The sequence below is a fragment of the Campylobacter concisus genome, assembly GCF_002913945.1.
GTDB classification, from domain to species: Bacteria; Campylobacterota; Campylobacteria; order Campylobacterales; family Campylobacteraceae; genus Campylobacter_A; species Campylobacter_A concisus_P.
The window spans coordinates 1-181,608 of sequence record NZ_POZK01000017.1; the positions used below are offsets into that span (position 1 = coordinate 1).

189 protein-coding genes, 1 tRNA gene and 2 pseudogenes are annotated in these 181,608 nt (G+C 37.8%); 102 read left to right on the top strand and 90 right to left on the bottom strand.

The genetic code is table 11. The features are described from left to right. Positions 1-82: 82 nt before the first annotated feature. Positions 83-340 carry a SemiSWEET family transporter gene (locus CYP64_RS03180; RefSeq protein ID WP_021091682.1) on the bottom strand — a complete coding sequence of 86 codons (258 nt, stop codon included), beginning with the start codon at positions 338-340 and terminating at the stop codon, positions 83-85. Between the two features lie 128 nt (positions 341-468). Here CYP64_RS03180 and CYP64_RS03185 point away from each other — a divergent pair, with 128 nt between their 5' ends. From CYP64_RS03185 to CYP64_RS03205, 5 genes are all read left to right on the top strand, one after another. After that, positions 469-864, top strand: coding sequence for a DUF7832 domain-containing protein (locus CYP64_RS03185; protein WP_258032922.1), 396 nt, complete (start codon positions 469-471; stop codon positions 862-864). A gap of 198 nt (positions 865-1,062) precedes the next feature. Beyond that, entirely contained in the window at positions 1,063-1,638 is a 576-nt protein-coding gene (locus CYP64_RS03190) for a molybdenum cofactor guanylyltransferase (protein WP_103648652.1), read from the top strand. Further along, on the top strand, positions 1,628-2,596 hold the full coding sequence (locus CYP64_RS03195; protein WP_258032923.1) for a phospholipase A: 969 nt from the start codon (positions 1,628-1,630) through the stop codon (positions 2,594-2,596). Before CYP64_RS03190 ends, CYP64_RS03195 begins: the two co-directional genes overlap by 11 nt. A 166-nt stretch (positions 2,597-2,762) precedes the next feature. Next, positions 2,763-4,157 carry a GntP family permease gene (locus CYP64_RS03200; RefSeq protein WP_103648653.1) on the top strand — a complete coding sequence of 465 codons (1,395 nt, stop codon included), beginning with the start codon at positions 2,763-2,765 and terminating at the stop codon, positions 4,155-4,157. Next, a complete protein-coding gene (locus tag CYP64_RS03205) occupies positions 4,154-5,287 on the top strand; it encodes a glycerate kinase family protein (protein WP_103648654.1) in 1,134 nt (377 codons plus the stop codon). Before CYP64_RS03200 ends, CYP64_RS03205 begins: the two co-directional genes overlap by 4 nt. A gap of 316 nt (positions 5,288-5,603) precedes the next feature. Here the strand turns inward: CYP64_RS03205 and CYP64_RS03210 are convergent, their stop codons facing one another. From CYP64_RS03210 to CYP64_RS03260, 11 genes are all read right to left on the bottom strand, one after another. Further along, complete coding sequence (locus CYP64_RS03210) at positions 5,604-6,668, bottom strand: tyrosine-type recombinase/integrase (protein WP_103648655.1); 1,065 nt, start codon at positions 6,666-6,668, stop codon at positions 5,604-5,606. Positions 6,669-6,748: 80 nt separating this feature from the next. Beyond that, positions 6,749-7,609 (bottom strand): AMIN domain-containing protein, encoded by an 861-nt coding sequence (locus CYP64_RS03215; RefSeq protein ID WP_103648656.1) that lies wholly within the window; start codon positions 7,607-7,609, stop codon positions 6,749-6,751. A 5-nt stretch (positions 7,610-7,614) separates the two neighbouring features. Next, positions 7,615-7,797: a hypothetical protein gene (locus CYP64_RS10420; RefSeq protein WP_180378667.1), complete on the bottom strand. Its 183-nt coding sequence runs from the start codon at positions 7,795-7,797 to the stop codon at positions 7,615-7,617. Between the two features lie 104 nt (positions 7,798-7,901). Further along, positions 7,902-9,152, bottom strand: a complete 1,251-nt coding sequence (gene eno / locus CYP64_RS03225) for a phosphopyruvate hydratase (RefSeq protein WP_103648657.1) — start codon at positions 9,150-9,152, stop codon at positions 7,902-7,904. Continuing rightward, positions 9,152-10,249, bottom strand: coding sequence for a recombinase RecA (gene recA / locus CYP64_RS03230; RefSeq protein ID WP_021085361.1), 1,098 nt, complete (start codon positions 10,247-10,249; stop codon positions 9,152-9,154). Before recA ends, eno begins: the two co-directional genes overlap by 1 nt. A 62-nt stretch (positions 10,250-10,311) precedes the next feature. Further along, positions 10,312-10,800: an addiction module antitoxin gene (locus CYP64_RS03235; protein WP_103648658.1), complete on the bottom strand. Its 489-nt coding sequence runs from the start codon at positions 10,798-10,800 to the stop codon at positions 10,312-10,314. 8 nt (positions 10,801-10,808) lie between these two features. Beyond that, a complete protein-coding gene (locus CYP64_RS03240) occupies positions 10,809-11,606 on the bottom strand; it encodes a UDP-N-acetylmuramate dehydrogenase (protein WP_103648659.1) in 798 nt (265 codons plus the stop codon). Beyond that, entirely contained in the window at positions 11,603-11,872 is a 270-nt protein-coding gene (gene fliQ, locus CYP64_RS03245; protein WP_223155459.1) for a flagellar biosynthesis protein FliQ, read from the bottom strand. Before fliQ ends, CYP64_RS03240 begins: the two co-directional genes overlap by 4 nt. Next, positions 11,869-12,684: a menaquinone biosynthesis family protein gene (locus tag CYP64_RS03250; protein WP_440130148.1), complete on the bottom strand. Its 816-nt coding sequence runs from the start codon at positions 12,682-12,684 to the stop codon at positions 11,869-11,871. Before CYP64_RS03250 ends, fliQ begins: the two co-directional genes overlap by 4 nt. Positions 12,685-12,796: 112 nt before the next feature. After that, entirely contained in the window at positions 12,797-13,294 is a 498-nt protein-coding gene (locus CYP64_RS03255; protein WP_103648661.1) for a chemotaxis protein, read from the bottom strand. An 8-nt stretch (positions 13,295-13,302) separates the two neighbouring features. Beyond that, positions 13,303-14,391: a nicotinate phosphoribosyltransferase gene (locus CYP64_RS03260; RefSeq protein ID WP_103648662.1), complete on the bottom strand. Its 1,089-nt coding sequence runs from the start codon at positions 14,389-14,391 to the stop codon at positions 13,303-13,305. A 125-nt stretch (positions 14,392-14,516) separates the two neighbouring features. Between CYP64_RS03260 and modA (CYP64_RS03265) the strand changes: the two genes are divergently transcribed. Next, on the top strand, positions 14,517-15,215 hold the full coding sequence (gene modA / locus CYP64_RS03265) for a molybdate ABC transporter substrate-binding protein (RefSeq protein WP_103648663.1): 699 nt from the start codon (positions 14,517-14,519) through the stop codon (positions 15,213-15,215). Positions 15,216-15,223: 8 nt separating this feature from the next. Beyond that, the gene (locus CYP64_RS03270) at positions 15,224-15,883 is read left to right on the top strand and encodes a molybdate ABC transporter permease subunit (RefSeq protein WP_103648664.1); all 660 of its coding nucleotides are present in this window, start codon (positions 15,224-15,226) and stop codon (positions 15,881-15,883) included. Positions 15,884-15,891: 8 nt separating this feature from the next. Here CYP64_RS03270 and CYP64_RS09960 read toward each other — a convergent pair. After that, a tRNA-Sec gene (locus CYP64_RS09960) sits at positions 15,892-15,989 on the bottom strand. Positions 15,990-16,065: 76 nt separating this feature from the next. Here CYP64_RS09960 and CYP64_RS03275 point away from each other — a divergent pair. After that, the gene (locus CYP64_RS03275; protein WP_103641225.1) at positions 16,066-16,641 is read left to right on the top strand and encodes a BON domain-containing protein; all 576 of its coding nucleotides are present in this window, start codon (positions 16,066-16,068) and stop codon (positions 16,639-16,641) included. Positions 16,642-16,648: 7 nt separating this feature from the next. Here CYP64_RS03275 and CYP64_RS03280 read toward each other — a convergent pair whose 3' ends face one another. Genes CYP64_RS03280 through CYP64_RS03290 form a run of 3 tightly spaced genes read right to left on the bottom strand, consistent with a single transcriptional unit; the run spans position 16,649 to position 20,408 of the window. Beyond that, entirely contained in the window at positions 16,649-19,093 is a 2,445-nt protein-coding gene (locus CYP64_RS03280; RefSeq protein WP_103648665.1) for an efflux RND transporter permease subunit, read from the bottom strand. Continuing rightward, positions 19,093-19,695 (bottom strand): Tgt2/MlaC family protein, encoded by a 603-nt coding sequence (locus CYP64_RS03285; protein ID WP_103559843.1) that lies wholly within the window; start codon positions 19,693-19,695, stop codon positions 19,093-19,095. Before CYP64_RS03285 ends, CYP64_RS03280 begins: the two co-directional genes overlap by 1 nt. Positions 19,696-19,697: 2 nt before the next feature. Then, positions 19,698-20,408 carry an MlaA family lipoprotein gene (locus tag CYP64_RS03290; protein WP_103648666.1) on the bottom strand — a complete coding sequence of 237 codons (711 nt, stop codon included), beginning with the start codon at positions 20,406-20,408 and terminating at the stop codon, positions 19,698-19,700. Between the two features lie 165 nt (positions 20,409-20,573). Here CYP64_RS03290 and CYP64_RS03295 point away from each other — a divergent pair, with 165 nt between their 5' ends. From CYP64_RS03295 to CYP64_RS03325, 7 genes are read left to right on the top strand one after another with little or no spacing between them, the layout of a single operon-like run. Further along, positions 20,574-21,356, top strand: a complete 783-nt coding sequence (locus CYP64_RS03295; protein WP_103648667.1) for a TOBE domain-containing protein — start codon at positions 20,574-20,576, stop codon at positions 21,354-21,356. Further along, entirely contained in the window at positions 21,357-22,112 is a 756-nt protein-coding gene (gene modA / locus CYP64_RS03300; protein ID WP_103648668.1) for a molybdate ABC transporter substrate-binding protein, read from the top strand. It abuts the gene before it with no gap. Then, positions 22,109-22,504 carry a TOBE domain-containing protein gene (locus tag CYP64_RS03305; RefSeq protein ID WP_103648669.1) on the top strand — a complete coding sequence of 132 codons (396 nt, stop codon included), beginning with the start codon at positions 22,109-22,111 and terminating at the stop codon, positions 22,502-22,504. The genes modA (CYP64_RS03300) and CYP64_RS03305 overlap by 4 nt, the downstream gene beginning before the upstream one ends. Further along, positions 22,501-23,358 carry a sulfate/molybdate ABC transporter ATP-binding protein gene (locus CYP64_RS03310; RefSeq protein WP_103648670.1) on the top strand — a complete coding sequence of 286 codons (858 nt, stop codon included), beginning with the start codon at positions 22,501-22,503 and terminating at the stop codon, positions 23,356-23,358. Before CYP64_RS03305 ends, CYP64_RS03310 begins: the two co-directional genes overlap by 4 nt. After that, positions 23,355-24,032 (top strand): molybdate ABC transporter permease subunit, encoded by a 678-nt coding sequence (gene modB / locus CYP64_RS03315; RefSeq protein WP_103648671.1) that lies wholly within the window; start codon positions 23,355-23,357, stop codon positions 24,030-24,032. Before CYP64_RS03310 ends, modB begins: the two co-directional genes overlap by 4 nt. Before the next feature lie 48 nt (positions 24,033-24,080). Further along, positions 24,081-24,578, top strand: a complete 498-nt coding sequence (locus CYP64_RS03320; protein ID WP_103648672.1) for a redoxin family protein — start codon at positions 24,081-24,083, stop codon at positions 24,576-24,578. A gap of 8 nt (positions 24,579-24,586) precedes the next feature. Continuing rightward, positions 24,587-26,143, top strand: a complete 1,557-nt coding sequence (locus tag CYP64_RS03325) for a class I SAM-dependent methyltransferase (RefSeq protein ID WP_103648673.1) — start codon at positions 24,587-24,589, stop codon at positions 26,141-26,143. A gap of 9 nt (positions 26,144-26,152) precedes the next feature. Here CYP64_RS03325 and CYP64_RS03330 read toward each other — a convergent pair whose 3' ends face one another. Genes CYP64_RS03330 through CYP64_RS03340 form a run of 3 tightly spaced genes read right to left on the bottom strand, consistent with a single transcriptional unit; the run spans position 26,153 to position 29,399 of the window. Then, on the bottom strand, positions 26,153-26,959 hold the full coding sequence (locus CYP64_RS03330; protein WP_103648674.1) for a 3'(2'),5'-bisphosphate nucleotidase CysQ family protein: 807 nt from the start codon (positions 26,957-26,959) through the stop codon (positions 26,153-26,155). Then, a complete protein-coding gene (locus CYP64_RS03335) occupies positions 26,956-28,233 on the bottom strand; it encodes a citrate synthase (protein ID WP_084109619.1) in 1,278 nt (425 codons plus the stop codon). Before CYP64_RS03335 ends, CYP64_RS03330 begins: the two co-directional genes overlap by 4 nt. A gap of 2 nt (positions 28,234-28,235) precedes the next feature. Then, the gene (locus CYP64_RS03340; protein WP_103588295.1) at positions 28,236-29,399 is read right to left on the bottom strand and encodes a cation:proton antiporter; all 1,164 of its coding nucleotides are present in this window, start codon (positions 29,397-29,399) and stop codon (positions 28,236-28,238) included. 117 nt (positions 29,400-29,516) lie between these two features. On the opposite strand from CYP64_RS03340, the gene CYP64_RS03345 reads away from it, so the two are divergent. Next, entirely contained in the window at positions 29,517-29,999 is a 483-nt protein-coding gene (locus tag CYP64_RS03345) for a hypothetical protein (protein WP_103648781.1), read from the top strand. A 406-nt stretch (positions 30,000-30,405) separates the two neighbouring features. Here CYP64_RS03345 and CYP64_RS03350 read toward each other — a convergent pair whose 3' ends face one another. The 4 genes from CYP64_RS03350 to topA form a co-directional block, all read right to left on the bottom strand. Beyond that, on the bottom strand, positions 30,406-30,792 hold the full coding sequence (locus tag CYP64_RS03350) for a fluoride efflux transporter FluC (RefSeq protein WP_258032924.1): 387 nt from the start codon (positions 30,790-30,792) through the stop codon (positions 30,406-30,408). Continuing rightward, complete coding sequence (locus tag CYP64_RS03355) at positions 30,767-31,606, bottom strand: biotin synthase (protein WP_103648675.1); 840 nt, start codon at positions 31,604-31,606, stop codon at positions 30,767-30,769. The genes CYP64_RS03350 and CYP64_RS03355 overlap by 26 nt, the downstream gene beginning before the upstream one ends. Positions 31,607-32,039: 433 nt before the next feature. Continuing rightward, the gene (locus CYP64_RS10250; RefSeq protein WP_258032925.1) at positions 32,040-32,216 is read right to left on the bottom strand and encodes a hypothetical protein; all 177 of its coding nucleotides are present in this window, start codon (positions 32,214-32,216) and stop codon (positions 32,040-32,042) included. Between the two features lie 62 nt (positions 32,217-32,278). Beyond that, entirely contained in the window at positions 32,279-34,396 is a 2,118-nt protein-coding gene (gene topA / locus CYP64_RS03360; RefSeq protein WP_181001681.1) for a type I DNA topoisomerase, read from the bottom strand. A gap of 189 nt (positions 34,397-34,585) precedes the next feature. Between topA and CYP64_RS03365 the strand changes: the two genes are divergently transcribed. Then, positions 34,586-36,079: a flagellin B gene (locus CYP64_RS03365; RefSeq protein WP_103648677.1), complete on the top strand. Its 1,494-nt coding sequence runs from the start codon at positions 34,586-34,588 to the stop codon at positions 36,077-36,079. A gap of 279 nt (positions 36,080-36,358) precedes the next feature. Here CYP64_RS03365 and CYP64_RS03370 read toward each other — a convergent pair whose 3' ends face one another. From CYP64_RS03370 to dcd, 9 genes are all read right to left on the bottom strand, one after another. Beyond that, positions 36,359-38,380 carry a motility associated factor glycosyltransferase family protein gene (locus CYP64_RS03370; RefSeq protein ID WP_103648678.1) on the bottom strand — a complete coding sequence of 674 codons (2,022 nt, stop codon included), beginning with the start codon at positions 38,378-38,380 and terminating at the stop codon, positions 36,359-36,361. After that, entirely contained in the window at positions 38,377-39,408 is a 1,032-nt protein-coding gene (gene pseI / locus CYP64_RS03375; RefSeq protein WP_103648679.1) for a pseudaminic acid synthase, read from the bottom strand. The genes CYP64_RS03370 and pseI overlap by 4 nt, the downstream gene beginning before the upstream one ends. A 3-nt stretch (positions 39,409-39,411) precedes the next feature. Next, a complete protein-coding gene (gene pseH / locus CYP64_RS03380) occupies positions 39,412-39,870 on the bottom strand; it encodes a UDP-4-amino-4,6-dideoxy-N-acetyl-beta-L-altrosamine N-acetyltransferase (RefSeq protein ID WP_103648680.1) in 459 nt (152 codons plus the stop codon). Continuing rightward, on the bottom strand, positions 39,855-40,727 hold the full coding sequence (pseG, locus tag CYP64_RS03385; protein ID WP_103648681.1) for a UDP-2,4-diacetamido-2,4,6-trideoxy-beta-L-altropyranose hydrolase: 873 nt from the start codon (positions 40,725-40,727) through the stop codon (positions 39,855-39,857). Before pseG ends, pseH begins: the two co-directional genes overlap by 16 nt. Next, a complete protein-coding gene (gene pseF / locus CYP64_RS03390; protein ID WP_103648682.1) occupies positions 40,728-41,408 on the bottom strand; it encodes a pseudaminic acid cytidylyltransferase in 681 nt (226 codons plus the stop codon). It lies immediately after the preceding gene. Positions 41,409-41,411: 3 nt separating this feature from the next. After that, positions 41,412-42,524 carry a UDP-4-amino-4,6-dideoxy-N-acetyl-beta-L-altrosamine transaminase gene (gene pseC / locus CYP64_RS03395; RefSeq protein ID WP_103648683.1) on the bottom strand — a complete coding sequence of 371 codons (1,113 nt, stop codon included), beginning with the start codon at positions 42,522-42,524 and terminating at the stop codon, positions 41,412-41,414. Further along, entirely contained in the window at positions 42,521-43,516 is a 996-nt protein-coding gene (pseB, locus tag CYP64_RS03400) for a UDP-N-acetylglucosamine 4,6-dehydratase (inverting) (protein ID WP_103648684.1), read from the bottom strand. Before pseB ends, pseC begins: the two co-directional genes overlap by 4 nt. A 181-nt stretch (positions 43,517-43,697) precedes the next feature. Then, complete coding sequence (locus CYP64_RS03405) at positions 43,698-44,285, bottom strand: formyltransferase family protein (RefSeq protein ID WP_103648685.1); 588 nt, start codon at positions 44,283-44,285, stop codon at positions 43,698-43,700. A 4-nt stretch (positions 44,286-44,289) separates the two neighbouring features. Next, entirely contained in the window at positions 44,290-44,850 is a 561-nt protein-coding gene (gene dcd, locus CYP64_RS03410; RefSeq protein ID WP_021091674.1) for a dCTP deaminase, read from the bottom strand. Positions 44,851-44,968: 118 nt separating this feature from the next. On the opposite strand from dcd, the gene CYP64_RS03415 reads away from it, so the two are divergent. The 9 genes from CYP64_RS03415 to CYP64_RS03455 all read left to right on the top strand — a co-directional run bounded on the left by CYP64_RS03415 (position 44,969) and on the right by CYP64_RS03455 (position 52,218). Next, a complete protein-coding gene (locus tag CYP64_RS03415) occupies positions 44,969-45,811 on the top strand; it encodes a DUF3737 family protein (RefSeq protein WP_103648686.1) in 843 nt (280 codons plus the stop codon). Positions 45,812-45,920: 109 nt separating this feature from the next. Then, the gene (gene accB / locus CYP64_RS03420) at positions 45,921-46,367 is read left to right on the top strand and encodes an acetyl-CoA carboxylase biotin carboxyl carrier protein (RefSeq protein ID WP_084041901.1); all 447 of its coding nucleotides are present in this window, start codon (positions 45,921-45,923) and stop codon (positions 46,365-46,367) included. Further along, a complete protein-coding gene (locus CYP64_RS03425) occupies positions 46,367-47,698 on the top strand; it encodes an acetyl-CoA carboxylase biotin carboxylase subunit (protein WP_072595397.1) in 1,332 nt (443 codons plus the stop codon). The genes accB and CYP64_RS03425 overlap by 1 nt, the downstream gene beginning before the upstream one ends. Positions 47,699-47,775: 77 nt before the next feature. Next, positions 47,776-49,134: an MATE family efflux transporter gene (locus CYP64_RS03430; protein WP_103648687.1), complete on the top strand. Its 1,359-nt coding sequence runs from the start codon at positions 47,776-47,778 to the stop codon at positions 49,132-49,134. A gap of 47 nt (positions 49,135-49,181) precedes the next feature. Then, positions 49,182-49,850 carry a CsgG/HfaB family protein gene (locus CYP64_RS03435; RefSeq protein WP_103648688.1) on the top strand — a complete coding sequence of 223 codons (669 nt, stop codon included), beginning with the start codon at positions 49,182-49,184 and terminating at the stop codon, positions 49,848-49,850. Then, positions 49,835-50,239, top strand: a complete 405-nt coding sequence (locus tag CYP64_RS03440; RefSeq protein ID WP_103648689.1) for a DUF4810 domain-containing protein — start codon at positions 49,835-49,837, stop codon at positions 50,237-50,239. The genes CYP64_RS03435 and CYP64_RS03440 overlap by 16 nt, the downstream gene beginning before the upstream one ends. Then, positions 50,229-50,906, top strand: coding sequence for a DUF799 domain-containing protein (locus CYP64_RS03445; protein ID WP_103648690.1), 678 nt, complete (start codon positions 50,229-50,231; stop codon positions 50,904-50,906). Before CYP64_RS03440 ends, CYP64_RS03445 begins: the two co-directional genes overlap by 11 nt. Before the next feature lie 5 nt (positions 50,907-50,911). Next, the gene (locus CYP64_RS03450) at positions 50,912-51,799 is read left to right on the top strand and encodes a DMT family transporter (RefSeq protein WP_103648691.1); all 888 of its coding nucleotides are present in this window, start codon (positions 50,912-50,914) and stop codon (positions 51,797-51,799) included. Continuing rightward, positions 51,796-52,218: a Sua5 YciO YrdC YwlC family protein gene (locus CYP64_RS03455; protein WP_085658693.1), complete on the top strand. Its 423-nt coding sequence runs from the start codon at positions 51,796-51,798 to the stop codon at positions 52,216-52,218. The genes CYP64_RS03450 and CYP64_RS03455 overlap by 4 nt, the downstream gene beginning before the upstream one ends. A gap of 9 nt (positions 52,219-52,227) precedes the next feature. Here the strand turns inward: CYP64_RS03455 and CYP64_RS03460 are convergent, their stop codons facing one another. The 5 genes from CYP64_RS03460 to nifJ all read right to left on the bottom strand — a co-directional run bounded on the left by CYP64_RS03460 (position 52,228) and on the right by nifJ (position 59,359). Beyond that, positions 52,228-52,995, bottom strand: coding sequence for a M3 family metallopeptidase (locus CYP64_RS03460; RefSeq protein ID WP_103648783.1), 768 nt, complete (start codon positions 52,993-52,995; stop codon positions 52,228-52,230). A gap of 232 nt (positions 52,996-53,227) precedes the next feature. Then, positions 53,228-54,373: a toxin-antitoxin system YwqK family antitoxin gene (locus CYP64_RS03465; RefSeq protein WP_103648692.1), complete on the bottom strand. Its 1,146-nt coding sequence runs from the start codon at positions 54,371-54,373 to the stop codon at positions 53,228-53,230. Between the two features lie 107 nt (positions 54,374-54,480). Next, positions 54,481-54,987, bottom strand: a complete 507-nt coding sequence (locus tag CYP64_RS03470) for a DNA-deoxyinosine glycosylase (RefSeq protein ID WP_103648693.1) — start codon at positions 54,985-54,987, stop codon at positions 54,481-54,483. A 52-nt stretch (positions 54,988-55,039) separates the two neighbouring features. After that, on the bottom strand, positions 55,040-55,645 hold the full coding sequence (locus CYP64_RS03475; RefSeq protein WP_103648694.1) for a LemA family protein: 606 nt from the start codon (positions 55,643-55,645) through the stop codon (positions 55,040-55,042). A 111-nt stretch (positions 55,646-55,756) separates the two neighbouring features. Then, entirely contained in the window at positions 55,757-59,359 is a 3,603-nt protein-coding gene (nifJ, locus tag CYP64_RS03480) for a pyruvate:ferredoxin (flavodoxin) oxidoreductase (protein WP_103648695.1), read from the bottom strand. A 168-nt stretch (positions 59,360-59,527) separates the two neighbouring features. On the opposite strand from nifJ, the gene CYP64_RS03485 reads away from it, so the two are divergent. The 4 genes from CYP64_RS03485 (at position 59,528) to fldA (ending at position 62,355) form a co-directional block, all read left to right on the top strand. Then, positions 59,528-60,691: a sugar transporter gene (locus tag CYP64_RS03485; protein ID WP_103648696.1), complete on the top strand. Its 1,164-nt coding sequence runs from the start codon at positions 59,528-59,530 to the stop codon at positions 60,689-60,691. Positions 60,692-60,823: 132 nt separating this feature from the next. Next, complete coding sequence (locus tag CYP64_RS03490; protein WP_002939277.1) at positions 60,824-61,135, top strand: DUF2325 domain-containing protein; 312 nt, start codon at positions 60,824-60,826, stop codon at positions 61,133-61,135. 3 nt (positions 61,136-61,138) lie between these two features. Continuing rightward, positions 61,139-61,852, top strand: a complete 714-nt coding sequence (locus tag CYP64_RS03495) for a UDP-N-acetylmuramate--alanine ligase (RefSeq protein ID WP_103648697.1) — start codon at positions 61,139-61,141, stop codon at positions 61,850-61,852. An 11-nt stretch (positions 61,853-61,863) separates the two neighbouring features. Further along, positions 61,864-62,355, top strand: coding sequence for a flavodoxin FldA (gene fldA, locus CYP64_RS03500; protein ID WP_103648698.1), 492 nt, complete (start codon positions 61,864-61,866; stop codon positions 62,353-62,355). A 33-nt stretch (positions 62,356-62,388) separates the two neighbouring features. Here the strand turns inward: fldA and CYP64_RS03505 are convergent, their stop codons facing one another. From CYP64_RS03505 to CYP64_RS03525, 5 genes are all read right to left on the bottom strand, one after another. After that, entirely contained in the window at positions 62,389-63,126 is a 738-nt protein-coding gene (locus CYP64_RS03505; RefSeq protein ID WP_021089416.1) for an amino acid ABC transporter ATP-binding protein, read from the bottom strand. Then, a complete protein-coding gene (locus CYP64_RS03510; protein ID WP_021089366.1) occupies positions 63,126-63,794 on the bottom strand; it encodes an amino acid ABC transporter permease in 669 nt (222 codons plus the stop codon). The genes CYP64_RS03505 and CYP64_RS03510 overlap by 1 nt, the downstream gene beginning before the upstream one ends. Before the next feature lie 23 nt (positions 63,795-63,817). Continuing rightward, a complete protein-coding gene (locus CYP64_RS03515) occupies positions 63,818-64,570 on the bottom strand; it encodes an amino acid ABC transporter substrate-binding protein (RefSeq protein WP_103579481.1) in 753 nt (250 codons plus the stop codon). A 9-nt stretch (positions 64,571-64,579) separates the two neighbouring features. After that, a complete protein-coding gene (locus CYP64_RS03520) occupies positions 64,580-65,332 on the bottom strand; it encodes an amino acid ABC transporter substrate-binding protein (RefSeq protein ID WP_084041921.1) in 753 nt (250 codons plus the stop codon). 365 nt (positions 65,333-65,697) lie between these two features. Next, the gene (locus CYP64_RS03525) at positions 65,698-69,150 is read right to left on the bottom strand and encodes an acyl-[ACP]--phospholipid O-acyltransferase (protein ID WP_103648699.1); all 3,453 of its coding nucleotides are present in this window, start codon (positions 69,148-69,150) and stop codon (positions 65,698-65,700) included. Positions 69,151-69,318: 168 nt separating this feature from the next. On the opposite strand from CYP64_RS03525, the gene mnmG reads away from it, so the two are divergent. From mnmG to CYP64_RS03545, 4 genes are all read left to right on the top strand, one after another. Then, positions 69,319-71,181, top strand: a complete 1,863-nt coding sequence (gene mnmG / locus CYP64_RS03530; RefSeq protein ID WP_103648700.1) for a tRNA uridine-5-carboxymethylaminomethyl(34) synthesis enzyme MnmG — start codon at positions 69,319-69,321, stop codon at positions 71,179-71,181. Between the two features lie 343 nt (positions 71,182-71,524). Further along, entirely contained in the window at positions 71,525-72,028 is a 504-nt protein-coding gene (petA, locus tag CYP64_RS03535; RefSeq protein ID WP_103648701.1) for a ubiquinol-cytochrome c reductase iron-sulfur subunit, read from the top strand. 10 nt (positions 72,029-72,038) lie between these two features. Continuing rightward, complete coding sequence (locus tag CYP64_RS03540; protein ID WP_103648702.1) at positions 72,039-73,283, top strand: cytochrome b; 1,245 nt, start codon at positions 72,039-72,041, stop codon at positions 73,281-73,283. Positions 73,284-73,285: 2 nt separating this feature from the next. Further along, the gene (locus CYP64_RS03545; protein WP_103648703.1) at positions 73,286-74,329 is read left to right on the top strand and encodes a c-type cytochrome; all 1,044 of its coding nucleotides are present in this window, start codon (positions 73,286-73,288) and stop codon (positions 74,327-74,329) included. 693 nt (positions 74,330-75,022) lie between these two features. Here the strand turns inward: CYP64_RS03545 and CYP64_RS03550 are convergent. Beyond that, positions 75,023-75,310: a hypothetical protein gene (locus tag CYP64_RS03550; RefSeq protein ID WP_103648704.1), complete on the bottom strand. Its 288-nt coding sequence runs from the start codon at positions 75,308-75,310 to the stop codon at positions 75,023-75,025. Positions 75,311-75,354: 44 nt separating this feature from the next. Continuing rightward, positions 75,355-76,440, bottom strand: a complete 1,086-nt coding sequence (locus CYP64_RS03555; protein WP_103648705.1) for an MBL fold metallo-hydrolase — start codon at positions 76,438-76,440, stop codon at positions 75,355-75,357. Between the two features lie 414 nt (positions 76,441-76,854). On the opposite strand from CYP64_RS03555, the gene CYP64_RS03560 reads away from it, so the two are divergent. From CYP64_RS03560 to CYP64_RS03610, 11 genes are all read left to right on the top strand, one after another. Next, positions 76,855-77,424 carry a 4Fe-4S dicluster domain-containing protein gene (locus tag CYP64_RS03560; RefSeq protein WP_021091760.1) on the top strand — a complete coding sequence of 190 codons (570 nt, stop codon included), beginning with the start codon at positions 76,855-76,857 and terminating at the stop codon, positions 77,422-77,424. Position 77,425: 1 nt separating this feature from the next. Beyond that, the gene (locus CYP64_RS03565) at positions 77,426-79,393 is read left to right on the top strand and encodes a proton-conducting transporter transmembrane domain-containing protein (protein WP_103648706.1); all 1,968 of its coding nucleotides are present in this window, start codon (positions 77,426-77,428) and stop codon (positions 79,391-79,393) included. 9 nt (positions 79,394-79,402) lie between these two features. Then, the gene (locus tag CYP64_RS03570) at positions 79,403-80,323 is read left to right on the top strand and encodes a respiratory chain complex I subunit 1 family protein (RefSeq protein ID WP_084041928.1); all 921 of its coding nucleotides are present in this window, start codon (positions 79,403-79,405) and stop codon (positions 80,321-80,323) included. A gap of 1 nt (position 80,324) precedes the next feature. Next, on the top strand, positions 80,325-80,969 hold the full coding sequence (gene hyfE, locus CYP64_RS03575; RefSeq protein WP_103648707.1) for a hydrogenase 4 membrane subunit: 645 nt from the start codon (positions 80,325-80,327) through the stop codon (positions 80,967-80,969). Between the two features lie 2 nt (positions 80,970-80,971). After that, positions 80,972-82,453: a hydrogenase 4 subunit F gene (locus CYP64_RS03580; protein WP_021091695.1), complete on the top strand. Its 1,482-nt coding sequence runs from the start codon at positions 80,972-80,974 to the stop codon at positions 82,451-82,453. After that, positions 82,450-84,186: a hydrogenase large subunit gene (locus tag CYP64_RS03585; protein ID WP_103648708.1), complete on the top strand. Its 1,737-nt coding sequence runs from the start codon at positions 82,450-82,452 to the stop codon at positions 84,184-84,186. Before CYP64_RS03580 ends, CYP64_RS03585 begins: the two co-directional genes overlap by 4 nt. Further along, positions 84,183-84,722: a formate hydrogenlyase complex iron-sulfur subunit gene (locus tag CYP64_RS03590; protein WP_054197155.1), complete on the top strand. Its 540-nt coding sequence runs from the start codon at positions 84,183-84,185 to the stop codon at positions 84,720-84,722. Before CYP64_RS03585 ends, CYP64_RS03590 begins: the two co-directional genes overlap by 4 nt. Further along, positions 84,719-85,543 carry an NADH-quinone oxidoreductase subunit B family protein gene (locus CYP64_RS03595; protein WP_021091627.1) on the top strand — a complete coding sequence of 275 codons (825 nt, stop codon included), beginning with the start codon at positions 84,719-84,721 and terminating at the stop codon, positions 85,541-85,543. Before CYP64_RS03590 ends, CYP64_RS03595 begins: the two co-directional genes overlap by 4 nt. Beyond that, positions 85,540-85,884: a formate hydrogenlyase maturation HycH family protein gene (locus CYP64_RS03600; protein ID WP_021091884.1), complete on the top strand. Its 345-nt coding sequence runs from the start codon at positions 85,540-85,542 to the stop codon at positions 85,882-85,884. The genes CYP64_RS03595 and CYP64_RS03600 overlap by 4 nt, the downstream gene beginning before the upstream one ends. Continuing rightward, positions 85,884-86,330 (top strand): hydrogenase 3 maturation endopeptidase HyCI, encoded by a 447-nt coding sequence (locus CYP64_RS03605; protein ID WP_021091859.1) that lies wholly within the window; start codon positions 85,884-85,886, stop codon positions 86,328-86,330. Before CYP64_RS03600 ends, CYP64_RS03605 begins: the two co-directional genes overlap by 1 nt. Before the next feature lie 162 nt (positions 86,331-86,492). After that, complete coding sequence (locus CYP64_RS03610; protein WP_072594540.1) at positions 86,493-87,359, top strand: formate/nitrite transporter family protein; 867 nt, start codon at positions 86,493-86,495, stop codon at positions 87,357-87,359. A 79-nt stretch (positions 87,360-87,438) separates the two neighbouring features. On the opposite strand, the gene CYP64_RS03615 is transcribed toward CYP64_RS03610, so the two are convergent. After that, entirely contained in the window at positions 87,439-88,077 is a 639-nt protein-coding gene (locus CYP64_RS03615; RefSeq protein ID WP_103648709.1) for a Crp/Fnr family transcriptional regulator, read from the bottom strand. A 148-nt stretch (positions 88,078-88,225) separates the two neighbouring features. Further along, entirely contained in the window at positions 88,226-88,639 is a 414-nt protein-coding gene (locus tag CYP64_RS03620) for an acyl-CoA thioesterase (protein WP_021091795.1), read from the bottom strand. 90 nt (positions 88,640-88,729) lie between these two features. Here CYP64_RS03620 and ciaB point away from each other — a divergent pair, with 90 nt between their 5' ends. Continuing rightward, positions 88,730-90,571, top strand: coding sequence for an invasion protein CiaB (gene ciaB, locus CYP64_RS03625; RefSeq protein WP_103648710.1), 1,842 nt, complete (start codon positions 88,730-88,732; stop codon positions 90,569-90,571). Between the two features lie 9 nt (positions 90,572-90,580). Then, positions 90,581-92,908, top strand: a complete 2,328-nt coding sequence (locus tag CYP64_RS03630) for an EAL domain-containing protein (RefSeq protein WP_103648711.1) — start codon at positions 90,581-90,583, stop codon at positions 92,906-92,908. On the opposite strand, the gene CYP64_RS03635 is transcribed toward CYP64_RS03630, so the two are convergent. Next, positions 92,901-93,440, bottom strand: a complete 540-nt coding sequence (locus CYP64_RS03635; protein WP_103648712.1) for a hypothetical protein — start codon at positions 93,438-93,440, stop codon at positions 92,901-92,903. The two genes, CYP64_RS03630 and CYP64_RS03635, sit on opposite strands and share 8 nt — an antisense overlap. A gap of 269 nt (positions 93,441-93,709) precedes the next feature. Between CYP64_RS03635 and CYP64_RS03640 the strand changes: the two genes are divergently transcribed. Next, positions 93,710-95,887 (top strand): bifunctional diguanylate cyclase/phosphodiesterase, encoded by a 2,178-nt coding sequence (locus CYP64_RS03640; RefSeq protein ID WP_103648713.1) that lies wholly within the window; start codon positions 93,710-93,712, stop codon positions 95,885-95,887. Here CYP64_RS03640 and CYP64_RS03645 read toward each other — a convergent pair. Further along, positions 95,884-96,072 (bottom strand): hypothetical protein, encoded by a 189-nt coding sequence (locus CYP64_RS03645; RefSeq protein ID WP_021091806.1) that lies wholly within the window; start codon positions 96,070-96,072, stop codon positions 95,884-95,886. The two genes, CYP64_RS03640 and CYP64_RS03645, sit on opposite strands and share 4 nt — an antisense overlap. A 129-nt stretch (positions 96,073-96,201) precedes the next feature. On the opposite strand from CYP64_RS03645, the gene dut reads away from it, so the two are divergent. Together dut and CYP64_RS03655 are read left to right on the top strand one after the other, a co-directional pair. Next, positions 96,202-96,897, top strand: coding sequence for a dUTPase (dut, locus tag CYP64_RS03650; protein WP_103648714.1), 696 nt, complete (start codon positions 96,202-96,204; stop codon positions 96,895-96,897). Next, a complete protein-coding gene (locus CYP64_RS03655; RefSeq protein WP_103648715.1) occupies positions 96,894-97,634 on the top strand; it encodes an EI24 domain-containing protein in 741 nt (246 codons plus the stop codon). The genes dut and CYP64_RS03655 overlap by 4 nt, the downstream gene beginning before the upstream one ends. Before the next feature lie 18 nt (positions 97,635-97,652). Here the strand turns inward: CYP64_RS03655 and CYP64_RS03660 are convergent, their stop codons facing one another. Further along, a complete protein-coding gene (locus CYP64_RS03660; protein ID WP_103648716.1) occupies positions 97,653-98,174 on the bottom strand; it encodes an ATP/GTP-binding protein in 522 nt (173 codons plus the stop codon). An 84-nt stretch (positions 98,175-98,258) separates the two neighbouring features. On the opposite strand from CYP64_RS03660, the gene CYP64_RS03665 reads away from it, so the two are divergent. The 15 genes from CYP64_RS03665 (at position 98,259) to CYP64_RS03735 (ending at position 109,706) form a co-directional block, all read left to right on the top strand. Beyond that, positions 98,259-98,627, top strand: a complete 369-nt coding sequence (locus CYP64_RS03665) for an L-arabinose ABC transporter (protein ID WP_258032927.1) — start codon at positions 98,259-98,261, stop codon at positions 98,625-98,627. Further along, positions 98,628-99,047 carry a pyridoxamine 5'-phosphate oxidase family protein gene (locus CYP64_RS03670; RefSeq protein WP_103648717.1) on the top strand — a complete coding sequence of 140 codons (420 nt, stop codon included), beginning with the start codon at positions 98,628-98,630 and terminating at the stop codon, positions 99,045-99,047. It abuts the gene before it with no gap. A gap of 57 nt (positions 99,048-99,104) precedes the next feature. Beyond that, on the top strand, positions 99,105-99,848 hold the full coding sequence (gene fabG, locus CYP64_RS03675) for a 3-oxoacyl-ACP reductase FabG (protein WP_021083753.1): 744 nt from the start codon (positions 99,105-99,107) through the stop codon (positions 99,846-99,848). 87 nt (positions 99,849-99,935) lie between these two features. Then, positions 99,936-100,169 (top strand): acyl carrier protein, encoded by a 234-nt coding sequence (gene acpP, locus CYP64_RS03680; protein ID WP_054197141.1) that lies wholly within the window; start codon positions 99,936-99,938, stop codon positions 100,167-100,169. 36 nt (positions 100,170-100,205) lie between these two features. Then, entirely contained in the window at positions 100,206-101,417 is a 1,212-nt protein-coding gene (locus CYP64_RS03685) for a beta-ketoacyl-ACP synthase II (RefSeq protein WP_103648718.1), read from the top strand. A 1-nt stretch (position 101,418) separates the two neighbouring features. Beyond that, complete coding sequence (gene accA, locus CYP64_RS03690) at positions 101,419-102,354, top strand: acetyl-CoA carboxylase carboxyl transferase subunit alpha (protein WP_054197139.1); 936 nt, start codon at positions 101,419-101,421, stop codon at positions 102,352-102,354. A gap of 192 nt (positions 102,355-102,546) precedes the next feature. Then, complete coding sequence (locus CYP64_RS03695; RefSeq protein WP_021091813.1) at positions 102,547-103,401, top strand: CbrC family protein; 855 nt, start codon at positions 102,547-102,549, stop codon at positions 103,399-103,401. Between the two features lie 10 nt (positions 103,402-103,411). Next, positions 103,412-104,263: a YwqG family protein gene (locus CYP64_RS03700; protein ID WP_103648719.1), complete on the top strand. Its 852-nt coding sequence runs from the start codon at positions 103,412-103,414 to the stop codon at positions 104,261-104,263. A gap of 217 nt (positions 104,264-104,480) precedes the next feature. After that, positions 104,481-105,095 carry a riboflavin synthase gene (locus CYP64_RS03705; RefSeq protein WP_103648720.1) on the top strand — a complete coding sequence of 205 codons (615 nt, stop codon included), beginning with the start codon at positions 104,481-104,483 and terminating at the stop codon, positions 105,093-105,095. Between the two features lie 9 nt (positions 105,096-105,104). After that, positions 105,105-105,836, top strand: a complete 732-nt coding sequence (pgeF, locus tag CYP64_RS03710) for a peptidoglycan editing factor PgeF (RefSeq protein ID WP_103648721.1) — start codon at positions 105,105-105,107, stop codon at positions 105,834-105,836. Between the two features lie 155 nt (positions 105,837-105,991). Then, positions 105,992-106,771, top strand: coding sequence for a DUF4198 domain-containing protein (locus tag CYP64_RS03715; protein WP_103648722.1), 780 nt, complete (start codon positions 105,992-105,994; stop codon positions 106,769-106,771). Positions 106,772-106,848: 77 nt separating this feature from the next. After that, complete coding sequence (locus CYP64_RS03720; protein WP_103648723.1) at positions 106,849-107,064, top strand: acetyltransferase; 216 nt, start codon at positions 106,849-106,851, stop codon at positions 107,062-107,064. A 145-nt stretch (positions 107,065-107,209) separates the two neighbouring features. After that, complete coding sequence (rpsB, locus tag CYP64_RS03725) at positions 107,210-107,998, top strand: 30S ribosomal protein S2 (protein ID WP_103613593.1); 789 nt, start codon at positions 107,210-107,212, stop codon at positions 107,996-107,998. Continuing rightward, on the top strand, positions 107,998-109,062 hold the full coding sequence (tsf, locus tag CYP64_RS03730; protein WP_103648724.1) for a translation elongation factor Ts: 1,065 nt from the start codon (positions 107,998-108,000) through the stop codon (positions 109,060-109,062). Before rpsB ends, tsf begins: the two co-directional genes overlap by 1 nt. Continuing rightward, entirely contained in the window at positions 109,062-109,706 is a 645-nt protein-coding gene (locus CYP64_RS03735) for an ABC transporter ATP-binding protein (protein WP_103648725.1), read from the top strand. Before tsf ends, CYP64_RS03735 begins: the two co-directional genes overlap by 1 nt. A 164-nt stretch (positions 109,707-109,870) precedes the next feature. Here CYP64_RS03735 and CYP64_RS10255 read toward each other — a convergent pair whose 3' ends face one another. The 7 genes from CYP64_RS10255 to CYP64_RS03765 all read right to left on the bottom strand — a co-directional run bounded on the left by CYP64_RS10255 (position 109,871) and on the right by CYP64_RS03765 (position 113,631). Further along, a complete protein-coding gene (locus CYP64_RS10255) occupies positions 109,871-110,005 on the bottom strand; it encodes a hypothetical protein (protein WP_258032928.1) in 135 nt (44 codons plus the stop codon). A 95-nt stretch (positions 110,006-110,100) separates the two neighbouring features. Next, positions 110,101-110,277 (bottom strand): hypothetical protein, encoded by a 177-nt coding sequence (locus CYP64_RS10260; RefSeq protein ID WP_258032929.1) that lies wholly within the window; start codon positions 110,275-110,277, stop codon positions 110,101-110,103. Positions 110,278-110,510: 233 nt separating this feature from the next. Next, positions 110,511-111,119 carry an ATP phosphoribosyltransferase gene (hisG, locus tag CYP64_RS03745; protein ID WP_103648726.1) on the bottom strand — a complete coding sequence of 203 codons (609 nt, stop codon included), beginning with the start codon at positions 111,117-111,119 and terminating at the stop codon, positions 110,511-110,513. Then, positions 111,116-111,745: a type III pantothenate kinase gene (locus CYP64_RS03750; RefSeq protein WP_084041953.1), complete on the bottom strand. Its 630-nt coding sequence runs from the start codon at positions 111,743-111,745 to the stop codon at positions 111,116-111,118. The genes hisG and CYP64_RS03750 overlap by 4 nt, the downstream gene beginning before the upstream one ends. Then, positions 111,732-112,064: a hypothetical protein gene (locus CYP64_RS03755; protein WP_103648727.1), complete on the bottom strand. Its 333-nt coding sequence runs from the start codon at positions 112,062-112,064 to the stop codon at positions 111,732-111,734. The genes CYP64_RS03750 and CYP64_RS03755 overlap by 14 nt, the downstream gene beginning before the upstream one ends. Then, positions 112,061-113,068 carry an L-seryl-tRNA selenium transferase gene (locus tag CYP64_RS03760; protein WP_103648728.1) on the bottom strand — a complete coding sequence of 336 codons (1,008 nt, stop codon included), beginning with the start codon at positions 113,066-113,068 and terminating at the stop codon, positions 112,061-112,063. The genes CYP64_RS03755 and CYP64_RS03760 overlap by 4 nt, the downstream gene beginning before the upstream one ends. Beyond that, positions 113,068-113,631, bottom strand: a complete 564-nt coding sequence (locus CYP64_RS03765) for a hypothetical protein (RefSeq protein WP_103648729.1) — start codon at positions 113,629-113,631, stop codon at positions 113,068-113,070. Before CYP64_RS03765 ends, CYP64_RS03760 begins: the two co-directional genes overlap by 1 nt. 127 nt (positions 113,632-113,758) lie before the next feature. Here CYP64_RS03765 and gatC point away from each other — a divergent pair, with 127 nt between their 5' ends. The 9 genes from gatC to CYP64_RS03810 are packed head-to-tail and all read left to right on the top strand — an operon-like array spanning position 113,759 to position 121,219. Beyond that, complete coding sequence (gene gatC, locus CYP64_RS03770; RefSeq protein ID WP_103648730.1) at positions 113,759-114,046, top strand: Asp-tRNA(Asn)/Glu-tRNA(Gln) amidotransferase subunit GatC; 288 nt, start codon at positions 113,759-113,761, stop codon at positions 114,044-114,046. A 10-nt stretch (positions 114,047-114,056) separates the two neighbouring features. Then, a complete protein-coding gene (locus CYP64_RS03775; RefSeq protein ID WP_103648731.1) occupies positions 114,057-115,196 on the top strand; it encodes a type IV pilus twitching motility protein PilT in 1,140 nt (379 codons plus the stop codon). Beyond that, complete coding sequence (locus tag CYP64_RS03780; RefSeq protein ID WP_103648732.1) at positions 115,196-115,807, top strand: CvpA family protein; 612 nt, start codon at positions 115,196-115,198, stop codon at positions 115,805-115,807. Before CYP64_RS03775 ends, CYP64_RS03780 begins: the two co-directional genes overlap by 1 nt. A gap of 1 nt (position 115,808) precedes the next feature. Beyond that, a complete protein-coding gene (locus CYP64_RS03785; protein WP_021091630.1) occupies positions 115,809-116,276 on the top strand; it encodes a Fur family transcriptional regulator in 468 nt (155 codons plus the stop codon). Positions 116,277-116,280: 4 nt separating this feature from the next. Continuing rightward, positions 116,281-117,789, top strand: coding sequence for a lysine--tRNA ligase (gene lysS, locus CYP64_RS03790; protein WP_223154388.1), 1,509 nt, complete (start codon positions 116,281-116,283; stop codon positions 117,787-117,789). After that, positions 117,786-119,030, top strand: coding sequence for a serine hydroxymethyltransferase (locus tag CYP64_RS03795; protein ID WP_084041231.1), 1,245 nt, complete (start codon positions 117,786-117,788; stop codon positions 119,028-119,030). The genes lysS and CYP64_RS03795 overlap by 4 nt, the downstream gene beginning before the upstream one ends. Then, positions 119,030-119,572: a DUF1882 domain-containing protein gene (locus tag CYP64_RS03800; RefSeq protein WP_087584142.1), complete on the top strand. Its 543-nt coding sequence runs from the start codon at positions 119,030-119,032 to the stop codon at positions 119,570-119,572. The genes CYP64_RS03795 and CYP64_RS03800 overlap by 1 nt, the downstream gene beginning before the upstream one ends. 13 nt (positions 119,573-119,585) lie before the next feature. Further along, the gene (locus CYP64_RS03805) at positions 119,586-120,431 is read left to right on the top strand and encodes an SPOR domain-containing protein (RefSeq protein ID WP_103648734.1); all 846 of its coding nucleotides are present in this window, start codon (positions 119,586-119,588) and stop codon (positions 120,429-120,431) included. After that, positions 120,428-121,219, top strand: a complete 792-nt coding sequence (locus tag CYP64_RS03810) for a shikimate dehydrogenase (protein WP_103648735.1) — start codon at positions 120,428-120,430, stop codon at positions 121,217-121,219. Before CYP64_RS03805 ends, CYP64_RS03810 begins: the two co-directional genes overlap by 4 nt. Before the next feature lie 117 nt (positions 121,220-121,336). Here the strand turns inward: CYP64_RS03810 and CYP64_RS03815 are convergent, their stop codons facing one another. Continuing rightward, complete coding sequence (locus tag CYP64_RS03815) at positions 121,337-122,392, bottom strand: TRAP transporter substrate-binding protein (protein ID WP_021091622.1); 1,056 nt, start codon at positions 122,390-122,392, stop codon at positions 121,337-121,339. A 90-nt stretch (positions 122,393-122,482) separates the two neighbouring features. On the opposite strand from CYP64_RS03815, the gene pyk reads away from it, so the two are divergent. Further along, on the top strand, positions 122,483-123,934 hold the full coding sequence (gene pyk, locus CYP64_RS03820) for a pyruvate kinase (protein WP_103648736.1): 1,452 nt from the start codon (positions 122,483-122,485) through the stop codon (positions 123,932-123,934). 517 nt (positions 123,935-124,451) lie between these two features. On the opposite strand, the gene dnaJ is transcribed toward pyk, so the two are convergent. Then, positions 124,452-125,594 carry a molecular chaperone DnaJ gene (dnaJ, locus tag CYP64_RS03825; RefSeq protein WP_103648737.1) on the bottom strand — a complete coding sequence of 381 codons (1,143 nt, stop codon included), beginning with the start codon at positions 125,592-125,594 and terminating at the stop codon, positions 124,452-124,454. Positions 125,595-125,716: 122 nt separating this feature from the next. Here dnaJ and CYP64_RS03830 point away from each other — a divergent pair, with 122 nt between their 5' ends. The 10 genes from CYP64_RS03830 (at position 125,717) to CYP64_RS03875 (ending at position 134,114) form a co-directional block, all read left to right on the top strand. Next, positions 125,717-126,388, top strand: coding sequence for a response regulator transcription factor (locus CYP64_RS03830; protein WP_021091583.1), 672 nt, complete (start codon positions 125,717-125,719; stop codon positions 126,386-126,388). Next, complete coding sequence (locus CYP64_RS03835) at positions 126,385-127,641, top strand: ArsS family sensor histidine kinase (protein WP_103648738.1); 1,257 nt, start codon at positions 126,385-126,387, stop codon at positions 127,639-127,641. Before CYP64_RS03830 ends, CYP64_RS03835 begins: the two co-directional genes overlap by 4 nt. Beyond that, on the top strand, positions 127,638-128,210 hold the full coding sequence (gene recR, locus CYP64_RS03840; protein WP_103628964.1) for a recombination mediator RecR: 573 nt from the start codon (positions 127,638-127,640) through the stop codon (positions 128,208-128,210). Before CYP64_RS03835 ends, recR begins: the two co-directional genes overlap by 4 nt. An 85-nt stretch (positions 128,211-128,295) precedes the next feature. Next, on the top strand, positions 128,296-129,900 hold the full coding sequence (trpD, locus tag CYP64_RS03845) for an anthranilate phosphoribosyltransferase (protein ID WP_103648739.1): 1,605 nt from the start codon (positions 128,296-128,298) through the stop codon (positions 129,898-129,900). Further along, positions 129,900-130,511 carry a phosphoribosylanthranilate isomerase gene (locus CYP64_RS03850; RefSeq protein WP_103648740.1) on the top strand — a complete coding sequence of 204 codons (612 nt, stop codon included), beginning with the start codon at positions 129,900-129,902 and terminating at the stop codon, positions 130,509-130,511. The genes trpD and CYP64_RS03850 overlap by 1 nt, the downstream gene beginning before the upstream one ends. Next, positions 130,504-131,685: a tryptophan synthase subunit beta gene (gene trpB, locus CYP64_RS03855; RefSeq protein ID WP_103648741.1), complete on the top strand. Its 1,182-nt coding sequence runs from the start codon at positions 130,504-130,506 to the stop codon at positions 131,683-131,685. Before CYP64_RS03850 ends, trpB begins: the two co-directional genes overlap by 8 nt. Continuing rightward, positions 131,678-132,427: a tryptophan synthase subunit alpha gene (trpA, locus tag CYP64_RS03860; protein ID WP_103648742.1), complete on the top strand. Its 750-nt coding sequence runs from the start codon at positions 131,678-131,680 to the stop codon at positions 132,425-132,427. The genes trpB and trpA overlap by 8 nt, the downstream gene beginning before the upstream one ends. A 78-nt stretch (positions 132,428-132,505) precedes the next feature. Continuing rightward, positions 132,506-132,925 carry a chemotaxis protein CheX gene (locus tag CYP64_RS03865; protein WP_054197109.1) on the top strand — a complete coding sequence of 140 codons (420 nt, stop codon included), beginning with the start codon at positions 132,506-132,508 and terminating at the stop codon, positions 132,923-132,925. After that, entirely contained in the window at positions 132,922-133,239 is a 318-nt protein-coding gene (gene fliN / locus CYP64_RS03870; protein WP_087586144.1) for a flagellar motor switch protein FliN, read from the top strand. The genes CYP64_RS03865 and fliN overlap by 4 nt, the downstream gene beginning before the upstream one ends. After that, positions 133,236-134,114, top strand: a complete 879-nt coding sequence (locus CYP64_RS03875) for an excinuclease ABC subunit A (RefSeq protein ID WP_103648743.1) — start codon at positions 133,236-133,238, stop codon at positions 134,112-134,114. The genes fliN and CYP64_RS03875 overlap by 4 nt, the downstream gene beginning before the upstream one ends. Before the next feature lie 143 nt (positions 134,115-134,257). Here the strand turns inward: CYP64_RS03875 and CYP64_RS03880 are convergent, their stop codons facing one another. From CYP64_RS03880 to CYP64_RS03945, 14 genes are all read right to left on the bottom strand, one after another. Beyond that, positions 134,258-135,706, bottom strand: a complete 1,449-nt coding sequence (locus CYP64_RS03880; protein WP_103648744.1) for a Ppx/GppA phosphatase family protein — start codon at positions 135,704-135,706, stop codon at positions 134,258-134,260. Positions 135,707-135,708: 2 nt separating this feature from the next. Next, entirely contained in the window at positions 135,709-136,926 is a 1,218-nt protein-coding gene (locus tag CYP64_RS03885) for a sensor histidine kinase (protein ID WP_181001680.1), read from the bottom strand. Between the two features lie 38 nt (positions 136,927-136,964). Beyond that, on the bottom strand, positions 136,965-137,636 hold the full coding sequence (gene hsrA, locus CYP64_RS03890) for a homeostatic response regulator transcription factor HsrA (protein ID WP_021091657.1): 672 nt from the start codon (positions 137,634-137,636) through the stop codon (positions 136,965-136,967). Positions 137,637-137,712: 76 nt separating this feature from the next. Continuing rightward, entirely contained in the window at positions 137,713-138,039 is a 327-nt protein-coding gene (locus tag CYP64_RS03895; protein WP_084109539.1) for a dihydroneopterin aldolase, read from the bottom strand. Continuing rightward, positions 138,036-138,647: a glycerol-3-phosphate 1-O-acyltransferase PlsY gene (plsY, locus tag CYP64_RS03900; protein WP_103648745.1), complete on the bottom strand. Its 612-nt coding sequence runs from the start codon at positions 138,645-138,647 to the stop codon at positions 138,036-138,038. The genes CYP64_RS03895 and plsY overlap by 4 nt, the downstream gene beginning before the upstream one ends. A gap of 58 nt (positions 138,648-138,705) precedes the next feature. Then, complete coding sequence (locus CYP64_RS03905; protein WP_103648746.1) at positions 138,706-140,994, bottom strand: helicase HerA domain-containing protein; 2,289 nt, start codon at positions 140,992-140,994, stop codon at positions 138,706-138,708. A gap of 8 nt (positions 140,995-141,002) precedes the next feature. After that, positions 141,003-142,085 carry a PilZ domain-containing protein gene (locus tag CYP64_RS03910; protein WP_103648747.1) on the bottom strand — a complete coding sequence of 361 codons (1,083 nt, stop codon included), beginning with the start codon at positions 142,083-142,085 and terminating at the stop codon, positions 141,003-141,005. 130 nt (positions 142,086-142,215) lie between these two features. Further along, the gene (locus tag CYP64_RS03915; RefSeq protein WP_021091673.1) at positions 142,216-142,815 is read right to left on the bottom strand and encodes a peroxiredoxin; all 600 of its coding nucleotides are present in this window, start codon (positions 142,813-142,815) and stop codon (positions 142,216-142,218) included. 236 nt (positions 142,816-143,051) lie between these two features. Next, complete coding sequence (locus CYP64_RS03920; RefSeq protein ID WP_103648748.1) at positions 143,052-144,059, bottom strand: beta-ketoacyl-ACP synthase III; 1,008 nt, start codon at positions 144,057-144,059, stop codon at positions 143,052-143,054. A gap of 3 nt (positions 144,060-144,062) precedes the next feature. Then, positions 144,063-145,052, bottom strand: coding sequence for a phosphate acyltransferase PlsX (plsX, locus tag CYP64_RS03925; RefSeq protein WP_103648749.1), 990 nt, complete (start codon positions 145,050-145,052; stop codon positions 144,063-144,065). A gap of 3 nt (positions 145,053-145,055) precedes the next feature. Beyond that, entirely contained in the window at positions 145,056-145,202 is a 147-nt protein-coding gene (gene rpmF, locus CYP64_RS03930) for a 50S ribosomal protein L32 (protein ID WP_002942540.1), read from the bottom strand. Between the two features lie 11 nt (positions 145,203-145,213). Beyond that, on the bottom strand, positions 145,214-145,573 hold the full coding sequence (locus CYP64_RS03935; protein ID WP_103648750.1) for a hypothetical protein: 360 nt from the start codon (positions 145,571-145,573) through the stop codon (positions 145,214-145,216). Positions 145,574-145,587: 14 nt separating this feature from the next. Then, entirely contained in the window at positions 145,588-146,001 is a 414-nt protein-coding gene (gene ndk / locus CYP64_RS03940) for a nucleoside-diphosphate kinase (protein WP_103648751.1), read from the bottom strand. Positions 146,002-146,104: 103 nt separating this feature from the next. Beyond that, entirely contained in the window at positions 146,105-146,389 is a 285-nt protein-coding gene (locus tag CYP64_RS03945) for a 4Fe-4S dicluster domain-containing protein (protein WP_103579661.1), read from the bottom strand. 172 nt (positions 146,390-146,561) lie between these two features. Between CYP64_RS03945 and uvrA the strand changes: the two genes are divergently transcribed. Genes uvrA through CYP64_RS03960 form a run of 3 tightly spaced genes read left to right on the top strand, consistent with a single transcriptional unit; the run spans position 146,562 to position 151,225 of the window. Further along, positions 146,562-149,405, top strand: coding sequence for an excinuclease ABC subunit UvrA (gene uvrA / locus CYP64_RS03950; RefSeq protein ID WP_103648752.1), 2,844 nt, complete (start codon positions 146,562-146,564; stop codon positions 149,403-149,405). A gap of 3 nt (positions 149,406-149,408) precedes the next feature. Continuing rightward, positions 149,409-150,458, top strand: a complete 1,050-nt coding sequence (locus CYP64_RS03955; protein ID WP_103648753.1) for a glycosyltransferase family 4 protein — start codon at positions 149,409-149,411, stop codon at positions 150,456-150,458. After that, a complete protein-coding gene (locus CYP64_RS03960) occupies positions 150,455-151,225 on the top strand; it encodes a polysaccharide deacetylase family protein (RefSeq protein WP_103648754.1) in 771 nt (256 codons plus the stop codon). Before CYP64_RS03955 ends, CYP64_RS03960 begins: the two co-directional genes overlap by 4 nt. Positions 151,226-151,333: 108 nt before the next feature. Here CYP64_RS03960 and CYP64_RS03965 read toward each other — a convergent pair whose 3' ends face one another. The 7 genes from CYP64_RS03965 to waaC are packed head-to-tail and all read right to left on the bottom strand — an operon-like array spanning position 151,334 to position 157,262. Beyond that, entirely contained in the window at positions 151,334-151,774 is a 441-nt protein-coding gene (locus CYP64_RS03965; protein ID WP_103648755.1) for a hypothetical protein, read from the bottom strand. Further along, complete coding sequence (locus CYP64_RS03970) at positions 151,774-152,571, bottom strand: polysaccharide deacetylase family protein (protein WP_103648756.1); 798 nt, start codon at positions 152,569-152,571, stop codon at positions 151,774-151,776. The genes CYP64_RS03965 and CYP64_RS03970 overlap by 1 nt, the downstream gene beginning before the upstream one ends. Further along, a complete protein-coding gene (locus tag CYP64_RS03975; RefSeq protein WP_103648757.1) occupies positions 152,568-153,641 on the bottom strand; it encodes a glycosyltransferase family 4 protein in 1,074 nt (357 codons plus the stop codon). The genes CYP64_RS03970 and CYP64_RS03975 overlap by 4 nt, the downstream gene beginning before the upstream one ends. Before the next feature lie 4 nt (positions 153,642-153,645). Then, on the bottom strand, positions 153,646-154,707 hold the full coding sequence (gene rfaQ, locus CYP64_RS03980; RefSeq protein ID WP_103648758.1) for a putative lipopolysaccharide heptosyltransferase III: 1,062 nt from the start codon (positions 154,705-154,707) through the stop codon (positions 153,646-153,648). Next, positions 154,704-155,408, bottom strand: a complete 705-nt coding sequence (locus tag CYP64_RS03985) for a glycosyltransferase family 2 protein (RefSeq protein WP_103648759.1) — start codon at positions 155,406-155,408, stop codon at positions 154,704-154,706. The genes rfaQ and CYP64_RS03985 overlap by 4 nt, the downstream gene beginning before the upstream one ends. Then, on the bottom strand, positions 155,402-156,295 hold the full coding sequence (locus CYP64_RS03990; RefSeq protein ID WP_103648760.1) for a lipid A biosynthesis lauroyl acyltransferase: 894 nt from the start codon (positions 156,293-156,295) through the stop codon (positions 155,402-155,404). The genes CYP64_RS03985 and CYP64_RS03990 overlap by 7 nt, the downstream gene beginning before the upstream one ends. Continuing rightward, on the bottom strand, positions 156,288-157,262 hold the full coding sequence (gene waaC / locus CYP64_RS03995; RefSeq protein ID WP_103648761.1) for a lipopolysaccharide heptosyltransferase I: 975 nt from the start codon (positions 157,260-157,262) through the stop codon (positions 156,288-156,290). Before waaC ends, CYP64_RS03990 begins: the two co-directional genes overlap by 8 nt. A gap of 63 nt (positions 157,263-157,325) precedes the next feature. Between waaC and CYP64_RS04000 the strand changes: the two genes are divergently transcribed. Further along, positions 157,326-158,357, top strand: a complete 1,032-nt coding sequence (locus CYP64_RS04000) for a 3'-5' exonuclease (RefSeq protein ID WP_103648762.1) — start codon at positions 157,326-157,328, stop codon at positions 158,355-158,357. A 71-nt stretch (positions 158,358-158,428) separates the two neighbouring features. On the opposite strand, the gene CYP64_RS10115 is transcribed toward CYP64_RS04000, so the two are convergent. The 9 genes from CYP64_RS10115 to mraY form a co-directional block, all read right to left on the bottom strand. Then, positions 158,429-158,983 (bottom strand): hypothetical protein, encoded by a 555-nt coding sequence (locus CYP64_RS10115; protein ID WP_219809693.1) that lies wholly within the window; start codon positions 158,981-158,983, stop codon positions 158,429-158,431. Continuing rightward, a complete protein-coding gene (locus CYP64_RS04010; protein WP_103648763.1) occupies positions 158,976-159,686 on the bottom strand; it encodes a hypothetical protein in 711 nt (236 codons plus the stop codon). Before CYP64_RS04010 ends, CYP64_RS10115 begins: the two co-directional genes overlap by 8 nt. Beyond that, positions 159,670-160,287 carry a DUF5675 family protein gene (locus tag CYP64_RS04015; protein ID WP_103648764.1) on the bottom strand — a complete coding sequence of 206 codons (618 nt, stop codon included), beginning with the start codon at positions 160,285-160,287 and terminating at the stop codon, positions 159,670-159,672. Before CYP64_RS04015 ends, CYP64_RS04010 begins: the two co-directional genes overlap by 17 nt. A gap of 242 nt (positions 160,288-160,529) precedes the next feature. Beyond that, positions 160,530-160,751: a hypothetical protein gene (locus CYP64_RS04020; protein ID WP_103648765.1), complete on the bottom strand. Its 222-nt coding sequence runs from the start codon at positions 160,749-160,751 to the stop codon at positions 160,530-160,532. An 89-nt stretch (positions 160,752-160,840) separates the two neighbouring features. Continuing rightward, positions 160,841-161,254, bottom strand: coding sequence for a hypothetical protein (locus CYP64_RS04025; protein WP_103648766.1), 414 nt, complete (start codon positions 161,252-161,254; stop codon positions 160,841-160,843). A gap of 2 nt (positions 161,255-161,256) precedes the next feature. Beyond that, positions 161,257-161,727 (bottom strand): hypothetical protein, encoded by a 471-nt coding sequence (locus tag CYP64_RS04030; RefSeq protein ID WP_103648767.1) that lies wholly within the window; start codon positions 161,725-161,727, stop codon positions 161,257-161,259. 4 nt (positions 161,728-161,731) lie between these two features. Next, complete coding sequence (locus tag CYP64_RS10120; protein WP_219809694.1) at positions 161,732-165,004, bottom strand: hypothetical protein; 3,273 nt, start codon at positions 165,002-165,004, stop codon at positions 161,732-161,734. A gap of 144 nt (positions 165,005-165,148) precedes the next feature. Beyond that, the gene (gene murD, locus CYP64_RS04040) at positions 165,149-166,366 is read right to left on the bottom strand and encodes a UDP-N-acetylmuramoyl-L-alanine--D-glutamate ligase (RefSeq protein WP_103648768.1); all 1,218 of its coding nucleotides are present in this window, start codon (positions 166,364-166,366) and stop codon (positions 165,149-165,151) included. 8 nt (positions 166,367-166,374) lie between these two features. Further along, positions 166,375-167,439: a phospho-N-acetylmuramoyl-pentapeptide-transferase gene (gene mraY / locus CYP64_RS04045; RefSeq protein ID WP_103648769.1), complete on the bottom strand. Its 1,065-nt coding sequence runs from the start codon at positions 167,437-167,439 to the stop codon at positions 166,375-166,377. Positions 167,440-167,518: 79 nt separating this feature from the next. On the opposite strand from mraY, the gene gpmI reads away from it, so the two are divergent. Genes gpmI through argS form a run of 6 tightly spaced genes read left to right on the top strand, consistent with a single transcriptional unit; the run spans position 167,519 to position 173,725 of the window. Next, positions 167,519-168,982, top strand: coding sequence for a 2,3-bisphosphoglycerate-independent phosphoglycerate mutase (gene gpmI, locus CYP64_RS04050; RefSeq protein ID WP_103648770.1), 1,464 nt, complete (start codon positions 167,519-167,521; stop codon positions 168,980-168,982). Between the two features lie 4 nt (positions 168,983-168,986). Further along, complete coding sequence (gene fliR / locus CYP64_RS04055) at positions 168,987-169,748, top strand: flagellar biosynthetic protein FliR (RefSeq protein WP_103648771.1); 762 nt, start codon at positions 168,987-168,989, stop codon at positions 169,746-169,748. Between the two features lie 57 nt (positions 169,749-169,805). Next, positions 169,806-171,248 (top strand): Highly acidic protein, encoded by a 1,443-nt coding sequence (locus CYP64_RS04060; RefSeq protein WP_103648772.1) that lies wholly within the window; start codon positions 169,806-169,808, stop codon positions 171,246-171,248. Further along, positions 171,249-171,860: a guanylate kinase gene (gmk, locus tag CYP64_RS04065; protein WP_087584055.1), complete on the top strand. Its 612-nt coding sequence runs from the start codon at positions 171,249-171,251 to the stop codon at positions 171,858-171,860. Between the two features lie 50 nt (positions 171,861-171,910). Further along, positions 171,911-172,132: a twin-arginine translocase TatA/TatE family subunit gene (gene tatA / locus CYP64_RS04070; RefSeq protein WP_103648773.1), complete on the top strand. Its 222-nt coding sequence runs from the start codon at positions 171,911-171,913 to the stop codon at positions 172,130-172,132. Positions 172,133-172,141: 9 nt separating this feature from the next. Further along, positions 172,142-173,725 (top strand): arginine--tRNA ligase, encoded by a 1,584-nt coding sequence (gene argS / locus CYP64_RS04075; protein WP_103648774.1) that lies wholly within the window; start codon positions 172,142-172,144, stop codon positions 173,723-173,725. 91 nt (positions 173,726-173,816) lie between these two features. Here argS and CYP64_RS10425 read toward each other — a convergent pair. Next, positions 173,817-174,752 (bottom strand): annotated as a pseudogene (locus tag CYP64_RS10425) (sugar transferase). Positions 174,753-174,857: 105 nt separating this feature from the next. On the opposite strand from CYP64_RS10425, the gene CYP64_RS04085 reads away from it, so the two are divergent. Then, a complete protein-coding gene (locus CYP64_RS04085; protein WP_103648775.1) occupies positions 174,858-175,841 on the top strand; it encodes a YeiH family protein in 984 nt (327 codons plus the stop codon). Here CYP64_RS04085 and nadD read toward each other — a convergent pair. Next, complete coding sequence (gene nadD / locus CYP64_RS04090; RefSeq protein WP_103648776.1) at positions 175,825-176,706, bottom strand: nicotinate (nicotinamide) nucleotide adenylyltransferase; 882 nt, start codon at positions 176,704-176,706, stop codon at positions 175,825-175,827. The genes CYP64_RS04085 and nadD overlap by 17 nt on opposite strands. Before the next feature lie 79 nt (positions 176,707-176,785). Between nadD and gap the strand changes: the two genes are divergently transcribed. The 6 genes and pseudogenes from gap (at position 176,786) to CYP64_RS10275 (ending at position 181,304) form a co-directional block, all read left to right on the top strand. Next, a complete protein-coding gene (gap, locus tag CYP64_RS04095; RefSeq protein WP_103648777.1) occupies positions 176,786-177,784 on the top strand; it encodes a type I glyceraldehyde-3-phosphate dehydrogenase in 999 nt (332 codons plus the stop codon). Positions 177,785-177,800: 16 nt separating this feature from the next. Further along, the gene (locus CYP64_RS04100) at positions 177,801-179,003 is read left to right on the top strand and encodes a phosphoglycerate kinase (protein ID WP_103648778.1); all 1,203 of its coding nucleotides are present in this window, start codon (positions 177,801-177,803) and stop codon (positions 179,001-179,003) included. Then, complete coding sequence (locus tag CYP64_RS04105) at positions 179,000-179,677, top strand: triose-phosphate isomerase (RefSeq protein WP_103648779.1); 678 nt, start codon at positions 179,000-179,002, stop codon at positions 179,675-179,677. The genes CYP64_RS04100 and CYP64_RS04105 overlap by 4 nt, the downstream gene beginning before the upstream one ends. A gap of 167 nt (positions 179,678-179,844) precedes the next feature. Then, positions 179,845-180,663: an enoyl-ACP reductase FabI gene (gene fabI, locus CYP64_RS04110; protein WP_103566686.1), complete on the top strand. Its 819-nt coding sequence runs from the start codon at positions 179,845-179,847 to the stop codon at positions 180,661-180,663. A 160-nt stretch (positions 180,664-180,823) separates the two neighbouring features. Then, a pseudogene (locus CYP64_RS10270) lies at positions 180,824-181,081 on the top strand (DUF2625 family protein); the annotation flags it as partial. A gap of 16 nt (positions 181,082-181,097) precedes the next feature. Next, positions 181,098-181,304, top strand: coding sequence for a DUF2625 family protein (locus tag CYP64_RS10275; RefSeq protein WP_258032932.1), 207 nt, complete (start codon positions 181,098-181,100; stop codon positions 181,302-181,304). Positions 181,305-181,608 lie beyond the last annotated feature (304 nt).

Consider the following 181,608-nt stretch of genomic DNA (forward strand, 5'->3'; position numbering starts at 1 on the left):
ATATATTTGTGTAATATCAAAGAAATTTGAAAGTATTTGTATGGATTAATTTAGCCGGTAAATTTACCGGCTTTTTAGCACATTAAAACGCTGTTATAGTTGCTAAAAGACCAAAGATTATGCCTGGAAAGTTTGCAGCAGAAAGTGGATAGTCTTTTTTAGCTTTTAATAGACCGTAACTTGTCCAGATTGTGCAGTTTAGTGCAGCCGCTAGTGGCTGTATAAAAGGCGTTTTGTTACCGTCAAGATTGCCCATTATCTGTGGGATGTATGAAAAGTACATAACAACTGATAGGCATGTGCCAATCCAGCCTAAAATTTGTAGATTTTTTTCGCTCATTGCTTCTCCTTAAATAAAAGCGCCATTATATCTTTTTTTAATCATAGCAAGCAAATGGATAAAATGGCCATGATTTTTACTGCGATTAAGATGGTTTTAGTAAAATTGAGCATTTTAAAAGGATAAAAATGCCAGATATAGTATATGACAAAGCAAAATGGCACTGGGGTGCGAAAGATGCGCCGACTGATATACCGCATGAAAATGGTGCGACACACATTGCATTTTTCTTTCGCTGGTGCATGGAACACAAATTTTATTCAAAGGAATTTGCGGCAGATTTCGCGGACGATATAGCACAGATGGATGAAAATTTTAACTATCGTCAGTATCTTTTTGACGCTATGGACGGCGTACTTGGAAGTGCGGAGCTAAATACTGCTGGTAAGCCTTTGCAAAAGCTTACTATACGACCGATCGGACAAAATTTGCCAAAATGTATGGTTGGTATTTGCAGGATTATACGGATTTTGTTTCGCAAAAATTTGGTGAAAAATACTTTGATAACGCCTATTTTTATATAGAAAACTCACAAGAAAACTATGCCTTGATCAAAGCTATCATTGATCGTCGCTACGAGGAATTTTTAACAATGAAAAGGGCAAGGCAGGCTTAAAATTTTACAAGTAGCATAAACAAAAATAAGTTTTTATCACATATTTTTGGTATATCAAAGCCGCTTTTAGCTAAATTTAGCCTCATAACTTTCTTAAGGGAAAAAGATGCAAACTTGCGTGATTTTAGCAGGTGGCAAAAGCTCGCGTATGGGGCAAGATAAGACACTTTTGCCATTTGGTGGTTTTAAGACGCTTACTCATTATGAGGTTGCGAAATTTAGCAAAGTTTTTGGCGAAGTTTATGTAAGCTCAAAATTTGAGAAATTTAGCCCGCCACTAAAGCTTATAAAAGATGAAAATAGCAATAACTATTCGCCAATGCTCGCACTTTACTCCATTCTTAAAAATTTTGATCATAGCATTTTTGTGATACCAGCTGATATGCCATTTTTTGATCTTAAAAGCTTAGAGGAGCTTGTTAAATTTAAAGATGAATTTGACATGGTCGTGGCTAGTGATAATGAGCACATTCATTCGCTTTGTGGTTTTTTTAGTCCAAGGCTTGTCACTTTGGCTCATGAGTTTTATTTAAAAAATGAGCATAAAATCGGACTTTTGAGAAAAAGCTGTAAATGCAAAGTAGTAAATTTTAAAGATAGTGAGCAGTTTTTTAACATAAATTTCCCTGACGAATACGAAATGGCAAAGAAAATCCAAGAAAAGAAGATAGATGATGAGTAAAATTTTATTATTTTTAAGTTTTAGTCTTAGTTTTTTGATAGCAAGTGGGTTAGATGATTTTAAAAGGGCGCAAGAGCTGGAGCAAATCGGCGATATAAAGGCTGCGATGCAAATTTATAAAGAGCTAGCCAAAAGCTCTTTAAACGAGCAAAACGTGATGCAAAATGTGCAAGCAAGCGAGTCAGCGCCAAGAGAGGCGAAGCTAAAGCAAGCTGATCTTTTAAGAGAAGATAAAAGTGATAAAAATTTACAAAATGCACTTGGTATCGAGCTTTATAAATTTAACTACCTTTTGCCAGTAACTTATGCCAAAAATGTGCCAAACGATGAGCGAAAGAGCGTTGAAACTAAGTTTCAAATAAGCCTTGCAAAGCCGTTGTTTTATGACCTGTTTGGGCTTAGAGAGAGCCTTGTAGCAGCCTACACGCAGACATCTTGGTGGCAGATAACAAGGACATCTGCGCCATTTCGTGAGACGAACTATCAGCCAGAAATTTTTCTAAATTTTGCTTCTCCAAAATATTTAGAGCAAATAGGCGTAAAAAACCTAAAATTTGGACTTTTGCATGAGTCAAATGGACGAGATGGTAGCAATTCAAGAAGCTGGAATAGAGCTTATGTGCAAAGTGATTTTGTTTTTGGTAAGCTTAGCATTTCACCAAGAGCTTGGATGGTAGTGGGCAATAAGGGCGATAATAAAGATATATTAAAATATATCGGGCATGGCGATGTAAGGCTTAGCTACAATCTTAATGATCACATTTTTAGTCTAATGCTAAGAAATAACTTACATTTTGATAAAACAAATAAAGGTGCTGCTGAAATTTCATATATGTTTCCTATCTTCTCAACAGGAGTTTATGGCTATCTGCAGTATTTTACTGGATATGGCGAGAGTTTGATTGATTATAATAGGCATACTGATAAATTTGGTCTTGGTTTTGTTATTTTAAAATAAGATAAAAATTTTGAACTTATAAAATGGCTAAATTTAGGCAAATAGTCATAAATTTACTCAAATATGTCAAAAAAATTTAATTAATCAAAAAACTTAAAAATATTAGAAAAAATACAAGCAAATTTTGCTAAAATCTTAAGCAAAATCTCAGAGCAAAGGAGTTTTTATGAGCGGAATCTCACTAATTGTCTGTTTTGTTGTAGCCATCATACTTATGATCGTTATGATCTCTAAGCTAAAAGTGCATCCATTTTTGGCACTTATGAGCATATCTTTAGTTCTTGCGATCGTCGCAGGCATTGATCTGTCCAAGATCCCAGCGATGATAGGTGTCGGCTTTAGTGGCACATTTAAGAGTATCGGTATCGTTATTATCTTTGGAACGATCATTGGCACCGTGCTTGAAAAAACGGGAGCTGCTTTAAAGCTAGCTGATATGGTCGTAAAGTTAGTCGGACAAAAGCGTCCAGAGCTTGCTATGCTCATCATGGGCTGGGTTGTCGGCATTCCGGTATTTTGCGATAGCGGTTTTGTCGTCTTAAACTCTATCCGCGAAGCACTTTATAAGAAAATTTCAGCAAGTCCTGTTGCGATGTCAGTCGCACTTAGTGGTGGTCTGTACGCATCTCACGTCTTCATCCCACCAACACCGGGCCCAATAGCAGCAGCTGGCACACTTGGTCTTGGCGGGAATTTACTCCTTGTCATCATCATGGGAACAGTCGTTTCTATCCCAGTTTTACTAGCTGTCTATTTCTTTTCAAAAAGTATTGGCAAAAGTGTAACAATAAGCGACAAAGATGCTGACGCTACTATCACAGCTACCTACGAAGAGCTTTTAAAGAAATTTGGTACGCTACCTAGCGGATTTTTGAGCCTTGCTCCTATTATTATGCCTATTATTTTTATGGCAATCGGCTCGATCGTTGATGTGCTAGCAAAACAAGGTATGCTTGATAAGGCTTCTTTTTTACCAAAGATACTTTTATTTTTAGGAAACCCTATTATCGCTCTTGCTATTGGTGTGATCTTTTGCGCATTTTTACTGGCCGAGTCTAAAAAGATAAAAGAATTTGACCATATCACGAATGAATCTTTAAAGATCGCTGGTCCTATACTTTTCATCACAGCAGCTGGCGGTGTTTTGGGCAACGTCATCACTGAGGCTGGCTTTGTAAATTTCATAAAAGAAAATGCCTCTACTATAAAAGCGATAGGAATTTTCTTCCCATTCATCATCTCGGCCGTGCTAAAAACCGCTCAAGGAAGCTCAACTGTGGCTATCATCACAACAGCATCTATCATGGGTGCATTTAGTGCCGACAACTCGCTCATGCAAACACTTGGCTTTACGAGTGAAATTTCAGCTGCACTTTGCGTCATGGCGATAGCATCAGGTGCTATGTGTGTATCTCATGCAAATGACAGCTACTTCTGGGTTGTGACAAATTTTAGCAAGATGAGCGCAGAACAAGGATATCGCACACAAACAGCTATGACGTTTATAATGGGCATCGTTGGTATAATTAGCGTTTATATATTATCTTTGGTGCTTTTATGAGAATTTTAGTTGCGATTGATTCATTAAAAGGCTCGCTTAACTCGCTTGAAGCGGGCCTTGCTGTAAAAGAAGGACTAGAAGAGATTGGCTGTGAGGTCGTTGTCAAGCCTATCGCAGATGGTGGCGAGGGTAGTGTAGAGGCGATGGCTGATGCACTTGGTGCGAAATTTATAGATACGATAGTTAAAAATCCACTTGGAATTGAAATTTTAGCTAGATATGCACTAAAAGATGACCTTGCTATACTTGAAATGTCAAGTGCTTCTGGCCTTACACTCATAAATCCGGACGAGAGAAATCCACTAAAAACTAGCACATTTGGCTTTGGCCAGATGATAAAAGATGCCATTGCTAAAGGCGCTAGAAAATTTATCATTGGCATCGGCGGAAGTGCGACAAATGACGCTGGTACAGGCATGCTTAGCGCACTTGGCTTTAAATTTTATGATAAAAATGGTGCTTTGCTTGAAGGAAAAGGTGAGAATTTAGCCAAAATTTATGAGTTTACAGATGAAGATGCTTTAAAAGAGCTAAAGGAGTGTGAATTTTTAATCGCCTGCGATGTAGATAATCCGCTTTATGGCATGAATGGAGCTGCTCACGTTTATGCTCCTCAAAAGGGTGCAAATGGCCGTATGGTAAAAGAGCTTGATGATGGGCTAAAACACTTTGCAACTCTTGTAAAGGAAAAGACCAATAGTAAATTTCACACACAAAAAGGTGCTGGTGCTGCTGGCGGACTTGGCTTTGCATTCGTGGCATTTTTGGGAGCGAAACTTCGCCCAGGTATTGAGATCATTACGCAGACCATCGCACTTGAGGATGAGATCAAAAAGGCTGATCTAGTCATCACTGGCGAAGGCCGCATGGACTTTCAAAGCTCAATGGGCAAGACACCAACTGGGGTTGCAAAACTAGCCAAAAAGTACCATAAGCCAGTGATCGCATTTGCTGGAAGCGTACAAAAATGTGCCAAAGATTGCCACAAAAATGGGATTGATGCCTATTTTTGTATATTAAATGAGCCAGTGAGTCTTGAAGAAGCGATGAGAAAAGATGTCGCAATTAGAAATTTAAAGATGACAGCGGAGCAAGCCGTAAGACTCTTTAAAATAGCAAATAAACTTTGATGTTAGTTGGCTGGTAAAAATTTTACTAGCCCTTAAATCTGATGATCGATTTATAAAAATGGCTATTGTTGGTTTGGGATATAAATTTAAAGGGTTTTATTAATCTTAAACATCAACTAGAGCTTTAAAATTTTATTCCTCAGTCCATATTTATTCTTAAAATTTGCCATTATTTTTTTATTGTCTTTGCATAAAAGATGTTTTTAAATCCCAATAAATCTCACTACTAGGTGGACTTATCTAAATTTATAAATCACGTATAAGTTTTCTCATAAAGCTTTTTGTTTATTGTAGCTTTTTACACAAGAAGCAAAATCTACTCTCCTGCTAGATCCTCAGCCACTTTTGCAGCCAGCTTTAGTTTGTCACTATCAAAGTGGGTGTAAATTCTTGAGGTATTTAAGCTTGCATGCCCTAGAGCTTCTTGCACAAGCACGAGATCCTTTTGCTTTTTGTAAAGCATCGTTGCAAAGGTGTGACGCAGCATGTGAGCGCCATTTTTCTCTTTTCTGATACCAGCCTTAAAAAGGATTTGCTCCACGATACGGCTAACATAAGCCTGTGTGAGCCTGGTGCCTTTTTTATTGATGAAAAGATAGCCTTCTTTATTGATGTAGTTTATTGCGATAGCGTTTAGATGAGCTTCTATTAGGTGACGTTTTATCATAACGATGCGGTATTTGTTGCCTTTGCCTCGTATCCTAACAATAAAAAGATCGCCATCTTCAGTGATGTCTTTTCGTTTTAAGTTTAAGGCCTCGCTTACGCGAATGCCAGTAAAAATTATCGTTTTTATTATGAGCTTATTGCGATTTGAGTTTTGCTTAAAGTCGCTTTGCTCTATAGCATCTAGAAATTTCTTGACCTCATCTTCACCCATAAACTCAGGTAACTTTTGCCCTTTATTACCGCTTACGCCACCCCAGTTTTTTAAATTTATATCAAAAACATGGGCCTTGTCATCCTCTTCGTTTTGTTTGTCTAAAAACGCAAAGAAATTTATCACTGAGATGCGGTAATTTTTCTTACTAGCATCGCTTAGTCCGCCAGTCGTGCTAGCTAGTATTTCGCTTAGTAGCTCTTCATCGATCTGCTTTAGGCTGCTAAGCTCGTAAAATTTCATCGTTTCATATATTTTTTTAAGTGGATTAAAGTAGGTATTTATGCCGGTAAGCCCTGCGTTTCTTGCGCTTTTTACCAAGCCATCAAGCTGATCAATGTTCTTTACCTCGCGGCTTAGAGCGTAATTCACACTTGCAAGCGCCTTTGGATCTCGCAGCTCTTTATTTGAAAGTGAGCTAAGTTTAAATTTGACGTAGCGAGTGAGCCAAAATATAAATGAGTTTTCAAAATTATCTTTACAATCAAGTGGATATTTCAAAACAATAACCTTAAATTTTTTATTTTGAAAAGTATTATATTTGAAATTTTATGAAATCTACTTTTTTTGAAATTCAAAAACTATAAAAGCTTAAGCAAATACCCATTTTCCGTGACTTCAAGCTTATATTTACGCATTTTATCAAGCTCCAAAACCACTCTAAAATATCTATCATGCCAACCGATTATGACATTTTTAAATATCTCGCTTTCAAGTTTTAAATTTTTGGTCTTGAAGCTTCTTGGTGGCCTTGCAAAGTCAAGAACGATCTTATTTTTCTCATAAGAAAAATACTTTAAATTTTTAGCTTTTGTAGCGATTTTTAGCTCTTTGTCGTTGGCTAGAAAGCTTATAAAACCTAGAAATTTAACATCTTTTCCATTTTTGACACTATCAACTGGTTTTGTACTAGGCTCAATCTTTATTTCAACTACCTTTTGTTCAGGTTTCATGTTAGTTTCTTTTGCTTTATCTGTGCTAAGATCGATCACTACAACATTTGGAGTTGGCATATCTGAAGTTTTATTTCTATCTTTATTTGAAATTTTAGTTTCATTTTTTTCTATTATCACAGGAGTGCTTACTTTTTGGCTAGGCATATTTGCCATTGTGACTGAAACATCTAGCTTTTTTGTCACGACTGGTTCTGGATTTTTTACCTTATTTAAAGCAAATTCATCGCTGTAATCGATAGTTTTATTTATATCAGCTAGTCTTTTTTCCTTTATGGTACCGTCATTTGCTCTATATCTTATGGTGACATCTAGTAAAAGTGCCGCATCGCTTGGAAATTTAAACGAAAGAGAATCAAATCTATCAAATTTTTCTATGATATTTGTTGTCATAACGCTTGTATTTAGCTCGCTAATAGGCATAAATGGGTTCTCTCTAGCAAACACACTTGCTGCAAATATAGATAAAACTAACCAAAATTTTTTCATCATTCCTACTTTTTATTAAAGTCTGGCTCAAGGCCTTGTAATTCAAAATAATCTTTTTGCAGACGCGCGTTCATTTTTTTTAAAATTTCCACGTCTTCGCTAAGCCTCTCTTTTTTGCTCTGAAGGCTTAGCATAACATCAAGTGAGCGTTTGCCAAACATCATATTGCCTACATAAAAAGCAAACATAGCCACACAAATGGTGGCTATTACATAGCGTAATGTTGGTCTAATGTATTTTAAAATTTTATGAAATATGCCATCAGTATTGCCATATTCGTCTAAAATTTCGCTCAAATATTATCCCCCAAAAACTCTCCAGCCTCAAGTTCGATCTCAAGCAAGCGGTTGTATTTTGCGTTACGCTCGCTTCTTGAAGTAGCACCTGTCTTTATCTCGCCAGTGTTTAGTGCGACTGCAAAGTCAGCGATGAACGCATCTTCGCTCTCGCCGCTTCTATGGCTCATTATGCAGCGATATCCGTTTCTTTGAGCAAGGCGGACAGTTTGCATAGTTTGTGTGACTGAGCCTATTTGATTTGGCTTGATTAAGATCGCATTTGCGATCTTTTTCTCGATGCCTTCGCGTAAAATTTTCTCATTTGTGACAAAAAGATCGTCGCCAACTAGCTGAACTTTGCTGCCAAGCCTTTTTGTAAGCTCAGCCCAGCCGCTCCAGTCGTCCTCGCTAAGGCCATCTTCGATAGAAAATATCGGATATTTTTCGCAAAGTTTTTCATAGTAGCTAATAAGCTCATCGCTGCTAAATTTCTTGCCCTCAAGCTCGTATTTGCCGTCTTTGTAAAGCTCGCTTGAAGCAACGTCAAGGGCTAGTTTGATCTGGCTGCCTAGCTCATATCCAGCCTCTTTTACAGCTAAGCAGATGAGCTTTAGTGGCTCTTCGTTGTCTTTTAAATTTGGAGCAAAACCGCCCTCGTCACCGACAGCTGTGCTGTGTCCAGCTGCGTTTAGGATAGATTTTAGCTTATGATAAATTTCAGTTGCAGCCCTTAGCGCGTCGCTAAATGTGCTAAAGCCAAATGGCATGATCATAAATTCTTGAAAATCAACGCTGTTGTTTGCGTGCGCACCGCCGTTTATGATGTTAAACATCGGCACTGGCAGTATGCTAGCGTTTGCACCGCCAAGGTAGCGGTAGAGTGGGATATTTAGGCTCTTTGCAGCTGCGCGAGCCACTGCCATAGATACGCCAAGAACTGCGTTTGCACCTAAATTTGAATAGTTGTGCGTACCGTCAAGTTCAAGCATCTCTTCATCGACTGCTTTTTGATTGTAAGCATCAAGGCCGATGATCGCCTCTGCGATCTTTTCATTTACATTTGAAACGGCTTTTAGTACGCCTTTGCCAGCGTATCTCTCGTCTTTATCACGAAGTTCGAGTGCCTCACGCTTGCCGGTGCTTGCGCCACTTGGCACGATCGCACTTGCCTCGATTCCGTCGCTTAGCCTAACTGTCGCGCGGACTGTTGGGTTGCCCCTACTATCTAAAACCTCGTGAGCTTCTACATCTTCAATAAATACCATTATTCATCTCCTGCTTCGTTTGTGTCGTCGTCTTCGTCTTTTGCACCACTGCTTATTAGGTGATCAATCCCCATTGAGCCTTTTATAGCTGCTACTATCTCATCAGAAATTTCTGGGTGCTCTTTTAGGTAGGCTTTGGCGTTTTCTCTGCCTTGGCCTAGTTTTTCGGCCTTGTAGCTAAACCACGCGCCTGATTTGTCGATGATGTCGAGCTTTACGCCATAGTCGATGATCTCGCCCTCTTTACTCACACCCTCGCCAAACATGATGTCAAATTCAGCCACTTTAAACGGAGGCGCGACCTTGTTTTTAACAACTTTTGCTTTCGTGCGGTTGCCGATAGGCTCGTCGTTTTGTTTAAGTGTGGCTATCTTTCTTACGTCTATTCTTACTGATGAGTAAAATTTAAGTGCATTGCCGCCAGTTGTAGTCTCAGGCGTGCCATATCCCATCATACCGATCTTCATACGAATTTGGTTGATAAAGATAACAGTTGTCTTCATCTTACTTAAAATTCCAGTTAGTTTTCTAAGTGCCTGGCTCATAAGTCTTGCCTGAAGGCCCACGTGCTGATCGCCCATGTCGCCATCTATCTCGCTCTTTGGAGTAAGCGCAGCGACGCTATCAACTACGATAAGATCGACCGCGCCACTTCTAGCTAGCGTTTCAACGATCTCAAGTGCTTGCTCGCCAAAGTCTGGTTGAGAAACGTAAAGATTGTCAGTATTTACGCCTAAATTTGAAGCGTATTTTACGTCTAGGGCGTGCTCTGCATCGACAAACGCACAAATTCCGCCAGCTTTTTGCGCTTCAGCGATGATGTGAAGCGTGAGCGTGGTCTTACCAGAGCTTTCTGGTCCATAGATCTCGATGATCCTACCTTTTGGAACGCCGCCTATGCCAAGAGCTAGGTCAAGTCCTAGCGAGCCAGTCGGTATCGACTCGATCGCCTCAACCTCTTTATCGCCAAGTCTTAAAAGCGTGCCTTTACCAAAAGCTTTATCGATCTGCTTTAGCGCAAGCTCGAGCGCCTTTTTCTTATCCGCTTCGCTCTCTGGGATAGCTATCTTTTTGTCACTATCTTTTTCTTTTGCCATTTTTTACCTTATAGTTGAAATTTGGCTTGATTTTATCTAAAAAGAGATGAATTTTACTTGATTTACTCGCAAATTATAATATTTTCGCCAAGCAGCGCAGCGCTATCAATAAGAGCAAAAAGCTGCTCTTTATCAAACAAAAATCCATAAATTTGATCTTCATTTTTTAGTATCGCTAGCTTTAGCGGCTCTACAAGCGAGCTAGCACAAAGTGTAAGAAAGGCTTCATCGATATTATTTTGTGAAATTTGGGGTTTGTTTTTGAAATTCTCGTCTTTTATAAAAGAGATAAATTCCTCTTGCGAGGTAGATTTATTAAATTTAAAAATTAGTTTTTCTTTTAAGGCTTCAGCCAAAATTTCATCAAATTTAACTAGATCGATGTGATTTTGAACACCTAAAATTTTGGCAAAATTTAGCAGATTTTTATCGTAATCAGCCACATTTTTCTCATGCTCGCTTTGCGCCTTTTTAGCCCTATAAATGGCGTAAAACCCAATAGCTATAAAAAAAAATGAAAGGGTAAAAACTTCTATTAAAAACTCACTCATCATCGTCCTTATAAAATGCAAACTTCGGTCTTAAGCTCCACGCCAAACTTCTCTAAAACTCTAGCCTTTGCCAAATTTATAAGGCTAGTGGCGTCCTCAAAGCTTGCGTGGTTAAAATTTATCAAAAAATTCGCGTGCTCTTCGCTAAATTTCGCTCCACCTATCGCGTATCCTTTTAGCCCAACTGCCTCTAGCATTGCCCCTGCAAAGTGCCCCACTGGATTTACAAAGCAGCTGCCAAAGCTAGCTCCCTTTGGCTGATTTGCCCTTTTTGCGCTTATAGCTTCTGAAATGCTTGCGTCAAAGCCACTTTGAAGCTTAAATTTAGCCCCAAAAATGGCCTCATCTATGCCGCTGTGGCGGTAGCTAAAGTTTATCTCCTCTTTGCTCACCCAGCCATGAGCCAGGCGCACATGCGTGATGTTGTCGCTTATGCTAAATTTAAGTAGTCCAGCATTCATTTTTATAAGTCCACCAAGCGTGCCTGGGATATTTTTTAAAAACTCAAGGTGAGCTATGTTGTTTTGCTTGCAGAAGTTATAAATTTTGGCTGATTTTGTCGCAGCACCTATTTCAAGGTAAATTTTTTCATCACAAATTTCTAAATTTATATAGTCAAAGCTCTTGCCAAGTATTGCCATTTTTGGGGGATTTGGCGAGATAAGAAGGTTATTGCCCCCGCCTATCATCACAGCGCCTAAAAAGTGAGACGAGCCTAGATCATCAAGGCAATTAAGCTCAAAAACTTCATGCACGCCGCCTATCTTAACCGAGGTAAATTTAGAAAAATCAACAAGCCTTGTCACTGGATAAATTCCGGTATAAAATCAAACATCCGAGTAGTAAACTCAACCATCATCGAGATCATCCAAGGCATCAAAAATATGATGACAACGACGACTAGCAAAATTTTTGGCACGAAACTTAGTGTGGTTTCGTTTATCTGCGTGGTCGCTTGAAAAATGGAGATGATAAGACCAGCGATTAGTCCGCTTAGTAGCATCGGAAGGCTGATGTAAAGGGCGATCTTAAAGGTTTCAACTCCAAGCGAGACAAGCGTACTTTGCATCAGCTAAACCTTACTTCGTTGTATTCAGTTGGAATTAGGTAGTCGTTTACGTCGATTGGCTTTTCAAAAAAACCTTTGTCATAGCCTATTTGATAGAGCTTATTTAGCGCTTTTAGCTGCGTTTCGTTCATGCTTATTGACTCGTCATTTGCGTATAAATTTAGATACGTTTTTAGCTCCTCTTTGCCAACTCTGATGAGGTTTCGCTCCATTAGCATGTGAGATAAAAATGGCTTGTGCGAAGTGGCGATCCTAACGGCCTCGCTAAGCACTCTCTCGCACTCGATCGCATCAGTTATCGGTAGACTTCGTCTAAGCGCCATGCCACCAAGTGGAAGCGGTAAATTTTCGCCGTTTAGCTCGCTCCAGATGTCCCAAATTTCGCGCTCCACGCAGAGCTGGTCTGAGAAATTTAAGATACTTTCATGTATGAGCACGCCAGCATCGACCTCGCCGCTAAGCACGGCATTTTCGATCTCAAGAAAATTTTTATAAACGATCCTCGCCTCTGGGTAGGCTATGCGAAAGAGTAGGGCATTTGTCGTGTTTTTGCCAGAGAGCGCGACCTTAAAATTTCGCTTTAGTTGCTTGCCTTTTAGCTTGATAAGCTTTGGTCCATATCCATTGCCAAAGCTCACCGCACAGCGTAAAAGAGCATACTCGTCACAAATTTTTGGATAGAGTGCAAAGCTGATCGCTGTTGCCTCGTAAGTGCCTTTTAGCGCCTCTTCGTTTAGCGTTTCTATATCAAGTGCCTTTGATGTGAAGGCTAAATTTTTACTGCTAACCCAGCCAAATTTGACCGCGGCATACATGAAAATATCGTCAGCGTCCGGCGAGTGAGCGACGTTTATAGTTTTTAGATTGTGCAAAGATGATCCTTTTTTTGATTACGTCATTTTAATGAAATTTATTTAAAATAAAGTTTTAAGGGCGGTTTTGAAATGATTTTACCAGCTTTGCCTCTTTGAAATTTAGCACGTATTTCACGTCTATGGCGTCTTTAGCCCCTTTTCTTCGAGCTTGGAGCGTCGAGTAAAACGGATGCTTAAGTTCAAGCATCTTAAGTAGCTTTTGATCGCTATCTTCTTTTTTTATATTTTCAACGATTATTGTCGTTAAAAATTTGCCCTCAAACTCGTAAAATGGCCACACTATTGCGCCAGCATCGCTTGTTTTAAAGTCATTTATTTTAGATTTTTTAGGGATATTTAGCATCGAGATGATCTTTTTGTGAGGAATTTCTGCGTTTTGCACAGAGATCACCTTTACAAGCAGATCTTTTTTGACGCCGAGGCCATTTTGACTAAAACGATAAACTCCGTCTTCAAGGATGCCAACCTTTTCAAAGGCCTTAGCGTAGTTTGCAGCGGTGCAAGTAGTCAGCAAAAGTGACAGAAACATTAAAATTTTTATAAATTTCATCTTTTCTCTTAAAATTTCACTCTCTTTAGCCTATCTGAAGCGAAATTTTTCCTGCCAAATTTAGCCTCATCTTTGCCGTTTAGCTCTACTAGATCGCCTGTAAAGCCACAAATGTCATTTTTAACAAGATAACTTCCCACGCCATAAGTATCAACCGGCGTGTTATGAGCTTCAAAATCTTCCATAATCTTAGGACTAAAACCTGAGCTAACAACGATTTTGACGTATTTAAAACCAGCTTTATCAAGCGCCTCTCTTAGAGCAAATATAAGCTCCTTGCAAACGCCATGTGGGTCAAACCCGCTAGTATCCTTATCATCAAAATATTTATCAATCAAATTTTTACTAGTATCGACTCTAACCGCGCCAAGCCTCTCTTTTAAGGCATTTGCAGCCCTTAATGCATCTGTGATCACGTCGTTGTTATAATCAACCAATGCCGTGATCTTCTCATTTTCAAAGGTTTTAGCATAAATTTCTGAGGCTTTTACTATATCCCCGCTGCACATTTGAATGAGTGCATGAGGCATGGTGCCACCACCTTTTAGCCCAGTAAGCTCGCCCTGAGCATCTGTGGCGACCTTTTTGATGCCGCCTACAAATGATGCATAGCCGTCGCCTGGTTGCGTGCAGATGTCATCTTGCCTGTCTGCCATGCTAAAAACGTCCTTGCCATTTGCCGCTCTTATCACATCTCTTGAGTTTGTCGCCACGCAGCTTCTTCTAGTAAGCGTCGCATCGATCACGTTTTCTAAAAAGCCGAAATTCTCATACTTGCCACTTATCTTTAAAACTGGCTCGTTTGCGTTTATGATATCACCATCGTCAAGTGCGTAAATTTCAAGCTCACTTGGGTCTTTGGCAAATTTATTGATGACGGCTAAAACTTCGTCAATGCCGCAAAGTACGATATCATCGCGCCTTTGAAAAAACTGCATCGTCACGTGCTGATCTGGCAAATTTTGCTTAATTATCTCATTTACTTTTAGAAAATATTTCGCAGTAAAGTAGCCCTCGCCGATCCTTGGATCTAGCTTAAAGGTCTTGTCTGTTAGCCTTTTTATCTTGCCTTGCATCTTTAGCTCAAGTTCGTTCATATTTGTCCTTTTTTTATTGTAATTATAGCATTTTGGTAGAAAAGTGAAAATTATAAAAATATATTTTAAGAATATATAAGAGTATATTTTATAAAATCGTGAAATTTTAATTTTAAAGGAAAAATATGAAAAAATTTTTACTTCTACTGGCCGCAATTTTTGCATTTGGCAATGAAAATTTGCTAGTAAGTGCGGGTGGTGGATATAAAAAGATAGTTGAGGCAGTCGCACAAAATCTTAAAAAAGATGGCGTAAATATCGACACTTCTTTTGCAAACATCACAGCTATCATGACTCAGGCAAAAGAGGGCAAAACTGACGTGATCGTGGGCGATGAAGACTTTTTGAAAAAATCTGATCTAAAGATCGCTGAGTATGTAAATTTAGGCTCAGGCGCTTTGGTGCTAGCTACTAAAAAAGGCGTGAAAATTGAAAAAGTTGAAGAGCTAAAAGCGCTTTCTAAGATCTCTATGCCAGACGCAATAAAGACAGTTTATGGTAAAAGAGCAAATGAATTTATGCAAAAAGCAAATTTAAGTGGCGAGCTAAAGGATAAAATTTTAGCAGTTGCTGGCGTGCCACAGGTCGTTACATATATATTAAACGGCGAAGCTGATGCTGGATTCATCAACCAAACTGAACTAAATGCACACAAAGATGAATTTGGTAGTTTTGTCTTGATAGACAAATCGCTTTACGCTCCAGCAAACATCGTAGCTGCTAAGCTTGAAGGATGCGATAAAAAGGCTGATTGTGAGAAATTTTTAAATGAGCTAAAAAGTGAGAGATCAAAAGAAATTTACACTAAATTTGGCATAAGATAAGGCTAAATTTGCAAGAGCTCTCTTGGCTGTTTGATCCGCTATTTTTAAGTGTAAAGGTCGTTTTGTGCCAAGGGGCTTTGCTTATCATTTTTGGGCTAGCTTTGGCTTATTATTTAGCTTTTAGTAAGGCTAAATTTAGAGCTATTTTAGAGATGATCGTAACTTTTCCACTCATCTTTCCGCCCATTGCTACTAGATTTTTACTGCTTTATCTGCTTGGTAAAAATGGCATCGTCGGCAAGGCTTTAAATTTAGAGATTATTTTTAGTTTTAAGGCTCTTGTGTTAGCTGCTTTTATAGCTTCTTTGCCACTATTTGTAAAGCCTGTCGCTTCTGCTCTTGGCTCACTTTCAAAGAGCCTAAGTGAAGCAGCATATAGCCTTGGAAAAGATAAATTTCAAACAGCTATTTTCGTGCTCTTCCCATGTGTTGCAAAAAGTGTAGCAGCGGCTTTTATCTTAGCGATCTCGCGTGGGCTTGGCGAGATTGGCATAACACTTATACTTGGCGGAAATATAATAGGAAAGACCGATACTATCTCTCTTGCCATTTATAATGCCGTATACGATGGCAAAAGCGATGAGGCACTCGTTTTAAGCCTTGTTTTGGTTGTGTTAAGTTTTATTTTGCTTGGGATTATAAATTTGCTTGATAAAAGTAAAATTTAAAATAAGAATGGCGAGAGGATGAGAGAATCGAACTCCCCACCAGACGGTCAACCGCCCAGTCATCGGGTTTGAAGCCCGTGAGCATCACCAGATTACTTTATCCTCCGTGCGCGTTATTCTAGCAGATTTATATAAATTTTAGCCCATTTTCTATAAACTTTTTTTAATTACAAAAAGGATCTATGATTTTAAAATTAGGCATTTTCACATTTTTGGTTTTATTTTTTTGCGCTTGCTCTTCAGTACTAACCCCAGCAACCGCGCCACTAAATGTCTATGATGCGTACTCGATTTCACGTGATAAAAGGGGTATTTACTCTATCACCCGTGACAAATTTATCCAAAGCAAATTACAAAGTAAAATATTATTTTCAAAAGGTCTTAGCAATATAGATATTGAGATCGAGTGTTTTTACGGCGATGTCTACCTTATAGGGCTAGTTGATAGCAAAGAGCTTGAAGATAAGTTAGTAGGACTAGCCAAAAATACAGATGGTGTACGAGAAATTTACACCTATCTTCGCATAAAAAAGCCAGAGTATCCATGCGATAGTCTAAAAATTCTTGCAAATTTAAAACAAAACCTTTTCAAAGATAGTATAGTCGAAGGAACAAATGTGCGTGTTAGTATCGTTGGCTGCGATGTTGTTTTTAGTGGCGTTGTCGATAGTATAGAGCAAGAAAAACATGCTATTTGGTACGCTAAGCACATTGACGGCGTGGCCGATGTCTACTCATTCATCAAAGTCATCAAATAAATTTAGCTTAAATATCACTCTTTTTTACAAAGCTTGCTATTAGGCTTGGTAAGATGATTAGTGCGCCAAGAAGCATAAATACCATAACAAGATCGGTTAGTAAGCCAAAATATATAGTTGGGATAAAATTACTAGTTATCATCACGCTAAAGCCAAGAAAAATAGTGAATGATGTGTAATACATCGCATATCCGATGCTTGCATGAGCAGCTTTAATACTCTCAAAAACGCTTTTTGTAAGCATTTCTTCTTTAAATCGGTGTATGTAGTGAATGATATCATCAACGCCGATACCTATACTAATGGCTGCGATCGTAATGCTCATCACATCAAGCGGAATACCAAAAAATCCCATCACGCCAAAGAGCGTACAAAGTGGAATTAAATTTGAAACTATCGCAATGGTTGCTAGCTTTATGCTTCTAAAAATAAAGCAAAATATTACAAAAAGTATAGCGACAGTTAGTCCAAAAGTATCAACTTGTGAGCTAAGTAAATTTTGAAGCATATTGTTATAAAGCACCATCATGCCGGCAACTTCTATACTTACATTGTCATTTTTAGTAAGCTGTGCTAGCCCTTCTCTAAGCTCCTTTAGAAATAAATTTCGTCTAAGCTCGGAGTCGCTATCGACGATCCTTATACTAAATCTAAGCTCATCATCTTCAACGCTTACATAAGGACTTAATAAGATATTTTTATAATTTTGTGGCAATTTCTCATACATTGCAGCTAATAAAAAATCATCACTCGTGCCGTTATTTAGCTCTTTTATGGCTTTTATAAGGGTTGCTAGCGAGCTTACATGTCCGACAAATTTTTGCTCTTTTAAATAGTCGTGAATCTTCTCAGCAACCCTTGTGTGATAGCTATTAAACCAGTATTTCGTATCCTTGGCATTGCTTTCAAACTCATTTTCAAACTCATCTTGCTCAGTATTTTTATCTTGTTTTTGCTCTTTAAATTTCACTATCACATCAACTGGGATCGTGCCACCAAGCTTGGTATCAATGACTTGCATTCCTTGGCGAATTTCTGTGCTTTCTTTAAAGTAGCCAATGAAGCTATTTTCAACCTTTATCTTGCTGATACCATAAACGCCAAAACAGACAACTAGAGCGCAAACTACGTAGATGATCTTTCTTGAGTTTAGAGCTAAATTCGCGCAGTATTTTGTAAATTTAAAGCTATTTTCAAAGGTTTTAATAGGAGCTAATTTATTTAAATTTACATTTATCGCGCCAAATAGCAAAAACGCAAGCACAAGCGAAACGCTAATGCCAGTGCTCATCATAATGCCAAGCATGATAACTGGCTTTATGTCAGCACTCATAAGCGAGCTAAAGCCAATAACCGTGGTAAATATCGCCCAAAAAGATGGAGAGAATTTATCACGAAGCGTTAGATAAATTAGCTGATTTTGGCTATATTTTGGATGCTTTGCGTAAAATTCTCTATAGCTAACGACAAGATGAATCACAGTTGAAATGGTAATGATGAGCTGAAGTGCGATGTAGTTTGAGCTAATGACCGTCACTTCCCAGTCAAATATACCAAAAATTCCAGTCGTAAAAATGGCACTTACAGCACATATAAACATTGGTAAAACGATCCATCTTAGTTGTCTAAAAAATAGCCACAAACTAAAGCTAAGAAGAGCAAGTACGCTTAAGCCATAGACCAAAAGATCGCTCTTTATAAAGCCTATCATATCATCAGCGATCATATTTGCACCGCCTAAGAATAGCTCGTCATTTGCGTTAAATTTAGCTATGGTTGCTTTTATAGCCTCAAGGTTTTCGTGATCGCTCTTTCTAAGCTCATCTCGGTAGGCTTTAAACTCATAGGCAAGAGCCTCTAGCTTAAGTCGCTCAGCTTGTGTGATCGTACCGTTTGACTCTTTTTGGCTAAGCAAATTTCTTTCATTTACAAGCTCATTAAATTTCTCATCTTGTTTTAAATTTAGAGCAATCGCTGTAGTTTTTAGATCTTTGCTTATCAAATTTCCGCTGTAAATCGGGCTTTTGGCAAACTCAAGCTTTGCTTTTGAAATATTTATATCTTTATCTTGCAGCGTTGGAGTATGATCTAAGATACCAGTAATCCCGCCTTTTACACTATTTAAAAGCGGAATATTTATTATAGAGATGACGCTATTTACCATATCGTTTTTAGCTAGTTCATCGCCTAAATTTTTGATAAGTTCTAAATTTTTAGGTGAAAAAAGATCGTCTTTTGGGGTAAAAGCGACCACTAAAAATCCGGGTGAGTCGTAGCGTTTGGCTATCTCTCTATAAGCTTTTAAGTCAGGATCATGCTCAAGCAGTAGCGTTTCAGCTGACGCATCAACGCTAAGCTTGGTGCTAAGATAGCCAAAAACTACGCTTAAAGCTAAAATTAGAGCAATAATAAGCTTGTTTTTGGCAATGATAAATTTAAAAATTTGTCGCATTAAGGGTTAGTTTTATTTTGATCAGGCAAAACAGCTTCGTTTAGCTTTTGTAAAAGAGTATTGAAATCAGCGTTATTTAGCACATCGCCAAACTGGCTTCTGTATGTTTGAATGATGCTTACACCAACGATATCAAGATCGTAAATGAGCCAACCACGCTCTTTAGCGTCATAAAATTTATAGACAAATTCGTAGCTCTTGCCATCATTTATAAGCTCTGATGTGAGCCAGTATCTATTTTTTTGAGGTTCGCTCTCGCCAGTTATATGTATCTCTTGATCTTTGTATCCTAAAAGTTTATCTATGTATGAGCTTTTTAGTTTTTGCTCAAATGCTGCGTCAAATTTAGCCTGTTCATCGCTACTTAGGCTGTTGTAACGTTTGCCAAGGCTTATCTTTGCCATTTGTTTGTAGTCAAAAAATGGATCAAGAAGAGCAAAAATTTCTTTTGTTTTTGCGTTATTGTCTAAATTTGTATCTTTTAAAATTTCAATAACCTTTGTTGTTTTCATCTCTACTTCAGGCTTGATCTGCTCTTTTGAAATAGCAAAAAGGCTAGTTGTAAAAAGTAAAATCATAGTTAGAATTTTTAAAATTTTCATATTTACTCCTTGATAAGCTTATCGCGTCTTTGCTCGTAAGCATCGCGTAAAAATGGATAAAGATCAATAGCATCTTTTCTTAGTTTTTCATAAGCAGTTGGATCTTGTGAAAAGCTGTTAAACGCCCTATATGACTTGATGCCAGCTGACAAAAGCCTAGGATCAACGTAGCTAATAGGATCGGCAAAATAGTCTCCAACTAGGCCTCCAGTATCTCTTAAATTTGATGGTCCAAGCAAAGGCCAAACGATGTGAAAACCGCTGCCAAGCCCCCAATATCCAAGCGTTTGTCCAAAATCTTCATCGTGAGCTTTGAGATTGTAGTATTTTGCTCCGTCTGTTAGTCCGCCAAAGCCTATTATCGTATTTGCTAAAAATCTCAATGTCTCTTCGCCAGCATTTTGAAATTTAAACTGAAGTAGATTATTTACAAAGCGAACCGGGAAAAGCAGATTGTCAAAGAAATTTGAAACCATTGTTCTAGCCGTTTTTGGTACAACGTAGGCGTAGCCTTTTGCCACTGGAGTTAGCATATTTACATAGATAAAGTCATTTGCATGCGTCATAATTCTATTGTAGCCACTAAGTGGGTCAAAAACATCTTTTCCTGCTTCAAATTCAACATCAAATTCATCGCTTTCGCTATTCGTATTTATGTCCGTATTAGCACAGGCTAAAAGCAAACTAAAAAAGATAGAAAGCAAAAATTTCATACTAAGCCTTATTTTTATTTATAAAATGTAGCTCGATTTTATCTTTTAAAAACTTTACAAGAAATTAAGAGAAATTTATAAATTGGCTTAAATCTTTAAGCTTAAGGATTAATATAATTAGATATACTTCACAAATTATTCTCCAATATAGTAAAGGTAAAAATTTTGAAAGCAGATATAAATTTAGAACTATTTTTAGGCGAAGATACACAGGTTTTAGCTAAACATATTACATTATTAAAGGCCATAAAAGAGACAAAAAGTATCACAAAAGCAGCGGAATTGGTTGGTATATCATATAAAAATGCTTGGGACTGTCTTGATACGATAAATAACAAAAGTAGCAAGCCGCTTATTATTAGAGCTGATGGAAATAAAAAAAATAGTGGCTCTGAGCTAAGCGAGTATGCCAATAAACTGATAAAAATTTATGATGCCATTCTTGAGACCCAAAAGGATTTTTTACAAAAAATTTGTCAAAAAGTAGATTTTGAGGATGTAGATATTATAAATCTTCAAAGAATGAATATGAACTTAAGTGCTAGAAATCAGCTCTCATGTGAGATTATTAGCATAAACCGCGGTGCGGTAAATTCTCAAATAGTTGCAAAACTAAGTAATGGCTGTACGCTTGAGTCAAACATTACAGTCGAGAGTGAGAAAAATTTAGGACTAAAAGTTGGACAAAAAGTTATTTATATTTTTAAAGCTCCAGCTGTCATTTTGGCTAAGGATCTAGATATAAAAATAAGCACAAAAAATCAATTAAAAGGCGAAGTGATCGAAGCAAAGATAGGTGCTGTAAATGCCGAAATCACTTTAAAACTAAGCGATGAGCAGACTTTAACTGCCATCATCACAAAAGATAGTGCTATCCAGATGAAAATAGGTGTTGGCGATACACTTTTAGCAATAGTAAAATCATCTCAAATCATTATAGGAGTTTAAATGAGAAAAGTTTTTAAATTTTTATGTGTGGCAGCTTTGCTTGCCATAAACGCATTTGGCGCTGAAGTAAATGTATATGCTGCTGCAAATACGACATATGCATTTCCTGAGCTTATAAAAGAGTTTAACAAGCTTCACCCAGATGCTAAGATCAACTTAACCCTTGGTGCAAGTGGCGGTCTTGTTACACAGATCCAAAACTCAGCTCCAGCTGATATATTCATGGCTGCTGATATGGGCTTTGCACAAAAAGCCTATGATACAGGCTTTGCAAGCACTGAGCCAAAAGTTTATGCACAAGGCGCTGTTGCTATTTTTTCTATTAGAAATGTTGATTTCAAAAAAGGTATTGAGGTTGTTCGTGGCTTAAAAGCGATCTCTATCGCAAATCCACAAACTGCACCATACGGCAAAGCTAGTATAGAGGCTCTTAAAAACGCAAAGCTTTATGACGAAGTAGAAAAAAATATCGTTTATGCTCAAAAAATTTCTGAAACTCTATCTCAAGCATTAAGTGCTTCTGATGTAGGTTTTATCGCTGCTAGCGCACTTTTTGATGAGAAAATGTCAAAATACAAAGAGGGCGTCAACTACATCCTTGTTCCACAAGAGCTATACACTCCGATCGATCAAGGTATCGTTCTTCTAAAACATGCTGAAAAAAATGATGATGCAAAAGCATTTTATGAGTTTATCTTAGGTGATAAATCAAGAGAAATTTTCAAGAAATTTGGTTACAACGTTCCAGCTAAATGATAAGAGCAAAGATCGTTGGAATTTTAACTAAAGATGACGTTAGCTTATTTGAGCTAAAGGGTCTAAATTTAGAGGCAAATTTATTTATGCTAGTCTTGAATGAGGCTAGCAAATTTGCCTTAGATGATGAGATCGACTTAGGTTTTAAAAGCTCCGATGTTATCTTGGCAAAAGACAAACTAAGTAATAACTCGCTTGAAAACGAGCTAAAGTGCGTGATTGAAGCTATAAATTTTGGTGAAATTTTAAGTGTTATTAGCTTAAAGTGTGGTGAAATTTACTTCGAAGCTATTATCTCAAATCACGCATTAAAAACCATGAACGTAGGTAAAAACGATGAAGTCTTTGCCTATATAAAATCTACAAGCATTCACATAAGTACACAAAAATGATAGAAATTTCTTGTAAAAAAGAGCTAAATGGCGGTGGCGGAAAATTTTTACTTGAGGCCGACCTTAGTTTTGAAAGTGGTGATTTTGTCGCACTTTACGGGGCAAGTGGCGGCGGAAAGACCACTATTTTAAGGTTGATTGCCGGTTTTGAAACGCCACAAAGTGGTTTTATAAAGGTTGGGGATAAAATTTTCTTTGACGATAAGATAAATTTGGCTCTGCAAAAGCGAAATATCGGCTTTTTATTTCAAGATTATGCATTGTTTGAAAATATGAATGTCTTTAAAAATTTACTCTTTGCAAAAGATGACGTAAGCCTAGCAAATAAACTTCTTGATATCTGCGGTCTAACAAGTCTCAAAAATGCAAAGATTAGCACCCTTTCTGGTGGCCAAAAACAACGCGTAGCACTTGCTCGTGCAGTTATGAGAAGGCCTGAAATTTTACTACTTGATGAGCCACTAAGTGCACTTGATAATGCTATGCGTGAAAAATTACAAGATTATCTGCTAACACTTCACGACGAATTTAAGATGAGTATTGTCTTAGTAAGCCATGATATCGCAGAAATTTATAAGCTTTGTAATAAAGTCTTCGTTCTTGAAAATGGCAAAATTTCAAGATCTGGCACAGCTAGTGAGATATTTTTAAAGACTGCTGGATCTCAAAAAATCGCCTTCAATGCTAAAATTTTAGAGATAAAAAAATGTGATGCGATCTTCGTAGCAAACGTACTGATAAACCGCCAAATTTGTGAAGTTGTGCTAAGCAACAACGAAGCAATGAATCTAAAAGCTGGCGATATGGTGGTAGTTAGCACAAAAGCATTTAGCGTAAATTTGGAAAAAGCATGATAGACGAGTTAAAAAATATCGATTACGAACCGTTTTGGCTATCACTAAAATTATCTTTTATAACAACTTTTATTTTATTTTTTGTCTGCATCGCACTTGCCTATTTTATGTCTCAAAAGAAATTTTTTGGCAAGTCGTTTTTAGAGTCGATAATCTCACTACCGTTGGTATTGCCGCCAAGTGTTCTTGGCTTTTATCTGCTCATTTTTCTTTCACCTTATTCCACCTTTGGTAAATTTATCGAAGAAATTTTTGGGGTTAGATTAGTTTTTAATTTCACAGGTCTTGTTGTGGCAAGTTGTATCTATTCATTGCCATTTATGTTTGGTCCGATTTATGCTGGACTAAACAGCCTAAAAAAGAGCCTTTTTGAAGCGAGTTATAGCCTTGGCAAAAACAAACTCACGACTATTTTTAGAGTAATTTTGCCAAGCATTAGATCAAATTTATTAACAGCTACTGTCGTTAGCTTTGCTCACACCATGGGTGAGTTTGGTGTTGTTTTGATGATAGGTGGTAGCGTAGCTGGAGAGAGCAAGGTCGCAAGTATTGCGATATTTGAAGCGGTTGAAATGCTTGATTATACCAAGGCTCATGTCTATGCACTTTTGATGTTAATAATTAGCTTTTTTGTCCTTTTTATAGTTTATCTTTTAAATTCTAAAAAAGCTTAAGACAAAGCTTATAGAGATATAATAGTAAAAAATTTTAAAGGATGAAATATGATAAACGTGCCTACAAGTATATATTTAAATACCCTAGACGGTAAGGAATTTGATTTTTCTGCCTTTGCAAGGACACACGACTGCGTTATTTTTATCTACCCAAAGATAGGCGATGACTTTAGTCTTTTAAGTGAGCAACTGCAAAATACTGCAGGCATGAAGGGCTGCACCAAACAAGCGATAAACTACAAGAAATTTTTAAAAGATTTTAACGATCTTGGTTTTATGGTCATAGCTATTGGCTCCCAAGATATCGCAGCTCAAAAGAAATTTCAAGAAGAAACTTCAGCTGGAGTTATGTTTTTAAATGATAGTGAGTTTATGCTTGAAAGGGCGCTTGAGCTTCCAGTTTTTTCTGCGTCAAATGGACATAAATTTTATTTTAGACAAACACTTATCATAAAAGATGGCAAGATAAGGCGCGCATATATAGTGGATGATCCAGAAAATGATGCTAAAAATATACTAGAAAAAATCAAAGAAAAAGACTACTAGGAGTTAAAATGAGTCAAAATAGCAAAATCGAAAAGTCTTATAACGAGCTAACTTATAAATCAATAGCTTTTGCACAATCATCGCCTTATAGGCTTGAAGCTTGTGCTACACTTCTTGGCATAACTCCACCGCCATGCGAAAATGCAAGAGTTTTAGAAATAGGATGTAGCTTTGGTGGAAATTTGATCCCATTTGCAGTAAATAACAAAAATGCAAAAGTAGTTGGTATAGACCTCAGTGGAGAGCAGATAAGGCGTGGGCAAGAGATCGTTAAAGAGATGGGGCTTACAAATTTAGAGCTTATACACGGCGATATTTGTGAGTTTAAGAGCGATGAGAAATTTGACTACATTATCGCTCATGGCGTTTTTAGCTGGGTACCTGACTTTGTAAAAGAAGCTATATTAAAAGTTGTAAGAGAGAATTTAAGTGCAAATGGCGTAGCATTTATCTCTTATAATGTTTATCCTGGTTGGAAAGTAAAAGACATCGTAAGAGATATAATGCTGCTTGCTGCAAAAGACAAAGAAACAATGCAAGAGAAGCTAAAAGCGGCTAGAGAGGCGCTTTTAGTTTATAAAGAGTATTTGCTAACAAGAAATAAAGAAGTTTATGAAAATAAAATACCGCTTACTATGCTTCTATTTACAATAGAACATGTGCTTTCAAAAGATGACTTTTATATTGCTCATGAATTTTTAGAAGATGTAAATAATCCATTTTATTTCAAGGATTTTAATGCCATGCTTGCCAAAAATGAGCTTGCTTATCTTTGCGAATATACACTTGATGATATCTTTGTTCCAAACATTGGCATAGCCACGGTAGATGAATACAAAAACAATAAATTTAAAGATAGGATCGATTTGGAACAGTTTATGGACATAGTTAGCAATAAAGTCTTCAGACAAAGCCTAATAGTCCACAACAAAACTTACGAGGGCATAGCCAATAAGCAAATAGGCCCAAGCGATATCAATAAAATTCACGTTGTAGCAAATTTTACAAAGAAAGGCGATGAGTGGCAAGACAGTTGCTCTGTTATGCCACAAGACATATCATGGCTTTGTGAGGTCTTTTATAAGATGTATCCAGGCAGTATAAACCTTTCTCAGATTTTAGAAATTTTACCAGAAGATAAACTCATGGTTTATAGCGCCTTTGTAAGAATTTTAACAAACTCATCTGATGCAATGATCTTAAAAGATGAGCAAAAAAATATCGAGTATAAGCCCGGATACTCAAGACTTAGCGTAAATTTAACAAACTATGTAAAGTATTTTTTAAATCATAAAAATAACGCTGATGTTGCTTTTGCTAATAAATTTAGCGTTTTAGGGAAATTTAATACCGTCGATTATTACATACTTTTGCTACTTGATGGCAAAAATAGTTTAGAAGAAGTAGCCGCAAAGGCTTTGAAATTTATCAAAGAAAGCAACGAGAATATATTGGATATAGATGGGAAAGTACTTAAAAAAGATAAGGTTGCTGCAAATATAATGAACTATGTGCTAGGTACAGCAAAAATGGCTAGTACGTTTTATCTATTAGAAGAAATTTAATTAACAGTTTTAAATTTTACTTTGCTTATATAGTTGTGTGATTTTATCTTTTAGATTTAGTGTGTTTTTTGAGAGAGCTATGAAAAATGGACTTTTTAAATCAGCAAGCTCGTAGCTCATCTCTTTGCTACTATTAGCGTCAAATACTTTTCCGCCACAAAAATTTACGAGCGCTTCCCCTGCTGCATTGTCCCAAAGATAGCTTGGCGCAAATCTCAAATAAGCTCCGCCAAATTCAACCAAACGGCAAAATTTTATGGCTGAACCGATGCACCTTTGCTCAAAATTTAAGCTCTGTCCTATAAATTCTATCTCTTTGGCATCGCCTCTTCTACTTGAAAAGATTAGATTGTCTAAATTTTTATCTTTTTTGTTTAGATCAACTCTCTTTATGATTTCATCATTATCATCTAAAATTTCTTTAAAAGCGCCATTTTCATCAGCATAAAAAAGCTCTTTACTAACTGGGATAAATATCACGCCAAGCACCGGCTTAACCTCTTTTATAAGCGCTATGCAAACGCAAAATTCGCCGTTTCTAGCTAGAAATTCTTTCGTGCCATCAAGTGGATCTACGAGCCAAAACTCATCTTTGTCGCTTTCTTGCAAGATACTCTCTTCAGAGCAAATTTTTATCCCGCTTTTACTTAGCTCTTTTAGTATTGTTTCATTTGCGACTAGATCAGCGCTAGTTAGTGGTGAGCTGTCATCTTTTAGGCAGACTTTAAGAGCCGTATTATCTGCAGAGTAAAATTTCATTATTTGCGCTCCAGCATTAATGGCTGCTCTTTTAGCTAAATTTAGAAGCTCGCTCATTTTGGTGTTCTGTTTGTCTCTCCAACATAAAGCTGTCTTGGGCGGACGATCTTTATCGTATCTTGCTCTTTTAGCTCGATCCACTGGCTAATCCAGCCTGGAGTCCTGCCGATGACAAAGATGACGGCAAACATATTGTTTGGTATGCCAAGCGCCTTTAGGATGAGCCCTGAGTGAAAATCAACGTTTGGATATAAATTTCTACTCACAAAATAGTCATCATTTAGTGCGATCTCTTCGATGCGGTTTGCGATTTTAATAAGCTCTGAGTTAATACCTATCTCATCCATAAGCTGATCTCTCATTTTTTTGAGCACTTTTGCGCGAGGGTCAAAATTTTTATAGACCCTGTGACCAAAACCCATTAGCCTAAATGGATCGTTTTTATCCTTTGCTCTAGCGATGTATCTATCGACGTTTGCAACCGAGCCGATCTCTTCTAGCTGGCGGATGACACCCTCGTTTGCACCGCCATGAGCCCAACCCCAAAGCGCTCCGATACCTGCACTTATACATGCGTATGGGTGAGCATGCGTTGAGCCAACGGTTCTAACAGTCGTTGTTGAAGCGTTTTGCTCGTGATCTGCGTGCAGCATAAAGACCGTGTCAAGTGCTTTTATCTCGATTGGCTTAAGATCTACGTGCTCGTATGGATAGCCCCTCATCATATAAAGAAAATTCTCAGTAAAGCCACGATCTAAATTTGGATAGATGATAGGAAGGCCGCGTGAGTAGCGGTAGCTAAATGCAGCTATTGTTGGAATTTTAGCGATTATACGCATGGCCATTTCGTGATACTCTTCAGGTTTATCCATATTTAGATGATCTGAGTAAAATGCACTTAGGGCCGAGACCGCTGCCTGCAAGATCGCCATAGGGTGAGCTTTATCTGGAAATGCGTCAAATAGCTTCATCATGCCCTCATGTATGAAGCTTCTTTTTTTAAGCTCGGTTTTAAAATTTATATACTGATCATTTGTTGGAAGCTCTTTGTTTAAAAGTAAATATGCCACGTCTAAAAATGTCTTATTTTCGGCCAAATACGCGATATCGTAACCTCTATACATTAGCTCGCCTTTTAAGCCGTCTATATAAGTTATCGCTGAGCGACACATCGCAGTTGAAGTATAGCCTCTATCAAAAGTAAACATTCCAGTATCACTAAAAAATGTCGAGATGTCTATCACGTCAGGTCCCATAGTGCCTTTTAGTATAGGAAACTCATAACTCTTGCCGGTCCTGTTATCAGTTAGCGTAGCTGTATTTGATGACATTTTTACTCCTTACTTCTTGATTGCATTAGAAATTTTATAATTATTGTCCCTATTATAGCTTGAGCTAGGCTTGCTAGGATAAAAGATGAGTAAGAATAGTCACTTATCTCACCTGATCTGTGTGCGATAGTAGCAACTGCTACTAGAAGTGTTAGTGGCATGGATTGTGAGAGAGAAAACAAAAATATCCCCTTAAATCCTAATTTCCCTACAAATAACACACTTGAAAAAAGCCTTGTGGTAAGCATCGCACAAAATATAAAAATAGCATCTTTTATCACTTCATTTGAGCTTAGGCTTGAGAGCTTAAAGGTTGAGCCTATGTGTATAAAAAATATCGGTACCAAAAAACCAAATCCAAAGCTTGAAAGCTTGTGCGGTAAGTCTTTTTTATGATCAAAAAATGTCGCTATAAACATACCTGCGATAAACGCGCCAAAGGCGACCTCTAAATTTAAATAAAGCATAAGTGCAATCATTGAAAAAAATACAGCAATGCTTAGCCTAATATCTTTTTCGTCCTTGTCGTAGTGTGGCATAAGGATCACTTTAAGCCCAGGATACCACCAAAAAAGCACATCTAAAATTTTAAAGCTAAGTACGCTGATGGCTAAAAATAAGATCAAATAGCCAATCGTTAGCCATAAATTTATGCTAGCTCCAAACTGCAAATAGGCTGCTATAAATGTCAAAAGTGTAATGCTTATAAGCTCACCAATAGTTGCAATAAGCATGCTTAAATTTAGCCATTTCACATCTCTGCCATATTCTTTAAATAGCGTAAATATCATGCCAACGGCCATTATCGGGATAATGATAATATAGAGCAAACTAAGATCAAAACTAAACGTAAGTGCAGTTGCTAGCGAGTAAATGAGCGCAAGATAGATAAGTCCTAGGCGCAAAATTTTGCGGTCAATGTTTATAAGCATTCTAAGATCGATCTCCATGCCGGCTAGAAACATCAAAAAGAAAAAGCCAACTTCGCTAATTAGCTTAAACATCTCATTCTCGCCGACAAGCCCGATGTAGCTAGCTAGTGCTCCAAGTATTATCTCAGCAGGAGCGACAGGAATGCGTAAAATTTTAGAAATATAAGGCGAAGCAAAGACGATAAATGCCAAAACGACAAGAATACTAAGCTCGCTAGCTTGATGTAACTGCAAAAAGATCCTTAAAATAAAAATATTTGATTGTATAAAAAGCTTTGTTATTTTTTGATTAAGCTAAGCGATTTTTGGGCAAAATGGCGACAAATTTTTAAAAATTTGGAGTGCAAATTTATGCGTAAATTTCTATTTTTTGTCTTGATGTTTTTTGGAATTTTTAGCTTTGCAGATGAGCTAAGTTTAGTTCAAAGTTTTAAATTTGATGGAAGCATTTTTTATAAGAAAAATACAGCCAAAGATGAGAGCTTTTACTTTTTAAAAAATGAAAATTTTGATGAGCATTTTGTAGGCTTTAGAGTGAAATTTGACAAAAATATAAAAAGTGAAAGTATGCTTGTTGAGCTAAAAAGAAAGATAAAAGAGGCTAAAGAGGTGCTTTATAGTGAAGAGAATGATCAAATTTTAGCTCTCATAAAAGATGAAACTAGCAGTAAAAATATAGAAATAATCCACTTTTTACTTAAAAAAGATGGAGTTTTAATACTTTCATATGAGAGAATTTATGATCCAAAAACTCTGGTAGATGGGCTTAAGCCTGTACTTTTAAGTGAAGCTAGAAATTTTATGCTTCAGATGCCAAAGGTAGAAGCTAGGTAGAAAGGTGGATGTGGCATGTTTTGCACTGCATGCGGTTTTGTCAAATTTCATCAAATTTTAATAGCCAATTCTTGTGAGTGAATGAAATTTAAAATTTGCACATAGATTGATGAAATTTTTACTTAAAGGGGAACAAAGGGGCTTGAATTGCGTAAGTCGCCCACTTGTCCCACTTTATATCCCCCAATCCCTTAACACGCTCAAAATGCACGCAATAGTGCTGGAGCACTGAATGCGGTTAAAACCCTATCAAATTTAAAATTTATGAGCAAGCATATCATGGCTCTAAATTTAGTGCTAAACGAAGCAAAGCCCAAATTTAGCAGTCTGCTATGGTAAGCGAGTAAAGTTTTAAAATTTGTAAAATGGCACAAACAAAGCTATTTTACTACACACCTTAAAAAACTCACAAATTTTTGCCAAGCAAAATGCCAAGATAGCTTGCAAGCAGGCAAAGGCTAAGGTTTAAAAAGATATTTAAAAAGCCTTTTACCAGCTCGCCTTCTAGTAAAAATTTCACGCTATCAAGACTAAAGCTAGAAAATGTGGTAAATCCACCAAGTATACCAACAACGAGAAATACCCGCGCGCTTTGGTTTAAATTTAAGCAAAATAAAACGCCGATAATAAAACTACCAAGCACATTTACGCCAAGTGTGGTTAGTGGGAAATGGCTAAATTTTAGGAGCTCGCCAGCCAAAGACCTAAAACCAGCTCCAATGAAACCTCCAAGTCCTGCAAGGAAAAAATTTGTAAACATTAAATACCTAGTGGCAAATGCTAGCAAAGTCAAATCCACGCCTTTTAAGCTCTTCTATGTCTTTGCTTGCCATCTCGCCTTTTGCTGTCAAATAGTCACCGATAACGATCGCATCTGCGCCATTTTCAAAGATCTCGTACTGTCTATCGCCTAAAATTTTCTCTCTGCCACCAGCTATCATGACTCTAGTTTCTGGAAGAGCGCTTTTGGTGTCACGTACGATCTTTAGAGCTTCATCCACACTAAGAGGGGGCAGATCAAGACTTAGAGATTCATTTTTTATGAAAAAATTTATCGGCGATGAAAATGGCTCAAGCTCTTTTAAACTAGCTCTAAAGCTCACCCTGTCAGCCTCACTCTCGCCAACGCCGTAAATTCCACCAGTGCAAAGCATGAGCCCAGCCCTTTTTGCATCTAAATTTGTCTGGTATCTCTCGTCCCAAGTGTGCGTTTTACAAATTTTTGGGAAAAATTCTCGGCTTGTTTCAAGGTTGTGGTTGTAGCTAAAAACGCCAGCTTTTTTAAGCTCGCTAAGCTGCTCATAAGTCGCCATGCCGTTACATGCGATGAGCATCAAATTTGGCACTTCTTTGCTCACGGCTCTTGCTAAAGATGCGACATAGTCGGTCTTTTTGTCATTAAGCCTAGCACCGCTTGTGACCAAACAAAAGCCAAGAGCGTGGTTTTTATAAGCCATTTTGGCCTCGTCCACCACCTGCTGCACGCTTTTTTCTTTAAATTTTGAGATATCGGCACCAGCTTTGGCACTTTGTGTGCAATAAGCGCAGTCCTCGGCGCAGTTTCCTTGAGTGACTGAGCATATCGCACAGAGCATAATTGTTTTCATTTTTTATCCTTTTTGGGGCGTATTATAGCTTTGATAGGTTTAAAATTTAAGTAGGATGGTTTATAAAATTGCAAAAATAGTTTGATGAAATGTATAAATTTATTTTTATTCAAAGGGGGACAAGGGGCTTGAGTTATGGTTTACTTGTAGCTGCGAGCTAGCGAAGCAAAGATCCGTCCCTTTATCCTCATTTAAATCCTCTAAACCCTTTGCACGTTAGAAGTGCATGCAATAACGCTTTGCACCGTATGAGTTCGTATATCTATAAATTTTAAAATTTCATGAGCGAGTAATTTCGGCTCTAAAATTTAAGCTAAGCTATAAGCGAAGCTAAATTTTAGTAGTCAATTCTTGCAAGTGAATGGAATTTTAAAATTTGCTCCACAATATAAACTTATTAAAAACTATGCGAAAAGCTTAAATTTTTATGACATTACTTTCTCTTATAAATTTCCGCTCTCTCTTTTAAAAGACCAGTTTTTAAATTTGGCAAAGCGCTAAGTTCGCCAAAAAAGTGCGTACTGCGATGTGAAGCTACCATCTGACTAAGTGTAGTTGATGACGAGGTTTTGCCCTTTATGCTGCTAAGCTTAGCGGTGGTGTCAAGCATTTAAATTCCAAATTTATAAAAGCCAAATTTAGGCTCAAGGACTCAAATTTGGCTAGAATTTTTTAGTTTTCAGAGATAAGGGTCTTTTTCTTACATTTTGTGCACTCTATAAATGTGCCCTTTTTAAGCTCCTTTTTTATCATATCGCCGCCGCACTCGTCGCATTTTTGTGCGACTGGCTCGTAGTTTGAGATGAAGTCGCATTTTGGATAGTTGGCACATCCATAAAATTTACCACGCCTGCTAAATCTCTCGACGATCTCGCCGCCACATTTTGGACATGGCACATCAAGCTTTTTAAGCTCACGTTTTGGCTTAGCAGCCGCAGTAGTGCTGGCCTCTGTGCTCTTTTCATTATCTTTTGCGACATTTCTTGAGTATTTGCATTTTGGAAAATTTGAGCAAGCGATAAACTCGCCGTATCTGCCCTTTCTAAGCACTAGTTCGCTTCCGCACTCTGGGCACTTCTCGCCGATAGGAGTGGCTGTCTTTAGGCTTTTTATGCCAGTTTTGCCAGCGCTGATTTTTTCCATAAATGGATAGTAAAAGTCGCTTAGCACCTTTTGCCAGTCAGCCTTGTCAAGTGCGATTTCATCGAGCTTTTCTTCAAGATGTGAGGTAAATTCGCTATCAACTATATTGCTAAAGTGCTCTTCCAAAACGCCTATCATGCTAAATGCGATCTCGTTTGGTATGAGCTGCTTTTTCTCGACTCTCACGTAGTCTCTTGAAGTTAGCAGTGTGATAGTCGGTGCATAGGTACTTGGGCGGCCGATGCCTAGACTCTCTAACTTCTTAACAAGGCCAGCTTCAGAGTATCTAGCTGGTGGCTCGGTGAAGTTTTGCGTGCTTTTTATGCTTTGCAAACTCATCTCGTCGCCCTTTTTTAAATTTGGCAAAATTTTATCTTTATCAAGCTCGCCATAAACCTTGTAAAAGCCGTCAAATAGCACCTTTCTACCACTTATCTTAAACTCACCTTTTTCGCTTGCGACATAGACATTTTGCGTTTGGCTCACACATGCGCTCATTTGACATGCTAAAAATCTATTGTAGATGAGCGTGTAAAGTTTTAGCGCATCTTTTTCTAAAAATTTAGCAGCGATCTGTGGTGTAAAGCTTAAATTTGTAGGGCGGATCGCTTCGTGAGCCTCCTGTGCGGCCTTCGAGCTTGTCGTGTAGCTTATTGCCTTAGCTGGTAGATACTCTTTGCCGTAGTTTTGAAGGATATGCTCTCTAGCGGCTGCGACGGCTTCTTTGGCTAAATTTAAGCTATCTGTTCTCATATAGGTGATCGCGCCCATGAAGCCCTCATGAGTTTGTACACCTTCATAGAGACTTTGAGCGATCATCATGGTCTTTTTAGGGCTAAAGCCAAGACGGTTACTCGCACTTTGCTGAAGTGTTGAAGTCATAAATGGCGGGCTTGGCTGGATCTTTCTATCCTTGCTCTCGATCTCACGGACGCTAAATTTCTCATTTTGTAAATTTTCAATGATGTATTTTGCACGGTCTGGATTTTGGACAGTGAGCTTTTCGATCTTTTGATTTTCAAATTTAACTAGTTCAGCGTCTAGATCTTTTTTAAAAAATGTATCGATCGTGTAGTATTCAACTGGCTTAAATGCCTGAATTTCACGCTCGCGGTCGACTATTATTTTTAGGGCTGCACTTTGCACACGGCCAGCGCTTAAGCCTTTTTGTATCTTTAAATTTAAAAGCGGACTTAGCTTGTAGCCAACTATGCGGTCCAGTAAGCGCCTTGTTTGCTGGGCATTGACGCTATTCATATCGACACGCCTTGGGCTTTTTAGAGCATTTTGTATGGCGCTTTTAGTGATCTCATGAAAGACGATGCGAGGAAGGCTGGTTGGCTCTTTGCCGATAGCATTTGCGATGTGAAACGCTATGGCCTCACCCTCTCTATCCTCATCGGTCGCGAGGTAAATTTCATCTGCACCCTTGGCGAGCTCTTTTATCTCTTTTACGATGGCAGAGTGATCGCTGCTGACGCGGTACTCTGGGGTAAATTTATCATCTTCTATCTTGATGCCAAAGCTAGTTTTTGGTAAGTCTCTGATGTGACCTTTTGAGGCGATGACGTTGTAGTTCTTGTCTAGGAAATTTTTTATAGTCTTCGCTTTTGCAGGCGACTCTACGATGATTAAGCTTTTCATTATATATGGCCTTTGTATTTTTTGGCGTAATTGTAGCAAAAATAATTTTTAAAGTATCAAGGCATAAAAAATCAAGCCCAGGGTCTATCTTTTAAAAATTTTTCATTCATACCTATAAAGTTTTTAAAAAATTTCACGATATAGTTTTTGTGCGACATGAAGTCGTAACTAAAAAAATTAAAAGGATTTACAATGAGTTTTCGTATTAACACAAACGTAAACGCACTTAACACACACGCTAACGCAGTTAGCAACAACACTGACCTATCTAAGTCACTTAACAAACTTAGCTCAGGTCTTAGGATTCAAACAGCTGCAGACGATGCTTCAGGTCTATCTATTGCAGATAGCTTAAGAAGTCAAGCTTCAGCTTTAGGTCAAGCTATTGCAAACGGTAATGATGCTATTGGTATCATTCAAGTTGCCGATAAAGCTATGGACGAGCAGCTAAAAATTCTTGATACTATCAAGACAAAAGCTACTCAATCAGCTCAAGACGGCCAAACAACTCAATCACGCCAAGCATTGCAAGCTGATATCGTTCGTCTAATGGAAGAGCTTGACAATATCGGTAACACTACTTCATTTAACGGTCAGCAACTACTAAACGGAACATTCTCTAATAAAGAATTCCAAATAGGTGCTTACTCAAACCAAACTGTTAAAGCAAGTATTGGTGCGACTACGTCTGATAAGATAGGCCTTACACGTTTTGAGAGTTCAAAATTACTTACCGCAATGGGTAAAATAAATCTTAAATTCTTAAACGTTGATGGTGTAAATGATGTTGGTGTTACAGCTGCTACTGTTGGAACAGGCATCGGTGAAGGTCTTGGTGCTCTTGCTGAGAATATCAACAAAGTTGCTGACAAAACTGGTGTTAGGGCTACAGCTGATGTTACTTGGAAAGCAAGTGCTGCTATCGCTGGCGGTTTAATTAAATCTTTAACGATTAATGGTGTTAAAATCGGCGACCTAGAAGTTAAAGCAAATGATTCAAATGGTGCACTTGTAAATGCTATAAATTCTGTAAAAGATCAAACTGGCGTTGAAGCTTCTGTTGATGCTGAAACAGGTAAAATGGTACTAACAAGTCGTGATGGTCGTGCTATAGTTGCAACTGGTACAGACATTGATAAAGGACTTGGCGGAAAAGGTAACAATTTAACAAAAGGCTTTGTTGGAAGACTAAATTTGGTTCGTCTTGATGGTAGAGACATAAAGATGTCTGCAGAGGCTACATTTAAACTATCAGTAGCATTCTCTACTGATGGTGGTGCTCAACAATCAGTGTCTCTAAGAGATGTAAGGGGTCAAATAGATAAAAACCTAGCAACTGCTATGGGTTTCCAAAGAATGAGTACAGCTTTAACAAAACCTCAATCTGCTGGCGTTATGACACTTCGCGGTGCGATGGCTGTTATGAGTATTGCTGAGTCTGCTCAAAAAACACTAGATCAAATTCGTTCAGATCTTGGTTCAGTTCAAAACCAACTTCAAGCTACAGTTAATAACATTACTGTAACTCAAGTTAACGTAAAATCAGCAGAATCTCAAATTAGAGATGTTGACTTTGCTAGCGAGTCTGCTAACTTCTCAAAACATAACATACTAGCTCAATCAGGTGCTTATGCTATGAGTCAAGCAAACAGCGTACAACAAAACGTAATGAAGCTTCTACAATAGTAGGAGCTGAGTGAAGTTTCCTCGAAAACGTAATGAAGCTACTACAGTAGTTAATTAAGGTTTTAGTGAGGCTTTGTTGTAGTCAAAGCCTTAGAGTGTTAATGCTTTTACAATACGCAAACCCACGCCCCAAAGCTAAGCTTTGGGGTTTTATATACTAAAATAATATAATTAATGTATCTATTTTATCTTCTTTGATCTAGGGTTTTAAACATGATAGAGACTTACTAAAACTAGTAAACCAACTTGTAAGTAAAATAATTTTACTTACAAGTTGGTTTATATACTCAGTATAAAATTTTCTTTCGCATTTTCTATCTCGTTTTTAGTTATTATTTTTCTTTTTTTAAGCTCAGCAACAAGAGTTTTTGAAGCTTTTTTAGTAACTTCAATATCAGCATTTAGACCTCCAGCTGCAGAGAACATCCAGTATTTGTGCATATTTACCCACATAAGAAGTTTGTTAGTCTTTTGGATGGTTGTGTCACTTGGTGCTACAGAAATTTTTGCAAGCTCAAGTTCTTGATAGTAGACTGAAATTTGCAATATATTATCTACATATTTTTGATAATTACGTTTTGCAATTACATCTTTTAGCTTATCTATTTTTTTTGTTATTTTAAGAAGTTCGCTAAAGTGCTTTTTTGCTATTTTGTTTTCTTTGTTAAGCTCAAGTAACTTATCTATACTAGGCACTACTTCTAAAAAGACTTTTTCTATTTGTTGTTTGACTTCACTTTGAGCTTTTATTTTTGCAAGTATGACTTTATAGGCTTTTAAAAGGTTTTTATTTACCGTCGTTTCACTATCTTTTTTTATATTAGGCAGTTTTTTAATCTCTTTGTCTTTGCAAAGCTCATGCATTACTTCTAAAAACGGCCTTTCTATAGTTCCTTCTATTCTAGCACCACCTTCGGTACAGTTATATGATTTTATATTCTCTAAGCTTGATTGGGCGATGTCATTTTCAAACTGGTTTTTAAATAGAGTCCAAACATACGTTGTTTTAACCTCTCCCTCTCCGCCATAAGCTTTAACAAATATATTTTCATCCGCTTGTGCAAAAGCGTGACCTTTTGCATGGCTTGCTCCATCTTTACCAAAAGCTAGATCCTGTCCTATGAAAACGATATTTTTATGTCCTAAGACATAGGCTAGTTGGTAGGCCATGTTTGCACAACTATGCCCCACACCCAAATATCCATATCTTTTTAGGCCAAACATATACTCCTCTTGTTGAGGTCTCATGGTTAGTACTAGTTTTCTTGGCAAGATATTTTTAATAGTTTGCTTGTGTGTAACTGAGGCAACGATAAAGTGTATATTGTCATCAATATTTGGATGTTTTTTTTCAAAAAAACTAGAAGTTGGTTCTATTCTTTCAATCGACATTACATAATCAGGCTTGATATCATGCCTTGCAAGGATTGGGTAAGAGGCATCAACGCTTATAATGCTAACATATGGAGCAAATTTCTTAAGTGTATTAAGCTGTTTATCTAGGCTTGGGCCAGTTGATACAATTATAGCCGTATCCATAAGACCATATCTTTTTTTAACAAGACTTGTGTAGCAGTAATTGCTAATCATAGGCACTAAATTTTCACAATTTTGTCTTGTGCCTAATAAAAGATCATCTATGCTATTGCCGTGAGCAACTACTATTTGAGAAAATGCTCTTGTAATCTCTTTGTTTATTCTTATGTAGTCTTCTTCAAATTGATCATAAAAAGGCATATGAATCATAAGATTATCATAGGTTTTTGCATATGAGTTTAGTTTCGCTTCCGTAACCAGATAATAAAAATGTGTATAGGTTGCAAATTTTGAATAAAAAAGTATTATTTGCCCACTTTCTAGTTCATTTGATAGATCAATGACATTTAAAACAAGATATATGATCTCGATCTCTGGCTCTATAACTACTATTTTTTGGTGCGTTTCATTTTTTGCTAATGCTTTATAGAGTACGCCATTGCCTAGTCCATAAAAAAACAGTATCGGATAACGTTTGTAGTCACTTTCTATATCTTCAAGTAGCTTTAAAATGTCTGCTCCAGGATTTTCATAGATATATTTAAAAGTATGCTTGTTTATTAAATTTATATCAATCGGGTCTTTTCCTATAAAAATTTCATAATTTTCATTGCCAGTTATAGACCAAAGCCTGGCTGCTAGAATTTCATCTTGTTGAAAAAGTGCTTGAAGATTTTTTTGAAAGATAGGATTTTGGATATTTGATACATTGTCTTTAGATGGTTTCGCCTTTTTATTAGATGCCTTATCGTTTTTATTATTCATATCAAATCCTCCTTTGTTAATCTCTCGCTAAAATTTATATCTCTTTTTGCTTTTTTGCCGATCAGCTCTTTTAGAAATTTAGGGTGCAAGCCATATCCTGGGCGCACACTCCTTATATTTTGCTCGCTAAAAATTTCACCCTTTTTTATATCTGCGCTTGCATAAAGTGAGCGTGAAAATCTCCTGTTTAAAACCGCTTTTTCATCTAGCTCGTAGTTTACTTTGCCTAAAAGCTCCTCGGCCTCTCTAACGCATTTTGTCATAAGAGCAAATTCGCTCTCATCAAGACTAAATGCGCTATCAACGCTCTTTACGCTTTTATCAAGTATAAAATGCTTTTCAATTATCCTAGCACCCAAACTAACCGCAACAACTGGAGCTGTCACACCTAATGTGTGATCAGAAAAGCCAACCTCTACGCCAAATTTCTCTTTCATATCAGCTATCGTTTGTAAATTCATGCCGTTTAGCGGTGCTGGGTAGCTTGAAGTGCATTTTAAAAGGGCGATGTCACTATTATCTGCATTTTTACAAATTTGTACCACATCTCTTATCTCTTCTTCATAGGCTATGCCAGTTGAGATGATGATGGGCTTGCCTTTTTTGGCTACAAACTCTACAAAATCATAGTCCGTTACCTCAAAGCTTGCGATCTTATAAGCTGGTGGGTTAAGCTGCTCTAAAAAGTTGGCGTCATCCTTGCAAAATGGACTTGAAAAGCAGACAAGCCCTTCCTCTTTTGCCACTTTAAAAAGCTCAGCATGCCACTCTCTTGGCGTTAATGCCTCTTGGTAAAGCTCGTAAAAATTTCTCCCATCCCAAAGTCCGCCCTTTATGACGAAGTCGTCTAGGCACGAATTTAGAGTCAAACTATCAGGTGTATATGTCTGAAGCTTTATCGCATCAGCTCCAGCACGTTTGGCTGCCTTTATTGTATCTACCGCCGTTTTTAGGCTACCGCTGTGATTAGCAGAGAGTTCTGCTATTATAAAGACCTTTTTTTCTGTATCAAAATTTCCTATTTTCATCCGTTAGTCCGTTTCATTTTTAAGCTCAAGATAGCTAAATTCATTATCTTTTGTGTAGATCCTAAAGCCGAAATTTTCATAAAGTGCGAGTGCTTTTTCATTGTTATTATAAGCTTTTGCCTTTAGCGAGCCAACTTTTAGCGTAAAAAAGCGTAGTCTTTTTATGAGATCAAGCAGCTTTTTGCCCACACCTTTTAGCTCCGGATTTTTATAAACACCAAATTCACAGCTTTGCTTTGTGATATCAACAAAGCTTATCACTCCAATAAATTCGCTTTCGTCCTTTACTAGAAAATAGATCTTATCTTTAATGCTCTTTAATCTCTCTAAAAAAGCAAAATGCTCCGCTTTGCCAACGCTTTTATTTTTCATAAATTTAGCTATACGCTCGTCGTTTCGCCACTTTAAGACCATCAACTTTTGCTCGCCACTAAGCGAGATAAAATTTATAAGCTCAAGCAAATTTTATCTCCCCAGTAAGCTTCATATCCATTTTCTTTGAGCCAAGCAAAGATCTCTTTTTGGTTATCCGCTACGCAAATGGCTTTAAATTTAGCTCCTAAAACATAAGCCTCATTTACAAGCGAGCTTGCTGTTATGATGAGCATTTTGGCTTCGTTCATCAGCTTTGCTACACTTTTGCTATCTATAAAGAGGCTAAAATTTTCGTTTTTACTTGATAGCTCTTTTAGTGCGCTTAAATTTTTATTTCCACTTGTAGTTATGACGGCTGTTTTTAGCCCTTTTAGAAGCAGTTTTTCTGATATTTTAGCGCTTAGTCCAGAGATATCAGTGCCTCCAAGGATAATAGCGTAGTCGTAAATTTTCTCTCGTTTTATCCTAGCTTCTTTATAAAACTCATCTCTAACTAGCAAAAACTCGCTTCCGCAAAAGACCTCGCAGCCTTTTTCTACCAGCTCCTCATATCTTGCCTTTTGCGCATATAAATTTACATTTAAAATATAGTCTGCAAAATGTTTTTCATAAGTATCGTCAAATGATAAAATTTTAACGCCAGTTTTTTCTTTTATAGCTCTTTCGTCTTCAAAGCTAAAGCCGTAGTGATCAATAATAAGAAGTTCAAATTTATTAACATTTATAGGCTTGCAAAGCTCATCTATCTCGTCACTTATTAAGCTAAATTTAGGGTAGTTTATCTCATCAAAAATGTCACCATCTAGCCTCAAAGACGCAAATGAGATGTCGTTAAATTTTTTAGCAAGCAAAAGGTCTCGCCTAATGTGCCCATGCCCTATCTTGCTGCTGCTATCAGCACGCACGAGCGTTTTTAGGTGCGAGAGTCCTTTAAATTCTTTCAATCAAATCTTTCCATTATTTATCAAATAAAGCTTTTTAGCAAACTCAAAATCCTCTATCGTATCGATGTCACAGACTAAATTTCTTGGCAATAAATATGCCTTTGAGTGTGGTGCAAAGATAGCGCTACACTCCAGCCAAGCCTCTTTTTTGCCAAAGTAAAATGCCCCAGCGTCATGAAACGCAGGCTCTAGATCTTGCGAGCGCGTCTTTTCAAACTGCGGATAAAACATACTAACTCTAGCGCTTTCATCAAGCTTTATCGCCCTTTGTATAGGAAAATCAAACGCCGTTGCCGAAAATAGAAATTTACACTCATCTTTTTTAAACTCGCCAGCAGCCTCTTTTAAAATTTCAGCCGTTACAAGCGGTGCTGTAGCATAAAGGCAGCAGACGTCACTAAAGCTAGAATTTACGCGTCTTATCACGTCTTTTATCACGTCGGTGCTGGTTGCATAGTCATCGCTTAGGTTTGCATCTCTAAAAAATGGCACGCTAGCTCCAAATTCTCTAGCCACATTTGCTATCGCCTCATCATCGGTACTTACGATCACTTCGCTAAAAACTTTAGAATTTAACGCAGCCTTGATGCTATAAGCGATCAAAGGCTTGCCTAAGAAGTCTTTTATGTTTTTGCCAGGTATTCTCTTGCTGCCGCCTCTTGCTGGGATTATGCAGATCATTTTTTACTCGCTAAAGCTTTTTAGCACGTCAAAAAGCGTGCTTGCAACAAATTTGGCATCACCCACGCTCATGCCGTGGTGGCACGGTAGGCTAAGCTCGGAGCTATAAAATTTCTCCGCATTTGGCAGTGAAATTTCACCAAGAAGTGCTTTATAAAAGCTAAATTTATATGTTGGCTTATAGTGCACCTGCACGCCAACGCCCTTTTGCAAGAGTGCTTCAAAAATTTGCTCTTTTTTATCCCAAAATTTCTCATCCAAAAGCACTGGATATAGGTGCCTTGAGCTGGTTGTATTTGCTGGGATTGTTATAGTTTTAAAATACTCGCACCCACTAAATTTCTCATCATAAAATTTAGCTATTTCGTTTCTTTTAGCGATAAAGTCGTCCAGTTTTTTTAGCTGACTAAGCCCTAAAGCGCAGGCCACGTCTGTTATCCTGTAGTTATATCCAAGTAGGCTCATGTCGCTATCCCAAAGCTTTGTTTTGGTGATGCCGTGGCTTCTATATAGCCTTGCTAGCCTTGCTAGCTCATTGTCGTTTGTAGCAAGCGCGCCGCCCTCAAGCGTGGTGATAGGCTTTACAGGGTGAAAGCTAAATATACTAATATCAGCCTTAACGCCCACTTTTACGCCGTTTTGCACGCTACCAAGGGCATGAGAGGCGTCATCTATCACTTTTATGCCGTATTTTTTGGCTAAATTTATGATCTTATCTAGCTCCACGGGGTTACCGCCGTAATCAACCGCGGCTATCACCTTCGTTCTTGGTGTGATAAGAGCTGGAATTTTCTCTTCATCGATATTGCCATTTGTTTTTACATCGCAAAATTTGACCTGCGCTCCTGCCATCAAAGCCGCATTTGCAGTGGCTGCAAAGGTTATAGGCGTCGTGATCACTTCATCGCCGTCTTTTACGCCAAGGCTTAGATAAGCCACATGAAGAGCCGAAGTGGCTGAGTTCATGACTACAACATGCTTTACGCCAACATACTTTGCCAGCTCCTCTTCAAATTTACTAACCTTTTGGCCACCTGTTAAGATGTCATCTTTTAAGGCATCAGTGACTGCCTTTATGTCCTCTTCTGTGATCTGCTGACGGCTGTAAGGGATCATTTAGTATCTCCTATCATCTCAAGAAGCCCTGCTCTATCGAGCCAAATTTTATTTGTATTTGAGCTATACTCAAAGTCCTCGCTCACTGGTTTGCCCTTTTGATGAAGAGCATTTGTCGAGAAGTCTTGCGCTGTTAAAAACTGAATAGATGGACTTATCACGTAATAATCATCAAATTCATAGGTTAAATGTGCGTCATCTCTTGAGATCATCATCTCATGCATCTTTTCCCCTGGGCGAATGCCTATGATCCTTACGCCAAGGTCTGGTGCAAGGGCTTTTGCAAGATCTATCATCGTCATTGACGGGATCTTTGGTATGAAAATTTCGCCACCTTTCATCCTCTCAAAATTTTTAAGGACGAAATTTACACCTTGCTCAAGCGTGATCCAAAATCTTGTCATCTTCTCATGCGTGATAGGAAGCTCTTTTTCGCCTTGCGCGATTAGCTTTTTAAAGAGTGGCACGACTGAGCCACGGGAGCCAACGACATTTCCATATCTTACGACACTAAATCTTGTCTTTTTGTCCCCAACAATGTTATTTGCAGCAACAAAGAGCTTATCGCTGGCCAGTTTTGTGGCCCCGTATAAATTTACAGGGTTGCAAGCTTTGTCAGTTGAGAGAGCGATGACCTTACTAACGCCACACTCCAAAGAGGCGTCGATAACGTTTTGAGCGCCATCTATGTTTGTTTTGATGCACTCCATTGGGTTGTATTCTGCGATTGGTACGTGTTTCATTGCAGCTGCATGGATGACGTAGTCTATGCCATTCATTGCGGTTCTTAAGCGCTTATAATCTCTTACATCACCTATAAAAAAACGCATAGCCTTGTCTTTAAATATTTGAGCCATTTCATACTGCTTTAGTTCGTCGCGTGAGTAGATAACTAGCCTTTTTGGCTTATATTTTTTTAACAAAATTTCGGTGTATTTTTTACCAAAACTTCCTGTTCCGCCAGTGATTAGTATTGATTTATCATTAAACATTATTGCGCCCTTTACTAACTATTTTTGGGGTATAAATAGCTAAATCTAAATTGTATTTTATAAAAATTTAAGCAAAAGCTATGCCAAATTTTTAAAATTTATTAAAAAAATTTTTATCTTTCTAGATTCTATTTCGTCAAAATTTCGTTATTGTTTAGGATTTATAAAAATTATTTTAAATTTAAATATTTTTTATTTTATTTAGGAAATATGCAATGTTGGTATTCCAGCCATCCTCCAAAAGATGTACATACTTCTCTTTATCCGCTGCCCTATGGTAAGTACCATTGTTAGTAATGGCTTGACAGCTAGAGTTGTCAATTGACTTTAATGTCTTAATCTCCTGCCAGCACGACTTAAATAATTTCCGAATCTCTACTTGCAAAGTATTATAGCTGGTGGCAAAACTCTCCTTCGATGCATCAAAACTTATCTTTTTTTGAGTTATGACTTTGCCAGTATCTAGCCCAGTATCCATATAATGGATACTAACACCTTTTGGCGTATCATCTACAAAAGACCAGAAATTAGGGTCTGCTCCTCTATTATATGGCAACAGCGAAATATGTAAATTAATTGCTCTTCCATAAAAATGTCTTAATACTTCATAAGGCAAAATATATCTATAGCCATAACTCACAATAAAATCTATCTTATTTTTTAACACAAATTCTTCATCTATTTTTTCTATTGTTTTTACTAGCGTATTTGAATCTTCTTCTAAAAATTTAGCTAGTTTTTCATCCTCACTAAGAAACAAAATTTTCATTTTTCTACTTCAAAATTCTTGGCAGTGTGATGCCCTCTTGGGCTTGGTATTTGCCGTTTTTGTCAGCATAAGTCACCTCGCAAGGCTCATCGCCCTCGATAAATAGCACCTGCGCGATGCCTTCGTTCGCATAAATTTTTGCAGGAAGTGGCGTCGTGTTTGAAATTTCTATCGTGATATGCCCCTTAAATCCCGGCTCAAAAGGTGTCACATTTACGATGATGCCACACCTTGCGTATGTACTCTTGCCAAGGCAGATCGCTAGAACATTATCAGGCATGTTAAAGTACTCGATCGTGCGCGCCAAAGCAAAAGAATTTGGTGGCACTATGCAGACATCGCCCTTAAAATCGACCACGTTTTTTTCGTCGAAATTTTTAGGATCAACTACGGTTCCGCCGATGTTTGTAAAAATTTTAAACTCATCACCAACGCGGATATCGTAGCCGTAGCTAGAAACGCCGTAACTAACGACGCCACGACCCACTTGTTCCTCAGCAAACGGCACTATCATATTTTTCTCAACCGACATTTTTCTTATCCAAGAATCTGACTTTAAACCCATTTTTGCTCCTTTTTTGGGCGATTATAACGATTTGCATCTTTAAAGTAAATTTAATAAAGCGAATAAATTAGATGAAAATTAGTATAATTTTAACAGCAAAAATTAATAAAGGACAAAAATGCAAGAGAAAAATGCAGAAATTTTTACTGGCGAGCGTGCGATGTTTGGGGCAAAAAGTGTAAATTTCACAAATTGTATCTTTGAAGATGGCGAGTCGCCACTAAAGCATAGTTCAATTTTAAAGCTAAATGAGTGCGTTTTTGCCTACAAATACCCACTTTGGTACGCAAGCGATGTCACGCTAAATGGCGGATACTTCGAGCCTCTAGCAAGGGCTGGCATGTGGTACAGTACAAATTTAAGCTTTAAAGATATGGTTATCAACGCTCCAAAAAGCTTTAGAAAAAGCTCGCAAATTTCGCTAGAAAATGTAAATTTCTCAGATGCTAGTGAAACACTTTGGGGATGTGAGGGTGTGAAGATAAAAAATATTTTTGTGAGAGGTGATTATTTTGGAGCAAATAGTGAAAATTTAGAGATTGATGGGCTAAATTTAGACGGAAACTACTGCTTTGATGGTTGTAAAAATGTCCATATCTCAAACTCAAAACTCATCTCAAAAGATGCGTTTTGGAACTGCGAAAACGTGACCGCGCAAAATTGCCTCATCTCAGGCGAATATCTGGCTTGGAACTCAAAAAATGTGACGCTTATAAACTGCACGATAAAGAGCTTGCAAGCACTTTGTTACGTGGAAAATTTAGTCGTAAAAGATTGCATTTTTATGGATACGAGTCTTGCGTTTGAATATTCAAGTGTCGATGTGAGCATAAGCGGAGCGATAAAAAGCATAAAAAATCCAAAAAGTGGCGCAATAAGGGTAGCAAAGATAGACGAGATCATCATCGATGAAAATTTAGTTGATACTAAAGGTATTAAGATAATTATTACTGAAAAATAACTTAGTAAAAAAGAGTAACTTTGAGTTGTTGTTTTTGCTTCATAAAAAAAATTTTTATCTAATTTTCGCTACAATTAGACGCTTATATAAAAATTTAGGAGAAATTTCTATGAAAAAAGAAGATATAAAAGAGCTTATCGAATTTTTTAATGATATGGAGATGAATCATATCAAAATAAAAAGTGGTGATTTTGAGGTAGAGCTTGAAAAATTTTCAGATTATTGCGCGCCTGCTAAACCAGCAGCACAAGCACCAGCTCCAGCACCTGTAAATGTAGTCGTTAATTCAGAGGTAAAACCAGCTGCAAACTCGCCAAAAGATAGCATAAAATCTCCTATGGTAGGTACTTTCTATGCCGCTCCAAGCCCAGGCGCTGCTCCGTTTGTAAAAGTAGGCCAAAGAGTAAGAAAAGGCGATGTAGTAGGTATCATCGAGGCTATGAAGATCATGAACGAGATCGAGGCTGAGTTTGACTGCCAGATCACTGAGATGCTAGTCTCTGACGGACAGCCAGTTGAGTTTGGATTGCCTTTATTTGGCGTGGAGAAAAATTAATGGAATTAAAAAGAATTTTAATCGCAAACCGAGGCGAAATCGCTCTTCGTGCTTTGCGAACGATAAAGGAGATGGGTAAAGAAGCCGTTGTAGTCTATTCAACCGCTGATAAAGACGCACTTTACGTAAAATATGCCGACGTGGCCATTTGCATCGGCAAAGAGCGTTCAAGCGATAGCTATCTAAATATCCCAGCTATCATAAGTGCGGCTGAGATCAGCGAAGCAGACGCTATTTTTCCTGGATATGGCTTTTTAAGCGAAAATCAAAATTTTGTTGAAATTTGCTCACATCACAAGATCAAATTTATAGGACCAAGTGTCGCTGCGATGGCTTTGATGAGTGATAAAAGTAAGGCAAAGCAAGTCATGCAAAGAGCTGGTGTACCAGTCATACCTGGCTCAGACGGTGCTGTGGCTGACACAAAAGCAGCAAAAGAGCTAGCCAAAAAGATAGGCTATCCAGTCATTTTAAAAGCTGCTGCAGGTGGTGGCGGACGCGGTATGCGTGTGGTTGAAAAAGAGGCTGATTTAGAAAAAGCGTTTTGGTCTGCTGAGAGCGAAGCTATGAGTGCATTTGGTGATGGAACAATGTATATGGAAAAATATATCCTAAACCCACGCCACATCGAAGTTCAAGTAATTGGCGATAGCCATGGCAATGTGCTTCACATCGGCGAGCGTGACTGCTCTATGCAACGTCGCCACCAAAAGCTGATCGAAGAAAGCCCAGCTATTTTGCTTGATGAAAAGACAAGAGAGAGACTTCACGAAACTGCCATAAAAGCGGCAAAAGCGATCGGCTACGAGGGGGCTGGTACGTTTGAGTTTTTGGTTGATAAAAATTTAGACTTTTACTTCATTGAGATGAATACAAGACTTCAAGTTGAGCACACAGTGAGCGAAATGGTAAGCGGACTCGATATCATCGAGCTTATGATAAAAGTGGCTGAAGGCGAGGCACTACCATCACAAGAGAGCATTGAGCTAAAAGGTCATGCGATTGAGTGCAGGATAACAGCTGAAGATCCAAATACTTTTACTCCGTGTCCTGGAAAGATCACAAAATATGTCTGCCCAGGTGGCCGCAATGTTAGAATGGATAGCCATATCTATCAAGACTACTCTATACCACCGTATTACGACAGTATGATCGGTAAGCTCGTAGTTTGGGACACTGATAGAAACAGAGCAATCCACAAGATGAAAGTAGCTCTTGATCAGCTCATAATAAATGGCATAAAAACAACAAAAGATTTTCACATCGCTATGATGGAAAACAAAGACTTTTTAAGCAATAACTACGATACAAATTATCTTTCAAGACACTAAATTTTTAAGTCAGGATTTGCAAAAAGCAGATCTTGGCTTAAATATATTAAAATTTTTAAGTTTATCTTAGGGGAAGCATGGTAAACAAAATCAAAGATCAAAATACAAAATTTTTCTCAAATGCTGATCTTGCGAAGCTATTTTTCCCTATTGCGGTTGAGCAGTTTTTAGAGTATAGCTTAGGGCTTGCAAACTCGCTAATGGCAGCAAGTGTTAGCGAAAGTGCTGTAAGTGCGATTAGTCTTGTGGAATTTGTTATGGCGCTATTTATTAGCATATTTACTGCTATCGCTACTGGCGGCTCAGTGGTTGCTAGCCAGTATCTTGGTAATAAACAAAGTGGCAACGCCAAAATCACAGCAAATCAGCTCGTTTGGTTTAGTTTTATCTTTGCCCTTTTTATCGCAGCGGTCATCATAGTTTTAAAAGATATTATTCTAGATTATGTCTTTGGCGATATTGGTGAGCAAGTAAGGCATGATGCTAGTCACTATCTTGTTTTCTCAGCTATTTCTGCACCATTTTTGGCTGTCTATGCAGCAGCTGCGGCGATCTTTCGCACGATGTCAAACGCAAAGCTACCTATGTATATTATGGCGGCTGCAAATTTATTAAATGTACTTCTAACTGCCATTAGTATTTATACATTTCATACAGGCATTTTAGGTATCGCCATCAGTACGCTTATAGCCAAGATACTTGCTTGCTTTGTCATAGTCTATTTGCTTCTTGATATAAGACTAAAACTTCACATAAGAAAGAGCTTTATCTATAAATTTGACTACGAGATCATCAAGAAAATTTTAAATATCGGAGTGCCTTATGGTTTTGAAAATTCTATGTTTTACGTGGGGCGCATTATTGTTTTAAGTTTAGTTTCTCTCTTTGGTACGGCAAGTATCGCTGCAAATGCCGTGGGAGGGACGATCGTGATGTTTCAAGTACTTCCTGGTATGGCGATAGGAACAGGGCTTAGTGTGGTTATCTCAAGGTGTGTTGGCGCAAATGACTTTGCTCAGGCTAAATTTTACGTAAGAAAGTCGATGATAAGCATCTATATTGTCCAGCTTTTTAGCACAGCAGTAATTTTGCTTTTACTTGAGCCATTGCTTCTTGTTTATAATCTCTCAAGTGAAGCCATAAATTTAACAAGGCAGATCGTCTGGTATCACGGCATCGCGATGTGCCTTATTTGGCCACTTGCCTACACATATCCAACCGTTTTTCGTGCTGCAGGGGATGCTAAATATCCGATGATTGTAAATTTAGTTTGTATGTTTGCTTGTAGAGTCATCTTGGCCTATATCTTTGCACTCACATTTGATCTTGGCATGATAGGTACTTGGTTTGCAATGTTTGCTGACTGGGCTGTAAAGGCGGTGCTTTTTACGATTAGATACTTAAAAGGCACATGGATGAAATTTAAAGCTATTTAAAAAGAAATTTAGTAATATACAAGCGATTTTGTCGCAAAGGATAAAAAATGAAAAATGTATTTAAATTTGGTGTAGTTTTGCTTACGGCAGCTCTTTTTGCTGGGTGTGCGAGTGAGAGTTCAAGGGTTGTTGAGACCCCAAAAGTAGCAAGCTATGGCACAGCTTACAATGGCCAAAAAATTTCAGTTTCGATAGGTCGATTTAATAATCAATCAGCTTACCAAAATGGTGTATTTGCTGATGGCGAGGACAGGCTTGGCAACCAAGCTCAAAGCATTTTGATCACAAATTTACAGCAAAGTGGCAGATTTTTGGTGCTTGATAGATCAAATATGAAAGTGATCAAACAAGAGAGCGAGCTAAGTAAAACAGCTCAAAATCTAAAAGGTGCAAGATACGTGATAACTGGTGATGTGACTGAGTTTGGGCGAAAAACTACGGGCGATCATCAGCTATTTGGCATACTTGGCAAAGGCAAGCAACAAACTGCCTATTCAAAGGTAAATTTAAATATCGTTGATACCAAAACGGCTGAAGTTGTCTATTCGGTTAGCGGCGCTGGCGAATACACCCTTTCAAACAGAGAGATCATCGGCTTTGGTGGCACAGCAGGATACGACTCTACGCTAAATGGCAAGGTTTTAAGTCTAGCTATTATTGAAGCGGTAAATAATCTAGTAAATGGCATAGAAAGTGGAGCATGGCAAGTAAAATAAAGCTTGCCGGCCTCGCGCTTTTTGCACTATTTTTAGCGGGTTGCGGTCATTCAAACGGCCCAAGATCACTTTATTATTGGGATGGATCATATAGTAGCTCGCTATATAGTTATCTAAATGAAGAGGGCGATACAAACGAGCAAATTTCACGCTTAGAAAATTTGGTGCAGATATCAATACAAAAGGGCTATAAGATCGCTCCTGGCGTATATGCACACCTTGGACTTTTATACTTAAATAACGGAAATTTAGGCGCTGCAAATGCAAATTTTGACAAAGAAGTAGAGAATTTCCCAGAGTCAAGGGAGTATATAAATTTCATCAAAGGCTCTAAAAATTTGACTCCAAAAAAAGTAGAGCAAAAAGAGGGGGCAAATAATGAAAAATAGCCTGAAATTTATAGCCTTTGCATTTTTAGCAGTATTTTTTACGGGCTGCTCTATAAAAGAGCCTGAGCCATACGACTACTCAGAATTTTTACAAAAAAGACCTCACTCTATCTTAGTGCTTATGCCAACAAACGATAGCACAGAAATTTCAGGTCCAGCTGCTGTTTTAGCAAATGCAGTCGCACCACTAAGTGAAGCAGGATACTATGTATTTCCAGTGGCTCTTGTAAATGATACCTTTAAGCTAAATGGTATAACCGAGCCAAGCGAGATCGCAGCCGTGTCGCTAAATAAGCTTGATAAAATTTTCCATGCCGATAGTGTGCTTTACATCAATATAAAAGATTATGGTACGAGCTATGCAGTCATCTCAAGCTCTACAAAGGTCATTCTTGAAGCAAAGCTTATCGATATAAAAAGTGGCGCTACTCTTTGGCAAGGCAGTGCCATAGCAGCAGAAGATAGCAGTAGTGGCCAAAGCAGCCTACTTGGCATGTTAGTCTCAGCCGTCATCTCGCAGGTGGCAAATACCATCTCAGATAGATCATACGATCTAGCAGTGATGGCAGATGCTTATTTATTTTCAAGAGATTGCCATAACTGCATACTTTATGGACCATATTCGCCGTATTACGGCAAAGATGCACAGCTTCATAAAGATAGATAAATTTAATGAATACTCATCGTCTTGGGATACTCCTTACTTTAGTTGGCGGTATCCTTTGGGGATTTAGTGGGGTTTGTGGGCAGTATCTATTTTCACTTGGTATAAATTCTGATTTTTTGGTGCCATATAGACTGATGCTAGCTGGCATTGTTATTGTGATTTTTTATGCTTTTAAAGAACCAAGTACCGTTTTTGCTCCGATTAAAGATATAAAGCTCCTTAGCGAGTTTTTAGTCTATGCCCTGCTTGGGCTTATGATGACGCAGTACGCTTATTTTTACTCCATCGAGCTTTCAAATGCCGCAGTTGCGACTGTTATTCAATACACTGCTCCTGCTTTAATTTTAATGGTCATTTGCATAAAAGAAAAACGTTTCCCAAGAAAACTTGAAATTTTAGCTCTATTTTTAGCTATGCTTGGCGTATTTTTCCTGAGCACACATGCTCAAATTTCATCTCTTGTCATTTCGCCAAAGGCCTTGTTTTGGTGCTTGGTGAGTGCCATTTGTGTTTGTGTTTATAATCTTGCTCCAGCAAGGCTAAATACGAAATATTCAGTCACTCTCACGCTTGGCTGGGGCATGGTTATGGGCGGAGTAGTGCTTGCTTGCTATATGAGAGTTTGGGATTTTGCTGGGCTTAATGGTATAAATCAATGGCTGGCATTTATTGCTGTTATTACGCTTGGCACCATTTTTGCATTTAGCTTTTATATGATAGGTGTTAAGCTAATAGGCGCAGCAAAAGCTAGTTTATTAGCCTGCATAGAGCCACTAAGTGCGGCATTTCTTGGCTATTTTTGGCTTGGAACAAAATTTGTATTTTGGGACTTTTTGGGATTTGCCCTAATAATCTCTTGTATATTTTTACTATCAAAAAGAGAAAAAATATGATATTTCTAGCACAAACCGATACAACAGCTGGCTTTTTGAGTAAAAATTATAAAGAGATAAATAAGGCCAAAATGCGTGATGAAAATAAGCCTTGCCTTATCACGACGGCGAAATTTAGCGTTTTAAATGAGCTTGTTAGAGTACCAAAAAAGTATAAAAATTTTATACGCCGTTCAAGAAAAGCTACATTTTTGTATCCAAATTTAAAGGCTATTAGAGTCGTAAAAGAGTGCGAGCACGAAAAATTTTTAGCTAAATTTGACTGGCTTTATTCAAGTAGTGCGAACAAAAATGGGCAAAATTTTAATGAAGCTTGGGCTATGAGCGTGGCTGATGAAATAGTAGATGATCATTTTTTCGAAGATGCTCCATCAAAAATTTATAAAATTTCTCGAAAAAAAATAAAACGTTTAAGATAACTAGTGAATTTATACGGTCACTACCTTTTTAAACTCATCTAAATTTTTTAGTGCTTCATCTATGCCAATCAGCCAAAATTCGCACTTTGTCGTATCTTTTTTAAAGTGTTTTTTCACTAGCTCTTCTACGCTTTTCGTGCCACACTCTATTAAAAATTGTTTATAAATTTTGCAAAATTTTGCTTCATCTTTTTTAAACTCACTTAGAAAAAATTGTGATAGCAGATAACCGACACTATAAGGATAGTTGTAGATATAGTTATCTGTTTTATAAAAATGTGGCTTAAAATATGGCAAAAATTCTTCAACATCGCTCGTGCTGTCTTTATAAAATTTATCCCAAGCTTGTTTTAAAAGATCGTTTGCATCTTTTTTGCTGACTTGACCTTTTTGTCGCAGCTTTATAAAACCAGTCTCAAACTCATATCTAACGCTTATATGAAGTAAAAAATTTGCAGCGCTTTTTAGCTCCTGCCATAAAATTTCTACCCTAAGTGAGTCATCTTTTTTTAGCTCATTTCGTAAAAGAGTCTCATTAAATGTACTCGCACTCTCGGCTAAGCTCATTGGAAAATTTGCGCTTAAAACTGGAAGATCACGCATCAAGTAGTAGTGCCAAGCATGCCCAAGCTCATGAGCTTGCTGGATTAAGTGCGAAAGAGTATTCATGTAGGTGGTAAAAATTCTTGGTTGCTTAAATTTTGGCAAACTCACAAAAAATGCTCCACCAGCTTTATTCTCTCGCACTTCGCTTTCTATCCAGTGTTTGTCTATCATAAGCTTTATAAAGCTATCTTCACCCAGTGCCTTTAATGCTTTTTTGATGATTTTATAAATGAGATTGCTGTTTTTATGACTAAGAAGCAAAAGATAAATATAAAAATTTTAATATTAAGTACGACTATTGTAGTGTGATTTAAAGCTAATTAAAATATGCAAAATATAAAAGGACGTAAATATTTGGTTTGGTAAAAATTCAAATGATGCCAGTAGCAACTTATTTTAGTATTTATTCCCTCGGGAGTCCGTTTTTATCAGACTTGTCGCTGATTAGCTTGCCCGCTTCGTCGTATTTTTTGGCGCGGATGAGCCTACCGCGCTCAAACTCCCCCTCGGCCTCTAGTTTGCCGTTTGCGTAGTAGTGTTTCGCCGTGCCGGTTTCCAGCCCGTCCTCAAACATCACTCTAGCTTTTAGCTTGCCGTTTTCGTGATACTCCTCGTACAGCCCGTGATAGCGCCCGTTTTTAAACATCACTTTTGCCGTCAGCACCCCGCTCTCGTAGTAGTCCAATCCTGCGCCCGTTTGGCGGCCGTCTTTGTACTCGTATTCGCCTCGTAGCTTACCGCTTGGATAGTATTCGCGTGCGACTCCGTCCTTTTCGCCGTCTTTGTAATTTTCTACCACGCGCGTTTTGCCGTTTTCGTAAAATCGCTTCCAAACGCCTTGTTTGCGGTCGTTTTTGTATTCGCCCGTCTCCTCCACGGCGCCGCTTTCGTAGTACCATTTTTCTGCGCCTTCTCGCTTGTCATTTTTGTAGGTTCGCACGCCTCTAATTTTGCTGCTTTTGTAGTAGTCGATGTCCTCGCCGTTTCGTAGCCCGCCCACATAGGGACTGCGTGCGCTAACCTCGCCGCTAACGTAATAGTCGGTAAATACGCCCTCTCGTTTGTCCGCCCTGAAAACGCCCTCCTGCTTTAACGCGCCGCCCTCGTCAAAGTAGTAGCGGCGGTAGCGCCCATCGCGGACGTCATTTTTGTATTCGCTCTCGCCCATCAGAGCGCCGCTATCTGCGTGGTAGTGCTTCGCCGTGCCCTCGCGGACGCCGTTTTTTAGGGGGTATTCGTTTGAGGGCTTGTCCCTGCCGTCAAAATAGTCCCTGTATCGCACCGCCGTGCCGCCCTGCACGTCGATCTCGCGTATGAGCGTGGGCGGCAAAGGTTTTAGCCTCGGATAGACCATGCCCATCGCATTTACGTCATATAGGTCCTCGACGCTGTAGCGCAGCATCTTTAACGTGCCGTCGTAGAGCTTGCCTTTTACGTAGTAAAGCCCGTTTTTTAGGCTCGCTTCGGGCTTCATTACGACTTTTGGCTCTAGTGCTTGCGCACCGATGGCTAGAAGCGGAAGTAAAAATAGAAATTTTAGGATTTTCACGGTTTTTCCTGCTTTGTTTTATTTGGGTAATTTTAAATTTTGAAACTAAATTTAAGGTGAAGGCACGATTATTTCGGATGAGTTAAATTTTAGAATTCACGTCAAATTTAGCCGTCTTTTAGCGCCTCAGCGACGACCGTCCACTCTTGCACGAGCCTTTCAAAGCTAAAATTTGCGTTTGCCGAGCTAGTCGAGGGTAGTTTGAGGGGCGGTTTACCCGTTGCGTTTAAAATTTGAGTTTTTAGGTATTTTTCGCAGATTTCGTGCGCCTTACCGCCGTTTGCGTAAACTTGCGCTATGCGCGCTCCGCTAAAAATCGGCTCCAAATTTGCAGGCTCGACGGTGGTCATTTTAGCATCGCTCGATCCCTTTATCTCGCACGAGATCGCAGCGTCGTAGATAGCGATGCGGCGGTCAAGCAGAAAATTTATCTTTTCATCCGTACTTGTAAGCAACGGAGCGTTTAAAATCTCAGCCAGTACCCGCCAAAAGCGATTTTGCGGATTTGCGTAGTAAAAACCTAGCTTGCGAGAAACGACGGAAGGAAAGGAGCCTAGGATTAAAATTTTAGAGCTTTTATCAAAAATCGGTTTAAATGGACTAATTTGATTCATCTATCTCTTTTAAAACCTTAGCCATTCAAACCATTTATGATTTTATAAAAAGTTACTCTTTTTGATTTGGATTATTTGAAATTTTATCGTTAATCATCTTTTTCGCATTCATTGCAATATCGGTGATTTTCTTATTAGAGTCACTTAAAATTTCTTGTATTCTAGCCGAATCATCTTTTTTAAATATTTTTAAATTTTCGCTAAAGTCCTCATCATTAATGTCAAAATAAGCGACTGATTCAAAAGATAGTTTTGAGGCTATTAGGACTTGCGGGAACGCATTTTTATAAGAATTATAGCTTTTTACCTCAGCATTGTAGCTTTCACGTTTATTTAGGAGTTCGCTCTCAATTTTTTCTAACTGCGACATTAGCATTTGATATGTTTCGTTAGCCTTTAGTTCCGGAAAGGCTTGAGCCAAAGCAGCTACTTTTGCGACCCCATTTTCAGAAATGCCAAGTTGAATCATTTGTTCGCTACTTGCATAATCTTTGGCTATATCTATTATTTGATTTGATAGATCTAAACGTTTTTTGAGCGTAGCTTGGATATTTGCGAAGCTCTCTCTGATGTTTTGCATCATTGATTGTAGTTTATTATATATTTTAATAATATAAGCCGATAAGGCAATAACAACGACAATTATAATAATAAGCATCTTTGCTCCTTTTTACTTATTTTGTTTGTAGGTTATTTAATTTTTTAAGTGAAATTATCTAAAAAACAAAATTCTCCCACATGATAAATTTAAGTGGGAGAATTTTGCGCCCTACTCGGTTGCGGTGCCGGCAGAGGTATCCTCGGTGACCTCGGATGCGCCAGACTCGATCTCATCGCTAAAGTCAGCCAAGCTTAGGCGTTTTAGCTGGCGATAGCGTCTTTGCGCGTCGGCCTTGTTTTTAGCCAGCAGCTCGTCCGCGTGCTCAGGGTTGGTTTTCTTAAGCGAGTTGTAGCGAACCTCGTTTAGCAAAAACTCCTCGTAAAGCGACCAGTCGGGCTCTTTTGAGGTCATTTTGAGCGGGTTTTTGCCCTCTTTGATTAGGCGCGGGTCGTAGACATAGGTCGGCCAGTAGCCGCATTTAGTTGCTAGCTCGCCTTGACCGCCGGAGTAGGCCATGCCACCTTTTATACCGTGCGCGATACACGGCGAATACGCGATCACGAGGCTAGGCCCATCGTAGGCCTCGGCTGCGGCGATCGCTTTTATCGTGTTTGCCTGGCTCGCGTTTGAGTTGATTTGAGCTACGAAGATATTTCCGTAGGTCATCGCGATGTAGCCTAGGTCTTTTTTTTGCATCGGTTTGCCGCTAGCGGTAAACTGCGCTATCGAGCCCGCGCGGCTTGATTTTGAGCTCTGGCCGCCGGTGTTTGAGTAGACTTCGGTATCTAGCACGAGTACGTTTACGTTCTCGCCGCTAGCTAGTACGTGATCAAGACCGCCAAAGCCGATATCGTACGCCCAGCCGTCGCCGCCGATGATCCACTGAGATTTTTTAACTAAATATCTTTTTAGCTCTAAAATTTCTTTTACGCCCTCTACGCTTAAATTTTGCTCCAAAATCGGCGTTAAAATTTTAGCGATTTGCGTCGTTTTCTCGCCGTCGTTTTTATGCGCGATCCAGTCGGAGTATAGCGCGGCTAAGGCATTTGGCGCAGCGTCTTTAGTGCGTAGCATTACGTCTTCAATACGGTGGCGCAGGGTCTCTACCGCGACGTTCATACCCATGCCAAACTCCGCATTATCCTCAAACAGCGAGTTTGCCCACGCTACGCCTTTGCCCTCTTTGTTTGTCGTATAAGGCGTCGAAGGCGCGCTACCGCCGTAGATCGAGCTACATCCGGTGGCGTTTGCCACTATCATGCGGTCGCCGAACAGTCTTGTCACAAGCCCGATATAAGGTGTCTCGCCGCAACCCGGGCATGCGCCGTGAAACTCAAATAACGGCTGCGCAAATCCCACGCCCTTGACGCTATCTTTGCTCATCAGGTCGTCTTTGTAGGTTACCTTTTTAAATAGATAATCCGCATTTTCCTGCTCGTTTTTGTCCATTTCCTCGGCTAGCGGCACCATGACGAGCGATTTTTCCTTGCTCGGGCAAATTTGAGCGCACAGTTCGCAGCCCGTGCAGTCTAGAGGGCTTACTTGGATTTTATATTTTAGCCCTTTTACCTCTTTGCCTTTGGCGTCTAGGACGTGATCTTGCACGGTTTGCGGAGCGGCGGCGAGCTCATTTTCATCGATGAGAAACGGCCTGATGACCGCGTGCGGGCAGACGAAGGCGCACTGGTTGCACTGGATACAATTTTCCTCGATCCACTTTGGCACCATCACGCCGATGCCGCGTTTTTCGTAGGCTGTGGTGCCTGATTTAAAGTGTCCGTCTTCAAAGCCCACAAACGCCGAAACGGGCAAGCTATCGCCTCTGGCGGCGTTGATAGGCTTAACGATTTTTTCTATAAATTCGTCGCCGACGTATTTTTCCTCCGCGCTCGCTTCATCCGTCAAATTTGCCCAGCTAGGATCTACTTCCACCTTAACCAGCCCATCCGCGCCCATATCGATGGCCTTGTAGTTCATCTCTACGATCGCTTCGCCCTTTTTGGCGTAGGCTTTGTGCGCGTACTCTTTCATGTATTTTTGCGCGTCGGCAAACGGGATGATGTCGGCGAGCTTAAAAAACGCCGACTGCATGATGGTGTTCGTGCGGTTTTTTAGCCCGATCTCGCGAGCTAGCTTGGTAGCGTTGATGATGTAGAAATTTACCTTTTTAGCGGCCAAAATTTTCTTTACTTTGTTCGGCAGTTTAGCGACCGTCTGCTCGGCGTCCCAGATCGAGTTTAGCAAGAACGTCCCACCCTCGCGGATACCGTCTATGACGTCGTAAATCTCAAGATACGCCGCGACCGAGCAGGCTACGAAGTGAGGATTTGAGACGAGATAGGTCGAGCGGATCGGGTTTTTACCGAAACGCAGATGTGAGCGCGTGTAGCCACCCGATTTTTTGCTGTCGTAGGCAAAATACGCCTGCGCGTAAAGATCGGTTTTATCGCCGATGATTTTGATTGAGTTTTTATTCGCTCCAACGGTACCGTCTGCGCCAAGGCCGTAAAATAAGCACTCTTTCACGCTCTCGTCGCTTAACGAAATTTTCTCGCCGACTTTTAGCGAGGTGAAGGTAACGTCGTCCTCGATACCGACGGTAAAGCCGTTTTTAGGCCCCTCTAAATTTAGGTTTTCAAATACGGCTAGCATCTGAGCAGGATCGACGTCTTTTGAGCTTAGGCCGTAGCGACCGCCCACGATCACGGGCTGATTTTTGCGTCCGTAAAACGCCGCCTTGACGTCCAGATATAGCGGCTCGCCGAGGCTTCCGGGCTCTTTCGTGCGGTCTAGCACGGCGATCTTTTCTACCGTCTCAGGCATCACGTCAAAGAGGTATTTTAGGCTAAACGGACGGTATAAATGCACTTTTAGCACGCCCACCTTTTCGCCCTTTGCGCGCAGGTGATCGACGACCTCTTCGAGAGTTTGCGTAACCGAACCCATCGCGACTACGACGCGCGTAGCGTGCGGATCGCCGTAATAATTAAACGGACGATAGTCGCGTCCCGTGATTTTTGAAATTTCTTTTAGATACTCGGCCACGATATCAGGCACGGCGTCGTAGTAGCGGTTAGCTAGCTCGCGCGTCTGAAAATAAATGTCGTCGTTTTGCGCCGTACCGCGAGTTTTTGGGCTTTCAGGGCTTAGCGCCTCGTCTCTAAATTTTTGTAGCGCCTCGCGGTCAAGAAGCCTATCAAAGTGCGCATAATCAAGCACCTCGATCTTTTGTATCTCGTGGCTAGTGCGAAATCCGTCGAAAAAGTGCAAAAACGGCACGCGACCCTTGATTGCGGCTAGATGTGCGACGCCCGCGATATCCATGACTTCCTGCACGGAGCCGCTTGCCAGCATCGCAAAGCCCGTTTGGCGACAGGCATAGATGTCCTGATGATCGCCAAAGATAGAAAGCGCCTGAGCCGCGATAGAGCGCGCGCTCACGTGGATGACGCCTGGTAGTAGCTGGCCTGCGATTTTGTACATATTCGGGATTTTTAGCAAAAGTCCTTGCGAAGCCGTGTACGTCGTAGTTAGCGCGCCTACTTGCAGCGAGCCGTGCACGGTGCCGGCGGCTCCGCCTTCGCTTTGCATTTCGACTACTTTAACCGGCATGCCGAATAGATTTTTCTTGCCCTGAGCCGCCCACATATCGGTGTAGTCTGCCATCGGCGAGCTAGGGGTGATCGGGTAGATGCCCGCAACCTCCGTAAATGCGTAAGCTGCGTGCGCCGCAGCCTCGTTTCCGTCCATAGTTTTCATTATTTTAGCCATTTTTCCGCCTTAAATTTTCTTACGATTTTTAAAAATCTTTTATTATAGAGATAGTTTCCAAAATCTACTATTAATCTATGTCATTAATAAATTCTGAGAATTTTGCCTTTTAAATTACTAACTTTAAGCAAAATTCCATTACCGTAATGAAAAAATTAAGGATAAAATTTGATAAGTGTTCATAGGGTAGCCTATTTAAGGGTTATAGCTCTTGCTTTTTGTGCTTTTATATTTAACACTACTGAGTTTGTCCCAGTACCACTTTTAAGTGATATTGCAAAAGATTTTGACATGAGCACGGCTGATACCGGTCTTATCATCACAATTTATGCGTGGAGTGTTACGATACTTTCTTTGCCACTTATGCTTTTAACTGCAAATTTAGAACGAAAATCTCTTCTTTTAAAGGTTTTTATCGTATTTGTTTTAGCTCATACGCTTTGCGCCTTTGCTTGGAATTTTAAAATTTTAATTATTGCTCGGTTGATGATAGCTATTGCTCATGCCATTTTTTGGGCTATCACTGCTTCACTTGCTGTTAGGCTAGCACCGATAAATAAAAGCTCGCAAGCTCTTGGATTGCTAGCTCTTGGCACATCGCTAGCGATGATACTCGGTCTGCCACTTGGAAGAATTTTAGGTGACGCACTTGGTTGGCGTGTGACCTTTGGATTGATCGGAATTTTTGCTGTTGGTGTTGGAGCTTGGCTATATAAAATTTTGCCACTTCTGCCAAGTAAAAACTCAGGCTCGCTTAAAAGCTTGCCAGAGCTTGTAAGAAATGGCCTTTTAATGGTCGTATTTTTACTAACTGCAATTATCATAAGCGCGCATTTTAGCACCTATAGCTACATTGAGCCATTTGCAAAAGATATCAGTGGCTTTGATGGAAAATTTATCACAATATTCTTGCTTATATTTGGCGTTGCTGGCGTAGTTGCAAGCCTGCTTTTCTCTAAATTTTATAAGCTCATTCCAAATGCATTTTCAGCAATTTCTATTATGCTTATTTTATGTTGCTTGCTTGTGTTAAATTTTATTGCTAAAAATGAAGTTTTAATGCTAGTCTTGGCCTTTACTTGGGGGCTTGGCATAGCTGGTGTAAATATGAGTTTTCAAATAAAAGTGCTAAATTTAGCTTCAAACGCTACTGATGCTGCAATGGCGATATTTTCAGCTATTTATAACATAGGCATCGGAGCAGGGACGCTAATAGGGCATCAAACGATAGTTCATCTTGGCGAGCAAAATATCGGTAATGTTGGTAGTTTTTTTGCCGCAAGCGGACTTATCATATTTTTGTTTACGGTATCTAAGATTAAAAGAGTTTAGATGTTTAAATATCTGAGTAAAACGTTACAAATTTCTACATATAAGTGATAATAAATATCATAACTAAGAAAAATTTTAGTTAAGCTTCCTTATAATCATTATCAGAAAATGAATAAATTTTAGGAGCTTATTATGTCAGTTTTAGTTATCGGTGCAGATGAGATAACGCCTATCAAGGCAGTTTTACATGATTTGGGAGCTGAGAAGATAGAACACTGGGATGCTAGAAATGAAAACCGCGTAAATCGCAAGCCAATCCCTCAAGATACCGAGTGTGTGGTGATGCTAACTAGCTTTTTAAACCACAACACTATGAAGACTATTAAAACTCAAGCAAAAAAGAGAAATATTCCAATTGTTTGTGCAAAAAGAAGCGTTAGCTGCGTATTTTGCGAGTACTGCAAGGTCTTTGGGCTAGATAAGGAATTTGGATGCAAAGAATAATCAATGAGATTCGGGCTTTTATCAGATATTGGCGAAATAACTCCAAATATTTTTGCAAAGCTTGATAGGCTTTCACGTGCAAAAATTTTTATTACACTTTATAATTCTGGCGTAGAAAGTGAGCTAAAAATACCGCTTTCTTACGCTAAATTTCTAAATTTTAAAGAAATTTTTGAAGCTAGGATAAATTTCCTGCTTCGCGGAAAATGTCTAAATTTTAAGCCAGCAGATCGCTTTTGTTTTTCATCAAATATCATCATAAATGCTTATTTAAAAGGCGACTTTTCAAAGATCAAATTTATAGCAAAAGAGCCAAAAATGGCGGCTGCAAAGATGATAAAAATGCTTTATGTAAGTGGAAAATTTGAGTTTTGTATCGATGCGGCACAGATGTTTTGTCAATTTGTTTATGATAAAATACGCCTCCGCCATCAAGACAAAGAGGTCATGCTAAATAGCGGTGTCATCTCGGTCAAAAAAGATGGTAAAAATTTGCTCAGCGTCATGCCAAGCTTTAAAAAAGTGAGCTTTGATGATATGAGAAATTTAAACGACGATATAGATAGAGCTGTCGGTGTGCTTGGTCACGAGTGTGAGATGGTTTATATCGTTTTTCCTAGAAATGAGGAATTTAGGCGACACGTTGAGGTTAGGCACTGTTATGCGAGAGGTTTGATCAAGCTTGTGCCTTATACGATTATTAGTAAAATTTTTTAAAAAGGATAAAAATGATAGGTATAGTTTATGGAAGCAGCATGGGAAATACCGAAGATGCAGCAAAACTTATAAGTGAGGGTCTAGGCCTTGAAAATGAGCTTTTAAACGTTGCTGATGTAGACGCAGCGAAACTAAATAGCTTTGATAAGCTCATCCTTGGTACATCAACCTGGGGTAGTGGTGATCTTCAAGATGACTGGGATGCGTTTAATTTTAAAGCGCTAAATTTAAGCGGTAAGACGGTCGCTGTTTTTGGTATGGGTGATAGCGAGAGCTACTCTGATGAGTACTGTAACGGCATGGCAAAGCTTTATGATGAGGTCGTAAAAGCTGGCGCAAAGGTAGTTGGCGAGGTCGGCACCGATGGATATACATTTGATGGCTCTGATGCTGTAAGAAATGGAAAATTTGTAGGTCTAGCACTTGATGCTGATAACCAAAGTGACAAAACTGAGGGTAGAATTTCAGCTTGGATAGAGCAGATAAAACCTCACTTTGCTTAATGTAATTTTAGCTAGATTTTCTAGCTAAAATTTTCATATATCCATAGCTGAGATAAAGCTTTTTATTCTTTCGTTTTGGCTATTGAAAAACTCATCTACCAAGCCATCAAACGCGATCACGCCTTTATCTAAAAACAAAATTCTATCAGCTATCTTTCTAGCAAAATTCATATTATGAGTGACGATGATCATAGATTTTTTCTCTTTTGCAAGAGATAAGATGACCTTTAAAACTTCAGCCTCAAGCTCTGGATCAAGCGCACTTGTAGGCTCGTCAAGTAGCAAAAAGTATGGATTTACAGCTAGCGCTCTAGCTATGGCTACACGCTGTGCTTGTCCGCCTGAGAGCCTGTTTGGATAGGTATCTTCTTTGTGGCTAAGACCCACTTTAGCTAAAAGCTCTTTTGCCTCTTTTATCGCTTCGTTTTTATCCTTTTTTTGAACGTAGATCGGAGCTTCGGTGACATTTTGAAGCGCTGTTAGGTGCGGGAAGAGGTTGAAACTTTGAAAGACCATGCCTGTTTTTTTACGAATTTCCAAAAGTTCTTTTGAGCTAAGCTTCTCTTTAAAATTTACACTCCTATCATCTACCTCTAAAGTGCCACTTTGTGGGATCTCAAGTAAATTTATGCATCTAAGAAGTGTTGATTTGCCACAACCAGATGAGCCAACGATCACGGTCGTTTGCCCCTCTTTAAAGCTTGTATTTATGTTATCTAGCACCAAATGATCGCCGTAAGATTTGCTTATATTTTTAAAATTTATAGCCATTAGACATACCTTGAGACAGCTTTTTCAAGCCTTGATTGAAGATAGGTTAAAAGTGTGCAAACCACTAGATAGATGAGTGCTGCTAGGATGTAGAGGATTAGTGGCTCAAAGGTCCTTGCTGCGATCCTTTGAGCGACCATAAACATATCTACCATCGTTATAGAAGCTGCTAGTGAAGTATCTTTAACAAGGCCTATAAATGTGTTTGAAAGCGGAGGGAGCGATATCCTTACTGCTTGAGGCGCGATGATGCGCTTTAAAATTTGATAGTGCGTCATGCCAAGCGATGTGGCAGCCTCCCACTGACCTTTTGGCACAGAAAGTATGGCTGCTCTTACAGACTCAGACGCATAAGCGCCCACGTTTAGGCTAAATGCGATAGTCGCCGCACTCCAAGTATCAAGTGTGACACCGATGCTAGGAAGCCCATAAAATACTATAAAAAGCTGCACGAGAAGTGGCGTGCCGCGAAATATCCAAACGTAGGTGGCAAATATAAATTTTAAAATTTTTATATTTGAAAGCCTCGCTACTGCTGTGATAATGGCGATGACAAGCCCTAGCGAAAACGAGAGCAAAGTAAGCGGGATCGTCACTTTTAAAAGTGCGATGATCATCGGTAGCGTCGAGCTTGAAACAAGCTCGATCACTCTATCTAAATTTTCCATTTTTGCCTTGTTGGTTTATAAATTTATTTTGAGACGTCTTTGCCAAAGTAGCTTTTAGAGATAGCTTCTAGTTTGCCCTCTTTTGAAAGCTCATTTAAAGCATTTGAAATTTGCTCTGCAAGCTCGGCGTTGTCTTTCTTAACAGCTGCTGCTGTGTAGTCTTTCTCATCAAGTGAGGCAGCTATCTTTACAGGTGCATTTGGACGCTCTTTTATGAAGTCGTAAAATACGATGTTATCTCTTACAACAGCATCTACACGTCTTGATATAAGAAGCTCCATGCTTTTAGCATAGCTATCAGTCACAACTAGCTCAGCACCGTATTTTACGGCGACTTTCGCCCAGTTGCTAGTTGCTGAGTCGGCATCTTTTTTGCCTTTTAGATCAGCAAAACTTTTGATGTCGTTATTGTCTTTTCTAGTGATGATAGCGCCAAATGTCACAGTATAAGGCACTGAAAAAGCATACTTTTTCTTTCTCTCATCAGTTATGCTTACTTGGTTAAACACAACGTCTGCCTTGCCAGCGTCAAATGCCGCTAGCATCGCGTCCCATGGAGCTGTTAGAAACTCAACTTTTAAATTTAGCTTTTGCGCTACTGCTCTTGCGATATCTACGTCGTATCCTACTAGCTCATTTTTGTCATTATAAAATGTAAAAGGCGCGTAAGTACCTTCTGTTGCTACTGTTAGCACGCCATCTTTTATAGTTTTTGCTTGCAAATTTAGAGCCATTGCAAGCACGGCTACTACTTTTAATAAATTTGTAAATTTCATTTTGATCCTTTATTTTGAAATATCTTTTCCAAAATACTTCATCGAAATTTCGCTTATCTTACCCTCGGCTTTTAGCTCATCAAGCGCTTTGTTTATCGCTTCTAGTAGCTCAGTATTTCCTTTTTTAACGATTGCAGCTGTTGGCATCGGCTCGTTGCTTGTGTATGCGATTTTTAGTGGCGCATTTGGGCGTTGTTTGATGTAGTCAAAAAATGTAACGTTATCGTTTATCGTATCATCAGCTCTTTTTGAGATGATAAGCTCCACGCCTTTGCTAAAGCCATCAGCTACGACCACTGTTGCGCCGTTTTTCTCGGCTATCGCCGCCCAGTTGCTAGTCGCAGAGTGCACACTCTTTTTGCCTTTTAAATCAGCAAAACTTTTGATGTCGTTATTGTCTTTATGCACGACAATTACCGGATATGGCATAGTGTAAGGCACGCTCATACCATACTTTTTCTTTCTATCTTCGTTTATACTTACTTGATTAAACACAACATCAGCTTTACCAGCGTCAAATGCAGCTAGCATCGCATCCCAAGGAGCTGTTAAAAACTCAACTTTTAAATTTAGCTTTTGCGCTACTGCTCTTGCAATATCTACGTCATATCCTACTAGCTCGCCCTTTTCATCATAAAATGAGTAAGGTGAGTAAGTACCTTCAGTTGCGACGATAAGTTCGCCTTTTTTGATAGTTGAAGCATTTAAATTTAAAGCTAAAAAAGCACCTGCGATCAAGCCAAAAATGGGCTTAAAATTCATTAATTCTCCTTATTTAAAATATCTTTACCGAAGTATTTAAGCGAAATTTCGCTTAAAGCTCATTCCTTGCTAAGCTCATTTAGGGCAAAATTTATCTTAATTAGCAGCACTTTGTTACCTTTTTCTACGTTATAGCCCATTTGTTCACTATTTGTATAGCATCATCTTTTATGATCTGCTAGTAAAATTTTGTAAAGGCAGAATTTAGCAAACAATCGCATGAATTGCACCAAATTTAAAAAGCAATAGAAATTTTTATACAAAACTCTTTGCAAAAAAAATTCAAGATTTATGCAAATGTCAGTCGCAACTGCGATCTAGGCAGTATTTTGTCGCATTTTGTCACGAAAAAAGAGAGCGGTGCCTCACTCCGCTAAAAGTGAGACCGCTAGAGCTTTTACGCCCTTAAAATCAACCTTACCGCTTGCAAGCGTTGGGATATCATCAACGATGAATATATAGCTTGGCATCATTATAGGAGCTAGGCTGCTCTCTTTTAAAATTTGCTCGATATTTTCAAGCTCTGTGCCACTTTTTACTAAAAGCGCGATCGCCTCACCCTTTTTGCTATCTGGCACATTTGCACTGCTAAAGACAACGTCGCCCCCAAGCACCTTTGCAAGCTCTTCTTCGACGCTTCCAAGGCTTATCATCTCGCCGCCTATTTTGGCAAATCTCGAATACCTATCTACGATAAACACAAAGCCGTTTTCATCTATGTGGCCTTTATCACCAGTTTTATAGTATCTTACGCCGTCTATATGCGTGATGACATCATTTGTTTTAGCTTCATCGTTTAGATAGCCCTTCATTACTTGCGAGCCGCCGATCACGATGAGACCGTCCTCGCCAGTTTCTAGCTCTTCAAGCGTCTCTGGGTCAATTATCTTGATGATGGTGCCAGGCAGAGGCATACCAACGCTGCCAGGTCTATTAAATGTAAGCTCTTTTAAGCTCTCTTTTTCTAGGATATTTGGCATATTTACAGCAGCTACTGGCGCCGTTTCGGTCGCGCCATAACCTTCATAAATTTCTATGCCAAATTTGAGCCTAAACTCGTCTTTTATCTCAGGTTTTAGCTTTTCAGCCCCAGCTACGACCATTCTGGCACTTTGAAACATCAGCGGATGAAGCTTTTTGTTTCTAGTGTAGAGCCTAAAAAACGTTGAGGTGCCAAAGATGATGCTAGCGCTGTGTCTTGCGGCCATTTTGCCAATAGTCGCTCCGTCTGTTGGGTCAGGCACGCTTACCATTTTTATGCCCTCGCAAAGCGGCATGAGCGTGGTGACTGTTAGGCCAAATGAGTGAAAAACAGGGAGTGAGTTTAAGATCACATCATCTTTTTTGAAATTTAGAAGTTCGCTTATTTGCTTAATGTTTGCAAGTAAATTTTTGTGGCTTAGCTCGATGCCTTTTGGCTCGTCTTCGCTGCCACTACTAAATAAAATGGTAGCCGTATCTTTTAAACTTACACGCTTGAAATAGCAAAGCTTAATAAGCCAAGTTGGGGCAAAAAATGCCGTTAAAAGTGCTAAAAATTTCTCTTTTTTTGAGACGCTGGCCGAGAGATCTTCTGCAAATTTAGCCTTGCCGCTCATCGCATCTTTTAGATCAAAGCCCTTAAGTGCGAGCTTTTCAAGAAATTTGCTAGAGGTGATGACTGTATTTATATTTGCCTTTCTTAGGGCGTGATTTAGCGAGGTAACATTAAGCGTATAGTTTAAATTTACACTCACTTTGCCCATTGCAAGAAGTGCCATATTTACTATTGCTGCGATGCTTGAGCTAGGCAGTAAGATGCCTATATTTTTCTCATCTTTTAGTTCGCGTTTGAAAATTTTGATAAAGACTAAAACAGCTGTTATAAATTTCAAGTTGCTTAAATTTAGCCCAGTGCTATCGCTCACGCACTCTTTAAATTTATCCTCTTTTGCGTTATTTAGCCATTCGCTTGTTAGTGGTTTTTGCCTTGAGATAAAGCTCTCCCACGATGAAAAGCTAAGTTCAAGCACCTTTTGCTTCATCTTTGCAGCGTTTATAAATGTGGTTATTGGTTTGCCAAAGGCGACGATGATGTCGCGTCTGCCATTTTTAGAAGTGAGGTCTTTATAAAATTTACTAGCTCTTGAAAAGCTAGATCCCCAAAGGCCACGAAGGTAAAATGGCACGATGCAAATTTCTTCTAGATCTCTGATGATAAGCTCAAAGCCCTTTTGAAATTCATTTATCTGGCCGTTGTAGCTGATGTGACCCTCTGGGAAAAGTGCGACCACTTCGCCATTTTTTAGGCGCTCTCTAACTAACTCGATCGACTCTTTGCTAGCCCCTGCGCCTATTGGGATCACTTTAAAAAATTTAAAAATTTGCTTTAGATACCATTTGTTATAGATCGTTCTATACATGACAAATCTTATACCCCTTGGGCTTGCAGCTTGAAGTACGAGCCAGTCGATCCAGCTGATGTGATTGCCAAGAAGTAGTGCGCCGCCACTTTGTGGTAAATTTTGAAGCCCTTCAACGAAGAATCGGTACTTTGTCTTTAAAAATGGCAACAAAAGTAGTCTTGTAAAAAGGTGCGGAAGCTGTAAAATGGCATAAAAACTGCCGATTAGGCAAACAAGCGCTGTAAAGACAAAGAGGCCAGTGGTTGAAATTTTAAAATATACTAGACCTATGCCAATAGCTAGAAATAGCAGCATTGAGACGTTTTGTAAGAAGTTGTTTGCCGCCATTATCTTGCCGGTGGTCTTTTGCGGGGCAAAGTACTGGATCATCGCATTTAGCGGTACTATAAAAATTCCACCAAAAAAGCCAAATGCAAATGAGCTAATGCTAACTACGCCGATGCTTGAGCCAAATGCGAAAAATAAAAGTGAGAAAAATATACCAATAGCTCCCATCGGCACGATACCAAGCTCGATGTGAAGCTTTGACATAGAGCCAGCCACGTATGAGCCAAATGCGATGCCTATGGCGCTTGCTGCTAGAATTGCTTGCACCGCTAGCGAGCTGTCGTCGTTAAAAATGGCTTTGTAATGAGCTGGGAAAGCTGCGATGATGATCTGAGAAATTCCCCAAAACATACTAAGCCCAGCGATACTGAGCCAAATATTTTTATCTGATCTTACTTCTTTTAAATTTTCTCTTAAATAGCTAAGGCGAATATATTTTTTAATATCAAAATTTTCGTTTGTTTCGTCTTTTTCATCGATGCAATGTAACTTATAAGCAAAATACGCTTCAAGTGCGCTAAATACGACTAAAAAGACGCCAATAGGATAGACGCTTTTTAAGATCTCTTCTGAGTTTTCGCCTTGGATGTATAAATTTTCAAATATAAATGAAAACAAAAATGAGCTAAAAAGTATCGCTACGATGGTGAGCGCTTGAATAATGCCGTTTGCTGTGCCAAGGCGCTCAGGGCCGACCAGGGCTTTGATGATGCCGTATTTTGCTGGTGAGTAGATCGCACTTTGAGCGGCTAGTATGAGTGTTAAAGCAAAAGCTACGCCAAAAGCGCCCGCAAGATAGCTAAAAAGCACCGCGACGCTGATAATAACGCCAAAAATGGCACAAATTCTTATGACCTTTATTTTTGCAAATTTATCATTTATAAAGCTTGAGGGCGAAAATAAAAATATAAATGGTAGCAAGATCATTGCATTTATAACTGCTGTTAATATAAAAAGTATGTCGCCATCGTATGTTTTTAAAAGAACATTTTGTATGGTTATTTTGTGCGCTAGATCAACGCTTGCATTTAAAAATGCGATCGCAAGGTAGGGTAAAAAGCCAGCAACTTTTAATAAACTCATCATAGAAAGACCTTTGTGATTTTAAAAATTTTGTAAATCTAACAGCAAAATATTTAAAATATTATTAATAAAAAACTCTACATTAAATTTAGTAATAAAAATTTTTAAGAAATTTAAATTTTATATGCTTTTGGATAAAATCACGCAATCAAAAAATAGGAAAAATTTATCATGAAATATGAAATAATCGTCGTTGGCGGCGGACATGCTGGCATTGAGGCAAGTCTTGCGGCTGCTAGAATGGGCAAGCAAACTTTACTTATCACTATCTTAGCCGAGCAAATAGGCGCTGCAAGCTGCAACCCAGCCATCGGAGGCCTTGCAAAAGGGCATCTTGTAAAAGAGATCGACGCACTTGGTGGTCAAATGGGGCTTACAACTGATGCTGTTGGTATCCAGTTTCGCGTGCTAAATGAGAGCAAGGGCCCAGCAGTACGTGGTAGCCGCGCTCAGATCGATATGGATAGATACCGCGTTTATATGAGAAATTTGCTTTTAAACACGCCAAATTTAGAAATTTCTCAAGAGATCGCCACTGAAATTTTAAGCCAAAATGGCGAAGTAACTGGCGTTAAAACCCACCTAAATAACATCTATAACGCAAAAAAGGTGATAATCACCACTGGCACATTTTTAAACGGGCTAATTCATGTTGGATTTAACAAGCTAGAAGCTGGCCGTGTGGGCGAGCTAAGCGCAAAGGATCTAAGCTCTAGCCTAAGAGAGCTTGGGTTAAATTTAGGTAGGCTAAAGACTGGAACATGCCCAAGGATCGATGCAAAAACGATAAATTTTAAAATTTTAGAAAAGCAAGATGGCGACGCAAAGCCAGTTGCATTTAGCTTTAGAACTAAAAATTTCTCCCCAACGCAGCTGCCATGCTACATCGCCTATACAAATGAAACCACGCATGAGATAATCCGCTCAAATTTCGACAAAGCACCACTTTTTACAGGTCAGATCGAGGGCATTGGGCCAAGATATTGCCCTAGTATAGAGGACAAGATAAACCGCTTTGGCGACCGCGACAGACACCACCTTTTCATAGAGCCTCAAACACTTGAAGCTACAGAGTACTATATAAACGGCTTTTCGACTAGCTTGCCTTATGAGGTGCAAGTGCAGATGCTCCGCTCCGTAAAGGGCTTTGAAAACGCCAAAATCGTAAGGCATGGATACGCTATCGAATATGACTACGTCGAGCCAACACAGCTAAAACATAGCTTAGAGACCAAAAAGGTAAAAGGTCTTTATCTAGCTGGACAGATAAATGGCACGACTGGATACGAGGAGGCCGGCGCTCAAGGGCTAATGGCTGGCATAAATGCAGCTCTTTCACTGGATAATAAAGAGCCACTTGTCTTGCGCCGCGATGAAGCTTATATTGGTGTTTTGATCGACGATCTTGTGACAAAAGGGACAAAAGAGCCATATAGGATGTTTACGAGTAGGGCGGAGTATCGCTTGCTTTTGCGTGAGGAAAATGCCATTTTAAGGCTTGGTGGATATGGCCATGAGCTTGGACTTATTGATGATGAGACTTTTAATGAGATCGAAAATATAAGAAGAAATTTAAAAGAGGGGCTGGAGTTTTTAAACGAGACTCAGATCACGCCAAGCAAGGCAAATTTAGAGCTTTTAGCAAGTCTTGATGAAGAGCCGATCAGCCAAAACGTGAGCCTTCAAAAGATAGTCGCTAGAAAGAGCTTTACGGCTGAGAAACTAAGAAAGCTTGATGAGAGATTTGTAAATTTAGACGATGCGAGTATGGATCAAATTTTAACCGAGTGCAAGTATCAGCACTACATCAGCGAGCAAAAAAATCAGATAGAAAAAATGAAAGATATGATGGATGTGAAAATTCCTGAAAATTTCGACTTTAGAAGCATAAGCGGACTTAGCAACGAAGTGGTCGAAAAGCTTGAGAAATTTGCCCCGCCAACGCTCTTTGCGGCGAGTGAAATTTCAGGTATCACGCCAGCAGCGATCGATATCTTGCATATCTACATAAAGATGAGCGAGAAAAAGGCTTAAATTTAAGCCTTTTATGGTTTTAAAATTTAAAACAAAGCTTATCATTTTTAATAGTTGTTATTTATAATTTTTTAAGATTAATAAATTTTATTATAAAAATTTTCTATTTTCCGAGAGCTAAATTAAAAATTTTTTATCTTAATGTTTAGATATTAGATCAAATTTCTCTTTTATAAAAAGTTTAAATTTACGATATATAGGTACTTTTAGATAAATTTATCTCAAATTTTGGTGTAAAAAAAGCTTAAATTCACTTTATTTTTACAAACTATATTGTGAGATTATAGTTTTTTAATTTTTTGAGAGTATAATCGTTTAAATTTTATTTATAGAAAGGAAATTAATGTCAGTAAAGCAAGAAAGACGAAGCTTTATCGGCCTTGCGTTTGGTGCCGTGGCAGCTGTTGGTGGCGCGATGTCACTAGTTGCCATGAAAAAGACCTGGGATCCGCTTCCAAGTGTAAAAGCTGCTGGTTTCACAACAGTTGATCTAAGTCCGATCAAAGATGGCGAGATGAGACAGGTTGAGTGGCGTAAAAAGCCTATTTTCATCCTCAAAAAAAGTCCTGATATGGCTAAAAATGACAAAAGAGATGTTGTCGTAGGGGATGCTAGATACGTAGTTCTTATCGGACTTTGCACGCATCTTGGCTGTATACCTGAGTATAAAGCAAGTAAACAAATGTTTGTATGTGCCTGTCATGGCGGCGAATTTAATGCCGACGGAATGCAAACATACGGACCTCCTCCAAGACCACTTGATATACCACCATTTAAGATCGATGGAACCAAGCTAGTTCTAGGCGAAACAAGCCCAGAATACGAAAAATTAGTAGCAAAAGCTTAGGAGGATAGCAATGTCTTTAGCTCATAAATCAACTGGCGTTATTGACTGGCTTGATCAACGCCTAGCTTTTACAAAACTTATGAAGGTTCTAGTTAGCGAATACTGGATACCAAAAAATATAAATTTCCTTTGGGCAATGGGCGTTATTTTAACAACGCTTTTTATGCTCTTAATCGTTACTGGTTTTTTACTTTTAATGTATTACAAACCAGATGTAAATTTAGCATTTGATAGTGTAAATTATACTATCATGCAAGAGGTCGAGTATGGCTGGCTTTGGCGTCATATCCACGCAGTTTCAGCTTCTACGATATTTCTTATTATGTATATTCACTTGCTTACTGGACTTTACTATGGTTCATACAAAAGAGGCAGAGAGGTCATTTGGATAAGTGGTATGGTGCTATTTATCTGTTTTTCAGCAGAGGCATTTAGTGGTTATATGCTCCCATGGGGACAGATGAGCTACTGGGCGGCAACTGTTATCACTCAGCTTTTTGGCGGTGTACCAGTTATTGGTGATGCTTTAGTTGAGTGGATTAGAGGCGATTACGCAGTTGGCGACTCAACACTTACTAGATTTTTTATGCTTCATGTTTGTCTATTGCCACTTGTAACGATAGCTGTTTTGGTTATTCACTTCTACTCTTTAAGAGTTCCGCATGTTAATAACCTGACAAGCGAAGATATAGACTTTGAAGTAGAGGCACAAGAGTATCTACACGGTGATAGAGCGAAATCTAAAGTTATACCATTTTGGCCAGGATTTTTAGCAAAAGACTTTATGTATGTATCATTCTTTATGATATTTGTCATCTATCTTGTTTGCTATCACTTCAACTTTGCAATGGATCCTATCAACTTTGAGCCAGCAAATCCACTAAAAACCCCACCACACATCTACCCAGAGTGGTATTTCTTGTGGCAATATGAAATTTTACGTGGCTTTTTCTTTGATATAGCTGGAATTTCTGCTTATAACATCGGTCTTATCGCATTTGCATTTGCAGGTGTTGCGTTTATGCTTATACCGCTTTTTGATAGAAGTGACCTTGTGGCTCCAGCTCACAAAAGACCACTATTTTTTATATGGTTTTGGGTCTTAGTTATCGATCTTATCGTTTTATCTATATATGGCAAGCTCCCAACAGGTGGTTATAATGACTGGATAGGATTTTATTCATCATTGCTATTCTTGTTCTTATTTATAATTGCATTGCCAGTTATAACAATACTTGAAAGAAAGAGGGGCTAATCATGAAAGAGCTTAAAATTTTTGCCATTGTTGTTATTCTTTCAGGTGTTTTATATTGGGGTATCGAGCCTTATGCTCACACAAAGCTTCACCCTCATACTGCAAATGCTGAGTATAACTTTTCAAAAGAAGATACTGACTATGCAAAGCACTTTTTAGAGCAGAAAAAAGAGGCGCTTGAGGCTGCAAAAGCTGGCGGCAACAAAGCTAGCATAGAAGCGGCTACAAAAGATGTCGAGACAGCACAAAAAATTCTTGATGACTATACAGCATTTTGGAATGACATTAACTCTATTGATCTTACAAAAGGTGACGCTACAAAGGGTGCTGATACTTTTGTAGCAGCTGGATGTACAGGATGTCACGGTATAGAGGCAGCAGGTATGCCAGCTGGTATGGATGCTGAGACAGCTAGTCAAAGCTTTGGTGTAGTGCCACCAGATCTTAGTACTGCTGGTAAAATTTATGACGATAAATTCTTAGCTGCACTCATTAAAAACCCAACTATGGCTTTAAAACTAACTCATAAATTTAACGACGAGCATCCATTCCCGATGACCGCATTTATGGGTGCTGGTGGTGATATAAATGCTGAGACTGCCGATATAGTAGCTTATTTGAAAAAGGTATCTGTTGATTATGAAAAGGCAAATAATAAGATCACTGAAGAAAAGGTTTTCGCTGATGCATGTCAAAGATGTCATGATATAAAATATGACAAAAAATATGCATTTAGCAACAAAGTAAGCCTTGCTGCTTATATGGGCTCAAACCCACCTGATCTATCGATGATGATCCGTTCAAAAGGCGATGAGTATTTACATAAATTTATAAACGATACTCAAAAGATGCTACCAGGTACCGCAATGCCAAGAGTTGGTTTAAATAAAGCCGCTGAAGACGACGTGGTAGCTTATATCCAAAAAGTAGGCGACAAGAAGAAGGCTGAGCGCGAGAGCACAGGGCTTTATGTCATGATCTACTTCTTTATATTAGGAATTTTTGCTTGGCTTTGGAAACGCAAAGTTTGGAGCGAACTGCACTAAAATTTAAGAGCCTCTTTGGCTCTTAAATCCTCTCTGGTAAATTTACATATATAAATAGGTATTTTTTAAATTAGTTTTTGTAAATTTGATCAAATACTCTTACAAATTTTAAAATCTTACTCACTTGCCTTAGTAGACTAATAAATTTAAGTCTTGTAGTCACTCGTCACTAAATTTTTAATTTTTTAAACCTGTGCTAAGTACAGCAACCTCTAACGTGCGAGGGGTTTTTACTTCGACTTTGTCTCGTAACTGCAAGCAGACAGGGGATTTAAAAAGGGGGATAAGGGGACGGCTTCGTAATTTAAATCCCCTCCCTTTTGAATAAAGTTTTTAAATTTAAAGTCTATATTTTTAAAAATAGAAATTTACTATTTTGCAAATTTTAAAACTTTCCCTCACTTGCAAGAATTGACTACTGATCTAGGTTTAGCAAGGCTTGCCACTAAAATTAAAGCCGAAATTACTCGTTTATGAAATTTTAAAAATTTGCCTAAAAACCTAAAGCAGTAGTATGCCTATGCCACCATGTAAGCTATGAATGCACAAGCGTTTTGGTAGAAATATAGAAATATATACGAGTTCAAGAAGTCACCCCAGGTAAATAAATTTATTTTAAGCAAATCACTCACCAAAACCCACCAAATTTCACAGAAATAGTAAAATTTAACTCCGCATCAAGCCTATTTAAAATTAAATTTCCTTGGCGATCTTGCTCATTTTATTGAGCAGTTTTTCACGTTCATTTGGCTTTAGGTTGCCGTATTGAAGCTTTGTTATCATCTGCATGAAGTCAAATTGTTTAAACATTTGCGCATCGCTTTTTAGCTCTTTTTCTAGCTGTTTATAAATTTTTTCAGTCTCTTTGTTTGCTTTTTCTAAATTTTGTAAAAAGCTTCCAGTTGCGCTCATATCAAGGTCGTTTTTTGCAGCTTTATCGATGACATTTTTTAGATTTACTAAATTTTCAGAAATTTTCATCTACATTTCCTTTTGGATTTTAAAATTTAGAGCAAATTTTATTCCTAAATTTTCTCCCACCACTTTTCCCTAGGCTGATTTTGTGCGGTGAAAACTTCTCCGATCATCGGCGTTGCGTAGTTTAGCTCAAGGTTTGTCGCTGCCTTTTCAAAACGCTTGATCGGCTCATCCCAAGCATGATAAGATAGATCAAATTTGCCCCAGTGCACCGGTACACCAAGCTTTGCACCAAGATCTTTTAGTGCTTGCGCCGACTCCTCTGGCCTCATATGCACGTAAGGCCAGCCATCGCCATAAGCACCATTTTCGATAAAAACTAGATCAAAGGCGCCAAATTTCTCATTTATCATCTTAAAATGCTTGCCGTATCCGCCATCTCCGCTAAAATAAAAGCTAAAGCCAGTCTCTTCAATCGCCCAGCCACCCCAAAGCGTCGTATTTCTTTTAAATGTGCGCCCACTAAAGTGCCTTGAAGGACAAAACGTGAAGTTTAAATTTCCTATTTTTTGCTCACCAAACCAGTCAAACTCATAAATTTTGTCTTCATCAACGCCCCATTTTACAAGGTGAGCTTTTACGCTAAGTGGCACTAGAAATTTGCAAATTCTATCTTTTAGCTCAAGGATCGTTTTATGATCAAGATGATCGTAGTGATCGTGCGAGATGAGGGCGATGTCGATCACATCTGGGTAGTCACTAGCGGTGATAGCATGCTCATAGGTAAAGGGCTTACCGCCAATTGGCAGTGGAAATGCTCGGTGCAAAACTGGATCTGTGATGATGATTTTATCATCAAGCTTGCATATGAGGCTAACGTGCCCAAGCCAGATAAATTCTCCATTTTTCAAGGCATTTGCGTCAAATTTTAAATTTGGCAAAGGCTTAGTTGGTAGCTTGCCTTTTGGTGGAAAGAGTGCTTGCGGAATGTAATTTAACATAGATGCTTGTGGATTATTTTTTACCATATTAATCGTTGGCTCTAAATTTATAAAAACTTTGCCGTTAAAATTTGGTGAAGCCTTTATTAGCTTTTGGCTTTTAATATCTGGCACGCCACCAAAAACTGGAGTAAATTTCATAAAAATAAAAACTGCAACAATAAACAAAACTATAACTATAAAAATTCCCATAAAAAGCCTTTTAAATTTAAAGGTCGGATTATATTTTAGATTTTTAAATTTCAGTTTTATTTAATTAACCAGAGCTTAAATAATTAACTTATAAATTTAAAGTTAATTAGGATGTTTTTACTCTTTATAGGAAAATTTTATTAATAAATATTATCCTTTAGCAAATAAATATACCTAAAAATCGATATTAAATAGATAATCTTAAAAATATATAAAATAAAAATTTAATTTTAAAAATACAAAATTTGTCAGATAGATGACGGAATTTATTCATTGTAAGTTATAGAATTATTACAAAAATTAGGAAGGAGCGTTTGAGATGTTAAATAAAAATTTAACTATCTCTATTTTGGTGACTAACCATCACTTTAAAAGTGAGCAGGGCAGTTTAGCCTTGTTTAATGGGAGGAATTTATGAAAAAACATAAATTTGTGATTGCCGATTATAAACGCTGTATAGGATGTGCAACCTGCATGGCTGCATGTTTTAAGAGCGCTTATGAACGTGGCAAGCTGTCACGTGCAAGGCTAAGTGTGCTAAGAGAAGCTACTGGCGTTATGCCAACTCAGTGCAGACAATGCGACGATGGTCCTTGTGCGAATGTGTGTCCAACTGGAGCGTTGCGATTTAATGATAATTGCATCGAACTCCATGAGGAAATTTGTATAGGCTGTAAGATGTGTACGATCGCTTGTCCTTACGGTGCGATAAGCTCAAGTGCGGAGCTTATGCCTTCAGTAAATTACGCTGTCGAGCCAAAGTATAACCTTGAGATAGAGTCACAATCAGGCGCAAAAAATATCGCTGTTAAATGCGATATGTGCTTTGGTCGTGAGAACGGACCAGCTTGCGTTGATGTCTGTCCGACAAGTGCTCTTGTTATGATTGATCCAGAAGAGGGCAAACATAAACTTGGCAAGAGGATAGACTATGAAGCAGCGAATAAATTTGCTACTAAAATTTTAAACGGACAAGGAGCATAAGATGACTACGGTTTATATGCTATTTCTTGTAAGTGCCGTCGTTAGCATCTTGCTTTATTGTGCTCCAAAGGCCGCTGTAAAGGTTGGTTTTGGACTAAGTGCTTTAAGCTGTTTTTATGCGATGTGTCACTTTGTTGCAAATATGGGAGTAAGCGATAGCTTCGCTCTTATGGATGGCTTTTTGTATTCGCCAAAATTTGCGCTAAATCCACTTGGAAATTTCTTTAGCTTTGTCGTTGTTTTCATAGGATTTGCAAGTAGCGTTTATGGTATGAGCTACGCTGAAGAGTACATCAAAAAAGCAAACGTTGGCGTATTTGCATGTTTGTTTAATACATTTATCCTTTCAATGCTTCTAGTAATTAGCGCTGATAATGTATTTTGCTTTGTTGTTTTATGGGAGCTTATGACTCTTATTTCATCATTTCTTATCATCGTCAATGATGGTAAAAATACACTTAAAGCAGTTATGGTATATCTTGGCATCGCACAAATCGGTGCATTTTGTATCACCTGTGGTTTGCTTATCACAGCCTACTATGCAGGAAGCTTTGACTTTAGTGCATTTATGGGCGTTAAGATGCCATTTGGCGCTTCTGTTGCTGTATTTATACTATTCTTGGTTGGCTTTGGTAGTAAAGCTGGTATGTGGCCATTCCACGTTTGGCTTCCACAAGCTCACCCAGCAGCACCATCAAACGTTTCAGCCCTTATGTCAGGCGTTATGATTAAAGTTGCTCTATTTACGCTAGTTAAATTTACACTTTACCTACCACTTAGCACATATTTTGGACTTACAATACTCGCTCTTGGTGCAGCTAGCTCACTATTTGGTGTTTTATACGCTCTTTGCCAACACGACTTTAAGGCTTTGCTTGCTTACCACTCAGTTGAGAACATAGGCATCATCTTGTTAGGTCTTGGAACAGGTATTTATGGCGTTGCAGCTGGAAATTTAACGCTTGCAGCAGTAGGTTTTCTAGCAGGTTGCTACCACGTAGTTAACCACGCTATATTTAAAGGCTTGCTTTTTCTTTGCGCTGGTTCAGTTATCCACGCTACTCATACACAAAATATGGACATCCTTGGTGGTCTTGCTAAAAAGATGCCATGGACAAGCCTCGGTATGTTTATAGGTATCATGGGTATCGCAGCTTTACCTCCAGTAAATGGCTTTGTTTCAGAGTGGTTTACATATCAAGGTATGCTTCAAGGTGCGATGGGAGAAGGAACATTAGTTAGATATGCATTTACACTTGGCGTCGTAGCTCTTGCGCTAACAGGCGTTTTGGTTGGTATGCACCTTAAACTTTACGCTGTTATCTTTGCAGGTACTCCAAGAGATCAAAAAATTTGGGAAAATGCTAAAGAGAGTCCGATAGGCATGGTTCTTGGTATGATCATCCTAATGATAGGCTGCGTTGGCTTTGGCCTTGGCGCAAACTACATAGTTGATTACATCATGCAAGCTGTAAATTCTATCGCTATAAGCGACTATAAAGCTAGCCTTGGAGCTATAAATGTAACTTCACCAATAGGCAGTATGATCTCAACTCCATTGATAGCCTTGGTTCTTTGTTCAACAATGATTTTGCCATTTATCATCCTTGCTGTTATGAAAGCAAACAGAGATAAACCACGCGAGACTGATCCTTGGGCATGCGGCTTTAAATATAGCTCACGTATGCAAATGACAGGTGGACCATTTACAGGCGATCTTAGAAAGATCATGCAATGGCTATTTAGAGCTGATAAAAAGATCATTACTAGAAATTATTTTGATGCGGTTGAATATCACAACCATCCAAAAGATATCTGGTGGGGGATGTTTTATGAGCCAGTCATCAAATGGTGTATGAAATTTGCCGATAAACTAGGCATCGTTCAAAGCGGATATACAAACATATATACACTTTATATCCTAATTTATCTTTGTGCCATACTTGCTGTGGGCTACTTTTTAGTTTAGGAGACGAAAATGCAAACTATACTTTTAATGATATTTCAAGTAGTCGTTATCGTTTTGGTAGCTCCTTTGTTTGATGGTATGGCAAGAAAACTAAGGGCTAGACTTCAATCAAAACAAGGTAGCGATTTCTTTCAAACATATCGTGATATTATAAAACTCTTTAGAAGAGGAAGAACCGTCCCTGAGTGCTCTCACTGGGTATTTAGATGGGCTCCATTTTTCCTTTTTGCAACTTCAGCTGCAGTGCTAGCTGCTATACCTATAACATATAGCAAAGACACTGTTTTTGGAGCATATTCAGATATATTTGTGATCCTTTATCTTGGCGCATTGCTTAGATTTGTATTTGGTGCAGCTTCGATGGATAGCGGCAACCCATTTGCAGCAACAGGCGGCGGCAGGGAGCAAATGCTAGGCGTATATGTCGAGCCAGTTATGATCATGTGTCTAATCGTAGTAATGCTTGCAGCTAAAACATCAAATTTAATTGAGATCCAAGAGATGGTAAAAACTGGTGTTATCGGATATCAAATCCCAAGTTTTGCCGTAGCTTCTATCGCATTTTTATGGTGCATGTATGTTGAGACCGGTAGAAAACCATTTGACGTAGCTGAAGCTGAGCAAGAGCTTCAAGAAGGCTTACTTGGCGAGTATGCAGGTAGCGACCTTGGTTTAGTTCAAGCATCACTTATATTAAAACAGTTTGCTATGATCGGACTTTTCCTAACTATATTTGAGCCATGGAATTTTAGCAATCCTTTCTTAGCTATTATCGTTTTTGTGATAAAAACTGGAGTATTTTACGTAGCGGCTGTCTTTATAGACAACTTTGGACCACGCTTTAAAATGACTTCATCTTTACGCAAAAATGCACTTGGTGCACTTGCTATCTCGTTTGTTGCACTAACACTTTATGTAGTAGGAGTGTGAGATGCAAACACTTGATATTTTAGCCATTTGCATGATCGTAACTTCGCTTGCGGTTTTTGGCCTTAGAAATTTAAAGCTATCTATCATCGCTTATGCGGTTGAGACATTGCTTTTAGTTAGCATATTTTTCTTGCTATCTGAGAAATTTAACGCCGAACAGCTCAAAACTTGGGCGATCGTTGCATTTTTTACCAAAGTTTTACTTGTGCCAGGAATTTTATTCTGGCTTATCAAAAAACTTGGCGTAGTTAGCGAAGATGAGCCAGTTGGTGGATTTTTTGTAAGTCCTGTTATTGCTATGGGATTTTCTCTAGCTCTTTCAATGAGTATCCACCCTATATTTTTAAAATTCTCTCTTATCAAAGAAGAGATCATGCTAATCGCAGCTGGAACGGTCTTTATGATGGGAATTTTTGGCTTCATGCTAAGAAACTCATTTATAAAACAAATTCTAGCTTACTGCTTGTTTGAAAACGGTATCCACCTAAGCCTTGCTCTAATGGCTTATAACTCACATGAGTTAGTCGAGCTTGGAATTTTAACAGATGCGATATTTGCCGTTATTATCATGAGCGTCTTAGCGATTAGATTTTATAAAGCTTATGATAGCTTAGATACTTCTAAAGCTTCAAATTTAAGGGGTTAGAGATGGATAGTTTAGCTTTAATACTTATCTTACCGCTCCTTGGTGCTTTGGTCTTGTTTTTGAGTCCTAAAAATTATGCGGTATTAAGCGGACTTCACGTTTTGTTTTCTGCTGCGACATCGGTGGCTTTACTTAACAATGTTCTTAAAGTCTTAAGTAGCGGAACTTTTTATAGTTTTGATAAATTTTTGTTTTTAGATAGCTTAGGCTGTGTTTTCTTGGTGCTTATCGCTGTAACTGGATTTATAGTAAATTTCTACTCTATCCACTACATGAGATGGGAGCTTGAAGACGGACACATCCACTTAAGCGATCTTAAAAAATATTATGCACTAAGCCATGTATTTATCTTTACAATGACTTTAAGCGTTATTTGCAATAACGTTGCGTTTATGTGGGCTGCTATCGAGGCTACAACTCTTGCTTCAGTATTTTTGGTTGCTATTCATAAAGATCAAAAATCAACAGAGAGTGGTTACAAATACATCGTTCTTTGCTCAATCGGTCTAGCATTTGCACTTTATGCGACTGTTCTTTTATATTCAGCCACATTTAGCACTCTAGGAGATGGCGAAGCTTCTATGCTATTTTCAAGCATAATGGCAAACGCTAAAAATTTAAACCCAGATGCGGCAAAACTTATCTTTGTATTTGCTCTAATTGGTTTTGGTACAAAAGCTGGTCTTGCTCCAACTCACACTTGGCTACCAGACGTTCACGCTGAAGGTCCAGCGCCTATCTCAGCTTTGCTTTCAGGCGTACTTTTAAAATGTGCGATGCTAGCACTTTTAAGATACTACGCTATCACAGCTCAAGCAGTTGGATTTAGCTTTGTTGAGGGCATAATGATCGTTTCAGGAACTATCACTCTTTTTGTGGCGGGATTTTTCCTAATCAGACAACACAACGTAAAAAGAATGTTTGCATACCACTCAATCGTTCACATGGGTGTTATCGCATTTGCACTTGGTGTTGGCGGTAAATTTGGTCTATTTGCAGCGATATTCCACTGCTTGGCTCACAGCTTTACAAAAGCTTTGGCTTTCTGCTCAACAGGCAATATCGCAAGAATTTATGGCCACAAAGATATGAGTAAGATGGGCGGCATGGTTAAGATCGCGCCTATTACCACTATAATGTTTGGCGCGGCTGTTTGCTCACTAGTTGGTGTTCCAGCATTTGCTATATTTGTTAGTGAATATAACGTCTTTGTAGGAGCTATCACAAGCGGTCAATACATCGCAGTTGCGCTATTTGCTATTGCACTTGCAGTTATTTTCATAGCTGACTTTGCACACTTTAACATGGCAAGCTTTGGTGAGCCAAAAGGTGTGGTTGTTCATAATAAAGAGATGAGTTTGTTAGAGAATTTACCTCTTATAGCACTTTGTGCCCTTATCATAATCTTTGGCGTATGGCACGTAGATAGCTTTTATACGCTAGTAGATAACGGTGTTAATATAATGATGGGAGCTTTAAAATGAGAGGCGATAAATTTGTTGAAATCCTAAAAACCAAGGTAAAAATTTTAGAAGTAACTCGTCAAGCAGACGATCAGATCACAGTTTTGGTTGATAGAAATGATCTTCCACTAGCTGTTAAAACACTTTATTATGATATTGGTGGCTTCATAAGCACGATGATACCAAATGACGAGCGCCAGATAAATGGTAGCTTTGCTCTTTATTATGCTCTTTCAATGGAAGGTAGCAAAATGACTGAAGCGGATGACTTTGCAGCTGAGGATAAGTGCTTTATCACTGTTAAAACGCTTATTCCGGGAAGCGATCCGACATTTCCATCTGTTACTCCGCTAGTGCCAGCTTGTGTTTGGTACGAAAGAGAAGCTTATGATATGTTTGGCCTTGTAGCCGAAGGTTTGCCTGATAAAAGGCGTCTAGTTTTAAGTGATGACTGGCCAGACGGACTTCACCCACTTAGAAAAGATGCGATGGATTATCGCTACCGCCCTGATCCAGTTGATCACAGAGATGAGCCTGATACTGAGTTTTTGTTCCCAACAGGTGACGCAGTAGTTGATGTGCCACTTGGACCACTACATATTACTTCAGATGAGCCAGGTCACTTTAGACTTTTCTGTGACGGCGACGAGATCATCGACGCTGACTACCGCCTCTTTTATCAACACCGCGGTATGGAAAAGCTAGCTGAAAACAGAATGAACTATGACCAAATGGGCTATCTTGCAGAGCGCGTTTGTGGAATTTGTGGTTATGCTCACGCTATCGCTTGTATCGAAGCAGCAGAAAAAGCTATCAAGCTTGAAATTCCACTAAGAGCTCAAGCTATACGCGTCATCTGTCTTGAGATCGAGCGTCTTCATAGCCACCTTTTAAATATCGGTCTAGCTTGTGAGGTCACTGGTAACTACAACGCTTTCATGCACATCTTTAGAGTTCGTGAGTACTCTATGGAGTTAGCTCAGCTAGTAACTGGCGGACGTAAAACATACGGCAATGTCGTTATGGGTGGCTTAAGACGTGACATGACAAACCAAGAGATCAAAAAAGGCATCGAGATCATAAATAAACTTGACGTTCAAATTTCAGAAATTTGGGACGCAGTTATGGAGGATAAACGCCAAATCGGACGCTGGAAAGGTGTAGGTATCTTAGACCGCCAAATAGCACGTGACTTTAGCCCAGTTGGTCCAAATATGAGAGGCTCTGGCTTTAAACGCGATAACCGCTACGATCACCCATACGACTTTTTCAAACAGATAGAATTTGAAGTAGCAGTTGAGCATGGTTGTGACGTTTTTGCTCGCGAGATGGTTAGATATAAAGAGCTAAAAAGCTCTATCCACATCATCCGCCAATGCTTTGAGCTAATGCCTCAAACTCCGATCATGATCGATCCTGTGACTATGATCAAACCTGAAAATTTTGCACTTGGCCATGATGAAGCACCACGCGGTGAGAACGTCCACTGGATCATGCAAGGCAGCGCTCAAAAAGTATATCGCTGGAGATGTAGAGCGGCTACTTATAACAACTGGCCAAGCCTAAGGTATCAATTTAGAGGAAACAACATAAGTGACGCTGCGCTTATCGTTTGCTCACTTGACCCTTGCTACTCATGCACTGAGCGTGTTACATTAGTCGATGTAAGGACTAAAAAGAGCAAAATTTTAACAGAGAAAGACCTTAAAAAATTCTGTCAAGATGGCGGGGTTAGTAAAAAGGATTTAAGATGATGAAGTTATTTGACATCACAGAAAAATATGGAAAGGCGACATACGCCTATCCATTTGAGCCATATATTGTTCCTGAAAATTTCCGTGGTCAGCCAAACTATACATACGATCTTTGCATAGGTTGTGCAGCTTGCGGTATCGCTTGTCCTAGTAACGCAATAGAGCTTAAGATGAACGAGGAGCAAACAAAGCTTGTTTGGGAATTTGACTGTGGGCGCTGCATATTTTGCGGACGCTGCGATGAGGTTTGCCCAACTGGAGCTGTAAGACTTAGCGATAGCTTTGAGCTTGCGGTTAAATTTGACAAGAGTGCTCTTATACAAAGGGGTGAGCTTGAGATGCAAACTTGCAAATGCTGCGGTAAGCCATTTACGCCAAAAAGGCTTATAAATTTCACCCTTGAAAAGCTTGGCACAGCAAATTTACTCCCAGGCAGACTTGAAGAGGCAAAAGACTACCTTTATATCTGCCCAGAGTGCAAGAAAAATCAATCTGCTGAGAGGCTAACAAAAGGCATTGAGGAGGCTATAAAATGAGTCTATATCAAGTCCCAGAGGACATAAAAACAGCAAATGATCTAACTGCAAAGCTAGAGCATCTAAAAAATATCAAAAGAAGCTTTAGCGTTTATAGGATCGACTGCGGAAGCTGTAACGGCTGTGAGATAGAAATTTTTGCAGCTATTACGCCGATGTGGGATCCTGAGCGTTTTGGTTTTAAACTTGTTGCAAACCCAAGACACGCTGATATTTTGCTTTGCACCGGTCCTGTAACAAGACAGATGTATTATCCACTCCTTCGTGCTTATGAGGCGACCCCAGATCCTAAGATCGTGGTTGCTCTTGGCGCATGCGGAAGCAGTGGCGGAATTTTCCACGACGCTTATAGCGTTTGGGGCGGCATCGATAAGATAATCCCAGTTGATGTCTATATCCCAGGCTGTCCTCCACACCCAGCAAGCATTATTTACGGTCTTGGCATGGCTCTTGGTATTATCGATCAAAAACTTCATAAAAAAAGCTATGAGGAAGATAATACATTGCCACCTTCAGTTGAGAAGTCTGTTATAGGCGATATTTTATTTGAGCGTGACTTGCAAGCTGAAAGCAGAAGGCTAATGAGCTATATCTTTGGTAGAATCCTTTTTGAAAAATATATGAATGCTATCAAATGTTCAAAAGATGTCCATGACCCAAGCATTTCAAGAGAGGCTGTGCTTACAGCTATCAAAAAAGAAGAAGATCCTAGATATGCTGAGTGCATGGGGCTTTTGCATAATGATGTCTATCTAAAATATGCAAAAGCTGATAAAAGCTTTGCGATAGACGTTGATAGCGAGGTTTGGAGTAAGAGATGATACAAGTTTATAAGCTTACAAAAAGGCATATGGACGACAACGATAAGCTTCCACGCGAGCTAAAGGAGATAAAAATTTTCTCCACTTGCGTGGGACACGGCGTTGGCACAATAGACTTTAGTGAGAAAATTTTAGAGCTAAGCGATGAGGAATTTGACGAGATGATCAAAAACTCAGGCGAATACGTGAAATTTAAGATCGGAAATTTAAGCAAGTATTTTGAAGTTGAGATTTTTGCCGAGCATATCGCTAAACTCTTGCCACAGCTTTGTGAGTGTAAGCTTAAAGAAATTTTGGCAAATTTAAAAGAGGGATATATCGTGCTTAGGAAGGACTTTTGATGAAAAAAGCCATCCTTTGCATTGGTAATCCTATGCGTGGCGATGATGATGTGGGTAATGAAGTAGGTCGCATTGTAGAAGCTGAGCTAAAAGAGTGGAAGGTCTTTTTTGGGCAAGATGTGCCTGAGAATGAATTCTCAGCTATTAGAGAATTTGCGCCTGATATCTTGATAGTAGTCGATGCGATGAGCGGCTTTGATGAGGATAAGATAGAGTTTTTTGACCTAAGTGACGATAGAGACTACATCTACTCAACTCACAATCTACCAACGCCAGTACTCTTAAGCTATTTGCGAAAAATTTGCCCAAAGACGCTTTTTTTAGGCATTAGCGTCTTGCTCGAAAATGTCTTAAATTTTGAAGAGGGACTAAGCGAGCAGGCTAAAAAAAGTGCCAGAAAAGCTTTTTTGAGAATTGTAGAGATTGATAAAAATTTAGTCGGTTAAATTTAGTAAATAGCTAAATTTAGTCTTTTTGGTTGCTAAAGGCAAAATTTGCTTTTAATCGCAAGCATTGATTTGACTTTAGTGATTTTGTAAAGTGTTAAACTTTGGTCGCAAAGATGAGCTTGGCTCATGTGCGAGATTGAAAATAAAAAGGAGAATGTGATGTTAAATCCGGCAGAAACCGCTCAAGCGGTCTCAAGCTCTATGGAGCATAAGGCTCATATGCCACTTACTAGTATTATCTTCCTTGCTATCATGGCTGGAGCTGCTATTGCTATGGGTGATATTTTTTGGGCTCACTCGACAGTTGGTATGGCTGAAAATCAGTCTATTGGCCTTTCAAATTTTATCGGCGGTATCACATTTAGCTGTGGTCTTATGATGGTTGTTTTTTATGGTGGACATCTTTTTACAAGCTCTGTTTTAAGTGGTGTTAGCGCATATGAAGGAAAGCTAAAACTAGGTAAGACTATCGGATACTGGGCTATCGTTTGGATATTTAACTTCGTTGGTGGCGCATTGATCGCTTATATGTACTACTATTCAGGCTTGCCACTAAAGTATGATGGCTACATCTTGCAGCACTTTATACCAGCTGGTATTGGCAAGATCACAGCACCATTTCATGAGCTATTTATCCGCGGAATTTTTTGTAACGTCTTTGTTTGTATGTCTATTTGGACTGCGACAAGTGAGAGCAATCTATCTGGTAAATTCTTTGCCATTATGTGGATGATCGGCGCATTTGTGGCTTGCTCAATGGAGCACTGCGTGGCAAATATGTTCATAATCACTGAAGCCATCATCTCAAAAGCTCACTATATAGCAGCAAATGGTGGAGATATCGCTGCTGCAGCTGCGGCTCTAGGACATGGCATTACGGCTGAAAAACTAGAAGTTTTAAACTGGGGAAATTTCATCGGTAAAAACTTAGTTCCAGTTACACTTGGTAATATCTGCGGCGGACTTTTCTTTGTGGGGTTAGTTGGCTTTATGGCAAATAAATTCGATATGAAGAAAAAAGCTTAAAAATTTTAGTCTTTGCTTCTTGGCAAAGACTAATCCTTTAAGACTACTCTTTGCTAGCTATTATAAAAATTTTTGGTTTTTAGTTTGTGTAACTTTCAAGTTTTTCATAATCAATTATTAAAAACTCGTGTGGTGTGATCTTTCTTATGATGTCATCTTTTATAAGCTCATTAAAAGCAGTTGAAGCGCTTTGGCGTTTGAGCCCCACAAAGCTTGAGAGCACTTTTAGAGAAAATGGTAAAAAGACATAATGATAGCCATTTTGTTTTAGATCCTGCTCCTTTGCAAGCTCGATCAAAAAATTTGCAATCCTGCCTTTTGCATCTTCAAAAAGTATGGATTTTATGATTTGGCGTTGCACGATCACTGCATTTAGCACAGCTTTTAAAATTTCATCTGCGACATTTGAATTTGATAAAATTTCACTTATTTCGCTTAAGTTTATGGAGTAAATTTTTGCGTCTTCTAAAATTTCAAAAGCACAATTATCATCAAGAACAGCAATGTTATTTGATTCCAAATGATAAAGGATAAATTCCTCTCCATCTTCAAAAAATGAGAGCTTTGCACAGCCACTTTTTAAGATGATGATCTTGATCTCTTCGGTGTAGATTATGCTTGTTTTTGGTAGCTCTTTGTACTCAAATTTATCAAGCTCATTTTGAGTTAGGATCTTTGTGATTTGTGTTTGCAAAAGACCTAGACGTGATTTTTTCATTTTTCTCCCAAAAAATGTATAGAGCCTGATTTTACTTTACAAAGCATTTAAAGAAGTTGAAAAATATTGCTTTTAGTTTAAGAATTTCAATAATTTTTAAAAGTAGTATTAATTTTTTAAATTGGTTGCATAAATCGCAACCAAATTTTTAAAATCCATGAAGTTGTTTTAGCTTCTCATCGATTGGCTTTTTAAGTCCATCTTTTGTCACGCTTACGTAAGTTGCAGTAGCGCTTGTAACGTGTATAGTTTCTCTATATCCGCCCGGATTTAGCCTAAGAGCGGTTACTTCTATTTGCGTTGTTATTGAGGTTTTACCAACAGAGATGATTTTAGCGTAGCAGCTTAGCACATCGCCAACAAAGACAGGTTGCTTGAAAATGATCTCTTTCATAGAAATGGTCACAACGCGCTCGGGAGAAATTTCTCTAGCAGCCTGAGCACCCGCAAGGTCGATCTGACTCATTATCCAGCCACCAAAAATATTTCCAGCTGAGTTTGTATCTTTTGGCAACATAACTTGTTTTATGCGTGGCTCACCAAAATCTTTTAAAATATCCATTTTTTGCCTTTTAGATGTTAAAATTTTTGGTTGATTGTAGCAAATTTTAATGGCTTTATGCTAAAATCCTGCAACTTCAGGGGATAAAATATGAACGATTTTAAAAGATTAAACGAACTTGCAAAAGAGCAAAAAAAGAAGTTAAATGCTATTTATAAAAATTTAGACGATGATATCATAAACGAGGCTGTTAAAATTTGTGCTCTTGCTGGCACACCAAGCCAAAAACTAGCTCTTGCAAGAAGGATAGTAGATCTTAAAGTAGATCCGCTTCAAAATGAGCTAAAAAAGCTAAATTTAGGCGAAGACGAGCAAAAACGAGTGCTAAATTTAATGTATGGCTACGTTAGAAATTTATATGAAAATCTGCACGCCAAGCTTTTAGAAAAGGCCAAAGAAGAGAAAATTTTAGATCAGTTTAATCAAGCCTTTGTGCAGGCTCTGCACGAGCTTGGACTTAGTCTAAATGCGTGGCAAATTTCATGGCAGGATCGTATTATCGACACTACAAACAAAGAGTTTGAGACTAAATTTAAAGATTTAAGCCAGGCAAATGAGTTTATTGCTAAAAACGGCTTATTTCAGTGCGACGCTAGTGGCGCTAGGGCTGATAGAACGTATGGCGCGGTAGTAAAAGAGGGCGAGAAATTTAGCTTTTTGCCTTACGCACTCGCTTTTAAAGATGAGGTGAGAGAGCTTAAAAAAATCTTTACTAAAAATCTTGAAATTTTAAGAAATTTAGCCCAAAATGACGAGCAAAAATCTTACGTAAAATACCTCGAAAAGTTACAAAACGCCTTTTGTGAAGAGGATAATGCAAAGGTGATAAATGCTTGGCAAGAAGCCGAGATAGCGTGGATGGATATAAAAGGCGCACTTCAGCCGGGCCATCCACTAGAGTACTACGAGGATGCCTACACGCACGCAGTCGCACTTGAGTGGGATATTAGACTTGTTGATAGCGAGGGCATAGATGAGCTTAAATTTAAAGAAAAAGTGGCAAAAACTTATAAGAGCGTTTGCGAAAAGATCAAGTTTGATAATGCCTCGACAAACAAGGCAGTTAGCGAAAATATCGCTAGGACGCAGCTTTATATAAGCGTGCCGATGATCTATTACGGAGCTGAGCTAAACGGGCTTTTTAGCGCTCAGGTCGTGCCAAACGATGAGAGTGTTAGTGCAAAATGTGGCAAGAAAATTTTTGCCTTTGTAAATCACGTCTATGAAGGAGCAAAAGCAAAGCCTTTTATGAAGCTTGGGGCTGAAATTTTTAGCAAGGAATTTTTGAATTTTGGTAGAGAAATTTTATTTTTAAAGCCAAAAATTTGGAAAAAAGTCTATGAAATCTCAACGATCGGCCATGAGTTTGGACACATCCTCTTTATCGGGCTTGATACCGAGATGAGCATGAATAAAAGTGGCGTATTTAAATTTATAGAAGAGTACAAGGCGACAACTGGCGGGTTAGTAAATTTTTTCTTGCATGAAGAGGCGGAGTATAAAATGGCCGTCTTTCATGAGCTAATAGCCCGTGCTGTTGGGCTTATCGCGTGGCGAAAGGTCGATGAGGTGAGGGCGTATTACTGCGAGGGACTCATACATCTTAGCCTACTTTTTAGGGCTGGTGTGCTTAAATTTGACGGCAAGCTAAGCGTAGATATGAGCGAGCAAGCTTACGCTAAATTTAAAGAAATTTGCTTAGAAAACTACTACGATCTAGCGCAAACATACGCTAAAAAAGATGATGCGAGCACATTTTTAGAGAAATTTTGCCAAAAAGATGAACTAAGCTATCTACCAAAAGATGAAGAGTGCAAGAAATTTGTTGAGCATTTTTACGCTAGATACGAAGCTATAGGCAACGACGTCGATGAAAGTGGCGAGTGGCAAAGATGGCAAAGTTTAGCCAAAAAGGCAGAGAAAGATAGATAAAGACAGAACATGATAAGTAAAATAAGTAACGAAAATCAAGTATCTTTTTTATTTATGTTGATACTTTTTTGTGTATATGTTGTTAGTTGTTTTATTGCTAGTGGTTTTTATGAAGACATAATTACTGCTCTATTTGATTTTATGATCACATTATTTATCTTTTTAAAGCTAAAAGAGACAAGAAATTTAAAAACATATTGGATATATATATTACTAGGCCTTACTTGCTGGGTAGCATCAGACACTATGTGGATGCTATATGATAAGGTTGATTTTCTTAAACAATTTCTCTCTAAAGTCAATTTTATACAAATCTCATACGTAGTTTCATATTTTATGTTTGCATTTTCTGCTTTTTACATTTTGATCAAAAATTTGAAAAATTTATTTTTAATGCAAGTATTTGCGGACTCAGTCTCTATTTCCGCAATATATTTTAGCTTTATGTGGTTTATGATTTTTAATAGAAATTTAACTCAAGTTTTAAGTCAAAAAGATTTTTTTAATCTAAGCTATATCGCCATAGATTTATTTATGTTTTGTGCTTCATTTGTTGTGTTTTTTTCACTTAAATTTTCAAAAAGAAGACTATCTATACTTTTATGCTTGATAGCGCTTATTGCAATAAGCACTTATGACATTTTTACCACTACAATGGATTTTTGGATAGATGAAATATCCTTTTCTGGATACGACATTGTATTTAAGAGTTCATTTTTTATGTTGTTTGTTGCTGCGCTTCATTTAAGAGAGGGTGAGGCAAATCTAAAATTTAGGGCACTCAGAAACGATTTTGATAAAATTTTAATACAAAAGCTATTTGTTTTTGCCGCATTTTTGACGATCATGATCTTGTACTCTTGGAAGATAAATTTGACATGGTTATTTTCTATTTTAGTTACTTTGCTTGCATACGGGGCATTATCTTATACATTTTCTAATGTTAGAAAGATGGATATTTTAATTAAACGTGAAATACATATCAAAAAAGTATTAAATAATCAGATAGAAAGTAAAGTAAAAGAGCTTGAAGAGACAAATAAGCACCTACAAAGGATTAGTAAATATGATTATCTAACGAATGCTCTAAACCGCCAGTATTTTATCGCAAGGCTTGAAGAGATGATAAAGTCAAAGGCGCTTGGCGAGAAGATAGATATTTATAGTATTGACATAAACCATTTTAAAGCGATAAATGACTCGTATGGGCATTATATAGGCGATGATGTAATAGCAAAGTTTGCTTCAAATATTGAGTCAATATTGCCACCAAACGATTCTTTATTTGCAAGGTCTGGCGGAGATGACTTTATCGTTGCTGTCAAGCAAAATGAAAATGTACATTGCAGGGAATTTTTGCACTATCTACTAAAAGCTATTTCAGAGCCAATCGTTATAGATGATTATAAAATTGTACTTGATGCGAAAATAGGGATTAGCTCGACACAAACCAGTGAAATTTTGGCTGATGATTTTATCATGCAATCAGAAGCAGCACTAGAGGCAGCAAAAAAAGACGCATCTGAAAAGTATGTTTTTTATAGTGATATAAAAAGCATTATTCAGGATAGAAACTATATAGAAATATTGCTAAATAGCATAAGCTTTGATGAAGAATTTGAGCTAAAATTTCAGCCCCAATATCTAATAGAAGGTAAAAAAATAGTAGGAGCAGAGGCTCTTGTTAGGTGGAACTCCCCTATAAAAGGTCCGGTAGATCAATCAAAATTTATCCCAATAGCCGAACAAAGCTCTATTATCAATGCGATAGGAAAATGGGTGGCAAAAAACGCTATAAAACAAATGGCCTTTTGGAATGAGAAATATAATACAAACCTAAAAATAGGCATAAATATCTCACCAAAACAGATTGATAATATAAATTTTGCATCTAAATTTTTAAGCTATATAGATAGATACGGCATCGATCCATCTTGTGTAGATGTTGAGATCACTGAGGCCAGCCTTGTAAATGCCGAAGAGATGATGCAAAGCGCGTTATTTGAGCTTTCTAATAGAGGAATTTGCATATCCATAGATGATTTTGGTACTGGTTTTTCATCAATGAATTACATCAAAAAATATCCTATGAGTCGCCTAAAGATCGCTAAAGAGCTGATAGATAATATTGCTAAAAATGATATAGATAAAGATGTGGTAAAAAGCGTTATAGTTTTGGCCAAAAATGTGGAGCTAAAGACTATCGCTGAAGGCGTCGAAGATGAAACCCAGCTTGAAATTTTAAGAGAACTTGGATGCGATGAGGTGCAAGGATATCTTTGGGGCAAGCCAATGAGTGCAGACGATTTTGAAAAGCTTATAATAAGTGCTATTTAAGCACGCTTTTTGCGCTAAAATTTTCAAATTTCAAAATATCTTTATGGCAAAGTTTGGCCAGCTCATTTATCATTTTTGAGCTAGTTTCATCTTTTGGGATTATTAGATGTATTTTTTCTTCTAAAAAAATGATAAAGATATTTTTTAACTCATAAATTTCACTAACTTCATTTAGGTCAAATTTTTCATTTTCTTTGGGTTCGCCTTCATAATAAGCCAGAAATTTCTCATTTACTTCAAAATTCATTTGCTTTTGAACATCTGAAATTTCAATTCTCTTTAATGCAGCTATGCGACTTCTTTTTAAAAAAATAGGATAAAAAATGATCCAAAATATAGCAAAAATGGCTCCGATAATAGTAAAAATTTTACTTTTTAATAGCATATCAGCAACAAAACCAGCTATGATGGCTTCAGTAAATATCATAAAAGTGTTTATAAAATACTGCTTTCTTGCCGCCTTTGAGAAAAATAAGATAAAAGATTTATAATCTATTAAATTTTGTCCATTTATGACGATATTGCACTTCATAAGATACCTTTGTGAATTTTAAAATTTTTTGGGAAATTATAACCAAAAGCAAAGTCAATTTTTGTATAATTTGGACTATTTCTTAGGAGAGGGACACTATTTTTTTAATATCAAAATCATCTATAACTGGCGTGCGAAAATGGATCTTAGTTGCAGTTGTAGCTCTATTCGTATTTGCACTATTAGCATCTTTACTAGACTATAATCTAATTGGAAAAATATCTATTTTGCTTAGTTTCTTTATAATAACTTTTGGCATTTATACTTCAATGGATAAAGTAAAAACCAAAATAACGCATTGGCTTGCAATATGTTTTGGTGTTTTTTTATGGTCTATTTGTGATGCATTAATGGTGTTAAATCAAGATATACTATTGCGGGCTCATAGTTCTTATGCGTATCTTGATGTGTTTTTTACGTTGCCGATGATATCTATTTTAGCTGGCGTTAGTATATTTTTGTATTCAAAATTTGTAGCCAGCCAAGAAAAACTAGCCATTATTATGGATAGCATAAGTGTCTTTTTTTTAATAGTAATTTTAATATATGGTATTTTTGATGAAGTAGATATCTTATCGATGATAAATAATAGATCAAATATCGTTTTTCTCTCTATTGTAGCCATAAATTTTCTTATACTTTTTATCACTTTAAGTGAGATTTTTACAAGCAGTTTGCTTCATATAAAAATTAGCGGCTTTTACCTTATATCAGCCAGCATTTTATTTACGATGCTAAATTTATTTATTTTTTATAGCCAGATCTCAAATGTAAATTTTGGCCATAAAATAGATTTTTTATATATCGTTCCTTTCTTCTTCTTGATGATAGGCGCTTTTCATTTAAAAGCCCAAAACGAATATGTTACAAATACCGATAAAGATATCTCAATAGGATCAAAATGGCTACCAATAATAATAGTTTTACCCTTGCTATTACAAGAAGATCTGACATCTTTTAGTGCACTTATCTCGTTATTTATCTTGGTTGTAAATGCTATTGTTAATTACTACGTTAAAAGCTCTATTGCAAGTAGAAAAATATTAGATTATGAGAGAAATCTTCATAGAGAGATGGAAAAGTCGATGCATGAGCGAACCAATGAACTTATGCTCGCAAATTTAAGACTTCAAGATATGTCTGAGAAAGACTATCTAACAGACCTTGGCAATAGAAATTTTATAGTAAATGAGCTTGAAAGAATGTGCAAAAGTATCTCTGAAGATGAGGAAACCGCAGTTTATTATATAAATTTAAGCCGTTTTAAAAGCATAAATACATCTTACGGGCATGAAATAGGCGATAGAATTTTAAAGCTAGTTGCAAAAAGGATACTTGAAGTTTGCAATAGACAAGAGGCCATAGCAAGGATTAGTGCGGACGAATTTATCGTATTAGCAAAAATGGAGATAAATAGTCATACAAAACGCTTAAATCTTGGAATTGCCTTAAAAGATGCTATTGAAAAGCCAATTCAAATAGATAGATATCACTTTGGGCTTAAGTGTATAATAGGCATAGACGTAGCAACAAAAAATAGCACGGCAAATCCAAGAAATATTATAAAAAATGCAGATATGGCAATGTATTATGCCAAGAAAAATCCAGCTTTAAATCCTATGGTTTATAGCGATAAAATTAGCAATGAAATGCACCTAAGCTCAAGTATCGAGATCGCGCTTAAAAAAGCTAATTTACAAGAAGACCTTCATGTATATTTTCAACCAATATTTGATCTAAAAATCGAAAAAATGATCTACGCAGAGGTTTTTTTATATTGGAAATCAGAAAAATTTGGCTTGATGGAAGCAAGCAAATTTATGAAAGAGGTCAATATAAATAGCGATATCTTAAACGATATTTGCTCACTTTTAGTTTCAAAGACCATAGAGTATGTAGATAGATGGCAAAAAGAAAAACTCTTGATACCAAAAATAAGCATAAATGTTGCGCAGATTCAAAGTAAATCAGAAAAATTTGTTTTAGATTTTGTTTCTAGCTTACGTTCGCATCATATAAATCCAGAGCTTTTTGAAATAGAATTTGGCGAAGAAATATGGACAAATAATTCTAAAACGCTTGATAAAATTTTTTCTATTCTTAAAGAAAATAATATAGATGTTTGTATAGATAATTTTGGCTCTGGATATACTTCATTTATTTATATTAGAAAATACGGTGTTAAGCGTATAAAAATAGCAAGTGAATTTGTCGCTCAAGCATCAAATAGCAAAATAGATGCACAAATCGTATCTGCAATTATCGATTTAGCAAAGGCAATGAAGATAAAAGTTGGCGCAAAAGGCGTAGAAAAAGAAGAAGATATTCATTTCTTAAAAGAGCTTGATTGTAACGAAGTTCAAGGACTTTTCTTATCTCGTCCTATGAGTGCAGAAGAATTTGAAGACCTTGTAAGACAAGATCCTCAAATGATAGCTAGAGTTTAAATTTCGGCCTTTATCTCTTCGTTTGATTTTACGACCATGCCTGAGCCATGGATCACGCTTGGAACACAACTGGTGCAGATATCAACTTCTTCACCATTTTTATGAGCATGGATAAAAACCGCATTTGTATCATCGCTGCTTTTTAGTCCGCAAACATTGCAAACCACTAGATCTTTTTCTCTCATTTTTTCTCCTTTGAAATTTTTGCTTATTTTAGCTCCTAAACTTTATACATAAAATGATTTAAGTCAAGCTTGCCTCGTGGCATTTAATAATTTTTTGTTATAATCCTTTAAAATTTTTAAAGGCCTAAAATGAATGAAAGAACGATTATTTTAGAGATGTTAAAGATGCAGCAAAGCCTAAATGATGAGACGAATGGGCTTGGCTGGGAAAATGGTTATACTAATAAAAATAAATTAATCAGCTGGAGGCGCTGCATATATATGGAGTGCGCTGAGCTAATCGATAGCTTTGCATGGAAGCACTGGAAGAGCATTGATGCTAAGACTGATGAGCAAAATTTGCGCATAGAAGTTGTTGATATCTGGCACTTTATTATGAGTCTAGTTTTGCAAATTTATAAATCAAAACAGCTTGGAGATATAGAAACTTTAGCCGATGATATTTGCCAATCAAGCGGTTTTAGTGAGTTTTGTAAAGAGCCATTAAGGATCGAAGACGAGAGCATTTATGAGATAATGAATGACGTTGAAATGCTTATACATGAGTGCAGCGGATTTGACTACGATATATTTGATATTTTAAAAATTTACTTCTCTATGTCTTTAAAATGTGGAGTAAATTTATATTCGCTATATGAGTGCTACATCGCTAAAAACGTGCTAAATCGCTTCCGTCAAAATAATGGCTACAAAGAAGGCAGCTATAAGAAAAATTGGAACGGACGCGAAGATAATGAAGTGATGAGTGAAATTTTGTCAAATGGCGTTAGCAAGATTGATGAAATTTATGCCGCACTTGAGCACGAGTATAAAAAGGTGAAATGATAAACCTTCTTCGTCTTGGTTTTAAAGATTTTTTTACAGCCAAATTTATAACGCTATCCATCTTACCACTTTGCCTTAGCATTTTTAGTCTTGCGTGGCTTACAATCTGGGGCGGCGGTGAGATTTTTGATCTTTTAAGTGATGGCTCAAAAAACGAAAATTTTACCTTTTTAGAGGCAAACTCGACGATCTCTTTTATCGCTATTAAAATTTTAAGTTTTAGTGCTACTAAGTGGATAGTTAGTATACTTTTTTACGTTTTAAGCACCTTTTTAACGATCATCATTAGCATCGTGATTGCCCTAATCGTAGCTGGCTTTTTAACTCCAGTTGTTACTAAAGAGATAAACAAAAGGCACTACAACTACGTGCTTAAAAGCGAGGTTAGCACAGCTAGAGTGCTAAAGGTGATGACGGTTGAGATCATGAAATTTCTTGGGATATTGCTCGTTTGCCTACCGCTTTTATTTGTACCAGTATTAAATTTTTTCATCATAAATGTGCCGTTTTTTTATATCTATTACAAACTTTTACTGATAGACGTTGGCTCAAACACGCTTGATGGCGATAAATTTGAGTTAGCACTGCTTGAAGGTGGCGGGGTTAAATTTATAGCTTTTACGCTTTTGTTTTATCTTATCTCGCTTGTGCCGCTTGTGGGACTATTTTTTCAGCTTTATTTTGTGATAGTCTTATCGCATCTCTTTTTTGAGAGAGAGGCGCTTATAAAAATTTAGAGCCAGAAGGCCCTAAATTTACGCATAGTAAGATACTTTGTTGCTCTCATTAAGTAATGTGTCAAATAGCCTTTTTGTGGCACTTAGTAGATTTTTGTTTGCATCATTTTTAGCCAGAAGCTCGTCAAACATCTTTAGCATATTGTCATTTATAAAATTTTTGTGATTTAGATCTTTTGCGGTAGGCAACATTTGCTTGATCTTGTTTGAAAGATCACTTATGCTTTGGCTGCTACCAGCGATCTTGTCGCCCTCTTTGACGTTTTTCATAAATTCATCAACCTGTGGGCGAATTTGCTTCATCGCCTCTTCGATCTCTTTCATATCTTGCTCGTCTATGCCGTTTCCTTTATATAAAAACTCATAGCCGTATTCGTGCGTGAGAGTAAGACTTCTTTGGCTTGAAGTACCATTTTTCTGGCTTGAAAACTCCAAACTTTTGTTGTCATACATCGAAAAGCTTATCTCATCGCCTGAGCTAGTCTTCATCGAAAAGCTCATGTTGTTGTAGCTTCCTTGAGAGTAAAAATTTGTTTGCATTTTTAAATCCTTTTGAGGCTAAATCGGCAAAATTTTAATTTCATAAAGCAAAATTTTGTAAAATGCGTCAAAAAAGGACGGGCGATGTGTTGTTTTGGGACTAGGATCTTTTTGCTTATGCTTATCACTGTTTTAAGCTTTGGCTTTGCTAGGCTCTACCCAGTTTTACCAGTCGTTGGTTACTACTTGATACTTGCAAATTTGCTCTCAATTTTGATGTTTTCACTATTTTTTAAAGGGATTTTGCCAAGCTTTGTAAAGGTTAATGCGATCCACTATTTTTCGCTAATCGGCGGCTTTTTAGGAGCATTTTTAATGATGCTTGTTTTTAAAAAAGTTGCAAAAGATAAATTTACTCTAATAGAGCTTATTATTTTTATGCTTTGGGTGCTAATAATCGCCATAGTCATCTTTAAATTTCAAGCCATTCTTGACATTTTTAGGGGAATTTAGATGGATGAGAGGATAGTAAAATTTTTAAAAAAGATGCATCTTGCAAGTGTTTGCACCATCGATGATGAGGGGCAGCCTTATGCTTTTAGCGCATTTTACGCCTTTGATGAGCTAAATTTTAGCCTTTTGTTAGCTAGCTCTGACGAGAGCTCACATGTCAAATTTTTAAAAAACTCAAAGCTCGTTGCTGGCACGGTCGCTCTTGATACAAAGATCGTTGGCAAGATAGAGGGCGTACAGTTTCAAGGAGTGATGAGCGAGGCTAGCGCAAGTGAGCGAGAGATTTACTTTAAAAGATTTTTTTATGCAAAAGCGATAGATCCAAAAATTTGGTCTATAAGCCTTGAAAAACTAAAATTTACGAGCAACACTCTAGGTTTTGGCAAAAAGATAAAGTGGGAAAGAAGCGATAAAATTTAGACGTTAAGCTTATATAAGCTACAATCGTTGAAAAATTAGAAAAAATAAGGAGAATTTATGAAATTTAGCGGAAAAAACGTGCTAATAACAGGTGCAAGCAGAGGTATCGGCGCACAGATCGCAAAAACGCTTGCAAATATGGGCTTAAAAGTGTGGATAAATTACCGCTCAAAACCTGAGATAGCAGACGCTTTGCAGGCTGAGATCGAGCAAAATGGCGGTAAGGCTGCGGTGATAAAATTTGACGCAACTGACGAAGATGAGTTTATAAAAGGTATAAATTTGATAGTTGATAGCGATGGTGAGCTAAGCTACCTTGTAAATAACGCTGGCATCACAAACGACAAGTTAGCACTTCGCATGAAAACTAGCGAATTTACAGATGTGATAAATGCAAATTTAACTTCAGCCTTCATAGGATGTAGAGAGGCTTTAAAAGTGATGAGCAAAAAGCGCTTTGGAGCGGTCGTAAACGTCGCATCTATCGTTGGTGAGATGGGAAATGCAGGGCAGGTAAACTATTCAGCCAGCAAGGGCGGACTAATCGCCATGAGTAAGAGCTTTGCAAAAGAGGGCGCAAGTAGAAATATCCGCTTTAATAGCGTAACTCCGGGCTTTATCGAGACTGATATGACGCATGGACTAAGTGATGAGGTGAAAAAAACTTATAGTGATAATATCCCGCTAAAACGCTTTGGTAGCGCTAGTGAGGTGGCCGAGGCGGTTGCATTTTTACTAAGTGATCACGCGAGCTACGTGACTGGCGAGACGCTAAAAATAAACGGCGGACTTTATATGTAATGAAATTTCAACAAGTTTTGAAATTTAAAATAAATAAAAGCGTAAATATTATAAGATAACAGACATTTTTTATAAGGAGACCTTAAAATGGCAGTATTTGAAGACGTAAGAGACGTAGTTGTAGAGCAACTAAGTGTAGATCCACAAGCAGTAAAACTAGAGTCTAAAATCATTGAAGACCTAGGTGCAGATTCACTTGATGTTGTAGAGCTAGTTATGGCTTTAGAAGAAAAATTTGAAGTAGAAATTCCTGATAGCGAAGCAGAGAAACTAATAAGCATCAAAGATGTTGTAGATTATATAGAAAAACTAGGTAAATAATTAAAATTTTTACACAGTTTGATTTAAGGAGATGTATTGAAACGAGTCGTTGTAACTGGTATTGGTATGATAAACGCACTTGGTCTTGATAAAGAGAGCTCTTTTAAGGCCATTTGCGAGGGTAAAACGGGAGTAAAGGAGATTACAAGCTTTGATGTAAGCGATTTTCCTGTTAAAATTGCTGCCGAAATAACTGATTTTGATCCAAATAGCGTTTTAGACGGCAAAGAGGTGAAAAAAGTAGATCGTTTCATACAACTCGGCATAAAAGCATCTAATGAAGCTATGGCTGATGCAAACTTCAAAGAGTTTGAAGCTCATAAATTTGGTGTTAGTTCAGCAGCTGGTATAGGTGGCTTGCCAAATATTGAAAAAAATTCAATTACATATTTTGAAAAAGGTGTAAAACGAATTTCACCATTTTTTATTCCATCGGCACTTGTAAATATGCTAGGCGGAATAGTTTCAATAAATCATGGGCTAAAAGGTCCAAATTTATCTAGTGTAACAGCTTGTGCGGCAAGTACTCATGCAATATCTCAAGCAGCAAAATGCATTATGATTGGCCAAGCTACAAATATGCTAGTTATTGGAGCTGAATCTACGATTTGTGGTGTTGGAATAGGTGGTTTTGCTGCCATGAAAGCACTATCAACTAGAAATGATGAGCCAAGCAAGGCTTCAAGGCCATTTGACGCAAATCGTGATGGTTTTGTAATGGGTGAAGGAGCCGGTGCGCTTGTACTTGAAGAGTATGAGTCAGCTATTGCAAGAGGTGCTAAAATTTATGCTGAAGTAGTTGGATTTGGCGAAAGCGGAGATGCATATCACATAACTTCTCCAACACTTGAAGGTCCACTAAGTGCAATGAAGCAAGCTTTGGAAATGGCAAAAGATATAAAAATAGACTATGTCAATGCGCACGGTACTTCAACACCTGTAAATGATAAGAATGAGACTGCGGCACTAAAAGCGGTTTTTGGTGACAAATGTCCACCAGTTAGCTCAACAAAAGGTCAAACTGGACACTGCCTAGGTGGTGCTGGTGCGATCGAGGCTGTTATATCTATAATGGCAATGAGAGATGGCATCATCCCTCCAACGATAAACTACGAAACTCCTGATCCAGAGTGCGATCTAGACTACGTTCCAAACAAAGCTAGAAAAGCTGATATAAAAGCTGTTATGAGCAACTCATTTGGCTTTGGTGGAACAAACGGCGTCCTAATATTTAAAAAGTTGGATTAAGATGTCAAATTATTTAGATTTTGAAAAAAGCATAAAACAAATTGATGAAGATATAGCAAATGCTAAGATCAGAGGCGATGAACATGCTGTTGAAATTTTAAATAAGAATTTATCCAAAGAGATATCAAAAGTATATAAAAATTTAAACGAATATCAACGTTTGCAACTTGCTCGTCATCCAGATAGACCATATTCTATTGATTATATTAATGCGCTTTTGATTGATGGATATGAGATTCATGGGGATAGAGCATTTCGAGATGATCCAGCAATAGTTTGTTACATCGGCTATATTGGAGGTAAAAAGACTGTTATTATAGGCGAGCAAAAGGGCCGTGGCACTAAAAATAAATTAAGAAGAAATTTTGGTATGCCTCACCCTGAGGGTTATCGCAAGGCTCTTAGAGTTGCAAAAATGGCTGAAAAATTTAATCTACCCATTTTATTTCTTATAGATACTCCAGGTGCATATCCAGGTGTTGGAGCTGAAGAGCGAGGACAAAGTGAAGCCATAGCTAGAAATTTATTTGAGTTTGCAAATTTAAAAACTCCAATAATTGCTGTTGTCATAGGCGAAGGTGGAAGTGGTGGCGCTTTAGCTATAGGCGTGGCTGATAGACTTGCTATGATGAAAAATTCTGTGTTTTCAGTTATCTCTCCAGAAGGCTGTGCAGCAATACTTTGGAATGACCCAGCTAAACAGGAACAAGCTACAAAATCTATGAAAATAACAGCTGATGATTTAAAAAGTCTATCACTGATTGATGCCGTTATAGATGAGCCGATAAATGGAGCTCATAGAGATAAAGATGGTGCTGCAAAAGCACTTGCAAATTATTTTATCTCAGAGCTAGCTGAGCTTGAAAAGCTTGATATAAATGATCTTGTAGCAAAAAGAATAGAAAAAATTCTCTCTATCGGAGCATTTGAAGAATAAATTTATAGTCACAACAATTTTATAAGAATACTTATCAAATTTGTTTGTGGCATCATCTACTGCAATACTAAAACAATTTAAAAATCGATATAAATTTAATCGTTTTAACAGCCATAATTTTTACACTAGCTTTTTTATCTTTAAGATTTAAACACTAAAATTGTTAATGTCAAATCTACATAAAGAGTATTAATGAATAAATTTCAAGAAAAATATATCACTCTTTCAAAAGAATATTATAAAAATAATGGCAATACTTCTAGTATTGAGGCACTCTATCAGTTTAAAGAAGAGTTGGAAAATTGTGATGATATTTGCGCAAAGTATGTTTTAGTCGATGTTTATCAGCTTTTATCTATGAGAAAGAGTGCTTACGACTTACTTTTAAAGATACATGACAAAAATGATAAAAAGCAGCTAAAGACACTTGGCTATCTAGTGCAATTCATTGACGAAAATGATAAATGGGCGCTGCCTCGCCCAAAAAGTAGAGGTCAAATTTTGGCTCAAGAAGATAAAGCCTCCACACTACCAAAATTTATCTACTATCCTAACCCTTTAAAAACTGGCGCATTTAAAGATGATATTAGTATCTTGTGTGAGTGTTGTGGCAAAGATACTGAAGTTTATTATAGCGGTAGCATTTATTGCGAGCAGGATATTTCGTATCTTTGTCCTACTTGTATTTCTAGTGGTAAGGCTGCTAAGAAATTTGACGCAACATTTGTGCAAGATGCTGACAAACTAACTACAAGTGATGCTAAAAAGGACGACGAACTTTTTAGAAGAACCCCGGGCTACGAGAGCTGGCAGGGCGAGCATTGGATAGTTTGTTGTGATGATTATTGCGAATTTTTAGGTGACGTTGGTACAAGAGAGCTTGAAGAAATGGGTATAGCAGACGAGGTTTTTGAGGATTACGCAAAAAGAGCCGAATACGACGATAAAATGCTACGTGAACATCTTGTTAAAGCTGGCGATATTGCCGGATATTTGTTTCGTTGTCTGCATTGTAAGAAGTATCATATATACGTTGATGCTTGTTAAAGAGGAAAATATGGATATTGCAAAAATTTCTAAAGGTTGTAAAGAACGTGGGCTGGATGAACTTTTTAAACTTTTATCGCCACTAGCAAGAAATGCCATAAGGATAGATGTGCAAGCTAAAAATGACGATGATATCGCTGTTGGAGCGTCTAAATTTGGCGGCTCGCCAGATCTGCCAGATGGTTTATCATGGCCTTCAAATGAAAATGGCGCTTTAAGTTTTGTGGCACAGATAAATTTTGCTGAAGCTAGCAAATTTGACATTGACTCACTACTGCCAAAAAGCGGAATGCTCTATCTCTTTTATGATAGAAATTTGCGTGTTTGGGGCTATGATCCTGCCGATAAAAACGGCTTTGCAGTAATCTTTTCTGATGTAAATAATGGACTGCTTTCTCGTAGGAGAGCGGAGAGCTTAGAGGGAGAAAATTCTACATTTAACGCGCGCTTGCTTAGCTTTGAAAATGAGATAAATTTGCCAAATTTACAAAGCTCGATTGTGCCATTTAGTAAAATTAGTGAGGCTGAGTGGGAGGCCTATCATGAGGTTATTGAGCCAAGCTGGCAGGCTAAAGAAAATAAGCTCCTTGGGCACTCTGATAATGTCCAAGATGGCATGGAGCTAGAGTGTGAGCTGGTTGCAAATGAACTTAGCTGTGGTGATGGTAGCGCTTATCACCACCCAAGAATAGCGGAATTTGAGAAAAATTCTGCCCAGTGGCAACTGCTTTTACAGATAGATAGTGATGATGAGGGCGACATGGACTGGGACGGAGAGGGCAGAATTTATCTGTGGATAAAGAGGGATGATCTTTTGGCGCACGACTTTAGCAAGACGTGGCTAATTTTACAGACAAGCTAAGGCTGCCAAATTTATAAAAGATAAAAATTAAAATTTATAGAGAAATTTTATACTAGGGTTACACAATAAATTTTTTGCTAGCATTCTTGGTGCGATTATCAAAATTTCACTGCCGTTTCTACCACTATCTGCTTAAATATATAAAATAATCAAAGATGGTAATGCCCAAATTTAGGCAAAATTTAGTAAAATCCTTAAAAAATTTAAAGGCAAAATTATGTTTAATGGCTTGATCCGTGAGATAGCACAGGTTGTTAGTTATTCACAAAATATTTTAAGGCTAAAGGCAAATTTTCGTCCAAATTTAGGCGATAGCATTGCTGTAAATGGCGCTTGCCTGAGTGTAATAAAACTGCATGAAGATGGCTTTAGTGTGGAGCTAAGTGCAGAGAGTAGGGTAAATATCGCGGTTGAAAATTTAAAAGAAAGAGTGCATATCGAGCCAGCGATGAGGCTAGGAGACCGAGTAGATGGGCATTTGATGCAAGGACACATCGATTTTATCGGTAAAATTTCAAATATCAAAAAGAATGAGAATGGGGTTGATTTCTATATCGACCTGCCGCGCGAGGCTATGAGCTTGATGTCAAATAAAGGCTCAGTGGGCGTCGAGGGAGTGAGCCTAACGATAAATGAAATTTTGCCAAAGGGTATTAGGCTCACAATTATACCAATCACATTTAAAGATAGTCTTTTTGGTACTTTTAAGGTCGGTAGGCGCGTAAATATCGAAAGTGATCTTTTGGCTCGCTACGTAGCTAGGCAGCTTTTTTGTAAGCAAGATAGTGTCCTTGGCTGGGACGATGTCGAGCGAATTTCTAGCCTTTACTAGGTGGATAAAATGCGTGAAAATTTAGAGATCGTCTTTGATAAAAATGGCGTATTAGCTGGCTTTACAAATAGATTTGGCGGTGTGAGTGAGGGTGCTTTTGAGAGCTTAAATTTAGCAGATCATGTTGGCGATGATCCGCTAAAGGTCGCACAAAATCGTGAAATTTTAGCAACGGCGCTTGGCATTATGCCTGTTAATTTAAAATTTATGAGCCAAATCCACTCAAATAGAGTGGAAATTTTGCAAGATTTTAACGATGATCTACCTCCGTGTGATGGTGTGATAACATCATTAAAAGGCGTGGCGCTTTGCGTCTTAGTCGCTGACTGTGCACCTGTTTTGATAATAGATGAACATCTTGGCGTAGTCGCAGCTGTGCATGCGGGACGCGCAGGTGTTACTAGTAAAATTTGCACAAATGCAGTGGGGCTGATGACGAGTGAGTTTGGTTGTCGTGCTAATAATTTACGCGTATTTATAGGCGCAAATATCAAAGTGCAAAACTACGAAGTAGGCAAGCTGGATCTTGGCGAATTTAACCGATACAAAAAAGATGGAAAATTTGATATAAACGCAGCTTTATTAGACGAATTTGCTAAGCTCGGGGTAGAGCAAATATCGCTAGATCCTCGTTGCACTTTTGAGAGAGATGAATTATTCTCATACCGCAAACAGAGTAGGACTGGGCGTTTTTGCGGATTTGTGATGAATAGAGCCACATCGGTAAATAGTAAAAGATAGAAGTAAATCTTTAGCTTCATTGCTTGCCTGTTAAAATTTGCCAGCTAAATTGTATTGAACGTTTTGATATTTAATTTGATCTAAAAAATGGCTAAATATAATAATTTGTAGCTACAATTTGACATCGAATCTCAAAAATAACAATAAGGAAAATCATGAAAATAGGTAGAATTTTGACCGCCATTATGTTAACAGGAGCCTTTCATATGGTGCAAGCACACATGTTTTGGGTAGATGGAGCTAATGATGAAAAGCTAGGAAAATTTATCGCAAATATGGGTTATAGCGATGATTTTCCAAAGCTAGAGCCTATTATGGCCGAACGCGTCCATCTTTTTGCGCCAATTACTGTAATAAGTAAAGATGGTAGCAAAAAGAAGCTTAAACAAAGTGGCGAGAACTACCGCTATGAGGGCGAAAGATTAGACAAAGGCACATATATCTTACTAGCACAGCAAAATCCTATGTATTCGCTTAAAAAACGTAGTGATGGTAAGTGGCTAATAGACAAAACTAAGCTTGATCTAAAGGATCTAAGCGATATACAGATTTGCCGGCTGATGACGATAACATCTAAGAGAGTCTTAAATTTAGGTGAAACAAACGACTTCGTAACTAAACCTATTGGAGTTAAAATCGAGATCGTACCGTTACAAAACCCAGCGGAATTTAGAGTAGATAAGCCTTTTAAATTGCAGGTTTTTGCTGATGGAAAGCCGCTAGAGCGAGCCAAACTAACTGGTACTTTTGCTGGATTTTTAGACCATAAGCACGCGTTTTATGGTGTGACTGATGAGCAAGGCATCACTGAAGTATTAGCTCTAAGACCAGGATTTTGGGCATTTGAAGTTATTTATGAAAGACCTTATCTAGATGCAGCGAAGTGTGATAAAGAGACGTTAAAAACGACACTTAGTTTTGAAATAAAAGAATAAAAGTTTGATATAAATTTGAGTTCGAATTTATTATAAATTTTTTATAATCGCTTTGTAATTTTGAAAGTAGAGAAAGAATGCCTTACGAAAACTTTAAATCAAAAAATCCTATTGTGCTAAAAATCACTACAAACGCAAGAAAATTTGGTGTAGAAACGCTACAAAACGAGGAGTTTGTAAGCATTCTTTTAAATGTTAAGAAGCTTGAAATTTCATCCGAACAAAGGCAAGCATTGGCAGAAATTTTTGCTAAGTTAATAAAAATCGAAGAAGACTCACAATTAAGTAAATAAACTTTAGTTTAAATTCATATTACTTTAAGTATAATCCCCCTTTATTTCACACACGACAATCCTAAATTTGGTTGTGCAAAAGCATTAATGGTCGTGGAGGATAAAACTAAATTCAAGGCAAAATGCCTAAAACAAGGAGAAACTCATGGTAACTATGAGAGATTTATTAGAGTGTGGCGTACATTTTGGTCACCAAACACGCCGCTGGAATCCAAAGATGAAAAAATTTATCTTTGGCGAGAGAAAAGGCATCTATATTATAGATCTACAAAAGACTATCCGCTACTTCCGCTACACTTACAACATCGTTCGTGACGCAGCTGCTGAAGGCAAGTCAGTGCTATTTGTCGGTACTAAAAAACAAGCTATCGACGCTATAAAAGAGTACGCTGAAAAATGCGGCATGCCTTATGTAAATCACCGCTGGTTAGGTGGTATGATGACAAACTTTGGTACTATCCGCCAGTCTATCCGCAAACTAGAAGTTATCGAAACTATGGAAGAAGATGGTTCGATAAATTTGTTAACTAAAAAAGAGGCTTTGATGCTTCGCCGCAAAAAAGAGAAGCTTATCGCAACTCTTGGCGGTATCCGCAATATGAAAAGCCTTCCTGATATGATATTTGTTGTTGATACAGTTAAAGAAAAGATCGCTGTTCAAGAGGCAAACCGCCTAAAAATTCCAGTTGTAGCACCGATTGATACAAACTGCGATCCTGACGTTGTTGACTATCCGATCCCAGGAAATGACGATGCGATCCGCTCTGTTCAGCTTTTCTGCCAAGAGATGGCTGAGGCTATCAACGAAGGCAAATCACTTCTTGAGCAAGATGGTGGCGAGCAAGCTACTGGCGAAGAAGTAAGCCAAGATGAGAAAGACGCAGTTGTAGCTGAGGCTATGAGCGAAGAAGACTTTGGCGAGGACGAAGAATAATGGAAATAACTGCACAAATGGTAAAAGAGCTCCGCGAATCAACCGGAGCTGGCATGATGGACTGCAAAAAGGCACTTGGCGAAGCAAATGGCGATATGGAAAAAGCTGTTGATATCCTTCGTGAAAAGGGTCTTGGTCAAGCTGCTAAAAAGGCTGATCGCCTTGCAAGCGAGGGCTTAGTAAGTGTTGAAGTTTGCTCAAAATGCAAAAAAGCAACTATCAGCGAGATCAACTCTGAAACTGACTTCGTTGCTAGAAATCCACAGTTTCAAGCACTTGCAAAAGATGCAACAGCTCACATCCAATCAAGCGGCATAGCAACAGTTGAAGAGCTAAATGCGAGCACTTTAAATGGTGTTAAGTTTGAAGATTACTTCAAAACTCAGATCGCAACCATCGGTGAAAACCTTGTAGTTCGCCGCTTTGAGACTATTATTGCTGATGATAAAGGCGTGGTAAATGGCTATGTTCATTCAAATGGCCGTGTTGGCGTACTTATCGGTGCAGCTTGCGAAAGCGCTGAAGTTGCAAACAAGGCAGCAGAATTTGTAAGAAATTTATGTATGCATGCAGCTGCTATGAAGCCAAGCGTTATAAGCTACAAAGACCTTGATAAAGAGTTTGTTGAGAAAGAATTTATCGCACTTCGCGCTGAACTTGAAAAAGACAATGAAGAGCTAAAACGCCTAGGTAAGCCACTTCACCACATTCCTGAGTATGCTAGCCGCTGCCAGATAGGTGAGGCAGAGTTTGCAAAAGCTACAAAAGCGATTGAAGAAGAGCTAAAAGCTGAGGGCAAACCTGAGAAAATTTGGGACAAGATCATTCCTGGTAAGATCGAGAGATTTTACGCTGATAACACAGTGCTTGACCAACGCCTTACACTTTTAGGTCAGTTTTATGTAATGGACGATAAAAAGACTATCGAACAGGTTATCGAAGAGAAGAGCAAAGAGCTTGGTGGCAAGATCGAGATTGTAAAATACGTTCGTTTCGAGCTTGGTGAAGGCTTAGAGAAAAAAGTAGATGACTTTGCTGCAGAAGTTGCTGCTCAAATAGGCTAATGGAAATTTTAAGAGCGTCTGATCTGGGCTTTGCGTATGATTATACGCTCTTTAATAATATAAATTTAACTCTCAATCAAAAACAAAGCATCGCGATAACCGGCGTTAGCGGTTGTGGCAAATCAACGCTTTTACACATACTTTCAACACTTTTAAAACCAAATTTTGGTGAGGTCATCTATCAAAATAGATCGATCTATGAGCTTTCTCAAAACGAGCTTTTGGCTATTAGAAGACTTCATTTTGGCATCATTTTCCAGTCACACTATCTTTTTAAAGGATTTAGTGCTTATGAAAATATTGAGCTTGCAAGCATCTTATCTGGCGAAAAAATAGAAGAAAAAGAGCTTGAGTCACTTAAAATTTCAAATGTGATAAATCAAAAAGTTGGTGAGTTAAGTGGCGGTCAGCAACAACGTGTGAGTATCGCTAGAGTACTTACCAAGAAGCCAAAGATCATCTTTGCAGACGAGCCAACGGGTAACCTTGACAAGCAAACAGCAAATGAAGTGATGCAAGTTTTGTTTGACTACATAAATGAAAACAACGCTGCCCTTGTTCTAGTCACTCACGACAATGATCTAGCCGCAAAATGTGACAACTCATACAAGCTTGAAAATAAAGAACTTATACAAATTTCTTAGTTTCTTAAAACTAAAATTTACTATTTTATCTTTTGATATTTTTATAAATTTGACTAGCTAAGCCTAGCTCGATCTTTATAGTGTAAATTTATATTAAAACTTTTCCTAAGAAGTAAAATCAGGCAAGCTTGAAGTGCCTACCTGATTAATTAAGAAGTTTAGACTTATCCAGCCATATCGCCAGCTGGTTTTTGAGCGTCTTTATTGACTTTTTGTTTTAAAAATTCCTCTTCCTCTTTTGTAGGTTTATACTCATCTTTGAAGAATTTTTTCTTAGCATCGATCTTTTGCTCTAGCATCTTCTTCTCATAAATTTTATATGTTGGCTTCCAGTATTCAGGGTAATTTCTAAAGCCAGCGCTATGTCCTGCTTCATAGCGGCAACTTACACATTTTAGCTCTTTACCACTGCCAAGAATTTTTTATAGTGAGTATACATCTTTTGAGCTTGTGCTGATATTTTATTGCTACCTATCATATTTGTATGGTAGCTAGTGCAGCCATTGTCACCGATCTCTTTAAATTTGCTAGGATTATCGCCTTGGTTTTTGATGGCAATCAATACAATCAAAGCTTAGATACTCGTGATGAGGCTTTAGCTTATGTTTGGCTCTTAGCTCGTCAGAAACTACTATCTTTGTAATATTTAGATCACTCTTTGGATAAGCACCAATCTATTAAGATAAATTAATATAAAAGTATGCAAATAACTACCAACGCGTTATTCTAAAAGAATTTATAAGCGAATAGTCAGACTTTATATCATTAGAGAAATTTTGTACTTTATGATAATAGAGAAGGACCTTAAATCTCTTCTTTAATTTTTTTATAAAGCTCTAAAATCTCATCTTTTTTAATGATAAAGCTATTTTTATTTGCTATTAGATAAGCTGAGCTTTGCATGATATCACCAGCGATCTTTAGTCCATTTTGCTTCATGGTTGAGCCAGTCTCGACTACATCAACTATCGCATCACTTAAGCCAACTAATGGTGCAAGTTCGATCGAGCCATAAAGCTTGATGATCTTTACAGCTACAGCTTGTTTTGTAAAATAATTTCTTGTTATATTTGGCATTTTTGTAGCTATTTTTAGCTCCGGCTGGTTTAGATCTAGTTCAGAGTCATTTTTTATGCCAATACAAACTTTGCATTGTCCGATTTTTAAATCTAGTAGTCTTACAACATTTGGCTTGTGCTCTTCAAGCACGTCAAGCCCCACTACACCAATATCAGCTGCACCTTCGGTGACATAAGTTGGGATATCTTGGTTACGAACCATTAAAAATCTAAAATTTCCTTCATCAAGGATTAATTTTCTATCTTCAAATAAAAAACTTGAACCAAAAATTTTTCTAAAAATTTCTAGTGTTGCCTCGGCTATTCTTCCCTTTGGTAGTGCTACTGTTATCATATTATCATATCTTTCTTTTCAGTTATTAGCTTTTGCATGGCACGAAAAACTAGCATCTTGTCGCAAATAGCATTTTTAAAAAATTTTGACAAAAAATCGCCATCTCCACCAGTAAAATAGACTTTTTTATCACCGGCTAGCTTATCTAGTAGAGTTATTATCGGTTTAATAATGCCATAACTCACGGCATCAGCTGTTTTTTGTGGTAGTGCATCTATGTCAATTTGTGAATTTATAGTAATATCAAGTCGTGGCGAGATACTTTTGTAGGCGTTTAGCATACTTGAAATGCCTGGCAAGATATATCCTCCAAGATGGATAGAATTTGCCATAATGTCAACTGTTATGGCGCTTCCAGCATCAACGATTACGCCATTATTTATAGAGTAACATGCTGCGATTCTATCTACTCCTAGACCCTGATATATCGTATCAATAGTAAAAAATGGTTCTAGATCCACAAACATCTTATTATCTTTTAAAATATTTAAAATTTCATCATTTACGGATATAAAATATACTTTTTTTTCTGGCTTATAGCTTTTAAACTCAGAAATTTTCATACGTGAGATTTTGCCATCTTCTAAAAATGTAGCGTTAGTATTGCCTATATTACACAAAATCATAACATCGCCAATTATTATCTTGTAGTTCTTTTAAGGCTTTAGAACAAATTTCTGAGTTATAAAATATAGTTTTTTTTCTTAGGCTTGTTTGGAATTTCATCTCTATTTTTTTAGAAATTTCTTCAAGCTCTAAAGCCTCTTTGCGTAGTAATCTACTTTTTGCTGTTCTTAAAAAGACAAGATTGTAAAAGCTCTTATTGTCCACTCCCCAAAAGATATCAAGCGTCTTTTTTGTGCTAAATTCACTTGTATTAAGCTCTTTGATATCTTTTAAGAGAATTTTTTTGGCTTCAAAAAGCTCCCAAATTTTTTGGTTCATTGCCCTAAATTAACAAGCTCATTATCATAATAAAAGGCACCATTGCCCATAAAACTTTTATCTTTTATCTCATCGCTAAACTCATAAATTTCAGCTCCACTGAAGTCTAAATTTGTCTTTATAACGTAGCCTGTTTTTTCGATTACGTAAAGCTTATTGTTGATAATAGTAGCTGCTGAGAAGATGGCAAATTTGAAATTAACTTTATTTTGCTCTTTTAGCATAAGATTTGTTCTTACGATCGTACCATCTTTTTTAAAGATATAAATTTCATCGTTATTAACTAGTACATCTTTGATCTCACCGTCATAATAAACTGTTTGGTTTGGATTTATGACGATAAGTTTTTTCGCTGTTGCTGCAATTAGATTATCGCCCTCAACGCCTAAGAATATGATGTTATTAAAGAAATTTTCAGAGCTTACGACCACGTCACGTAAAATTCTACCAGTCTCTTTTTGTACTATATAAATTTTGCCATCTAATGCCGGATATACAATCAGTGAGCTCATAAAAAATGGTGCTACAATCCTTGAATCAACTGCTGCTATATTAGACGAGCTATATTCCATTATTGTTGTTGCGGTATTTATGTCTATTAGATAGATGTGGTTTGACGCACTGATAGCTGCTAATAGGTTTTGATCAAGAGAGGCAGCAACGATTGCTGTTGGAAATTTATTGCTATAAACGCTGCGTCCGTTAGGATCTGTCACATTTAGATCGCCATTTATACTAGCTGAGATGGTAAAGCCGTTGTTTTCATTTAAGAAATTAAAATTTTCAGGCAACTTAATGTTTGTATTTAGGCCGTTTTTGGTGATAATATTGCCGTTATCAAGAGTGGCACCATTTGCATTTGCTGATTTGATATAAGATGGCATATCTTTTGACAAAGAAATTTTGCCAGAGGTTTGAGCTGGCTCGAAATATTGTCTTTTTGTACCACATCCGCTTAAAACTAAAGCCAAGGCAAAAGCCAAGAAAAGAGTAATTTTTTTCATTATTTTATTCCCTGATAGTGTTTTAAATTTTTAACTAAAGTTTGAAGTTGAGAGTCGAGTGAAATTTTATTAAACTCATCATTTGCTTCTTTGATTTTGTTTTGTTTTAAAAGCTCAAAACCTTTTAAAAGTGTGCTATATTCGCTTAAAATCTGAGTGTTTGCATTACCATTTTGTGAAAGAATGATATCTTTTACTATAGGATTTACTTTTAAATTTGCAAGCTCGCTAATGCCATTTGTCTCATTTTTATCAAGCTTTTGCTGAAGTGAAAAAAGTGCATATAAATTTGGTTCTTTTTCTTTTAAAATGCTTAAGGCATTTGCATCGCTTGGATTTAAAATGAGCTTTGAGTAAGCCAAATTTGCATCTTCAATTCTGTTATCATTTATTATTTTGTTCGAATAAAATCCAATAATTGCAATGACAGCAACAATAATGGCAATTATCATAATTTTTTTATACTTTCTAAAGAAACGCTCACCTTTGATCATGCTTTCTAAAAACTGTTCTTGAGCACCAATCTCTTGTTTTATCTGTGTTAGATCTTCTTTTATAGCCAACGCTTTTCCTTTATTTTTTAAAAATTTTAATTCGCAGATTTTAACATAATTAAATTAAAACTATCCCAAAATTAAAGCTTGAATGTGATATAATGGCTCAAAATTAATTAATAAGGTTACTTATATAATGCAAATAGACGATACACTTTTAAATAAATTAGAAAAACTCTCTGCCTTACAAATCAGTGATGAAAAAAGAGAAGAAGTAAAAAAACAACTAAGCGAGATTGTATCTTTTGTTGATATTTTAAATGAACTTGATCTAAGTAGCGATGAAGCTGTAGTTAGTTCTATAAAAGGTGGCACACCTTTAAGAGAAGATGGGCCAAGACCAAGCGATGTGATTGATACGATCTTGAAATACGCTCCTTCACGTGAAGGGCATTTTTTTGCTGTACCAAAAATAATAGAATAATGGTAAAAATATGGATCTAATCGAACAGCTTCAGGCAAAGAATTTAAGTGTAAAAATACCAGAAGATAATAACCTTAATAATCTTGCTGGCGATATAAAAACACTTTTAAAAACTGTTGTGAGTGATAAGGCAAGCGATCTTCACCTTGTTTCAAGATCTGAGCCTCAAATAAGAGTAGATGGTGCTTTAAAACCCATTGATTTTGGCATATTAAGTGGCAAGGATATAGAGAATTTATGTTTTGCTTTGATTACTGATGAACAAAAAAGTGAGCTTGAGAACAATAAAGAACTTGACTTTGCGATCGAGCTTCCAGATATTGGCCGCTTTCGTGGCAACTATTACTATACCATGAATGGCGATTTAGCTGCCGCTTTTCGTATAATCCCAATCAATATCCCATCTCTTGATGAGTTAAATGCTCCACAAATTTTTAAACACATTATTAAGCGTGAAAAAGGTCTTATTTTGGTTACCGGACCAACAGGAAGTGGTAAATCAACAACTCTTGCAGCTATGCTTAATGAGATAAATTTAAATTATAGAAAGCATATTATTACAATCGAAGATCCAGTCGAGTTTGTGCATAACAATAAAAAAGCTCTATTTTCTCATAGAAATATCGGCACTGACGCAACTTCTTACTCCAGGGCTCTAAAATCTGCGGTTCGTGAAGATCCAGATATTATACTTGTGGGTGAGATGAGAGATAGAGAAACGATTTCAACGGCTATTACGGCGGCTGAGACTGGACACTTAGTCTTTGGTACGCTTCACACAAATTCAGCCATTCAAACTATAAATAGGATCGTTGATAGTTTCGATGGAAGTGAGCAATTACAAGTAAGAAATATGCTTAGTGTTTCGCTAACTGCTGTCGTTTCACAAAGTCTGATCCCAAAGATAGGCGGTGGAAGGTGTGCTGTGTATGAAATTTTAATAAACAATATGGCTATCTCAAACTTGATACGTGAAAATAAAATACATCAAATTTACTCTCAGATTCAACTAAATCAACAACAAACTGGCATGAGTACGCAAACTCAGGCTTTGATGAAAGTACTAAAAGAGGGTAAGATTACAAAAGAAAATGCGCTAGCTTATTCAACTAGTCAGCAAGAACTTCAAAATTTAATAGGAACTATATAATGGATTTAGTAACGTGGTTTGATATTATTATTATTGCTCTTGTCTTGATGCTTGGCATAAAAGGCATATTAAATGGACTTATCAAAGAAGCTTTCGGACTTATCGGACTTATCGGAGGCTTAATTATAGCTAGTAGGTTTTCAGATATATCTGGTGAGTTTATAACTAAAAATATATATAAATTTGAAAATCCTTCATTTTTACAGTTTGTTGCATTTATCTCTCTTTGGCTAGTTTTTTGGCTAGTTTGCTTGCTAGTTGGTAAATTTTTATCAAAAATAGTTTCAGTAAGTGGGCTTGGTTTTTTGGATAGACTTGGTGGATTTGTTATGGGAAGTGGAAAAATTTTCTTAACATTTTCGGCAGTAGTTGCTGTAATATCTGGTACTTCGCTAAATAATATAATTGCTCCTTATTTTGCGAATAGTAAAGTTTATCCGGTTTTGATAGAAACTGGCAAATGGATAACAAATCTTGATGTAAAAAATATCAAAAGTGAGTTAGATGAGATAGTGGCAAGACCAATGGATACAAATAAAACTGACGCATTTATTTCAATGGATGCAAATGCTAGTGTAAATACCGACTCTAATATCACAAAAGGGGAATAAAATGATAGAAAATTTAGAATATGATGCGTTACTTGAGAAATTCAAAAGAGTGCTTCGTGACAATGGTTTGAAATATACGAAACAGCGTGAAATTTTACTAAAAACGCTATACAACAATGGCGAACACTTTACTCCAGAAAGACTTTATCTTTTTATAAAAGAAACGCACCCTGAGCTAAATATTGGTATCGCAACTGTTTATAGAACACTAAATCTACTTGAAGAATCAGAAATGGTGACATCAATCAGCTTTGGTTCACAAGGCAAAAAATTTGAGCTTGCCACAAAGCCACATCACGACCATATGATATGCAGAAAGTGCGGCCTTATCATAGAATTTGAAGATCCAATGATAGAAAAAAGACAAATCAGTATCGCAAAAGATCATGGTTTTAAACTAACTGGTCATATGATGCAGCTTTATGGAATTTGTGAAAAATGCTCAAAAAATAATATAAAGGGAAAGTAAGGTGATATTTGACAACCAACATGAGATTCAACGACTACAAAGCATAGATGAGCTAAGAAATTTAGGCATTAATCCATATCCACATTTTCTTAGAAGAGATATGAATATCTCTAAATTTAGACTAAAATTTAACTATATTAATGATACAGAAGAGAAAAAGGCCGAAGGTCAGCTAGTAGGTCTTGCGGGTAGAATAAAACTCATTCGTGATGCTGGAAAAGCGGTTTTTGCAAATATCGAAGATGAAGATGGAAATTTACAAATTTACTTTAGTAATAAAACGCTTGATCCAGAGTGGTTTAAAATCGTTAAAAAATACGTAGAGATAGGCGATATCGTCTATGTTAGAGGTTATGCATTTATAACAAAAACTGGCGAATTTTCTATGCATGTAAGCGAGCTTAGCCTTGCTTCAAAGTCGATAAGCCCACTTCCTGAGAAGTATCACGGTCTGGTTGATGTTGAGACAAGATATCGCCAAAGATATCTTGATATGATAATGAACCCTGAAGTTAGAGCAGATTTTAAAAGACGCTCAGTGATTATTAGTACGATTAGAAGATTTTTTGAAGAAAAAGGCTTTTTAGAAGTTGAAACACCGATGCTACATCCAATAGCAGGCGGTGCAAACGCAAAGCCATTTATCACTTTTCATAATGCTCTTGGAGTCGAGAGATATCTAAGGATCGCACCTGAATTATATCTCAAACGCCTTATAGTAGGTGGCTTTGAAGCTGTTTATGAGATGAATAGAAATTTTAGAAACGAAGGAATGGACCTTACTCACAACCCTGAGTTTACAAGTATAGAGTTTTACTGGGCATACCACAACTACCACGATTTGATGGGCATTACAGAGGATCTTTTTAATGTCATTTTGGACAAGCTGGATATGGAAAAAGTTGTAAATTTTGACGGCATGGAGATTGATTTTAGTAAGCCATTTAAGCGAATAAGCTACAAAAAAGCTCTCGTTGAGATCGGTGGACTAGATGAGAATATCATAAACGACAAAGATAAAATTTTAGCAAAACTAAGAGCTGATGGACTTGAAGCAAATGAGAAGCTTGATCTTGGTCACTTGCAGGCTGAGTTATTTGATAACTACGTAGAGAGTAAGCTTATACACCCGACATTTGTTATTGATTATCCGATTTCGATCAGCCCACTTTCAAGAAGAAGTGACGCAAACCCTGATGTGGCTGAGAGATTTGAGCTATTTATCGCTGGTCGTGAGCTAGCAAATGGCTTTAATGAGCTAAATGATCCAATCGATCAATACAACCGCTTTAAAGCGCAAATCGATGCTAAAAACGCAGGCGATGACGAGGCACACGAGATGGACGAGGACTATGTAAAGGCTCTAGGATACGGCATGCCACCAGTTGCAGGTGAGGGTATAGGCATCGATAGGCTTGTTATGCTTTTAACGGATAAAAAATCAATACGTGATGTTGTGCTCTTCCCAGCGATGAGACCACTTAAAAATGAGATAAAGGAGAATGAAAAATGAGTTTGCAAAGCTATGATAAGGACATTTACGATCTAGTAAATTTAGAGTTAAAACGCCAATGTGATCACCTTGAGATGATCGCTAGTGAAAATTTTACATATCCAGAAGTTATGGAAGTAATGGGCTCAATCCTAACAAACAAATACGCTGAAGGCTATCCTGGCAAGAGATATTATGGTGGCTGCGAATTTGTCGATGAGATCGAGCAAATAGCAATCGATAGATGTAAAGAGCTTTTTGGGTGTGAATTTGCAAACGTTCAACCAAACTCTGGCTCTCAGGCGAATCAAGGTGTTTACGGCGCTTTACTTAATCCAGGCGATAAAATTTTAGGAATGGATCTAAGCCATGGTGGACACTTAACGCACGGCGCAAAGGTCAGCAGCTCCGGTAAGATGTATGAGAGCTTTTTCTACGGCGTCGAGCTCGATGGCCGCATAAACTACGATAGAGTCATGGATATCGCAAAGATAGTAAAACCAAAAATGATCGTTTGTGGCGCAAGCGCATACACAAGAGAGATTGAGTTTAAAAAATTTCGTGAGATAGCCGATGCTGTTGGGGCGATACTCTTTGCAGATGTTGCTCACATTGCTGGTCTTGTTGTTGCTGGCGAGCATCAAAGTCCTTTCCCATACTGTGATGTCGTAAGCTCAACTACGCATAAAACATTAAGAGGCCCAAGAGGCGGTATCATTATGACAAATAATGAAGAGTATGCTAAGAAGATAAATGCCTCTATTTTTCCAGGCATCCAGGGCGGACCACTTGTTCATGTTATCGCAGCAAAAGCAGTTGGCTTTAAGCATAACCTTAGCCCTGAGTGGAAAATTTATGCTAAACAAGTAAAAGCAAACGCTAAAAAATTAGGCGAAGTGCTAATAAAAAGAGGCTTTGATCTAGTAAGTGGTGGCACTGATAACCATCTAATTTTAATGAGCTTTTTAAATAGAGATTTTAGCGGTAAGGACGCAGATATCGCTCTTGGAAATGCTGGAATAACAGTAAATAAAAATACGGTTCCAGGCGAGACAAGAAGCCCATTTATCACAAGTGGTATACGTGTTGGTAGTCCTGCACTTACGGCTCGTGGCATGAAAGAGGCTGAGTTTGAGCTAATAGCAAACAAAATAGCTGACGTGCTAAGCGACATAAACAACACATCTTTACAAGAGAAGACAAAAGCTGAGCTAGTCGAACTTGCTCATAAATTTATAATCTATGATAAAGCGACATTTTGATGCAAAGTATTGATACGGCACTTATAAAGATTATTACAACTCACTACTATATCAAGCGTGATACGATCGTTAATAAAATAGAATATAGAGGCAAAATTTTCTTTGATAAATTTGAAAAGATAAATGAGCCACTGACCTATAATATTATGAAAGAGCATGAAGAGGGCAAGGCTGTTATCGCACACTCTTTAATAAATGCGAATGATAAGGTTGAAAATATAGTCTTTGACTATAACGGCAGAACCCCAGATAGATTTTGGCATAAAGCACAGCTTCTTTTAAGAGAAGAGGGATTTATAAATTTTACAGCCTACGAGAGTAAGACGCCAGGACATCTGCATCTTTATGTGCATAAAGGCCACACTACACTAAATGAGGCTTGTCAGCTGGCAAACGTGCTCAACGCAAAGCTTTCACAGAAGCTACCTAAAGAGTGGAGGATGTTTCCAAATATCGATATGCCAAAAGAATTTAACATACTAACTTTACCTTATAAACTCTATCAAAAGGAGCGTGGGGCAAGTTGGTCAAAATATATGTAATTAAGGATAAAAAGTGGAAAACGATGAGTTAAAAGATATTCTTTTAGAAAGAGACGATGACGCAAGAGGATTGAAGCTAAAAAAACTTCTTATATTTATAGCAGCTCTTATTATACTTTTTTTGATTATTGTAGTGGCTATGAAGCTAGTAAATTCAAGCGATCCTTCACAAGCGCAAAATGAAGCTGATTCAAGACTAGTGCTTCCTCCAGTACCAGCTGAGCAGCCAGTAGATAGACAAGCTCCGATAGCTGATACAAATTCAGACAATAAAAAAGGCGATACACAGCTTTTTGAGCAAGTACCGATCGTGCCTGAAAATAAGCAACAAGACGAATTTGAAGATATGATCAAAAAGCTAAAGGATAAAGAAAATAATAAGCCTGTTTCTAAAACTGAAGAGCCAAAAGAGATAGTTAAGCCTATCGAAAAGCCTGCTGAAATACCAGCAAAAAAAGCTGAGACAAAGGTAGATACTCCAGTTAAAAAAGTCGAAAAAGTAGTAGCTACTGATAAAAAGAGTGAGGCAAAACCAGCCAAAACTGAAAATAAAGTAGATAAAAAGATTGAAAAAAAGGTTGAAACCAAAATAGAAAAAGCGGATAAAAAAGCTGAAGTAGCTAAAACTGAACCTGCCATAAAAGGCTCTTATGTTCAAGTATTTGTGACTAGTAAATTTAATCCAAATGCTGAATATATGAAGAAGATCGCTGCTAAGGGATATAGCTACAAGACTATAAAAGTTGGTGAACTGACTAAAATTTTAGTTGGTCCATTTGATGAAAAAACGCTTCAAAAAGTAGTAGGCGATATTAGAAAAGATATCAATAAAGACGCTTTTATCTTTAGAGCAAAATGAAAACATTCGCAGTCTTTGGAGATCCAATAGCTCACTCGGTATCTCCGAGGCTGCACAATAAAGCCATTGCAGACCTGGGCTTAAAAGCACTTTACACAAGAGTCTTGCTAAAAAATGGCAGTGAATTAATCAATAAATTTAAATCCTTAAAATTAAACGGAGCAAACGTAACTCTTCCACATAAAGAGTGGGCTTTAAATTTAGCCGATGAAGCTTCAGATATAGCTCGTAAAATAGGCTCTGCAAATACGCTTGTGCTTAAAAATGACAAAATTTATGCATACAATACAGATGCACCTGGATTTTTAAAAGCAATAAAAAAATTTAAAGATGTAAAAAAAGCTATTGTTCTTGGAGCTGGCGGTACTGCAAATGCCATAACTTATGCATTAAAGGAACAAGGCGTTGATGTTTGCATACTAAATAGAAGCAAAGATAGGCTTGAGAAATTTAAAGATGAGTACAAATGCTTTAGCTGGGATAACTACGAAGAGCAAAAATTTGATCTAGTTATTAACTCGACCTCTGCTGGCCTAAAGGATGATTTTTTACCAGCACCTAAAGAAATTTTAAAAAGCATTTTTAAAGATGCTAAATTCGCATTTGATGTGATTTATGGTAAGCAAACACCATTTTTAGAAATGGCCAAGCAAAGCAGCCTTGGTGTAAAAGATGGTGCCGATATGCTTTTATATCAAGCAGTTCTAGCGCTAAATTTATTTTTTAACAATACACTTGATGAGTCAAAGATAGAGCGCTCAATGAGAGAAATTTTCTATCTACAATAGCCACCAGTATTTGTTTTTGTAAAAATTTATGGCTTGTATAAAAACGTTTTGATTAAAAATTTTATTGAAAGTAACTGGAGTAAATATAAAAGCAGGGAAGATCCCTGCTAAATTTTACTATTCGTTTGTTTTGATATAAGCGTAGTCTGAAATTTTAGTCCATTCTCTTGCTTTTTTAAGGAAAGCTCTTTGCGACTCGACGATCTCTTTAAATAGTGGATCTTTTGCACTCTCTTCATCAAGAAGTTCATTTGTAGCTTTTTTAAGAGCTGCGATTACTTCTGGTGGGAAAGATTTTACTTGGATGTCTGGATACTCGCTCTTCATTTTATCCCAGTACTCGACGTTTGAATAAAATACTTTTGTATTTGCATCTCTTGCTACTTCAGCTGCAGCTGCTTCAAAGATCGCTTTTAGATCATCTGGAAGCTTCTCATATGATTTTTTATTAAAGAAAAACTGAGTTTCACCGTTTGGCTCTTGCCAGCCTGTGTAGTAGTATTTTGCCACTTTGTGAAAGCCAAGTGCCATATCATAAGCCGGGCTTACCCATTCGACTGAGTCGATCGTTCCCATCTCAAGAGCCATGTAAAGCTCACCAGTTGGGATAGTATTGATGTTAGCGCCAAGTTTAGCGTAAATTTCACCACCAAAGCCCGGAATTCTTATCTTTAAGCCTTTGATATCATCTAATGATTTGATCTCTTTTTTAAACCAGCCACCCATTTGCATGCCAGTATTTCCAGCTCTAAAAATTTTGATGTTATATGGATCATAAACTTTTGCCTCAAGCTCCTTGCCACCGCCAAATTCATACCAAGCTGTTTGCTCATCAGTATTCATCATAAATGGAGTTGCTGTAAAAAATATAGTTTTAGCATCTTTGCCTTTATAATAATAGCTACTTGTGTAGGTAATGTCGTATTGACCGCTTTTAGCAAAATCAAGCATTGCAAAAGGTGATTTATGCTTTGATGGATAATCAATCCTTAGCTCAAGTCTGCCATTACTCATCTTTTCAACTTTATCTTTTAGCTCTTTTGGTACATCACCAAGCACTGGCATAGTACTCTCCCATGAGCTAGCAAGCTTTAGCTTATAAACTTTATCATCTCCCATAGCAACGCAAGCAACAGCTGCTAAACCAAGAGACGCTAATAAAAATTTATTCATATCTTCTCCTTTGAAATTTTGCCTATTATACAAAAAATTACATTATTAAAATGTGTTATAATCGCAAAAATCAAATTTATGGGGCATAAAATGATAAAAAAGACGAAAATCGTAGCTACTTTAGGGCCAGCGAGTGATAATGAAGAGACTATGGAGGCGATGGTAAAAGCAGGTGTTAATGTCTTTCGTTTAAATTTTAGCCATGGGACACACGAATACCATAAATCAAACATTGACAAGATAAGAAATATCGAAAAAAAGCTAAATAAAAGAATAGGAATTTTACAAGATATCTGCGGCCCAAAGATCAGAGTTGGTAAGCTTAGTGAGCCATTTTATCTAAAAGCCGGCGATGAACTTAGTATCCATGCTGATGAGATCATCGGTGAAAAAGTGGAAAACGGAATTTATAAAGTAAGTCTAAATCAGCCTCAAATTTTGCCAATGCTAAAGGTTGGCGAGTATGTCTATCTCTATGACGGCTCTATAAGGGCAAAGGTCGTTAGTGAAGGCAAAGAAATAGTAAAAACTATCATTGAAAATGATGGAATTTTAAACTCAAACAAAGGCGTAAATTTCCCAAATACAGCCCTTGGCATAGAGATCATCACACAAAAAGATAAAGAAGATATGGAATTTGGCGCAAAGCATGGCGTAAATTTTGTCGCCATTAGCTTCGTGCAAGATGCAAATGACGTAATAAAGGCAAAAAATATCTTAAAAGAATTTGGCTCAAGAGCTGCTGTTTTATCTAAGATCGAGAAATTTGACGCGGTTGAAAATATAGACGATATCATTGCAAAGAGCGATGGTATCATGGTAGCTCGTGGCGATCTTGGCATAGAAGTGCCATTTTATAAGGTTCCAACTATCCAAAAGCTCATCATCAAAAAAGCAAATGCAGCAAGCAAGCCAGTCATCACAGCAACTCAAATGATGCTAAGCATGGCAGAGCATGAGACTGCCACAAGAGCAGAGATCAGCGACGTAGCAAATGCTGTGTTAGACGGCACTGATGCTGTTATGCTAAGCGAGGAGAGTGCGATAGGTAAAAACCCAGTCGCAGTCGTAGAGGCGATGAGTAAAACGATCATACAGACTCAAAGTATCTATCCATATAATAAATTTGATGAGTTTGACTTTTTTGACGAGACTGATATGGTGGCAAGTAGTGCCGCATCTCTTGCTGTTCGCATAAAGGCAGATGCTTTAATCTCAATCACTGGCTCAGGAAAATCGGCCATAAAATTAGCTAGAAATCGCACAAATATCGACATCATCGCAGTAGCTCACGATGAGCAAACAGCACACATGCTTACTCTTGCTTGGGGTGTTACACCAGCGCTTGTACTAGAAAAAACAAAGCTTAGCTCACTTTTAGCAAATGTCATGAAAAAGGCGTATGAAGAGGGATATGTTGAACACGACAAGACCTATCTTGTCACAGCCGGTCACCCTACGGGCGTTGAGGGTAGCACGAATCTTATACGTATCATCAGACGCGATCAGCTTGATTATTATTTGGAGCTTGCAACTGAGTAAATTTATATACTCTCTTGCAAATTTTAAAATTTGTCTGATACCTACCTAATATAACAAAGCAATTTTGCAAATTTTAAAATCTTACTCGCTCACCTTAGCAGACTACTAAATTTAGATCCGTGGTATGCTCGATAATAAATTTTATAATTTGCTGGAAATTTAATATAACGCATGCAGTGCGTTAGTACTGAGGCATGCCACTTCTAACGTCGTCGGGGTTAGGGGATTGTTAAGGTGGAAGGGAGCGACTTCGTAATTAAAGTCTCTTCCCCCTTAACAAAAGAAACAAACATTTAAATTTAACTAGATTACTTTGTAAATTTTAAAACTTTCATTCACTCGCAAGAATTGACTGCTAAAATTTGGCTTCACTTACCGCTTAGCTCAAATTTTAGAGCTGAAATTACTCGCTCATGAAATTTTAAAATTTGTGTGAAATTTACTTGTAAAAATTAGGATATATAAAATTTATTTTGAAAGAATTTGTGACGCAAAATTTAACGTCACAAATCTAAATTTATTTTTTCTTTTTGCCTTTTGGCTCATCGCCTTTAAACCAGCTTTTTATCTTATCAAAGACACTTTCATCGGTATTTGATTTACCTGATTCTATGCCAAAGCTAGCTTGAAGCTTATTTAAAAGCTCTTTTTGTTCATCGCTTAGTTTTTCAGGCGTTTGAATAGAAATTTGCGCTACGAGCCTACCTTTTTTGCGCGAATTTACGCTTTTAATACCTTCATTTTCAAAGATAAATTGCTGTTTATCCTTTGCTCCAACAGGTAGTTTTAGCTCAGTTTCTCCTCGAAGCGTTGGAATTTTTATGCTTTCGCCAAGTATAGCTTGTGTGAAAAAGACAGGAATTTCTAGATAAACATCGTCGTTATGGCGAATGAAATGCTTGTCTTCTTTTACGTTTATGCTTACATAAAGATCGCCTTGAACGCCGTTTGTGCCGATATTGCCTTTACCAGCTACTCTCATCCTCATACCGCTATCAACACCTTCAGGTATGGTAATCTTTACAGTTTGTTGCTGGATTTTATAAGCTTTCGCGTTACAATCGGGGCATGGTTCGCTTATTACTTCACCGCTTCCGTGGCAATATGGGCACTCTTGGACGATATTCATAAAGCCATTTCCGCGTGTTATCCTGCCACTTCCGCCACAGTGCTGGCAAGTCTTGCTCTTGCCATCTTTACTGCCGGTTGCATTGCATGTTGGGCAAGGCACTTTTTGATCAAATTTTATCTCTTTTTCGCAACCAAAAATAGCTTCGTTAAACTCCAAATCTATAGGAATTTCAAGATCGGCTGAGTATTTTTCTGAGTATCTTTTTCTCTGCCTAGAACTACTTGCAAAACCGCCACCAAAAAATGAGTCAAAAATATCTGAAAGATCAAAATCGGCACTAAACCCGCCACCGCTACCAAATCGACCCTCAAGGCCTTCTTTGCCATATCTGTCGTAGATAGAGCGTTTTTGCTCGTCGCTTAAAACTTGATAAGCTTCATTTATCTGTTTAAATTTTAGTTCAGCCTCTTTGTCGCCAGAATTTCTATCTGGATGATATTTTAAAGCAAGTCTTCTAAAGGCTTTTTTGATCTCATCTCCGCTTGCATTTCTTGAAATTTCAAGGATTTCGTAATAGTCAAATTCCACATTTTTCCTTGTTAATTAAGCTTATTTTAAATATGGGATTTTACCCAAAAAAGTTTAAATTTAAAAAAGAATTTACATTTTTGCCGTATAATCTCTACTATTTTTAATAAAAAGGATAATTCATGGTTAATGTTTTAATGATAGAAGACGATCCAGAATTTGCACAAATTTTATCTGAATATCTTGATAGTTTTAATATAAAAGTTACGAATTTTGAAGATCCATATTTAGGACTTAGTGCTGGGATAAAAAACTATGATTTGTTAATACTTGATCTTACTTTGCCGGGCATTGATGGGCTTGAGGTTTGTAAAGAAATTCGCCAAAAATATGACATTCCTATCATCATAAGTTCGGCTAGAAGTGATATTAGCGATAAGGTTGTTGGACTTCAGCTTGGTGCTGATGATTATTTGCCAAAGCCATACGATCCAAAAGAGATGTATGCTCGTATTACAAGTCTTATAAGAAGATATAAAAAGACAAATGAAGTACAAGAAGAGGTCGTTGATAGCGCATTTAGGATTGATGATAAGCGTCACGAGATTTACTTTAACAATGAGCCGTTGGCACTTACTCCAGCTGAGTATGAAATTTTAACTTATCTCATTAAGCAACACAGCTTTTCAGTATCACGCGAACAGCTAGTTTATAATTGCAAAAGCCTAAAAGATAAAGATTCAAAGAGCTTAGATGTTATTATCGGACGCCTTAGATCAAAAATCGGTGATAGCTCAAAAGCCCCAAAACATATATTTTCAGTAAGAGGCATAGGATATAAGCTTATCGGATGAAATATTCCATAACTACGAAGATAACTATTATCTTTGCCATAGCTTTCTCGCTGATGTGCTTGCTCTTTGTAACTTTTGCAAACATTCAGCAAGAGAGCGCTTTAGAAAAACTAAAGGATAGACAAATAAGTGCGATGAACTATCTTGTCGCACTCTATGAACGCGGAAATCCTCCAAGAGATTTAGAACATTATTTTAAAAATTTTTACTTAGAGTATGTTGGAAATAAAAATTTAGCCACTTCAATAGCTACAAACGGGACTGTTGTTTTTACGCAGCATACACCTCTTGGAGTGGTGCAATCGGTTAATTACAAAGGCGATTTGTATTTGCTTATTAAAAACCCGTCTTTTCAGCTGCTTCTTGAAAGTAACGACGCAAGACACGTAAATGATCCGCTTTGGGTCGCATTTTTGATAGTTTCAGCCCTTCTCATCTCACTTTATGTCTCGGTTCTCAGAAGTCTTTCGCCACTTAGAAGGCTTAGTAAAGACATCAGAAAATTTGCCAGCGGAAATATGGAAATGGCGATGACAGCTAGGCTAAATGAAAACGAGCAAGACGAGATCGGACAAGTCGCTGTTGAGTTTGATAATGCCGTTTGCAAGATCAGAGAGCTCATCCGCTCAAGGCAGCTATTTTTGCGTGCGATTATGCATGAGCTAAAGACTCCGATTGGCAAAGGCAGGATCGTCTCTGAAATGGTCGCAAACGAGACCCAAAAGATGAGGCTCATAAACGTTTTTGAGCGCCTTGAGATGCTGATAAATGAATTTAGCAAGGTCGAGCAGCTCCTTTCTAAAAGCTACGCACTAAACTATCAAGAGTGCCATTTCTCGCTCATTTTAGAGCAAGTGCAAGATATGCTCATGCTTGATAAATTTGAAGAGCGAGTGAGCTGCGATATCAAAGACGACGTTATTTTAAGAGTGGATTTTCAGCTTTTTAGCTTAGCGATTAAAAATTTGATAGACAATGCCCTAAAATACGCAGAGGATAAAAAGGCTATTTTGATCTGCGATAGCGAATTTATAGCAGTTAAAAATTTAGGTAAAAAGCTAAATCACCCAATTGACTACTACAAACAAGCCTTTGTGCGTGGCGATAAGGTGAGTGCAGGAAGCGGTATGGGGCTTGGACTCTATATCATTGAGCAAATTTGTCAGATGCAAAAATTTGAGCTTGCTTACAACTACGAAGATGGTTATCACGTTTTTAAAATTTTACTTAGATCAAAGGCGAAGCGAGTATGAAAAGAGGCTTAGAAAAATTTAACGAGCTAACTGAGTCTTTTGCAAAGCTCCCTGGTGTTGGTAAAAAATCAGCCGCAAGGTTTGCCTATTTTGTCTGCATGCAAGATAGCTTTGCAGGGCTAAGGCTCGCTCAAAATATCGAAGACGCGGTAAGATTTATCAAGCGCTGTGAGCGTTGTGGTGGGCTAAGCGAAAATGAAATTTGCGACATTTGTAGCGACGAGAGTAGGGATAGCGAGGTTATTTTGCTGGTTGAGAGCCCAAAAGATATCTTGGTTTTTGAGCAAAATGGAATTTACAATGGACTTTATTTTGTACTTGACGAGATCGACGAAGAGGCGATAGAGAGGTTGCGAAATGCTATCAAGCAAAATGGCTCAAAAGAGGTCGTTTTTGCCTTTACACCAGGGCTAAATTCAGACGCACTTATGCTTTATGTCGAGGATAAGCTTGGCATGAATGAAATTTCATTTAGCAAGATCGCTCAAGGCGTGCCAACTGGTGTAAATTTAGAAAACGTTGATATGCTTTCACTTTTAAAAGCCTACGAAAGCCGTACAAAAGCCTAATTAAACTTTCTTTTAGTTATAATTTTGCCTAAATTTATAGAAATTTAGCCAAGGCTCAACCGCTGCTAAATTTAAAGGATATAGGTTGATTTTACTCATAGATAATTACGATAGTTTTGTTTTTAATGTTGAGCAATATGTAAAAGAGCTTACAGATGAAGAGGTTAGATGCGTTAGAAATGACAAGATCACGCTTGACGAGATCAAAAAACTAAACCCAAGCAAGATCATTTTAAGCCCAGGGCCAAAACACCCAAAAGATAGCGGAGTCTGTTTAGAAATTTTGGGGGCAGACCTTGGCGTGCCGGTGCTTGGAATTTGCCTTGGACACCAAGCTATAGGGCTTAGTTTTGGCGCAAAGATAAAAAGACTAGATGACCCACTACACGGCAAAACCTCATTTATCAACGTGAAAAACAAAGAGCCACTTTTTGCTGGGCTGCCTGAGCGCTTTGAGGTTATGCGCTACCACTCACTTTATATTGATGAGCTCCCAGCTAGCTTGAGCGCTGACGCGGTGAGCGATGATGGCGTAGTTATGGCACTTAGCGTTAAAGATAAGCCGATCTTTGGGATCCAGTTTCACCCAGAGAGCTACTTCACGCAATATGGCAAAAAGATCGTTGAAAATTTTGTAAATTACAAGGCAAAAAAAGAGGTAAAAGAGCCTAAAATTCGCTCACTCAAGCCATATCTTATCAAGCTTCAAGAGAACATCCCGCTTGATGATAGCGACTTTGAGCAAATTTGCGAGATAATAGCCAGCAAAGAGTACGAGATCGTGCAGCTTTCAGCCCTTTTGGTGCTCATTAGCGAAAAGAGCCTCTATCCAAAAAGCCTCGCTGCGCTTGCAAAAAATATCCTAAAATACTCGCAAACTTACCGCGACGATACGCCTATGATCGATCTTTGCGGCACTGGAGGCGATGGCTTTAAGACGATAAATATCTCAACTACAGTTGCATTTATCCTTGCAAGCCTTGGCATAAAGGTCGCAAAACACGGCAACAAGGCAGTTTCAAGCAAGTCTGGCAGCTCTGATGTGCTTGAAATTTTAGGCGTAAAAAGTGAAAAATCACTGGCAAAACAGCGTGAAAATTTAGCCAGTAAAAATTTAGCCTTTTTCCACGCGCCATTTTTCCATCCGCTAGTTGGTGAGGTGAGAGAAGTGCGCCAAAGACTTGGCATAAGAACCGTATTTAACGTGCTTGGACCGCTTTTAAATCCAAATTTAAACCTTACAAATCAGCTAGTTGGTGTCTATCATAAGCCCGTTCTAAAACTCTACGCCCAGACACTTAAGATCCTTGGCAGAAAGCACGCTTTGGTCGTTCGCGGCGATGACGGACTAGACGAGATCACGCTTTGTAGTGAAACAAGCGTTGTGGAGCTAAAAAATGGCGAAATTTTTGAGTATAGCATCACGCCAGAGCAGTTTGGCTTTAAAAGAGCGCTTCACAGCGATATCGATGGCGGCACACCAGAAGAAAACGCCAAAACCTTGATACGCACGCTAAAGGGCGAGGAGCAGGGGGCAAAATTTGACATCGTGGTCTTTAATGCGATGTTCGCACTCTACGCAGCTGATGGCGCTAAGAGCCCAGACGAGGCTAAAAAAATAGTGCTTGAGGCGATAAAAAGCGGCAAGGTATATAAATTTTATGAAGAGTTTATAAAGGCGCAAGCGTAATGGCGCTAGTTAAAATTTGTGGTATCAAAACGCTAGATGAGGCAAGTGCGGTTTGCGCTTTGGATGTTGATTTTATCGGACTAATATTTGCCAAAAGCAAAAGAAGGGTTGAGCTAAATTTAGCTAGGCAGATAGCGAGATTTGCTCACAGCAAGGGCAAAAAAGTAGTTGGTGTTTTTGCGGAGCAAAGTGATTGTGAGATAATGGAAATTTGCCAGTTTGCAGGGCTTGACGTCGCTCAGGTGCATGGAGTGATCAGTGAAAATTTGCATGCAAATTTAAAAGATATGGGGCAAGAAATCTGGCAGGTTTTTAGCGTGAAAGATAGCTTGCCAGAGGTTGATTTTAAGCATTTTGACATGGCTCTTTTTGACTGCAAGGGCGAAAATGCTGGTGGAAATGGCACTAGCTTTGAGTGGGAAATTTTAAAAGAGGTTAAATTTAAATTTGGCATGGCTGGGGGCATAGGCGAGCACAACATCAAAGAGGCGCTGAAATTTAAGCCATATCTAGTCGATATCAACTCCAAAGTCGAGGACGAAAACGGCATAAAAGATGCACAAAAGATAGAGAGAATTTTAAAGATCATAGGTGAGGTAGAAGATGAATAGTAAAGCATATTTTGGAAAATTTGGCGGGCAGTTCGTGCCTGAGACGGTGATGTTTGCACTTGATGAACTAGAAAATGCTTATGAGAGCATCGCAAAGACAAAAGAGTTTAAAGACGAGCTTGATGATCTGCTTAAAAACTACGTTGGCAGGCCTAGTCCGCTCTTTTTTGCAAAGCGCCTAAGCGAGCACTACGGACATGAAATTTACCTAAAAAGAGAGGATCTAAACCACACGGGTGCGCACAAGATAAATAACGCCCTTGCTCAAGCGCTACTTGCTAAAAAAATGGGCAAAAAGAAAATTTTAGCTGAGACTGGAGCTGGTCAGCACGGCGTGGCGACAGCGACTGCGGCAGCACTTTTGGGCTTAGAGTGTGATGTATATATGGGCGCAACAGACGTGGCTAGACAGCAGCTAAATGCCTTTCGCATGCAGCTTCTTGGTGCAAAGGTGGTGAGCGTAGAAGACGGCTTAAAAACGCTAAAAGAGGCGACTACGGCGGCCATACAAGCGTGGGTAAATGAGATAGAGAGCGCATTTTATGTCATCGGCTCAGCCGTTGGCCCACACCCATATCCAAAGATCGTGCGTGACTTTCAAAGCATCATCGGCACAGAAGCCAAAGCCCAGCTTGCAGAGTATGGCAAAAAGGCCGACTACGTCATCGCATGTGTTGGTGGCGGCAGTAATGCTATTGGCATTTTTAGTGCGTTTTTGGACGATGAGAGCGTAAATTTAGTAGGTATAGAAGCTGGCGGCCTTGGCATAGATACCCCTTATCACGCTGCTACGCTTAGCAAAGGCAAAACCGGCATCATCCACGGCATGAAAACTACGGTCTTGCAAGACGAGTATGGCATGATCTCGCCAGTTCACAGCATCTCAGCAGGCTTAGACTACCCAGGTATCGGTCCAGAGCACGCCCACTTAAACGACATCAAAAGGGTAAAATACGAAGCTGTAACTGACGATGAGTGCATAAACGCTCTTTATTTCTTAAGCAAGATGGAGGGCATCATCCCAGCCATCGAGAGCGCGCACGCACTGGCATATCTAGAAAAGCTTTGCCCAAAACTTGATAAAAAAAGCGTCATCGTCGTAAACGTCTCAGGCAGGGGCGATAAGGACATAAACACAGTTATCGGCTATGAAAAAGGAAAAATTTATGGATAAGATCAAAAGCGCATTTAACGGCAAAAAGGCAAACATCGGCTACATCGTAGCTGGATATCCAAGCCTAGAAAAAACGAAGGAATTTTTAGAAAATTTAGATGAGAGCACGCTTGATCTAGTCGAGATCGGTATCCCTTATTCTGATCCGCTGGCTGACGGCAAACTCATCGCGCAAGCTAGCTTTGAGACGGTGCAAAATGGCGTAAATACGGACGTTGTCTTTGACATGCTTGAGAGTTGCAAGGCAAAAGTGACAAAGCCACTTGTTTTTCTGGTTTATTTTAATATCATCTTTGCTTACGGCGTTGATAAATTTCTCAAAAGATCGGTTGAGGCAGGAGTTAGCGGCTTTATCGTTCCGGATCTGCCTTGCGAGGAGTGCGAGGAGTTTGCTCTAAAATGTAAGGAGCTAAATTTAAGCCTGATACCACTTATCAGTGTCACATCTGGCAGTAGAGCGGATGGAATTTTAAAATTTGGCTCAGGATTTATCTACGCTCTTGGCGCAATCGGCGTTAGCGGTTCAAAAAGGGCTGATGAAGATAGGATAAAAAATTTAGTTCTAGAGCTTAAGAAAAAGAGTGATCTGCCAGTGGCTGTGGGCTTTGGTATAAAAAACAAAGATGATGTTAATGAGGTAAAAAAATATGCTGATGGAGCAATCATAGGTACGCAAATAGTTAAGCTTTGTGCCGAATTTAGCGGTGAAAAGCTAGTAAAAGAGATAGATAAACTCTTTTAAAATGCTTAATAAATTTATAGCTAATTTAGTAAAGCCAAAGTATAATTGAAAATGCATTTCAAGTCTTAAGGAAGAGATATGAGAAAAGTTATAGATGAAGCTACAAGCTATCTTTGCAAGGATACTTTAGGACTAGATTTAGAGTTTGGTAAGAGTCTAGGTAAAGGATTTTACGGAGCTAGCATACCAGTCTATAAGGGTAAAAGCGAATATCATTTTTACCTATTTTTTAAAAAAGATACTTTGAAAATTTTCATGAATGCCTTTTTTGGTCACGAAGATGTTGATGGTGGCGATCTGGACGATCTTTGCAAAGAGATAGCTAATCAAATCATCGGCAAAGCTAAAAATTTACTAAATGAAAAAGAGCCAAATGCGTACAAACTAGGAACGCCTGAATTTTTGGGTGAAGTTGAAAATTTTGGCATAAAGCTAAAAGAGAAATTTATATATAAAATAAAAAATAGAACATTTCAAATAGGCTACGATATACAATGAGCGAAGAAAGTGCGATAGAGACACTAGAGCAGTTAGGGCTTTTTAAGAGCTATGATGAGCTTTTGGATATCAGTGTTGACTTTATAGCTGAGCTAGGAACTACCACAGTTAGCATAAATGAGCTTTTAAAATTCGAAGCTGGCTCGGTCATAGACCTCGAAAAGCCAGCTGGTGAGAGCGTGGAGCTATATATAAATAATAGAATTTTTGGAAAAGGTGAAGTAATGGTTTATGAGAAAAATTTAGCCATCAGGATAAATGAAATTTTGGATTCAAAGTCAGTTATTCAATACTTCAAAAAAGAGCTTTTATGAAATTTATATTAGCTTTGCTTTTTTTTACAACGCAAATTTTTGCTTCAAACTTACTAGCTTATAATATCTATGAACGTAACGATAGAGTTGATATTATGCTTAGTTTTGATGCGCCTTACGAGGGAAATATCTTCCAAAAACGTGAAAAAAATACGACATCTTTGATATTAAATTCGCTAAGTTATGATCAAAGTACTAGCAAGGATATAAACTCAAAAATCATTCAAGAGCTAGAGATAGAGCCAAAGCAAAACTCGCTAGTTTTAAATTTGCGCTCAAACGATGCTATTATTGTAAACGCTTCAAAGACAACTGATAGCTTTGGACTCCGCATTCGTGTAACGCTAAAAAATACAAAACCTCAAATACAAAATATGCCTCAAGCTAGTGCAAAAATAGAGAGCCCTAGCACTCCAAAGATAGATGAAGAGCCTATGCTGAATATAGACTCAAGGTATTTTATAGTCTTAAGTGTGCTTATTGCGCTTCTTATATTTTTATATGTATTTAAAAGATATATTACTTCAAAGAGTAATGATTTTGGCGGATTTAAAGCACCTAGAAATCAGTCTCAAAATGATACAAAATCAATGAACTGGCTACTTAAAAATCAAAATAGTAACGTCAATATAATATATGAAAAGTATCTTGATCGCACGAATAAGCTAATGCTATTAAGCTATGAAAATAGGCGTTATTTGGTGATAGTTGGTAGCTCAAATGTAATGCTTGATAGCTTTGGTGAAGACAAGATACAAAATGAGCAAGATTTTGCTATATTTTTCGAAGAGAACAAGAAAAAACTAAGCTCATTTTTAGAAGAGCGAAAAAATAGTTTAAGTAACTATAAAGATAAAATGAGCGGAGAATTTTAGTAGTTTTAGCTAAAATTCTCATCCAATAAGTATGTCTTGGTCTGAGTAAAATTTAATTTTTAACCTTACTTGTTGCCTAATTATAAAGAGCTTTTAAGTTGCTTTCACGTTTAAATTTTATACTTTAAAGCTAGTTTCAAAATCTATACAAACGAAATAGCAAAAATTTCAGGTTTTGTGATCTTTTTTATCTCTTCTTTTGCCATAGCAAATTCTTTTGCACCTTCTATTTTTAGCGTATGCCCACTAAATTCGAAGTTTAAATTTAGCCTTTCACAGGTTAGATCAAGTGCCTTTGCAAGTGAGAGTATAAAACTTAGCCATCTTATACACTCGGCTTTTGGAAGTAAATTTTTATACCGTTCAAATTCATAGATATTTTTCTTTCCGTTTGTGCCAATTACTACTGCAATCAATGCTTTTTGTTCATGCGGAAAGCCATAATTTAAGGCATTTAAGACTATATAGGCTGAGTTTTTATGATCACCATAAAAGCCAATCTCTTGACCAACATTGTGAAGTTTTGCAGCAACTAAAAGCGCTTCAAGATAGTTATCACTTAGACCGTGAAGCTTTTTTAATACCATAAATATATCTTTTGCATATCTTGTGACAGATTTATTGCATGATAATATAAAACGATCTTGCAAACTTTTGATGCTTGGATTAAAATTTTGCGGAAATTTAAGGCTAGGGCGTAAAAAATCTTTTAAGAACACTCCCTCTCTTACGCCAACTCCACTTGTTATAATATTTTTGGCATTTAGAGCTTTGGCGAGGGCCAAAAAGATATGTGCACCCTCTCTAATGGTGTCGTATCTATCTTTTTTAATAGGAAATTTATTTAGCTCAAGCACGCTAATATTTGCGATGCTCTCGATATAGGCTTGCTCGTCGTTAAGCTTATAGCAAAAGCCATGCAGTGATGAGAGCGGATATAAATTTTTGCTCATTATAGCAGATGATATCGCTCTAAGAGAGCCACCAATAGCGATTATATTTTGGCATTTAAATCGCTCATCTATCTGTTTTGTAACTTGTTCTAAAAATTTTGGCAACTTATTTAAGTTTTTCTTATCAAAAAAAAGCTCTTTTAACCTAACTGTACCAATGTCAAGTGAGAGCGTATCTATTATTTTGCCTTTGCTTATTCTGGCAAGCTCAGTTGATCCGCCACCGATATCAATAGTGACGCATTCAGCGATGTTATGGAGTAAATTCTTGGCCGCGATTGCACCAAAAGTAGCCTCTTCTTTGCCGTCTATGACTTTTAAATTTATGCCAAGTTTTTTTCTTAAAAGAGAAATCAAAACATTTGCGTTTGGAGCGTCCCTAAGCGCTGAAGTACCAACACATAAGACTTTATTGCATTTGTAGCTTTTTATGATATTTGAAAATTCTCTAAAAGCCTTTAGCGCTTTTTCCATCGAGCTTTCGGATATTTCATTGTTTGAGCCATATCCGCCTTCACCTAGGCGAACCTTTTTTTTATATTCAGCTAGTATAAAAAATGCTAAGCGTGACGTTCTCTCAAATATCGCCATTCGCATGGAATTTGAGCCAAGATCTATTACTGCGGTTCTCTTTGCCATTTTTATCCTTTTATATTTAAAACTAGGCTTGCGACTGCACCGCTTCTATCGTTTCTATTTTTAATGTCTACTTCGCCACCAAGAGCCTGTGCTGCACCTTTAGCTAGAAACAACCCAAGCCCAGCACCACCTTTGTCGCCGTATCTTTTAAATGGAGCAAATAAATCTTTACTCTCATCTATGCCTATTCCTTCATCTATTACTTCGATGATAAATTTATTTTTTATGAGCTTAGAGCTAATCTTAATGGTGCTATTTTTTGGTGAAAATTTAATGGCATTTTGAACAAAATTTTGCACAATGTGAATTAGCAAGCTAGTTTGTATTTTTAGATTTAAAATTTCTGGTTTTAGGTCCAGCTTTATATTTTTTTCATCATTTTTTGCAAGTATCTCATAGTTTTTTGCAAGTTTTTTTAAAAATCCTATAACATCAGTATTTACTGGCTCTTCAAACTGAGCTCCCTCTTGGCGGCCGATCTCAAGCACGGAACTTATCATCGCGTTCATGCCGTTTATAGCTTCATTGTTTGATTTTAGAGCTTCGATATATTTTTCAATCTCGCGTGGTTTTAAAAGCGTAACTTCATTTTTTGTTTTCATTACAGCCAGCGGTGTTTTTAGCTCATGTGCCACACCTACAAAAAGTTCTTTTTGGTATAAGACAAATGTTTGGATGCGAGAGATTAGCCTATTTATGCTCTGTCCAAGCGGTAAAAACTCATCTGGTAGACTTTTTATATCGATCTCATGAAGAAATTTTTCATCTAAATTTGTAAGCTTGTGACTCAAAATTTTTATAGGTATTAAAAGCATTCTTGATAAAAATAGTGCATAAAAAAGTACCAAAAGTATCGCTGATACATTTACGATTATAATATCTATAAAAATTTCTTCTACTATATGAGCTTGAAGAGTAGTATCTTTTTCTAGGCTTAAATAACTACTTTCATCGAGTTTTGTTATTAAAAAAGTTTTACTTTGATCCTTTGATTTTTGCGTTATGATATATGTTTCTTTATCTTGCGGCTCGTCTGTTTTTATCGTTGCTAGGGTTTTGTTTGGATTTTCTATCGTAAATGTTTTTGAATTTAAAGGATTGAAATTCTGAGGATTTTTTTTATAAGCTTCTGCTTGATAGTTTAGCTCATTAACTACACTTTGAAAAACAGTAACCCTTATATAGTGATAAAGCATTACCGAAATAACTACAATTAGCATCATAGCACCAGATGCTAATTGTAGTATAAATCTATTCCTTAGGCTTTTTTGGGAAAACAAAATCTATATCCGCGTCTTCTAACAGTTTCAATTGTTGAAATATTTAGTGGTTTGTCCATTTTTTGGCGGATTTGGTTGATAGCGACTTCAATAACGTTTGGAGTGACGAGCTCTGGCTCTTCCCAGATAGCATCAAGTAGTTGCTCTTTAGATACGATCTGATCTGAGTGTCTTGCAAGGTGAGTTAGGACTTCAAAAGGTTTACCCTTAAGCTCAATGTCACGACCTAAATATGTGATTTTCTCTTCATCTGGATTGATAATGAGCTCATCGATTTTTATAATATTTGTGCCGCCAAAGCGTAGTCTTGCTTCAAGTCTAGCTACTAAGATGTCAAAATCAAATGGCTTTTTGATATAGTCATCAGCTCCAGCTCTAAGTGCTTTTATTTCGCTTTCTTTGTCATCTTTTGCAGAAAGAACTACAACTGAAGTGCGTGGAGATTTGTGTTTGATGATATTTATAAGATCTATGCCATCGCCATCTTGAAGCATCCAATCAGTCAAAACTAGATCGTAATTTCTGATACCTATATAGTACTCAGCATCTTTAAAATTTTCAGAGCTATCAGTTTGATAGCCAAACTCTTGCAAACCCTCAGCAATCGTCTTATTTAGCGTCACTTCATCTTCAACTATTAAAATACGCATTTTGCTTCCTTAAACTAAAATTTATGGGCGATTGTATCATAAATTAAGCAATATTTCAAGATAGTTTAATAAATTTTTAAAAAATAGTGTTTATTTTTGCTCCAACAACTGCGTTTGGTAAAATTTCAGTTTTTAAAATTTCCATTTTAAGGCTAGTTAGTGAGCCAAATTTCTCTTTTAATGCTTTGCTAGTTTCTTCAAGCGACTCTTCAACGCTTTGAAACTGTCTTTCATTATAAAAATTTTTAACAAAGTCAATAATTAAAACATAATCAATAAAACCAGTTGAGCAAATTTCTAGATTCATTTGCACCTCTTGCTTAGCGACTCGCTCAAAATCAAGCATTCCAATGATCGTTTCAAATTTATAGTCTTTAATGATCGTCGTCATCTCGCTTTTCATACGACTTTTTTCTCTTTACCGGATATTAAACGAACGATATTTGGTATGTGTTTATAAACCACCAAAAATGCGATAATTAGTATCGGAGCGTGTGTATAGATTTCATCTAACTCTGAATGGATTATAAAGCTTGATGTTATGAGAGCTATCAACGCACAAAGTGAAGCAAGAGAGCTAATTTTTAAAAATTTTCCGACCACAAACCAAACAGCTAGAGCAATAATGATTTCAACTGGTAAGAAAAATGCGATCACTCCAGCTCCAGTTGCGACTCCTTTGCCGCCCTGAAATCCTAAGAATATAGAAAAACAATGTCCAGCCACGCTTAAAACCGCCATAGTCCAAAGCACACTTTGGCTTGCACCAAGAGAAGAGGCGACCATGAGTGGTAAAACGCCTTTTAACACATCACAAACTATCGTTAAAATGGCTAGTTTCTTGGCTAGTTTTGGATCTTTTTGTTTTAAAACTCTTAAAACATTTGTCGCGCCTATGCTTTTACTGCCCTCTTTTTTTATATCAACATGGCCAAAAATTTTTGCTAGTATGAGTCCTGATGGGATGCTGCCAAGCAGGTAGCTAACGGCATAAAGTATTAAATTTTGCATATTTTACCTTTTAAATTTAACAGAAATGATAGTAAAAAAATACTAATTATTTTATAAATCATCTCCATAAAAGCACGACTTTCTCGTCATAGATATCGCTTTTCTTTGGTGAAATTTGTATTTCATTTATAGCAATATTTTTTATATCATTTGCTTTTTTTAGCTCGTCGCTTTCTTTTTCAAATTTCTCTTCAAGTTCGCTAATGGCTAAATTTATGTCATTTACGCTTTGCTCGCTAAGCTTGACGTCACTTCGCTCTTTTAAGACTCTATTTGCACTTCTTGCACTCGATGCGATTTTACCCGCATTTTGACGAGATAAAAGCTTGTTGCCAAATATCGCTCCAAGTATGCTAGCGCCTATATTTATGGCAGCATCAAGCCCACTTGTGGTCATCTCTTTTTGCTCTTTATCAAGCTTTGCTAGAGCCTTGTTTAGCTTGTCTTGTAGGCTTTTTCGCTCTTTTTCAAATTTAGCCGTGAGTTTTGCAGTTTGTTCTTCTAAAATTTCATTGCACTTATCTTGAAGCCTAATATAAAACTGCTCCTTTGTTTCATTGTTGTTTGAATAAATTCCCAATGCTTCAAAGGTGTTAAATTTGAAATTTCTATACAGATACTCTTTAAAATCTTTTTGGATATTGTCAAAATTTTTAGCTTTTAAAATGAAATTTGGCACAGCTGCAAAGCTTGCGTCACTTGGTTCATTTTTGTTTGCATCAACATGCATGCCTTCGCTAGCCTCATCCCAGTTTGGCTCATTGTCATTTTCGTTTAGTTCATAAAGATAGCTTACTTCATAAACGCTATCGATGCCCTTTTTGGTGTCATAAATTCTCACCTTCGCACTTGCAAATAAATTTGGCGTGAGGCTTTTTGAGTTAGCATAAAGTTGTGTGATCTCATTTGAAATGATAGGCTTTATGCTAAATTTCATCTCGCTTTTATCTACGCTTTGAGTACTTAAATTTTCTTTTTTATCTTTCATTAAATTTGAAATTTGCTCACGGCTGAGCGGACCTTTTAGATAGCTAAGTGCCCAGCGCGTGGAGATGACGTTTAAGCCATCTTCGTTTATATTTTTAAGTAAGAAATTTCTTTTGGCTAAATTTGATATGAGGTTTTCAAGCGAAGCTTTATCTAGATTTGATCCAGCGATGCCGCTTAGTCCGTCTATAACGCGGGCTTTGTCCTGCGCTGTTTGGAGGCGGCCGATGAACCAAGTGCCGATGTTGCTAAGGCCTTTATAATCAAGATCGACTGGGTTTTGCGTACTTAAGATGCAGCCAAGACCAAATGCACGAGCTTGCTTTAAAAGTGTAAGCATCGGTGTTTTTGATGGAGGGTTTGCGTTTGGTGGGAAAAATCCAAAAATTTCGTCCATATAAAGGATCGCTCTAAGTGAGCTAGTACCCTCGGTGCCGCGCATCCACGCGATGATCTCGTTTAGTAAAAGGGTGACAAAAAACATCCTCTCAGCGTCATTTAGGTGTGAGATCGTAAAGATATTGCACTTTGCTTTGCCGTTTTCATCAAATAGCATTTTTGAAATTTCAAGTCTAACGCCCTGCGTCCAGCCCTTAAAACTTGGGCTTGCGATGAGCGCGTTTATCTTCATGGCAAGCTTTAGGCGCTCACTGCTTGGATAGAAGGTATCGACGTCAAAAACGCCTATCTTTTTAAAAGGCGGATTTGCGATGAAATTTATGAGCTCTTCTATACTGACGTCTTTTTGCTCTTTAAATTTAGTCTCAAATATGGTTGAAATAAGCAGCTGTTCTTTTGAATTCATGTCCTCGGAATTTATACCAATGAGAGATAATACCGAGGCTGCAAGCGAATTTATATAGTTGCTAAAAATTTCTTCGTCATTGATATTTGGGCAGGCAAAGTCGCTAAGTAGCGTCACGCCTATGCCAGCTGAACTTTTTGGTGTGTAGATGTTAAAGCTAGCGCTTTCTTTTAAAATTTTTACTCGCTCAAGATCTTGAAAGCTCGACTCTATGCCATTTCTCCAAAGCTCGGCCTGAGCAGCGGCAAATTCCTCTACACTTTGACCTTTGTTTGTGGCCTCTGCTTCATCGACGTATGGTAAAAAATCCTCCGCTCTCATCTGCGGAAAAGTGAGAGCTAAATTTGTGATGTCGCCCTTTGGATCGATGATGATGGAAGGGATATTATCTATGCAGGCTTCTTCTAAAAGAGTGATACCAAGGCCTGTTTTACCGCTACCTGTCATACCGATGATGGCTGCGTGGGTGGTTAGATCCTTATTTTTATAAAAAAATAGTTCTTTGTCTTTCAGCCCGATATAAAAAAGTTTTAAATTTTCTTGTATTGTTTTCACTAGTTGCCTTATTCGTATAAATTTATACGTGAGCGAAGCTCGTCAAGTGTCTCTTTTATGCGCTTTTGCGTAAAATCTTTTATCGTTTCATCATCATCAATAAGCTTCATGCAGTATCTTATATAGCCTTTATATGCTAGCTCTGTAACAAGTCTTAGCTTTAAAGTCACGTTTTTTACTTTATCTGGCGCGATTAAGATTTCAAAGGTCGCTTCTAGTTCTTCTCCATCTTGAAAATTTGTAGTTTGCGGGCTTAATACGCTTATGCCGCCCTCAGAAACATCATAAAGGCTACCTTCGATCTTGTCTTGCTTGCCTTTGATAATAGTTTTGGTGAAACGATTTGGCAAGATACGTTGGAATTTTCTTTTATATGCGTACATCGTTGTATTTCGTAAGAAATTTGAAAGAGTGACGCCTTTATTAACTATATTGTAATTAACAATATCAGCACATAATGGCTTTGAGAAAAAGCTATTTGGCAAAATAAAACCTTTGCCGTCTTGCTTCATGGCTAAAATTTGCATCATATCCACACGAAAAACGACACTATCTTCCTTAACTTCTAAAATTTCAGCCTCATATTTTATATTTAGTCCATCATATAAATTTAAAAGCTCAGGCCTTACCTTGGCTTTTTTCATGCGAGTGAATGTATTGATCGGATCTTCATAAAAAAATGTTCCGGTTTCGATCATGTCTTTTACATTTGTTTCCTGCTGGTCTTTAACGTCACATAAAATTTCTTTGATTCTTGAAACGGCATTTACGAAATAACCTACGAAGGTACTGTTGTCGCAAGAGTGACTAAAATTTAAGGTCAAATTTAAAAGTAGAAAATTGATTAATTCGTCTCTTGCGTTTGATTTTGGTATTAGATTATTTAAATCATCTTGTAGCTGTGTAGCATTTGGCTTTTGAATAAGCAGTGTATCAAAGATGTTTTCAAGACAAATTTTTACCTGATCGTGCGGCACGATAAATGTTAGCTGCCTACAAAATTTGATACCGTCATTGATAAATTTATCTCTTAATTTAAGTATGCTGTCTTCGCAATTTATTACAAGCTCTTGCCTGCCCTTAAAATCCATTGGGTCTCCGGAAAGTTATTAGTTAAAGTTTTTACTATAATATAGAAAGTTATATTAAAAAAATATTTAAATATGCAGAAATATGCAGAGAGAAAAAATTTCTAGGCAAAGCTGCCTAGAAATTTTTGAATTATAATTTGCCTTCGTTGTGTGAAAGGTAGTCAGCAACACCTTCAGTGCTTGGTTTCATGCCAGCATCACCTTTGTTCCAGCCAGCTGGACAAACTTCGCCGTGCTCATTTGTAAATAGCATAGTATCTACCATTCTTATCATCTCATCGATGTTTCTGCCAAGTGGAAGATCATTGATAACTGCATGGCGAACAGTGCCATCTTTGTCTAGTAAGAATGAGCCACGAAGTGCCACACCAGCATCTTCTAGAAGTACGTCAAATCCGCGAGCGATTGATTTTGTCATATCAGCTACGATAGGGAAGCGAACTTTGCCAATACCGCCTTTGTTTACTGGAGTCTCTTTCCATGCGAAGTGTGAAAATTGGTTGTCGCATGAAACTGCGATAACTTCGATACCACGTGACTTGAACTCGTCATATCTTTTATCAAATGCGATAATTTCGCTTGGGCAAACAAAAGTAAAATCCATTGGATAGAAAAATACAACTGCGCCTTTCTCGCCAATATTTTTATAAAGATTAAAATCATTTACAATTTGATTGTTTCCTAAAACTGCTGCAGCTGTAAAATCAGGTGCTTTTTTTGTTACTAACATTTGTTCTCCTTAATAATAAATTTTATTGATTGCGAAATTATATCTATTCAAAATTAAATTTAGTTTAAATATATTTTAGAAATTTTTGTTTAGCAAATTTAGTGTTATTGGTAAAAACAGAAAATGGATTTTGTTAAAAGTGGTAAAAATTTGAATTTTTAAAAATTTATTGATGAGAATATTTGAAAGAAATTAGTAAAAGCGTTACTAAAAATTTAGAGGATTACTTACTGTAATTATTGTAAGTCGCTAAAATTTTTTCCACCAAATTTTAGAATCGCTGATCCCCATGTGAAACCGCCACCAAATGCATCCAAAAGTAAGATCGATCCATTTTTTATACGACCCTCTTCATAGGCATCATTTATTGCCATTGGAATTGACGCAGAGCTTGTATTACCATACTTGGCGACAGTTAAAACACACTGTTCATCTTTAAAATTTAGCCTATCTTTTACTGCATCTATTATTCTTATATTTGCTTGATGCGGTATAAAAAAGTCAACATCGCTACTTTGCATTTTGTTTGCGTGTAGAATTTCTATCACACTTTTGCTAAGTGTTTGAACTGCTATTTTAAAAACCTCATTTCCACTCATGTGGATAAAATTTAGTCTATTTTTTAGCATTTCTTCGTTAGCTGGGAAGGCACTTCCGCACCCTGGTGTTATTAAAAGCTCGGCTTGTTTGCCATCGCTTGCTGTGTGAATATCAATAATCTCATTTTCTTCACTTGCACTAATTATAGCCGCACCGGCACCATCGCCAAAAAGTATACAAGTACTTCTATCCATATAATCAATAATTGAGCTTAATTTCTCAGCCCCTATTATTAAAATATTTTTCTTGGTACCACTCATGATAAGAGAATTTGCAAGTTCTAAAAGATAGATAAAACCTGTGCAAGCTGCACTTATATCAAATGCTGTGATACCGTAATTTAGACCTAAATTTGCAGCTATTTTGCAAGCAGTTGATGGCATGCAAAGATGATCAGGCGATATTGTGGCACATATTATCGCATCAATATCTGATTTATCAAGGCCAGCACGCTTTATAGCTATCTCGGCAGCCTTAGTGCCAAGATCACTCGTTATTTCATTTGTCGCAATATGCCTTTGTCTGATTCCAGTTCGCTTAACTATCCATTCATCACTTGTTTCAACTATTTTTTCAAAGTCAAAATTTGTCATAACTTTTTCTGGAACATAAGATGCGATAGATATTAACGAAGCTTTTGGCATATTTTACCTTGCAAAGTGTGAAAGTTCTTCTTCAATGACTTTATTTATATTTGAATTGGCAAATTTGATTGCTTGAAAGGTGGCATTTTTTATGGCTTTTGAATTACTCTTGCCGTGGCTTATAATGACGCAACCATTTACACCAAGAAGAGGTGCGCCACCGTACTCATCATAGCTTACTTGTTTTTTAAGAGTCTTAAATACTTTTTTCATGAGTACTGAACCAGCCATAGCAAGAGGCGATCTTTTGACTTGTTTTTTGATTATCTTGCCTATCGCATCAGCAACACCTTCGCTAGTTTTTAAAAGAATATTTCCCATAAAACCATCGCAAACCATGACATCTATGCTGCCATCAAAAATTTGGTTACCCTCTGCATTGCCAACAAAGCTATCAAGTCTAGAAATTAGTTTAAAGGCTTCTTTGCTAACCTCATTACCTTTGCTTTCTTCCTCGCCATTTGACAAAAGTCCAACTTTTGGCTCTTTTCTACACAAAATTTCTTTTGCATAAGCTTCGCCCATTATGGCAAATTGAAATAAGTGCTCGCTTTTACAATCAACATTTGCACCGACATCCAAAACTAAGGTTGCAGAGTCCTTTGAATTGGGCATAAGTGTTGCGATAGCTGGGCGAGAAACATTTTTTAATCTACCAACTCTTAGTGTAGCTAAGCTCATTGTAGCGCCACTATGACCAGCAGAAACGACAGCATCAACTTCTTTGTTTCTTAAAAGCTCTACTGCTTTGTAAATTGTACTATCTTTTCTTTTTAATGCATCAGTTGCGCTATCTGACATAGAAATAACTTCTGAAGCCTCTAAAAATTCGATATTTTTTAAGTAAGATTGTGGAATGAGTGGTTTTATGGCATTGCTATTGCCAACTAATATAGCTTTAAATTCTGTCTCTTTTAGCGCTTCAATAACACCAGATATTATTGGGTCTGCGCCAAAATCACCACCCATAGCATCAATAGCAATGCGAATCATATTTTAGTATTCACCTGTTGTTTTGTTTATGCGGTGAGGCATTTTCCAAGAACCGTCTTTGTCTTTTACAGGTACTGGAAGTGTAACTTTGTAATGTGTTCTGCGTTTTGCTGCACGAGAATGACTCACTCTACGCTTTGGTACTGCCATTTTACTCTCCTTTATAAATTTTTACATTTTTCACAATAAAAATAATCGCTCTTAAAAGCTTCTAGTTCGCTTTCAAAAACTTCTATTAAATCAATATTGCCGTCATAAAATTCCATCGTATCACTAAGCTCATTTTCGTTATCTTTATAGACTCCATCGCTTAAATTTAGCTCTACGTTTTGATCAACTGGCAACATAAATTCATCACCACATCGATCGCAAATATATTTTATCTCACCTTTTATAGTGCCTTGACATTTTACTAAAAAAGGGTCTTTTTTCTTTAAAATTCCACTAAATTCTAAACTATTATTTCTTCCCAGCTCAAAGTTAACCCCTTGAACTGTTACTTTAGAAAAAGAAATTTTCAAAATTTAGCCTAAAATTAACAAATTTCTCTTGAAGCAAAGAAGAAATTTATCTCATTTACAGCATTTTCTAGGCTGTCACTTCCGTGAACTGCGTTTGCGTCAATGCTATCAGCAAAATCAGCTCTGATAGTACCAGGAGCTGCTTCTTTCGGATTAGTTGCACCCATTAGATCACGGTTTTTAGCAACTGCATTTTCACCCTCTAAAACCATAACTACAACTGGTCCGCTTACCATAAAATCAACTAAATCATTGAAAAAAGGTCTATCTTTGTGAACTGCGTAAAATGCTTTTGCATCGCATTTGCTAAGCTTGATTTTTTTTGCAGCAGCGACTCTTAAGCCATTGCTTTCAAATCTGTCTATGATTTTTCCAACAATATTTTTTTTAACAGCGTCAGGCTTAATAATAGAAAGTGTTCTTTGCATAAAATTTCCTTAAAATTTAGGTTACTTATAATGAAGTTGGCAATTATATCAAATAAATCTTAAAAATAAAATAGGCTCAAATTTGAGCCTAAAATTTGTAAATTTATTGGATTACTGGGGTGCTACCAGTGCGAGAGTCAGCACCGATCTGATCGCGTGAAGGTTGTCCTGCTACCACTGCGTCCCAGACGATGCAGCCGTCAGTTGGACAGGCAGATGCACAGGCTGGCTCGTCGTTGTAGCCTACACATTCAACACATTTGTTTGAATAAACATAGTAAGTGTCTTCTCCAGTTGGGTTATCGCTATCATCAACAATAGCTGAAACTGGGCACTCATCAATACATGAGCCACAGCTTATGCATATATCAGTTATTTTTACAGACATTTTTTTCTCCTTAAATAAAATTTTGGCGTAGAATATCAAAAAAAGCTGAAAATGATATAAATATACTCTTAAATTTGCTTTCAAGCTTAGTTATAAAAACTCTTTTATAAAGTTTTTATCACTTTTAGACTAAATTTATAGGTTAAAATTTCAAAAAAGGTCATATAAATTTATGAATGATACTATACAAATAACTGGCGCACGCGAGCATAATCTTAAAAATTTAAATCTTGAAATTCCAAAAAACAAACTAGTAGTCTTTACCGGCCTTAGCGGAAGTGGCAAGAGTACACTAGCCTTTGATACGCTCTATGCTGAGGGGCAAAGAAGGTATATGGAGAGCCTTAGCAGCTATGCTAGACAGTTTTTAGACCGCGTGGGCAAGCCTGATGTTGACAAGATCGAGGGTTTAACGCCTGCTATTGCGATCGATCAAAAGACGACTTCTAAAAACCCTCGTTCGACGGTTGGTACGATTACAGAAATTTACGACTATCTAAGGCTTTTGTACGCAAGGATTGGCGTGCAGCACTGCCATAAATGCGGCAAACCCATCTCGAAAATGAGTGCAAGCGATATCATAAACGAAATCTCAAAGCTCCCACTTGGCGCAAAAGTGATCATCTATGCACCACTAGTGCGTGAGAAAAAGGGCACATGGGCGGATTTAATTGAAAATTTACGTCAAAAAGGCTTTGTAAGAGCACAAATAGATGGCGTGGTTGTGAGGCTTGATGAGGAGATCGAGCTTGCAAAAACGAAAAAACACACGATAAAGGTCATCGTCGATAGGATTGCCATCGATGAACAAAATCACGAACGCCTTGCTAGCGACGTGGAAAAAGCGCTAAATGAGAGCTTTGGCGAGGTTGAGATAGAGATCGCAAATGCCGACGAGCTGGGCTTAAAAGAGAGTTTTATACATTATAGCGAACACATGGCTTGTTTTGACTGCAAAATTTCATTTACGCCGCTTGAGCCACTAAGCTTTAGCTTTAACTCGCCAAAGGGCGCTTGCGAGCACTGTGACGGACTTGGTATAAGATACAGCCTAGATATGAGCAAGATCATCGACGAGGAAAAGTCGATAGAAAACGGCGCTATCAAGCTACTTTATGGCTATAACATGAGCTATTACTATAAATTTTTACTTGCTTTTTGCGAGCAAAATGGCATCGATATCAAAAAGCCCTATTATGAGCTTAGCGAAGATGAAAAGAGGCTCGTTTTATATGGAAATGTCAAAGAAGTTGAGTTTTTTTGGAAACGAAATAAACTACTTAGAAAGTTTGATGGTGTTGTTAAAATTTCACATGGTCTTTTGAAGGATTATAAAGACTTTGACGAGTATATGAGCGAGAAAATTTGTGATGCTTGTAACGGTCATAGACTAAAGCCTCAAAGTTTAGCGGTCAAGGTCGCTGGCCTTGGACTAGGTGAAATTTTAGACATGAGCATAGAAAACTGTACCGCATTTTTTTCAAACGAGAAAAATTTTGCCTATCTTAGCGACTATGACAAGGCGATCGCAAAGCCTATCTTAAAAGAGATTAATGAGAGACTTTTCTTTTTATATGACGTGGGGCTTGGCTACTTGTCGCTCGGACGTGATGCTAGGACGATCAGTGGCGGCGAGGCGCAGCGCATCAGGATAGCGAGCCAGATAGGAAGCGGGCTAAGTGGCGTCATGTACGTGCTTGATGAGCCAAGTATCGGCCTTCATGAGCGCGATACGCTAAAGCTCATAAAAACGCTTAGAAATTTGCAAGCCAAAGGCAACTCCGTAATCGTTGTCGAGCATGATAAAAAGACGATAGAGGAGGCTGACTATATCGTGGATATCGGCCCTGGAGCTGGTAAATTTGGCGGTAATGTGGTCTTTGCAGGCACGGCAAAAGAGCTTTTAAACTCAGACACACAGACTGCTTTATATATAAATGGTAAGAAAAAGATCGACTATCAAAAAAACAGAAAAGCTGAGAAGTGGCTCGAAATTTCAAATGTAAATATCAATAACATCTCAAATTTAACCGCTAAATTTCCGCTTAGAAACCTTGTGGGTATCACAGGCGTTTCAGGATCTGGCAAGAGTTCGCTAATACTTCAGACCTTGCTTCCAGAGGCGCAGGAGCAGCTAAATAGAGCTAAAAAAGTTAAAAAGATAGCTGGGGTAAATTTACACGGACTTGAGAATTTAGACAAGGTGATCTATCTTGATCAAAGCCCAATCGGCCGTACCCCACGCTCAAATCCGGCAACATATACTGGTGTGATGGATGAGATAAGAAATTTATTTGCGCAGACCAAAGAAGCTAAACTTAGAGGCTATAAAATAGGGCGCTTTAGTTTCAATGTCAAAGGTGGGCGCTGCGAGAAGTGCCAAGGCGAGGGTGAGATCACGATCGAGATGCACTTTTTACCTGATATTAACGTGGTTTGTGACGTTTGTAATGGCGCTAGATATAACGCTCAAACATTAGAAATTTTATACAAAGGCAAAAATATCGCCGAAGTGCTAAATATGAGTATAGATGAGGCGGTTGAGTTTTTCAAGGCTGTGCCAAAGATCGCTTCAAAGCTCACGACACTGCAAGACGTGGGGCTTGGTTACATAACACTTGGACAAAATGCAGTCACACTTAGTGGCGGCGAGGCGCAGCGCGTGAAGCTGGCAAAAGAGCTTAGTAGAAGTGACACTGGAAATACGCTTTATATCCTTGATGAGCCAACGACGGGACTTCATTTTGCCGATGTCGATAGGCTTGTAAAGGTGCTAAATCACTTAGTTGATCTTGGAAATTCAGTCTTTGTGATCGAGCATAATATGGATGTTATTAAAAACTGTAACTACATCGTTGATATGGGACCGGAAGGCGGCGCAAAAGGTGGTAAAGTGATAGCGTGCGGCAACGTAAAAGAAGTAGCTAAAAACTATAAAAAAACTGGTAGCTACACTGGAGAATTTCTAGCGCAAGAGCTTGAGGAGATGAAGAAAATGAAAGAATTTAAAGAGTAGAAGATGATAAATATACTTGAGCTTGAAAGCTCTCTTGGATTTGGTGGGCAAGAACACCGTACGCAGCGTGTGATAAACGGACTAGATAAGAGTAAATTTAAGGTTTTTTATGGACTAAATCCTGGCTCAAAAAGCTTTGAGAAGCAAATAGAGTGTGAATTCGTTGAGTTTAATCTCAAAAAGTCTTTTAATATCTTTGAAATTTTAAAAATTTGCAAATTTGTAAAGCAAAATAATATAAAAATTATCTCAACCCACTCAGGAAAGGACGGTACCATTGGAGCGATTGTAGGTAAAATTTGCAGCGTTAGTGTGGTTCGCACTAGGCATTTGCAGCTGCCTATAACATCGCCTTTGCCTTATAATCTAAGTACAAAAGTAGTCGGCGTGTGTGACTCAGTATGCGCGGATCTTATAAAAAGAGGCGTGAAAAAAGAGAAGGTGCTAAAAATTTACACTGGCATTGATACGCAAAAGTACACACCAGAATTTAAGATAAATATGAAAAAAGAATTTGGTCTAAGTGACGATGTGGTTGGTGTTTGCATCGTGGCAGTGCTAAGAGCAGCTAAAAATCATAAGCTCTTAATTGATGCATTTAGTGAACTAAAATTGGAAAATTCAGCTCTTTTTATCATAGGTGACGGTCCTCAAAATGAGAACCTAAAAGAGTGTATAAAAGATAAAAAAAATATATTCATGCTTGGCAACAGAACCGATGTGAGCGATTTTTTGGGCTCACTTGATATCTGTGTGTTACCTTCAGATATGGAGGCTATCGGTGGAGCGTTGCTTGAAGCGTCTTCGTGCAAGCTAGCCACTATCGGAAGCGACGTGGGTGGTCTTGGCGAGGCAGTAAGCGACGGAAAGAGTGGATTTTTATTTCAAAATGGCGATAAAGAGGGGCTAAAAAAGGTGCTTAAAAGGCTTATTTTGGATGAAAATTTAAGAAAGCAGATGGGCGAGTTTGGCAGAGAGTACGTAAAAGAAATTTTTAGTATCGAAAAAATGATAGAAAACACTCAAAATTTATATATGGAACTTGCGAAATGAGCGTAACAGTTTTAATGTATCACCACGTGCTTGAAAAGAGCGGTTTTATCGCTAGTAGCGTGGATGAGTTTAGATCGCATATGAAATTCCTAGCTGAAAATGACTATAAAACACTAAGTATAAATGAATTTATCGCTTACAAAAAAGGCAAGCTTGAAGTGCCTAAAAAGAGCGTTTGCATAACATTTGACGATGGTTGGATGGATAACTACATCTATGCCTATCCTATAGTGAAAGAATTTGGACTAAAAGCAAATATATTTATAATAACTGGCTGGATAGAGGCAGCGCAAAAGGCCCATGAGTTGAGGCCTGCTAGCTTTTTAAATGTTGATCACAACGAGTGCAAAAGGCTTGCTCCAAGTAGGCCACAAGATGTGATATTAAATTTAGAGCAGATTGAGAAAATGAGCGATTGTTTTTACTTTCACTCACATACGCACGGTCATTTTGATGGATATTTTGGGCAGCTTAGTCTGGACGAGGAATTTGGTCTTTGCCGTGAGTTTATGAAGAAAAATTTTGGCTTTGAGGACGACGCGCTTTGCTGGCCGCGTGGCAAATATAATGACGAGTATCTAATAGCGGCCAAAAAGCATGGTTATAAGGCGTTTTTTACGACAAAACGTGGCATTAATAAAGCTGATGGCAATCTTGAAGAGATAAAACGGATAGTGACAAAACGTGATGAAAAATGGCTAAAAAAGACTATGTTTATATATCAAAATGATATTTTAGGTTCGATCTACGCGGCGATAAGGTCTTAGTGAACTAAATTAATTGGTAAAAATTTTCTTATTTTTGGCTATATGTTTTTTGTGAGATCTGGAGAATCGCTTCTGATTAGATATTTCGCTTTATTGGCGATTTGAACTCTAGTTTAAATTTATACTCATTGTTTTTGAGCACTGGCTTGGATCCTTGCTCGAGTTTCTCTTATAAATTTCGGCTCTTCTAGCTTCTTCATCAGCATTTAAAATACAAAGTATATCGCATTTACTTATACGTAAAAGTGGATTTGAGCTTACGTATATTACGACTTTTACAAACGGCATGATAAATTTAAAAAATGGCTTTAACTCATCTTGATGATCACTTTTGATTTTTATCTTTGGACGAGCTATAAATAAATTTAGACTCATTACATCATCATCGATTACAGCGATTTGATAAGGTTTAAAGTTTTTAAATCCATTTTTTCTAATTTGTTTTGCAAGTGTGCTTTTGCCACTACCATGAAGCCCAGTGAGAGCGATTAAGGCTTGTTTTTTATCTTTTAAAATTTCTTTACAAACCTCGTTTAATGCTTCAAGCATTATTTATATCCTCTATTTCTAAAATTTGAATATAAATTTCCTAGCACCGGCGTAGAATAGATAAAAAGCTTCTTTTTGATCCTAAAAATGTAGTCACTCTCGCTCTTTGCATTGTTTGAGATATCAATACGTCTTATTTTAAATTTATCATCTCCTACGCAAAATCCACCATCTATCACGCTAAAAGCAAAGTCATAATACTCTCTCACAATTTTTAGTGAAAGCTCGTTAAAGTGCCCTTTGGGGAAGCAAAATCCAAATTCTTTTTTTTCAGGAAATAGCTCTTTTATCTTAGCCAGCGAGCTAGAAAATTCCTCTCTTAATTTTTCTTCATTGTTACTTTTGCAAGAAAAGTGGCTCGCTGTATGGCTATCAAACTCAAAAAGTCCGCTCTCTTGCATCTGCCTGATCTCGTCTAAATTTAAAAAATACTCCGTGTCTTTATCGTAATTGATCTCTTTGTGTTTTTTAAACGAAAAATCATAATCCTGCCTTTTAAAATCCTTGATCTTATCTGTTATCAAAAAGCACACAGCTGGGATCTTTAGCTCTTTTAAGATGGGAAATGCAAATTTATAGTTATCAAAATATCCATCATCAAAAGTTAGTAAAATGCTCTTTCTTGAGGCTTTTGCTCGGCCACTAGCGATATCTTTAAATTGGCTATAGTTTATAAATTTATAGCCCTCATCTAGAGCCATAAGAAGTGCTTTTTTAAATAGCTCTGGTTTAATGGCAAAGTCATTTTCATTGTTATTACAGTGATGCATCGTTAGCACGCAAACTGGGTAGTTCATTTTTGCTCCAGTAAATTTTTAATAGCCTCTTTTAGTGCCTTGTGGCTAAAGTTTTCATCCACAAATTTAAAGGCGTTTTGTGAGTAAATTTTGGCTTTTTCAGGCTCATTTATCAGTTCCAAAATGCACTCTTTTAGCGAAATTTCATCTAAATTTCTAGCACAAAGCCCACGCTCTTTATCTTTAACTAGTACATTCATCGGTGCGTTATCGTAGACTACGACTGGTACTTTTGAGCTCATTGCCTCAAGTAGGACTGTGCCAAGCCCCTCAGAGTGCGATGCAAAGACGTAGATATCAAAGCTTTTTATGATATTTGCCGCGTCTTTTCTAAAACCAGTAAATATAATCTTATCTTTTTTGCTAAAAATCGAGGCAATCTCATTTTTTGTGCTTTCACTGATATTTCCTGCAAAAACTATTGTGGCGTCCTTCTCTTTTAAAATCTCTTTTACTGCGTTTGCAAAGTCGTAGACGCCTTTCTTGCGGTAAAGCGAGGTAAAAGTGCCGATGACTAGCTCGTTTTTGGCGATATGAAACTCATCTCTAAAAGTACTTTTTGTGCTATCGATCTTTTCAACATCAACCGTGCTTGGCATAAAAAAGAGCTTATCTTCGCTAACGCCGATGCTTAGAAGATACTCTTTGACACTATCTGAGATGTATAAAATTTTATCAAATAGCTTTTTGTGCATGAGTTTTGAAAGAAAGCCTTTTATAGGAAAAAGATTATGTCTTTCCTTATAAAATTTAACGCCCTTGCTTCGGTAAAATAGTCCAGCAATTGCCCCAACCCAGCTATCAGTAGAGCCATGTGTGATCAAGGCATCTATCTTGTTCGAGCTTATCGCTTTGCAAAGTGCTGGCACGCTTTTATGAAAATTTTTCTTATTCATCTCTTGTGTTATAACACTAAAGCCTTCTTTTTTTGCAATACTTTCTATCTGAGAGTTTAGGTTGCAAAAAAGTATGACATTGTGACCCATCTCACGCATAAAACGCATCTCGTTTAGCGTCTTATTTTGCTCGCCACCCCAGTTAAAAAGTGTCTGCGTGTGAAGAATATTCATCTACCTATCCTAAAATTTCTTTTATTTTGGCTTTTATTTTTGGCATTTCGTCGCTAAAATCCATCAATGTTTTTTCTATGCCATGCTTTGCTATGCCCTCTTTATCGCAAGGCACAAAGTCCCAGTCTTTTTGATAGACGATGTGCTTGCCCATGCTTTGGATGCCATTTTGCGCTGTGTAGCCATTTTCCATAAGTGAGTTATCCCAAGGCCCCCACTCAAAAGCATTGCTTGGACCAAAAAAGGCTATGACTGGCACGTCATTTGCCGCAGCGATGTGCATTATAGCAGTATCAACACCGATAAAAAGGCTTGAATGCTTTGATAGGGCGATCGTTTGTTTCAAATTTAGCTTACCGCCTAAATTTATAGGCTCACTTTTGCAAATTTTTAGCACGCTTGCTAGCTTTTCTAGCTCATTTTCTTTATTATCACTTGTTAGCACGACCTTTACACCAAGCTCATTTTCGCAGTAGTCGATGAGCTCTGCCATGCTCTCATCATTTGCGCATTTAAACATCCAGCGGCTTGTAAGATGCATATGTACAAAGCGTTTTGGTAAATTTAGATACTCCACACTCTCGTCTGAAAATACGCTCACCTTTTTGCTAACCGGTTCAAATCCCAAAGCCCTTAAAGCGTTTAGATTATGATCGATCGTATGTGAAAAATTTTCATAGTATTTTGCCTTTACGCTTAAGAGCTTGTTTATTGCCTCGTGCTTACCCAAAAAGCCAACTATTTTTTTGATCTTAGCGTATTTTGAGATGATCACACCGCGATCGCCAGTGGTCGTTTGTACCGCCATGTCATACTTCTCTTTTTTGATCGCCCTTATAAATTTTAGCTCTGTGCCGAGCTTTTTAAAAAAGCTAGAATTTGCACTTTGCCTATCGTAAACGTGGATCTTGTTTATATAAGGATTGCCCTCAATCATCGCTTCAGTCCCTTTATTTAGAGCAAAGTCGATGGTCGCGTCAGGGTAGTAATGGTGTAAATTTTCAATGAGTGGCGTGGTCAAAAGTACATCGCCGATGTTTCTAAATTTAATTACTAATATTTTCATTTTATATATTTCCAAAATGTGTACTGGGCGTAAAGTCTGGCGATAATATAGCCAGTAAAGCCCTCTTTAAAGCCACCTTTTAGCACATAAAGCTTAAAAAACGTCCATGCTGGGCTGGTAAGTGCCTTTAGTAAATTTCTCTTTGCGCCCATACTTGAGTAGCGATTTTGCTTAGCTATAAACTGCTCGATGCTCTCATATGCGTAGTGCAAGAAGTGATTTTTAAGCACTCCAAGCTTCTGTGAGCCATCATTTAAAACGACCTTTTCATGCACGGCTCTGCCGTCAAATTTGGCAAAATTTTTATTAAAAAGTCTCACTGTGTAGTCTGGATAGAGCCCCATATTTTTTATCGCTTTGCCAAAGAAAAAATTTAGCCTTGCTACGTTGTAAGCGCTAAATTTAGGCTCTTTTAGCGTACTAATGATCTCATTTCTAAGCTCATTTGTGATCACTTCATCGCTATCAAGCACAAAGACCCACTCATTTTTGGCTAGATCTACGCCCTTTTGCTTTTGCGCGCCAAATCCCAGCCAAGCTTGCTCGTGAAATTTCACATTGCTAAAGCCATCACAAATTTGCCTTGTGCTATCTTTTGAACCACTATCTACAACGATGACCTCATTAGCAAATTTAGCGCTTTCTAGTACCTCTTTTAGATATTTTTCGCTATTACAAGTTAGAATGACAACGCTTAGCATTTATACTCTTTTTCGTAAAATCTCTTAAATCGCTGGTGAAACCAAAAGTACTCTTCTGGCCTTACCCTCACCATCGCTTCGCACGCGCTACACTGCATTTGTGTCGCTTTTTGCACGGCCTCTTCTTTGTCAAATTTATTTATATCAATGGCTGGCGAAAAGCAAATTTCACTTATATTTTCATCTTTCTGATAGATAAATGCATTAATTATTAGGGCGTTTGTTTTTTGAGCTAGCACGCTCGCAGCTGGCGTGTGAAGCACATCTTTGTCAAAAAATTTCACCTTTATGCCATCTTTTGGAGCGGTATTTTGATCGACTAAAATTCCCACTATTCGCCTAGCTTTTAGAGCTTTTAAGATATCTTTTGCGCCGCCATCTTTGTCTATTAGCTCCACGTCAAACTGCGATCTGTTGGCTCTTAAAATTTTATCCATGACGCTACTATCAAGCTTTCTGCCAAGCACTGAGACTGCACCAAAACGAGCAGCCACCGCTAAGCTAAAAAGCTCCCATTGTCCAAAATGCGCGGTCGTCACGATAATCGGACGATCAAGCTTAAGTGCTTCAAGCAGATTATGCTCATTTTTAAAGCTAACTTTTTCAAGTACTTTTTGCTTTGTCGTGTTTTGGTTGAGGATGAAATTTATACCAAGATATTTTGCAAAGTTGTAGTAGCATTTTTTAGCGATCTCAAGCTTCTCTTCCTTGGTTTTTGACTCACCAAATGCAAGATTTAAATTTGTTATAACGATATGAAATCTCTTTTTTTTAAGTTTCATAAACGCAAACGCTAAAAATTTGGCAAGCAAATCTCTAAGTGAGCTAGGCAGTAAAAATATAAAAAATTTTAAAGTATAAAAGCCAGCCAGATAGAGCCTATCCATTTAGTAGCCTTTTTGCAAAATTTGCAACCGTTTCTGGAAAAATCTCTCTTATGCAAAAGTCGTTTTTATCGATACTTCTGGCATCTATTTGCTTGCCCATATCTATAACTAAATTTTTATCCGTGATGTAAGCATTTCTGTGGCTGGGACGGTTGCCAAAAAGCGTGATAGAAGGCCTATTTACAGCCCAAGCAAGGTGTGTTAGGCCACTATCGTTGCCAATTACTAAATCACAGCTTGCAATGAAGCTTATCATCTCTTTTATGTTAAGTTTTTCAAGTAGCTTTGCCGAGGTGCCTGAGATGATCGCCTCAGCCCTTACTTTCTCGCTCTCACTTCCGTAACAAAGGTAAATTTCGCACTCTTCAAGTAGCCTAATCACATCTTTAAATTTGTCATAAATTTTGCTCTCTTCGCTTGCAAATGCAGCGATTAGAACGCGTTTTTTGCCACTTTCATTTTTATAAATTTCACTTGCTTCAAAGCAAGGTACTTTTTCTAAAATTTCACTTGCTTCAAAGCTAAAATTTAGAGCGAAAGCCACAAGTGCCAAATTTCTAATGATTATATTTTCATTGTAATCAATTTTAAATTTATGTCTATAAAGCCTAGCTGCGATCTTTTCTTTGACACTCTCTCTGCTAAAGCCATAAGTTTGCTTGCCTATTATTTTTGCTACGACAGCTGATTTAAAAAGTCCTTGCAGATCGATCACTTTGTCAAATTTACCAAGGGTCTTTAGTATCTTGTAGCTTTGTTTAAAGCTTTGTTTAAGCGGCAAAACGACTAGCTCGTCGATAAGCGGATGATCTTTTAAAAGGCTTGCAAAACGAGCATCAACTAGCCACGTAATATGGGTATTTGGATAGTGCTTTTTGATAAACTGAAGCACAATAGCTACATGCACGATATCCCCAAGAGCGGAAAGTTTGACGATGGCTATTTTTAGTTGATTTTTGTTTTGCATTGATCACTTTAGATATAAATTTTTGGTATGATTTTAAAAAAAAATGCTTAAAAAAGGGCTAAAATGGCGAAAAGTTACATCTGTGTCTTTGACTGCGAGACGATACCTGATGCAAATTTGATAAGAAAAATTTATGGCATTGATGGGAGCGATGAAGATGTGAGCGTGCAAGCGATGGCGATACAAAAAGAGGCCAGTGGTAGTGAGTTTTTGCCTGTGATGTTTCATAGAGTGGTCGCGATCTCTGCTGTTATGGCTGATGAGTACGGCAAATTTTTAAAAGTTAGCACGATGGAGGGCAAAGACGAGCGCGAGATCATCGCTAAATTTTTAAAATTTATAAATTACTATAACCCAAGGCTTGTTAGCTTTAATGGCCGTGGCTTTGACCTACCGATGTTAATGGTACGTGCGATGCGCTACAATCTAAACGCGGCGGCATATTACGAGAGCGAAAACAAAGAGCTAAATAAAAATAAATGGGAAAATTATAGGGCAAGGTATTCGCCTAAATTTCATCTTGATTTGCTTGATTTTATAAGCGATTTTGGAAGCGTAAGAGGACTAAAGCTTGATACACTTTGTGCTAGCTTAAATTTACCTGGCAAATACGACGTGCACGGCGATCAGGTGCTTGAGCTCTACTACGCAGACGAGCTTGATAAGATCAACGAGTACTGCGAAAGTGACGTGCTTAACACCTACTGGCTCTTTTTGAAATTTGAGCTTTTGCAGGCAAATATCTTGCAAGATGACTATATAAATCACCTAAATGTGATGAGTGAATTTCTAGCCAAACACTGCGCTCACAGAGGATACACCGAGGTCTTTTGCACCGCGATAAGTGACGAGCTAGCTAGACTTAATGGCAAGCTTGATTACGAGATAAAGATACAAAAAGAAGACGATGAAGAATTTGACGATTTTAGCGATCTTGATGGTGTGAAAGATACGCCAGAGCAGTTAAATGAGCGTTTGGCAAGGCAAGGGCTTGATGGACTTTTAAAAAAAGCTAGCGAGGTTGCGTCAGCTGCCAAAAAAGATAAGAGTTTTGCCGAAGAGAAACTACCTGAAATAAATTTGGACGAAGAGTAGAAATTCTACGCTTTTAGGCCGTAAAATATCTTTTGCTACTCTATGGAATTAATATCCTGATCCGCGGAATATCACGGATACTCAAATCCAAATTCATACTCTTTTAAAACTCCATTAGAAAAGATGAATTTCTCGTAGTAGAGTGGCATGTCAAATTCTTGCAAGAGGTTGCTCTCGTTTTGCTCAGTGATGTAGGTGACGATAGAGGTGGCATTTTCTTCTTGTAGATCGTTTGGCTTGCCTAGCTTCTTTAAAATTTGGTCTTGTTTGTCACCAAGTTTGATGCCAGAATTTGTAGTAAAATCTTTTATTTTGCTGGAATTTATATAATCTTTAGTCAAATTTTTATCAAAAAATTTGACATTTATCCTTTGGACCTCACCGCTACCACCACAACAAAAATCGAGCGTCATTATCTGTGTTCTTGATAAATTTATGAAGCTTGCCTTTTCGCCGTCTAAGAAATATTTAATTTTTTTAGATGATAAATTACTTGTAGGTAAAATTTTACCTACTTTGATTTTGTCTATGCTTGTTGTGCGTGGTAAATTTTCACTGGCTGTTAAATTTAGAAAACCTAAAATTAGAGATAGTATTAAAAAGTGTTTCATTGCAATTTTATTCATCTTTATTAAAGTCGCTCCAGCCGTTGCCAAGATATTTTGGGTTCGGACTAAATTCCCCAGCCCCTATGTCAAGATCGCCGCTATTTGGTATCCTGTAATGACCCCATGCGCATGGCTTTATTTGTACCTTGCCTACCTTGCACTCTCCACAAAATAAATTATTTGCGTACAAATCCTCATCTTCTGATATATTGTCGTATAGCAATTTTTCATCGTTGTTAATGTACCATCTTGTTAGCATACAGCCTTTAGCTTGAAATTTTTCTGTTTCGCCTTTTATAAAATAGGTCGCTAAAGCTATGCCTTGGGCATTGATTTTGCCTTTCATAAAATCATCAACACCGTAGTTAAAATTTGTATATTTTCTTATTTCAGATATTTGAATTTCGCCGTTAAATGGGCGAGCTTCTTCGGTTATTTTATAGTTGCCAGATACTATATATTTTGACATTGATATCTTTTTAATGCTATCAAAATTTATATGTAGTCTGTGATAATCAGCTCCGATATAACCCAAAAATTTTATACGCTTGTCAGCTAAAATGTTAGAAAAATCAAAATCGTCAAATTTGTCTTGTTTGGCAAAATGTGCTTTATTATCTAAAAAGCCATTAAAACACTTCTCGGCGGTTTGCTCTGCAAAAAGAGCTGGCGACACAAACACCATTAACCATAAAAAAATTATTTTATTTATAATCTTCATACTTTTCCTCAATCACAACTTTTACGTTATCTATTCCATTGCTCTCGATATATTCTATAAGCTGATAGAATTTGTTTATGCTGCCAGAAACACCTGTAACGTATCTTTTTCCATTTATTTCACTAACAACGACATCACTCCCTGGCAGCAAACATCCTTCAGAGTGCTCTCCTTTGCTACCAACATGTATTAATATGGCTCTACTTTTAGGAACATCATTATTATATAATTTTGGAAATCCATTTTCTAAAAAATTTCCACGCTTATTTTTGGAGTATTTGTCTTTTGAATATTTTGTAGAAACATGCCATACTAGATTATATTTTCCTGTAGGTATTCTTTTGTCTTGACCAGACTGTTTTGTACTTTCGCCATATGGTTCTAATATATAGCCTGTTAAATCACTATCGCTAATTTTAAATTCACTTATTGTAGAACTGGATGAGTGACTGGATGCTTTATATTCCCACTTTCTAGTAATATAAATTATATTATCATTTATGGCGCAAATCCCAACCCACTCATCCCCATCTTCCCACATACCTTTATCTACCCCAGTTAAACTCTTTGATTCATTAAAAGAGTTAATAAATTTATCCATATCTTCTTTATTTAATAAATTTATACCAAGCTTATCATCTTTATCATCTTTGTTTTCAATGATGAGATTGTTTATTGTTATAATCTCTATATTTTTATAGACTATTATTGATATTTATTTTTCAATTTCTTATAAAATTTATCAAAGCTCGCGGGTAGCCTTTTATCTATTTCTTTAAATTTGGATAGGAATTCTTCTTGTTCTATCTGTTGTAAATCATCGCTTTTAAAAATAGTTTTTTCTTACTTAAAAATGTTCAAATACATTTTCCCACCAGACATTATGTCGCCATAAATTTCATATATGTAGTTTGAATTTTTAAATTTATTCCCCATCAAGCGCTCATTTACATTATTTTTTATTAGTGTTGGTTTTGATAAAATTTCTAAACTTTTGGTATTTCTTTTATTTACACCAAAATAGCCACCATTTGTACAATGTATGTCACCCTCGCATTCGAACATAGCAATAGCTATTAAAATTTTTCATTTTCATAGTAATATCCTATTTCTTCGGCTTTAAAAAAATAATTACAAAATTACGCACGCTAGCCCTATTTATCAAATTTTAAATATTTACTATCGCAATCTTCAAAATAATTATACTCGTTCATAGAATTTCCATAGTTTTGTATGACTATGCTATCATTTTCATACATCCCGTCAATCTTTTTAAATTTTATATAAAATCCACCTTCGCCATTGCTTTTTATGCTTGATATATAGCCTTGTGATTTTGTCTGATTATTATCAACTATCTTGTAAAAATACTTTGCCTTATTAGTATTTTTCGTTATTTCTATTGAAATATTACAAGGCTTATTCTTGTAAAACCCAGTTAAATTTATATCTTTTGCGTAGGCATTATACGTCATAAGAGCTAACGCCGTAAAATAAAAAATAACTATCTTTTTTGCCATATCTATCCGCTCTTTTTTAACCGCATTATATCTATTTAACAAATGCAAAACTATATCTTTTTGATTTTTCCATTATCAAATTTATATTTGCTTTCGTCAGATAGTTTCCCGCTACCTTTAAAATTTGGGTCACCGTTGTTGGTTAGTGCATTTTTGTGTGGTTTGTCTATTATCAAGATGCCTTCATTAGTGACTTCGAAAAATGGCACACTCGCGCACCAATCTATCTCGCCTTGAAATTTTATCTTGTCGTCATCTTTCTTTTCAAAAATCCTCAAAGGCCCGTGTCCATTGCAAGCAGCATAGTTTTGTATGTCTTGAAATATCCACACTTCGCTGCGATTCAATTTGGTATAAAATATTAAATTTGGTTCAAGCTCATACTCGCACTCTCTGCTATAAATCTCTTCATCATTTATGCTTATGGAGCATTTGTTATCCTTGCTATATGTTTCTATACTTAAGTTTTGAGCATTAGAAAATACGATAAAGAGTAGTGATAAAAATAAAAATTTTTTCATAGAATTAACCTTTATAGCCTTTTTTTAGACCCTTCTCTAATTTTTCCTTAACTTTTGCCGCAGCTTCCTCTTTTGTAATGCTTCCATCCATATTTTTGTCTAATCCTTTATTTGCTATATAGCTAGAACTACTAGAACTAAATAATACGTAATCGTTCGACTTGCCAATAGCTTTTGGATAAATAATTGCCATATAAATGTCCTCTATGGTTTCAATTTTTCCAGCATAAGGCATAAAATATTTTTCTACATATTCAAGTTGTTCAACTTCAGACATATTTGCTAGTTTTAATGTGGTTGTCCCTAAGCTAGCTGCTGTTGTTTCTAAAAATTGTATAAGTCCTATAGCACTAGCAACTGGATTTTTTATACTAGCTGAAAAAGTCTCACCTGTCTCAAAAGCCATGCATGACATTAAAAAGTCAGGATTTATTTTTAAATTTATACATATTTCTATAACTTTTTCCTTAAATTCTAAAGAAACTTTTTTACCCCAAGCAATTTTATTGTCTGTTTTTAAATCAACCCCAACCCCCTCATCACCATCTTCCCACATACCACTATCTACTCTTGTTATACTCTTTGATTCATTAAAAGAGTTAATAAATTTATCCATATCCTCTTTATTTAATAAATTTATACCAAGCTTATCATCTTTATCTGCATTAGACTGATTATTAGAGCTCTCTTCTTTTGCATAAATTTGATAACTCTTATTTGTATTCTCATCACTTTTTAGCTCTTTGCTTAGCTTATCGTCTTCATATATATTTATCTCATTTGATGAGATATTTTTACTTATATATAAGTAATTATCATTTTTTATTAAAGTATCGTCATTATCACTAAGCTTTAATTTAGCATCAAAGCTATTCTCTTTTATAGCATGCTCAAACTCATATATGATGAGCTTATCATCTTTAAATTTAATATATAAAGGTATCTTTATATCTATTCTTATATGATTTTTGCCATATCTTGTATAAAACTTAAATTTATCCTTATCACCTTCAAGATATGCGAAAAATACTATAGTATGACCACCTTGCTTTAGCTTATCTAGATCATCTTTTTGTATAACATCTGAAATTTTAAATGTTATCTCTTTACCCTTTTGATCTTTTAGGGCTACTACATCTTTTGGATTTGATTTGGATAACTCATCATACTCTTTACTTTTTATGACCTTATATCCCCAAAGTATCTCTTTGTATCTCTTACTACCTTTTTCTTGTTTATATATAGCCTTTAAGCATATTGGCTCATTTGTCTTAAATGGATACTCACTATCAGAGATTACATTTGTTATATGATCTGTTATATCTCTTAACGAGACCTTATTGCTATAGCAAAAGTTAGAGCTACTCTTATCTTGATATCCTAAAGATATTACAGCTGTATCAGAGTGAGCATGAATATCTTTAGTGCTATAAACTTTACTTAGATCACTTGAATAAAGTATAAATTTAGTATCTCCTTTATTCTCTTTATCTATTGGGATATTAAATGTAGCTGTATATGAGTTTTTGATATCTGAGTCTTCATTTTTTACTAAAGATATACTCTCATATATACTTTTATCAAAGCAGTGATGAAGATATATCTTATCTATATCTTCACTTGCCTTACCATCTTCGTTTTCAATGATGAGATTGTTTATTGTAAGAGTAAGACCTGAACTTGATGCTGATGTAGGCACTACATTGTTGCCATGAGCTAGACGAAGCTTTGTATCAAACATAACTGAATCTTTATCATCTCTTAGGGTAAAGTTATTCTCTTTAGCAAAATTTAATAAAGAGAAATTTAGGTGTTTGTTGTTAGATGTTTGGTCTTCAAAGTACTTCATACTTATAATGCCATCTTCTAGTTTATACTCTATATCATCGCTATTTTGCTTTATGCTAATAAAGGTAGCACCATTTATCTTGTCTTCTTCATTTTTGTTTTCTTGATAGAGTACTACCGTATCTTTGCTCTTTGCATTTTTAAATTTTATCTCTTCATTTTTACTATCTTCGTAAGAGTCAAATTTAAAGTCAGTAAGTATTAGCTCGCATAAATTTACCTTACCATAGTTTGGCCTACTAGAATTTAGTTCTTTTGGGTTTAGCTCACTGCAATCAAATGGAGTCTGACTAGCTAGCACGACGGTAAATTCGCTCTTTTTAGGCTGAAAGACTCTAATAGGAGTTGTCATCTTTCTTGGACATAGCAAGAGTATATTTTCTTGTTTGTAAAATTCCTCCTCTCTTTGCCTTAGGAGCTTATTTATTCTTGAAGTGTTTGAAGCATTTGAGCTGATTAAATTTACGCAGTATATGTTTTCAAGGCTAAAGGTCTTTGTACTTTGAGTGCTTAATAAAGAATTTATCTTTGTAACAAATGGCTGAAATAAAGCCTCACATTTTGATGCATCTGATGTATTTAAATTTGACTCATTTTCTTGAAGCTTCATAAATTCTAAATGAGTGACGTTTTGGACGATCTCTTTATTGTTTTGGTTTTTTGATTTATATTTTGCTTTGGATATATTTAAATGACTAAAAACATCTATGCACTCGGCAAAATTAACATTTTGCTCATCGCTTTCATAAAGCCCAAACTGATTTGAAATTTTTTCTCGTAAAAGAGATGTTTTATTGCTTGCCTCATCACTAAAGCTCTCATATGCTAGCCAAAACCAGGCCTTAAAACGATTTTTGCTTTTGATATGGCTTGCTAGGGATGGATCAATATTACTTTTCTTGCTGATATAAAGAAGTGCTAAAAGCGCGATATGCTCTCTTGAAATTTGACCATTTTGCGTATCGGAAGTAAGTGAAACGGCTTGTAAATTTTTAAGCGGAGAGTTGTTTAATTTTTGATTTATCTCTTGGATTAGCGGCGTAAGCTTTTGCTCCAAGATGGCATTTAGCTGATCTTCCGAGCTAAATTCAAACTCAGGCAAAGTATCGGCACCTCCAGACTTTGCATAAGCCCCTTTTGCGGCATCATTTATCTTTTTAAAAAGTTCATCTGTATCTATCTTTTCTATGGTAGTCGTACTCGTGGTGTTAGTGATAGTTCGCTTGATATCTTTTATGACTTTATCTTTGTTATTTTTATAAATTTGAGTACAAATAAGTTCTATATCATCTTTTATACTAAAGCCATATCCAATGAGTAGTTTGTTGTTAGATATAAATGGCCTACTTATGTCATTGTCATATGAAAATTTTATGATATCTATTAAATTTCTTTTAAAATTTACATCATTTCTGGGCGTTAGAGGCATTAAACTTCCTTGGAAATTTTTGCTAAATATTAGCACAAACTTAAAAAGTATTCAACAATAAAACTTTATAGTAAAAATTTGTGTCAAAAACATAAATTTACATGTTTTTATTTTTGACAAAGCTACTTAAAAGGGCTTGTAAATTTAAAGCGCCTTTATAAACTCTTTAAATTTATCGCCTCGCTCGGCATAGCTCTTAAACTGATCAAGGCTTGCAGCTGCCGGGCTTAGAAGCGCTATCTCGCTAGTCTTTAGCTCTTTATTTATCTCATTGACAGCATTTTGCAAAAAATCGCATTTCAAAGCTGGTATGCCAAATTTAGCCGCTAATTTCAAGAGCTTATCACTATTTGAGCCAATGGCGTAAATTTTTACTCTTAAGCTCTTTAAGTCTTCAAAAAGTGGCGTCATATCAACACCCTTATCATCGCCACCAAGTATTAGATGTATGAAATGATCTTTGTAGCGTTTAACGGCTTGTATGCTCGCATCTATGTTAGTTGCTTTTGTGTCATTAACCCAGATTCTGCCATTTTTATCGCTAAATTCCTCGAGCTTGTTTGCCTCGATGACAAAGGTATTTAAAAGCTCCACGTCGCAGCGATCAAATAAAATTTTCTCTACCGCAAGTGCTAGCAACGCGTCAAGTAAAAATGGCGTTTTGAAATTTATATCATCTACGCTTACGCCACAAAATTTAGCCAGATCGCTCTCATCTTTGTAAGCGATCACTTTTGCCTTTGTTGGCGTGCTGGCGTAAATTTCAGGTACGATTGCCACGCTACTTTCGCTCATGCTAGCAAGCGGCTTTAGCTTAGCCTTTTCGTATTCGCTCATGTCTCCATGCCAGCTTAGATGATCTGGAGTGATCGGTAAAAGCACGTAGATACCTGGTGTGGCGTGATTTGTATAGTGAAGGGTAAATGAGCTAGTCTCAAGTATCCAAATTTTAGCTTTTGGGTCTAAATTTGCTAGTGCGATGCCGACGTTACCGCCCATTACCGAGCCCTTGCTCTCTAGTAGGTGCTGCGTCATCTTTGTGGTCGTAGTCTTACCGTTTGTGCCACTTATCCAGATATTAAATGGCAGATTTTCTTTATAAATTTCATAAAAATAGTCATACTCGCTAACTAAATTCTTAGCTTTTTTAATAAGCTCATGATAAGGCGGAATGCCTGGGCTTGGTATCTCTAGGCTGCTTTTTGCTGGATCAAATTCACTAACTGGCAAAAGAGCATTGCCAAACTCATCTTTTGAAATTTCACTAAATTTATCATCATAGATATCCCAAAGACCGTCTTTTGTGAAATTTTTAGCGATAGCCTTTATCGTACCACCGTAGCCAAATAGCGATTTTCTCATGGCTTTCCTTATCTGATCTTTAGCGCAGTTAATGCGATTAGATTTGCTAAAAGCGCGATGATCCAGAAGCGAACGATGATCTTATTTTCCACCCAGCCTTTTATCTCAAAATGATGATGTATAGGCGCCATAAGAAAAATTCTGCGTTTAAAAATTTTAAAGCTGCCTACCTGCAGAATGACGCTTAGGGTTTCAACGACAAAGATGAGGCCAATGATGATGAGTAAGATTTCGTTTTTGGTCGCAACACCCATAAAACCGATATATGCTCCAACGCTTAAGCTACCGCTATCGCCCATAAAGACTTCAGCTGGATGGCAGTTAAACCATAAAAAGCCCATCAATGAGCCAATTAGGGCTGAAGAGACAACAACGCTTTCACCAACACCTATGATCTTTGGCAAGAGTAAATATGAGCTAAAGACAGCGTGTCCGCAGATGTAGGCAAAAACGCCAAGTGTTAAAAGTGAAAATATCGATGGCACAGTAGCTAGTCCGTCAAGCCCGTCTGTTAAATTTACTGAATTTGAAGCAGCGACTATGACCAGTGTCCAAAAGAAAATGGCAAAAATTTTTAAATCCAAAATAGGTTGCTTAAAAAAAGGTAGATAAAACTCGGTGCTGAGCTCGTGACTTGCATATAAAAAAATAGAAATGACAAAGGCTATTAAAAACTGAAAAAAAAGCTTTGCTTTTGGACTTAGGCCGGCGTGATTTTTTGCTCCTAAAATTTTGCTGTAATCGTCCTTGTAGCCAAGCAGCGTAAAGCAAACTAGGCAAAAGAGCGATGTTAAGACAAATGCGTTATCAAGCCTTGCGCAAATTACCGTGGAAAGTACGGCTGTAAAGACAAAGACAAGTCCGCCCATGGTCGGTGTTTTAGCCTTTTTTTGGTGAGTTTGTGGGGCAAGCTCGTAGATAGGTTGGGCGGCGTTTTTTGCCTTTGCCCAAGTGATAAATTTGGGCATCAAATAAGCTGTGAGTGCAAAAGCGATGAAAAAAGCGATACCAGCACGGACGGTGATGTATTGAAAGATATTAAAATTTAAAATTTCATAGATATAGTAAAACATGAGAGCCTTTATTTTTAAAAAAAGCAATTTTAGTATAATGGCCTTAAAAATTATCTAAAATTAAGGATAAATTTTCAAAATGAGTCAAAAAACTATTTTAATAATAACTGATGGTATTGGATTTAATAAAAGCGGTAAATTTAACGCATTTGAGGCGGCTAAAAAGCCAAATTACGAGAAATTTTTTAAAGAAATTCCAAACTCGCTCATAAAAACCTCTGGAAACGCTGTGGGACTACCTGAAGGGCAGATGGGAAACAGTGAAGTAGGGCACATGTGCATAGGGAGTGGGCGAGTTTTGTATCAAAATTTGGTCAAAATTTCACGCAGCTTCGCTGACGGCTCGATATCAGAAAATGAAGCCCTAAAAGCTCTTTTTAAAAAGTGCAAAAAGATCCACATCATAGGGCTTTATAGCGACGGCGGCGTGCACTCTCATATGGAGCATTTTGATGGTATGTGCGAGCTTGCTAGCAAAAATGGTTGCGAAGTTTTTGCCCACGCTATCACCGACGGACGCGACGTTAGCCCAAATAGCGGTATAAATTTTATAAAAAGCTTGGAAGCTAAATTTAAAGTAGCTACCGTTTGTGGAAGATTTTACGCGATGGATAGAGATAAACGCTGGGAGCGCGTAAAAGAGGCTTATGATAGCTTGGTAAATGGAGCAAATTTAAGTAGTTTAACGCCAAGCGAGTATCTACAAAAAAGCTACGATGAGGGAGTGACCGATGAGTTTGTAAAGCCAGCAAGCTTTAATGGCTTTAATGGCATAGGCGAAGATGACGGTGTGATCGTAATAAATTTTAGAAATGATAGGGCAAGAGAGATTTGCGAGGCTCTAGGTGAAGAGAAATTTAGCGAGTTTGAGCGACCTTTTGCTATCAAAAATCTAATCACTATGACCGAATACGACGCAAATTTTAAATTTGAAGTGCTATTTAAAAATGAAAAGATAAAAAACACCCTAAGCGAGGTCATAGCAGCCGCTGGGCTAAGGCAGCTTCACACGGCTGAGACTGAAAAATATGCCCACGTAACATTTTTCTTTAATGGCGGCGTCGAGGAGTTAGCTAGCAATGAAACGAGGGTACTAATCCCTAGTCCAAAGGTAAAGACCTATGACGAAAAGCCAGAGATGAGCGCTGCAGAGGTTTGCAAAGCCGTGCTAAAGGGTATGGATGATGAACAAGACTTCATCGTGGTAAATTTCGCAAATGGTGATATGGTGGGACACACTGGAAATTACGAGGCCGCTATAAAGGCAGTTGAAGCGGTAGACACTGCTCTTGGAGAAATTTACACTAAGGCAAAAGAGAAAAACTATGCGATGATCATCACGAGCGATCACGGAAACTGCGAAGAGATGCGCGATAGCAGCGGTGAGCTACTGACAAACCACACGACTTATGATGTCTTTTGTTTTGTGATGGCTGATGGCGTAAAAAAAGTAAAAAACGGCGGTCTAAACAATATCGCTCCTAGTGTTTTAAAGATTATGGGACTTGAAATTCCAGCTGAGATGGACGAGGCGTTAATATAAAAGAATGGAGCTAGTTGAGTTTTTTGGAGCTGATAAAGTTATAACCTTCATGCTCCTTTTTGCGCGTATTAGCGGGCTTATCGTATTTTTTCCATTCTTTTCTCACAATCAAATCCCACTTAGCGTAAAAACTTTGCTAGTTTTCGCCCTTTGTATCGTGCTTTTCCCATTATCTCACGCCCATGAGCACGCTATAAATTTTTTGATCATGGAAATTTTAAGTGAGGCTATGCTCGGACTTTGTGCTGGGCTTTTGCTAAATATCGTTTTTGCCATACTTCAAATGGCGGGCGAGCAGATCTCAATGATCATGGGTTTTTCGATGGCTTCAGTGCTTGATCCGCAAACTGGTACAAATTCGCCAGTGATCGCAAATATTCTAAATTTCATCGCACTTCTCGCATTTTTGATGCTTGATGGGCACCATTTAATATTGCAGTTTTATTCCACTTCACTTTCAGCTATACCGCTTGGAGATTTTTATCCAAGAAGTGATGTGATGAGCTACGCCCTAAAGCTTTTTGGCAATCTTTTTATGTTTGGATTTGTTCTGGCTTTTCCTATTATCGCGCTTTCTATACTTTCAGATGCTATTTTTGGCATGCTTATGAAAACTATGCCACAATTTAATCTATTAGTCGTTGGTTATCCTATTAAGGTAAGTATCGGCTTTTCGGTTTTGATAGCTATTTTAGCTGGCATTATAAAAATCATAACTGATATGATGGTGCAGATTTTAAACGATATGCCAGCACTATTTTTTTAAGTAAATAGCAATGAAATTTATCATAGAATACAGCCTCAAGCTCTTCAAGGAGGGATTATGAAAGTTGCACTTGTAAACAAAAACCCCGCAGTTTCTCGCCTTATAACGTTAAGTTTAAATAAGCTAGGCATAGAATATAGCGAATTTGACGATATTAATAGTGTTGGCGATCAATTTGATTATATTATCATCGATAGCGATATGGATAGCAGCGATGTTAATTTAAATCAAAAGATAATGTATCTAGCACCTAGAGGCGGTGAAAAGCCAGATTTTGCTGATGTTATGCTTGAAAAGCCCTTTTTACCAACAGAATTTATTAGTTTATTTGAACAAAACAAAAATACTGACAATGATAAAGAACTTGAGCTTGGACTAGATGAGTCTGCAAATTTTAATGACTTTGACGAAAGCAATAAAAACTTTGATGATTTAGAAAATTTTGAGCTTCCAGAAATTGACATGGGCCTTGAAAATTTAGCAAAAGAAGATGATAAGGCAGATAAATTTGATAACGAGGCTTTAGACGATGAGTTTTTAAAAGAGCAGCTAAGTGAACTGGAGACCGAGGATTTAAAGGATAAAGATATCAGTTTTGATGAAACAGACACTGAACTCATAGATGATGATATTATAAATGATATAGCTAGCAAATATATGGCTGATTCAGAAGATATAGATAAATCCTTAGAGCAAAACAATGAGCCACCCGTGATAAAAGAAGAGCATAGTGATAACTTTGATGAGCTTAGTTCGCTTGTGGATGAGATAGATGATATGGGCGAGAGTGACTTGGCGGATGAAGAGGCAAAAAACAAGCTTGATAAAATGGTCGAGCAAAATTCTCAAAATTTAGAAACTGCCAAGCTTAATGAAGAATTTGTAGATGATATAAGCCAAAGTAAAAAAGAGCTCAGCGAGATCGAGTCTTTGGATAAAGAGCTAAACGAAGAAGCTAGCGAAGATAGTGAAAATTTTGATGAGCTAGAGACTGATTTTGGTAGTGATGAAAAATTTGAGCCTGAAAGCAGCGAGGCAAATTTGATAGATGAAGCTAGTCAAAATTTAGAGGAAGATATAGATGAAGAATCTACCAAAGAAGCAGAGGATATTTCTTTGGATGAAGATATAGACCTTGAAAAAGAGCCAGCTAAAGAAGATCATGAAGAAATTTCTGAAGAAGTCCTTGCCCAAGAAGGTCTAGGTATGGTAGATGAGGTATTTGAGGAAGAAAATTTTAAAGAAGAGACGTTAGATAGCCCAAATTTTGATGTAGCGTCTATTGAAGAAATAGATGAAAATACGATGCAAGCAGCATTTGGATTAAATATTGCTCCACAAACTAGCTCATGCGGTGAAACAAAAATCGATGCTGACTATAAAGAAGAGCTAACCAAAAAGATCACAAAACACGTCCATGAGTCGTTAAACGAAAGTTCGCTAAGAGATGTGCTAAAAGATATGAACATAAAGATAAATATAAGTTTTGAGGAAAAGTAGTTGCAAGGACAAATTTTAGTAGTTTCTGGGCCTAGTGGAAGTGGGAAAAGTACGCTTTTAGGTCGTCTTTTAAAGGAAGAGAAAGATCTTTATTTTTCTATTTCAAGCACGACAAGGGCAAAAAGAGAAGGTGAAGTCGATGGAGTGGATTACTATTTTATAAAAGAAGATGAATTTAAAAGCGGCATAGAAAAGGGTGAATTTTTAGAATGGGCACAGGTGCATAAAAACTATTATGGAACGAGCTTAAAGCCAGTTTTAGCAGCACTTGAGGCTGGGAAGATAGTTATATTTGATATCGACGTACAAGGCTTTCACATCGCACTTGAAAAATTTAGAAGCTACATAACTTCAGTTTTTATCACAACTGCAAATAAAAAAGAGCTTAAAAAACGCTTGAAAAACCGCGGAACTGATAGCGACGAAACGATAGAAAATCGCCTAATGAACGCAGTTGGTGAGATGGAGCACATCTTAGAATATGATTATTTTTTGGTAAATGATGACATTGAAAAGAGTTATAAAGGCCTAAAATCAATTCTTAGAGCGATGAGGCTAAAAAGCGCGAAAATAGACTTAAGACGCGTTATTGATGAGTGGATAGATTGCTAGAAATTCAGGAATTTATGATAACATTTTGAAAAATTTATTGAGGAGAAAAAATGGGTTCTTTTAGTATTGGTCATTGGCTAGTTGTTTTAGCGATTATTGTTTTACTTTTTGGAGCAAAGAAGATCCCAGAACTTGCAAAAGGACTAGGCAAAGGTATAAAGACTTTTAAGGCTGAGATGGAGGATACAATCCCTGAAAAAAGTGAGAAAGTCGAGCATAAAGAAGAGAATGCCGATAGCCAAAAAATAGAAGAAACAACTAAAAACGCATAGGTTTTAGAGTTGAAAAATAAAATAAAAGCTGAAATTTCAAAGGTTTTAGAGCGTGAATTTGTGCTTGAAAAGCCAAAAGATAAAAATTTAGCCCACTATGCTACGCCACTTTTTAGCCTAGCAAAGGAGTTAAGAAAGTCGCCGGCTATGATAGCTAGCGAATTTGCTGATAAATTTAGTGATAGCAAGATAGTTGAAGCTAGTGCAGTAAATGGCTACTTAAATTTTAAGCTCAAAAGCGAGTTCTTGGATGAAATTTCAAAGCAAATTTTGCTAGATAGTGAAAATTTTGCAAAAGAAGATGCGAAAAAAGATAGCTATCTAATAGAATACATTAGCGCAAATCCAACTGGTCCGCTTCATATCGGACACGTTAGGGGTGCGGTTTATGGCGATACATTAGCAAGGCTTGGTAAAAGACTTGGCTACGCCATCTCAACAGAATACTACATAAACGATGCTGGCAATCAAATCGATCTACTTGGCACATCGATATCTTTGGCAGCTAAAGAGCAGCTTTTTAGTGAGAGTGTCGTCTATCCGGAGAAATACTACCGTGGGGATTATATTTTAGATATTGCTAAGCTTGCAAATGAGAAATTTGGCAAGGAAATTTTTTATGATAAGAGTAGAAATCTCGAACTTGCCGAGTTTGGCAAGGATATCGTGCTTGAGATCATCAAAAAAGATTTGGCGGACGTTGGGATATTTATAGAGAGCTGGGCTAGTGAAAAGGCTCTTTATGACGGCCTAGAGCCAACTATAAATAAGCTAAAACGTTCAAATCAAATGTATGAAAAAGAGGGCGCTACTTATATCGCTTCGACCACACTTGGCGATGATAATGATAGGGTTGTGGTTAGAAATGACGGCAGACCGACATATCTAGCTGGCGATATCATCTATCATAACGCTAAATTTGAGAAAAATTTCGACCACTATATAAACATTTGGGGTGCTGACCACCACGGATATATTGCAAGGCTAAAGGCTGCGATAAATTTCCTTGGATACGATGAAAACAAGCTTGAAGTGATACTTATGCAGATGGTTAGTCTGCTAAAAGATGGTAAGCCGTATAAGATGAGCAAGCGCGCTGGTAATGCCGTGCTGATGAGTGATATCGCAAGCGAGATCGGTGCTGAAGCGCTTAGATTTATCTTTATAAGCAAGGCAAATACGAGTAGTTTGGAATTTGACGTAGATGAGCTTAAAAAAGAGGACAGCTCAAATCCGATTTTTTATATAAACTATGCTCATGCTAGGATAAATCAGGTCTTTGCAAAGGCTGAAAAAAGCGTTAGTGACGTGATAAATGCTGACTTTGAGTGCCTAGATGAAAATGCTAAAAATTTACTTTTTGAGGCGCTTATCTTGCCTGAAATTTTAGAGGATGCTTTTGCTTCAAGGCAGCTTCAAAAGATCCCAGACTATCTAAAGTCGCTGGCTGCTAGTTTTCATAAATTTTATAATGAAAACCGCGTAGTTAGAAATGAAAACGAAGATAGCTTGCTAAAAGTCTTTGCAGTCGTTGCTATCTCGATAAAAACAGCATTTAATGTAATGGGAATCACAGCTAAAGATAGGATGTAGAATTTGCATTCATTTTGGCTAAATGCAACAAAATTAAATTTGAAAAAAGGTTTATTTAAAAAGATCTCAAACTCATGATGTTCTTGAGAATTTAAACACCTTTTTTCTCAAATACAATCGCAATAGTTTTTACTATGATCTTTATCTCTAGCCAAAGCGACCAGTGTTTGATGTAGTAAAGATCATACATTAGTTTTTGTTTGGCGTCGTGTGTATTTGAGCCATAAGGGTAGTTTACCTGCGCCCAACCGGTAATCCCTGGGCAAACAATGTGACGTTCGTTGTAGTAAGGTATCTCTTTTTCAAAGAAATTTATCCAGTGTCTTCGCTCAGGTCTTGGCCCTATTAGATGCATTTGCCCTCGAAAGACATTTATACACTACGGCACCTCGTCTATACGAGTTTTTCGCATAAATTCACCAAATTCAAATACTCTCTCGTCATTTTCGCTAGCAAATTTTGCCCCATCTTTCTCGGCATCTTCCATCATCGAGCAAAATTTTATGCGCTCAAATTCTCTATTGTCCAGCCCAACCCTACTTTGTAAAAAGTAAAGGCTTCCAGGGGATTGCTCGTCTATCTTTCTCTTCACATAAAATTTTAGACCAAAAAGCAAGATAAAAAGCACCAAACAGCTAGCATAATCGATCATTCGCTTGAGTAAATAGCCAAAAGTACCATAAGGCCTTATTTCATCTAAAAAATTAAGATTTTCCCCATTTTCTGGGATATAACATTTGTGTAGGTAAATTTCTAAAACATTCTCTACGTTTAGAAATTTGATCTTTTTATACTTTGTCTTAAACTGCAAAAGCGTGAGAAATCTCACTAGCTTGCCATCAACCGGTGTCGCGGTATTTAGCACTATGAGCCTTTGATCACCTGATTTTATGAGATTTTCTAGTGCACTTCGCAAGGCTTTTGCATCGCTATTTTCATGGGATAAAAAATTTACTTGGCCAAATTTCTTTCTAAGCTTTTCTAGTTCTAGGCTGGTAAAAGTATATTTTTCGCCAAGGATGATCATGGGGCTATCCCTTTATCTTTATTTTAAATTTGCATTATAAAATTCGTCTAATTATACCCAAACGTGCTAATTGCATTTTTTAAAAAAAAGAGTTAAGGTTAAAATATGTCTCATAAATTTCTTGCTGTGCTTGTTCTAGCGCTAATCTGTGCCATTTCTTTTGCACTTTCAAACACGGTTTTGGCTAAATTTCACACCAGCCCGCTCATCATCTCGATCATTCTTGGCGCCATTTTTGCAAATTTATTCCCAAAACAAATGCAAACTATAAAATCAAGCGGTGTCATAGCGATCGCCGGGAAGCAAATTTTAAGACTTGGTATCGTACTTTTTGGCTTTAACATAAGCCTTAGCGAGATCGCAAGTGTCGGCACTCTTGGCATGATATATGCAGCTTTTATGGTCTTTGCGACCTTTTCTTTTGCGCTTTTTGCCGCTAAATTTTTGGGGCTTAGCAAAGATAGTGCTGTGCTCATTGGCTCAGGGGCTAGCATATGTGGCGCAGCTGCTGTTATGGCTACTCAAAATGAGATAAAAGCAGACGCAAACAAGCTTGCTATTGCCATTTGCACCGTTGTGCTTTTTGGGACGATTGGCATGTTTATCTATCCATTTATAGCTAAATTTCTAGCTCTCACGCCTCATCAAACCGGCTTTTTTATCGGCGGCTCACTTCACGAAGTGGCCCATGTGGTTGCAGCTTCAGCAGCATTTGACGGCACAGCAAGTAGCACCGCCGTCATCATAAAAATGCTTCGCGTCATCATGCTAGTACCATTTTTGTTTTTGCTAAATTTCTTAAATTTAAGCCAAAATAGCGACGCTTCAAAGCTAAAGAGCATACCTTGGTTTGCGCTATTTTTCTTAGTGGCGATCTGCGTTAGATCTTTGTCATTTTTCCCTGAAAATTTGGTGCAAATTTTAAAGCTAGCCGCCAGCATTTGTCTTTGCATTGCGATGTGTGCTTTAGGGTTTGGGATAGATAAGAGTATATTTAAAGCGACGGGCAAAAAGCCATTTTTACTAGCATTTTTTATATTTTTATGGCTTATTTGCTCATCGCTTGTTTTTGTTAAGACTCTTTGCTAGTTTTTAGCTTTTGCAAAAACTCTTCGATGTTGTATTTTGCTCTGTAAGCTGGGCTTAAAAGGTGTATCAAAATGTCGCCAAGGTCCATCACGATCCAGTCAGGCGAGCTCTCAGTGCCTATAAATTTCTCTCCAAGAGGCTTAAGCTCCTCTTTTAGATCCTCAGCCAGCGAGTAAGCGTGCCTCTCGCCAAGCGTAGTAGCGATAACTACGGCCTTTACGAAATAATCATCCCCGCTCATATCAAACACTTGTATCTCTTCAGCCTTTTTTGCGTCTAAAACCTTAACTATACTTTCGGTGCGATCTTGCATCGATCTCTCTTGCATTTTTAATCCTTGGTAAAAATTTATAACTTCATCTTTTATCTTGCTAGGCAGCTCATCAAGCCCCTTTTGGTGCCTGATCTGCGACGAGCTAACATCCACGTGCACGTCCATTTTTTGTAAATTTTGCGGAATTTCTATGTGATTGCGCTTGGCGATCACAAACTGCACTAAATTTTTTAGCTCCTCGTATCCGTGCCACTTATCAAGTGTGGCTAGGTGGTCCGCGCCTATTATGAGATAAAATTTCTCTATCTTGAATTTCTCATACAAATACTTAACCGTCTCGATCGTAGGCACTGGGCGAGCTAAATTTATCTCATAGTCTGAGATCTCAACTTTCTCTAGTCCTCCCCAAATTTCTCTTATCCACTTTAGGCGAAGCTCTGGCGGAGCTGAAAATTCGCTCTTAAAGGGACTTATAAAAGTTGGCATGATGATGAGCTTGTCGATATCTAGGCCGCTTAGTGCCATTTTCACAATGCTATCGTGTCCTAAATGAACCGGATCAAAGCTCCCGCCAAAAAGTGCTAACTTCATCTATTAAAGTGCCTTGTTTATATTTGTTTTAAAATTCTTTTTTGTAGAATTAGGCGTAATTATATCAAAAGGAGCTAAGATGTCAGTTAAAGTAGCAATCAACGGTTTTGGACGTATCGGCAGATGCGCTGCTCGTATTATTTTAGAGCGAGACGACGTTGAGCTTGTCGCTATCAACGATACGGCGACGCGCGACATGACGCGCTATCTGCTCAAATACGACAGCGTGCACGGCGAATTTAAGCAAGACGTTAAGGTGATAAGTGACGATTTTATAGAAGTAAATGGTAAAAAGATAAGAGTTTTTTCAACAAGAGATCTAAACGAGCTTAGCTACGCAGACTACGGCGCAGACGTGGTTTTAGAGTGCACTGGCAAGTTTTTAACCACTGAAAAATGTGAGCCATATCTTGCTCGCGGCGTCAAAAAAGTCGTCATGAGCGCTCCAGCAAAAGACGACACAGCAACATTTGTAGTTGGCGTAAATGACGATAAATACGCAGGCGAGGCGATCGTCTCAAACGCAAGCTGCACCACAAACGGCCTAGCTCCAGTGGCAAAGGTGCTAAATGATAAATTCGGCATCGTAAAAGGGCTGATGACTACGATCCACGCATATACAAATGGTCAGAGCCTAGTTGATGTAAAGGCTAAAGATTTTCGTCGCTCACGTGCAGCAGCGCTAAATATTGGACCAACAACAACCGGAGCTGCAAAAGCGATCGCTAAAGTGCTCCCAGAGCTAAGCGGCAAATTGCACGGCCAAGCGGTGCGCGTGCCAGTGGCAAACGTCTCGATGGTCGATCTAACGGCGGTTTTAAAAAGACCTGCTAGCAAAGAGGATATAAACGAGGCGTTTAGGGTGGCTGCTGAGTCAAATTTAAAGGGAATTTTGTTTGTCGATGACGATTATAGAGTTAGTAGCGACTTTTGCACGAGCGCATACAGCAGTATCGTAGCCAGCGACACTACGCAGGTCATTGCTGATGATATGGTAAAGGTCTTTGCATGGTACGACAACGAGTGGGGCTACTCGACAAGGCTTGTCGATCTTGCTAAGATCGTGGCTACGAAGTAAATTTAAAGGGTGAAAAATGAGTGAAATTTTATCGATCAACGATCTTGAGCTCGGCGGCGCGAAGGTATTTGTTAGGTGCGATTTTAACGTGCCGATGGACGAGTTTTTAAACATCACCGACGACCGCCGTATCCGCTCGGCGATACCAACTATCCGCTACTGCCTGGATAACGGCTGCAGCGTGGTTTTGGCTAGTCACCTAGGACGCCCTAAAAACGGCTTTGAGGAGAAATTTTCGCTGCGAGGCGTGGCAAAGAGGCTTTCAAGGCTGCTTGATAGAGACGTGATATTTGCCGAGGACGTCGTCGGCGCAGACGCCAAGGCTAAAGTCGCCGCGCTAAAACCGGGCGAAATTTTACTTCTTGAAAATTTGCGGTTTGAAAAAGGCGAGACCAAAAACGACGAGGCGCTAGCCGCCGAGCTCGCTAAATACGGCGAATTTTACATCAACGACGCGTTTGGCGTTTGTCACAGAGCTCACAGCTCGGTCGAGGCGATCACTAAATTTTACGACGAGAAGCATAAAGCGGCGGGATTTTTGTTGCAAAAAGAGATAAATTTCGCCCAAAATCTCATTAAGCACCCTGCGCGTCCGTTCGTCGCGGTCGTTGGCGGTAGTAAGGTTAGCGGCAAGCTGCAAGCCCTGCATAACCTGCTTCCGCGCGTAGATAAACTCATCATCGGCGGCGGCATGGCCTTTACGTTTTTAAAATCACTCGGCGAAAATATCGGAAATTCGCTGCTTGAAGAAGATCTCATCGATGACGCAAGGCAAATTTTGCAAAAAGGTAGGGAGCTGGGTGTTAAAATTTACCTACCGGTAGACGTCGTCGCGGCTCAGACCTTTTCGGCAGAAAGCGCCGTGAAGTTTGTCCCCGCACAAGAAATACCAAGCGGCTGGATGGGGCTAGATATCGGACCGGCGTCGATTAGGCTCTTTAAAGAGGTCATCGCCGACGCGCAAACCATCTGGTGGAACGGGCCGATGGGAGTTTTTGAGATGGATAAATTTAGCAAAGGCAGCATCAAAATGAGCCACGCTATCATCGACACTCACGCGACTACGGTCGTTGGCGGCGGCGATACGGCCGACGTCGTAGAGCGCGCTGGAGACGCCGACGAGATGACATTTATCTCAACTGGCGGCGGCGCGAGCCTGGAACTCATCGAGGGCAAGGAGCTACCCGGCATAAAGCCGCTTAGAAAGGCTGCGGAGTGAGGTTTTTAGCAAATTTAAAGTGCAATCACACCAGAGCGAGCTTTAAAGAGTACGCCAAAATTTTAGACGCAAATTTAAGCGTAAACGACGACGTGACGGTATTTCCTCCGTTTAGCGCGCTTGATCTTGCGGCTCATAAATTTAAACTCGGCGCGCAAAATTTCTATCCGTGTGAAAGCGGCGCTCACACCGGCGAGATCGGCAAGGCGATGCTGGACGAGTTTGGCGTAAAAAGCGTGCTGATCGGGCACTCTGAGCGGCGCGAACTCGGCGAGAGCGAGGAGCTTTTGCGCGCTAAATTTGACTTCGCCGTAAAGGCGGGCTGGCAGATCGTCTACTGCATCGGCGAAAATTTGAGCGTGAACGAAGCGGGTCGCACGAAGGGGTTTTTAGCGGAGCAGCTAAAAAATATTGAGCTTAGCTACGAGCGGCTGCTGATCGCCTATGAGCCCGTATGGGCGATAGGCACGGGCAAGAGCGCTGGTACGGAGCAGATCGAGAATGTTTTAAATTTCATCCGCGAGCAGACGAGCGCGCCGCTACTTTACGGAGGCAGCGTAAACGCCGCAAATATCGGCGGGATCGCGGGGATCAAAAACTGCGATGGGGTGTTAGTAGGGACCGCGAGCTGGGACGCGTCGAAGTTTTTAGAGCTTATATGCGTTGTCTCGTGAGCGCCTTTTAATGAGTTTGAAATTTTAAGTCTGCGACAGGCTACATGCCTAGTCTTGACTTAAAATTTCTACACAACATTAAAATCCATCTCACGATACTGCCGCTATTAAATTTGGTTTAAAATTTAAATATCGCTTAAAAGTCAAACAAAATAAAAGGAGAAATGATGATACTAAAAGGTAAAAAAGGTCTGATCGTCGGTGTCGCCAACGCCAAGTCAATAGCTTACGGCATCGCAAAAGCTTGTCACGATCAAGGTGCACAGATGGCATTTACATACCTAAACGACGCTCTTAAAAAGCGCGTAGAGCCGATCGCTGAAGAGTTTGGTAGCAAATTTGTCTACGAGCTTGACGTAAATAACCAAGCTCACCTAGACGGGCTTGCGGATCGTATCAAAGCAGATCTCGGCGAGATAGATTTCGTCGTGCACGCTGTGGCTTACGCACCAAAAGAGGCACTTGAGGGCGAGTTTGTAAACACCACAAAAGAGGCATTTGACATAGCGATGGGCACTAGCGTCTACTCGCTGCTAAGCCTTACTCGCGCGGTTTTGCCAGTGCTAAAAGAGGGCGGCTCGGTGCTCACTCTTACATATCTTGGCGGACCAAAATTTGTGCCACACTACAACGTAATGGGCGTTGCCAAAGCAGCACTTGAAAGCTCAGTTCGCTACCTAGCACACGACCTTGGCGCTAAAAACATCCGCGTAAATGCGATCAGCGCAGGCCCAATTAAAACGCTTGCCGCAAGCGGTATAGGCGACTTTAGGATGATCTTGCGCTACAACGAAGTAAACAGCCCACTAAAACGCAACGTCACCACTGAAGACGTCGGCAACAGCGCTATGTATCTGCTTAGCGACCTAGCTAGTGGCGTAACAGGTGAAGTGCACTACGTAGACTGCGGCTACAACATCATGGGAATGGGCGACGTGGCTACCGACGCCGAGGGCAACACGATCCTAGCTTGGGACGCAAAATAATCTACTAATACAAATTTGGCGTGGTGACTCGCCAAATTCTTCTTTAAAATTTCACTAAATTCACCGCAAGGGCATACAAAATGAGCTTTAGATGAGCTTATAGACGCAATAGTCCAGACTGGGCACTGATCAAGGAATGGCTAAAAGAGACTAATGAAATTTGTCTCTTGATGAAAGCAGGGCGCAAGGCGAGCTTTTAGGGCTTCAAGTAGTCACTCGATCGTCGATGGGTGTGCTTGTTTATAGGTATGGTGGCATCGTGATGAATGGAGGTTGGCTGCGCCTACTTGGTTCAGGATGTGAGCAGATGAAGCGCGGAATTTACAGCTTTAACCTTGGCAAAAACTTTAGCGAGGCAGGGTAGATGCCTAGCAATTTGTTCGTGGCAAACGATGTTTTGTATAAATTTTTCGTGATAAACGGCGGTGCCTTTGATGGCAAAGCCGGCAATGTCTTTTACTACATGCCAGACAAGTGGCAAATGGGAAGATGCGCAGCTTGTCTACTCGCAGTTTTTATACTGGGCGCTATGTGGCGATATATCTAAATTTTGCGAGCTTTACTACTGGGATGACTGGCGTGAAGATGTGAAAAATTTTAGCCTTGATAGGATGATATTTGTACTACTGCCGATACTTTAGCAAGACACCAACATAAGTCTAAGGCTAAAAGATATGAAAAAAGATATTATTTGCATGAATGAATATTTCATTTTTGTCTTCAATGGCGTCTAATAAATTTGCATGATACTTCTATTAGATCCAAGAGTTTTGCTCTATCTTATTTAAATTTTAAAATTTCTTCATAGTCTATCTAAGAGTGTTTATAAAAAAATTCTGAGCGCTAAAAAAGTAAAATTTATTTTAGATTTCTTAAGCCTTTTTTGATAAAAATTATCTATAAAATTTAAGAATTTTTCTATTAAAAATTAACCTTATTTACTAC

What these genes read in the sequence shown, in the direction of transcription:
- CYP64_RS03430 (WP_103648687.1), top strand. Translation starts at nt 47,776, where the DNA reads ATGGTAAACAAAATCAAAGATCAAAATACAAAATTTTTCTCAAATGCT.
- pseF (WP_103648682.1), bottom strand. Translation starts at nt 41,408, where the DNA reads ATGATCTGCATAATCCCAGCAAGAGGCGGCAGCAAGAGAATACCTGGC.
- CYP64_RS03645 (WP_021091806.1), bottom strand. Translation starts at nt 96,072, where the DNA reads ATGAGAGAAAAAGATCTAGTGGTTTGCAATGTTTGCGGACTAAAAAGC.
- CYP64_RS03560 (WP_021091760.1), top strand. Translation starts at nt 76,855, where the DNA reads ATGAAAAAACATAAATTTGTGATTGCCGATTATAAACGCTGTATAGGA.
- fabI (WP_103566686.1), top strand. Translation starts at nt 179,845, where the DNA reads ATGATACTAAAAGGTAAAAAAGGTCTGATCGTCGGTGTCGCCAACGCC.
- CYP64_RS03550 (WP_103648704.1), bottom strand. Translation starts at nt 75,310, where the DNA reads ATGAAAATTTCTGAAAATTTAGTAAATCTAAAAAATGTCATCGATAAA.
- acpP (WP_054197141.1), top strand. Translation starts at nt 99,936, where the DNA reads ATGGCAGTATTTGAAGACGTAAGAGACGTAGTTGTAGAGCAACTAAGT.
- dcd (WP_021091674.1), bottom strand. Translation starts at nt 44,850, where the DNA reads ATGGGTTTAAAGTCAGATTCTTGGATAAGAAAAATGTCGGTTGAGAAA.
- CYP64_RS03960 (WP_103648754.1), top strand. Translation starts at nt 150,455, where the DNA reads ATGAGCGTAACAGTTTTAATGTATCACCACGTGCTTGAAAAGAGCGGT.
- dut (WP_103648714.1), top strand. Translation starts at nt 96,202, where the DNA reads ATGAATGAAAGAACGATTATTTTAGAGATGTTAAAGATGCAGCAAAGC.
- murD (WP_103648768.1), bottom strand. Translation starts at nt 166,366, where the DNA reads ATGAGAAAATCGCTATTTGGCTACGGTGGTACGATAAAGGCTATCGCT.
- CYP64_RS03590 (WP_054197155.1), top strand. Translation starts at nt 84,183, where the DNA reads ATGATGAAGTTATTTGACATCACAGAAAAATATGGAAAGGCGACATAC.
- CYP64_RS03795 (WP_084041231.1), top strand. Translation starts at nt 117,786, where the DNA reads ATGAGTTTGCAAAGCTATGATAAGGACATTTACGATCTAGTAAATTTA.
- CYP64_RS03255 (WP_103648661.1), bottom strand. Translation starts at nt 13,294, where the DNA reads ATGAAATTTATAAAAATTTTAATGTTTCTGTCACTTTTGCTGACTACT.
- CYP64_RS03305 (WP_103648669.1), top strand. Translation starts at nt 22,109, where the DNA reads ATGATAAGAGCAAAGATCGTTGGAATTTTAACTAAAGATGACGTTAGC.
- CYP64_RS03670 (WP_103648717.1), top strand. Translation starts at nt 98,628, where the DNA reads ATGGATGAGAGGATAGTAAAATTTTTAAAAAAGATGCATCTTGCAAGT.
- CYP64_RS03190 (WP_103648652.1), top strand. Translation starts at nt 1,063, where the DNA reads ATGCAAACTTGCGTGATTTTAGCAGGTGGCAAAAGCTCGCGTATGGGG.
- CYP64_RS03205 (WP_103648654.1), top strand. Translation starts at nt 4,154, where the DNA reads ATGAGAATTTTAGTTGCGATTGATTCATTAAAAGGCTCGCTTAACTCG.
- CYP64_RS03605 (WP_021091859.1), top strand. Translation starts at nt 85,884, where the DNA reads ATGAAAAAAGCCATCCTTTGCATTGGTAATCCTATGCGTGGCGATGAT.
- CYP64_RS03200 (WP_103648653.1), top strand. Translation starts at nt 2,763, where the DNA reads ATGAGCGGAATCTCACTAATTGTCTGTTTTGTTGTAGCCATCATACTT.
- CYP64_RS10250 (WP_258032925.1), bottom strand. Translation starts at nt 32,216, where the DNA reads ATGCTTGACACCACCGCTAAGCTTAGCAGCATAAAGGGCAAAACCTCG.
- CYP64_RS03545 (WP_103648703.1), top strand. Translation starts at nt 73,286, where the DNA reads ATGAAAGAGCTTAAAATTTTTGCCATTGTTGTTATTCTTTCAGGTGTT.
- CYP64_RS03515 (WP_103579481.1), bottom strand. Translation starts at nt 64,570, where the DNA reads ATGAAATTTACAAATTTATTAAAAGTAGTAGCCGTGCTTGCAATGGCT.
- CYP64_RS03585 (WP_103648708.1), top strand. Translation starts at nt 82,450, where the DNA reads ATGAGAGGCGATAAATTTGTTGAAATCCTAAAAACCAAGGTAAAAATT.
- CYP64_RS03525 (WP_103648699.1), bottom strand. Translation starts at nt 69,150, where the DNA reads ATGATGAGTTTATTAAAAGTTGCTGGCTTTTTACCCTACCTTGCGATC.
- CYP64_RS03835 (WP_103648738.1), top strand. Translation starts at nt 126,385, where the DNA reads ATGAAATATTCCATAACTACGAAGATAACTATTATCTTTGCCATAGCT.
- CYP64_RS03425 (WP_072595397.1), top strand. Translation starts at nt 46,367, where the DNA reads ATGGAATTAAAAAGAATTTTAATCGCAAACCGAGGCGAAATCGCTCTT.
- petA (WP_103648701.1), top strand. Translation starts at nt 71,525, where the DNA reads ATGTCAGTAAAGCAAGAAAGACGAAGCTTTATCGGCCTTGCGTTTGGT.
- CYP64_RS04020 (WP_103648765.1), bottom strand. Translation starts at nt 160,751, where the DNA reads ATGTTCGAATGCGAGGGTGACATACATTGTACAAATGGTGGCTATTTT.
- CYP64_RS03345 (WP_103648781.1), top strand. Translation starts at nt 29,517, where the DNA reads ATGCGTAAATTTCTATTTTTTGTCTTGATGTTTTTTGGAATTTTTAGC.
- CYP64_RS03620 (WP_021091795.1), bottom strand. Translation starts at nt 88,639, where the DNA reads ATGGATATTTTAAAAGATTTTGGTGAGCCACGCATAAAACAAGTTATG.
- rpsB (WP_103613593.1), top strand. Translation starts at nt 107,210, where the DNA reads ATGGTAACTATGAGAGATTTATTAGAGTGTGGCGTACATTTTGGTCAC.
- fliR (WP_103648771.1), top strand. Translation starts at nt 168,987, where the DNA reads ATGGAGCTAGTTGAGTTTTTTGGAGCTGATAAAGTTATAACCTTCATG.
- CYP64_RS04010 (WP_103648763.1), bottom strand. Translation starts at nt 159,686, where the DNA reads ATGAAGATTATAAATAAAATAATTTTTTTATGGTTAATGGTGTTTGTG.
- CYP64_RS10420 (WP_180378667.1), bottom strand. Translation starts at nt 7,797, where the DNA reads ATGTTTGCTTTTTATGTAGGCAATATGATGTTTGGCAAACGCTCACTT.
- CYP64_RS03920 (WP_103648748.1), bottom strand. Translation starts at nt 144,059, where the DNA reads ATGCCAAAAGCTTCGTTAATATCTATCGCATCTTATGTTCCAGAAAAA.
- CYP64_RS03700 (WP_103648719.1), top strand. Translation starts at nt 103,412, where the DNA reads ATGGATATTGCAAAAATTTCTAAAGGTTGTAAAGAACGTGGGCTGGAT.
- hsrA (WP_021091657.1), bottom strand. Translation starts at nt 137,636, where the DNA reads ATGCGTATTTTAATAGTTGAAGATGAAGTGACGCTAAATAAGACGATT.
- CYP64_RS03815 (WP_021091622.1), bottom strand. Translation starts at nt 122,392, where the DNA reads ATGAATAAATTTTTATTAGCGTCTCTTGGTTTAGCAGCTGTTGCTTGC.
- CYP64_RS03325 (WP_103648673.1), top strand. Translation starts at nt 24,587, where the DNA reads ATGAGTCAAAATAGCAAAATCGAAAAGTCTTATAACGAGCTAACTTAT.
- rfaQ (WP_103648758.1), bottom strand. Translation starts at nt 154,707, where the DNA reads ATGAAAATATTAGTAATTAAATTTAGAAACATCGGCGATGTACTTTTG.
- CYP64_RS03850 (WP_103648740.1), top strand. Translation starts at nt 129,900, where the DNA reads ATGGCGCTAGTTAAAATTTGTGGTATCAAAACGCTAGATGAGGCAAGT.
- CYP64_RS03405 (WP_103648685.1), bottom strand. Translation starts at nt 44,285, where the DNA reads ATGAAAATTTTGTTTCTTAGTGAGGATGAAAAACTAGCTAAATTTTTA.
- CYP64_RS03630 (WP_103648711.1), top strand. Translation starts at nt 90,581, where the DNA reads ATGATAAGTAAAATAAGTAACGAAAATCAAGTATCTTTTTTATTTATG.
- CYP64_RS03455 (WP_085658693.1), top strand. Translation starts at nt 51,796, where the DNA reads ATGATATTTCTAGCACAAACCGATACAACAGCTGGCTTTTTGAGTAAA.
- CYP64_RS03715 (WP_103648722.1), top strand. Translation starts at nt 105,992, where the DNA reads ATGAAAATAGGTAGAATTTTGACCGCCATTATGTTAACAGGAGCCTTT.
- fliN (WP_087586144.1), top strand. Translation starts at nt 132,922, where the DNA reads ATGAGCGAAGAAAGTGCGATAGAGACACTAGAGCAGTTAGGGCTTTTT.
- accB (WP_084041901.1), top strand. Translation starts at nt 45,921, where the DNA reads ATGAAAAAAGAAGATATAAAAGAGCTTATCGAATTTTTTAATGATATG.
- CYP64_RS03370 (WP_103648678.1), bottom strand. Translation starts at nt 38,380, where the DNA reads ATGAATAATAAAAACGATAAGGCATCTAATAAAAAGGCGAAACCATCT.
- trpB (WP_103648741.1), top strand. Translation starts at nt 130,504, where the DNA reads ATGAATAGTAAAGCATATTTTGGAAAATTTGGCGGGCAGTTCGTGCCT.
- modA (WP_103648663.1), top strand. Translation starts at nt 14,517, where the DNA reads ATGAAAAAATTTTTACTTCTACTGGCCGCAATTTTTGCATTTGGCAAT.
- ndk (WP_103648751.1), bottom strand. Translation starts at nt 146,001, where the DNA reads ATGCAAAGAACACTTTCTATTATTAAGCCTGACGCTGTTAAAAAAAAT.
- CYP64_RS03880 (WP_103648744.1), bottom strand. Translation starts at nt 135,706, where the DNA reads ATGGCAAAGAGAACCGCAGTAATAGATCTTGGCTCAAATTCCATGCGA.
- CYP64_RS03320 (WP_103648672.1), top strand. Translation starts at nt 24,081, where the DNA reads ATGATAAACGTGCCTACAAGTATATATTTAAATACCCTAGACGGTAAG.
- CYP64_RS03635 (WP_103648712.1), bottom strand. Translation starts at nt 93,440, where the DNA reads ATGAAGTGCAATATCGTCATAAATGGACAAAATTTAATAGATTATAAA.
- CYP64_RS03785 (WP_021091630.1), top strand. Translation starts at nt 115,809, where the DNA reads ATGATAGAAAATTTAGAATATGATGCGTTACTTGAGAAATTCAAAAGA.
- fldA (WP_103648698.1), top strand. Translation starts at nt 61,864, where the DNA reads ATGATAGGTATAGTTTATGGAAGCAGCATGGGAAATACCGAAGATGCA.
- recR (WP_103628964.1), top strand. Translation starts at nt 127,638, where the DNA reads ATGAAAAGAGGCTTAGAAAAATTTAACGAGCTAACTGAGTCTTTTGCA.
- CYP64_RS03750 (WP_084041953.1), bottom strand. Translation starts at nt 111,745, where the DNA reads ATGATTTTGTGTAATATAGGCAATACTAACGCTACATTTTTAGAAGAT.
- CYP64_RS03655 (WP_103648715.1), top strand. Translation starts at nt 96,894, where the DNA reads ATGATAAACCTTCTTCGTCTTGGTTTTAAAGATTTTTTTACAGCCAAA.
- CYP64_RS03595 (WP_021091627.1), top strand. Translation starts at nt 84,719, where the DNA reads ATGAGTCTATATCAAGTCCCAGAGGACATAAAAACAGCAAATGATCTA.
- CYP64_RS03865 (WP_054197109.1), top strand. Translation starts at nt 132,506, where the DNA reads ATGAGAAAAGTTATAGATGAAGCTACAAGCTATCTTTGCAAGGATACT.
- CYP64_RS03895 (WP_084109539.1), bottom strand. Translation starts at nt 138,039, where the DNA reads ATGAAAAGCGAGATGACGACGATCATTAAAGACTATAAATTTGAAACG.
- CYP64_RS03215 (WP_103648656.1), bottom strand. Translation starts at nt 7,609, where the DNA reads ATGAAAAAATTTTGGTTAGTTTTATCTATATTTGCAGCAAGTGTGTTT.
- waaC (WP_103648761.1), bottom strand. Translation starts at nt 157,262, where the DNA reads ATGCAAAACAAAAATCAACTAAAAATAGCCATCGTCAAACTTTCCGCT.
- pgeF (WP_103648721.1), top strand. Translation starts at nt 105,105, where the DNA reads ATGCGTGAAAATTTAGAGATCGTCTTTGATAAAAATGGCGTATTAGCT.
- CYP64_RS03470 (WP_103648693.1), bottom strand. Translation starts at nt 54,987, where the DNA reads ATGAATCAAATTAGTCCATTTAAACCGATTTTTGATAAAAGCTCTAAA.
- CYP64_RS03990 (WP_103648760.1), bottom strand. Translation starts at nt 156,295, where the DNA reads ATGGATAGGCTCTATCTGGCTGGCTTTTATACTTTAAAATTTTTTATA.
- CYP64_RS03185 (WP_258032922.1), top strand. Translation starts at nt 469, where the DNA reads ATGCCAGATATAGTATATGACAAAGCAAAATGGCACTGGGGTGCGAAA.
- pseI (WP_103648679.1), bottom strand. Translation starts at nt 39,408, where the DNA reads ATGAAAATAGGAAATTTTGATACAGAAAAAAAGGTCTTTATAATAGCA.
- CYP64_RS03885 (WP_181001680.1), bottom strand. Translation starts at nt 136,926, where the DNA reads ATGCTAATTGTAGTTATTTCGGTAATGCTTTATCACTATATAAGGGTT.
- CYP64_RS03565 (WP_103648706.1), top strand. Translation starts at nt 77,426, where the DNA reads ATGACTACGGTTTATATGCTATTTCTTGTAAGTGCCGTCGTTAGCATC.
- gpmI (WP_103648770.1), top strand. Translation starts at nt 167,519, where the DNA reads ATGAGTCAAAAAACTATTTTAATAATAACTGATGGTATTGGATTTAAT.
- CYP64_RS03250 (WP_440130148.1), bottom strand. Translation starts at nt 12,684, where the DNA reads ATGTATGCCGCGGTCAAATTTGGCTGGGTTAGCAGTAAAAATTTAGCC.
- CYP64_RS03660 (WP_103648716.1), bottom strand. Translation starts at nt 98,174, where the DNA reads ATGCAAACAAATTTTTACTCTCAAGGAAGCTACAACAACATGAGCTTT.
- CYP64_RS04060 (WP_103648772.1), top strand. Translation starts at nt 169,806, where the DNA reads ATGAAAGTTGCACTTGTAAACAAAAACCCCGCAGTTTCTCGCCTTATA.
- CYP64_RS03720 (WP_103648723.1), top strand. Translation starts at nt 106,849, where the DNA reads ATGCCTTACGAAAACTTTAAATCAAAAAATCCTATTGTGCTAAAAATC.
- CYP64_RS03755 (WP_103648727.1), bottom strand. Translation starts at nt 112,064, where the DNA reads ATGAACCAAAAAATTTGGGAGCTTTTTGAAGCCAAAAAAATTCTCTTA.
- CYP64_RS03415 (WP_103648686.1), top strand. Translation starts at nt 44,969, where the DNA reads ATGCAAGAGAAAAATGCAGAAATTTTTACTGGCGAGCGTGCGATGTTT.
- CYP64_RS03615 (WP_103648709.1), bottom strand. Translation starts at nt 88,077, where the DNA reads ATGAAAAAATCACGTCTAGGTCTTTTGCAAACACAAATCACAAAGATC.
- mraY (WP_103648769.1), bottom strand. Translation starts at nt 167,439, where the DNA reads ATGTTTTACTATATCTATGAAATTTTAAATTTTAATATCTTTCAATAC.
- tatA (WP_103648773.1), top strand. Translation starts at nt 171,911, where the DNA reads ATGGGTTCTTTTAGTATTGGTCATTGGCTAGTTGTTTTAGCGATTATT.
- CYP64_RS03540 (WP_103648702.1), top strand. Translation starts at nt 72,039, where the DNA reads ATGTCTTTAGCTCATAAATCAACTGGCGTTATTGACTGGCTTGATCAA.
- CYP64_RS03180 (WP_021091682.1), bottom strand. Translation starts at nt 340, where the DNA reads ATGAGCGAAAAAAATCTACAAATTTTAGGCTGGATTGGCACATGCCTA.
- CYP64_RS03235 (WP_103648658.1), bottom strand. Translation starts at nt 10,800, where the DNA reads ATGAGTGAGTTTTTAATAGAAGTTTTTACCCTTTCATTTTTTTTTATA.
- plsY (WP_103648745.1), bottom strand. Translation starts at nt 138,647, where the DNA reads ATGCAAAATTTAATACTTTATGCCGTTAGCTACCTGCTTGGCAGCATC.
- CYP64_RS03445 (WP_103648690.1), top strand. Translation starts at nt 50,229, where the DNA reads ATGAAAAATAGCCTGAAATTTATAGCCTTTGCATTTTTAGCAGTATTT.
- CYP64_RS10120 (WP_219809694.1), bottom strand. Translation starts at nt 165,004, where the DNA reads ATGCCTCTAACGCCCAGAAATGATGTAAATTTTAAAAGAAATTTAATA.
- CYP64_RS03275 (WP_103641225.1), top strand. Translation starts at nt 16,066, where the DNA reads ATGATTTTAAAATTAGGCATTTTCACATTTTTGGTTTTATTTTTTTGC.
- CYP64_RS03510 (WP_021089366.1), bottom strand. Translation starts at nt 63,794, where the DNA reads ATGGAAAATTTAGATAGAGTGATCGAGCTTGTTTCAAGCTCGACGCTA.
- nadD (WP_103648776.1), bottom strand. Translation starts at nt 176,706, where the DNA reads ATGAAGTTAGCACTTTTTGGCGGGAGCTTTGATCCGGTTCATTTAGGA.
- CYP64_RS03985 (WP_103648759.1), bottom strand. Translation starts at nt 155,408, where the DNA reads ATGCTAAGCGTTGTCATTCTAACTTGTAATAGCGAAAAATATCTAAAA.
- rpmF (WP_002942540.1), bottom strand. Translation starts at nt 145,202, where the DNA reads ATGGCAGTACCAAAGCGTAGAGTGAGTCATTCTCGTGCAGCAAAACGC.
- gap (WP_103648777.1), top strand. Translation starts at nt 176,786, where the DNA reads ATGTCAGTTAAAGTAGCAATCAACGGTTTTGGACGTATCGGCAGATGC.
- plsX (WP_103648749.1), bottom strand. Translation starts at nt 145,052, where the DNA reads ATGATTCGCATTGCTATTGATGCTATGGGTGGTGATTTTGGCGCAGAC.
- CYP64_RS03760 (WP_103648728.1), bottom strand. Translation starts at nt 113,068, where the DNA reads ATGAAAAAAATTACTCTTTTCTTGGCTTTTGCCTTGGCTTTAGTTTTA.
- pseB (WP_103648684.1), bottom strand. Translation starts at nt 43,516, where the DNA reads ATGTTTAATGATAAATCAATACTAATCACTGGCGGAACAGGAAGTTTT.
- pseC (WP_103648683.1), bottom strand. Translation starts at nt 42,524, where the DNA reads ATGATCCCTTACAGCCGTCAGCAGATCACAGAAGAGGACATAAAGGCA.
- CYP64_RS03945 (WP_103579661.1), bottom strand. Translation starts at nt 146,389, where the DNA reads ATGTCTGTAAAAATAACTGATATATGCATAAGCTGTGGCTCATGTATT.
- hyfE (WP_103648707.1), top strand. Translation starts at nt 80,325, where the DNA reads ATGCAAACACTTGATATTTTAGCCATTTGCATGATCGTAACTTCGCTT.
- CYP64_RS03460 (WP_103648783.1), bottom strand. Translation starts at nt 52,995, where the DNA reads ATGATAGACAAACACTGGATAGAAAGCGAAGTGCGAGAGAATAAAGCT.
- CYP64_RS03475 (WP_103648694.1), bottom strand. Translation starts at nt 55,645, where the DNA reads ATGCTTATTATTATAATTGTCGTTGTTATTGCCTTATCGGCTTATATT.
- CYP64_RS03520 (WP_084041921.1), bottom strand. Translation starts at nt 65,332, where the DNA reads ATGAATTTTAAGCCCATTTTTGGCTTGATCGCAGGTGCTTTTTTAGCT.
- CYP64_RS03365 (WP_103648677.1), top strand. Translation starts at nt 34,586, where the DNA reads ATGAGTTTTCGTATTAACACAAACGTAAACGCACTTAACACACACGCT.
- modA (WP_103648668.1), top strand. Translation starts at nt 21,357, where the DNA reads ATGAGAAAAGTTTTTAAATTTTTATGTGTGGCAGCTTTGCTTGCCATA.
- CYP64_RS03260 (WP_103648662.1), bottom strand. Translation starts at nt 14,391, where the DNA reads ATGAACGAACTTGAGCTAAAGATGCAAGGCAAGATAAAAAGGCTAACA.
- CYP64_RS03975 (WP_103648757.1), bottom strand. Translation starts at nt 153,641, where the DNA reads ATGAATATTCTTCACACGCAGACACTTTTTAACTGGGGTGGCGAGCAA.
- CYP64_RS03310 (WP_103648670.1), top strand. Translation starts at nt 22,501, where the DNA reads ATGATAGAAATTTCTTGTAAAAAAGAGCTAAATGGCGGTGGCGGAAAA.
- eno (WP_103648657.1), bottom strand. Translation starts at nt 9,152, where the DNA reads ATGGTATTTATTGAAGATGTAGAAGCTCACGAGGTTTTAGATAGTAGG.
- CYP64_RS03505 (WP_021089416.1), bottom strand. Translation starts at nt 63,126, where the DNA reads ATGGCTATAAATTTTAAAAATATAAGCAAATCTTACGGCGATCATTTG.
- CYP64_RS03610 (WP_072594540.1), top strand. Translation starts at nt 86,493, where the DNA reads ATGTTAAATCCGGCAGAAACCGCTCAAGCGGTCTCAAGCTCTATGGAG.
- CYP64_RS10115 (WP_219809693.1), bottom strand. Translation starts at nt 158,983, where the DNA reads ATGAATAAAATTGCAATGAAACACTTTTTAATACTATCTCTAATTTTA.
- CYP64_RS04000 (WP_103648762.1), top strand. Translation starts at nt 157,326, where the DNA reads ATGGCGAAAAGTTACATCTGTGTCTTTGACTGCGAGACGATACCTGAT.
- CYP64_RS03330 (WP_103648674.1), bottom strand. Translation starts at nt 26,959, where the DNA reads ATGAGCGAGCTTCTAAATTTAGCTAAAAGAGCAGCCATTAATGCTGGA.
- CYP64_RS03810 (WP_103648735.1), top strand. Translation starts at nt 120,428, where the DNA reads ATGAAAACATTCGCAGTCTTTGGAGATCCAATAGCTCACTCGGTATCT.
- CYP64_RS03290 (WP_103648666.1), bottom strand. Translation starts at nt 20,408, where the DNA reads ATGAAATTTTTGCTTTCTATCTTTTTTAGTTTGCTTTTAGCCTGTGCT.
- mnmG (WP_103648700.1), top strand. Translation starts at nt 69,319, where the DNA reads ATGAAATATGAAATAATCGTCGTTGGCGGCGGACATGCTGGCATTGAG.
- trpA (WP_103648742.1), top strand. Translation starts at nt 131,678, where the DNA reads ATGGATAAGATCAAAAGCGCATTTAACGGCAAAAAGGCAAACATCGGC.
- nifJ (WP_103648695.1), bottom strand. Translation starts at nt 59,359, where the DNA reads ATGGCTAAAATAATGAAAACTATGGACGGAAACGAGGCTGCGGCGCAC.
- CYP64_RS03780 (WP_103648732.1), top strand. Translation starts at nt 115,196, where the DNA reads ATGGATTTAGTAACGTGGTTTGATATTATTATTATTGCTCTTGTCTTG.
- fabG (WP_021083753.1), top strand. Translation starts at nt 99,105, where the DNA reads ATGAAATTTAGCGGAAAAAACGTGCTAATAACAGGTGCAAGCAGAGGT.
- uvrA (WP_103648752.1), top strand. Translation starts at nt 146,562, where the DNA reads ATGAATGATACTATACAAATAACTGGCGCACGCGAGCATAATCTTAAA.
- CYP64_RS04030 (WP_103648767.1), bottom strand. Translation starts at nt 161,727, where the DNA reads ATGAAAAAATTTTTATTTTTATCACTACTCTTTATCGTATTTTCTAAT.
- CYP64_RS03495 (WP_103648697.1), top strand. Translation starts at nt 61,139, where the DNA reads ATGAGATTCGGGCTTTTATCAGATATTGGCGAAATAACTCCAAATATT.
- CYP64_RS03440 (WP_103648689.1), top strand. Translation starts at nt 49,835, where the DNA reads ATGGCAAGTAAAATAAAGCTTGCCGGCCTCGCGCTTTTTGCACTATTT.
- ciaB (WP_103648710.1), top strand. Translation starts at nt 88,730, where the DNA reads ATGAACGATTTTAAAAGATTAAACGAACTTGCAAAAGAGCAAAAAAAG.
- CYP64_RS03355 (WP_103648675.1), bottom strand. Translation starts at nt 31,606, where the DNA reads ATGAAAACAATTATGCTCTGTGCGATATGCTCAGTCACTCAAGGAAAC.
- CYP64_RS03970 (WP_103648756.1), bottom strand. Translation starts at nt 152,571, where the DNA reads ATGAACTACCCAGTTTGCGTGCTAACGATGCATCACTGTAATAACAAT.
- CYP64_RS03665 (WP_258032927.1), top strand. Translation starts at nt 98,259, where the DNA reads ATGTGTTGTTTTGGGACTAGGATCTTTTTGCTTATGCTTATCACTGTT.
- CYP64_RS03695 (WP_021091813.1), top strand. Translation starts at nt 102,547, where the DNA reads ATGAATAAATTTCAAGAAAAATATATCACTCTTTCAAAAGAATATTAT.
- CYP64_RS03955 (WP_103648753.1), top strand. Translation starts at nt 149,409, where the DNA reads ATGATAAATATACTTGAGCTTGAAAGCTCTCTTGGATTTGGTGGGCAA.
- CYP64_RS03915 (WP_021091673.1), bottom strand. Translation starts at nt 142,815, where the DNA reads ATGTTAGTAACAAAAAAAGCACCTGATTTTACAGCTGCAGCAGTTTTA.
- CYP64_RS03775 (WP_103648731.1), top strand. Translation starts at nt 114,057, where the DNA reads ATGGATCTAATCGAACAGCTTCAGGCAAAGAATTTAAGTGTAAAAATA.
- CYP64_RS04100 (WP_103648778.1), top strand. Translation starts at nt 177,801, where the DNA reads ATGAGTGAAATTTTATCGATCAACGATCTTGAGCTCGGCGGCGCGAAG.
- CYP64_RS03335 (WP_084109619.1), bottom strand. Translation starts at nt 28,233, where the DNA reads ATGTCATCAAATACAGCTACGCTAACTGATAACAGGACCGGCAAGAGT.
- hisG (WP_103648726.1), bottom strand. Translation starts at nt 111,119, where the DNA reads ATGATAACAGTAGCACTACCAAAGGGAAGAATAGCCGAGGCAACACTA.
- accA (WP_054197139.1), top strand. Translation starts at nt 101,419, where the DNA reads ATGTCAAATTATTTAGATTTTGAAAAAAGCATAAAACAAATTGATGAA.
- CYP64_RS03875 (WP_103648743.1), top strand. Translation starts at nt 133,236, where the DNA reads ATGAAATTTATATTAGCTTTGCTTTTTTTTACAACGCAAATTTTTGCT.
- CYP64_RS03490 (WP_002939277.1), top strand. Translation starts at nt 60,824, where the DNA reads ATGTCAGTTTTAGTTATCGGTGCAGATGAGATAACGCCTATCAAGGCA.
- CYP64_RS03285 (WP_103559843.1), bottom strand. Translation starts at nt 19,695, where the DNA reads ATGAAAATTTTAAAAATTCTAACTATGATTTTACTTTTTACAACTAGC.
- CYP64_RS03570 (WP_084041928.1), top strand. Translation starts at nt 79,403, where the DNA reads ATGCAAACTATACTTTTAATGATATTTCAAGTAGTCGTTATCGTTTTG.
- gatC (WP_103648730.1), top strand. Translation starts at nt 113,759, where the DNA reads ATGCAAATAGACGATACACTTTTAAATAAATTAGAAAAACTCTCTGCC.
- pyk (WP_103648736.1), top strand. Translation starts at nt 122,483, where the DNA reads ATGATAAAAAAGACGAAAATCGTAGCTACTTTAGGGCCAGCGAGTGAT.
- CYP64_RS03435 (WP_103648688.1), top strand. Translation starts at nt 49,182, where the DNA reads ATGAAAAATGTATTTAAATTTGGTGTAGTTTTGCTTACGGCAGCTCTT.
- CYP64_RS03555 (WP_103648705.1), bottom strand. Translation starts at nt 76,440, where the DNA reads ATGGGAATTTTTATAGTTATAGTTTTGTTTATTGTTGCAGTTTTTATT.
- CYP64_RS03580 (WP_021091695.1), top strand. Translation starts at nt 80,972, where the DNA reads ATGGATAGTTTAGCTTTAATACTTATCTTACCGCTCCTTGGTGCTTTG.
- CYP64_RS03965 (WP_103648755.1), bottom strand. Translation starts at nt 151,774, where the DNA reads ATGCTTGAAGCATTAAACGAGGTTTGTAAAGAAATTTTAAAAGATAAA.
- tsf (WP_103648724.1), top strand. Translation starts at nt 107,998, where the DNA reads ATGGAAATAACTGCACAAATGGTAAAAGAGCTCCGCGAATCAACCGGA.
- CYP64_RS03705 (WP_103648720.1), top strand. Translation starts at nt 104,481, where the DNA reads ATGTTTAATGGCTTGATCCGTGAGATAGCACAGGTTGTTAGTTATTCA.
- CYP64_RS03195 (WP_258032923.1), top strand. Translation starts at nt 1,628, where the DNA reads ATGATGAGTAAAATTTTATTATTTTTAAGTTTTAGTCTTAGTTTTTTG.
- recA (WP_021085361.1), bottom strand. Translation starts at nt 10,249, where the DNA reads ATGGCAAAAGAAAAAGATAGTGACAAAAAGATAGCTATCCCAGAGAGC.
- CYP64_RS03735 (WP_103648725.1), top strand. Translation starts at nt 109,062, where the DNA reads ATGGAAATTTTAAGAGCGTCTGATCTGGGCTTTGCGTATGATTATACG.
- modB (WP_103648671.1), top strand. Translation starts at nt 23,355, where the DNA reads ATGATAGACGAGTTAAAAAATATCGATTACGAACCGTTTTGGCTATCA.
- CYP64_RS03640 (WP_103648713.1), top strand. Translation starts at nt 93,710, where the DNA reads ATGGATAAAGTAAAAACCAAAATAACGCATTGGCTTGCAATATGTTTT.
- CYP64_RS03830 (WP_021091583.1), top strand. Translation starts at nt 125,717, where the DNA reads ATGGTTAATGTTTTAATGATAGAAGACGATCCAGAATTTGCACAAATT.
- CYP64_RS03450 (WP_103648691.1), top strand. Translation starts at nt 50,912, where the DNA reads ATGAATACTCATCGTCTTGGGATACTCCTTACTTTAGTTGGCGGTATC.
- CYP64_RS10255 (WP_258032928.1), bottom strand. Translation starts at nt 110,005, where the DNA reads ATGCTAGAGCAAAAGATCGATGCTAAGAAAAAATTCTTCAAAGATGAG.
- CYP64_RS03910 (WP_103648747.1), bottom strand. Translation starts at nt 142,085, where the DNA reads ATGGATTTTAAGGGCAGGCAAGAGCTTGTAATAAATTGCGAAGACAGC.
- CYP64_RS10275 (WP_258032932.1), top strand. Translation starts at nt 181,098, where the DNA reads ATGGCAAAGCCGGCAATGTCTTTTACTACATGCCAGACAAGTGGCAAA.
- CYP64_RS03280 (WP_103648665.1), bottom strand. Translation starts at nt 19,093, where the DNA reads ATGCGACAAATTTTTAAATTTATCATTGCCAAAAACAAGCTTATTATT.
- CYP64_RS04085 (WP_103648775.1), top strand. Translation starts at nt 174,858, where the DNA reads ATGTCTCATAAATTTCTTGCTGTGCTTGTTCTAGCGCTAATCTGTGCC.
- CYP64_RS03800 (WP_087584142.1), top strand. Translation starts at nt 119,030, where the DNA reads ATGCAAAGTATTGATACGGCACTTATAAAGATTATTACAACTCACTAC.
- CYP64_RS03600 (WP_021091884.1), top strand. Translation starts at nt 85,540, where the DNA reads ATGATACAAGTTTATAAGCTTACAAAAAGGCATATGGACGACAACGAT.
- CYP64_RS04015 (WP_103648764.1), bottom strand. Translation starts at nt 160,287, where the DNA reads ATGGATAAATTTATTAACTCTTTTAATGAATCAAAGAGTTTAACTGGG.